This is a genomic window from Kribbella caucasensis (assembly GCF_004361855.1).
Taxonomy (GTDB): domain Bacteria; phylum Actinomycetota; class Actinomycetes; order Propionibacteriales; family Kribbellaceae; genus Kribbella; species Kribbella caucasensis.
On the sequence record NZ_SNWQ01000003.1, the window covers coordinates 170,490 to 401,175 of the forward strand.

A 230,686-nucleotide genomic window follows, 5' to 3' on the forward strand; every position below is an offset into this window, starting at 1 on the left:
ACTTGAGGCAACACCTCGAGACCGGCGGCTGCGGCCGCGTAGTACGAGGGGTCCTTCCGGTACCAGGAGGTTCGTGGTGAACAAGGTGGAGATCGACTGGACCCGGTGCGACGGGCACGGGTTGTGCGGGACGTTGCTGCCCGACGACATCACCCTGGACGAGTGGGGGTTCCCGGTCCTGAGGGGGCGCGAAATCACGGCCGGTGAGGTGACGAACGCGCGCCGCGCAGTACTGGCTTGCCCGGCGTTGGCGCTCCGGTTGAGCAAGCTCCACAGGAGCGTCCCAGCATCACACCAGTGACAGAAGTGGACTAGTCTCTGAGTGACCGCACAAGGGCGTGCGGCCCGGCGCAGAGTGGCGCCGACGTCACGCGTGGAGACGGTGGGGAATGCAGAGCAAGCTGGACGTCCAGAAGGCGGATGTGCTCGCCAAGGCGGTGGCCGCGGGAACCCAGGGACACGACCGATCGGTCGACCCGCAGAAGCTGAAGAGCTTCCTGGAGCGGTACTACCGGTATGTGGCGCCGGAAGATCTCGCCGAACGGCAGCCGACGGACTGTCTGGGCGCCGCGAAGCACCACTACAAGTCCGCGACGAACCGGCCGCAGGGCACGGCCAAGGTGCACGTGTTCACGCCGACGCTGGAGGAGCACGGCTGGTCCGCGGAGGGCCGGACGGCGGTCGAGGTCGTGGTCGACGACATGCCGTTCCTGGTCGACAGCGCGACGATGGTGATCAACGAGCAGGGGCTGGAGCTGCAGTTGGTGATCCACCCGCAGTTCGTGGTCCGCCGGGACGTGACCGGCACCCTGCAGGAGGTGCTCGAAGACGGTTCGACCGCGGACGAGCACGACCTGGTCCGGGAGAGCTGGATGCACCTCGAGATCGAGCGGATCCCCGATCCGGCGGAGCACCGCCGCCTCGAGCAGGCGTTGCAGCGCGTGCTGAGCGACGTCCGCGAGGCGGTCGAGGACTGGCCGAAGATGCACGAGAAGGCGATCACGATCGCGGCCGAGCTGGACGCCTCGCAACTCCCGATCAGTGAGACCGAGGTGGAGGAGGCCCGCGAGCTGCTCGAGTGGCTGGCCGACGAGCACTTCACCTTCCTGGGCTACCGCGAGTACGCATTCACCATGGATGGCGACCAGGGCATCCTCCGCGGCGTCCCCGGCACCGGTCTCGGCATCCTCCGCCCGGACCCGAAGCTCGACGAGAACGCCGGGAAGCTGCCGCCCGAGGTGAGCGCGAAGGCCCGGGAGAAGAAGCTGCTGATCCTGACCAAGGCGAACTCGCGGTCCACGGTCCACCGGTCGGCGTACCTGGACTATGTCGGCATCAAGGAGTTCGACGAGAACGGCGAGCCGGTGGCGGAGCGCCGGTTCATCGGCCTGCTCTCCTCGACCGCGTACACCGAGAGCGTCATGCACGTGCCGGTACTGCGGCGCAAGGCGCTCGAGCTCTTCCGGCTGACCGGCTTCGAGGCGAACAGCCACAGCGGCAAGGGCCTGCTGGACGTGCTCGAGACCTACCCGCGCGACGAGTTGCTGCAGGCGCCGGTGGAGGACCTGCTGCCGATCGTGCAGACCGTATTGCGCCTGCAGGAGCGGCGCGCGGTCAAACTGTTCATCCGCCGCGATGTGTACAACCGGTACCTGTCCTGCCTGGTGTACCTTCCACGCGACCGCTACACCACGGCCGTCCGGCTCAAGATGCAGCAGATCCTCAAGGACGCGATCGGCGCCGACTCGGTCGAGTACACCGCGGCCGTGTCCGAGTCCGTGCTGGCCAGGGTCCACTTCGTCGTCCGGATGAAGCACGGCGAGACCGTCGGCAGCTACGACTCGGAACTGCTCGAGCAGCGGATCGTCGAGGCCACCCGGGCCTGGGAGGACGACTTCACCGCGGCCCTTCACAATCTCGGTGGCGACATCGCGGTGACCCGGCTGAGCAGCCAGTACGCACGATCCTTCCCGGAGGCCTACAAGGAGGACTTCGACGCCCGCGTCGCCGTCACGGACGCGATGATCATCGACGCTCTCCCGGCCGAGGACGGCATGGCCATGTCGCTCTACACCCCGATCGACGAGGAGTGGGAGGGCGAGCGCCGCTTCAAGGTCTACCGGACCGGTACGGCGCTCTCGCTGTCGCAGGTCCTGCCGCATCTGACCCACATGGGCGTCGAGGTGATCGACGAGCGGCCGTACGAGATCCGCCGGCCAGACGACACGGCGTACATCTATGACTTCGGGCTCCGCGCCCCGACCGAGTACGAGGAGCGCGAGGAGCTCCGCACGCTCTTCTCCGACACGTTCCAGGCCGTCTGGGACGGGCGGGCCGAGTCGGACAAGCTGAACGCGCTGGTGCTGCGAGGCAGCCTCAGCTGGCGGCAGGTGTCGATCCTGCGCGCGTACCAGAAGTACATCCGGCAAGGCGGTACGCCGTTCAGCCAGGACTACATCGAGAACACCTTCCTCAATCACGTGGACGTGGCGAGCCTGCTGGTCCGGCTGTTCGAGACCAGCTTCGACCCGACTCTGGGAGCAACGGACGACCCCGGCCGGGTGAACGCGGCCGGCCAGCTGGAGAAGGAGATCCTGGCCGCGCTGGACACGGTGCAGAGCCTGGACGAGGACCGGATCCTGCGGTCCTACCTGACCGTGATCAAGGCGACCCTGCGGACGAACTACTTCCAGCCGGGGCCCGACGGACGGCCGCGCGACTACATCTCGCTGAAGCTCGAGCCGAAGGCGATTCCGGACCTGCCGCAGCCGCGCCCGGCGTACGAGATCTTCGTCTACTCGCCGCAGGTCGAGGGTGTGCACCTGCGGTTCGGCGCCGTCGCCCGTGGCGGGTTGCGCTGGTCGGACCGGCGGGAGGACTTCCGGACCGAGGTGCTTGGCCTGGTCAAGGCGCAGATGGTGAAGAACTCGGTGATCGTGCCGGTCGGTGCGAAGGGCGGGTTCTACGCCAAGCAGTTGCCGGATCCGTCGGCCGACCGGGATGCGTGGCTGGCCGAGGGAGTCGCGTCGTACAAGACGTTCATCTCCGGGCTGCTGGACATCACCGACAACATCGTCGGCGGCGAGATCGTGCCGCCGACGGACGTGGTCCGGTACGACGGTGACGACGCGTACCTGGTCGTTGCCGCCGACAAGGGAACCGCGACGTTCTCCGACATCGCGAACGGGGTCGCCAAGGAGTACGGGTTCTGGCTGGGTGACGCGTTCGCCTCGGGTGGTTCGGTCGGGTACGACCACAAGGCGATGGGGATCACCGCGCGCGGCGCCTGGGAGTCGGTCAAGCGGCACTTCCGCGAGATGGGCCACGACTGCCAGAACAGCGACTTCACCGTCGTCGGCGTCGGTGACATGTCGGGTGATGTGTTCGGCAACGGGATGTTGTTGTCGGAGCACATCCGGCTGGTCGCGGCGTTCGACCATCGGCACATCTTCCTCGACCCGGCGCCGGACGCGGCGGTGTCGTTCGCGGAGCGCCGGCGGCTGTTCGACCTGCCGCGGTCGTCGTGGGCGGATTACGACGCCTCGCTGATCTCGACCGGTGGTGGGGTGTACCCGCGGACGGACAAGGCGATCCCGATCTCGGCCGAGATCCGGGACGCCCTCGGGATCGAGGGCACCCTAGCGACGATGACGCCGGCCGAGCTGATGAACGCGATCCTCAAGGCGCCGGTCGACCTGTTCTGGAACGGCGGGATCGGCACCTACGTGAAGTCCGAGGGCGAGTCGAACTCCGACGTCGGCGACAAGGCCAACGACGCGATCCGGATCAACGGCTCCGAGTTGCGCGCCAAGGCGGTCGGCGAGGGCGGCAACCTCGGCTTCACCCAGCTCGGCCGGATCGAGTACGCCGGTCACGGCGGCCGGATCAACACCGACTTCATCGACAACGTGGCCGGCGTGGACACCTCCGACCACGAGGTGAACATCAAGATCCTGCTGGACAAGGTGGTCGCCGACGGGGACCTGACCGAGAAGCAGCGCAACGACATCATCGCCTCGATGACCGACGAGGTCACCGCGCTGGTGCTGAAGAGCAACTACCGGCAGAACATCGGCCTGGCGAACGCCACCGCCCAGGCCGCGGCGCTGCTGCACGTCCACGCCGACTGGATTCGCCGGCTGGAGAAGCAGGGCCTGCTCGACCGGGAGCTGGAGTTCCTGCCGAGTGTGGCCGAGATCCGGCGGCGCAAGGCCGACGGGCGTGGGCTGACCTCGCCCGAACTGTCGGTGCTGATCGCGTACACCAAGATCGTGCTCGAGGCCGATCTGCTGGAGACCTCGCTACCGGACGACGAGTACCTCGCCTCGAAGCTGGCCAGCTACTTCCCCCAGGTGATCCAGGAGCGTTTCCCCGAGCAGATGGCGGCCCACCAGCTGCGCCGGGAGATCATCACCACCCAGGTGGTGAACGAGTTCGTCAACTCGTCCGGGATCACCGCGTACCACCGGCTCTCGCTGGAGACCGGCGGCACCGTCGAGGACGTGGTCCGCGCCAACCTGGCCGCGTCGCGGATCTTCGGGCAGCCGGATCTGCTCGCCCGCAACGCCGACCTGGACAACATCGTCGACGCCGACACCCAGACCAAGATGCGGCTGGAGACCCGCACCCTGGTCGAACGCGCGACCCGCTGGCTGGTCAGCAACCACCGGCCGCCGCTGGACATCGCCGAGCTGGTCGAGTTCTTCTCGCCCGGGATCTCCAAGCTCACCACGGCGTTGCCGGACGTACTGCGGGGCCGTGAGCTCGCGTTGTTCGAGCAGCGCCGGGAGGGCCTGGTGGCGAAGGGGGTTCCGGCCGAGTTCGCCAACCGGATCGCGATCCTGCCGCCGGCGTACGCGGGCCTCGGCATCGTCGAGACCGCCGACCGCGACGACCTCGACGTGCTGGAGGTCGCCAAGGTCCACTTCGCGCTCGGCGAGCGGCTGCAGCTGGGCCGGTTCCTCGAACGCATCATCGGCCTGCCGCGGACCGACCGCTGGCAGACGATGGCGCGAGCCGCACTCCGTGATGATCTGCACGCCGTCCACGCCCGGCTGACCGCGCAGGTGCTGGCGACCACCGACGCGTCCGCCGAACCGGAAGACCGGGTGATCGCCTGGCAGGACGCCAACGCGGCGGCCCTGTCCCGCGCGGCCACCATGATGGAGGAGATCGTCGACACCGAGGGCCCCGAGCTGGCCCACCTGTCCGTCGGCCTCCGCCTGGTCCGCACGTTGCTGGGCAACCAGGCCTGAGATTGGGGCTTACCGCTCGGAGACGATGACGTCGACGGAGTAGTGGTCGGCTCGGTAGCAGTGGTCGCCGAACTCGACCGCTGAGCCGTCGGCGTCATAGGCGGATCGGGTCATGGTGACCAGGGGCTCCGCCTTGGACATGTGCAGGGTCCGGCGTTCGTCGGCGGTGGCGTTGCGGGCGCCGATCCGTTGCCGCGCGACCATCGGACGGATCCCGCGCGCCCGGAGTACGGCGTACAGGCCGTCTTTGGTCAGCTGCTCGACGGTCAGGTCGTTCGTTGTCGGCGGCAACCAGTTGCGCATGATCGCGAGCGGCACATCGTCGGCGTACCGGAGCCGGACGATCGCGACCAGTGGGGTGCCGGCCGGGAGTCCGAGCACCTCGGCGGCGCGGTCGTCCTGGGCCTCGCAGTTCAGCGACAGCACTTCGGTGCGTGGTGCGCGGCCCTCGCGTTCAAGGTCTTCGTACAGGCTGGTCAGCTCGGCCTTGCGGTGCACCATCTGGTTCGCGACCGTGGTGCCGATACCGCGGCGGCGGACCAGCAGGCCCTTGTTGACCAGCTCGGAGATCGCCCTGCGCACGGTCGGCCGGGACAGGCTGAGCCGGTCCGACATGGCGATCTCGTTCTCGAACGGGTCGCCGGGCCGCAGCGTGCCGTCGGCGATAGCGGCGGTCAGCTGTTCGGCGAGCTGGTGGTAGAGCGGCACCGGGCTCGTCCGATCGATCTGGATCGGCAAGGCGGCCATGACGGGGATGTTACATGAACGAGGTATGTATGTCTCGACGTCAAAATGTGTTAACAAACTATTGACACTCCTGCCACGGGCGGGAAGGCTGGTCGGGCGTAACCAGGCGGACTTGAGAGGGCAGCGGATGCGGATCGGGTTGGTTGGGGTCGGGCGGATCGGAGCGTTCCACGCCGCGACGTTGAAGGGCTTGCCGTCGGTTGATCAGGTGGTCGTCACGGACGCGGACGTGAGCAGGGCCGAGTTGGTCGCGAAGGATCTCGGGGTCGAGTTCGCCCCTTCTGTTGCGGCGTTGCTGGCGAGTGGGATCGACGGGTTCGTCATCGCGGCCGCGACCTCGGCCCATGCGGAGCTGATCGCCGCCGGGGTGGCCGCCGGGATTCCGACCTTCTGCGAGAAGCCGCTCGCCACCGATCTGGCCGACAGTCAGCGCGTGGTCGAGTTGGTGGAGGCCTCGGACGTGCCCGTGCACATCGGTTTCCAGCGCCGCTTCGACGCCGGCTACCAGGCCGCCGCCGCGCAGGTGCGATCGGGTGAGCTCGGGTTCATCCATCACATCCGGGCGAACACGAACGACGCGTTCCCGCCGCCCGCGGAGTACATCCCGACCAGCGGCGGCTTCTTCCGCGACTGCACGGTGCACGACTTCGACATCATCCGGTACGTCACCGGCCGCGAGGTGGTCAGCGTGTTCGCCACCGGCGCGAACCGGGGTGAGTCCTTCTTCGGCCAGTACGGCGATGTCGACGCGGCCGCTGGTCTGCTTACGCTCGACGACAACACGTTCGTCTCGGTCAGCGGCACCCGGTACAACGCGGCCGGCCATGACGTGCGGATGGAGATCCTCGGCAGCCTTGGTTCGATCGCGATCGGCCTGGACGAGCACACTGCGCTGCGGTCGGTGGAGTCCGGTGTCGCCTTCCCTGGTGGCCAAGCTCACGCGACCTTCATGGATCGCTTCCGCCCTTCCTACGTCGCCGAACTGACCGCCTTCACCGAGGTCGTGTCCGGTCAGCGCGAGGTCCCCTGCACGGTCCGCGATGCGTTGCAAGCCTTCCGGATCGCGGATGCCTGTGAACTGTCCCGTCGAGAGAACCGCGTTGTCGCCTTGGAGGAGATCGGCCGATGAGTGAGCTTGCTACCCGGATCGCGGGGGCCCCGATCTCTTGGGGTGTCTCCGAGGTCCCAGGTTGGGGCTGGCAGTACGACCCGGAGACGGTGCTGGCCGAGATGCGTGATGCCGGGATCGCCGCCACCGAGTTCGGACCGGACGGGTTCCTGCCGGATGACCCGGCGGACAAGGCGAAGACGCTGGCCGATCTCGGACTGCGTGCGGTCGGCGGCTTCGTTCCCGTCGTACTGCATGACCCGTCGTACGATCCGGCGCCTGAGGTCTCTCGGGCTCTGCAGGGATTCGCCGCGGCCGGCGCTTCGACCCTGGTGCTCGCGGCCGCGACCGGCCAGGACGGGTACGACGACCGCCCGGTGCTGGACGCATCCGGCTGGCAGACGCTCCTCGCCAACCTCGACCGCCTGGCTGAACTCGCCGCTGCTCAAGGCATCCTCGCCACCATCCACCCGCACGTCGGCACGATGGTGGAGAACGCGGACGACGTACGCCAAGTCCTCGACGGCTCCACGATCGGCCTGACCCTCGACACCGGGCACCTGCTGATCGGCGGCGTCGACCCGGTCGCGCTGACTCTCGAGTACACCGCGCGGATCAAGCACACGCACCTCAAGGATGTCGACGCGTCCTGGGCCGCTCGAGTGCAATCGGGTGAGCTCTCCTACACCGATGCGGTCCGGCAGGGCATGTACCGCCCACTCGGCGCCGGTGACATCGACCTCGCCGCGATCGTCGGCGCGCTCGAGGCATCCGGGTACGACGGCTGGTACGTCCTCGAGCAGGACACGATCCTTCTCGACCGACCGACCGACGAGGGGCCGGTGGTCGATGTCCGGGCGAGCATCGATCACCTGCGCCGGATCGCCGAGGCGGTCTGATGGCAGACGACGTACTGACGATCGGGCGGATCGGCGTCGACCTCTATCCGCTCCAGACCGGCACGCATCTGGAGGATGTCGAGACCTTCGGCAAGTTCCTCGGCGGCAGCGCGACCAACGTCGCCGTCGCGGCCGCCAGGCACGGGCGCAAGTCCGCCGTGATCAGCCGGACCGGCAACGACCCGTTCGGCACCTTCATCCACCGGACGCTGCGCGAACTCGGTGTCGACGACCGCTACGTCACGCCGGTCGAGGGCCTGCCGACGCCGATCACCTTCTGCGAGATCTTCCCGCCGGACAGCTTCCCGCTGTACTTCTACCGGTTCCCGAAGGCGCCGGATCTTGTCATCAACCCGTCCGAACTGGACCTGGACGCGATCCGCGACGCCTCGATCTACTGGTCGACGGTGACCGGTCTGTCGGCGGAGCCGAGCCGGTCCGCGCATTTTGTCGCCTGGGAGGCCCGGGAGCGTCGTCCGCTGACTGTGCTGGATCTCGACTACCGGCCGATGTTCTGGGCCGATCCGAGTGAGGCCCACGAGCAGGTCAGCCGCGCCCTCGGCCACTGCACCGTTGCCGTTGGCAACAGAGAGGAGTGCGAGGTGGCAGTAGGCGAGACCGATCCCGACAAGGCGGCCCAGGCGCTGCTGGATCGCGGCCTGGACCTGGCCGTCGTCAAGCAGGGCCCGAAGGGGACGCTGGCCCGCACCCGGGACGAACGAGTCGAAGTCCCACCCTTCCCGGTCGAGGTCGTCAACGGCCTCGGCGCCGGCGACGGCTTCGGCGGCGCTCTCTGCCACGGACTGCTGTCCGGCTGGCCGCTGGAGAAGACCATCCGCTTCGCCAACACCGCCGGCGCCATCGTCGCCTCCCGCCTGGAGTGCTCCACCGCCATGCCCACCGAGGCCGAAGTCCTCACCCTGCTGGGTGAAACCGCATGACCACCAACCACCCCACCCCCGCCAACCAGTTGCCAACCGGTCAGGCGGGTGGCTCTTGGGGATCGGCGCAGGCCCTGGGTGACCTGACGGAGCTACGGGTGCGGCATCCGGAGCGGATCACCGAGGCCTGGCAGCAGCGGCGGCGGCGGGAACTGGTCGGCGATGACGGCCGGCTGCTGATCGTGGCGGCTGACCATCCGGCTCGCGGTGCCCTCGGTGTGCGCGACGACCGGATGGCGATGGCGAGCCGGCCCGCGTTGATCGACCGTTTGCTGGCCGCCCTCGAACGCCCGGGCGTCGACGGCGTACTGGCCACCCCCGACGTGCTCGAGGACCTGCTGCTCCTGGGCGCCCTCGAAGGCAAGATCGTCATCGGCTCGATGAACCGCGGCGGCCTGCAGGGCGCATCATTCGAGCTCGACGACCGCTTCACCGCCTACCGTACGGCGGATGAGATCGCCGCGCGCAGACTCGACGGCGGCAAGATGCTGACCAGGATCGACCTCGGCGATCCCGGCACCGTGGCGACGCTGGAAAGCAGCGCCGCGGCCGTCACCGGACTCGCCGAACACAAACTGATGGCCATGGTCGAACCGTTCTGGTCCACCCGCAAGGACGGCCGCGTCACGAACCTGCTCGACCCCGACTCCGTCATCAAGTCGATCCACATCGCCGCCGGACTAGGCGCCACCAGTGCCTACACCTGGCTCAAGCTGCCGGTCGTCGACGATCTCCCTCGGGTGATGGAGGCAACGACTCTCCCCACCCTTCTCCTCGGTGGCGATCCCACGGGCGCCCCCGAAGAGACGTACGCCTCTTGGGGCAAGGCCCTCAGCCTCCCCTCGGTCCGCGGCCTCGTCGTCGGTCGAGCCCTCCTCTTCCCACCCGACGGCAACGTCCGCGCCGCCGTAGACCAAGCCGCCACCCTCGTCCACGGAGGCGCGGCATGACAACTTGGTTCCGGCCGGCCGGATCCACCGCGCGGGACGGCTTCGAGCTTGCTGTCAGCCCTGGCGAGGAGGGCTGGGAGCACACCGGTCTGTACGTCGCGACGTTGCAGCCTGGTCAGTCCGTCGAGTTCGACACCGGTGATTGCGAATACCTGGTGCTTCCGCTCAGCGGATCCGCCGAGGTGATCGTCGAGGGCGAGACCGTGCCGCTCGGAGGCCGCGCGGACGTCTTCGCAGCAGCGACCGACTTCGCCTACGTCCCACGTGGAACCACGGTTGCCGTCGTCAGCGCAGGCGGTGCCCGCATCGCCTTCCCGCACGCGAAGGCCGCGAGCGACTACCCGTTCCGGCGGGTCGGCGTGGAGCAGGTGGAGACCGAACTCCGCGGCGCCGGTGTCGCCTCCCGGCAGGTGCGGAACTTCGGCACGCCGGCGGTGCTCGAGGCGGACTCGATCATCGCGTGCGAGGTTCTCACCCCGGCCGGGAACTGGTCGTCGTACCCGCCGCACAAGCACGACGAGCACAAGCCTGGTAAGGAAAGCGAGCTCGAGGAGATCTACTACTTCGAGCTGCAGCTGTCCGACGATGCCCCCGAAGGTGTCAAGGGCAACGATCCGATCGGCTACCAGCGGGTCTACGGCACCGAGGACCGCCCGATCGACGTGCTCGCGGAAGTCCGCAGCGGCGACCTGGTCCTGGTACCTCATGGTTGGCACGGTCCGGCGATGGCACCTCCTGGCTATGACATGTACTACCTGAACGTGATGGCCGGCCCCGGCACCGAACGCGAGTGGCTGATCAGCGACGACCCCGAGCACGCGTGGGTCCGTAGTACCTGGGCCGCCCAGAAGGTTGACCCCAGACTCCCCTTTGGAGACCAGCGATGACGACAGGGTTGTCACGGACGGTGCGGCTCACCGTCGCCCAGGCATTGGTGCGCTTCCTGAGCGTGCAGTACTCCGAGCGCGACGGTCAGCGGCAGAAGCTGTTCGCCGGCTGCTTCGGCATCTTCGGGCATGGCAACGTGGCCGGCGTCGGCCAGGCTCTGCTCCAGGCCGAGCTGGCCGACCCCGGCGCGCTGCCGTACATCCTCGCCCGCAACGAGCAGGCCATGGTGCACACGTCGGTGGCCTATTCGCGGACGAAGAACCGGCTGCAGACCTACGCCTGTACGGCGAGCATCGGCCCCGGCTCGACGAACATGCTGACCGGTGCCGCGCTGGCGACGATCAACCGGCTCCCGGTTCTGCTGCTGCCGTCGGACACCTTCACCACCCGGGTCTCGGCGCCAGTGCTGCAGGAGTTGGAGAACGTCGGCGCCGGCGACATCAGCGTGAACGACGCGTTCCGTCCGGTGTCGCGGTACTTCGACCGGGTCAGCCGGCCCGAGCAGCTGCCGTCCGCGCTGCTGAACGCGATGCGCGTGCTCACCGACCCGGTGGAGACCGGCGCGGTGACGCTGGCCCTGCCGCAGGACGTGCAGGCCGAGGCGTACGACTGGCCGGAGGAGCTGTTCGCCGAGCGCGAGTGGCACGTGGCCCGGCCCTTGCCAGAGGCAAGCATTCTGGCTCAGGCCGTCGAGCTGGTCCGCAACGCCCGGCGTCCGCTGGTCGTAGCCGGCGGCGGCGTGGCGTACGCCGAGGCCAACGACGCACTGCGGGCATTCGCGGAGGCGACCGGCATCCCGGTCGCGGAGTCGCAGGCCGGTAAGGGCTCCCTGCGATACGACCATCCTCAGTCGGTCGGAGCGATCGGCTCGACCGGGACCACGGCGGCGAATACGCTGGCCGAGGCAGCCGACGTGGTGATCGGCGTCGGTACCCGCTACAGCGACTTCACGACCGCGTCACGCACCGTGTTTCAGAACCCTGACGTGCGGTTCGTGAACATCAACGTGGCTCGGTTCGACGGCGGCAAGCATGCCGGGCTGCCGGTGGTCGCCGACGCCCGCGAGGCGCTGGTCGCGCTCACCGCCGCGCTCGACGGCTGGTCGGTCGACGAGGACTACCGAACCGAGACCGCGCAGCTGGCCCAGGAGTGGGACGCGATCGTGGAGCGGGCGTACAACCCGCCGGCGGAGGTGACCGGCGCGTTGGCTGAGGGCCTGCTCACCCAGGGAGAGGTACTGGGCTGCGTGAACGAGCTGTCCGACCCCCGCGACGTCGTGGTGTGCGCGGCCGGCTCGATGCCGGGTGACCTGCACAAGCTGTGGCGGACCCGCGACGGCAAGGGCTACCACGTCGAGTACGGCTACTCCTGCATGGGATACGAGATCGCCGGCGGGATCGGCGTACGGCTGGCCGCCCCGGACCGGGACGTGTTCGTGATGGTCGGCGATGGCTCCTACCTGATGATGTCGACCGAGCTGGTCACCGCGGTGCAGGAGAACGTCAAGGTGATCGTCGTCCTGGTCCAGAACCACGGGTTCGCCTCGATCGGTGCGTTGTCGGAATCGCTCGGCTCGCAGCGGTTCGGTACGTCGTACCGCTACCGCGGCGAGGACGGCCGGCTGGACGGTGGTGTCCTGCCTGTGGACCTCGCGGCGAATGCCCGCAGCCTCGGCGTCGAGGTGATCGAGATCGACAGCCGGGCCGAGCTGGAGAAGGCGATCGGGATCGCGAAGGCTGCCGCCGGGCCGGTGCTGATCCACGTCCGGACCGATCCGCTGATCGGTGCGCCGGACAGCGAGTCGTGGTGGGACGTCCCCGTCAGCGAGGTGTCGACGCTCGAGTCGACCACGGCCGCGCGGACGGCGTACGACGAGTTCAAGGCAGGTCAGCGCCCGTACGTGGCTCCGGTGACGTACACCAGGGAGGTGGAGGACTGATGGCGACGCGGACCATCGAGCACTGGATCGGAGGGACCGAGACCTCCGGCGCCTCGACCCGCCGGGCGCAGGTCTGGGATCCCGCCGAGGGCCGGGCCCAGGCGGAGGTCGTGCTCGCCGAGCGCGCGGACGTCGACGCGGCCGTCGCCGCGGCGAAGAAGGCCTTCGAGAGCTGGCGCGGCGTGTCGCTGACGCGGCGGGCGCGGATCATGTTCGCCTTCCGCGACCTGGTCGAGCGCAACCTCGACACACTGGCCGGGATCGTCTCCGACGAGCACGGCAAGGTGTTTTCCGACGCCAAGGGCGAGGTTATCCGCGGCATGGAGGTCGTGGAGTTCGCCTGCGGCATCCCGCAGTTGCTCAAGGGTGAGTACTCCGAGCAGGTCTCGACCGATGTCGACGCGTACTCGTTCCGGCAACCGCTCGGCGTGTGCGCCGGCATCACCCCGTTCAACTTCCCGGTGATGGTGCCGATGTGGATGCATCCGATGGCGATCGCCACCGGCAACACCTTCGTGCTCAAGCCGAGCGAGCGCGACCCGTCGGCGTCCAACCTCATCGCGCAGCTGTACGCCGAAGCCGGTCTGCCGGAGGGCGTCTTCAACGTCGTCCACGGCGACAAGCTCGCGGTCGACGCGCTGCTGGACCACGTGGACGTCGCTGCAGTGTCGTTCGTGGGGTCCACGCCGATCGCGAAGTACGTGCACAACCGGGCTTCGGAGAACGGCAAGCGGGTGCAGGCACTCGGTGGAGCCAAGAACCACGCCGTCGTCCTTCCGGACGCGGACCTGGAGTTCGCCGCGAACCACATCACCGCCGCCGGCTATGGCTCGGCCGGGCAGCGCTGCATGGCGATCTCGGTGGTCGTCGCCGTGGGCGATGCGGGCGACGCACTCGTGGCGAAGCTGAGGGACAAGGCCGAGGCGGTGCACGTTGGTCCCGGACGCGACGAGGCCAGCGACATGGGCCCGGTCGTCACACCGGAGGCAAGACACCGCATCGTCGGGTACGTCGACCGCGGCGTCGAGGCCGGCGCGACACTGGTCGTGGACGGCCGCGGCCTCGTCGTCGACGGACGGGAGAACGGCTTCTTCGTCGGGCCGTGCCTGTTCGACCGGGTCACCACCGACATGGACGTCTACACCGACGAGATCTTCGGTCCCGTCCTGGTCGTGCTGCGAGCCGATACCTTCGACGAGGCGATCGACATCGTCAACGCCAACCCTTACGGCAACGGCACGGCGATCTTCACTTCGAGCGGCCAGGCCGCGCAGAAGTTCCAGCGACACGTCAACGTCGGAATGATCGGCATCAACGTGCCGATCCCGGTCCCGATGGCCTTCTACTCCTTCGGCGGGTGGAAGGACTCTCTGTTCGGGGACACCCACATCCACGGGCCGGAAGGTGTCCGGTTCTACACCCAGGCCAAAGCGATCACCAGCCGCTGGCCAGACGTCGAGTACGGCGCCCACCACCGCGCTCACCTGCATTTCCCGACCGCCGTGTAGCCGCGGTCGAAGTACTCCTTGAAGAAAGGAAGAAGAAGATGTTCAGATCACGTAAACGGCTGCTCGCGGCCGTGCTCGCACTGGGCCTGGTGGTCACTGCGGGCGGGTGCAGCGAGAGCGGCGGAAAGCAGGCCGAGGAAGGCGCTGCGGGCGTCGGGGCCGGAAAAGCCAGCACGGCCCGCATCACGATCGCGATGGTCACGCACGGCGCACCCGGTGACACCTTCTGGGACATCATCCAGAAGGGCGCCAAGGCGGCCGCGGAGAAGGACAACGTCGACCTGAAGTACTCGTCGGACCCGTCCTCGGGCAACCAGGCGAACCTGATTCAGAGCGCGATCGACAGCAAGGTCGACGGTATCGCGGTCACCATGCCGGATCCACCGGCGCTGATCCCGGTGATCAAGAAGGCCATTGCCGCCGGCATCCCCGTCGTCGCGATCAACGCCGGCATCACGTCGTTCGCGGAGTCGGGTGTGCTGTCGTATTTCGGCTCCGACGAGAGCCTGGCCGGGGAAGCCGGCGGCACGCGGGCCTCCGAGGGCGGCTACAAGCATGTGCTGTGCGTGATCCAGTTCCAGGGCCAGGTGCAGCTGGAGGACCGGTGCAACGGGGTGAAGAAGACCTTCACCGGGAAGTGGACCAAGATCTACGTCAACGGCGCGGACCGGCCGTCGGAGCAGTCCACGATCGCGGCGAAGCTGAAGCAGGACCCGAGCATCGACTTCATCATCACCCTGGGTGCGCCGGACGCGCTGGCCGCGATCAACGCGATCAAGGACTCCGGCAGCAAGGCCAAGCTCGGGACGTTCGACTTCAACCCGCAGATCCCGCCGAAGATCCAGTCCGGTGAGCTGCAGTTCGCGATCGACCAGCAGCCGTACCTGCAGGGCTACGAGGCGGTCGACTCGCTGTGGCTGTACAAGGCGAACGGCAACATTCTCGGCGGCGGGAAGCCGACGCTGACCGGGCCGTTCCTGGTCGACAAGCAGAACGTCGACTTCGTCGGCAAGTTCGCGGCCGCCGGCACCCGGTAGCCACCTGTCCGGGGGCACCCGAGCGCGGTGCCCCCCGGCGGAAACAGAGACTAGGAGGTCTCCATGAGTCAGACAGTGGCTACCCCTGCCCCACCGGCCAGAGACGAGCGGCTCGGGCGAAGGTCGGCGCTGGCCAGGTTGCTGGCGCGTCCGGAGATGGGTGCGTTGGTCGGCGCGATCGTGATCTACATCGTGTTCTTCATCGTGGCGGCGCCGTTCCGGGAGGCGACCTCGCTGTCGACGGTGCTGTATCAAAGCTCGACGTACGGGATCGTCGCGGTGGCGGTGGCGCTGCTGATGATCGGCGGCGAGTTCGACCTGTCGGCGGGTGTGGCGGTGACGAGTTCGGCGCTGGTGGCGTCGATGTTCAGTTACCAGTTCACCGCGAACATGTGGGTCGGGGTGGTGGTGTCGCTGGTGGTGGCGCTCGCGATCGGTTTCGTGAACGGGTATCTGGTGGTGAAGACGGCGATCCCGAGCTTCCTGGTGACACTCGGCACGTTCTTCATGCTGCGGGGGCTGAACCTGGCGATGACCAAGCAGGTCACCGGCAACGTCGCCACGAACGACGTGTCGAACATCGACGGGTTCGGCTCGGCCCAGAACGTGTTCGCCTCCCAGTTCACCGTCGGCGGCGTGTCGATCCGGATCACGCTGCTGTGGTGGATCCTGTTCGTCGCGGTGGCCACCTGGGTGCTGCTCCGCACACGCGTCGGGAACTGGATCTACGCCGTCGGCGGGTCCGCGCCCAGCTCCCGGGCGGTCGGGGTGCCGGTGAACCGGGTGAAGATCGGCCTGTTCATGGCGGTCAGCTTCCTGTGCTGGTTCACCGGCATGCACACGCTGTTCGCGTTCAACACGGTGCAGTCCGGTCTGGGCGTGGGCAACGAGTTCATCTACATCGTCGCCGCGGTGGTCGGCGGCTGCCTGCTCACCGGCGGGTACGGCTCCGCGATCGGCGCCGCGATCGGGGCGTTCATCTTCGGGATGGCCCAGCTCGGCATCGTCTACGCCGGCTGGAACCCCGACTGGTTCTACTTCTTCCTCGGCGCGCTGCTGCTCGGCGCGATCCTGTTGAACACCTATATCCGTCGACGTGCGGAGGCATCGAGATGACCACGACCACGGAAGCTCCGGCCAAGACGCCGCTGGTCCGGCTCACCGCCTGCGACAAGAGCTACGGGAACATCATCGCGCTCGGTGGGATCTCGCTGGAGGTGGACGCCGGTGAGGTGACCTGTGTACTCGGCGACAACGGCGCCGGGAAGTCGACGCTGATCAAGATCATCGCCGGGCTGCACAAACCCAGCCACGGCAGCTACGAGGTCGACGGCGTGCCGGTCACCTTCGACTCGCCGCGCGAGGCGCTGGAGCGTGGCATCGCCACCGTGTACCAGGACCTCGCGGTGGTGCCGTTGATGCCGGTCTGGCGCAACTTCTTCCTCGGCAACGAAGTACGCAAGAGGCTCGGCCCGGTCCGCCGCTTGGACATCGACTTCATGCGCAAGACCACGAAGAAGGAGCTGCTCGACATGGGCATCGACCTGCGCGACGTCGACCAGCCCATCGGCACCCTGTCCGGTGGCGAGCGCCAGTGCGTCGCGATCTCCCGCGCGGTGTACTTCGGCGCCAAGGTCCTGATCCTGGACGAGCCCACCGCCGCCCTCGGCGTCAAACAATCCGGCGTGGTGCTGAAGTACATCGTCCAAGCCCGCGAACGCGGCCTCGGCGTCATCTTCATCACCCACAACCCCCACCACGCCTACCCCGTCGGCGACCGCTTCCTGCTGCTCAAACGCGGCAAAGCGATCGGCTACTACTCGAAGGACGAGATCACCCGGGACGAGCTCACCGCCCAGATGGCCGGCGGTGCCGAGCTCGACGAGCTCCACCACGAGCTCCAGCGCGGCGGCAAAGCGGCCGCCGAGGCGGCGCACGTGCTGGAGGAGGAGGTGCAGGAGCTCGGCATCACCCATGAGCCGACTGCCGGTTCCTGAGACGCGCTCACCGCGTTGCCCGGGCCGCATGGGCCCGGGCAACCCACCCGTCCGGGATCCTCATGCCCCAGAGACTTCGGAAGGACCCTTTCTGTATGAGCACGACCGATTTCGAGAGCGTTCCGAACACGCGGAGCGTTCCTCGCCTCCGACTGGGCAGCTGCCCTGACTCCTGGGGCGTCTGGTTCGCTGACGACCCCCTCCAGACACCCTGGCACCGCTTCCTCGACGAGCTCACCGAGGTCGGCTACCGCTGGCTCGAGCTAGGCCCGTACGGCTACCTCCCTACCGACCCGGGACAGCTGACCGAAGAGCTCGAGAAGCGCGGGCTCAAGGTGTCGGGGCAGGCCGTCGGCGCACCCCTGCAGCATGCCGGCCAGTGGACGTCCATCCTGGAGGAGGCCCGCAGGGTCGCCGAGCTCGTCACGGCGGTCGGTGGGCGGTTCATGGTGGTCCTTCCCGGTGCCTATCGGGACGAGAAGACGGCCGAGTTCGGGGAGCCGCGCGAGCTCGACGCCGACGCCTGGAAGACGCTCGTCCGGCAGAACGACGAGCTGGGCCGGATCATCGGCGAGGAGTACGGCCTGACCGTCGCCTTCCATCCCCACGCAGACACGCACGTGGAGACCCAGGAGCAGGTCGAGCGCTTCCTCCACGACACCGACTCGCGCTACGTGTCGCTGTGCCTCGACACAGGGCACTTCGCGTACCGCCACGGCGACAACGTCGGGCTCATCGGCAAGTACGCCGAGCGCCTCGGGTTCGTGCACATCAAAGGAGTCGACCCCGAGGTCCTCGAGGTGGTCGACGCCGAGGATCTTTCCTTCGGCGAGGCCGTCAAGCGCGGCGTGATGGCTGAGCCGCCGAACGCCGAGCCGAAGATCGAGCCGATCGCAGCGGCGCTGCGGGGGCTCGACACCGACGAGGTGTTCGTCATCGTCGAGCAGGATCTCTACCCGTGTGACTTCGACGTACCGAAACCCATCGCGCAGCGGACCTACGACTACCTGCGTAGCGTAGGCATCGGAGGTGACGAGTGATGACGGTCCGGGTCGGAGTCATCGGTGTCGGCATGATCGGGCAGGACCACATCCGCAGGCTCACCCACGTGCTCTCAGGTTCGCAGGTGGTCGCGGTCACCGACGTGGACCCGACGCGCGCGCAGGAGGTGGCCGATGGCCTGCAGGGTGCGCGGGTGCACGCGACCGGGCAGGAGCTGATCCGCGACGACGACGTCGACGCGGTCCTGGTCGCATCCTGGGGCGCCACCCACGAGGAGTACGTGCTGGCAGCCATCGAGGCGGGCAAGCCGGTCTTCTGCGAGAAACCCCTCGCCACGACGGAGGAGGCCTGCCAGCGGATCCTCGACGCCGAGGTGGCGAGCGGCCGGCGCCTCGTGATGGTCGGGTTCATGCGCCGGTACGACGCGTCGTACCAGGGCGTCAAGTCCGCCGTGGACGACGGCGCGATCGGAACGCCGCTGCTGATGCACTGCGCGCACCGTAACCCGTCGGTGCCCCCGTACGGCTTCACCACCGAGATGATGATCACCGACTCCGCCATCCACGAGATCGACCTGGTGCGGTGGATGTTCGGCGAGGAGGTCGTCGCCGCCACTGTGCTGAAGCCGCGGCGCAGCAGCAAGGGCAGCGACGACCTGCACGACCCGCTGATCGTGCTGCTGGAGATGGGGAGCGGCGTACTGGTCGATGTCGAGCTGTCGCTGAACATCGGCTACGGCTACGACATCCGCGGCGAGGTCGTCGGCGAGAGCGGCACCGCCTCGCTGGCCGAGACCGCCGCTGCAATGGTCAAGAGCGACGGTCGGTTCTCCGGCGGCGTGCCGGCCGACTGGCGGGAACGGTTCATCAGGGCGTACGACGTCGAGCTGCAGGACTGGATCGACGCTGTGGCGACCGGCGGGTTCACCGGGCCGAGCGCGTGGGACGGCTACGCAGCGGCGGTTGTGTCCGACGCCTGCCTGGAGGCGCTGCGGACCGGCACCCGGACCGTCGTCTCGCAGCGCGAGCGTCCGGACTTCTACACCAAGAGCTAGCGAGGCAGGGACCGATGAAGCTTGCACTCGACCCGTACATGTTCCGTCGTACGCCGCTGCCGGAGCTGCCCCGGCTGGTCGCCGAGCTCGGCTACCAGTGGATCGAGTTGTCGCCACGCGACGACTTCATCCCGTTCTTCAACCATCCACGGGTGGACGACTCGACGGTGGCGGCCTTCAAGAAGGAGCTGGGCGCGGCCGGAGTCGGCATCTCGTCCGTGCTGCCGCTGTTCAGGTGGTCGGGCCCCGACGAGGACGACCGGCAGGCCGCGGTCCGGTATTGGAAGCGTGCCATCCAGATCACCGCCGCGCTCGGCGCCGACACGATGAACTCCGAGTTCAACGGCCGTCCCGAGCAGGCCGGGCGGAGTGAGGCGCAGTTCTGGCGCTCGATGGAGGAACTCCTGCCGGTCTTCGAGCGGGAGGGGATCAAACTTGCGCTCGAGCCGCACCCGGACGACTTCGAAGAGGACGGGAAGGCGGCGGTGGACTTGATCCGGGGCATCAACAGTCCGCTGGTGAGCTTCCTGTACTGCGCGCCGCACACGTTCCACATGGGCAACGACGCCAAGGGGATCATCGACTACGCCGGTGACCTGCTGACCAACATCCACGTAGCGGACTCGTTCGACCACACCGGTTCGTCCGGGCTGCGCTACATCGTCAACCCGCCGGGATCCACCGTCCGGGTGCATCAGCATCTGGACATCGGCCAGGGTGAGGTCGACTTCGGCGAACTGTTCTCCTGCCTGGAATCGGCGGGCTTCGACGGCACGGTCACGACCTGCGTGTTCGCCTGGGAGGAACGCGCCAGGGAGTCGAGCACCTTCATGCTGCAGAAGATCACCGACTACCTCGCGGACTGGACCAAGCCGCCGACCTTCGTCTCCCCGTCAACCCCGTCGCAGTAAGGAATCATCGTGAGTACTGACGTCAAACGCATCACCCACCTGGTCGGTGGCGCGCCCTGGACCGGGGTCGCCGAGCGCACCAGCAAGGTCTACAACCCCGCGACCGGCGCGGTCACCGGCGAGCTCGACCTGGCTTCGTCGGCGACCGTCGACGAGGTCGTGAAGGTCGCCCACGAGGCCTCCCGTGGCTGGGCCCAGACCTCGGTCAGCAAGCGGACTCAGGTGCTGTTCGCCTACCGCGAGCTGGTCAACCAGCGCAAGGAGCAAATCGCCGCGCTGATCACCGCCGAACACGGCAAGGTGCTCTCGGACGCGCTCGGCGAGGTGACCCGCGGCCTGGAGGTGATCGAGTTCGCTTGCGGTATCCCGCACCTGCTCAAGGGTGGTTTCAGCGAGGGCGTCTCGACCAAGGTCGACGTGTACTCGATCCGCCAGCCGCTCGGCGTGTGCGCGGTGATCTCGCCGTTCAACTTCCCGGCGATGGTGCCGATGTGGTTCGTGCCGATCGCCGTCGCATGTGGCAACAGCGTGGTGATCAAGCCGTCCGAGAAGGACCCGTCGGCGGCGAACGCGATGGCCGAGCTCTGGAAGGAGGCCGGTCTGCCCGACGGCGTGGTGAACGTCCTGCACGGCGACAAGGAGGCCGTCGACCGGCTGCTCGAACACCCGGACATCAAGTCGGTCTCGTTCGTCGGGTCGACGCCGATCGCGAAGTACGTATACGAGACCGGGACGAAGCACGGCAAGCGGGTGCAGGCGCTCGGTGGCGCGAAGAACCACATGGTGGTGCTGCCCGACGCGGATCTCGACCTGGCCGCCGACGCCGCGGTCAACGCCGGATTCGGCTCGGCGGGCGAGCGGTGTATGGCGATCTCGGCGCTGGTGGCCGTGGAGCCGATCGCCGACGATCTGGTGGACCGGATCAAGCAGCGGATGGGGACGCTGAAGACCGGTGACGGGACGCGCGGCTGCGACATGGGTCCGCTCGTCACGGGTCCGCACCGCGACAAGGTCGTCGGGTATGTCGAGGCAGGAGTCACCGAAGGCGCCGAGCTGACGGTCGACGGGCGGGAGACCGAGATCGAAGGCGGCGCGGACGGGTTCTGGCTCGGCCCGACCCTGTTCGACAAGGTCACACCGGAGATGTCGATCTACACCGACGAGATCTTCGGGCCGGTGCTGTCCGTCGTCCGGGTCGCCTCGTACGACGCCGCGCTGGACCTGATCAACTCCAACCAGTACGGCAACGGCACGGCGATCTTCACCAACGACGGGGGCGCGGCCCGCCGGTTCCAGAACGAGGTCGAGGTCGGCATGGTCGGGATCAACGTCCCGATCCCGGTGCCGATGGCGTACTACTCGTTCGGCGGCTGGAAGAACTCCCTGTTCGGTGACACCCACGCCCACGGCACCGAAGGCGTCCACTTCTTCACCCGCGGCAAGGTCGTCACCTCACGTTGGCTCGACCCCAGCCACGGCGGCCTCAACCTGGGCTTCCCGACCCACGACTAGGCGAATCCGGGGTTGTGGAGGTGTAGCGTCGAGGGTGACACCCGGGGCACGAGGAGATACCGCGGCGAACAAGGCTCGTCAGAGCCGTCGGTAGTCATCGAGCCCAGGAGTGCGTCATGGCCAAGAACAAAGGCGGACGCGAAGTCCGCAAGCCCAAGCAACCCAAACAGCCGAAAGCGAACCCGAGCGACAGCGCGATCATTCCGCCGACCAAGCAGGGTCGCAAGTAGCGGTCTGCAGGATCTCGCGCCTGCATCGTCAGCCCGTACTACGCTCGCCGGCGTCCGCCAGTACGGCGGCCAGCGTGGTGGCGGCTGGCTCGTCGACGTGGCCGTGCAGGAGTTCGGTGCGATGAACCAGCCGAGGTGATTCGACGGGTACGGCCGCCACGCCGCCGGGCAGGGTGAGCGAAGCCGGCAGTACTGCGAGTCCGTGGCCAGCGGCAACGAGTGCGAGCAGGCTCAGCACATCGGTGCCGGTGTAGGTGAGGGTGGATCGGATGGCGTCCGTCTCGGTCGCCGCACGAAGGTCGGGCAGTGGTGCGGCGACCTCGGGGGCGTCGATCCAACGTGCGTCGAGGAGGTCGTGCAGGTTGATTCGCCGGCGCCGCGCGAGTGGGTGGTCGGTCGGCAGGGCGACGACCAAGGGCTCGTTCTGGACGGCGGTCGTGGTGCCGTGGGCGGTCAGCTTGAGTGGGTCGCTCGGTGCGGCGATGCCGTCGACCAGGCCGAGGTGGTACTCGCCTGCGGCAACGCCTCGGGCGACCTCCTCCCGACCCGCCACCGCGAAGGTGACCTCGATGCCGGGTCTGGACCGCCGGAGTTCGGTGAGCGCACGGGCGACGTGGGGTGACGCGGCCAGCGGTGTCGCGCCGAAGACGATCGACCCGGGCGGTTCCCCGACGACGCGGAGGACGTCTGCGCGGGCGGCATCCAGTCGAAGGAGGATCGGGCCGGCGTGTTCGAGCAACCGTTCACCGGCGGGTGTCGGGACCACAGGGCGGCGGTGGAGCAGCGCAGTACCGAGATTGCTTTCCAGGGCGGCGATCTGCTGGGAAACCGCCGATTGGGTGTAGCCGAGTTCGGCCGCGGCGGCTGAGAACGAACCGCACTCGGCGACCGCCACGAAGGTGCGGAGGAGGTGTGCGTCCACGCCGATCAGTATTGCTTATCGGCTCTGCAGAAATCATCGTTGGCGCTGATCCGGGCAACGGTCGCAGGATGGGTGCATGACTTCAGCTCATGCTTACAGTGCGCGGATCGCGTTGGTCGGGGATCGCTCGCCGCATGTTCGGTCGCATGCTCGGGCGCCCCTGCTGCTGGACGGACTACGCGAGCGGGAGCAGCTCGATCTCGATGTCTACTGGGTGCAGACCGACGAGGTCGACTCGCTCGAGGGGTTCGACGGGATCTGGTTGCTGCCGGGGAGCCCGTACAAGAGCGAGGCCGGTGCTCTTGAAGCAGTCCGCACCGCGCGCGAACGAGGTCTGCCGTTCCTTGGGACGTGCGCCGGCTTCCAGCACGCGATGCTCGAGTTCGCCCGCAACGTCTGTGGCGCCGGCAGCGTTGCGCATGCCGAGAGCAATCCGGAGGCCGACGACCTGCTGATCGTCCCGCTCGCCTGCGCCCTCGACGGCCACGAGGCCGCCGTCCGGCTCCAGCCCGGATCCCTGGCCGCCCGCCTCCTGGGCGCCGAACGTTCGATGGAGCGCTACCACTGCTCCTACGGTCTCGACTCCACTCGCCTAGGCATGCTGGAAGACAAAGGCATGGTCTTCAGCGCCCACGACGACGAGGGCGCGCCACGGGTCGCCGAGCTGCCCGGCCACCCGTTCTTCCTGGCGACCCTCTTCCAGCCGGAGCTGGCGGGCGACGGGACCCGCCCCCACCCCTTCGTCCAGGCCTTCGCCCACGCCGCCGCTAAATGACCGAGACGGGACGCGGTTGCATGCCGGCACCTTGGTAGCAGGCGTCGATGAGCTCCATCGTGGCGACCGCGTCGTCCGCATCCGTCAGCAGCGGCGCACCCGTGCGCAGGTGTGCGGCGAACGCCTCGAGCTGGTAGGCGTAGGACGACTTGGTGCCGAGGTGCTCGACCCAGGTGTCCTCCTTGGTCGTCACGATGACCCGGTCGTCCTTGTGCGGCAGGACGAAGCTCGGTGCGAACGCCTCGCCGCGAGTGCCGACGATCTTGCAGCTGAAGTCGACCTGTTCCGCCGCCATGCTCGTCCGGACCGCACCCGTCGCGCCGCCGGGGAACGCGAGGTCGGCGTTCAGCCACTCGTCGACGCCGGGCAGCCGCTTCCGCTCACCGGCCCGCGAGTTGATCAGCATCGGCGCCCCACCGGCGACGGCGCGAACATCCGCTGCGCGTGCAGGGCATAACAGCCGACGTCCATCACGGCGCCACCGGCCAGCGCGAGCGACCAGCGCGGGTCCTCGTCGGCCGGCGGCGGCATCACCATCGTGGTCTCGACGTGCTGGAGCGCGCCCAGCTCGCCCTTGGCCAGCAATTGGTGCAGCCGCTGTGTCACCGGGTGGTAGACGTAGTGGAACGCCTCCATCACCGTCACCCCACGCTCGCGCGCCGCGTCCCGGACCGCGGTGGCCTCGGCGGCGTTGCTGGCCGACGGCTTCTCCGTGATCACATGTTTGCCCGCGGCAATCGCCTTGAGGTTCCACGGTCCGTGCAGACCATTGGCGAGCGGGTTGTAGACCACCTCGACCTCGGGATCGTCGAGCACGTCGGCATAGCTCGGGTGGACCCGCTCGACCCCGTGCTCCGCGGCGAACGCCTCGGCCCGGCCGGTGTCCCGGGCCGCGACCGCGACCAGCCGGGCGCCGGTCAGGTGGGCCGGATCGACGATCGCCCGGTCCGCGATCCGGGCGGCGCCGAGGATGCCGATGCGAAGCGGTTCCATGCCTTCTCCTTCAGATGTCGGCCGTACGGCGGCGTACGGCGTGCTGGTCGAGGGCGTGTTCCAGACGGTCGGCCGGCCAGTCCTCGTCGAGGGCCTGACGGAGCAGATCCGCTTGGGTCTGGGGTGCGAGTCCGCCGATCGGCTGATCGCGGTCCAGGTTGGTCGGAAAAGCGTATCCCTCGGCGGTCGCGGCGATGACGTTGTCCAGATCGAAGGCGTCATCCTGCCCGAACGCGCGCAGTACGGGGTAGAGCCTGACCGCCATCCGGACCCGGTCGACGCTCTCCATCGCCCGGCCGAAGGCGGACGAGATCTGCAGCAGGTTCGCCATCCGCTTGATGGCATGCGAATGGTTGCTGCCGGCCGCGTGGAAGAGCGCGGGGTTGAAGAAGACCGCGTCGCCCTGCTCCAGCGGCAGCTGCACGTGGTTGGCGACGAAGTGCTCGCCGAACTCGGGCTGCCGCCAGGCGAGGTACCCCAGTTCGTACTTGTGCGAGTGCGGTAGATACAGGGTCGGCCCGGACTCCACCGGCATGTCGCAGTGCGCGACGGCTCCCTGCAGCGTCAGCACGCTGGACAACCTGTGCACGTGGGCAGGGTAGAGCGCGGCGACCTCGTTCGACTGGAATCCCAGGTGGTAGTCCCGATGGACGGTCTGACCTTCACCTCCCGGATTCACAACGTTCACCTGCGAGGTCACCTGGTACGCCGGTCCGAGCCAGGCCTTCGCCACCAGCGCGAGCAGATCGTTGGAGTAGTAGGCCGCGAACACCTCGGGCGCACGGATCGCGAGCTTCTCCAGCGCGTTCCAAACCCGGTCGTTTGCCCCGGGCTTGGCGAAGTGATCGCCGGCCGCGGTCCCGGCCTTGTGCTGGTCCGCGATCATCCCGGCGAACTCGTCGGTCGCGGCGTCGACCACCTCGTTGCCGAACGCCCCTTTCAGGACGATGATCCCGGGTCCCTCGCCCAATGCCGTGGCGAACTCGGCTTGCACTGCGCGCGGGTCCTCGGTGCGGATCCGCGCGGCGTCGTACTGCGGCACCTGCTGCTCGATCCGCTCGGCGTACGGGTAGTCGGCGGGATCGGCCTCCTCCTTGAGGACGGTCAGCAGATCCGCCAGGCGGGCGTCTTCGGGGTGCAGCCAGACCTTGCTCATCGGGTGGCTCCTTTCGTCGAGCATCCGGTCGCCCCTACCTCCGCATCGTTGATCCCCGGGTGATGAGTACTGGGGAGACGGTCTGTTCGGTGGTTGGGACATCTTGAGTCAGTGCGATGATCGCGAGTTTCGTCAGTTGGTGGGCGTCCTGGGCCACGGTGGTGAGGTTGGCGTGGGGGAGGGCTGCGGCTGGGGTGTTGTCGTAGCCGGTCAGGGAGAGGTTTTCGGGGACCTGGCGGCCGGATTGGTGGAGGGCATGGAGGAGGCCGATCGCGCAGCCGTCGTTGAAGGCCGTGACTGCGGTGGTGTCGGCTGGGATGTGGTGGGCGGCAGCGGTGCCGGTTGATTCAGTGGGGCCGCCGGGGATGATCAGCGGGGTCAGGCCGGCGCGGCGCATCGTGTTGCGGTAGGCGGTACGGCGTTCGGCGGCGCCTGGGGCTCGCCCACCATCTATGTGGGCGATGTGGGTGTGGCCGAGGGACAGCAGGTGTTCGACGGCGAGCCGTGCGCCCGCGTCGTCGTCTGTGCGTACTACGTGCACCCCTGGCGCGCGGACCTTGCGGGCGACGACCACCGTTGGCTGGGATTCGGCGAGAGCGGCAAGGGATGAAGGTGTTGAGGTTGGGCCGAGCAGGATCAGGGCCTCGCAGCGGTAGTCGAGCAACGATTGGATCGCTTGTGACTCCGGGCGGGCGGCCGTCACGGCGCTGAGGGTGAGGTCGTAGCCGAGGGATTCGGCTTCGGGGTACAGGGATTCGATCAGGTCGCCGTGGAACGCCCCCCGGACGTCGAAGGTGACACCGATGAGGCGGGTGCGTTGGCGGCCGAGTAGGCGGGCCCGGTGATCGGGGCGGTAGCCGAGTTCGGCACCGGCGGCCAGAACGCGGGCGCGGGTGGCGTCGCTGGCGCCGGGGACATCGCGGTAGACGATGGAGACGAGGGCGCGGGAGACGCCCGCGTGGGCGGCGACGTCTTCCATCGTCGGTCGGGTCATCTCGGTAGTTCTCCACCATGCTCGGGCTCGGGTCTTGACGACGACCATCAAAGCAGTGTTCGCTAGCGATGACTAGAGCGCTCTAGTAGGGACGGTGGATATGCGCAAGGACCATGGCCTCGAGGTGGTCAGAATCGGGCTCGTCGGAGCAGGCCGGATCGGCACCATGCATGCCGGCAACATCGCGCGGCACGTGCCCGGCGCGGAGCTGGCCGCAGTCGCCGACGCACGGCCGGAGGCAGCCCAGCGGTTGGCGGCGAAGTACGGCGCGACGGTGCTCGACGTGGACGAGTTGTTCAAGAGCGAGGACCTCGACGCGGTGGTGATCACCTCCATCGCTGCGGCCCAGGTGGACTTGATCGTTGCTGCCGCCGAAGCGGGTAAGCCGGTCTGGTGCGAGAAGCCGGCCGCGTTGACGCTGGCGGAGATCGACCGGGCGATCGCGGCGACGGTTAAGGCGGCGGTGCCCTTCCAGGTCGGGTTCAACCGGCGCTTCGCCAAGGACTTCGCGGCGGCTCGTCGCGTTGTGGAGGAAGGTGGGATCGGGACGCCGCAGCTGATGCGGTCGGTCACCAGGGATCCCGGCTGGCCGGCGGGGCTCAGCAACGCGGCCGGTGTGCGACCGTGGACGATCTTCCGGGAGACCTTGATCCACGACTTCGACACGCTGCTCTGGCTGAATCCCGGGGCGCGGCCGATCGAGGTCTACACCCGTGCAGATGCTCTGGTGGCGCCCGAACACAGGGCTGGCGGGCTGCTCGACACCGCCGTTGTGATGATCACTTTCGACAACGGTGCGATCGCGACGGCCGAGGCGAATTTCTCAGCGCTGTACGGGTACGACGTTCGCGGCGAGGTGTTCGGCAGCAAGGGGATGGTCGTCGTCGGCACGCTTCCGAGCAGCTCGATGGTGCAGTACGGCGAAAGTGGCCTGCAGCAACAAACGATGCGGAGCGACGAGGAGATGTTCCGCGACGCCTACATCCAGGAGCTCCTCGATTTCACTGAAGCTGTGCGCGGTAACGCAGCTCCGCCGGTTACCGGTGAAGATGCCCGCAACGCCCTGCGGGTCGCGTTGGCCGCGATGAAGTCGCACGAGGAAAGCCGTCCGGTGCGGATCGAGGAAATCGGATGAGGCTCGCGGTCTGTGCGGAGATGGTGTTCACCGATCTCCCATTCCTGGAACGCGTCGAGCGAGTCCACGCCGCCGGCTTCCAGGTGGAGATCTGGAACTGGACGACCAAGGACATCCCCGCGCTCCGCCAGACCGGTGCGGAGTTCTCGTCGATGACCGGGTACGTCAGTGGTTCCCTCACGCACGACCAGGACGAGTTGCTGAAGACCGCGGCCCAGTCGATCGAGGTCGCGCTGGAACTCGGCTGCCCACGGCTCAACCTGCACGGCACCGAGCTCGGCGAAGGCGGCCTGCCCGTCGTCCCGCAGTACGAGGTGACCGGCGAGATGTGGCTCACCGCGGCGCGGACTCTGGAGAAGCTCGCGGTGATGGCGGAGCGCGCCGGCGTGATGTTCGTACTGGAGAATCTCAACACGGAGGTCGACCATCCCGGCGTGCCATTCGCGAAAGCCCGCGACACGCTCGCGCTCGTCCAGGCCGTCGACCATCCACACCTCAGGCTCAATCTCGACCTGTACCACGCCCAGATCGGCGAGGGAAACCTGATCGCACTACTCGAAAAGGCCCTCCCGTACATCGGCGAGATCCAGATCGCCGACGTCCCCGGCCGCCGCGAACCCGGCACCGGCGAGATCAACTACCCCGCGATCGCTGCCGCCCTCCGAAACCTCAACTACACCGGAACCATCGCCCTGGAAGCCTTCGCCGAAAGCAACAGCGACCTCGCCCTCCGTCGATTCCAAACCGCTTTCGCGAACGTAGAAACGTGACCCGCACCACATTCGGGCGTTACAGGGGTTGAGAAATTTGCAGGTTCCTGCAGGTCACTGTGGGTTGTCGCCTGTAACTGATATGGTCCGGACGCCGCTGGAGGGGTCGGGGGACCCCAGGGCCTGTCATAGGTCATCCACGCACCTGGGGGAATCACCATGGGCCTGTCCCGGCCGTCTGCCCGGAATCGCCGTACTCGCGCTCGCATCGTCAAGACGGTGGCCATAGGCCTCGCGCTCGCGCTGCCGCTGGGAGGCTTCAGCTCGACTCAGGTCGCCACGCCTGCTGCAGCCGCCATGCCTCAGGCGGCCATGTCAGGTCGGGGTGAACCGACACCGCCGACGCAGCGATTGGGGTCACCTGATCTCAGCAAGGCCGAGCCGCCGGTGGGTAAGAACACAGTCCGGCCGCCGTCTTTGCGGTCGATGTTCCCGACTGACCAGAGTATTCCTGCCGAGCAGCCTGCGCAGACTCTGCTGAAGGAGCTCCCTGCGCCGACGCCCAAGGATCCCCAGAACAGCTTCAACGAGAAGACCAGTCGTGAGTTGCCGGAGAAGCGCGACCGGTACTCACAGACGTTCGTGAACGCCGACAAGACCGAGACCACGGTCTTCTCGCAAGGTCCGCTGAACTTCAAGAAGGCCGACGGCACTTGGGCGAAGATCAACTCGAACCTCGCGCCCGTCGAGGACAAGGGTGGCTGGGAGGTCATCTCGAACGAGGTGTACTCCTGGATCGCACCGAAGGCCGACAATGTGCCGCTGGTTCAGATGGAGCTGGGCAACGGACACAACGTGGGCTGGAGTCTCAGCGGTGCGGCCGGCGTCGATGGTCAGATGTCGGGCGGCAAGGTGCTCTTTCCCGGCGTCGCCCCGTACGCCGATCTCGAACTCGTCTCACAGCCGACTGGGATCAAGGAAACCATCATCCTCGGCTCGAAGGCCGCAGCCCGGTCGTACACCTTTCCGCTGCAGCTGACCGACAACCTCACGCCGTCGATCGTCGGGAACGAGATCGTCCTCACCGATGAGAACGGCGTCCAGCGGGCGAAGATCCCGGCCGGCTCCATGGAGGATTCCAGTACTGCGCAAGGCGGCCCCGCGACCTCGAAAGCGGTCGGGTACGAGCTCGTCACCATGGACGGCAAGCCCGCGCTCAAGGTGAACATCGATGACGCGTGGCTCGACGATCCTGCTCGCGTCTATCCGGTCCGGGTCGACCCCACGTTCTACTGGACCGAGTCGCAGAAGCCGACCTATGCCGTCAGCACTGGCCTGAACAGTGGGATCGACGGCGGTCAGGAATTGCAGATCGGGTGCCGTCCTGGGGCAGGGCAAACGGTCTGCCCGAGCACCGGCTGGAACGTGTTTGCGACATACCTGTCGTTCCCCGGACTGGTTCCGGCCCTCCGCTATCACAAGGTCTTCACCGCTCGTCTTGACCTGTTGAATTACCAGTCGGGCTCATGTGCCGCGCGTTGGGTCGACGTTCACGGTGTCACGGAGGTATGGCAGAACATCCCGCAGGCGCAATTGAAGTTCCCTGGCCCAGCGGTGACACCCAAGGCCTTCGGTGGTGCTGGCTTCTCCAAGGGCTACATCGCCACCGGGCAGACGACCTCTGCCTGCAAGGCCGGGTATCAGCCGATCGAACTGCAGACCGCCGGCCGTGACTGGGTCCAGAGCTTGGCCGATGGCACACGCGACAACTGGGGCTTCGCTGTCCGGGCGCGGAACCAAACGGATCCGGCTTCCTGGAAGAAGTTCGCCGGCGTGGACACCGCCAACCCGCCGCGGTTGGTGGTCACGCATTCGCCATACCGCGCGAGCTATGTCTTCAAGCCTCAATCGCCTGCGGACTACGTCACGCAGGACAAGCCGGGCAAGTTCCCGATCGAGGTCACCAACCTCGGCGCTTACACGTGGCAGCCGGGCGTGGACTTCATGACGTACCGCGTGTTCGACACGCAAGGAAATCAGGTCCACACCGGCGAGAACGCGCTGAAGACTCAGTTCCCGACGATCGTGTCGCACCTGGGCAGGATGACGTTGCCTGTCGACGTTCAGAAGCTGCCCGGAAGTGATGCTGGAATCAAGTACCGCATCGAGTTCACCATGGTCCACCAGGACGGCAGCATCCCGCGAACCTTCACCGACTGGGGCATCGATCCCGCCGTTGCCGAGATTGTGGTCAAGAACGTCGCTCCGGTGGTCGATCCCGACGGCATCTGGCCACTCAATGGCGCACAAGCAGGCACCTTGACGCCACAGGTATGGGCCGAGGCGGTTGATCCTGACGCGCCTGAGAGCACAGTGCAATTCCGCTTCGAGGTCTGCGAAGTCGTCGGCTCCGATCACCGGGTCGACTGCTTCACCAGTGGCGATTACAGCAGCGCTAAGACGTGGACCGTACCGCGCCTAAAACTGGCCTGGAACAAGGAGTACGAGTGGCGACCGTGGATCCGCGACAACGATGGCACCGTACGTACGATCCAGCCGATCACCTTGTTCACCGACTTGCCGCAACCCGTCATTACCTCACGAATTGCGAACAGCGAAGCTCAGAGCCAGGACAAGCCGTACGATCCGCAAGTCGGGAACTACACAACGGCCGCACTCGATCTGGTGGTCCCGGTTGCTGGTCCCGAGCTCAATGTGGCGCGCACGTACAACAGCCTGGACCCGCGGCGCGACGGTGCCTTCGGCGCCGGTTGGTCCAGTCGCTACGACATGCGAGTTCAGCGCGAGGGCCTATTCAACGCTCTGGTGACGTATCCGGACGGCCGGCAAGTCCGTTTTGCTTACAACCTTGACGGTACGTACTCGGGGCCCAGAGGTTCCAAGGCGATTCTGACGGGCGAGCCGGTCGGACCCTGGACTCTGCAGATCGCACCGGGGACGAAGTACGAATTTGCGAGCAGTAACGGCAAGCTTTCGAAGATCTTCGGAGCACAGGGCAAGCCGCTGGCACTCACCTACCGATCTGACGGCACCCTTGAGTCTGCGGCCAGCCAGGACGGCGCCGGTCGAAAGCTCAGCTTTGCTTGGACGCCAGACAAGAAGCACGTCGCCTCGGTCACCACTGAGCCGGTCGGTGGTGCCCCGCTCACTTGGACGTATGAGTACTCCGGTGATGTGCTGACCAAGTCCTGCAATGCAGAGCAGGAGTGCACGACGTACGGCTCCGAGCAGGGGTCTCACTACCGAAGCGCTGTTCTCGACAGCAAGCCGGACGCCTACTATCGACTCTCGGATGGCGTGACCCAGGTCTTCGCGTTCAACGAGATCGACATCACCATGCGCCGGGAACTCGGGCTGATGGCCGGGGTCCAAACCGACCAGGAGTCCGCGCTGGCCGGCGTCGGAGAGTCCGACAAGTCGGTCCGGTTCGCCGGTTCGGCGGCCAAGTCCTCGGTCGGGTTGAAGAACGGTCTCGTCAACCGCAGCCGCGATGCCGCGGTGGAGATGTGGTTCAAGACTGGCGCCGCTGGCTCGCAGCCGTTGATCGGCTATCAGAACAAGGCGCTCGGCACGACTCCGACTGCGGGCATGCCGCTGGTCTATGTCGGCAGCGACGGCAAGCTTCGAGGTCAGTACTGGCAAGGCGCTGCCTCGCCCATCACTTCAGCAACTGCGGTCAACGACAATCAGTGGCACCACGTCGCGCTCTCTGCGTCGAACGGCGTGCAGACGCTCTACCTTGACGGCGTGTCGGTGGGCACACTGGACACCGGCACGATCAACAACGACTACTTCCCAATCGGTCAGATCGGTGCGGCATCGACCGCCAGGGCATCCGACTGGGCCGGTTGGGGCACCGAGACCACGCGCTACTTCGATGGTCTGATCGATGAGGTTGCCCTCTACTCCCATCCGATCGACGCACGAGACGTGCAAGCGCACAACCAATTGGGCCGGAACCCCGCGGATCAGTTGACGTCCATCACATCGCCGGCCGGTCGTACGCTCGCCCAGCTCAGCTACGTTCAAGCCGATGACCGCGTCGCGGAGTACGTCGACGCGAACGGTGGCTCCTGGGTCATCGGCAGACCACAGATCACCGGCGACAGCACCGATCTACGGCGTACGGTTCGAGTCACGGACCCGGCCAACCGTTCCTACGTTTACGAGTACGACGCACTTGCGGGGTGGCTGCTCCGGACCGGCCGGCCGCTGGGATCGCGGACCCGACCCGAGGACCACTCCTCGTCGCCGGCCCTCGACGTCGCGATCGATTGGCCGCGCTCCGGCTACGGCATCCGCAGTTTCACGCACGACAAAACCGGCAAGCTGACGAAGGTCACGAACGAGGTTGGCGCCGAAGCCAGCATGACGTACGACTCGCGTGGCAACGTGGCTTCGACCAAGACGTGCCGGACGGGAGCCACCGACTGCCGGACGGAGTACAGCGTCTACCACGCCAACACCGCGTGGAGTCCGCTCGACCCGCGCTGGGACAGGTTGGCCATCTTCCGGGACGGGCGGTCCAGTGGTTCGACGGACGACACCTACCGCCGCAGTACATCTCTCAATGCCGCCGGTGACTTCATCACCGAGCGCAGCCCGGACGGGGGCGAAGTCAACTACACCTTCACAGACGGCGTAGCCGCTGGTCCGGACGGCAAGCCAATGCCACCCGGTCTGCTCCGGACGTCAACGAGCAAGGTCACGGCCACCACGACGGCGCAAACGCAGTACCTCTACAACCAGCACGGGCAACTGGTTCAGCTGACCGCGCCATCAGGGCTGGTCACCAGGTACACCTATGACGAAATCGGCCGCAAGCTGACCGAGACCCAGGTGTCGGACACCTACCCGGATGGCGTCACCACCACGTACGCGTACGACAAGATGTCGCGGATCGTCCGCATCACCGGCCCGCTCACCACGGATGCTGTCACCGGCGAGAAGCACCAACAACAAGCAGAGCTCGAGTATGACGACGACGGCAACGTGTCGAAGTCGACTGCCAAGGACCTGCAAACCCAGGACGAACCTCGCACGACCACGTTCGAGTACGACGACCGAGGACGCCTGACTCGCAGCGTCGACCCCGACGGCAAGGAGAGTCAGCAGGGCTACGACCAGTTCGGCAACAAGACCTGGTCGGAGGACGCAAAGGGCACGCGCTGGGAGTATGCCTACAACGACCTTAACCTGCTGACCGAGGTTCGGGACGCCAATCTGCGAGGCGACCCGAACGCGGACCCCGAGACCACTCCTGAGGACGGCCCGACGGAGGGCGTCGACTACACGGTCCGTAAGACGACCTGGTACGACCCGGCCGGGCGGAAGTCCACCGAGATCGACGCGATGAAGCGCGTCACCAACTTCACCTACAACGGTGACGACTCGTTGAAGACGGTGACGCGGACCGGCTTCCACAACCCAGACGGCACCACGCGTGACTTCGTCCTCGAGACCAACACCTACGACGGAGCCGGCAACCGGACTCGTTCGGTGAGCGACAACGGCAAGACCATCACGGACTACACCTTCGACGCTGCCGGTCGTGTGGTGACGACAACGGTCGATCCACTGGGTCTTAAGCGCAAGGCGACGGACACCTACGATCCCGCCGGCAACGTCACCAAGCGCGAGACCACCGGTGGATGGTCCAACGCCGACATCGCCGGACCGACCGCGATCACGGACCTCACCAACTATGTCTTCGACAGTGCGGGCCGGATGCTCGAGCAGAAGGTCCAGAACACAGACGGCTCGTTCCTGACCACCTCCTGGACCTACGACCAGCGTGGTCTGAAGACGTCTGAGACCCGGCCGCGCGGGAATGCGGCTGGTGCCGTCAAAGCCGACTTCACCACCGCGTACGGCTATGACGAGCTCGGTCGGCAGATCCGAACCGTGTCGCCGAAGGTCCAGTCGGAACACGAAGGAGGACAGCCGACCGACGTCCAGCCGACCGCTCTTGTCGGGTACGGCGCGTTCGGCCAGGCAACCTCCAACAAGGATGCACTCGGCAACATTACGAAGTCCGTCTTCGACAAGCTCGGTCGTCCGATCGAGGTTGCCGGCGCCGCCTACACGCCGCCGGGCGGCGGTCAACCGCTCACGCCGAAGGCGCGCTTCCAGTACGACGCGGTCGGCAACGTCCTCGCACAGATCGACGAGCGAGGCAGTGCCACCCGGTTCACTTACGATCACCTCAACCAGCAGATTCAGGTCGACGCTCCCGATAAGACCAACGACGAGCGCGCCCTGACGAAACTGACCTACACACCCAACGGGGATCTCGAGTCCTCGACGGATCCACTCGGAGCCGTCCAGAAGTTCACGTACGACGACCTCGACCGGCTGATCACGTCGACCGATGTCGAACGGAAGCCTGTCGCGGGCAACTTCGTCACCAGACTGACCTACGACGACATGAGTAATGTCGTCAAGGCGGAGACGCCGTCCGGTGCGACAGCTACGAATACCTACGACTCGCTCGGCCAGTTGACGCAGTCGACCGATCCGAACGGGGTCTTGACCAAGGTCGGGTACGACTATGTCGGCCGACAGGTTCGGAACAGCGACGGCCTCGGCCGCAGCAGCGTTGCCACCTACAACAAGGCAGGGTTGCTCGTAGCGGCGAAGACACTCGATGCCGCGAACAACTCCCTCGGCACGAGGCAGCTCACCTACGACGCGGACGGCAACGTACTGACGTCGACGCCTGCGAGCGGCAAGCGACCGACGACCTACACCTATGACGCTCTAGGACGTTTGACGAGGCAAGTCGATCCCGTCACAGCAGCAGATTCGATCACCATCGGCTACGGCTACGACGCCGAGGGGAACCGCACTCGCTACACAGACGGTCGCGGGAACTCAACGATCTACACGGTCAACTCGCTCGGTCTACCCGAGAAGGTGATCGAGCCGTCGACGACCGCACATCCGGCTGTCGCCGACCGGACCTGGACCGCCAGCTATGATGCCGCCGGAAACCCGCTTTCGCTCCTGTCGCCGGGCGGCGTGCAACGGACTCGCTCCTTCGACGCAGCCGGACGCCTGGCCAAGGAGGAAGGCGCCGGAGCTGAGGCCTCGACGGCCACGCGTGACCTCACTTACGACCTCGCCGGTCGACTGAACACCTCGAGCTCGCTGGATGGTGTCAACACCTACACCTACAACGACCGCGGACTGCTACTCCGCGCCGACGGACCCTCGGGCACGTCGACGCACGGCTACGATGCGGACGGGTTGCTCACCCAGCGGATCGACGCTGCTGGCACGGCGGACTTCACTTACACCGACGGTCGGCCGACCACAGTCACCGATCCGGTGACCCGGACGATCCAGACGTTGGGCTACAACACCGCAGGTCAGCTGAACTCGATCGACTACGGCCTCGGTCGTATCCGAACGGTCGGCTACGACGCCTTCGGCCGGTTGAATTCAGAAACGCTGAAGACCGGGGCGACCCAGACTCTGGTGTCATCGATGACCTACGGCTATGACGCCGACAACAATGTCACCAGCAAGAAGACGACCGGCGTCGCGGGAGCCGGCGACAACACCTACGTCTACGACCAATTGGGCCGACTTACGTCCTGGACTGTCGGCTCCAAGACCACCGAGTACGGCTGGGACGAGGCCAGTAACCGTACGAAGGCGGGCACCAAGCTCGCGCAGTACGACGAGCGCAACCGCCTGATCAACGACGGAACCTCGGACTACACCTACTCGCCGCGCGGCGCTCTCCTCTCGAAGACAACCGCGGGCACGACCGAGTCGTTCACTTTCGACGCCTTCGATCGCATGATCCGCAACTCGGACCGCGACTTCACTTACGACGCGCTCGACCGTCCGGTGATGGCCGGCACCGCTCGGATGCGATACGCAGGCTTCAGCGACGAAGTTGTTACTGATGGAACCCAGAGCTTCGGCCGGAGCGCAGGCGATGGCCTGCTCTCGGTCGGCTACGAAACCACGAAGCGCTTGGTCCTGGCAGACCGCCACGGCGACATCATCGGCGGCTTCGACCCAACCGACGGCTCATTGGCGACAGGTCTGCCGGATTCACGCACCTACGACCCGTTCGGCAACTCGACCTCAGCCAACGGCCTGAAGTACCGAGTCGGCTACCAGGGCGACTGGACCGACCCCCGCAGCGGCGACGTCAACCAAGGCGCCCGCTGGTACAACCCCGAATCCGGCACCTTCAACTCCCGCGACACCATGACTTACGCGGCGGGCGAATCTTCGGCGCTTCCGAACCTCTATGCGTACGGCGCCGGTAATCCAGTCACCATGATCGACCCGACAGGCAACAAGGCGATCGATCCAGAAGCTGGTGAGCTCAAGCACATCTGTGAATGGAAAATGCTCGACGGGCCTGTGCTTGTGTGCAAATGGGTCGGTGGAGGGAACGATGGCGGCGGCGGCGGCGGTGGCGGTGGCGGTGGCGGTGGCGGAGACGACGGTGGTGGTGACGACAGCGAGCATGAGGGCGGCTGCGTCCAGAACTGTGATGAAGAAGGGCCTGTGCCCGGTTGCAAGAAGAATTGCGATCCGCCCAGGCCAGGCGATGGCTGCAAGAAGAAGTGCAACTCAGAACCCCCGCCCAAGAAGTGCGACGCCGAGTGCAAGCGCCGCAAGAAGGAAGCCGAAGACCGCAGGAAGACCGAGGAAGCACTCGAACGCCAGGAAGACCGCGCCCAGACCATCCCGGTATCGCCTCCAGGAAAGCCCACCTGCGCCAATGGCAACCCTGTCCTCTGTCCGAGCAGGCCTGATCGTCCGGCCAAGTCTGTCGGTGGGTTCGTCGATCGGACCGGTTCGACCAGCGATAGTTTCGATAAATTGTATGAGGACGCGGTCAAATCGTTGGGCGACACCGTCGAAGACGTCACTGATGCAGGAAAGAAGAACTGGCTGGATGGTCTGCCCGGAGCGCGCATAAATCAATACGATTTAGCGGCGCTGGAGTGGTACACCGCACACCCCGAATTGGTCCATCTTGGCCTTGATATTTTGGGGTTCGTGCCGATCGTCGGCGAATATTACGATGTCCTGAATGCCGGACTTCATGCGTCTGAAGGGAAGTATCTCGATGCCATCCTCAGTGGCGCCTCTGCGATACCGGTATGGGGCTGGATACCTGCAGGCGTGAAACTTGGCCGAAAGGTCCCGAAGTTAGTTGAAAAGGGAGCAGCCAAATGTGCCAACTCCTTTGTGCCTGAAACTCGGGTCCTGATGGCAGATGGATCCTACACGCGCATCGATCGTGTGCGGGTCGGCGATATGGTCATAGCAACCGACCCGGCCACCGGCAAGACATCTCCACAACGCGTGACTCACGTGATTGTCGGCAACGGCTACAAACACCTTGTCGAAATCCACACCAACGAGAGGCGTGTCCTGGGACTGGCCTCCACTGCCACGGTGACGGCTACCGATGAGCACCCCTTCTACGTGTCGGATCGGCATCGCTGGGTGAATGCTGAGGACCTCCAGGTCGGCCACCAGTTCGCCGCCCATGGCCGGAGCGGAGCCGTCGTCACTGTCACAGGTATCCAAAAGTTCCAGCAGGACGCGCTGGTCTACAACCTCACGGTCGCCAACACGCACACGTACTATGTACTCGCAGGTGGCACGCCGGTGCTGGTACACAATTCCGATCCCTGTGGCCCGGACTTGGGCGAGTCCTGGAAGCCGATGCCCGCATCGCAGGTTTGCGGAACTGGTGGATGTGAAAAGGTTGCTGACCATATTCAGTCGGTCATTGGTGGCGACATCATGCGAATCACCGATAGGCATGGCGCACCGCAGCTTGGTAAATATCGCGGCATCGACAGTGGGTGGAATTACCACGATGTTGTCGTCAAGGATGGTCGGGTGTTTGATGCAACAACTGGAAGACGGGGCGAACCGATTGACCAATATCGAGCGAATTTCGAGTATGGTGACGACCTCGTCTTCAGTCCAGCTCCCAGGTAGCAGGTGACGACATGGATCTCCGTGACAGGCTTGCAGACGTGCGTAGACGTCCTAACCTGTATGGCTTGACCACATTCGGCGAGGCGGCGGCATTTGTGACGGGCATGGATGCCGCGACCGAATGGAGGTTCCTCGAAGGATTTCGTGAGTGGCTAGCTGCCAAGTCGGAACTTGGCGCCAATCTCGTGTGGCAGGTTCTGGTAGTCAGAATCGCTTATCCGGATGAAGCCAACGATTACTGGGTTGCGGCCTCGCACGGTGAGAGCAGCGAAGCGGTCGCCGTTCTCTTCGACGAACTTCATTCGTTCTTGACGGATCGGGAAACGCGTAACACGGAATAGCCTCAGCGGCAATGAAGCTGAAGAAGTCCCACCCGTGAAGAAATGCCGGGTGGAGCTTCTGGGGTGCTTGACGGGGCGGTGACGGCAAAGTCAGCGGACTATCCAACGGCCGCCACGAAGGCCTCAACAACAAGGTCCGCCTCATCATCAACCGCGCCTACGGATTCCACACCGCCGAAGCAGCTCTCGCACTCATCATGCTCACCTGCGGACCAGTCGCACTAAACCTGGCATACCACACCGGCCGCCATTCACACTCACGTGAATAGAGCCCATAGAATGCATCGGAGTTTCCGGGCATGTCTGCCAGCGATCAAGGGGCGCATGTCAAGGACGTCATGAGCAATCCCTTCGCGCAAAGGATCTAAGCAATAGTCGGAAGGCATATCTGGGTCAGGATGGCGAGACGATCGTAGTCCATGACCGTCTGCAGGACGACGGTGGAGCCGTCTTTTACCGCGGGGCGGATAGGGTGGATGAGTATTGGAACAACGATCTGGATTGAGAGGCCCAGGCAATGACTAAGAAGTCAGCAGAGGAATTGCTGCTAACAGATGACGAGGTTCAGCTGCTTCGGAGGGGCCTGATGGAATGGAGTGGCCCAGCTCGCTGTACTGAGGAGTTTGCCGTGGCAATGGGTTTCATCAGCGCGACGGACTTGCCCGCCCAGTGCAGTAGGATCCGATCTGCCCTCGTGGCATGGGAATCCCTTGAACCGATGGACTGGGCGCGGGCGCTCCTTGCTACGGAGATTGCATTTTCCAGTGACGTGGTCGGTTCGGGATATGAGTGGCCGACCACGACTGGCTGGTCTGACGAAGTGACAGTCAAGACACTGCGAGCCATTCAGCGGAAGTTGGTGCGTCTGGTAGCCCCGCTCGTCGGAAACAGTCTAGGAACGCGACCGTCGAACGTCTGAGAAGAGTCCGGAGTTAGGTAGCTGATGCGACAGAATTTGTCGATGCGTTCCTTGATGTCGCTGGCGGAGGCGGATGAGGCATCGGAGCCGGCCGGAGAACTCGCGGAGATCCTCGATGCTGGCTGGTACACGGCTGACTGTGGCGCCTTGCTGCTGGTTGGCGTGGGTGGCCATGCGGCAACCTGGCCTTGCGACCCGGCGTCCGTTGGTGAGCGGGAGTATGAGATCAACGATGTCCGCGTACCGGACGGCGACCTCGACGAAGATCGTGATCATTTCCTTCCTGCTGTTGCCGCTCGCGCCGATGGGTTCGCTAGGGCGGCTCTCAGGCGGGCGACCGGAATGCCGGGATCGGACCGAGTTGCGGCCGTGATTAGTGTCGGTGTTGACGACGACTATTTGTCGCACGGGACGACGGTTAAGTTCTTCACATCACGAGGTAGCTATCCGGATTGGTTCGGCGATCTGGAGAGATTCAGGAGTGAGGCGATGAGGGTTTTGGAGATCGCCGATGTCAATCCGGCGGAACCATTGACATAGTCGTGCTCCGGGCCAACCTGCGGAGGTTGGCCGAGGGGGAGCCGTTGCGGTCGGCGGTCAGGTTGTCAGTCGAGTGTGGTGGCGAGGGCGTTTGCTGAGGAGTGCGATGGTGCACCTCGCCGGGGCGGTCACGGGCCAGGGCGCTCGCAACGCGTTGCGGGTCCCGCTGGCCCTGACGAAGTCGCAGCAGGAAAGCAGTCCGGAGCGGATCGGCGAGAGCATCCTGGAGTCAACGGGACGGTGTGTTCCGGAGTGTTCGCCGAAAGCGACAGTGAGCTTGCGCTCCGTCGATTCCGGGCCGCATTCACAAAGGAAGAGATCTGATCAAATGTGGGCTGTGACTCGACGGGTGGGCCTGGACAGCCCAAGATGTGCGCATGAGCACCATCCAGGTCAGTGTCGATCGCAACAGTCGCATACCTCTGCATGTTCAGTTGGCGCAGCAGCTCGAGGCGGCGATCCACGACGGTGACCTTCCGGTCGGTTCCCGGCTGAGTAATGAGGTGGACCTCGCCGAGGCGTACGGGCTGAGCCGGCCGACTGTTCGGCAGGCCATCGCGCGGTTGGTCGACCAGGGGCTGCTGGTGCGCAAGCGTGGGGTCGGGACGCAGGTGGTTGGCAGCTCCGGGCAGGTGCGGCGCTCGCTGGAGCTCACCAGTCTGTACGACGACCTCGCGGCGGCGCACCGCAAGCCGGAGACCGAAGTACTGCGGTTCGGTATCGCCCCTGCGAGTAGTGAGGTCGCGACAGCGCTGCAGTGTGAGGCAGGGGATCGCGTACTGCGCATGGAACGTCTCCGCAGGGCTGACGGCGAACCACTGGCGCTGATGCGCAACTGGTTGCCTGCGGAGCTGCTGGACACGGATCCGAGCACACTGGCCGAGCGGGGGCTGTACGAGCTGCTCCGGGCGGAAGGGGTGCGCCTGAAGGTTGCGCACCAGACCATCTCCGCAGTGCCGGCCACGGCAGAGCAAGCCCGGCTCCTGTCCGAGGAGCCGGGCTACCCCCTCTTGGCGACCACTCGGATCACCTACGACGACCACGGCCGGGCCGTCGAGTACGGGTCACACCTGTTCCGTGCATCGCGCTACGCCTTCGAGCACACCCTGGTGCATCGCTGACTACTTGGTCGGCTTGACCTTGCCGGTGTCTGTCGGCTGCGGCTTGCCGGCAACGGCGGGCGGGGCCTCCCAGAGCTTGCTGACGGCCAGCTGTACCAGAGCGGCTGCGGAGTACACCGGCTTGGGGCGAGTCTGCCCGGCGTTCTTCTCCAGCGGCGCGTTGTAGTTGGTCATGTGCACGGCCGTGCCGTCGGCCCGGTAGACGGTCACGTAGTTGGAGATCACGCCGCCGGGGTTGCCGTCCCGGGGGTACTCCGGGGATTCGCTCAAGCTCACAACGACCGAACCGTCTGCCCGGACCGTGCAACTCCCGGTCGGCGTGTCCGTGCAGTTCGTCTTCGGCTTCTGCTCGACCAGTACGTCGATCAGGGACAGGCCCTTTCCGTCGTCCAGGACCACGCTCGCGGCGACGAAACCGTCCTTGACGCCCCCGCCGCGTGCCTCCGGGCGGGTGATCTTCGCTCCACTCGGAGCAACGAGTTTCTTCAGCGTTGCCAGTGTCTCTTGCGGAGTCACAGCCGGGATCGGCGTGGGCTTGACGGAGGTCATCGGCGTCGGCGGATTCGTCGTACCGGCGACAGACGTGTCACCACCTGCACCGGCGAACAGGGTTGAGCCGCCGACGATGATGCCGGCTGTGGCCAGTACGGCAGCCGCGCCGCTGACGCTGAGCAGGGCGGTACGGCGACGGCGTAGTACTGCGCCACGGCGCATGCCGCGTTCGACCAGGTCGGTGGATTCCGGTTCGAGGTCCTCGGTGGCCCGGCGCATCAGGTCGGGCAGCGTGTCGTTCAGATTGTTCATCGGGTTCTCCTGCTGGTCAGAGAGCGATCAGGTTGACGTCGTCGCCGAGGACCGTGCGCAACCGGTCGAGGGCGCGTGAGGTCCGGGTCCTGATCGCGCCGGCGTTCTTGCCGAGATCGAGCGCGACCTGTTCGACGCTGCGATCTTCGAAGAACCGCAGCACCAGTACCGCCCGATCGAGTGGCGCGAGTTCGGCCAGCGCCTGTTGCAGTGACAACCGCAGTTCATGGTCGCCGGGGCGTTCCACCCGGTCCGGCAGCACCTCGGTCGGCTGCTCGGACCAGCTACGCCGGCGCCGTTGCGACACGAACGTCCGGGCCAGCACCGTCTGCGCGTAGGCCGCCGGGTTGTCGATCCGCTGGATCCCGCGCCAGGCCCGGAACATCTTCGCCAGCGTCTCCTGGACCAGATCCTCGGCGTGGTACCGATCGCCCGCCAGCAACCAGGCCGTCCGGTAGAGGTGAGGAGTCCGCGCTCTGGCGAACTCCTCGAAGTCGTTCGTTGGTCTCATCGCTGCCTCTCGGTCTTGGTCTCACCCTGTACGACGCGGTGGGCGGGCGGACGTGTTACACGGGTTGAGTTGTCCACAGGTTGGGTGGAGTGGGATGGCGCGGTGGACCCCTGGCTTGCGAGGATGGTCGCGCACGGTGACGAACTGGTCGCCGCCGGACAACCACGGGGAGACGGGATGACCGCCGACAGACTCGTCACGCCCCGGCCCGACTGGTCGCCACGAGGTGACGGGGCGGCGCCACCCGACCGGTTTGCCAGGGGCAACGGGGCCGGCCGGGCGGAGCTGGGGGCGGCGGTCGAGCTGATCGACGCGCAGGTGCGGGATGTGGTTCGGCGCGAAGGGATCGATCCGCTGCGGAATCCGGCCTCGGTGCAGAGAATCGTGGCGAAGGTCGTGCGCGAGTACGACGAACGCAGCCTGACCGGGATCGTGCCGCCGATCGGCGATCTCGAGGCGGTCAGCCGCGAGGTGCACGACCGGGTGGCCGGGTTCGGGCCGCTGCAGCGGTATCTCGACGATCCGGCGGTCGAGGAGATCTGGATCAACGAGCCCTCCCGCGTGTTCATCGCCCGCGAGGGTCGGCACGAGCTGACCACGACCGTGTTGACCGAGGAGGAGGTCGGTGACCTGGTCGAGCGGATGCTGAAGACCACCGGGCGGCGGATCGACGTGTCCCAGCCGTTCACCGACGCGCGACTGCCGGACGGGAGCCGCGTGCACATCGTGCTCGGCGGGATCACCCAAAGGTATGCGGCGATTAACATCCGCAAGTTCACCGTGCGGGCGACCAGGTTGGCGGATCTGGTCGCGCTCGGCTCGCTGACGCCGCACGCGGCCGCGGTGCTGGACGCGGCCGTTGCCGTCGGCCTCAACATCCTGGTGTCGGGTGGCACGCAGGCGGGCAAGACCACGATGCTGAACGCGCTGGCCGGCTCGATTCCGGGCAGCGAACGGGTGATCAGCTGCGAAGAGGTCTTCGAGATCAAGCTGCCGATTCCCGACTGGGTGTCGATGCAGACGCGGCAAGCTGGCCTGGAGGGGACCGGTGAGGTCCGGCTGCGCGACCTGGTCAAGGAGTCGCTGCGAATGCGGCCGTCCCGGGTGATCGTCGGCGAGGTCCGGGGTGAGGAGTGCCTGGATCTCCTGCTGGCGTTGAACTCTGGACTCCCGGGCATGTGCACGATCCACGCGAACTCGGCACGCGAGGCGCTGACCAAGATGTGCACGCTGCCATTGCTCGCCGGCGAGAACATCGGATCCCGGTTCGTGCTGCCGACCGTTGCCGGGTGTGTCGATCTGGTCCTGCACCTCGGGATCGGTGCGGACGGGCAGCGAAGGGTGCGGGAGATCGTCGCGGTGAGCGGGCGGATCGAGGACCAGGCGATCGAGACCGAGACGGTGTTCGGCACCTTCGAGGGTGTTCTGCGTCGGGCCGAGGGGCAGTTGCCGCATCCCGAGAGGTTCCAGCAGGCGGGGTATTCGCCGTCCGGGTTGCTCACCGAGTTGCCGCCGGGGGTGAGTTGATGGGACTTCTGCTCGGGCTCTTCTTCGGGATCGGACTGCTGTTGATCATCTGGTCTTTCGTCGCTCCGGCTGAGGACAGGGTGCGGTCCGACGGGCGGCTGGTCTCGAAGGCGCGAGACCTGCTGGCCAGCGCCGGCGTGGAGGGCGTGACACCGGGAGCGTTCATCGGGGCCTGCGTCATCACGGGGTTCGTCGCGTTCGTGCTGATGTTTCTGGTGACGGCCGCGTTGCCGGTGGGTGCGGTGTTCGGGGTGATGGCCGGCGGCGTACCGGTGGCTCTGCTGAAAGCTCGCGCGCGGAAGCGGCTGGCGGAGTTCCGGGAGTTGTGGCCGGATGTGGTGGACAACGTCGCCTCCGCGGTCAGGGCCGGGTTGTCGCTGTCCGAGGCGTTGGCTCAGGTCGGGGAGCGAGGGCCGCTGCCGTTGCGGGAGCCGTTCAAGCGGTTCGGGTCGGATTATGCGTCGACTGGGCGGTTCGCGGATTCGCTTGACCGGTTGAAGGAGCGGCTCGCGGATCCGGTCGGGGATCGCGTGGTGGAGGCGTTGCGGATCGCGCGCGAGGTGGGTGGTGGGGATCTCGGCCGGCTGCTGCGGTCGTTGTCGAGCTTCCTCCGCGACGACGCCCGGACGAGATCAGAGCTGGAATCACGCCAGGCATGGTCGGTCAACGGTGCCCGGGTCGCAGTTGCCGCGCCGTGGTTGGTGCTGGGACTCCTTTCCTTTCAAGGCGATGTGATCCAGCGGTACAACTCACCGATGGGCGCGCTGATCATCGGTGTCGGTGCGGCGGTCTGTGTGATCGCGTATCGGTTGATGCTGCGCATCGGCCGACTGCCCGAGCCGGAACGAGTACTGCGATGAGCCCGGCCGTGCTCGGAGGTCTTCTCGGTGGACTGTTCGGGGTCAGCCTGCTGCTGGTGATCCGGCGATTGCCGTTCCTGCGCAAGCCGTCGATCGATGATCGGATCGGGCCGTATCTCCGTGATCTCGGTGGCGGCGACGTGTTTGTCGGGGTGACCGATTCGGGTTCGCCGTTCGCGGCGATTCTGCGGTTGTTCGGTCCCTCGTTGCGGGCGGGTGCGGTTCGGCTCGAGCGGATTCTTGGCGCGGCCGCGTCGATCCGGCGGCGATTGGCGCGAGCGGGGATCGATCGGAGTGTGGAGGAGTTCCGGATCGAGCAGGTGCTCTGGGGGACCGCTGGGTTCGGGGCTGGGTTGCTGGTTGCCCTGGTGGCGTTGTCGTTCGGCGTCGGCAATCCGGTCGGACTACTAGTGCTTTGCGGATTCCTCGGAGTGATAGGGGTGCTGTCGCGGGACACGTATCTGACCTCCCAGGTGCGGCGTCGGGAGCGGCGGTTGCTGGCCGAACTTCCTACCGTGGCTGAGCTTCTGGCGTTGTCGGTCGCGGCTGGTGAGGGTCCGGCGGCCGCGCTGGATCGGGTTGCGCGGTCGTGCCGGGGTGAGCTGGCCGTGGAGTTGCAGCGGGTGCTGGCCGAGACCCGCGCGGGGGAGCCGTTGGTGCGTGCGCTCGACGGTCTGGCGGATCGGACCGGGCTGGTCGCGTTGTCCCGGTTCGCCGACGGGCTCGCGGTCGCACTCGAACGCGGCACCCCGCTGGCCGACGTACTGCGGGCGCAGGCGGGCGACATCCGGGAGGCGAACCGGCGCGAGCTGATCGAGTCCGGTGCGCGGCGTGAGGTGTCGATGATGGTGCCCGTTGTGTTCCTGGTTCTACCCGTGACCATCGCTTTCGCCTTCTATCCAGGCGCTGTCGGCATCCGGCTGATCGCCGGGTGAATTGAGGAGATGCCATGTCCCTGTTGCTGACCAGAATGCTTCTGGCCTTCGTGCTGAAGCCCAGACCGGCTGCCAGAGAGCGCGGTGACGTGCCCGGCTGGGTGCTGATCACGGTGATGACCGCCGGCCTCGTCGTCGCGATCTGGGCGGTCGCCGCGGATCAGTTGAAGGCCATGCTCGAACGCGCCCTGGACTCCGTCACGAACAAATGAGCAACCGGCGGGATGAGCGTGGCGCGGCGGTGGTCGACTTCGTGCTGGTCTCGATGCTGGTGGTGCCGTTGTTCCTTGGGGTGTTGCAGGTCGGGCTGTTCCTGTACGTGCGGAACACGATGACCGCGGCAGCCTCCGAGGGCGCGCACTACGCCGCCGTGCTCAACCGCGAACCGGCCGACGGCGAGGAGCGCACCCGCGAACTGGTCGCCGGCGTGATCAGCGACGACCTGGTCGAGTCGGTCACCGGCGAGGAGATCGACCTCGACGGCCAGCCTGTCGTACGCGTCGTGATCAAAGCCCACATGCCCGCCCTCGGCCTGTGGGGCCCAGGCTTCGCCTTCGATGTCGAAGGCCACGCGATCAAGGAGACTGGCGAGTGAGCGCGTCGCGAGCGATCCGGCGGTCGGCGCTCCGGGCGGGGCCTCACCCACACCTCCCCCGCGAGCGAAGCGAGCGGGGTAGCGCGGTGGTTGAGTTTTCTTGGCTGGCGTTGCTGCTGTTGGTGCCGTTGATTTATGTGATGTTGGGGGTGTTCGACGTGCAGCGGGCCTCGTATGGGGCGACCGCGGCGACTCGGGCGGCGGGGCGGGCGTTCATCATCGTGCCGGACGGGGTGTCCGAGGAGGATGCGCGGTCGCGGGCGTTCGAGGCGGCGCGGCTGGCGATGAAGGATCAGGGACTCGAGCTCGAACCAGGCCAGCTGAAGATCACCTGTAGCCCGGCCTGCCTCGAGCCCGGTTCGATCGTGACCGTCGAGCTGGACACCGAGGTGCCGTTGCCGTTGATCCCGGACGCACTCGGTGGCGAGCGTCCCGCAGTACAGGTCAGCGCGTCGCATACCGAGCCGTTCGGCGACTATCGCGAAGCCAAGGGTGACGGATGACGGCTCGCAAGCGGGGTGAGGAAGGGCAGATGACGGTGCTGATCATCGGCTTCACGGCGATCGTGTTGCTGATGATCGTGGTGGTGACCGACATCTCCAAGGTCTTCCTGGTCCGGCGGGACCTGGATGCGACCGCCGACGGCGCCGTACTGGCCGCGGCCAACGGGCTGGCGGCCGTCTACAGCCAGCCCGGGGCCGGGTCGAATGCCGAGATCGATCAGGCGGAGGCTCAACGGCTGACCGCCGAGTACCTCGATTCCGTTGCCGCGGGCACCCGGTTCGACGGGCTCGACTGGTCCGCCGACGTCACCGGTACGACGGTGACCGTGCAGCTCACCTCAACCGTCGACCTCCCCTTCGAACCACCCGGTTGGCAAGGCGCCGCCGACATCGCATCCACCGCCTCTGCCCAAGTCCCCATCCGCTGACGACTCGTCAGGTGGCGAAGATGTCGGGGTGGTCCTCGAGCCAGATGGTAAAGGGGCGGGCGGGGTGGTCGGTGAGTTGCTCGACCGTGGGCTCGATCGGGTGTGGGGTGCCGACGCGGGAAGCCCAGTAGAACATGAGGTGTTCGAGTTGCGCCGGGTTGCGCATCGTCTGGCCTAGTTCTTCGCGGGCTTGGTCGGGGGTGAGGTCGACTGGGTCGATTGGGATGCCGGTGGTTTCGCCGATCAGGGCTATCTGGTGCCGGCGCGTCATGGACTCCGGTCCGGTCAGTGCGTAGGCGCGGCTGTCGTGTTCGCTGCCTGGGCCGTCAGATAGGACGCGGATCGCGACGTCGGCGATGTCCTGCTCGTGAATGGGTGCCTCCTCGGCGTCGAGGTACGGCAACCGGACCTGGCCCAGGGCGCGGATCTGGTGTGACCAGAACATCGCGTTGCTCATGAACGTGCCCGGCTGCAGGAACGTCGTCGCGAACGAGCCGGACGCGATGATCCGCTCGGCCAAGGCATGCGGATCTCCCGCGGTCTCCGCATGGATGGCGTGGGTGGACATCGAGGACAGCAGCACGACCTGCTTGACGCCTGCGGCCTCGGCGGCGGCGACGAACAACTGCGCGCTGCCGGGGTCGGCGTAGAGGAAGACCTGGGTGACGTCCTTCAATGCGGTCGCCAGCGAGGTGGGGTCGGCGAAATCGAGGGTGATGGACGACTCCGAGGGTTCGCGGCTGGCGAGGCGGACATCGAGGCCCCTGGGCGGTCAGGCCGGCGTGGACGGCACGGGCGATCTTGCCGCGGCCGCCGGTGATGAGGACGGACATTGACTAACTCCAAAAATGTAGTGACCACAATAATGGTGGGAGTAAAGCATGGCGCACTATGCTCTGTCCATGACGACCGGTGACAGCGCAAGCCCGACGGCCACGGAGGGGCGGCGGCGCGAGCGGAAGAAGTTGCGGACTCGGCAGGCGATCTCGGAGGTGGCGACCGGGTTGTTCTTCGAGCGGGGGTTCGATGCTGTGACGGTGGCGGAGATCGCTGCCGCGGCCGACGTCGCAGTACAGACGGTGTTCAATCACTTCGCTACGAAGGAAGATCTGTTTTTCGATCAGACCGGGTGGTGGACGGGGCCTGCGCAGGCGATTCGGGAGGCGGCGCCGGGGGTCGAGCTGATCGAGGCGCTTGAGGAGCACTACCGGGCAGAGGTTCGGGATCGTGCGGCGGCCGGGTATCTGGTGACCTGGGCAAAGTTCCGGCAGACCATCGAGCAGAGCCCGGCCCTGCTTGATCGGCAGCGCCGTGATGCCGAGCAGATGGAGGAGTTGATCGTCGCCGCTGTCCTGGAACGCGATCCGCGACTGCCTCACCTGAAGGCGCATCTGATCGCCACGCTTTACGCGGCCGCCCAGAAGGTGCTGGAGGCCGAGCTCGCCCGGCTGCTCCCCGTGGACGGCATCCAGACCGATCGCGTCGTCGCCACCTTCGAGAAAGCGATCGGCGACGTCTTCGCAGTACTGCGTCGCGCTGTCGGCTGAAGAGTTCGTTTCGCCCTGCGGCCGGCGGAGCGGGTACGCTGCTTGGTTGTGGCTGGATTGGATTTTGACGCGGAGCTCAAGCAGCTCGACGCGACGCTGACCTCGATCGAGAAGGTTCTCGATCTGGACAGCCTGCGCCGGGAGATCGCCGACCTGGGTGAGCAGGTGGCGGCGCCCGACCTGTGGGACGACCAGGCGAACGCGCAGAAGGTGACGTCTCGGCTGTCCAGCCTGCAGTCCGACGTGGAGCGGGTGACCAAGCTCCGTGGCCGGCTCGACGACCTGTCCGTGCTGATCGAGCTGGGCCGGGAAGAGAACGACTCGGACAGCATGGCCGAGGCGGAGAAGGAGATCGGCTCGCTCGCCAAGGCGATCCAGTCGCTCGAGGTCCGGACGCTGCTCTCCGGCGAGTACGACGAACGCGAGGCGCTGGTCACGATCCGGTCCGGCGCGGGTGGTGTCGATGCCGCCGACTTCGCCGAGATGCTGCAGCGGATGTACTTGCGCTGGGCCGAGCGGCACGGCTACGGCACCGAGGTCTACGACACGTCGTACGCCGAAGAGGCCGGGCTCAAGTCGACCACCTTCGGCATCAAGGCGCCGTACGCGTACGGGACGCTGAGCGTCGAGACGGGGACGCACCGGCTGGTCCGGATCTCGCCGTTCGACAACCAGGGCCGCCGGCAGACCTCGTTCGCCGCGGTCGAGGTCGTCCCGGTGCTCGAGCAGACCGACGAGATCGACGTACCCGACGAAGAACTGCGGATCGACGTGTACCGGTCATCCGGTCCCGGTGGTCAGAGCGTCAACACCACCGACTCGGCGGTGCGGATCACCCACATCCCGACCGGCACGGTGGTCTCCTGCCAGAACGAGAAGTCGCAGCTGCAGAACAAGGCCAGCGCGATGGTGATCCTGAAGGCGAAGCTGCTCGCGCTGAAGAAGGCCGAGGAGCGGGCCGAGATCGACTCGCTACGCGGTGATGTGCAGGGCTCGTGGGGCGACCAGATGCGCTCCTACGTGCTGCACCCGTACCAGATGGTCAAGGACCTGCGGACGCTGTACGAGTCGGGCAACACCAGCGGCGTCTTCGACGGCGAGATCGACGAGTTCATCGAGGCCGGCATCCGCTGGCGCCGCACCGGCCAGACCGTTGCCGAGCACAACTAGCGATAGCCTTCGCGCGGACTGCGGCAACTGCTTCGGCCTCTGCTGCGTCGCGCTGACGTTCGCCAAGTCGGCCGACTTCGCGATCGACAAGCCGGCCGGGGAGCCCTGCCCAAACCTTCAACAGGACTTCCGTTGCGGGGTCCACAGCAAGTTGCGCACTGAAGGTTTCCAGGGCTGCACGGTCTACGACTGCTTCGGCGCCGGCCAGAAGATCTCCCAGCAGGCCGGTACGAGCTGGCGCGACCAGTCCGGCCAGGAAATGTTCGCCGCCCTCCCGATCATGCGGCAACTGCACGAGTTGCTCTGGTACCTGGCCGACGCTCTCGACCGCACCGAGACCAAGTCGATCCGGCCCGAGCTGACCAAAGCCCAGCAACGGATCGAGGCTCTCACTCAGTGGCCAGTCCTAGATGTTGACCTGGGCAACGAACGGCAGTCGGTCAACCAACTCCTGCTCAGGACCAGCGAACTCGTCCGCGGCAACCCCGGCAAGAAGAAGCAGCGCCGCGGAGCCGACCTGATGGGGGCCGTACTCCGCGGCGCCGATCTCAGCCGCGCGGATCTCCGTGGGTGCTACCTGATCGGTGCCGACCTCACCGGCGCCGACCTACGCAAGGCCGACTGCATCGGCGCCGACTTCCGCGACACCGACCTCGGCGATGCCGACCTGACCGGTGCACTGTTCCTCACCCAATCGCAAGCGAATGCGGCGCGAGGAAACGACGGCACCAAGCTCCCGGGGACCCTCATCAGGCCGCCGCACTGGGGTTAGTGCGCAGCTGCCGAGTGACCGGCACCATCAGCAGCGAGATCGCAGTGATCGCCAACGCTACCGCGGTGAGCGCCCCGCCCTGACCCCACGACGTACCGGCCAGCGACAGGTACGCCGTACCGACTGTCGCCGCGCCAAGGGCCAAACACGTCTGCTGGCTCGTCAGCAGGATGCCGCTGCCGAGTCCGGCCTGCGCGGGCGGGACCCGACCGACGACCACTCCCATCAACGGGACCATCACTAGACCGCTGCCGAACCCGGCGACCAGCATCGGCAGGGCCAGCGTCAACGGCGTCACGTCCGGCCAGAACATCGCGGCCGCACCGCCGAGCAGACCGTAACCAACGGCCTGGATCAGCCAACCGCGGACGATCAGCCCGGCGCCGTACCGGATCTGCAGCCGCGGTCCGTAGATCGACGTGACGAAGAATCCGATGGCCATCGGCAACAAACTCAGTCCGCCCTCCAGCGGCGACATCCGCGCCTCGCCCTGGGTGGCCAGCGCGAACACGAACATGAACCCGCCGAAGGTGGTGAAGAACCCGACCGCGAGCAGCAACCCGATCCGCATCGCCCGCAACCGCAGTACGGTCGGCGGGATCAACGGCGCATTCCCGGCCTTCTCCGACCGATGCTGGTGCAGACCGAGTACCACGACCGCCGGGACCACCGCGGCCAGCGATACCCAAGTCCACAACGGCCAGCCGAGCGGCCGTCCTTCGGTCAATGGCAGAAGCAGCAGCACCAGCGTGACCGCCAGCAGACCCGCACCGACGAGGTCGACTCGCTGAGCCCGATCGGCCCGGGTTTCCGGCAACAACTTCACGCCGGCGACCAGCGCGACCAGTCCGACCGGAACGTTGACCAGGAACACGGCCCGCCAGCCGAGTCCGAAGACGTCGGCGTCGACCAGCACACCGCCGAGGATCTGTCCGAGCGCCGCCGCGGCACCACCGGCGACCCCGAACATCGACATCGCCCGGGCCCGGTGTTCGCCGGTGAGCAGGCTGCTGATCGAGGCCAGCACCTGCGGGGTCATCGCTGCGGCCGCCGCGCCTTGGACGACCCGCGCGGCGAGCAGTACGCCGATCGTCGGTGCGATCGCGCAGAGCAGCGACATCACCGTGAAGCCGGTCAGTCCGATCAGGAACAGCCGTTTCCGGCCGAATCCGTCGCCGAGCCGGCCGCCGACCACGAGCAAGGTCGCGTTGGCGATGCCGTAGCTGCCGACGACGAGCTGGAGTTCGCCGGACGACGCCTGCAGATCGGTGCCGATCGCGGGCAGCGCGACGTTGATGATGAAGAAGGAGAGCATCGGCAGGAATGCGCCGAAGAGCAAAGTGGTCAGTGCCACCGGCCCGAGCGGCGACTTGGTGGCGTCGCGCGTGCGGGCAGGGGCGGTCTGGAGCCGGTCAGTCATGGATACCAGCATGCGCGCGGCCGGATCCGGGTAGTGAGAGCCTGCTTATCCTGGTATTCCCACCACCCGGCACCAGCCTTTCGTCCACCCGCCCCGCGGCACCACGATGGAGAGGTGAGCACAGTGACTGCCGAGCCCCAGACCCACCTGGCGCGGGCTGAGCATGGTGAGCGGCGGCGCGAGCTGGCCGCCTTCCTGCGGAGCCGCCGCGAACGGATCCAGCCCGACGAGGTCGGATTCGCCCCAGGCGGCCGGCGCCGTACGCCGGGACTCCGGCGCGAGGAGGTCGCCCAGCTCGCCGGTGTCGGCGTCACCTGGTACACCTGGCTCGAACAGGGTCGCGACATCAACGTCTCCGCCCAGGTGATCGAGGCGATCTCCCGGACGCTCCGCCTCGACCGGCTCGAACGCAACCACCTCTACACCCTCGCCGGCATCCGCCTCGGCCCGACCGAAGGCGAGTGCACCGGCCTCCCCGATTCGGTGCAGAAGCTGCTCGACCAGGTCTCTCCGTACCCGGCCGTGGTGCTCAATTCCCGGTACGACGTGCTCGCGTTCAACGATGCCTGCTGCAAGGTGCTGATCGACCTGGAGAACGTTCCGGTCGAGGAGCGGAACCTGCTCTGGCTCACCTTCGTGGCGCGGGAGTGGCGGTGCACGTTCACCGATGCCGAGTCGATGCGGATGCACATGGTCGCCGGGTTCCGGGCCGCTCTGGCCGATCATCTGACCGACCCGAACTGGCAGGACCTGACTCAGCGGCTGCTGGCCGGTTCTCGGGTGTTCGCCGATCTGTGGGAGCGCTACGAGGTCGCTGCCCCCAGCAACAAGATCAAGCTGCTGGAGTCGCCGACCGTGGGCATTCTCCGGCTCGAGCCGATCAACATGTGGCTCACCCAGCTCGGCCAGATCCGCGCGACCGTCTACACCGCCGTCGACTCCGAGTCCGAAGCCAAACTCCACACCTTGGTCAACGTCTGATCCTCATCGGATCTCCGAGCGCAGTAGCTTGTCGTCGGTGGTGTTGGACGTGCTGATCCAGAGGTCGTCGGCGCCCGGGACCTTCACGACCGAGCGGAGCCGGCCGAAGGTGTTGGTGAAGTAGGCCTGGGTCGCGCCGGCTTCGGTGCCTTCCAGTTCGACCCGCCAGAGGCGTTGACCCCGCAGCGCCGCGACGTACGCGGTGTCGTTGACGATCGCCAGACTGCTCGGCGACGCCTCGGCCGTCGTCCAGGTGCGCTTCGGGTTGTCCATGCCGGGGGTGTCGCACGGTCCTTCGCAGATCGGCCAGCCGTAGTTGTGGCCGCTGACAATCAGGTTCAGCTCGTCCAGCTGGTTGTTGCCGAGTTCGGCCGACCAGAGCCGCCTTTCGGAGTCCCAGGCGAGACCCTGTGGGTTGCGGTGTCCCTTGCTGAAGACGAGGTTGCCGAACGGGTTCCCGGGCGCCGCTTCGCCGGTGGTGGTGAAGCGGAGGATCTTGCCGTTGGGGGAGTCGTTGTTCTGCGGGGTGGACGTGTCCTGGGCGTCCCCGGTCCCGGCGTACAGGTAGCCGTCCGGGCCGAACTTCAGCTGGCCGCCGTTGTGGTACGTGTTGCTGCGGATGCCGTCGACGATCACGGTTCGGTCGGCCAGCGTGGTGCCGTTGAAGGACATTCGGACGATCCGGTTCTCGGTCTGGCCGTTGTCGTTCGAGGTGTGGAAGAAGTAGACCGCCTGGTCGGTGCTGCCGTTCCAGGTCGGCGACACGGCGACGCCCATCAGGCCGCCTTCACCGCCGGTGGTGACGGAGTTGGGCACTGTGCCGACCGTGGTGCGGGTGCCGTCGAGGGTGATTCGGGAGACGCGGAAGCTGTTCCGCTCGGTCACCAACGCCGACTGGCCGTCCGGGAGGAACGAAGTTGCCCACGGCAAAGACAGCCCGGTGACCAACGTTGTGGGTGTCTGAGGTGTGCCACGAGCAGCCCGTACGTCGGCTGGGGCGGACGCGGCGGGGATCGCGAGGGCGAGTACAACGATGGGTACTGCGGTACGGATTCGCATGATTTCAAGGCCTTTCGGGGTGGACGACGGAAGAGGGCGTTACGTCGTACACAGGAGAACCGGGCCGGCGCAGGGCGGAGCGCCGGCCCGTCCTCGCTTAGCCGGTGGGACAGAGTTAGTTGGTGGGGAAGGCGTCAGCGGTCCGGATCCGGTCGCGGACCCAGACACCGGCCGGCTTCAGTACCGAGGTGCCGGTGAAAGAGTTGCCCGCACAGGTGCCTTCCTTGAAGACAGCACCCGAGCGGAAGTCGTCGGAGAAGTTCCAGTTGGTCCAGCCGATCTTCTTCGCGGCCAGCAGATCGAGGTATTTCTGCGAGTAGGTGAAATCGTTGCCGCCGTCACCGGTGTACGTCTGGGTGCCGAACTCGGTGACGAAGATCGGGATCCGGTCCGCCGCCCGGGACAAGGCGTTGAAGTACTCGTCCTGGTGCGACGCGGCGTAGAAGTGGAACGTGTACATGAAGTTCGACGCGTTGATCGGGTTGTTGATGATGTCGGCCTCGGAGCCACCGTCGGAGATCCCGAGCGAGGCCCAGCCGTGGGTCCCGACGAAGACGACGCCGTCGGAGTCCTTCGCCCGGATCACCGGGATCATCTGCTCGGCGTACGACTTGATCCCGGCCCAGCTGACGTTGTTCGGCTCGTTGGCGATGTCGTAGATGATGTTGACCTTGTCCTTGTGCCGATCGGCGATCTCGGTGAAGAACGTCTTCGCCCGGGCCAGGTTGTAGTTCGGGTCGCCGGGGTCGAGCTGGTGCCAGTCGACCAGTGCGTACATCCCGCGCCGGGTGGCCTCCTCGATGTAGTTGTGCACTATGTCGGTGAACTTGCGCGGGTCGGTTTCGTAACCGCCCTCCTGCACATACAGGGAAATACGCAGGATGTCCGAGTTCCAGTCGGTCGCGAGCGCGTCGAGTGAAGCCGTCTTGATGCACTGGCTGTACCACTGGATGCCATGCGTACTCATCCCACGCAGCTGGATCGGTTTGCCGTACTGGTTACAGAGCTTGGTCCCACAGACCCGGAGCTGCCCGTTGATCGCGACCGGTGTGGCGGCTGCGCCGACCGCGTCGATCGTCAACGAATCGGCGTTCGGGCCACCGGCGGCCACGACTGCCGTGGTCTTGATCCGATTGGTGCCGGCGGCAAGCGTCGCGGTGGTGGTGACGGTCTGGTACGACGTCCAGGCGCCGGTGCCGGGGAAACCGAGGTCGTTGACGACCAGGGATCCGTTCACGGCGACGTCGAGGGGCCGGCTGGTGGTGGTGCCGTTGGCGTACCGGAGCGCCAGCGAGTACTGGCCGGCGGACGGGACGTTGACGGTGTACTCCACCGAACTGGTGGCGACGTTGTCGTAGTTGACGAATCCGGTGCCGGTGAAGCCGGCGTGATTCGACTCGACGGCGCCTTGGGAGATCGCGGCGTTCTCGGATTCGTAGCGGACGGGGGCGGCGGTACTGCTGGTCGCCGAGGTGGTGACCAGCGCCGTGGCGGCCAGTACTGCACTGGCGGCCAGCGCGGACCAGCGGGCAGGTCTCATCGCGGTTTGCCTCCTACTTCGCCTGGGGCGGTGGACGGAGCGGGACTGCTACTTAATAGGAAGGTTTCCTAATAGTTTCGCGAAACCTAGCGCTGGAGCTGACGGTTGTCAATCGGTCGCCAAGAGTGATCAAATCCTACCGCTCGGCGTGTCGCGCACGGATATCGCGCAGCAGGAGGTTCTTCAGGCCGTGTCCCGGTCACGCCAGGCGGCCTTGAGTGCGGCGACTGTTGCCGCAACCGCGGGTCGCCGCGCAGTCGCCGTTCGCCACACCGCGTACAGGCGTCGACTAGGAGCCGGCAGCAGCGGTACTGCGACCACCCCGTCCGGCAGCGGACCACGACCGAGCCGCGGCAGCAACCCGATACCGATGCCTCGGGCAAGCATCGCCAACTGCGTCTGGTACTCCGCGACCGAGTACGCCACCTCCGGCTCCACCCCGGTCTGGCGCATCGTCCGGATCAGCCAGTCGTGACAGATCGAACCCACGGGCTGGCAGATCCAGCGTTCGCCGATCAGGTCGGTCGCGCGAACGGACTCCTTGCCGGCCAGCCGATGCGTGGCCGGCAGCAGGATGTCGGCCGGATCCGTACCGAGCTTCACCCGCGACACCTCATCCGGCAGCGCCAGCGGAGTGTTGTGCCAGTCGTGCACCACGGCGACATGAACCTCGCCCCGTTGCACCGCCGCCACCGCATCCGGCGGATCACTCTCCACCACCCGCACGTCGAGCGCCGGATTCTCCTCCATCAACCGTGGCAAGGCGACCGGCAACAACCCCCGAGCAGCAGTCGGGAACGCCGCGAGCATCAGCTCCCCGATCGCCTGCCCCCGCTGCTCCTCCAGCTTCAGCTCCGCCTCTTCGACCAACTCGAGCACCTGAGCCGCCGTGGTCGCGAGCTGCTGCGCGGCATCGGTCAGCACGATGCCCCGACCCCGCTTTTCCAGCAAGGTCGTCCGCGTCTCCCGCTCCAGTTTCGCCAGCTGCTGGGAGATCGCGGACGGTGTGTACCCGAGTGCGTCGGCCGCGCTGCCGACCGAACCGTAGAGCGCCACCGCATGCAGCGCCCGCAGCCGACCCAGATCGATCATGTAGCACTCCTACATCGATACCCATAGCAATCTTCGCTGGTCCTTAACTGTAATCCCGCCCAGACTGGATCACCATGAACCCTCGTCACGTCCTCCTCGCGGTCTCGGTCGCGGTGGTCTGGGGCGTCAACTTCGTCGTCATCGAGGTCGGCCTGGAGAACTTCCCGCCGCTGCTGTTCTCGGCGCTGCGGTTCCTGTTCGCCGCGGTGCCCGCGATCTTCTTCCTCGGCCGGCCGCGGGTCGCGTGGCGGTATGTGATCGCGGTCGGTCTCGCGCTCGGTGTCGCGAAGTTCGGCCTGCTGTTCGTCGGGATGGACCACGGTGTGCCCGCGGGGTTGTCGTCGCTGGTGCTGCAGAGCCAGGTGATCTTCACGTTGCTGTTCGCAGTACTGGTACTCCGGGAGCGGCCGCGACGCGCACAGTTGGCGGGGATCGCGATCGCCTGCGTCGGGATGGTGCTGATCATGCTCGACCGAGGACTGGCTGCTCCGCTGGGCGCACTGACCCTGGTGATCGCCGCCGCCGCGTGCTGGGGTGTGTCGAACACCGTCACCCGGCACGCCAAACCCCAGGACACACTGCGCTTCATGGTCTGGGTCAGCGCGGTCGCAGTACTCCCACTGCTCGCCCTGTCACTGCTGACCGAGGGCGTGCAGGCGGATGCTGCCGCGCTCCGCAGTATCGACCTGACGGGGATCGGCGCGTTGGCGTACCTGGCCTTCGCCGCGACGTTGTTCGGCTTCGGCGCCTGGGGATTCCTGCTCAGGCAGTACGACGCCAGCACGGTGGCGCCGTTCTCGCTCCTGGTTCCTGTGGTGGGGATGGCGGCAGCCTGGTTGCTCCGCGGCGAAGCGGTCGGGTTGCAGCAGGCGATCGCGGCCGCACTGATCATCGGCGGCATGGCCTGTACGGTGATCCGTCGCCGACCCCGGCAGCAGGCAGACTCGTCCGAGTGGATGCTCACCAAGTCGGCGGCCTGACTGGCACGCCCGTCTACTCGTACTGGTTGGTCGGCGGCGTGACTTGGCGGACCTCGGTGATGGTGATGGCGGCGACATCGCCGTCCTGGCGCTTGGTCGGCTCGGCCCACTCGCCGGTCACGGTGACCCACTGGTTCTTCGCCGGGGCCGGCTGGTCGCCGCGGGCCTCGACCATGAACGCCGTACCGTCGGCGACACAGCAGGTCAGGCCGATCCGGGAGACGTACCAGGAGCCGTTCTTGCCGGGCGTGACGAAGCCGGTGAGCTGGAAGTTCCGGCCCTTCATACTGTCCTTCTCCCACACGGCCCAGATCGCGTAGTCGCGGACCGCCAGCGGTACCGGCTTGTCGCTCTGCGCGCTGTCCGCGAGCCAGGACTGATTCTTCGGCGCGACCGGTTTGGCCGCGACCGGTGACTGCCGCTGAGCCGCATCGGCACCGAGAGCGGGTGGGTCGACGACCAGCAGCGCGAAGACCGGGATCAGCAGCAGCCAGGCGGCTCTGGGCAGGCCGTGATGGCCGTGACCGTCGTCGTCGCCGGTGTGCGGCTCGTGATCGTGCTGCCCGTCATCGTGCTGCCCGTCATCGTGCTGCTGGGCGGGCTTGCGGCGGGTGTCGGCCAGGACGTCGGCCACGGCGAGCAGGATCAGGATGACGCCGGCCGCGAGCAGCATCCACCGCATACCGGGCTTCACGTACCGCAGATAGGTGTTCGAGATCGCCAGCTGAACGATCGCCGCGCCGACGAAGACGACGACGAGACCCGCGACGTTGCGCCTCACAGCAACCACCATCCGACGACGAGACTGGACAACAGAGCGATGACGAACGTGGCCGGCGCGAACCGGACGGCGAACTTAGGCCCGAACGTGCCTGCCTGCAACGCGATCAGCTTCACGTCCACGACCGGCCCGACCACCATGAACGCGAGTCGCGCGGTCAACGAGAACTGGGTCAGGCTGGCCGCCACGAACGCGTCCGCCTCCGAGCAGATCGCCAGCAGGACGGCCAGCAGACCGAGTACGACGACCGACAGCAGCAGGTTGCTCGCCACGTGGTCGAGCCATTCGCGCGGCACCACGACATTGAGCGTGGCCGCGGCGGCCGCGCCGATCACCAGGAACCCGCCGGCGTGCAGGAAATCGTGCAACATCGACTCGCGGAAGACGTCGGCCTTGCGGGTCCCCTCGGCGTGCCGGTTCTTCGGCAGCTTGAACCAGGAACCGCCCTTGCCGGTCAGCAGCCACAACCAGCCGAGGATCATCGACACGGCGAGCGAGGTGACCGCCCGGGCGACGACGACCTTCGGCTGCCCGGGGAACGCGACCGCGGTGGAAGCCAGTACGACCGGGTTGATCGCCGGCGCCGCGAGCAGGAACGCGATCGCCGCGGCCGGGGTGACCCCACGGCTCATCAGGGCGGCGGACACCGGCACGGAGGCGCACTCGCAGCCCGGCAGGATCACGCCGGACGCGCTGGCCACCGGTACGGCGAGGGCCGGGTGCTTGGGGAGCGCCTTGGCGAAGAAGCTCGCCGGAACGAACGCGGTGAGGGCGGCGGAGAGCAGTACCCCGAGGACCAGGAACGGCAGCGCCTGGACCGTCACGCCGACGAACATCGTCGCCCAGGTCCGGATCCCGTCGCCGGTGAAGAGACTGGTGAAGATCCGCCGCCCGAACAGCGCGAGCACCACCAGCACGATCAGCGTCACGGTGAACGCGATCGACGAGCCCGCAGGTTCCTTCTCCTCCTTCTCCGGGAGGTCCGCGGGCGGCGGCTGAGGCGGGTCGGATTCGGCCGTCTTGGCGGCGGATTCCGTCGCCTCGGCGGAGTCGGCAGGCGTGCTCATGGGCGGCATCCTGACACAGCAGGGTGCACCTGATCGACTACCAGGGGTGGAACAAAATGAAAATGAGCGTCATTCCGGGAAATAGTCGTGCTGGTGCCTGAGGTCTGGGGTGGGTGCTGGGTGGCAGCTGGGGTGCATGGAAAGTGCACTTTGAGTTCCTGGTGACGGGTTGGGGCCCGTGACAGGGTGAGCACATGGACACCGACGTCGTGAAAGCTGTCACCTCGCTCACCTCCCGCTGGGCGCGTACGCTCTCGCCCGGCAACACGGTCGTCTCCGGTCTTGGGCTCTGGCCATTGCTCGCGTTGCTGGCGACCGCGGCCGACGAGCCAGGCCGTTCCGAGTTGGCCGCGGCGACCGGCGTCCAGGCTGACGGTGCCGCGGCGAAGGCTGTCGAGCTCATCCAAACGGTGGACGACGTCGCCGACCTCCATGCCGCCCTGGGCGTTTGGCTGCATCAGCAATTGAAGCTCAGCGAATCGTTCGACAGCGTGATCCCGACCGACGTGACCGGCACGTTGACCGGCGACCTCGCCGCGGACAAGGCCAAACTCGACGCCTGGGCCGCGGAGCACACCGACAACCTGATCCGCGAGATGCCGATCGAGGTCACCCCCGACCTCGCCGTCGTCCTCGCCTCGGCGCTGTCGCTCAAGACCACCTGGGTCCTGCCCTTCAAAGAACAGCTCAGGCGCCTGTACGACGGCCCGTGGTCCGGCACATCGTCGGGCACGTCATGGCACTGGCTCGAGCGGACCGACCGCGACCTCGACACAGTCCGCCTCTACGACGCGCCCGGGGCCGGCCGGCTCACGGTGATCACCGTGGCGGGCGACGCTGATGTAGACGTCCTGCTGGGATTCGGATCACCTGAGGCGGCGCAGTCCGACGTACTGGGTGCGCTCGTCGAGTCGTCGTACGAGCCGACGGGTGGTCAATCAGGCAGCGTGTTGGTGGAGAAGGGGGAGCGCGGGGATGAGGTGGCGCCCGGGATCAGGATCGGGGCGACGACCGACCCGACGCCGGATGTGAAGTTGTCGCTGCCTTCGTTCAGCGTGAAGGTGGAGCACGACCTGCTCGCCCAGCGGGAACTCTTCGGGCTCACGGCCGTCACCAGCGATCCCGGACCGAGCGGTCACTTCAGTGCGATCAGCCCCGAGCCGCTCGTTGTCGGTCAGGCCAAACAGACTGTCCTCGCCCGCTTCTTCGCCACCGGATTCGAGGCCGCCGCGGTGACCGCCGTCGGGTTGAGGCGAGCCTCGATGCCCACCCACCAGGCCCGGCGCCTGGACGTGACCTTGGATCGCCCGTTCGGCTTCGTCGCCGTCCACCGCGAGTCCCGCCTTCCGGTGGTCGCCGGTTGGCTCGCCGAACCCACCGAACCGGAGTGATGCCCTGTCGAGGGATGTCTGGTCAGGGGAGTGCGAAGAGCTTGTTGAGAAGGGCTGAGGCCTCGTCGACTGCTTTGCGGTCGCCGGTCAGCAGCAGGTCGAAGAGCAGGCCGCGCGACGCGGCCAGCCCGAGACGTGCGTAGGCGGGGGCTTCGTCGGCTGGGATCCCGGCCCGAATGCAGAGGTCGACCAGCGGCGGCAGCCAGACAGCGATGAGGTCGGCCTTGAGCGCTTCGGTGTGGGGGCGGTTCTGCATCGCGTGCGCGGACAACTCGAAGAAGAGCGGTCCGTAGATCAGCGCGGCCTCGGTCACCCGGCGCCAGAACTGCTCGGCTTGCTGCTCGATCGACAGATCCTCGGCGGTCAGTTCGGCGAGCAGGTCACGCTGTTGCTGCTCGACCGTCCGCACCACCTCGGACAGCAGACCCTCGCGCGAACCGAAGTGGTAGATCAGCATCCGATGACTTGTGCCCAGCGCAGTCGCGATACTCCGCAGACTCGCGTCCCCGATCCCGTTCTTCGCAAAGTGCGCGACCGCGTCGCCGAGCAGCGATTCCCGGCTCACCGTGCCGACCCGGTTCCACCGGCGCGCGTGGTACGGCTCACCCGGTCCGGGACGGTTCCGCTGGGGTGCGTCGTACGGGTCACTGGTTTTCGGTGGCCTGTTTCAGGCTTTCGCCTTCTTGTTTGATGTAGCGGCGGGTGAGGTTGGCGTAGAGCTTGCCGAACAGCCAGCCGAGCGGGCCTTCCTGGATGATGATCGACGTCGCCACCGTGCCGTCCGGAGTCGCCTCGACCCGGTGGCCGCCGGTGGTCTTGATGCCCGGCGCGCGCGACACCCATTCGAAGTACTCGCCGTCCTTCAGCTCTGTCACCTCCCAGATCGCCACCGGGAGTTTCGGCTGACGGATCCGGGTCCGCGCGCCGAGGTGGATCGGCCCCTCGTCGAGCCGCTCGACGGACTCGATCGTCGGGGTCCACTCGGGCCACTTGGCGACGTCGCTGAACACCTCCCAGACACGTTCGGGGGAGGCCTGCACGGTGACGGACGACTCGAAGCGCATGTACCAAATGGTACATGCGCACACCGTGGCGGGGAATCACCTGAGCGTGCAAAGTCGGGGTACGGACGGTAAGAGTCGGGTCAGATCGGCGATGGCTTTGCGTCCGCGAACGGTCCCGCCGGTAGGGTCTTCGCCATGGCTGACCAGAACGTCACGAACAACATCGAGAACGACCAGGACCCGGGCGCGAGTACCCAGATGTTCCGTGCCTTCGTCAACGAGGGCGAGGTCCACGCTGCCGAAGAGCCGAAACTCAACGGCCGCACGCTCGCCATCATCGGCGCCGGCATCGTCCTGATCGCCGTCATCGCCGCCGTCCTCGTCTTCTGATCTATCGCCCACACGGCGCCTTCTGACCGACCGCTCCTACGGCGTCGTCTCACCTACCGCTCCCCCGCGACCCAGCCCCACCGGATGCGCACCACCGTGGATCGGGAAGGTCGAGACCTCGGCGGCGAGGTCGTCGTACTGGTCGGGGGTGAGTTGCTCGGTGAGTTTGAGGGCGACCCGGCCGGCCTTTCTGCCCCAGGCGCCGACGATGCGGCCGTCGGCCAGCACCCCGTTGGGGTGAAACGAGTCCGAGGCCGGAGTCAGGATTCGCCTTCCGGGGGCGATGAAGAGGCCATCGCGGTCTCGCCCGAGCAGCCGGAGGTCGGGCTCGACGAGCAAGCGGATTCCGCGGGGCGGGGTCGCCTGGTGGAAGCGACTCTCGTCGGCCTGCAGTATCCAAGCCGGCGTACCCTCGAAGTCCACCTCGAGCAGTTCCCCGGACAGCGAAGCCCAGATCTGCCGGGCGTCGGCAGGAGCTAGCCCGGCCCACCAGGCGAACGTCTTCGGGGTGGTCGGAGCGAAGCGGTGAACGTGACGACGGCAAAGCTCCGTGCGTGCTTCGTCGAGGTCGATGTCCGGCCTCGGCACTTCGCGGACCCGCAGGGAACTGGTGGTCCAGCGCAGGGCGATCCTGCCGCTCAAGCAGGCAGCGCGCAGACCAGGGCGACCGCCGCGGAGCTCGCGCCCGCCCAGTGTTCGGCACACGCTGTCGGCAAGTTCGTCGATCTTTCGAATGGCGTCGACGGCGAGCGGGAGTCGGCCGAGGGTGAAGACGCCGAAGTCCTTCCGGGGTAGGACGTACACCGCATCGCGTGGACTGTAGGTCTGGATCAGCGACGGATGCTCCCAATCGGATGGCTCGCAGCCCTCGATTCGGGCGTGCAGACCCAGGAGAGCGTCCCGAGGTGCGGTGTCCTGGAGGCCGACGTACGCCGCTTCCTCGAACGAGCCCGCCGGGAGTCGATCGACCAGGTGATTCACGTGCAGCCGGTAGGCCACGGCCTGGTCGCGGCCGATCCGGGGGCGGGTCAACGGGTTCTGGCTGAGCGTCATGCGGCCACGCTAGGTCCTTCTGCGGACAGGATCGGTCCGCGAAAGGGCGATAATCGACCTGTGGATACCGCTGCCCGGCTGCTTCGACTGCTGTCGCTGTTGCAGAGTCGCCCGCATTGGGACGGCGCCGAGCTCGCGAGCCGCCTGGAGGTCACTCCCAGAACGGTGCGCCGGGATGTGACGAGGCTGCGATCCCTCGGCTACCCGGTCGACGCCGACGCGGGTCACGGCGGCGGCTACCACCTCGGCCATGGTGGTCGGCTGCCGCCGCTCCTGCTGGACGACGAGGAGGCGGTCGCGATCGCCGTCGGGCTGCGGGTCGCCACCGCCACGACGGTCTCCGGAGTGGAGGAAGCAGCCGTCGCCGCGCTCGGCAAGTTGCACCAGGTGCTGCCGGTCAGGCTCCGCGAGCAGGTTACGGCGATTGCCGGCAGCACGATCCACTTGCCGCGGGGGGATCTGCCTTCGATCGACTCCGAAGTGCTCGTCGCCCTTGCGGCCGGCTGTCGGCGGACCGAGGGCATCCGGTTCGGCTATCGCGATCACGCCGGCCGGGAGAGCGAGCGGTCGGTCGAGCCGTTCCACATCGTCCACACCGGGCGACGGTGGTATCTCGTCGCCAGGGATCGCGATCGGGACGCATGGCGGACGTTCCGCGTCGACCGCATCGTCGAACCCAGGCTGACCGGGCACCGGTACCGCTTCGACGATCCGCCGGATCCGGTCGCACTCGTCGCGGAGGGAACGGGGATCGCGCCATACGAGATCGAGGCACGCGTGCTGGTCCATGCCAACGCCGAAGTCGTCGCCAAGGTGTTTCCGCCCGGTGACGGCGTCTTGGAGCCTGTCGACGCGGCCTCGTGCCTGCTGCGATTCGGGGCGGGCGAGTTGGCCCCGCTGGTGGAGCACGTCGCACGGATTCCCTGGGAGTTCGAGGTGCTCGCCCCGGATGAGCTCCGCGAAGCGCTCCGCGAGCTCGGCGAGCGACTTACCCGAGCCACCGCCCGTACTGAAACCTAGGCCCGGGGGTGGTGATAGGGAGTGGGGCCATGGAGTTCTTCGTCTACCACCGCGATCGGCCCGGGTCCGCGGCACTGCGCAACGAAATGCTGGAAGAGCACTGGTCCTACATGGACCGCTACGTGAAAGAGCTGATCGCCCGCGGCCCGACCCTTGCCGACGACGGCGACACACCCACCGGGAGCGTCCACATCGTCGACCTGCCGGATCCCGCCGCCGCCCGCGCGTTCGCCTTCGACGAGCCCACCTACCAGGCAGGCGTGTACCGGGACGTGCTGATCCGCCGGTGGCGCAACCTGCTGGGCCGCACGATGTGGGACTTCCCCGGCGGCCCGACCGATGGCAACCGGTACCTGGTGCTCGGCCTCGGTTCCGGGGAGACCGCCGAAGCTGTGCCGTCCGACCGGGACGAACTGATCGCGTACGGGCCGCTCCTGTCCGACAACGGCAACACCTGGCTGGGTACAGCGGCACTGGTGCGGGCACCGGACCCGGACACGGCCCGCGCCGTACTGACCCCGGACCGGTACGCCGCCATCGAGGTCCACAACTGGCAGTTCGGCGGGCGACGGTAGCGGCCCGGTCGCCCCGGAACATTACGGTTCAAGCCCGAACGGGCCGTCTTTCCGGTAGTCGTTGACTGGGTCGGGGTGGCGGATGGAGCATGAGGGCTCGGCTAGTCGGGAGGTTGGCATGGCTGGGGTTGTGCGGGCGGCGTTGGTGCAGACGAACTGGACCGGGGACCAGGAGTCGATGCTGAAGGCGCATGAGGAGTATGCGCGGCAGGCGGCGGCCCAGGGGGCGAAGGTGATCTGCTTCCAGGAGCTGTTCTACGGGCCGTATTTCTGTCAGTTGCAGGATCCCAAGTTCTACGAGTACGCCGAGTCGGTGCCGGGTCCGGCGGTCGAGCGGTTCAGCGCGCTCGCCAAGGAACTCGGGATGGTGATCGTGCTGCCGGTGTACGAGCAGGAGCAGCCGGGCGTGCTGTACAACACGGCTGCGGTCATCGATGCCGATGGCAAGTACCTCGGGAAGTACCGGAAGAACCACATTCCGCAGGTGAAGGGGTTCTGGGAGAAGTTCTACTTCCGGCCGGGCAACCTCGGCTACCCGGTGTTCGACACGGCGGTCGGGCGGGTCGGGGTGTACATCTGCTACGACCGGCACTTCCCGGAGGGCTGGCGGGCGCTCGGGCTCGCGGGTGCGCAGATCGTGTTCAACCCGTCGGCGACCAGTCGCGGGCTGTCGTCGTACCTGTGGAAGCTGGAGCAGCCGGCCTCCGCCGTCGCGAACGAGTACTTCATCGGCGCGATCAACCGGGTCGGGGTGGAGTCGGAGTTCGGTGACAACGACTTCTACGGTTCGTCGTACTTCGTTGACCCGGAAGGCAAGTTCGTCGGCGACGTCGGCCACGATCACGACGCCGAGCTGATCGTCCGGGATCTCGACCTCGGTCTGCTGGACACGGTCCGGGACCGCTGGCAGTTCTACCGCGACCGCCGCCCCGACGCGTACGGCGACCTCACCAAGCCGTAAGCCGAGCCGGTACGCCGGGTTCGCCGTACCGCCCGAGCTGAGCCGTACCGCCTGAGCTGAACAGAGACCGAAGGAGCGCCAAGGATGTCGTTGCTGGTCAAGGGTGGGACCGTCGTCGGGCCGACCGGGACCCAGGTCGCCGATGTGCTCGTCGACGGGGAGAAGATCGTCGCGCTGTTCGACCCGGAGTACCGCCAGGTGGTCCAGGCCGACGAGGTGATCGATGCCACCGGCAAGTACGTGATCCCGGGTGGGATCGACGCGCACACGCATATGGAGCTGCCGTTCGGCGGGACCGCGGCGAGCGACACGTTCGAGACCGGGACCCGGGCCGCGGCCTGGGGTGGGACCACCACGATCATCGACTTCGCGGTGCAGCGGACCGGTGAGGTGGTGCAGGACGGACTGGCCGCCTGGCACGCGAAGGCCGACGGCAACTGTCACATCGACTACGCGTTCCACATGATCCTCGGCGGCGTCGACGCGGATGCGCTGAAGGCGATGGACCAGCTGGTCGTGGACGAGGGGATCACCAGCTTCAAGCTGTTCATGGCGTACCCCGGCGTCTTCTACTCCGACGACGGCCAGATCCTGCGGGCGATGCAGACCGCGCGGGAGAACGGCGCGATGATCATGATGCACGCGGAGAACGGCATCGCGATCGACGTCCTGGTGCAGCAGGCGCTCGCGCGGGGCGAGATGGACCCGATCTACCACGGGATCACCCGGCCGGCCGCGCTCGAGACGGAGGCGACGAGCAGGGCGATCGCGCTGGCCGAGGTGGCGAAGGACTGCCCGCTCTACATCGTGCACCTGTCCGCGAGCGGGGCGCTCGAGGCCGTCGCCGCTGCCCGTGACGAGGGCCGGAACGTGTTCGCCGAGACCTGTCCGCAGTACCTCTATCTGACCCTGGAGGACCAGCTCGGCGCGCCCGGGTTCGAAGGCGCGAAGTGGGTCTGCTCGACCCCGCTGCGGACCAAACACGAACCGCATCAGCGCGACCTGTGGAAGGGGCTCCGGAGCAACGATCTCGCGATCGTCTCGACCGACCACTGCCCGTTCTGCTTCAAGGATCAGAAGGACCTCGGCGTCGGCGACTTCTCCAAGATCCCGAACGGGATCGGCGGGGTCGAACACCGGGTGGACCTGGTCTACCAAGGCGTCGTCGACGGGAAGATCTCGCTGGAGCGCTGGGTGGAGACGATCTCGACCACACCGGCCCGGATGTTCGGGCTGTACCCGCGCAAGGGCGTGATCCAGCCGGGTGCGGACGGCGACCTGGTCGTCTACGACCCGAACGGGACCACCCGGATCTCGGCCGAGACGCATCACATGAACATGGACTACTCGGCGTACGAGGGGTTCGAGATCGCCGGACACGTGGACACGGTGATCTCCCGCGGCGCCGTGATCGTGGCCGATGGCAACTACCATGGCCAGAAGGGGCATGGGAAGTACCTGCCCCGCGGCCTGTCGTCATACCTGGTCTGAAGGGGGAAGCCGGTGGATTTCGGAGTGGTGTTCCAGTGTGATCCGCCCGCCCGGGCGGTGGTGGAGCTCGCGCGCAAGGCCGAGGAGGCCGGCTTCTCCTACGTGTGGACGTTCGACTCGCACCTGCTCTGGCAGGAGCCGTTCGTGATCTACCCGCAGATCCTGGCGGCGACCGAACGGGTGATCGTCGGGCCGATGGTGACGAATCCCGGCACCCGCGACTGGACCGTGATCGCGTCCCAGTTCGCCACCCTGAACGAGATGTTCGGGAACCGGACGATCTGCGGTATCGGCCGCGGCGACTCGGCGCTGCGCACGCTCGGCGCGAAGCCGGGGACGATCGACGAGCTGAAGCAGTGCGTCGACGTGGTCCGCGGCCTGGCGCGTGGCGAGACCGTTTCGTACCGCGGCCGGGAGCTGAAGTTCGCCTGGGTGGACGATGGCGCGCTCGACGTCTGGGTCGCGGCGTACGGCCCGAAGGCGCTGGCCGCGACCGGCGAGGTGGGCGACGGGTACATCCTCCAGCTCGCCGACCCCGACATCGCCGCCTGGATGATCGCCGCGGTACGCCGCTCCGCCGAGCAGGCGGGTCGTGATCCGGAGGCGATCAAGTTCTGCGTCGCGGCCCCGGCGTACGTCGGAGACGACCTCGCCCACCAACGGGATCAGACCCGGTGGTTCGGCGGGATGGTGGGCAACCACGTCGCCGACATCGTCGCGCGGTACGGCGAATCGGGCACCGTCCCGGCGGCGCTGACCGACTACATCAAGGGCCGCGAAGGCTACGACTACGCCGAACACGGCCGCGCCGGCAACGTCCACACCACCTTCGTCCCCGACGAGGTGGTCGACCGCTTCTGCATCCTCGGCCCGGTCGAAAACCACCTCACCCGCCTGAAAGAACTCCAGGAACTAGGCGTGGACCAGTTCGCCCTCTACCTCCAACACGACGCCAAAGAAGAGACCCTAGCGGCGTACGGCAGCGACATCATCCCGGTCTTCTGACGAGACCAAGCGGTTTGCAGGGCAGCCGTCGCCGCTCCGCGGACATGACAAATAGGTTATACTCCGAGAGGTGACCTGGGAGATCAGACTTCATCCGGAGGTCGAAGCGTGGTACCTGGCTATTTTCGAGACCGAGCCTGAGACAGGCGACCTCATCGAGGATGCGATCGATCAACTGGTTCACGAAGGCCCGACGGCTGGGCGGCCGCTGGTCGACCGGGTCAAGGGAAGCCGATTCCAGAACATGAAGGAGCTCCGGCCGCCGTCTTCGGGGAAGAGCGAAATTCGGATGCTGTTCGCTTTCGACCCGGCTCGGGAAGCCATCATGTTGGTGGCCGGCGACAAGTCGGGCCGTTGGGAGAGCTGGTACCGGACGGCTATACCGTTGGCGGACGAGCGATTCACCGAACACCTGATCGCGCTGAAGGAGGAGGGGTGACGATGAGCGACTACGCGAACTGGAATGACGTCAAGGCGCGGGCGCGGGCGGTCGACTCCCGGACTGATGCTGAGCGGGCGGCGGGGCAGCAGGCGGCGCGCGAGCGACGCGAGGCCTATGTTCGTGGACATCAGCTCGCGGAGATGCGCAAGGCCGCTGGAGTCACTCAGGCCGGACTCGCGGAACTGCTGGGCGTATCCCAGTCGCGGATCTCGAAGATCGAGAGCGGCGAGATCTCTGGCATCGAGGTCATCCGTGCGTATGTCACGGCGCTCGGCGGCACGGTCGACCTGGTGGCGACTTTGGGCGACCGAACCTGGAAGGTCGCCTAGCAGGAGCTGAGACCGCCATCGGCCCTCGGCTCGCTGGAGTGACTCCTAGGCGTCGGAGAGGCGGGCGATGGTGGCGCTGGCTCGGCGGACTATGGGGACGGGGCCTTCGGGGAGGACGTCGCCGATGAAGGTGTAGTGCTTGAGGATGTCGGGGTCTACGCCGCCGGGGCGGTGTGGGCTGTGGTCGCGGACCCAGTCGATGATGTCGCCCCATCCGGGGGCCGCCAGGGACCCACCGAAGTGCTGGACCGACAGGCCGGCGCACAGGTTCCCGAAGGCGAGGCGGTGGGCGAGCGGCCAGCCGCGCAGTGTGCCGAGGACGAGGGACGCCAGGAAGACGTCGCCCGCGCCAGTCGGGTCGTAGGACCGGACCGGGAGGGCGGGGACCTCTTCCTCCTCGCCGGTGGTGGAGTCGATCGCCAGTACACCGTCCGAGCCGTTCGTCACCACCGCGAGCGGGACGTGTTCGGCGAGTTTGTGCAGGGCGGCCTTGGGGGTGTCGGTCCGGGTGTACGCCATCGCCTCGGTCGCGTTCGGGGTGAACGCGTGGAAGCCGTCCAGTACGTCGAGCACGGTGGGCGACCAGTGCTCGGTGGGATCCCAGCCGACGTCGCCGAACAGCAAGGCGCCGGAGTCCCGTACTTCGGTCGTCCAGTGCGGGAGTTCATCGGCGACCGGGACGATCGCGGACCGGGTCCGCAGGCCCGGGCCGACCAGTTTGCTCGGGTCCCCCGGGGCCTCGTGCGCGTGGGTGACCATCGCGCGGTCGCGGTCGATCGTCATCGACACGGTGACGGGGGAGTGCCAGTGGCCGATCCGGCGGGAGTGGGACAGGTCGACCTTCTCCTGGTCTGCGAGCGTGCGCCAGCAGAAGTCGGCGTACACGTCGTCGCCGAAGACGGCCGCGAGCCCGCTGCGCAGGCCGAGCCGGCTGGCCGCGATCGCGAAGTTGGCGACCCCGCCCGGGCAGGACCCCATGCCCTCGGCAAAGATCTCGGTCCCGGTGGCCGGGGCGGACTCCAGACCGGTGAGCACGATGTCAAGGAACACAGTGCCCTGGACGAACACGTCGTAGGGTTCGGCCTCGTCCGTCATCGGTACTGCCCCCCATGTCGCTGGTACGTGGTCTGCTGTCCTTCGTAACATCATCGTCCGGTCATCACCAGGGATTTGGGAGGAAGCGAATGTCCGCTGGGGTGTGTTCGTGATTCCGACCTGGATCTCGGTGGTCGGTGTGGTCGTCACCGTACTGAGCCCGTTCCTCGCCCTCGGCGGAGTCGCCCTGGGGGCGTACCTGACCCGGAAATCCGACCGTGAGCTGGACGTTTGGCGGCATCGGGAGGAGACGATGCGGATGGTCCGCTGGGCGGTGGAGCAGATTCTGGAGGGCACCGACGCGGGCACGGACGCCGGTGTCGTCACGCTCCGCTCATTGATGCGGTCGGAGCTGTTACAGCCGGAGGACTACGACTTGGTCGCCGCGCTGACGGCCGCTGTTGCGATCGACCGGGTGGGGCAGGCCGCGTACGCTGAACTTGCGGACGAAGACATCGAGGTTGTCGAGGGAGAGGGCACCGATGGCTGAGAAGAAGACCGTGAAGGTCTCCCGGCAGGCGGTCGAGCTGGCCCGGCTGCACGTCGAAGCAGCCCGCCGCGCAGGCCGCAAGCCCGAACCAGGTGTCGCCCGGATCGCCGACGCCCGCCCCGACAACGGCAACGGCCCGGCTCCAGCCCCCGCCTGACCAGTACGCCGCGGCGCCGGGTTCCCGCAGTACGGCGTACGGTGGGTTCACCGGGTATCGGACGGGCGGCGGGCCTGTCTGGAGGACGGGCCATGAACGCCTAGACTGATCGGCGGCCGCTTCGGTGGCGTACGGTGCCCTGGTGGTTACCGCTGCGTCGCCCCCTGTTCCCGACCACGGCCGGAATGTCCCGTGATCCGCTTCGAGAATGTATCCAAGACGTTCGAGGGTCAGTCCAAGGCTGCCCTGCTGAACGTGAACGTCGAGATCGAGAAGGGCGAGTTCGTCTTCCTGGTCGGTACCTCCGGGTCCGGCAAGTCGACGTTCCTTCGTCTGGTCCTGCGCGAGCACCGGACCTCCAAGGGCCACATCATGGTCGCCGGCAAGGACCTGAACCGGCTGGCCAGCTGGCGGATCCCGCAGATGCGCCGGCAGATCGGCACCGTGTTCCAGGACTTCCGGCTGCTGCCGAACAAGACCGTCGCGGAGAACGTGGCGTTCGCGCTGCAGGTGATCGGCAAGCCGCGCGCGCACATCCGCAAGACGGTCCCCGAGGTGCTCGAGCTGGTCGGTCTGGACGGCAAGGAGGACCGGCTTCCGGACGAGCTGTCCGGCGGTGAGCAGCAGCGGGTCGCGATCGCACGCGCGTTCGTGAACCGGCCGATGATCCTGATCGCCGACGAGCCGACCGGAAACCTGGACCCGGGTACGTCGGTCGGCATCATGAAGCTGCTGGACCGGATCAACCGCACCGGCACCACCGTGGTGATGGCGACCCACGACGTGTCCATCGTCGACCAGATGCGCAAGCGCGTGATCGAGCTGGAGAACGGTCATGTCGTCCGCGACGAGTCGCGCGGCGTCTACGGCTACCAGCACTGAGACAGGGATTACTGACTGATGCGCTTGAACTACATCCTCTCCGACCTCGGGATCGGCCTGAAGCGGAACCTGTCGATGACGATCGCGGTCGTCGTCACCATCTGGGTTTCGTTGTCGCTGTTCGGCAGCGCGCTGCTCGCCCGCGAGCAGGTCGAGCTGATGAAGGGCAACTGGTACGACAAGATCCAGATCTCGATCTTCCTCTGCACCAAGGACTCCGGCGGCCGCGGCTGCTCCGGCGCCGAGGTGAGCCAGGAGCAGAAGAACCGGATCCGGCAGGTGATCGAGTCGAGCCCGGACACGGCGCCGGACGGCGTCTTCGGGGAGTCGAAGAAGGAAGCGTTCGACCAGTTCAAGAAGCTGTACAAGGACTCGCCGATCGTCAGCACGGTCACCGAGGACCAGATGCAGGAGTCGTTCCGGGTCAAGCTGAAGGATCCACAGCGCTACCAGAATCTGGTCAGCGCGGTGGCCGGACTTCCCGGCGTCGATACCGTGCAGGACCTCCGGCAGTACCTGGATCCGCTCTTCAAGGCGCTGAACGGTTTGCAAGTCGGTGCGCTGGTGGCCGCCGGGTTGCTGCTGGTCGCCGCGCTGATGCAGATCTCGAACACGATCCGCTTGGCGGCGTACGCCCGAAGACGCGAGATAGGCATCATGCGGCTGGTCGGCGCGTCGAACTTCTACATCCAGCTGCCATTCCTGCTGGAAGCGGTGCTGGCCGCGCTGATCGGCGCGCTGCTGGCCTGCGGCACCCTCTGGGTCGGCGTGTACTTCGTCGTCATGCAGCGCGCGCAGGAGACGTTCCGGGTCTGGCAGTGGGTCGGCGCGACCGAAACCTTCCGGGCGACGGTCATCATGGTGGTCGTCGGACTGATCCTCGCGGTGGTCCCGACATTCCTGACGACGCGGAAATACCTCAAAGTCTGACCTGGGTGACCTATCGTGCAGTAGCACGACAACTAAACCCAGAGCAAGGGGTCGACTGTGGTTTCGCCCTTCCCCGGTGCGGACCCGCGTGAGCGGGCGAGCATCAAGCGAGACGACAGCATCGGCGCCACCGCCACATCGAGCGGACGGTCACGCACGAGACCGCCCGCTCGGCAGACGATTGTCGCCGCTTGCTGCGTTGTCCTGTCCCTGACCGCCGGAGCCCTGGCGGTGGTGCCGTCTGCCCAGGCGGACCCACCGGATCCCCAGGTGCAGAAAAAGCAGCTCGATTCGCAGATCAAGCAGTCCAAGGCCGATCTGCACGAGTCCTACGACCAGCTGGCCAAATCCGTGGCCGCCTACGCCACCGCGGAGACGCAGTACAAGGCTGTCCAGGCCAAGTACGCCGCCGCGCAGGGCAGGCTGGCCGCCGCGAAGGCCGCCGATGTGGTTGCCGCGAGCAAGTTGAAGGCGGCCGAGCAGGCTCTGTCGACGGCCCAGGCCGACGTGGCCGAAGGCGAGCAGCAGATCGCCGAGAAGCAGGCGCTCGCGGGCCGCGCGGTCCGGTCGGCGTACCAGCAGCAGAACAGCCTGGTCGGGCTGACGATCGTACTGCGCGGCGCCTCGCCGGCCGACGTGGCGACCGGGATGCAGGTGCAGCGCAACGTCTTCGGCATCCAGGGCAACGCGATCACCAACCTGAACAACGCGCAGGCGCAGCTCGCGAACCGGCGGGCCAAACTGGCCGCGGCGGAGCGGATCGTCGCCGAGCAACGGGCCGAGGCGGCCCGAACGGTCCAGGAGGTCACCAAGCTGACCCAGCAAGTGGCCGCGGACAAGGCCGAGGCGGCGAAGGTGGCCGCCGCGCGGATGGTCGCATATAAGGCGGCCGAGAAGGAGAAGAACTCCGAGCTGGCGCACTATCAGTCCCTGGTCGCCGAGCGGAACCGGGTGCAGCAGATCCTGGTCGCCCGGGCCCTGGCCGAGAAGGCCGCCGCCGCCCGGCGCAAGGCCGCCGCGGAAGCCGCCGAGCGGGCGAAGGCGAAGAGGGAGAAGCGGCCGCCGCGGAAGATCCCGGACCCGCCGGGCAACGACGGTGGCCTGATCTGGCCGATCAGGACCTACATCACGTCGCCGTACGGGATGCGGTTCCACCCGATCCTGCACTACTGGAAGCTGCACGACGGCACGGACTTCGGCGGCGGCTGCGGTACGCCGATCCGCGCGGCCGCGAGCGGTGTCGTCACGGACCGCTACTACAACGGCGGTTACGGCAACCGGGTTTTCATCTCACACGGGGTGATCGACGGGTCGTCCCTCACGACGGTCTACAACCACCTGTCCCGGTACAAGGCCCGGGTCGGCCAGCGCGTCTCGAAGGGCCAGATCATCGGGTACGTCGGCACCACCGGCTACTCGACCGGCTGCCACCTGCACTTCATGGTCTACCAGGACGGCCGCGTGGTTAACCCAATGAAGTGGTTGTAGCTGATCTGGGATACTGGTCGGATGGTGAAACAGACCGGCCACAAGCCGATCGCGCAGAACCGGAAGGCGCGACACGACTACCACATCGACGACGTGGTGGAGGCCGGACTCGTGCTGACCGGGACCGAGGTGAAGTCCCTGCGGCTGGGCCGGGCCTCCCTCGTCGACGCGTTCGCGTCGGTGCGGGGCAACGAGCTCTGGCTGCAGAACATGCACATCCCGGAGTACACCCACGGCACCTGGACCAACCACGAGCCGCGACGTACCCGCAAGCTGCTGCTGCACCGCGACGAGATGCAGAAGCTGATCAAGGCGATCGAGCAGCAGGGCGTCACGCTGGTGCCGCTGTCGCTGTACTTCAAGGACGGCTACGTGAAGGTCGAGCTGGCCACCGCGCGCGGTAAGAAGGACTACGACAAGCGGCACGCCCTGGCCGAACGGCAGGCCAGCCGCGAGGCACAGCGCGCCCTCTCCGACCGCGGCCGCCCCCGCCGCTGACGGTTTTCACTGGGGTCGGCTCAGGGGTGGCTCCGGGCGGCTCCCGATGGGTTGGGCGGCGAGTGCGGCGCACAGTGGATGTATGTCCACTTCAGACCTGCTGGTGACGCCGGCCCAACGGGACCGCGCAGTCGAGATCCTGCAAGAGATGTATGCCGACGGCCGGCTGACCCACCTCGAGTTCGACACCCGGATCGAGTTGGCGCTGAAGGCCCGGACCCGGTCCGAGCTGAACGGCTGCTTCGACGGGCTGCTGGCCCGCCCCGTCCCGACGTACGCGCCGGTCGCCTTCACCCGGCCCGCCCCGGTCCAGAAGTACGACGGGCAGGCGCGCGGCCTGGGAATGGTGTCCCACTGGCTCGGCTATCCCACCTTCTTCGTCGGCCCGGCCGTGGTCATGGCGACGGCCGGCAAGAAGAACCCGGCGGTCCGCAAGCACGCGGTCGAGGCGGTGAACTTCCAGCTCAGCACACTCGGCGTGTTCGCCCTGATCGGCGTCGTGACCGGCATCACCGAAGGCTTCACCGGCTTCCTGTTCCCGCTGGTCGGCATGGTCTGGTTCGTCCTCACCGGTATCGGCGGCCTGGCCGCCCTGCTCGGCTCCGACTTCCGTTATCCGTTCAGCTTCCGCCTGATCAAGTGACGCTCCCCGCCCGAGGGCGGTCTGGGGAATCTCGTGTGCGGCTGAGCTGTTGGACTTGATAGTGTGGTTCTTCTGCGGACCTTCGGGGACGTAGGAGTTTGACAACTCAACAGGGGGTGAACGGTTTCGACTTTGGACGTACGTTCCAAGGGAAGCGGGCCGAGGATCCAGGGTTATCTCGTAAACGATCTCTGGAAACCAATAACTGCCAACTCTAACGTTCGCAGCAGCTTCGCTCTCGCCGCCTGACGGCCTGAGCACTTAACGAAGCGGTCAGCCCGGGGATGCTTCCGACCCGGTTCCTGGCCTCAGCTAGGGAGCTTGCTTTGCTAGCCCGGTCACGGGGCTAGTACGGGACATTTACAGTGACTGAGCCTGTCAGCAACCTTGTCTGTGGGAGTGCTGAGGCTGAGAAAAGCGACTAACAGACTGCGCCCGGAGAAGTCTTGGAGCGACGCTGAAGGACGCGGGTTCGATTCCCGCCACCTCCACCCCTTTGCGAAGTGCCTGGTCAGAGCGATATCGGCCAGGCACTTCGTCGTTCCGCGACCAATTAACGACCAACTTATGCGGCGCCGGACCTCGGCCGGGATCGTCACCCGCCTCCCTGAGCAGCACCTGCGCTGCCGCGGCGCTGGCGACGCCGCGTCCCATGTACACGTCCTGGGTCATCGACGGCTTCGCGTGTCCGAGGTGGTCGGCGATCTCGCGGGCCGACAGACCCGCCTCGTCCAGTCGGGTCGCGACGGTCTTCCGGCAGGTGTGCGACGTGACCCAGTTGAGGTCCGGGTCGGCGCGTACCATCGCAGCCTTCATGTCGCGGTTCGCGTTGGACGGGTTCCGCACGCTGCCCTTCAGACCGGCGAACAGCAAGCGGTCCGGGTTGTCGATGGCTGCGATCCGGCGCCGGCACAGCTCCACGATGTTCGGCGGCAGGGCGATGATCCGCCAGCCGGCGTCCGTCTTCGGCCGCGGCTGCAGGACCGTTCCCTTGCCGCTGAGCCGAACGGCGATCTGGCACACCTCGAGCGTCCCGGACTCGAGGTCGACCGCGTCCTCAGCCAGGCCAAGCGCCTCGCCGATCCGCAACCCCGTACCGAGCATGAATTCGATGAGGTCGACGACGTCCTGCAGGATCGCCCGAGGATCTGTGCCGGCCTTGGTGATCACTCCATCGGTTTCGACCACTGAGAGGGCCCGCGGGCGCTCCTTGCGGTGCCCACGCTTGATCTTTGCGACATCCCGCACCGGGTTCGTCTTGATCGCGCCGTGTCGCACCGCGAGCCCGAGCAGAAGGCTGAGGACCGTCTTGCATGATTTCGCCTTGCCTGGTCCGCTGTTCTCCCGAACCGCCTTCAGGAAGCGGTCGCAGGCGGGTACATCGGCTTCGCGGCAGGCGAGTGCCCCCATGGCTGGCAGTACCTTCTGGTTCAGGTCGCGCTCGTACAGCTCCTTGCTGCCGTCGCTCAGGTCGGATGCGCTCATCTCCTCGACCCATACGGCGGCCAGTTCACGGATCCGTGTCTCCGCGGTGATCGGTCCCTCGGTCGGGCCGAGCCGATCGCGCAGCGCCTCCTTGAGACGCCGCTCAGCGGCTGCTTGAGTGGGGCCGTAGCGCGTGACCGGGCGGGTGACGCCATCAAAGTCACGCATGTGTGCCCGAGCTCGGACCTTCTTCGGCCCCATGGTCGTGAAGTCGATCCTGCCGTAGGTCCCAACTGGTGTCAGAGGCCTAGCCACGGTCCAGCTTCCGCATGGCGTCGAAGTCTTCCCGCGTCCGGGGTCGATCCTGATTGCCCAGGTCCTTCAAGTCCTCCGCTTCCTCAAGCGCCTGCCTGGAGGTCATCTTCTTGACGTTGTGGATCGTCGCCTCGGTGACGAGCGTCAACCGGATTCCCTTGCGCTCCGCGTCGTCGAGGTAGCGCTGCAGCACATCTTGGGCTGCCGACAGCTCGTGCATCGTCCAGATCGCCTCGTTGTAGAGCAGTCCGATTGATCGGCATTCGCTGGCGATCTCGCTTTGGAGTCCGATCTCGTCGGGCCGCTTCAGCAGGGCCTCGACTGATACGTCGAGGATCTCTGCCAGATCTGCGGCCTCGCTCAACAGAAGCCGACGCTCGCCTTTCTCGATCGCCCAAACCGTCGACTGACTCCACCGATGGCCCCTCTCGCGCATCGCGTTGGCGACTGCCTGCTGGGGAATCGCGTCCCGCAGAAAGGACACCGTCGCCCCGATCAACCGCTCCCTGTCAGCCACGGCCACTCCGTACTATCAATTCTAGTTGGGAACCACTAGGGAACACCATATACTCAATTTGGGAGTCGCTGCCAACTGGGAAATGGGGTAGAGATGGCACGCAAGTTGCTTCACCTCAAGGAGGCCGCCGACCGGCTTCGCCGCAGCGAGTCTCAGCTACGCTGGATGGTCCACAACGGCACAGCACCGCCGTCCGCTGTCATCGCCGGCCGCCGCATGTTCGACGAGGACCTCCTCGACCGCTGGATCGAGGAGCAGTTCGACGCCGAGACCGGCGGGTGACGCGCGAGCCGAGCTTGGCGCCGTCGTGCAGATCGCGTCCAGTCCGCCGGCGTTCGGGGTCCTCGGCCCGCACCAACGGCGCCCATGGTGCGGCGACTCGGCGGCGTGTCGATGGCCCCGATAATCTCATCACCCTGGCTGAGTGGTGCGGCGAGAGTGCCGGGACCTCGAGCGGGTGGGCTGCGGGCCGCCTACAGCAGAAGCTCGGACGGACAGCAGGACTGACCGTGCGAAACCTGCACCAAGTGGTCTTGTTCAAACCCACCGACTCACGTCACAGGCCGGGCCCGCCATTCGACGCCTCTGGGGCGGTCGCCGCCGCTCTCCAGGAACTCCTTGACCGCTGATCGGACCACATCGAGCGACACTCGGAGTCCGATGGGAAGTCCTCCGGATGACCGGCGTACTCGTAGAAGACATCCGCTGCCTGCGGCCGGTCGGTCATGGCATACCAGACGCCAGTCGTACCGTCGCTGGTACCGGCAAACTTCAGCCCGCCAACCTTGCGTTTGGCATTAATGCCGACGCGGAAGTCGTGATCCGGGTAGCCCTGGTCGGTCGTGGGCCGCTCGGCTAGGTATAGCGCTGCCATGGTGTGGTCGCACGACTCAGTCAGCAGGGCGTCGACCAACTGGTCGACATCGGCCTCAGTCCTGAGGATCACCGGCTGATCGTCGTTTCGTGTCGGTAGTACGCCTCGATGCTGTAGGTCATCTCTGTCTGCGTCCTCCTGACTCGGGATACGTCCGCTTGAAGCTGTCGGGGCCGTACACCGTCAGCCGTGCGCCGTCAGGCAGGAACCTCCACAGGTTCCGGTGACAACCGTACGGGCCGGGGCAAGGTCTGTTGTTGATCGTGATCGTCTCATCGGTCAATGCGCGCTTACGCATCAGCATCGCGAACTTGATCTCGACGTGGGAGCCGAGCGTATCGGCGCCCCGGCGCGATCCGGATCTGATGGTCCTCCATGAACCGATCGACGTCCGCGGTGTACTCATCAACCCCGCTGAGGAGGTCGTGTTCCGCTCCAGAAGCATCAATCCAGATACCACGCGTCTTGTCCCTTGGTTGTCGTACCGGCAGTCGTTCGAGGATCTCGCGGGCAACAGGCCCAAAGGGCTCGGGTTCGTCCGGGGCACCTGGTTGGACAGGCTGTGTTCCGGGTGCTGCTCCATCCTTGTTGGTTTGGTCATCGCCGGCTCCAGCGGTGCCGCCCGACTTCCTGCTCGTCGGCTTTGATGAGTCATCATCCCGCCGGCCTTCCGCAGGCGGTGTCCTCCCGGCTGTGCCATCTGGCCTGTTCGCGATCCACCCGCCAGCCGGTTCAGCAGTGCGAATCCCGCTGACCATCTGTTCGACCCAGCCGCGTACCTTCGGCGGCGCCAGGCTGAGGTAGTCCGCGGCTTCCTCGCAGCGCCGGGCGGCTTCGGCCAGCTGCATGGCGGCCATCCGGGCCTGTGCGTTGCTGCCAAGGCTGCCGACCCAGCCAGCGGCCTCGCGGTACTTGCTGGCGCCGTCATGCAAGTACGCCACGACACGTGGGATTTCGTCGAGCGCCGCCAGCACGCCTGGGCGACGCGCTGCAGCTCGGAGGGCATCGGCGGTCGGAGCGGCGGCTAGATTCTGGTTGGCATAGCTGCGGCAGCCCGCCTCGGCTGTCTGCAGCGCCTGGACCGGCTGCTCCACTGACTTTCCGGCTGCCTCGAGCACTGTCGAGATGTCGCGGTCCGCACCGGTGGCCGAACCGGAAATCAGAGCATGGACGTGCCGGCTGGCCTGCTCGAATCGCTGCTTGAATCCCGCCAGACTGCCAGCGCCCGATGGGGTGCGTCAGCGTTCACCCGGAACAGTCGGGACACGGTTGGACCGGGACGGCGGGCTTAGGCCCTGGAGGCGCCGGAGGGCCATATGACGGTCACTGGAAGGTTCTTGTCGTGGGCCGCCTGCACGACGTCGGCAGTGCCGCCGAAACCGCGGGCCGGCTGTCCATCCCATACCGCGAGCAGTTCGTCGGCGATCGCGAGCATTCGGAGGCTGGCGTCCATGTGAGCGTCTGAGTCGGAGTTTGTTCTGTCGAGTGCGACCGTTTCCGATGCCTTGGCCAGCAAGGAGTCGTAGGTCGAGTGGTGGGAAGTTGGCAGTCCGTCGCGGTAGCTGGAGGCTGGGATGACTGCGATGAGTCGGCCTCCGAGGTCGAGCACTGTTTGTGCAAACAGCGCGTCTGCGCCATCAGCCAGGCAGGAGATGCCGGTGACTTCACCTTTGGTCTCAATGATGCGGTGGAGCTCTTCTGTGACGAGAGCTTCCGTGTCTTTGGACAACCCGCGATGTCCAGAGACCGCCAGACGTACCATTAGGCCCTCGCTTCTTGGAGTGCTTGGGACAGCTCCATTGCGCCCCGACTGGATGGCAGGCTACTGGTGAAGTCCGTGACGCGGTTCACGACCCTACGGCTTCGGAGGTCTCGCCCGGTTTGCAGCGCAGCCAGCGCTGCGCTGCAACCCTCCTCTACGTGTCCAGCGACGACCAGAACGGCCGCATGGTCGACGAGAGCCAACGCTCTCGGCTTGGGACCGGTCAGGTGTGGATTGGCTACATCGAACGCCGCGATCGCGCCCTGAGTGTCTCCTAGGCGACCTAGGGCCACCGCCCGGGTCGATGCCAGCTTTGCGCTGTCGAATTGGAAGACCCACGGCCACACCGGTTCGCCCTTGGGATGGTCGGTCAGAGTGTCGGCGAGCTTCAAAGCTGCCACGGTCGACTTTCGATCCCTGAGCTGGCCGGCTGTGACAGCACGCAGGCCGGATAGCCATGCGCGAGCGGAGTCGGGAGCCGACCTGTCAAGAAGAGATTCAGCTTTGGCGATGAACGTGAGGCCAATTCGAGCGTTCCCCGCCTCAGTCTCGAACTGGCCGAGGCTGGCAACCATGTAGGCGGTCAGCAGCGGGTTGCGGGCCTGCTCAGCCCTACGCACAGCCTCTGCGTACCGGTTGCGAGCGGTAGCAAGATCACCTCGGTCGGCCGCGAGCCAACCCGTCATTCCGGCGATCTCCGCAAGCACACTGAACCCGCCTGTCGTCGGTAGGCTCTGCTCGACCGTCACCCGAGTGAGGGCGAGATGCGCCTCGACCGCAGGGGCGAGATGCTCGGACGAAACCGCATGCTCCATGCGCCGGTAGTGGGCAATAGGACCGGCTAATGCTGAGCGAAGGTCGTTGGCGCCTTCATCTGGCAGCGAGATGTAGCGGGTTGCGACGAGACCGGCTCCTGTGCCGAGAGCCAACCGCAGAAACTCTTTGCGCTGCACGTCATCACCTGCCTCATCACCCCCGTGCGTTGCTGGCGGCGACCAGGATGCCCGGTCGCCCAAATCGCCCGGTGCAAGACCCAGTATCTGGCGTTCGCGGACTGGCATCGACAGTCCAGTGGCGACTCGCTCGAGGACGTGTAACCGCGCCACCCGTCTGGTACCCCGAACTATGTCGCTCACGCGTCCCTGGCTGAGGCCTACCGCCAATCCGATCCTGGTCTGGCTGATCCCGCGTGCGCCAACATCGCGAAGAAGGCGGCCAATGTCTCGTGATGTCAGGGCATCCTGGACAGCTTCGCTGCGCCAGAACGACAAGGGCAGGCGCAGCGAGTCGGCGGATTCCTCGCGCATCAGACCCTCCGCTTGCCGCTGGGACTCAGATGGATCGTACCGAACGGTGCGCAGGACCTAACTCTCTGTGCGAGTCGCGGCGGATATCCGGTATCCCCAAAGGGGATGGATCCGACGGCGGGATCTCAGTCATTGTCGTTACGCCACCAATGCGCTTCGGAATGTCGCAGAGCCAGCGAGGAAGTGACTGAGAGTGATTGTGCAGATGTGGGTCTTGATCATAGGGACCGCTGTCGTGACCGGTGCCATGGCGGTCGACGTATTTAGGGGCCTGAGTGACAAGTGATCGGCCGTCTGATGTCCGTCTCGCGACCTTGCCGGATCGTCGGTATTACACCATCCAGCTGTGGCTAGGCGACCACCTGATCGAGGAGCACATCGCACCAACCGAGCTGGCCCAGGAGTACGCCAACGTCATCCAGCTGCGCATCGCCGGGCTTCCCGGTCACCGGCTCCGCTGCATCCCGGCCGGAGACCATGCGCGTCCGGCGTCCCCACCACCCCCATACCGGCGGGACTGGCATCCAACCTCTGGCGCGGAGTGATCGCCGCGCGGTGCCGGTCTCGCCTCACCAAAGCTGGAGCCTTCGGTTTCCCGAGTCCGAAGGCTCCGTACATAGACCAGCGGGCGGGCGCACAGCCTGCAGAGCGGACGCCCGCCCGCTGTTCCAACTCGATCATAAGGAGTGCAGTGGATACCCCCGTTATCCCGGTGGACCGCCCAATCGTCGATCCGGCAATCGAGACCCACTACTCGAGCCGCTGGGACGAGGCCACCCGCCTGAGTTCCACCGTCAAGGGCCGCCTGGAGCGAGCCCGGCTCTATGACTTCCTCGGCCAGTGGTTCCCGCAGGCTCCCGCCCGAGTCGCTGACATCGGCGGCGGGCCGGGCGTGCACGCCGGTTGGCTGCGTGATCAGGGCTACGACGTCGTGCTGCTCGACCCGGTACAGCATCACGTCGACCAAGCGGAGGCAGCGGGGATCTCTGCTCAGCATGGTGACGCACGCGGGCTGCCGTGGCCGAATGAGTCCTTCGATGCCGTCCTGATGGCTGGACCGCTCTACCACCTACCTGAGGCGAGCGACCGCCGCCTGGCGCTCCGCGAGGCACTGCGGGTGCTGCGTCCCGGTGGTGTCCTGGCCGTGGTGGCGATCAACCGAGCAGCCAACCTGATCGGCTCGACGCTGGCGAACACGTTGCTGGCCCGGCAGGGCATCGTGCAGGCGATCCTCGACACTGGCCACAGCGCCGACAACGAGCGGATGGCGCACTGCTACTACCACCACGAGAGCGAGCTACGCAGCGAGCTGGTGAGTGCCGGTCTGCGACCTGTAAACATCTTCGGCCTCACTGGTCCCGGTGGCTGGCTGACGGTCGTGATCGACGCCCACTTCAAGTCGCAGCCGTACACAGACAAGCTCGCCGATCACGATCCGCTGGACACCGCTCTGGAGTGCTCACGCCTGGCTGACCGGATGCCGGAGCTGGTGGCGGCGAGCTCGTTGTTCCTGGCCGTTGGCCGAAAGGGCTAAGCCATGCTGTCCTGCGGCACGGCCGGTGAGGCGTTAGCCAAGCTGGCCGTGCAGTTCGACGTACTCCTGTTCGGCGACCAGCACCTCCGACAGAACGGCATCGGCGCTTGGCAGCGGGTGGAGTGGGAACTTCGATCCGTCCCAAAGCAGCCGACCGTCCGCAGTCGTCGACGGCGGGATGACGACTGGCGTGCCCGATGCGATGTACTCGACGCCAGTGGCGAGCGGACCCAGGTCGCCGTCGGGCTGAAGGGTGCAGGTGATCCAGTCGCCGTCTGGCAGCTTCATCGTCGGTGGCCACACCCCAGGACGTTGCTGTTCGTAGCGACGCTTGCCATACGCGCCGACAATCCGCGGCAGTCTCCAGACGGCAACGGCGGGACACGAGGTGATCGCCAAGTTCGGCGGTTCGTCGACGTCCCAGACTGCATGGACTGCTTCGACATCGCTGATCCAGTCGCCTGCGGGATCACAGCTGATGGTTGCCGCCTGCACCGGAATGCCGCGCTCCACACAAGCGAGTGCCGTCTCCAGCAGGGCGTTCTTGCGTCGAATCATCTGACCGGCGTCCTCCCGTCTCGGGGACATCATTGCCGCGCTACCGCACGGCTTGTCAATCCGGACTTGAGCAGAACGCTGACAGTCCAACCATGTGAGGAGCAACCATGTCCCAGATTGAGCAACTCAAGATGCAGCTGCACGGCCTGGCCGACCAGTCGCGTTCGGGCGCGGGCAGTCTGGCCAGCTTCAAGCAACGCTTCGAACAGGCCAGCCAACACGTCCAAGCGCTCATCTCCGGCTCGGCCACCGGCGCCGACCGCGACATCACCACGGTGCTCGAGGCGGCTGGGAAGTCGGTCGAGCAGGCGGTGCAGGCGCTGCAGATTGCTGAGGCGGGCTGTCGCAGCTATGCCAACCAGATCTAGCCCGCGTTTCCCACACGGATGCCCTCCGAACTGCAACGCGTCGCCCAGGCGTTGCTGGACGCGCTCGACGAAATCCCCCGCATCGTGCCCTACCTGCATGACCAGGCCGGCAGGTACCGCGAGGCCGCCGGTTGGGTTGGCAGCCTCAGTCGCAACCCACCTGCCCAACAGGCCGCGATGCAGTTGGGCGCGCGCCTCGGCTTCGCGGGCCTTCGCCATGCACCGATGGCGGCTACCGGTCCGGCCGCCACCGGTGGTGATGTCGCTGTCCGGGTCCGCGCGTTGCTCGGGCCGCCGCTGCGGCGTCGACCGCTGGCTGCTGCTGTCTGCGGGAGTGGACGCGGGGTTGTGTCCGTCCCATGGGAAACCGTCGCGTCAGACGGATGTCCAAACTCTCGGTTAGCGTGGTGGGTATGGCACGAGGGCTGGCCGACTGGTCACGACTGAGCGCGTGGCTGACCGATCGGGGTGAGGCGGTCATCAGCGTCTCGTGGGCGGAGTTGGGCAATATCGTCGGTGGCCTCCCTGAATCTGCCGTAAATCACTATCCCCAGTGGTGGCACGGCGATCGGCAAAACACTCGCGCCTGGAGGCGGGCCGGGTACGACTTGGAGCGCGTTGATGTCGGCCGATCCGTCACGTTCCGCCGTACTGGCCCGGCGACCATGCCACCTGAGAACCGTCGGTTGTCATCGACCTGGCGCAACAACGTCCGGACGGCACAGACCACCCCGGACATGTCAATGCTCACGCAAATCGACATCAGTCGGACTTAATCGTTCTCCCGTGTTCCAAGGCCAAGGCCCGCGGCGGTGAATCCCGGCTCGAGGAACCTGTCGATTCGTGGCCGCAGCCGCTGCGGCAAGCTCGCCAAGACCTCCAGCGGGAAGCGGCCGTTGATGAGCGACTGCTCCTGCCGGCCTGGCGCCGGTACACCGGCCACTTCTATGCGGCGGCCGGTGACGCCCTGTCCGACGCAGTGGCAAACGGCGCGCACGTCGTGATCTTGAGCGGCGGGTACGGCTTGCTTCGGGCCGAGGAGCTGATCGGCTGGTACGAGAAGAAGCTCCGGCTCGCCGATTGGCCGGCAGGTCTGCTTGAGAACGCGCTGACTGACGAAGCTGTCCGCGTGCGGGCACAATGGGTGGTTGCCTTGGCAAGCACCACGACCGATTACGCGCGACTCATCCGCCGCGTGCCATGGAGCCGTACCGACGCTGCCGAAGCACTGCTTGTGACCCTGGCCGACGCTGGCGCTGGCGCGATGGTGAACGTGCCGCGCGCGCTGGGACAAGCGTTCCGCGCCTTCTGGGAACACCGTCCCGATGGCTATCCACCCGGCCTCGTTGTCGAGCGAATCTCATGACTACGGGAAGGCAAGCCGACCTCGATCGGTTCTATCGCTTGCTGGCGCAGCTCGTCGAGGCATCGCGCGGCCTCCGCCGCCTGCGCGAATGCACCGTCACAAGCTGCCCCTCCCACGGTGTCTATTTCTTCTTCGAGCCAGGTGAGAACAGGATCAACGGATCGTCGCGAGTTGTCCGCGTTGGCACGCACGCATTGACCGCCACAAGCCAAACCACCTTATGGACACGGCTGAAGCAACATCGAGGACACGTTGGTGGCGTCCGCCCCGGCGGCGGCAACCATCGGGGCAGCATCTTCCGACACCATGTCGGTACCGCGCTCCTGGCAACCGAAGACTGGCCCAGCAGCCTGCACATCAGCTGGCGAAGCCGACATGTCGACCACTCAGCCCGAACCGCCGAGTACCCCTTGGAGAAAGCAGTCAGCGACTACATCGCCGCCATGCCAATGCTGTGGTGCGCGGTCACCGACCGCGGCGTACGCAGCGCGGTCGAGCGCAACAGCATCGCCCTTCTGTCCTGCCGAACCGGCGGCCACGACCTGCCGTCTGCCGCATGGCTCGGCCGCCATGCCGACAGCCAAAAGCTCCGCACATCCGGCCTGTGGAACGTCAATCATGTCGACGAACCGTACGACCGTTCGTACCTGGACGTCCTGGAAGGCCTGGTGGAGTCCACGGGCTGAAGGCGACCACTAGTCTTGTCGGCCAGGCGAATCGTCGCCCATGCTCGCAGGGCAACCATCAGAACGTCGCTTGGTCGCTTCGTCGAGTGGTCGACAGTTCTCCCGTGTGTGTCTGGCGGCGAAACCGAGCGCGCTCGGGGCGACAATAGGCATCGTGAAGGTCTTCATCAGTTCGTTGATCAGCGGGTACGAGGCGTATCGCCAGGCCGTTGTCGAAGCGGTTGAGGCACTCGGTCATCAGGTCATCCGCGCCGAGGAATTCCCGGCTTCAGCAGGCACGCCGCAGCAGGCATGCCTAGCTGCCGTCCGCGAGTCGGATCTCGTCGTGCTGCTGATTGGCGAGCGCTATGGCTATCCGCAACCCTCTGGACTCTCGGCGACGCACGAGGAGTACCGGGAGGCCAAAGAGTCCAAGCCTGTCTTTGTCTTCGTCGAGTCAGGCGTCACGCGGGAGCCGCAGCAGGAGACATTCCTTCAGGAGGTGGAGGCCTGGGCTACCGGGCACTTCCGGGCATCGTTCTCCTCTGCCGACGAGCTAAAGACTGTTGTAGTGCGAGCCCTCCATGATCACGAACTCGCGACTGCGGCGGGACCGGTCGACGAGGCCGAAATGCTGGCCAGGGCCAGAGCTCTGCTGCCCAATGGTAGGCATGGCGGCGCTCCGCGGCTGGTTTTCGCCGTGGCTGGCGGCCCACATCAGCAGGTGCTCCGGCCCGTCGAGCTTGAGCAAGATGACCTGGCTCGCGATATCCAACGAGAGGCGCTGTTCGGCGAGTACCCGGTGTTCGATGCCACGGAGGGAACCACGACCTCAATCCGTGGCGGCGCTTTGATCTTGGAGCAGCCGAGTGCATCGGTGGTGATCGATCAGGCCGGATCGATCTGCGTCGTTCAGCCGGCCCGCCGGAACAGGGATGACTACCGTACTGGCATGCCTGCTCTGATCGAGGAAGACCTCGCTGCCGCCCTGGCGCGAGCTGTCCGCTTCTCCGGTTCTCTGTTGGATCGGCTTGACCCGGTCCACCGCCTGACGGACGTTGTTCCTCTCGCGCACCTCAGCGGAACCGGCTACCTGCCCTGGCGCTCGAGGGCCGAGCAGGCCGCCAATCCAAACTCCGCATCGATCCATGCCAACGCGGGTGCTGTAACCGCGACCTTGACGCCGACTCGGAGGCATCGGCAGGCGCTCACGCATGATGCCAACCGCATGGTGGAGGACTTGATGGTTTTGCTGCGTCGGGAGATCCGCGGGTGAACGACACGGTGCGGGAAATGGACTCTCGGCGCGCTCGTTGGCTGCAGTACCGCTCAGGTCAGGGGTTGATGCCAGGCACTGGGGATGAGTTTGCCCGTTGTGGACTGGGCCGCCTCACCGACGGACCTGATCTGAGGCTCTTGTTCCTGCCTGCCGACCCAGAGGGTGATGTCGTTCCGCTCAACCGGGAAGTGCTGGACTGGCTCAAGCAGCCACGCGAGTCGCCATTCGGCGGTCGGTACCCGTCATGGGGCAGCAGCGACCGAGCGACGAACGGCGCCATCGTTTTGTACGACCAATTCCGAGAGGACGCTGGTTGGACGCGGTACCTCGCACTTCACCGCCATGGCGGCCTCGAGGTCGGCATTGGGCGCGCAGCCTACGAGCAGAGAGAAATCCGCATATTTGCGCTGCGGCCGATCGTCGGGTTGGCGTGGTGTGCAGCCGCACTTCAGGCCGAAGTCGCAGACCGGTGGGGACTTGAGGGCATGTTCGAGATCACCGTCGCACTCCGTAACACCAGTGCGGCCACACTCGGGGACTTCGCCGAGGGTTGGAAGCAGCCGGGATTCGGCTTAGACATCGTCAGATGCCTTGACGAGCATGTGCTGATCCGGCGGGAACTGGATGGAATGGCCGACCCTGAGAGTTTCGCGCTCGATCTCGGTGATCGTATCGAACAAGCGTTCGGAACGCTCAATCGTCGCCATGTTGCCCGTCAGGGCGAGCACGAGGGCAGCTTCGATCCGCGCTTTGAGTGGTTCTAGGTCGCCTCCGGCCTTCGAGCTACTAGTGACCTCAGCACCCTGGCTCTACGAACTCCGAATCGCGTCGCGCCGCGCTTTGATCCGTTTCACGATCTCCGCGCGTGACGTGTCCACTCCCCCTGAGTTCGGCCATTCGGCTTAGTGCCTGAGGCGCGACGACTTCAGAGCGTCGAGGATCGCCTGCTGTCGGTGGGGATGGCGGTGGGAATGTCTGCTCGGTGCCGTTGATCGCGATGGTCGCGGACCGTAGTGGCCGCAACTGGCGGACGAGTTTCGGATCGCGAGCCCGGTGCGGTTCTGGACCTCGCGACTGACCGCGAGTGCGGTGAACACGATGGTCAGGTGGGCCTCGATTGCGTCGCGGGTGTGGTGGAACATCGGCCGCGCACGCAGGTCGGTCTTGCTCATCCGGAAGGACTGCTCGACGTGCCACAGGTCGTGATAGGTGCCGATCACTTCGCCGGCGTCCATGACGTCGGCGGGGATGTTGGTGACGTAGCCCTTCAGCCCGGCCAGCCGGCGTGCCCGCGCCAGCGAGGCCTCGTCCAGGGTGCGTGAGCCGTTGGTGGTCTTCACGAACCGCGGGGCACGGGCCGTCTTCTCCCCAGCGACGACCTATCAGCCGGTCCGGCCTGTGGATCAGCCCGGTCAGGAGGTAGGGGGCGAGGATGTTGACCGCCAGTGTCCGCGGGTGTCCGTCTGGGCTGGGGTGGCGATCGCGGTCGCCGTAGACGCCGGCGTTGTGGATGACGGCGTCCATGCGGCCGAGTTGGTTGACCTGCTCGGCGAGGTGGCGGGTCTGCTGAGCGCTGGCGAGATCGCCGACGACCAGGGCCGCACCGCGATCGGCCAGGTCAGTCCAACGCAGCCGCGCGGTTGGTGTCGCGGGCGTGGACGACCACCTGGTGACCTTCGTCGAGCAGGCTGGTGGCGGCGGCTCGGCCGAGGCCTTGGGCAGAACCGGTGATCAGGATGCGAGCCACGAAGGCTCCTTCCGGAGCGCTGGCTAACTCGAAAATGGTGCTCAGCCAGGGCGCGACAGCATGGCCCCGGCGGTGGTCGGGGTTCGGGTGATGGATGGCGCGGTGGGTCAGGCGGCGGCTGGGGTGAGGGTGACCTTGCGTCCGGTGATGTGTTCGAGCTGGCGGATGAGGTCGCGTTCGGGGGGAACAGAGGCGAACTCTCGAGCTCAAGGCATCAATGCCGGGCCCCTAGATCACGCTCCCAGCGATCAGACTAGTTGACGGCCTCCCGGCACCAAGCGAGCACGACGTCGGCGGGCAACCACCCCCATTTTCACGCCAGACGGGCGTCCCGCAAGGACACGAAGACTAGTTGAGGAAGGGATCGACGGGGGCGTTGTCGACGTAGATGCGTTGGTCGGTGAACTTGCCGTCGACGAGGGTGAAGATCGAGCAGGCGTTGATCTTGATGACGGTGTCGTCGTGGAAGCGCCAGATGCTGGTGACCTCGAAGATGACCACCCCATCGTCTTCCTGCCAGACGTTGATCAGCGGGTGGGCCAGCGACGTGACTTTGCCGAGCAGGGTCGTCATTCGGTCCAGCATGGCGTCCCGCCCGTTGATGGTCGGGGCGTTGGCGAAGGTCAACGAGACGTCATCGGCATAGAAGGAGCCGAGCCGGTCGAAGTCCTTGGCCTCCATGGCGTCGAAGTAGTCGGTCAGGAGGTCGATGGTGGCCTGGTCGGCTCGAGGCATCGCAGGTTCCTTTGCTGGTGTTGAAGGGCTGGGCTACTCGTCGAGCAGGGCTCAGGAGGCCGAGCCGGTCGTGGTGGATGGCCGTGCCGGGCCGTCGCCGGCGCGGTGCTCAAAGGCCGCGGGTTCGGCGGCCAACGCGGTCAGGGCGTCCAGCTGGGCCGGTTCGAGCTCGACGTCGGCCGCGGTGGCGTTGACGCGGAGTTCGTCGGCAGTCTCGGCGCCGACGATCGCGGAGGCCACCGCCGGGCGGGACAGCAGCCAGGCCAGCGACACCTGGTACGGCTTCAGGCCCCACTCGCGGCTCAATCGCTCGGCCTCCCGGGCCAGGGCGATCTCGGCCTCACTGAACCCCGCCGCCCCAAAGCGCTGGTCGCCGGAGACCTCCCGGTCGAGAACGGCCAGGTCCGCGAGCAGACCGCCGTGCAGCGGCGCGTACGGCACGATCGACAGCCCGAAGTGATCACAGGCGGGTCCGAGCTCTCGTTCGGCGGTCCGGTCGATGAGGTTGTACTTCACCTGGGCCGCGACGGGTGCGTTCAGCCGGCGATCGTCGGCGATCCAGAGGGCCTGGGTGACCTGCCAGGCGGGATGGTTGGACAGGCCGACGTAGCGGATCTTGCCCTGCCGAATGAGGTCGTCATAGACGGCGAGGGTCTGCTCCAACGGCGTGTCCGGGTCGGGATCGTGGGCGTAGTAGAGGTCGATGTAGTCGGTCTGCAGACGCCGGAGGCTGGTCTCGACCTGGCGGATGATGTGGCGGCGTGACAGCCCCCGGTCGTTGATGTCGTGTCCGACGATTCCGTTGGATTTGGAGGCGATCACCATCTGGTCGCGGCGGTTGCGGAGGGCGTGGCCGAGGATCTGCTCGGCGGGTTCACGGTCGGCGGCGGCGGGGGCGCCGGGCCGGTCGAAGACCGGCATGTTGCCGTATACGTCAGCGGTGTCGACGAAGTTGACGCCCAAGTCGATGGCAGCGCCGACGACCCGGTCGGCGTCCTGCGCAGTGGGGGCGACCCCGAACGTGGCGGTGCCCAGACAGATCCGGGACACCTTCACACCGGTCGTGCCGAGGACGGAGTACTTCATCAGCGGTTTCCTTGTCTCTGGTGGTGGGTGGCGCGGCTAGCGGGCGGCGTAGCCGCCGTCGACGGGGAGGGCGGACCGATGATGAAACTGGCGTCCGGGCTGCACAGCCACAGCACAGCGGCGGCGATTTCCCTCGGGTTCGCCGAGCCGGTTGATGGGCTGGTCGCCAGCGCCTGATCGAGGTCGAGCTCGCCGGTGGCGAGCATGTCAGTGACCATCGGGGTGGCGATGGTGCCGGGGCAGACGGCCGGCGACAGGGCCGCGGAAGGCCGTAGGCCACGCTACGCGGCGAAGGTCCTGCCGGCGGCAAGTGTCAGCGGGGAGATCGCCATGACCGTTCTCACCGCAGGGTCTTGCGGTCCTGCAGGTCCTGAGGCTCGGCAGCCACGTACGACGGTTCCGGGCGCGGTGAGCAGCTGGTCCCATTGCGGAGGAGGTATCCATCGTCGCGGTGACGCTCTGGGGATCAACGCTTCTGCCAGCGGGCGATTGCTTGCTCCACGTGGGTTTCGACCAAGCCGCGGAGGTCAATTTCAGCGCCGAGTAACCACTGCAACTCGAGGCCGTCGAGGACGGCGGTCAGGATTCGGATCTCGGCTTCGATCTGATCGTCGGTGAGAGCGGCGATCTCGCCGTCCTCGACGGCTTCGCGCAGCTTGCCGGTCCAGACCCGGAAGCCGTTGGTGTAGCGCCGGCGGATGAAATCGCGGGCCGGATGGCTGGGGTTCGTCGCCTCCGCGGCGATCGTGATGAACAGTTCGAGCAGGCCGCGGTGGTGGACGTGGAAGTCCATCAGGTCAGGCATTTGCCGGAAGAACGCGAGACCACGCGGGCTCTCCAGCATCGGCGACCGCTTGGTCTGCTCCGTCCAGTCGTCGAGGACCGCGGCGAGCAGGCCTTCCTTGCTGCCGAAGTACTGGATCAGGGTCGCGTGCGAGGCGCCGACCCGTTGGGCGATGCTCCGCAGCGAGCCGCCGACGAACCCGAGCTCACCGAAGACCTCGGAAGCGGCCTTCACGATGTGCTCGCGCCGCTTGATGCCCCTGCGGTACGGCCCACGGATCACCGGCGTCGTCTCTGCTTCCACGAATCCTCCCAGGCTCTTGCTGTCGAACCATTGACGAAACCGTACCACGCGGTTACGTTTGCCGTAATCTGACCGAGTGGTCGGGTTTCGCTCTGGTGAGGAGCCGTGTATGCAGTCCACTCTCGGAGTCGGTTTCGTGGGTTCGGGCCCGGTGACGCAGGCGATTCACCTGCCGACCTTGGCGCGGCTGACCGATGACTTCACCGTCCGCCATGTCAATGACATCGACGCGACACTGGCCGGGACCGTCGCGGCACGCGTCGGTGCGGCGCATTCGACGTCGCTCGCCGCGCTGCTCGACGATCCGCTGGTCGACGTCGTTGCGGTCTGTAGTCCGCACGCTTTTCATGCGGAGCACGTGATCGCAGCGTGCCGGGCCGGCAAGAAGGCAGTGCTGTGCGAGAAGCCGCTGGCGATGTCGGCCGACGAGGGCGCCGCCATCGCAGCAGTCTCTGTGGATACCGGCGTGCCCGTTCTGGTGGGCGCGATGCACACCTTCGATCTGGGGTGGCGGGCCGCAACCGCGAACTGGGGTGACCTGCCGGCTGCCAGCCACACGATTCGGTCGTCGATCGTCTTGCCACCGAACGCGCGCTTCGAGGACCTGGCGACGGAGGTACTCGCCCGCCCCGCCTTCCCCACAGTGGATGTCTCCGACGTGCAGGTACGCGCCAACATGGTCCACGCAGGTGTGATGGGCCTGGCGATTCACGACCTCCCATTGATCCGGAGTTTGCTCCCTCGTCACGATGATCTGCGGGTCATCAGCGCGTCGTTCGTGACGCCCTTCGGGTACCGGATCCTGATGGTTGTCGGCGGCAAGGTTGTGGAACTGCATGCGGCGATGTCGCAGACCTGGCAGCCGAGCTGGGTACTCGATGCCTATGCCGATGACCTAGTGCTGCACACCGAGTTCACCCCGTCGTACGTGCACGCGGGCTCTGCGGTCAGCACCTTGACCACCGCCGAGTCGGCGCGGGTGTTCGGCCCGAGTGCCTCCAACGGCTACGAAGCCGAGTGGCTGGAGCTTGCGGCCATCGTGCGTGGCGAGGACGCGCCGCCTGACTTGGATGGAGTGGTCGACGACCTGCGCTTTGCCGTCGCGGTGGCCGATGCCGCTGCCGACGCCGTCCGCGCGGCCGTCAAGGCGGAGGCGGCCGCATGAGCGCTGTGCAATCCGCACTGGCGACGCTGCCGATTTCGTTTCCGGATCCGGCAAACGTCAAGATCGTCGACGGGTCGAGCGGCTGGCCCGCTGACGTTCGGCGAGCGTTGGATTCGGGTGCTACCGCGGTTGTCGTCCTGCACCCGCGGCCCACCGAGTTCGCCGACCTCCTGGCCGCGGCTGCGCCGGTGATCGTCGATTCACGTTGGGCCTCCAATCCGGTGATCGACAGTGCCGCGCCGGCGTTCCGCGCGGCCGAAAGCAGCCGGGTCGAGTGCCGAGTGATTGTGGAACCCGGGAGCGACTTCGCGAGCGCGCTGCTAGACGAGCTGATGCTGATCCGGGCGCTCCTCGGCCCGGTGCACCAAGCAACGGTCCGGTACCTGTCCGATCATGCGCTGTATGCCGAGGGCTCTACGGACGATGGTCTCGCAGTGGACTTCAGCGTCGTGTGCACCTCCGCCGTACCCGCCTCGGCAACCGTCCGCCTGCTGACCTCCGACGGGAGCGTCGAGCTCACGATTCCCTCCGGCGACACGGCACAGCCCGCCCGGCTCATCACCGTCGGGCCCGATGGCGCAGTACTGGCGCCCACCCTGTACGAGACCGGCCATCGTGCGGCGCTGCGGCGACTGCACGGCACCGCCCCGGCCGATCGACTCACCGATCTGCGGGACCTGTACGACGACGTGCAGGTCGTACTGGCCGCTTTTCGGAACAATCCGCGGCGCAGGCACGAGCCTGACCGCGTCTCCACCGATTCGATCGACCTCACGGAAGGAACGCAGCCATGAATCGAGGAAAAGTCACTCGCCGAGGGTTCCTGGGGCTGGCCGGGGCGGCGATCGCGGCACCGGCGCTGGCGGCGTGCAACGTCTCCGGCAACAGTGGCGGGAGCAAGGCCGGCGATGCGTCCGGCGAGCTCAAGTTCTGGGACATGCCGTGGGGCGCCCCCCAGTACAACGTGCTGGGCAAGAAGATCGTCGACGGCTACACCCCGGCACAGGGCTTCGGCAAGGCCAGTTACCAGATCATCCAGTGGAACGGCTTCTACCAGACGTTCTCGTCGGCGATCGCCTCCAAGACCGGGCCCGCGGTCAGCTCCGGCGCCGGGTTCCAGGCGTTCCAGTTCGCCGAGCAGGGCCAGATCGCGTACGCCGACAACTTCATCGAGGCGCTGAAGAAGGACGGCACGTACGACGACTTCCTGCCTGGCGTCATCGACACGATGAAGACCGACAAGGGGTACGTCGCCGTACCGTGGCAGACCGATGTCCGCCCCTTCTGGTACAACAAGGCGCTGCTCGACCAGGCCGGCGCCAAGGTGCCGACCACCTGGGACGAGCTGCTCACGGCCGGCCAGGCGTTGAAGAAGATCGGCGTCTCCGGCTTTGCCACCGGCTCCGGCACCGGCAACAGCTTCGGCGTCCAGGCCATGGTGGCCATGATGATCAACAATGGCGGCGGCCTGTTCGATGCCGACGGCAAGCCGGACTGCGTGACCGACGCCAACATCCAGGCAATGGAGTTCGTCAAGCAGCTCGCGAACGAGGGCATCATCGACAAGGGTGCGGTGTCGTACACCGTCGAGAACCTCGACGGCCAGTGGAACACCAAGAAGGCCGCCATCGGCATCCACACGCCAGGCCTGGCTGATCGGGCCGCGAAGGTAGCCGACGACCTGCTGGTCGCGGCCCCGCTGAAGAGCCCGAGCGGGACCGCGGCCGGGCTGTTCTACGTGAACAACCTGATGATGTACACCAACACCCCGTCGCAGGAGGCCTCGGAGGCGTTCCTGAAGTACTACCTGGGCCAGCTCCACACCTATTGGGAGAACCCGGTGGGCATGGCGGTGCCGGTGCTGAAGTCGATCACCACCGCCGACTACTACACCAAGGACCCGAACCAGGTGGCGATCGTGGAGAAGTGGATACCGGTGTGCAAGACCTTCGCGGCCACCGGAACGCAGTCCTTTGCCGCCCTGGCCGCAGTGGACGGCGGCCAGGCACTGGTCCAATTCACGCAGACCATGCTGCAGGGCAAGACCGATCCCAAGGCCGCTCTCACCACCCTGCAGCGCGGTCTGGAAGGTGTCGTCAGGCGATGACGCGGCCAACCAGCTTGGAGCAGACTTCCCCACCGGGGACCGTGCCGGCCGGCCGGGCAGCCACAACCGCGGAATCGCTGCATCGTCCGCGGATCAGCCGCACGGCGGTCACGATGATCCTGCTGGCCGCCCCCTGTGTCGTGCTCTTGCTGCTGATCAACGCGTACCCGCTTGTCGTCGCGGCGTCCCAGTCGGTCCGCGACGGTACACTGATCGTGACCGGCGATTTCGTTGGACTCGGCAACTATGCGGACGTACTGACCAGCCCGCGATTCTGGAGCGCCGCCCGGTTCACGCTGATCTTCACGATTGGCGGTGTCTTCGGCAGCTGGCTCGTCGGCCTGGGCCTCGCACTGTTGCTGCGGACCAAGATCCCCGGCAGGACCGCTTTCAAGGTACTTCTGATGCTGCCTTGGGTCGTGCCGATCGTCGTGTCCTCAACAGCCTGGAACTGGCTTGTCGGTACGCCGACCAGCCCGATCCCGACCCTGGTCGCGCAGCTCGGCTTGGGCGAGGTGCACTTTCTCGCCGACCCCACACTGGCGGCTGTCACGGTGTGCGTGTTCAAGGTGTGGGTCAGCTTCCCCTTCATGATGCTGATGACGTCGGCGGCCCTCGCCGCGGTCGACACCACGGTCTACGAAGCCGCAGGGATCGACGGCGCCTCGAGGAGGCAGCAATTCGTCCACATCACGCTGCCGCTGATCTCCAGGACGACGTACATCTCCTGGATCCTGATGACGATCTTCTGTGTCAACGACTTCCCGACCATCTACCTCCTTACCGGCGGCGGACCTGTCGACGCCACCTCCTCGCTGGTCGTGCTGGCGTACCGCACCGTCTTCCAAGACCTGCAGACCGGTCCCGGCGTCGCGATCGCGTTCCTGATGACGCTCGTCCTGGTCATCGTCTCCACTGCGCTCTACCGCCAGATCCGAAAGGTGGACATCGCATGAGCTTGATCGCCTCCCGTGAGATCACCTCACGCGAGCCCGGCACCCGCGGCCAGTGGTGGCGCTTCGCCGTCCTGGTCATCGTCACGCTCGTCGTCCTGGTCCCGGTGTTCGCCACGCTCCTGCTGTCGCTCCGCCCGTCCGGGGCGAGCGGATTATTGACATTCGACAATTTCCGCAACGTCTTCGCGAACACCGACGTGCGGATCTGGCTCGCCAACAGCCTGGGCGTCACGCTAGCCACGGTCCTGGTGTCCGTGATTGTCGCCGCGCCGGCCGGCTACGTCCTGTCCCGCGGACGCAGCAAAGCGGTCTCGGGCCTGTCTCTGCTGCTGTTCGTGATCCAGTCACTGCCGGTCATCACCGCGATCATCCCGCTCTTCGTGCTGTTCGCCCGCCTCGGACTCACCGACAACCTCATCGGCCTGGTCATCGTGTACGTCGCCAGCACAATGTCGGTGGCGACCTGGATGATGGCGGCATACTTCGACTCGATCCCGCACGCCCTCGAGGAAGCCGCCTGGGTCGACGGCTGCTCGGTGTTCGGCTCGTTCGCCAAGATCGTGCTGCGCAACTCGCTGCCAGGCATCCTGTCCACCGCGATCTTCGCGTTCTTGCTCGCCTGGAACGACTACCTGGTCGCACTCGTCTTCCTGCGGTCCAGCTCGATCTTCACGCTCCCGATCGGAATGCAGACCTTCTTCCAGCAGAACGCCGTCGACTGGGGTTCGGTGATGGCGGTCTCGGTCGTGATGCTGCTGCCCCCGGCCGTCGTCTTCGCGGTCCTGAACAAGTACTTCAGCGTCGGCGGCATCGGCGGATCCCTCGCCGGCCGCTGACCACAACCTCCCAAGGAGTCACCTGATGCCGAAGCTCCACGTCGGCCTGAACCCCTGCCCTGGGTCCTGACACCCAACGGCTTCGACCTCACTGAGCCGATCTTCCGCGCCGCCTTCACAGAGATCGCAACCACTCCGTTTGGCGTCGACCAGCAGTCGCTACGCGAGCTAGCCGAGTCCACCGCCTTCGGTGCCGCGGCGCCGGCACCGCACGTCTAGCGGTGAGTCGCGAGGACCCTCCGCACAGGGCGGAGCAGGCCGCTCGCGGATCCGCCGCGAACGCGCTGGCTGTTGATCTCCAGTGCCCATCAACCCCAAAGGCCGTCCTCGGACGCCTTCGGAATGTCCCATCGACAGTGCCGACCGGAAGAGAGCCACATCCCGATGAAAGAGCCGATCTTCTTCAGTAGCCGCAGCGGACGCAAGCGCCTGGCAGCCGTTGCTGTCGCAGCCACCATAGCCGCCGCCGGCACCGCACCAGCCCTAGCGTCGCAGGCGCTCCCGCCCGCCACGCAACCGGCGGGGCACACGGCCCTGGGTGACGCCGCATACCAGCGACCCCTCGGAGTCATTGGAAGCACCCCATGTAGCCCTCACAACTGGCAACGGTGCGCAGGCGACGCCTCCGCACCCGACACCGCGCCGTTCGCGCTCGGCAACCCCATGGCCCAGCCCGGCCTCGGGATTCCGCTCGGTGGACTCGGAGCAGGCTCGTTCATGATCAACCAGGCCGGGACCTTCGGTCCGTGGAACATGGGCGGATCCACAAACTCGAACTACGAGAAGCGCATCCTGCCCCAGGCTGCCATCCACATCCGCGAACAGCAGCAAGGCCGAACCGCCTCGACCAAGACGCTCGCCGTCAACAGCTCCGAGTTCGGGTCCGTCCTCCCTGCCTGGTCGACACTGGACGCTGGGAGCGGGACATACAGCGCGCTCTACCCCTTCGGCCGCATCGACTACGCCGACCCCGTGCCCTCCACATCCGTGTCAACAACGTTCTGGACACCCATCGTGGCCGGCAACGACGAATTCTCCTCGCAACCCGTGGCCTACTTCGAGGTGGAACTCACGAACGAAACGAGCAAGACGACGAAGGTGTCGACCATGTTCACCTTCCCCAACGCTCCAGCTCACGTGGGCAGCACAGTGCAGAACACCCCCAGCTCCGTGCCCAGCGTCCGCACGGGCTACACCAGCCACGAGACCGTGGATCACCGTAACAAGATCACCGGTATCACGCTCGGGGCCTCCAGCCCCACCAACACCGCAGACTCGCAGAACAGCGAGTGGACCACTGCTGTGCGAAGTGAACCCGGACAGCGAGTCACGTACGTAACTTCCTGGAACGCCGACGGCGACGGCTCTGACATCTACACCCCCTTCACTGCAACCGGTCGCCTCCCCAACGCTGCCCTCGACGGCAGCAACTCCGCCAGTGCCCTCGCAGTTGAGATGAACCTGCCAGCTCATCAAACGCAAACCGTTCGCTTCGTCCTGGCCTGGGACTTCCCACAGATCACTTTCGGTACTGCGGGCGACACATCCTGGATGCGGCGCTACACCTCCTTCTACGGAGCCCGTGAAGACGCACAAAACAACTACATCGCGGGCAGCTATCCCGGCAACCAGGGCTTCGCCATCGCTGCGCGGAACCTCGCACGCGTGGACGAGGCAGCGGAAGCGGTGGCACGCTGGTGGAAGCCGGTGGCATTCGATGACACGGTGTCGCCCGCGATCCGCATGGCCGCGCTGAACGAACTCAGTCAGCTCACGTTCAACGGCTCCTTCTGGGAAGCGGGCCTCGTCTCCACTCCACACCAGACCGGAGTACCCCGACCAGGCTCGGCGGTCCCTGGCACCCACCTGTTCCACACGCTCACGGGTGGTGGCTGGGCCGACGCCGGTGAGACCGACGTCCAGGGGCAGATGGCGATCGCCCTGCGCGAGCTGTTTCCTTCCATCGAAGCCGACTGGGTCCGCGCGACCTCCGAGATGATTGCCCAAGACCCAAACGGCCGAGTGCCCGGCAGCCCGGGCTTCAACCCTCCGGTCGAGGGCTATCTCTGGTGGCACTTGAGCGCGCCGTGGCTGCTTTGGGAGACCTCCACCAGCCCAGCCGTACCCGAAACCACCTTCTTCGACCGTCCGGTCAAGTACCTGATCCGTGCCTACGGCGCGTATCGCAGCTCGGGCGACGATTCGCTGTTGCGCGACGCCTACCCGGCGATGCTCCGCCTCTGGACGCACGACGTCCTGCCTCGGATACCGCAGGGAGACACGCTGCCCACGGAGCCGGCCACCTTCGCCAGCACCTACGACGTGATGGGGCAGTCCGGTGGAGTGCACGGCGTCTACAACTCCGGCCTGTACATCCTGGCCGCAGAGATCATGGCAGCCGCTACTGAGGACGCCAGACGGCTCGGGATCCCCGCAGCCTCGGCGGTAGATGTCGACGCCCTCAACCACACGCGGGCCAGTTCCCAGGCCGCGTACGAGGCCGCCTTCTGGACCGGGAGCTACTACAAGTTCACCGACGCAGGCGAGAGGTCCACCGACGTCTTCGTCGACGTGCTGTGGCCTCAGCACGTGGCCGAGCAGCTCGGGCTGGCCGACATCAATCCGCCCGAACGCGTGGCCGCTCACCTGACCAACACCTTCGACCATCTCACGCAGGTGAAGGACTCCACAGGACACATGCTCGGAGCGCCAAACCTCGTCCCGAACGGGGGCAAGCCCTACCCGGTGCTGCCTAACCGGCCCAGGGAACTCGGTTTCCAGGCCGCGGAGGTGTGGACCGGGACGAACTTCGAGTTCGCCGGAACGCTCATCCGGGAAGGCCGACGGCTCGGACGGCCCGACCTGATCGCCGATGGCAACGAGCTCGCGGAGGGTCTGGTGCACCAGATCTACAGCCCGACCGCGGCCGCAGGTGGCGCCTACGCCTTCAACACTCCCGAAGCGTGGAACGGCTACGACACCACGACCTACCGGGCGGCCTACTACGTAAGAGCCCTAGCCGCCTGGGACACGTACGCATCGGCCCGCCGCCAGTGACAGCGCACGCATAAGGAGCATGCACCACCTGAGGACGCAGGGTCAGGCCGTGACCCTGCGCCCTCATCCCGCCATGGGCCGAGGTTCCGCCCACCGCCTGCCGCTGCGTGCGCGGTCTCACCCCAGCGTCGTCAGCACTCGTGAGCGGCCGCCCTTGCGGAAGAGACCGGCCCAACTCCCTCAGGTTCCAGCGAGCGCACGAACACCTCAGGCTGTCGAGCCGTCACCACCTCCGCCAGCAAGCCTTCAGACTCACCACCGGACCGGTCAACCCGACACGATTGCAACCCCGACCTTTCTTGGAAAGGCACTAGTAGCGTGTCGCTGCTTAGGTCTGGGGTGTCTGGTTGGGAGGTTAGAGGTCGGCAGATCTTCCTTCCCCTCTGCCAGACAGGACTGTTGTCGTGGGCTCGCAGGTGAAGCGTCCGGTCAGGTTGGCTGACACGGATCGTGAATGGCTGGTTCGGGTGACCACGACGGGGGTGCATCCGGCCGCGGTGATCAGGCGGGCGCGGGTGCTGCTCGCGCTGGATACCTCGGTGGGTGAGGTCGATTCGCAGGAGGTGATCGCGGCCCGGGTTGGTGTCTCGACCGAGATGCTGCGGCTGGTCGCTCAGCGGTTCGCTGAGACCGGCGGCGATGTGGACGCCACGATCTCGCGCAAGCAGCGGGAGCATCCGCCGGTGCCCTCTCCGGTGACCGGCGAGGTCGAGGCCCGGCTGATCGCGCTGGCGTGCTCGCAGCCACCCAAGGGCTATACACGGTGGTCGCTGCGGTTGCTGGAAAAGCATGTCGCGCTGGTCGAGGACATTCCGGACCTGGATCACTCCACCATCGGGCGGGTGTTAAAAAAACGAGGCTGCGTCCTCATCTGAAGAAGTGCTGGACCATCCCGCCCACGGCGAACGCGCAGTTCGCCGCCGCGATGGAAGACGTTCTCGCGGTCTATGCCCGCCCCCACGACGCTGCCAGGCCGGTGGTGTGCATGGACGAGAAGCCCTACCAGCTCCTCGGCCACGCCCGCGACCCGATCCCCGCCACACCGGGACAGGACCTGAAGGAAGACAGCGAGTACGTCCGCCGCGGCACCTGCTCGATCTTCTGCTGGGTCGAGCCGCTGGCCGGATGGCGGCGCGTCGACGCCCAACCACAGCGAACCAGGACCGACTGGGCCCACCAGGTCGAACGGCTCCTGACCCTCGACTACCCCGACGCCGAGAAGGTGGTGCTGGTGATGGACAACCTCAACACCCACACCATCGGATCGCTCTATGAGGCGTTCGATCCGGCCAAGGCGTTCGCGTTGGCGCAGCGACTCGAGATCCACCACACCCCGAAACACGGCTCCTGGCTCAACATCGCCGAGATCGAACTCTCCGCACTCACCCGCCAATGCCTGGACCGCCGGCTCGACGACCTCGCAGTACTGAACACCGAACTCGCCGCCTGGCAGCAAGCCACCAACACCGCCCAACGTCAGGTCGACTGGCAGTTCACCACCCAAGACGCACGCATCAAACTCCGCCACCTATACCCCAACAATTAGACGCGACGGTCTACTAGATCGCAAACTTGCGCTCTGGCGCCCGGACCAATGTCGGCAGGTCGGCCGCCTCCGCCGTCCTGGTCGCGTTCGTGGTGCGGGTCGTGGTGCGAGATCTGCACAGTCGTCGCACCCGAGGCCGTTCGCACCCGCCGCACCACGCCACAACCCGGAGCCTAGGGCACCAATTAGTGCCTGAAACTGGCTACCCTGCGACCATCACCGCAGGTCAGCGCCGTGTGCCAAGCCGAACCGAGCAGACCTGACCGAAGTCAGGTTTCACGATCTCCGCGCGTGACGTGTCCACTCCCCTAGATCGCAGTCGCCCCGTCGCCCAGCTCCACTACCGCGATGGCTAAAGCCTCTACTGAGCGGACCGCAACCACCGCTGGCATCTCTACGAAGGCACCGAGTCGGCCGCGCGGAGCCGACGGCTCTGCTCGATGAGATTGACCGCGACCCAAGCGGCGTGTTTGGGGCTAAGCATTCGACCGTGCCGCACGTCTGACTCTATTGATGAATCACTATTATGCCTCTTGCGTCGCTGCTCAGTGTCTGGTTCGCAGAAGCCCGTTTACTCGGAGAGCTGGTAATATTGCAGACTCATTCACGATGTGGTTAAATATTGTTATCTATGCCCGCCGAGCATTCGCCAACACCGGATTCCAGAAATTGGAGGTCGCCCGATATGTCGGTCGATATTGGTTTCTCGAGCCTGCGGCGACCCAATCCGGCTCTTCGCAGTTGAGGGTGTAGCGGTGGGCGGGGCGGTGGCCGGGTAGGGGTCGAGGTCTCCCGATGATGGAGGTTCCTACGCCGCCCATCTGGAAGACCTCGACGTGCTTCACGCTACCTTCACCAGCCCTGACCTGACCACGTTCTGCCGCCTTGACGAGCTCGGCCTCGAAGTCGTCGGTCAGCGGCTCGAGCCGGACCGTGCGGTGCTGGCCTGCCGGGTGGTCGAGCCCGACGGGTCAGATGAGCGGTGGTGTCGCCGCTGCGGATGCGAGGGCGTACCCCGCGACACCGTGGTCCGGCGGCTGGCGCACGAGCCGCTCGGCTGGCGTCCCACCACGCTGCTGGTGACGATCCGTCGCTACCGGTGCACCGGGTGCGGGCATGTGTGGCGCCAAGACACCAGCAAGGCCGCCGAACCACGGGCGAAGCTCTCGCGCCGTGGGCTGCGGTGGGCGCTGGAAGGCATCGTGTGTCAGCACTTGACCGTGGCTCGTGTCGCCGAAGGCCTCGCGGTGTCGTGGAACACTGCCAACGACGCGGTCCTTGCCGAAGGCAAGCGCGTCCTCATTGACGATCCCGGCCGGTTCGACGGCGTGAACGTCATCGGCGTGGACGAGCACGTGTGGCGACACACCCGTCGTGGCGACAAGTACGTCACCGTCATCATCGACCTGACCGGGATTCGCGACGGCACCGGACCCGCCCGGCTGCTCGACATGGTCGAGGGCCGCTCCAAGCAGGTCTTCAAGACCTGGCTCGCTGAACGAGCCGAGTCCTGGCGCGACGCCGTGGAGGTCGTGGCGATGGACGGGTTCACCGGCTTCAAGACAGCCACCAGCGAGGAACTGCCCGACGCGATCGCGGTGATGGATCCCTTCCACGTCGTCCGGCTGGCCGGCAACGCCCTGGACCTGTGCGCCGCCGCGTCCAGCAAGCCATCCACGGCCACCGCGGCCGCAAGGACGACCCGCTCTACTCGGCGCGCCGGACGCTGCACACCGGCGCCGATCTCCTCACCGACAAGCAGACGCGACGACTCACCGACCTGTTCGCGACCGACGAGCACGTCGAGATCGAAGCGACCTGGGGGATCTACCAGCGGATGATCGCCGCATACCGCGAACCCGACCGCAGCCACGGCCGGAAGCTGATGCAGCAGCTCATCAACTCGGTCAACCACGGCGTGCCCGCTGCGCTCGTCGAGGTTGTCACGCTGGGCCGGACCCTGAAGAAGCGCGCCGCTGACGTGCTGGCCTACTTCGACCGGCCCGGCACATCCAACGGACCGACCGAGGCCATCAACGGCCGCCTCGAACACCTCCGCGGCTCCGCACTCGGGTTCCGCAACCTGACCAACTACATCGCCAGATCCCTGCTCGAGACCGGCGGCTTCAGGCCGCAACTACACCCTCGATCGTGAAGAGCCTGTATGCCTCGACCAGCGCATCCAGCTCACCCTCCGACAATTGCTTGGCGGTCCGAGGGCGTGCACTCCGCGTCACATTAGGCAACGCAGCGCCCAGCTTCCGGCTCTCCGCGAGCTCGAGCAGCCGCTGGGCCCCGAACGGCGCGTTCAAAAGCGATCCGCTTAGGGGCACCGAATGTTCGTATTTGGAACCTGCGCTGAACCAGAGAGCCCGAGGGAGGCTGCTGCGTCCTTGGTCGTTCCAGCGGCTGCCCTCCATTCCATGACGGCCCATCCGGAGAGGTGACCGCTGGGTCTCGGATGCCGCCCGACGGCTCTGAGCGGTCTCGGCCCGGACTGTTGGTGATGTCTACACCGCAGGTCAAGAAGCCCAGGTGTTGACCGAGCCAAGGATGTTGGCACGATTGAATACATGGGCGGCAGCGCGGACTCCAATGGCGGCAAGGTTCCCGCCGAGCAATACGTCTGGGGTATGTACGCAGAGCACACGACGCAGGGTCGTCACCACGAGGCCCAACGCACAGGCGTAGCCACAATTTCGCTGGCGTTGGGCGCCGCGGTCGCCGGCCTCATCGCAAGCAGTGACTCCAAGTCTCTCAACACTATTCTATCGGCGTTCCTCGTCGTCTTCGGCATATTCGCGGCAGTCTTTGCGGCCAAGCAGGGCGAGCGGGCTCGCATGCACATTCGCATCGCGACCGAGTTCCGAACGGAACTTGAGAACACGAGCCGAACGAAGACTCTCAGCGAGATCCGGAACTTGGGCCGGGATGCCCACACAGAGAATTGGAGCTACAGGACAGGCGACAACCGCCCGAAGTCCGCGCGAGAGGGAGAGGACAAGATTCGACTCTACTGGCTCTTCATTGGACTAAATCTCCTCGTTGCCGCGCTCGGCCTGATCTTGCTCGTTTGGTCCATTTTCATGTAGTTGAGGCGGGTACAAGCTCGATCGGATCTGACGCGCGTTGAGCTTCTCGTCCACCCAACTGCGCACCGACGAGTGGGGCTCCGTCACCATCCGAGACTGGCGACCCGTACGAGGCGCGCCGTACGGGGTGTCCACGCTCCGACCCACGTGCACGAGCGATCCGCTGAGAGCCCTCGCCGGATCGCCTGGAACCCGGATTCACTCTTAGGCCGTAGGACCGGCGCCCGATGGCCGGCCGCGGGGTCGGATGTGGCAGCCTGACTCGCGGAGCACGCGTGCGACCGTCCGATCTCCGACGCCGAAGTGTTTACGGAGCGTGTTCATCGACGACCCTTGCTCGTACAGCTGGGTGATCTCGATGATCTGGTCATCAGTGAGCTTGTGCGGTCGCCGCAGTTGGATGCCTGCCTGGCGTAGTGCGAGCCGGACAGTCTCTCCATCGACGTATAGCTTTGCACCGACCTGCTTGAGCGTCAGACCGCCTTCGTAGAGCCGGATTGCCTCATCAACGTCATCACCATGTAGCCCTCGTCGCCGCAGCTTGGCGCCGGCTTCCCGCAGTAGCTTCATGACACTGGCGTTACTCAGGTTGAAGTCCTTCTCCAGCTGAGTGCTCGGTGTCCCGGCTTCGTACTCCGCTACCAGTCGAGCTATCTGCTCACTATCCAGTCGCATGTCCAGCTTGTGGATGCGTCGCACTGGTCGCGTCGATGGTGGCGGAGACACCGGCTGCTCGGTTAGCTCAGGGACAAGATCAAGCAACCGTTTCACCTCCCACCGGAGGTGTGAATAGGCCTCCGTTAGGTCCACCAGAAGTTCCCAATACACACCGTGGTGCGTCTAGCCGTCATCCGGGCTGTTACGTCGCCAGCTCGACCGGACGAGCATGGGAGCCAACAGTGAGTTCAGGATGGCAGTGTCCGGTGGCGATGTAGCAGGGATAGTCCGTTGTCCTGGATCTGGTGATCCCGGTTCTGTGGAGTGCCACTCGAGGTGATCTTCGGTGGCATGGACACAGAGCGAGCGGTTGGCGGCAACGATACGGCGCATGATCCGGTGGCTGCTGTCGTGGATGGTCAGCAAGTGCCTGCGTGGTCAATCCGCAGGTTGATCGAGTTGGTCGACGAGGCGATTGATGCGGCAGGTGCGCAACTGGCACGTTCGGCTGGGCTGTGGGCCGATCCGTCGAGTGGGACGCCGGTGGTCGAGCAACCGCCTCTGAGCATTCCTCGCCGTCGTCCGGTTCGGCGTAGCGCGGCAGGTTCATCGCCGCCGACCGCCGGCTCGCTGACCGAGGACTTCACGGCCGAGTGTGGGCCTCAGTTGCCGTGATCGGCGTGCAAGCGATGGCTAGGACTCGGAGTCCTTGAAGCTGTGATCCGGGTTCTGGTGTGGTCGTTCTGAGGCGATCTTCGAGGCTGTGAGTTTGTCCACGGCCGTATCGGAGAGTCTCGATGAGTGATCAGGGTTTCATGATGTCCGCCGAGGAGCGGAGGCGGTTGCTGGACGCAAATGCCGCAGCCGCTCGGTATTTCCGGCGAGAGTTGCTTCGGGCAACGAATGGCTGGCCTGTGAAGTATCTGCAGTCGTGGGGTGTTGAGGAAGTCCTGTCGACCGACTCGGCCTGGAAGGTCGGGTACGCGCCGGGCACCTGGACGAATCTGGTGGATCACCTGCGAGCACAGGGGTTCGGGTTCGGAACGCTTGTTCGGGCAGGTTTGGTGACCTGGACGGAGGGTGGCGACGCGGTTGATCGGCACCGTGATCAGTTGATGTTCGTGGCCCGTGATCAGCGGTTGTCTCCGGTGGGGTTCGTTGGCATCAGCCAGGGTGGCCACGCACGGACAGTGAGTCCTGTGACCGCGGCTCATCGGCCGTCGAACGTTCTTGTCGGCGTCGAGGAGCAACTGAAGCTTCTCGAGAATGGTGCGATACCGGTGGTCGTCGACAGACCCGTGGACGCGATCGCGATCTCGGCGGTGAGCCGGTTGTCGTCCGGCCGGTGGGTAGGGATCCCGGTGTGTGGAGCTGGATTGTCGACGGCGCAGGCGAGGATGCTGCGTCGGTACAGTACGACCGACCAGGTCATCGTTGCGCTGTCGGGTGACGAGCCGCAGCGTAACCAGGCCGCCGGCTACCTGCTGGATCTCGCGTTCTTCTTCGATCGAGTGCGAGCCGTTGGAATCCCAGCCGGGTACACGCCCGCCTCGCTCGTGCTGACCGACGGTGGGCCGGGCCACCTGCGGGATGTGCTGTCGGCAGCCCGTCCGCTGATGACCTATCGCAACACCGTGAGTCGCCGCATCGCGTCCCCGGCCCTCGATTCGGATCCGCCAGACCGCGGCCCCGGCCTGTGAGGTGGCGTGGAGCTTGATGGCAATGACCGGTCACCAGCATCTCGTCGAGGCGAATTCGGTTGCGGCTCAGTTCTTCCGGCAGGAGTTGCTGAAGCGACCGGATGGTTGGGCTGCCGAGCACCTGAGGGAGCGACGCCTGGAAGCGGCAGTGGCCCCTGATTCGGGTTGGTGTGTCGGGTACGCGCCGGACGGGTGGTCGCGCCTTGTCGGGCATCTTCGACGCGCCGGCTTCGACGACCGAACGATCGTAGCGGCCGGTCTGGCATCACCGACGTCGAACGGCTACCTGATCGACCGCTTCCGCGACCGCGTCACCTTCGTTGCCCACGACATCGACCTGAAGCCGGTCGGGTTCATCGGCCGCGGTCGCGCCGGCCGGGTGAGGTACCTGAATACGCCGAACACGGACATCTATGCCAAGGGCAAGTCGCTGGTGGGGCTCGATGCTCAGTTGGTGCGGCTCGAGGCCGGTGCGGTTCCGGTTGTCGTTGAGGGGACGATGGATGCGCTGGCTGTCAGCCTTGCGGGTGGCGAGTGGGCCGGTGTGGCTTGTTGCGGTACGGCGATCACGCGCGAGCAGGTCCTGATCCTCAAACGCCATGCGCGAGTGGATGTGGCGATCGTCGCGCTGGATGGCAACCTGGCCGGCCGCACCGGCGCGGTACGGAGCCTTGATGTTTTGTCGTCGGCGTTCGGGCAGGTCCTGGTCGCAGAGTTTCCTGATGAGCACGATCCAGCGTCATTGTTCGCGGCCGAACCGGGCCGCCTGCGGTCCGCGCTGAGTTCGCCGCGGTCGCTGATCGATTTCGCGATCGACGTGGAGCTCTCTCGGTGGAGCAGGGTCCTTGACCACATAAGTGGGCAGGTCAACGCCGTACGGGCCGTGGCTCCGCTGGTCGCTCGGCTGCCTGCCGGCCGGGTGGCTGGGGAGATCGCCAGGCTGTCGCGGAAGTTGGGACTGGAGGAGCAGGTCGTGTCGCGCGAGGTGCTCGCGGTGGTCGGTCTGCGGGATGAGCAGCGGGCGACGCGGCGGCGGATGAGTTATCGATCGGCCGACGCGGAGGCAGGTGCCGATCCGCCGGATCTTCCCAGGACTCCTTGATTCCGGAATCCAGGTTCTGGTTCGAGGCAACGGCCAGCAGATTGATGCCATGGATGTTGATCTGGAGGTTCTCATCGCTGAGGCGGCTTCTTCGGGGTGGGCGCCGGGGCCGTCGCGGAGGTTGGCCGACGGGATCGAGTCCCGGATCGTCGTGCCGTTGTCGAGTCGGCTGCGGGCCGCCCTCGGGCATGATGAGGCCGCACAGTTAGCCAGAGTGATCGCGTGGGAAAGGTGCCTCGAGCTCGCGGTCAACCCGCCCGAGGCCGGTGTGTCGTGGGGCTATCTCGCCAACTTGGTTAGGTGGCGGTTGAAGGACGCGGTGCGATCCGAGCTGCTCCGTCGCCAGCGGCATCCGCTGTGTCGGCAGCCTCCGGATCGCGCGATCGTGCAGCAGTTGTCACTGGGATCTCACCTCGAACGGATCATCTCGGAGCTGGAGCTGGAAGGCCTGCCGGCTACCACCGGTCGACGGCTGACTGGAGTTGCCGCGGATGGACCGCCGTACTACCGCGCGGCCATCATCGCCAGGCTCCGTCACGCAGGAGCGTCGGGTGAGCAGGCCGAAGGCCTGGCCTGGTTGCTGCGAGGCGGCGCGGGCGGAGCGTCGGCGCTGGCGAGGCTCGCGCAAGGGCAGAAACCCGAGGAGGTCTTCACGGACCCCGTCGTACGGCGCTGGGTCTGGGCCGCTGCCGGCCGTGACCTGCGGTTTTTCGGCCGGCCAAGCCGCCTCGGCCACCGCCGAGCGGCTGGGCTGGCTCGCCTCAGAGCTGCCTGACGAAAAGTCTCCGGACCTCAACCGTTGAGGCCCGGTATGACGCACAACCACGAGGAAGTACGCCGCCACCACTGGCTCATCCGGTACTACCGCGCGCAGCTCAGGTTCGAACTGCGTGTCCTCACCGCGTTGCGGATCATCCCGGCGCCGATCGCTGCTGCCGTGTTCGCGTGGCTGCGCCGTACTGAAATCCCGAAGAGAGGAACTGACGTGAACCAGTCGATCCGATCGAAGATCGTGATCCCCATCGTGATCCTGCTGGCGGTCACTGCGCTGGCCTTGGCGCTGGTCGCTCGCTGGCAGGTCTCCCCGGAACAGCCCTCCGGTATGCCGGGCTCCGCCGGCACTCCGGTCCCCGGAGAGGTCGAGGACACCGCGGCGCGGTTGGAGGCGTGGAAACGACCGACGACGACCGATGCGAAGGAGTTCGCCATCGCGTATGCCCGGGCGATCTGGACCTACGACACCACCCGGCACAGCTTCTACGACTGGGAGGACGCGGTCAGCGTGTACGCCGACCCGACCGGCGCGGCGCCGCGGGTCGCCAAGAGTCTTCTGCCGCGGTGGTCGGAGTGGAAGCAGCTCGAGCTCCACAAGGCGCATGCCAGCGTCGACGGCATTACGGCTGAGACCACACCGGAGCTGGAGGCGATGGCGCGAGAGCCGGGCGCCCGGAAGGGATGGCGAGGCTTCGTGATCCGTGGGAAGCAGACCACCGTCCTGGACAACGAGACCACGGTCACTGAGCGGCAGGCCGCGGTCGGGATCGTGTGTGCGTCGATCTGCAAGTTCTGGTCCGCGACCGCGCAAGTTTCGCCGTGATCGGCAAGATGGCGCTGGCCGGCTGCCTGCTGGCGACTGGTCTGGGTCTGGTCGCTCCGCTCGCCATCGCGGCAGGCGGATCCGACACCTGCGTGGCAACGCCTACCGAAGCGCCGCCGACGGACTGCCGGAAGCCGATCGATACCGATACGCGCGACATTCCTGGTGCGGACGAGGCTGTCGCGCGGGCATTGCGACTGGTCGGTGGCCACGGCTACTACCAGCTGTGCGCCCGACTGGCGGCGAACATCTGGGGCCGGCCGCGAGCCGGGTACTTCTCGGCCGCCGAGCAGTGGCGCCAGATGGTTGCCGCCGGCAACGCTCGTGCCGGCGACCGGAAGCCGCCGGTCGGCGCGCTCGTGTTCTGGGAGACCGGAGGACCGTACGGGCACGTGGCGGTGTACGTCGGCGACGGTCGAGTCGTCTCCAACGACATCGGCGACCGGGTCCCCGGCGAAGGCGGCGTGTACCTCGTCGCGTTCGGGCTCATCGAGTCCCAATGGAGCGCGACCTACCTCGGCTGGGCGCCGCCGATCTACTCGACTACCTGACCACGAAGGACTTCCACGTGCGTACAGATTCCATTCGACGGCTGGTCATCCTTCAGGATCCAGGGATCAGCCCGAACAGCGATGGGCTTCCGGGGCTGGGCGCTCTTCGGCAGCTGGTTGGGGCGCTCCTGACGTTCAGCCTCGTGATCTGCGTAGCGGCGTTCGTCATCTCCGCAGCCGCCTGGGCGATGGGCAGCTTCAACAACAACGCTCACTACGCCGGCAAGGGCAAGACCGGCTGCCTAGTGGCGGCGGGAGCCGCGATTCTCATCGGCTCGGCCAACGGGCTCATCCGCTTCTTCAGCAGCATCAACATCGGTTGATCGAGGAGGATGATCGTGGCCTGGTCCGAATGTCTTCTCGACCCTGCAAGCTGCCTCGTATCGGCGGGCACGGACGCCGTCACAGACTCGTGGTGGAACTCGTTCCTGAGCTGGATGGCGCGCGGCTTGACCGACCTGACGTCGTACGTGTTCCAGGCCTTCAGTCTGAGTACGGCGCCTCGTTTCGATCAGCAGTGGTGGCGAGACAACCTCGAGTTGATGGTCGCCATCTCACTGCCACTGCTGGTCGGGGTGTTCGTGCTGCAATGTGTGTCGGCCGCGGTACGGCGCGAGCCCAGTCGTCTGGGCCATGCGGTCATGGGTGCGCTGCTGGGCACCGCCGGCGTACCGCTTGCTGTTGCGGCCGTGGCCTCATGCGGCCGGGCCGTCGACGAGATCTCCACCGCGATCCTCGGCAACCAGGCAACCGCGGACGGCCTGAAGCGCATGGTCGACATCAGCGCACTGCTCACCGCGGACACGCTCGGCGGGTTCGCCCTGACGGCCGTCCTGCTCGCGCTCCTGGCGTCCATCTCGCTGTACTTCGTGATGCTGATCCGCGAGGTCGCGATCGTCGCCTTCGTCGTATTCGCGCCCATCGCGATGGCGAGCTGGACGTGGTCGGCGACCAGGCACTGGCTGCGTCGCTGGATCGAGGTCGTGGGTGCGTTGCTGTTCTCCAAGGTTGCGATGGCGGTCATCTTCACGCTCGGGCTCTCGGCGACCGGCAACACCGACGCGAACGGCGAAGCCAGCATCGGGACGTTCCTGACCGGGATCCTGCTGGTCGCGATGGCGGCCTTCGCGCCGTTGGCGACGTTCTCGTTCATTCACTGGGCAGGCGATCAAGGCAGTGCGGCGGCCTATTCGTTGAAGCAGGGCACCGCGGGTCCGTCGGCGTTGCGGGAACGCGTCGAGCAGGCACAGCAGTGGGGTGCGCACCACTTCGGCGGATCCGGCGGCAACGACTCGGGACCGGTCGTCGGTAGCGACAACGATCCAGAAGACGACAAGGCCACCGACGATTCGTCGGCCGGCACAGGTTGGACACCGGATCAAGGTCAGTCAAGCGGCGGCCCGGACGCAGACGCTGCCACCTCGCCGTCCCCTGAGCCGGCAGCGGGCGGCCAAGCCTCGACGGCGATCGCCGTGGCCACCAGTCAGATCTCGGTCGATGGATCCGGCCAGCCCGGCCAGCAGGCAGACGACACAGGCGACCGGGACAACCAGGGCGGTGGAAGCTGATGGCGACTCCCAGCACGCTGTCGACACGATTCCCGCGGCCAGAGCGGAACGCCGTACTCCTCGGTCTTCGACCCCTCCAGGTTGTGCTGCTGCTCATCGCCGTGATCGCCACGACGATCTCGATCGCCGGCCAACTGCCGTCCGTGGCGAAGCTCGGCGGTCTCACGGTGGCGGCGATCTGCGGTGCCGTCGGGTTCGCCCGAGCCGAGGAGATTCCGATGTACCGCTGGCTCGTCCTTCGAGGTGCTCATGTTCTGCGGTCGCTGCGCAAGCAGCGATCGTTCCGGGCCCGAGTGACGGACCCGGTGAGCCACGGAACCCTGCAACTGCCCGGCGAGGGCAGCGCACTGCGAATCTTGACGGCGAGCTCGTCGATTGGTGTTGTCCACGACCCGCGGCGCCGCCGGCTGATTGCAGTCGCCAAGATCGAAGGTCCCGCCCATCTGCTGCAGAACTCCGATGAGCAGGACCGGCGCGTCACGGAGTACGGACGCTTGATAGCGGGCCTGTGCCAGGGCAACAGGATCGCCCGCGCGCAGATCCTCGAACGCACGCTGCCCGATCCCGGCGACGAACTGGGGGAGTGGGCGAGGAAACGCAAGGTCGATCCGCGTACGCCGGCCGGCGCGATCTACACCGATCTCTTGGAGCAGGCCGCGCCGGCTCCGGCGAAGCACGAGACCTTGTTCAGCTTCGCGGTGAACCTCGACGCCGTCTCGCGCGAGATCCGCAAATATGGCGGCGGCATCGCCGGCGCAACCGCGGTGCTCGAGTCCGAGGCACGGGCCTTCCAGACCTCACTGGCTGCGGCTGGGGTGGCTGGCTGCTGGCTCAGCGCGGCCGAGCTCGCCATGAGCCTTCGGGTGGCCTTCGACCCGGGCGCGACCCGCACTGTTCCGAGCCCTGACGGTCTCGATGCGGCAGATGCGGGTCCGTTGGCAGTCGACATCGCGTGGGATCACCTGCGGACGGACTCCTCGTTCCACCGCGTGTACGTTGTCACGGAGTGGCCGCGGATCAGGACCACGCCGTCGTTTCTCAGTCCGTTGTTGCTGAAGCCCGGGATCCGGCGGACGTTCTCGCTGGTCCTGCAGCCGATCCCGATCGCCAAGGCGTTGCGCGATGCCCGGCGGCACCGGGTCGAACGCGTCACGGACCGAGCCACTCGCGCCAAGATCGGTCAGCTGGAGACCGAGGAGGATCGCCAGCACGACGCCGACGTCGCCCAGCGCGAACGGGATCTGGCAGCCGGCCACGGCGACGTACGGTGGCTCGGCCTCGTCGCGGTCTCCGCCGACACCGAGGAATCCCTCGACGAGGCGTGCATGGAGATCGAGATCGCGGCCACCCAGGCGCTGCTCGACCTGCGACGCCTGGTCGGCCAACAGCTTGAAGGGTTCATGGCAGCCGCGCTTCCGTTCGGGATCGGACTCTGATGGCGAGACGACAGTCCGGGTACTACGAGCCGGTCGGCGCCGATCGCGAGACCCGGCGCGCCAACCGCAAGGCGTCGTGCGGTGGTCAACCTGCGCCCAAGGAACAAGCTAACGATCTCGAGGCGAAGGTACCGTACGACGGACGCCGCTTGCGGCTGCTGGTCGACGCTCATCGTGCCACGACCAGGATCCTGCGGGTTGCCTATCCGTTCCTCGCCGAGGGAGGGCTCGGTGCCAACGGCACCTACATCGGCGCCGACGTGTTCAGCGGTGGGTCGTTCGTCTACGACCCGTGGGTGCTGTACCAATCACGCGTCATCACCAACCCGAACGTGCTGCTCGCCGGGGTGATCGGCAGCGGCAAGTCGACAACAGCAAAGGCACTCATCACCCGTTCCATTGCCCTCGGCCACAAGGCCTACATTCCCTGCGATCCCAAGGGTGAATGGACACCGGTCGCCAACGCGATGGGTGGGGCTGCGATCAAGCTCGGTCCCGGACTGCCGACCCGGCTCAACCCGCTCGACGCCGGCCAACGCCCGGCCCTGGTCGACAGCGACGAGTGGGAGCGGATTGTCTGGTCGCGCCGCCGTGCTCTGCTGGGCACCCTGGCCGAGTCCACACTGGGACGCCCACTCGCCGCGGTAGAGCACACCGCCCTCGACCTCGCGCTGGAGACCGTCTCGAGCCAGGTCGAGTCGCCGACCATCCCCGATGTCGTCGTTGCCCTGTTCACCCCCGACCCTGCCTGGGCAGACCGGGCAGGCCTGAAGACCATAAGCCTCAGCACCGACGGACGCGAGGTCGCCCACGCGATCCGACGCCTGGTGCACGGCGACCTGTCCGGGATGTTCGACGGGCCGTCGACGACCGAGTTCGACCCGATGCTGCCGATTGTCACGCTCGACTCGTCGTGGCTGGGAACCGGCGCAAACGACCAGGCGCTGCGCCTCACACTGGCCTGTGCGTCGTCCTGGCTGGAGGCCGCAGTCGCGGATCCCGCGGGCGGCAACCGGTACATCGTGTACGACGAGGGCTGGCGTGTCATGCGAGACCCGGCGCTGCTCCGCCGGATGCAGGAGCAGTGGAAGCTGTCCCGCGCTTGGGGAGTCTCCAACATCCTCATCGTCCACCGGCTGTCCGACCTGGCCGCCGTCGGCGACCTCGGATCCGAAGCACGCGGCCTGGCCGAAGGGCTCCTCGCCGACTGCTCCACCAGAATCATGCTCCGCCAGGAACCCGATCAACTCGCCCAGACCGCCAGCCTGCTCGGCCTCACCGACGTAGAGATCGCGACCATCGCGAAGCTCCCGAAAGGCCGAGCACTGTGGCGGCTGCCGAATCGGTCGTTCGTCGTACAGCTGGTCCGCCACGCCCGCGAGGTCGAACTCTTCGATACCGACGCCCGGATGTGACACGCCATGAATCAGCGACCGCCACGAGACCTGACCGACATGATCTTCATCGCCGGGGGAGTGCTCTTCGCCTGTGCCGGTGTGCTGTACCTGGCCGGCGGCCTCGCCAGTCAGCTGACCAGGGGGCAATGGGTCGCGTCGCCGTGGATCGATGCGCTGCGGGTTCCGTTGCACCCGGGCGACCCGGCGGTGGCCTTTGGGCTCAACGCCGCCCAGCTGAGCCCGGCGGCGTACTGGATCGTGCTCGTGCTGCTGATTGCCGCACCGGCTGCAGTTGCCTACCTGGCCCTCAGGCTGTGGCATGCCAAGCGGGCGACAGCGGCGAATCGCGCCCGCGCGCTTGCGGGCCGTCCGGGATTGGCCACGAAGGCCGATGTCGAGGCCGCGGTCGGACGCCGACACGTCGTACGAAGAGGACGCTCGGCCCGACCACAGGCGCCGACCAGGTCCCCGGCCGACGTCGGAACCCTCCTCGGCCACTCCCGTGGCCGGGAATGCTGGGCCTCCGTCGAGGACTCGATCATCGACGTCGGCCCACCACGATCCGGGAAAGGCCTCCACCAGATCATCGGCGCCATCATCGACGCACCCGGAGCCGTCGTCACCACCTCCACTCGGCCCGACAACCTCACAGCGACCCTCGAACTGCGCCGGGCAATCGGGCCCGTCGCGGTCTTCGATCCACAAGGACTCGCCAAAGGAGAAGGGATCCGGTGGTCACCCGTCCGCGGGTGCGAGAACCCCACCACCGCGATGGTGCGTGCCAGCGGACTCGCCGCCGGCGCAGGTTTCACCAAAGGCGGCGTCACCGATGGGGCCTTCTGGCACGGCCAAACCGAGATGGCGCTCCGCGGTCTCCTGCACGCCGCCGCCATTGACGACGCCGGAATCGCCCAGCTTTACCGGTGGGGTCTCGAACCAGCCTCCGCCATCGAAGCGGTCACCATTCTCAACCGCTCCACGATCGCCGCCGAAGGCTGGGGCGACACGCTCGACGGCATCGTACGCATGGACGGCCGAACCCGCGACGCCATCTGGGCCGGCGTCCGCTCAGCCCTGTCCGCGCTCGCCGACCCCGCCGTACGCAAGGCCTTCGACCCGCCACCCGGCGAAGAACTTGACCCGGCCACCTTCATCCGAGACCGCGGCACCATCTACCTCCTTGGCACCGGTGCCGGTGCCGGCGCCACATCCTCCTTCATAGCCGCACTCCTGGAAGACATCACCGAATCAGCCCGCCAAATCGCCGCCCGGAACCCCGGCGGCCGCCTCGAACCTCCACTGGCATTGGTGCTGGACGAGATCGCCAACCTCTGCGCCGTACCATCCCTGCCATCCCTCATGGCCGACGGCGGTGGAACCGGAATCACCACCCGAGTCGTCATCCAGTCCCTGGCTCAGGCGAGAGACAAATGGGGCGAACAAGCCGCAGCCGCCATGTGGGACGCCGCCACCCTCCGCCTCATCCTCGGCGGCTCCGCCCAACCCCGCGACCTCCAAGACCTCGCCGCCGTCTGCGGCGAACGCGACGAAGAAATCCGCAACTGGACTCGCGGCGCAGACGGCGGCCGCACCATCTCCACCAGCACCCGCCGAATCCCCATCCTCCCACCCGACGTCATCCGCACCCTCCCCTTCGGCACCGGCATCCTGCTCGCCCGCACCGCCCCACCCATCCTCCTCAAGATGACCGCCTGGACCGACAGGCCGGACGCCGACGAGATCCGTCGCAGCATCGACCGCGTGGGTAGCCGCTGATGGACCCGAACGACGAACTGGTCAGAGCACTCGCCCTTGCCGTCGGCACCGATCCGTACGTCGTCTCCTGGCGCGACCTCGACACGACCCGCACCCGCGAAGAACTAGAACGCCTCAGCGAATGGGTCAACTGGGCCATCCACCGCTACCGCCTCGACCACAAAGTCATCCCTCCCTGCTGGCCCGAACACGGCGCCCTCACCGAAGAACTCTCCGCCCTCCGCACCTTCTGGGAAGCCTGCTACCAAGAAGACGCCGCCCCCTCCGACCCCCTCGCCTTCCACCGCGACCTAACCCTCGCCCTCCGCCGCCTCCGGGACTGGAGCTCCCTCCTAGGCTGCACCCGAACTAACCACCGCCCCGAACGAGTCGACTAAGTAGCAGTTGCCGGTCACGGCACATGGCTAGTGCCTCGTCAAGCAACGTTGGGTAGGTAATCGGGTCGGCAGATCTTGGAGTCGATGGCGAAGTGGCGTTTGGGTTGGGCGCGTTTGTTGCGCCAGCGGACGTAGCTGGCGATCGCGTTCTCCTGGGCGGTGTGGCTGGGGTAGTCGCTGCCGTCGAGGGTGAAGTACCGCAGCGCGGTGAACTCGACCTCGATCCAGTTCAACCAGGATGCGTTGCTCGGGGTGAACACCAGCTCGATGCCGTTGGCCTGGCACCAGGTGGCGACCTCGGTCTTCTTGTGGGGCGAGAAGTTGTCGCACACGATGTACAGCTTGCCGGCCGGGAACCGGTCCCGGAGCTGCTTGAGGAAGCCGAGGAACTCCTGCCAGCGCTTGCGATCCCGGAACCGGTAGAACATCTGCCCGGTGGCCAGATCCAAGGCGGCGAACATGTGCCGGACGCCGCCGGTGCGGTTGAACGTAGCCCGCAGCCGCGCCGGGCGTCCGGTGGGAAACCAGCCTCTGCCGGGGCGGGGCTGGAGGTTCAGCGGGCCGAACTCGTCGACGCAGATCACCCGCCCATCGCCCGGCGGGTGATCGTACAGATCCAGAACGCGGGCCATCTTCTGGGCGAAGTCCGGATCCTTGCTGGCCTTCCAGGTCTTGGTCGCCTGCCACCTGATGCCCGCGTCCCGCAGGATCTTGCGGACCGACTCGGCGCTGATGTTGATCTTCTTGCGCTCGGCCAGGTACTCGACCAGCTTCGACAGGCTCCAGGTCGTGAACGGGCGACCGAGCTCTTGCGGCGGGGTTTTGGCGATCCGGCAGACGGTCTCACGAACCGGGGGGCCGAACCTCGCCGGACGGCCCCCGCTCCATTTTGGGTCCAGCGCCGCGAACCCCTGCTCGTTGAACGCGTGGATCACCTCCCGCGCGTATTGAGCCGACGCCGCGAACATCTCCGCAGCCTCCGACGCGCTGCGACCCTGAAACGACGCCAACACGATCCCGGCACGACGAAGCCGCACCCGATCCCGTGCCGTCCGCGTGATCTTCACCAACCGCTGCGCTTCCGCCGGTTCCAACGAACGCACGAACACCTCAGGCTGTCGAGCCATCACCACCTCCGACAGCAAGCCTTCAGACCTGCCACCGGACCAGTCAACCCGACACGATTACAACGCCAACGTTTCTTGGAGAGGCACTAGTAGCGTGTCGCTGCTTAGGTCTGGGGTGTCTGGTTGGGAGGTTAGAGGTCGGCAGATCTTCCTTCCCCTCTGCCAGACAGGACTGTTGTCGTGGGCTCGCAGGTGAAGCGTCCGGTCAGGTTGGCTGACACGGATCGTGAATGGCTGGTTCGGGTGACCACGACGGGGGTGCATCCGGCCGCGGTGATCAGGCGGGCGCGGGTGCTGCTCGCGCTGGATACCTCGGTGGGTGAGGTCGATTCGCAGGAGGTGATCGCGGCCCGGGTTGGTGTCTCGACCGAGATGCTGCGGCTGGTCGCTCAGCGGTTCGCTGAGACCGGCGGCGATGTGGACGCCACGATCTCGCGCAAGCAGCGGGAGCATCCGCCGGTGCCCTCTCCGGTGACCGGCGAGGTCGAGGCCCGGCTGATCGCGCTGGCGTGCTCGCAGCCACCCAAGGGCTATACACGGTGGTCGCTGCGGTTGCTGGAAAAGCATGTCGCGCTGGTCGAGGACATTCCGGACCTGGATCACTCCACCATCGGGCGGGTGTTAAAAAAACGAGGCTGCGTCCTCATCTGAAGAAGTGCTGGACCATCCCGCCCACGGCGAACGCGCAGTTCGCCGCCGCGATGGAAGACGTTCTCGCGGTCTATGCCCGCCCCCACGACGCTGCCAGGCCGGTGGTGTGCATGGACGAGAAGCCCTACCAGCTCCTCGGCCACGCCCGCGACCCGATCCCCGCCACACCGGGACAGGACCTGAAGGAAGACAGCGAGTACGTCCGCCGCGGCACCTGCTCGATCTTCTGCTGGGTCGAGCCGCTGGCCGGATGGCGGCGCGTCGACGCCCAACCACAGCGAACCAGGACCGACTGGGCCCACCAGGTCGAACGGCTCCTGACCCTCGACTACCCCGACGCCGAGAAGGTGGTGCTGGTGATGGACAACCTCAACACCCACACCATCGGATCGCTCTATGAGGCGTTCGATCCGGCCAAGGCGTTCGCGTTGGCGCAGCGACTCGAGATCCACCACACCCCGAAACACGGCTCCTGGCTCAACATCGCCGAGATCGAACTCTCCGCACTCACCCGCCAATGCCTGGACCGCCGGCTCGACGACCTCGCAGTACTGAACACCGAACTCGCCGCCTGGCAGCAAGCCACCAACACCGCCCAACGTCAGGTCGACTGGCAGTTCACCACCCAAGACGCACGCATCAAACTCCGCCACCTATACCCCAACAATTAGACGCGACGGTCTACTAGCTACGAACTAGCCACCATAACGACGAGTCATCGACTCGGGCCTCCTCGGCTCCCAACACTCCTCCACCTTGGCATCTGCGGGTGATCGCGGCATAGTGTCGCGTGGGGGAGCGAACGGCCGCGCTGACGAGCGTGGGTTGGTCGGCGCTCGCAGTATTCGATTGTGGGGGGCCACATGACGGCTGGGCGGGTTGTGTTGGATGCGCAGGCGCTCTGGCAACGACTGGTCGAGGGGGAATATCTCCGTCCGAAGACGTACGACGCTGATCTGCTCGATCAGTTGCCGCTGGCAATGGGGCTGCCGTCCGGCCAAGCGATCGAGGTCGCGCTTGCCGGTGTCCCGGCGCAAGATCTCGTCCGGTGCTTGCTTGAAATCGCCGAGCCCTTCGCGGAGATGTTGGCTGATCTCCTGCGACTGTATGCGGAAGTAGGTGCACGTACCGCGGACCGGGAGAATCTACGGCTGAAGTTCGACTTCGGCAACGGCCATCCGCTCGACCTTCTCTTGAGCGCGTTCCGGGAGCAGGTGGAGCACATCCAGCGAGTCGTGGTCGCGCGACAGGCACGCATTTGGACAGCCGAGACCCTGTGGGACCTACGCGCGATGGTTGATCGCCAACCGGGCTCGCCTCCAGTCGACCACGAGCAGTTTCGCGTGTGGAAGACGGAATACGACGACAGACGGTGGCCAACTAGTGTCCCGCGACCGGATGACACGGGCATCGCAGCGGCCGACGAGGTCGTCAGGCGTTGCGTCGGAGTGGTCGAGTTGTTCCTGCATGATGCGAGGCGCTTGGCGGACGATCGCAACATCCCAGCCGCGAGGTGGGTCGCTGCTTCGGAGGATGCTCTGCCGCCGGCGCCGGGGGTCGTCCTTTCGCTCCGCGATGTGGCCTGGGCCGACAGCGACCACTGGCCAGCGGCGATGCTCGAGGGCCTGTTCCGGTTTGCCGATGTGGTGCGCGAGCATGCGGCTACCGATCGAGATGCCGCCGAGCGCTTCGCCGCTGAGGTGGCTGGAGTTGTCGGTGATCACATCAGCGCCCAGCCGCAGACGAGTCTGAACGTCGAGGAAGACGTCAACCGGTTAGTCGATCTGTTGAGCCTTCCGGTCTGGGGAAAACGGCACGAGATGTACTCGGCATGGGTGCTCACGGAGATCGTGGCCGCCATCGGCGTCAACCGAATCACGGTTCACGTCGTGGGCGGTGTCTTGGAGTTCAACTTTGCAGGCAGTCACCTCGCAACCATTTCCACTGCGGAAGGCCCGGTGGAGTTGTGGGCCGAACTGCGGTCGGCGTATGCGAAACCTGTCGGCCACGGACGTTCCAACGCCATCCAGCCTGACTATAGGATCAGCAGGCCACCAGTTACTGCGCCGGCGAGCGCATTGCTTGCCGTTGAATGCAAACAGTACTGGCAGAGTGTGCGTAAGAACGTCGCGGACGCGCTGGCCGACTACGCCGGCGGCCTCCCTAAGGCCCACGTTGTGGTCGCCTCGCACGGCAAGGTCAGCGATGCAGTCATGGACAAGCTCACGCCCGACCAACGTGACCGATCGATCGCTGTCTCCGGACTCCGACCGAATGCAGGGGCACCGAACACCATCTTTCGACGCACTATTGCCGCCAAACTGCCGGCGAGACCACCCGAACCCGCCGAAGGCGGCGGGATAGCGCCGTCAACCCCACTCACCATCACCTTGACCTGGCCGAAGGTGGGTGTCGACCTCGACCTGCACGCGTGGATGCATTGGCCGGATGGTTCGAGCCAAGAGGTCAACTACAACACTCGCGGAGAGCCGTCGGCATCTCCAGCCTGGCTGGACCGCGACGACCGCGACGGCAGAGCGCCAGAGTGCATCACCGTCAGCAGTCCCGTGACCGCGGCCGACGTCTGGGTACATGCATTCGGTGGGGTAGAGGGCGTCGCACTATCGGGAGCGACAGTCTCCCTGCGTGGGCCGCGGATCGACGTCACCGTTCCTTGCCCGTCTGCCGGTCCAGGCGAAGCGACCCATGAATGGTGGCATGTGGCAACAGTTCGTGGCGGGGCAGCGGTCGAGATCGTCGGGCAGTTGGATGGCGCCGGGCCGAGCTAGATCATTAGGCCGTCCCGACGGCTGTCAGGACGACAGGTACGGCGACGATGATCAGCCAGGTGATGGCGAAGGCGATCAGGGTGAACTTGGTGAGGGCACAGATCTGTCCTGCGCGTGTTTGGGGCTGGAGGTCGTTCGTGGCGTCGTCGGCTGCGGAGAGGGCGGAGAGCAAGAGCAGGTCCTCCGCGATATCGAGCACGCCCGCCAGTACGGCGGCGATGGCAACAGCCAGCCCGATCCCCTCCGCCCAGTGCCACGTCTGGTTTCCGATAGTGTCTGCCGAGACCCAGGCGGGAATCGCGAGCAGTCCTACGTAGCCGATGATGAACGGGAAGTCGGCATAGAGGTTCCGCTTGGCTGCGTGACGACCGGCGAGGCCCCACATGGTGAGGATCTCGCGTGACTTCGCAGTGGTTCCGGCCAGTTCGAAGGCGACGATGCCGGGTCCGCCGGTTTGGCGGAGTGTGGCTGCTTGTTGGGCCATTGACCGGCTTGCCAGCAGCAGGACGAGTCCGCTGGCGACGAGGCCAGCGACCCAGGATGCGGTGAACATCATTGCCTGGGCAGGAGCCGCAGGAGCGGTTTCGGTCGTGGGACGCTGCCTGCGCTCGGTGGGTGCTTCTGTTGAGCTGAGTTGCGTGCATGCTGCATGAGCTTGTCGGTCAGGTCCCTTTCGCGCGTCGTCATCATTGGTCCACTGATGGGGTATCTCTTTGTTCTTGGGCCGTGCTGCGCAACGAAGTCGTGGTAGCCATCGGGTGGGCAGTAGTCGCTGTACATTCTGGTCAGCGCGTCGTCGATCTCCGACATCGCCACCCGGTACCTGATCCAGCGGTGCTGGTCGAAGTCGAAGTCGTCGAATAGTTTGGCCGCCTCGGCGCCGCGGTTTGCCAGGTCCTCGATCACCGTCGACGGCATCTTGAGGTTGATCCCACCCTCGCCGTGTCGTTGCCGGACGACGGCGATGCGGTCACGGAAGCCAGGCATGGTGATCTGGGTGTTGTCGACCCAGTTCTGCATGGTGCGCACCACAGCGGCCAGGAAGCTCGGTACCGAGGTGATCGGATAGCTCGGCGGCAGCATGCCACTGGCGCCGGCGGACGGTCGCCAGACGGGTGCGTCGAAGTCGGGATGAGCTTGGCTGAGGTTGATCCCGAACGTTGGACGGGTTGGCCAGTGCGTATCGAAGAAGTGCATGGGGAAGTTGCTGGAGATGCCGCCGTCGGAGAACCAGACCTCGATCAGCTTCCGCTTGCCGGATTGCCGAGTCCAGTCGACACAGTACAGCGGGACCGCGCTGATCAGGCCGGGGAAGCTCAGGCTGATTCGGGCTGCCACGACGACAGGCAGGTCCCAGGCGTTCGGTACGGCGTACACCGCGCTGCCGCCGTGGTGGGGGCACTTCATTGAGATGTTCACTTTGACCTGCCCGGTGCTGTCGATCTTGTCGGCCGCTGCTGCAGAGCACTGGACCATGTGGTTGACGATGCTGTCCGGGAAGTACGTGCGCAAACATTCGCAGCAGAAAAAGAAGGTTCGGTCGCTGAACGGGAACTTGTACGGTCGGCGATGGGTCAGGTTGGTCGTCATCACCTCGAGGTCGATGGCACGCTCCTTCGCGGCCAGGATCCTCTCCTCCGGCAGTACGCGCCGCTTGGTTTTGTCCTTAGCCGCGATCACCTGCTGCATTGCGACCGCCTGCGGACCCCACAGATGTCCGATGGTCAGCGGGCCGGTGCCTGGTGCCAGGCCGGCGAGGGAGTCGATCTGGGCGCTGAGCCAATCGGTCAGCGGAGCCTGGCCGACGCTCGGGTCGGTGCTGTGGCCGTCGCAGAGTCCGTAGCCATTGGCAACAATTTTCCTGAGGGTTCTTCTGCAGAAGACGACAGCCGCGACCACGAACCCAACCGCAAGCGCTCCCGGGAGCCAGACCACGGTGCCCGCAGCGACGCCGAGCCAGTCGCGCAGGCCGTGCGGTGCGCCTCGGCTCGTGACCGTGACGGCGAACCCCGGAACCAATAGAAGCAGCGTCACGGATGCGAGAACTATGCTCGTGCGCCTGACGACCTGCAGCAGCGACGCCCACACCTTCCGGCTGGTGGACCACGCCGGTTCGAGCCAGGCCGACAGGATCGAGAACGCCGGCTTCGTACCGGGCGACGGCTGGAAGAGCCCTGAGAGGTTGGCCCCCAGTTCCGTCGGAATGTCCTGCAATGCGGCAAAGCCACCTTGGCCCCGGCCATACTCGGCGGCGGCCGTCAACGCGGCGGCGATCGCGCCGGCTGAAGCACCACCGACCCGACGGAGCCGATAGGTCTCCGAGAGTTTCGTAGCGGCGCGCGGATAGATGACTCCGCTGCTGATGCCGCCCTTCATGATCAAGTCGCAGTCGCGAAGTGGCAGTCCACCGACTGCGGCCGTGGCATGCGTGTCGCCTTGTTCAGCCATTTGAATTCCCCCTTGAGCAGAAGTTGGGCCGCGGCTGGATCGCGATTGGCCCGCTGTTCCTCCCCAGCCCCAGACTGCGCTCTGCTCGCAATCCGGTCAACGTCCCGCGTTGGTTCTCGGAGTCCGCTCGGGCCGGCCCGGTCTCCATCGGTTCCGCTTTCATGTGCTTCAGGCCTTGAGATAGTTGATCTGGTGCAGAAAGCATTGCCTCGGGATCTGCCGACGCCCGCCCGAGCTGACATCGCAATAGATGACACATTGTTACCTGGTGCGGTCCAACCATGGCGTTTTGGCGATTTGCTGGGCACCATGCTCAGCATGGCGGACCACTATTCGGCCGAGGCGGCCAGCTTTCGTCTGTTCTCTCGACCCGGCGTGCCTTCGTGGCGTGAGGCGCAGCTAGGTGCGCTCGGTGCTTTGCTGGCGCACTGGTCGATTCATGACAGTCAAGCGGCCCTTGTTGCAATTCCTACGGGAAGCGGTAAGAGCGCGATTGCGACTGCCGTGCCGTACTTGTTGCGTGCCCGTCGCGTGTTGGTCGTCGTGCCGAGCAAGCAGCTGCGCGAACAGTTGGCAGCATCTTTCGAAGGTGAAGACGTCCTTCGAAGGATCGATGCACTCGACGGCGAATGTCGCGCGCGGCCGAAGGTCGTCGAGGTGAGAGGAAGGAAACTGCATTGGGAGGACCTGGCTGAGGCCGATGTAGTCGTTGCACTGCCGGATTCGATCAGCCCCGTGCACCACGAGGGACACCTTCCACCGCGCGATCTGTTCGACGTCATTGTGGTGGACGAAGCACATCACGCTCCCGCGCCCACCTGGCGGGCGATCCTGGATTACTGGACGGACGCGCGAGGAGTGCTCCTGAGTGCCACACCTCGGCGCAGGGATGGCCAGCGCCTGCCTGGCGACGTTGTTTTTCACTACCCGCTGAGGCGAGCGATTGAAGACGGTGCCTACAAGCCGGTTGTGTCGGACGTGTTACCAATGCCCGTTCCCGGGACGAAGTCCGCTTGTGATGACGCCATCGTCGCCCGGATCCTGCAACTACTCGCGCAGCCCGAGCACGGGAGCAGCGCGCTCCTCGTACGAGCAGAGTCGGAGCGGCGCGCTCGCGAACTTGCAGAGATTTACAGTGCGGCGGGACAACCGGTTGAGGTACTTGTCTCTCGACTGCCCGAACGTGAGAAGTCCCGGATCGTGGAGGGCTTGCAAACGGGCTCGATCCGCGCGGTAGCGGTGGTCGGCATGCTCGGTGAAGGCTTTGACCTGGCGCGGCTACGGCTGGCCGCCTATCACGACAAGCACAAGTCCTTGAGCTCCACTGTTCAGTTGATAGGACGGCTGGTGCGTCCCAGCCCGCGGTTCCCCCAGCCTTCCGTGTTGGTGACCGTCCAGGACACCGACGTGTACCCGGCACTGAGGGGTGCGGTGAAGTCGCTGTGGGAGGAAGACAGTGACTGGTCCGTCCTGCTTCCGAGGATTGCAGACGACCAGATTGAACGCACGGTTGCTGACCGTCGGTTCGCCGAGCGGCTCGAAGCTGCGCCGGCAGAGTTGGCTGTCGACGCGATCCATCCGATGGTCGCAGCCAGGGTTTACGAAGCGCGCCAGAACGATTGGAAACCATGCTTCGTGAACGGCGATCTCCCGGATGCCATCGCCGTCGGCCGGATGCTGCGAGGCAAGCAGATCTACTACGCATCCGTTACACCGGACCAGCAGACGCTCATGGTAATCACTCAAGCCGCGACAGGCCCGAGATGGCACATGGATCCCGGACTTGACAGCCACGAATACGAACTTCACCTGATTACCTGGGTTCCGGCAAAGAAGAGCCATGAGCAGGGACTCCTGCTGGTCAACGGCGAGAACGGCCAGGTCACCAACGAACTGTTGAAGGCACTCGGCGTTGAGCGTGAACACTTGCGGATCGCCGATCCCGCGCTTCTGCAAGGCGCCTTCGACACACTTCCCCGACTCTCGGTGTCCAACGTCGGCGTGCGAAACACCTATGCCGGAGGCCGAGGTGCGCCCACATACAAAACCTTCGCGGGCAGTGGAGTCGACCGCGGACTCAGAGAAGCAGACACAGCTCAAGCCGCGATCGGTCACGCGATGGCCCAGGTAGAAGAGGAAAATTCAACCTACACCACAGGTATTGCGACCGCGAAGGCCAAGTTCTGGGAAGCGCGCAACGTCCCACTCCGCCTGTATCAGGACCTCCTGAACGACTTCGCGGAGCGCTACTGGTCGACCGAGCTCGCGGCGAACCCGCTTCTACCCGATGTTGCGCGCGGGCTGCGCCTGGCCAAGTTTCCGTCCGGCGACGTGGTCCTGGTTGAGCTCAACCCCGATCTGATCGGTCGCGGCTGGACTGTGGCGAACGGGACACCGCTGGAAACTGTTGACATCGAGCTGGACACCAGCGCCGCCAGGACCGCCGACGTCTTTCCGCTCAAGGCGACAGATCAACTTCGAAATGAAGTGATCTGGCGTGGTCACCAGGATGTTCTCGGAGACTTCCATGACGCCCAAGACACGCCTCCGTGCATAGCGCAGCGCGGCTGGGCAACGAGGAGATCCTTCTCGGAACTCCTGGATCTGCAGCCACCGAACATCTATTTCTATGATGGCACGACTGTCCACGGCGGGTTGAAGTACGAGCCAGTCTCGCCCATGAGGACGTTGCCTTCGGTGAAGACTCTCAAGCCGAGTTGGGCAGGCGTCGACATCACCGCCGAGACCGACGCCACTGCTGCGGAGCACGGCAATGGAATCTCGGTCCAAAGTGCGGTCGCTGACCAGATCGCGGCAACGCCGACGTCGTACGCGCGGCGCTGGATACTGGGCAACGATGGTGGTGGCGAGCTGGCAGACGTCATCGTCCTGGAGGTAGATCACGGCAGACGGGCAAGGATCGCTCTATGGCACGTCAAGCCGGCAGGCACAGCAACTCCAGCGGTTCGAGTGAGCGAGATGCAGGTGGTTGTGGCACAGGCCATCAAGAGTCGCCGCTGGCTCACCGACCTCTCTCTATGGGAGGAGATGGGCAAGAGGCTGACTGGCGAGGCAAGCCCACGACTTACGATCATCGAAGGCAGTGAACGGCTTCTCCGCGTGCTTCTCGGCATAAACCCGGCGCATCGGTCATGGGCGCTGAACCAGAACACTCGGCTCGTGCGCGGCGAGGTGGTGATCGTGCAGCCTGGACTCTCCTGGGCCGCGCTGCAGAACCGCTTGGGCCATGCTGATCTCAGTGCGCAGCAGGTGCGCGACCTGCTAGCTGTGTTCGATGACGCGGTCGGGCAGAGAGGGGGAACGACCGTTGTTTGTTCGGACTAGCGTTAGTCGATGAATAGACGCAGAGTCAGCCGGCATGCCGGAGCGCGACCGAGTCGGTGTCGGCGTAGTCCGCGAGAGTCGATACGCCAGCGCGGCTGGCGAACGCCGTATCTGCACTCGCATGTACGGCGTGCTACCTGAGCCATCTGTTATCCGGTTGGCATGGCTCCTCCGTTACTCTGGGGGACGTAGGCGTGGACGGGTGCAGGTCGAACGTCACCCGTGCCGGAGCCGCCGGGTCGTACCTGATCGGGATTCGCCGCCCCGCGTGCGGAACCGCTCCGGTGAGCGGAAACTGCACGTCGGTTTGAATGAGTGACGTGCCGACCGAGAAGCGGACCCGCAGGAACGTGCGATTACCGGCACGCAGCGTCGAGCTCACCTCAGCGTTCAACCGGCGCCAGTGTGCGAGCTCGATGTCTGAGTTCGAACTGTCACCACGTCCGGCAGTCCGGCTGAAGATGACCGGCACGCCGACTGCCACACCTAACCCGGCGAAAACTATGAGCTCGCCAGCCGCCAGCCGTCTGCACCTCCTCTGGCGGACAGTGTCACGGCTCCGAGCCGGGTGCGAACTTCCAGGTGAGCGTCGAGACCAGCCACCGTCCTTCTGCGTCCGGATCCAGTCCTAGGGTCACAGCACGAGCATTGGAACGCCGATGTAACGTCGCGCTCCACTTCGGCAATGTTTGCACCGGGGCTTATGGGCCGTCTTCAAGAGGTTGCCGGTGACGGCTGGCCTCGGGCGGTCCGCGGCTGACTGACGTCGAGCGTCAAGGAATGGATCACTGACGATGGCCTTCCAAGGAAAGTCCAAGCGCGTACCGCAGCAGTTTCCTTCACCCGAGGAGCTGTATCTCAGCGGCACCTTGCCCCGTACGACCGAAGCCGTCGATGGCCTCTGGCTGCACCAGGGGGATGTCATCCGGGCCTACGCCGAGCACCCACCTCAGCACCCCTGACCTCGCTCTTGAGCTGCCGACCGGGTCGGGCAAGACGCTGCCGGGCCTTCTCATTGGCGAGTGGGTGCGTCGCATGGGCGAAGGTCCTGTCATCTGCGCGACCCCGACCAAGCAACTGGCGCGCCAGGTTCTCGCGACGGCGCAGCGCGAAGGTGTGCCCGGGGTCCTGCTGATCGGAAGTCACAAGACCTGGGAAACGGCAGACGAAATTGCGGTCGAAGGCGGCGAGGCGATCGGTATCGCAACGTACAGCGCCATCTTCAACAGCAGCCCCAAGCTCCCTGAACCGCGCCTCGTGATCTTCGACGACGCGCACGCCGGAGAGCAGTTCGTTGATGAGGAGTACGGCATAACCATCCGGCGCCACGAGAACGTCGGCGCGTACCTTCTCGTTCTTGAAGCGCTGTCGCCGTTCCTGTCCGGCTTGTTGCTTCAACGGCTCCGAGGCGAGCCTGACCCCGGTGCTCACCACCAGGTTCGCCTGATGTTGCCCGCGGTCGATCCCGGTGCCCTGGCGAAGCTCGATGCCGCTTTGGCTCAACTTCCCGAGCCCTACAAGTTCGAGTTCGCCATGATTCGCTCCGGACTGGCGTCGTGCTGTACGTATCTCTCGTACGGCGGCATCCAGATCCGCCCGATGATCCCGCCGACGTTCGAGAATTGCGAAGAGGCATGCGGTGATTCGCGGCCTGGCAGTTGCGGGCTGCGATCCAAGTCAGCTACTTGGCGAGTCGCCCAGGTCAGCGGGGGGAAGGTTGAGCGCATCTGTGTCCGCGCCGTGATTCGACAACTGGGCTGCTGGGGTGGCGGGTGATGGCGAACTGAGTTGGCTCACGAGTCGAGAATAGTGGGCGAACTGTGCGAGGGCAGTCTGCGGTGGCACGCTGCCCACCGCGCTGAGTCCTTGGACGTTGAATCGCTCTCGATAGGCGGCGACCTGCCGTAGACAGGTTGCCATGTCAGCCTCAGGTCGGGCGGCGACAAGTCGGACGAGTTCCTGGAACCAAGCAGGCTGTTCGCGTGCTGCCTTGTCGGCGAGCCAGTGGGCGCGGTGGGCGATCTGGGTTTCGATTTCGCGGAGTGGGGCGATCAAGGTGGGATCGGTGACGTGGGTGGCGGTGGTGATGAGGCCGGCGATCATCGGCGGGCGCTGGCCGGTGCTGCGGAGGGCTCTGGAGACTATGCGTTCGACTCTGGTGTGGAGGACTGCGGCGAGGTCGTTGGCGTTGGTTAGGGGTGATTGGTTGACGGCTTGGTGGAGGAGTTGGGGGATGCTGAGGTTTGCGTTCTCGGCGCGGCGGAGTTCGGCGATGAGGGCGCCGTAGGCGGGGGAGGCTTGGAGTGCGGCTTGGTCGGTGGGGTCTAGGCCGCTGGTGGTGATGGCTTGGTGGTACCGGGTGCGGGCGTCGAGTTGGCAGAGGTGTTCGTGGATGGGGACCAGGCGGTCGAGGCGGGTGGCGTTGTCTAGCTCTTGGCGCATGACTTCGTGGGCGGATTGTTCGACGCCGGGGTTCTCGAGGACGGCTTCGAGGACGTCTTGCATGGTTTGTTCGGGGTGGGGTTCGTGCATGTCGGTGGTGGATTGGTGGGTGGCGACGTAGGCGCGGTTGTTGTGGCGGCCGCGGGTCATGCCGACGTACAAGAGGGCTCGGGTGAGTTGGTCGGTGACGAGTAGGTGGGCGGTGTCGACGGTGGCGCCTTGTGCTCGGTGTGCGGTGGTGGCGTAGGCGAGTTCGACGGATTCCTGGACGTAGGTGCTGGGGAGGGTGACGGTTTCGTCGTTGTGGCTTTGGACGGTGATGGAGCCGTCGGGCCAGCGGTGGATGACTGTCCAGTGGTCGCCGTTCTGGACGAAGTTGTTGTGGCCGTAGCGGAGGCGGCGGTTGTTGAGGCGGGTGACGATGTGGTCGCCGAGGCCGACGTGGTTGCCGTTGTGGAGTTCGATGCCGTCGGGTTCGACCTCGCCGGTGGTGATTCGGTCGAGGCGGGCGCGGGCGTTGAGGCGGGCGACGGTGGTGTTGTCGGCGGCGATGAGGAGGCTGGTCTTTCCGCCGCGTGTGTCGGCGAGCCAGGCCTTGTAGGCGGCGTCTTCCATGTCGTCGGTTGACCCGGCGGCGAGTCGGCGTTGGTCGTCGTATGCGTCGATTGCGGCAAGGTCGCCGCCGCGGAGGGTGAGGCTTGCTTCGCGTTCCCAGGGGTGGGTGAAGCGCCAGACGTCTGTGAGTTCGGCGGCTTCAGTGTCGCGGGCGATGAGGCGGAACGCTCCGCCGGTGTCGGCGGCTCCGAGTTGGGCGTCGTCGCCGACGAGCAGCAGTTTGGCGCCTGCTGCGTTGGTTGCGCGGGCGAGGGTGGCGAGTTCCATAGTGCCAGCCATAGATGCCTCGTCGATGATGACGAGCTGGTTCGCGCGGAAGCTCCACCGGTCCTGCTCTGCGCGCAGAGCGGCTAGGACGATGGACAGGCGCTGATGGCGGCGCCGGCGACCGGCCCGGTGGGCGAGGTGGGCGGCGTACTCAGCCTGCTGGATCCGTTCTCGGCGTTCTTCGGCTCCCAGTCCGACCGATTCGTAGATCCATTTGGCGATGTTTTCTGTTGGTGTGCCGATGGCGTCGGCGAGGATGGTCGAGGCGGCTGAGGACGGTGCGAGGGCGATTATCGATCCTTCGCTGTGGGCGGCTTGCCAGCTGGTTGTCAGAGCGGACAGGAGGCTGGTCTTGCCGGTGCCGGCGGGGCCGATCAGTGCTTCGACTTTCTGTCCGCTGGTCGCGATTCGGTGGAGCGCCCGGACCTTGTCCTCGCTCAGATCCTTCGCCGGCAGAGCCGTCTCCTGGATGGTTGGCCCGCTGGAATCGCGGGCCAGATCCAGCAACAGCGACTCCGCGCCGAGGATCACCGGTGAGGTGAAGATCTCGCCGTTGTGGATCGTGAAGACGCTTTCGCCGCTCGCTCTCGTGGTCGGAACCGTCACCAGGTCGGGAGCGGTGAGGCTGATCGACTGCTGCTCGGCGCTGTTGACGATGAACTGCAGTACGGCGAATCGGTGGCTTGAGGAGACGAGACGGATCAGACGAGTTTGGCGGGCGGCTTCGGCGAGGAGGTTCCAGCGTGTCCACGTCGCGCGCTTGTTCTGAAGGGTCAGTACGGTGGCGGCGCCGTACGCTTCGATGGTCTCCGGGCTGAGATCTGCGGCCGCGAGTGGGCGGTCGCCGGCCTGATCGAGGGATCGTCGGATGGTGTCGACGGCGTCGCGGCCGATCGCCTGATCGGCGCGGTTTCGCCACTCGCTCATCATGGCTGCGAGCGGTCGGGCGAGGTGCTTTGGTGGGCGATTCAGCAGGGTCGCTCGTTGGCGGAGGACGTACATTTCGCGTCGGTCCGGTGGATGGATCTCGTCTCCACGTTCCTCGAGAAGTGTCGCGAGGTTGGCTTCGATCTGTTCGGTTCTGGCGGAGAACTCGCGGATGAGTTCGTCGGGTACGGCGTCGATCTCGAAGGCCGGGTTTCGCTGGGAGCCGCGCTCTCGGAGTTCCCAGTTGACGCCGAGGCGCCGGGCCAGATTGTCGGCGAGGAAGACGTTGTGGATCTCCGACATCGCGACGACGGAGCGGAAGAGGACGCGGCCGTCGAGGGTTCGCCACTGTCCGTCCGGGCCTTGGACGCGGTTGGCGACGACGACGTGGGTGTGGAGTTGCGGATCGCCGCTGCGGGTGTCCCAGTGGTCGAACGCTGCGGCTATCAGGCCGCGGGTGTCGAGTTGGGCGATGCCTCCGTGGCCCGTTCGGGTGAACGCTGCGTGCCGCTCGATCAGATCGAGCACGTCGTTGACGGCCTCGTGGTGCGCGGCGACGATCTGCTCCTGCATGCCGACGTCGGTCGTTGCCCAGAGCGCTGAAACGGACTTGGCGGGAGAGAAGGTGAGGTCGAAACCAGCGATGGCCTGCTTCGACTTCCGGCGCATCTCGGTCCTGCGGACCTGTTCGATCGCGTCCTGTCGCGCGGACGGGCTGAGCGCAGGATCGAGGGCTCGGATCTGGTCCTGAATCCGCTCGGACGGAGGCCTGCACACCGGGTGCGGACGGCCCAGTGCACGGCCGGTGACCGGGTCCTCGGCACGACCGAAGAGGGCGGCCATCTGCGCTTCGGTCACCTCGCTTCCAGACAGGAGTTGGCCGTCGCCGAGGCCGTTGAGACCGCGGCCGGTCCATCGCCCAGGTGGGTATCCGGAGGCCGTGTAGTACGACGTCAGCGGGGTCGCCATGCGGCGGTCGACATCGCCAGAAGCGATGTGCCGCAGTAGGTACTTGTAGCCATCTCCGGCCGTCAGCCGATGGATGCTCAGCATGACCGCACGCATCCAAATGCGTGAAGTGATCGATGCGCCAGATGCTCCATGACAGGTCAACGGCGGACCTGTGCAGGCCTGAATCCTGCCGTGTCGGCAGCGCGAGCTCCTCTGGTGCAAGAAGTGTGACAGCGGTCTCCCTGGTCTGAGGGCCGAAAAGCTGTCAGCGGCATCCGTTGAGTGGCTGTGGTTCAGACGAACTCAGGTGCCTGCGGCAAGTACGACGTACGCGGTGTGAGCCTGCCGGGCGACGACGGACGTCCTGGATCACGCGATCAAGGACTGCAACGGAAGGAGTCAGCGTGAACAACAACGTGTCCCACGGCGATGAGGTGCGCCGTCGGGTCTTTGACCTGGTCACTCGGGCCGAGGCGATTGTTGAGGCGATGGAGGTGACTGCCGTCGATGGGCGGTGGGCGATGACGGCATTCAGCAGGTACAGGCTGTGCGAGTTGCTCGACATCACGCCGTACGGGCCGTACGACGGGGATCTCGACGGTGACCCGGCGGCTCTGCTCGAGGAGGCGGTGCTTGCGGTCGACGGGCTCGACGTTCCGATCGAGGAGCTCAGCTGGCGGCTCGCGCTCGGAGACGCGTTGCGGTCGGCCGCGGCGGACATCCGGATGGTCCAGGATGCGCGCGACGTATGATGACCTGCTCCGGACCGCCCGGCGCATCGCGGTTAATGCACACCGCGGGACATACGCAAACCGAGCCGAGTTAATGACCGACTGGCGGGCAGTGCTCGCCGCGACGGTGAGCCACCTGCGCTGGCTGCGCGTCCGCCTCGGTGATATCGGGCGGACGAGGTGGCCAGCAAAGGTGTCCGACAACTCACTGGGCCGTCTGGCGCAGGCCATCGGTGCAGGGGCTGACTTGCTCGCCATGCAGGCTCCGAGTACGGCGAGCGTCCTGGACGATCGCGATGATCTGGTGGCGGCCAGGGCGGAGGTCGCGGCGATCGCGCTGATAGCTGCGAGAGGTGTGAAGCGCCAGATTCCTCGCGCGACACCGGAGTATCGGCGTCTCCTCGCGTTGATGGTGGAGTTCGAGATGCTCGCCCGGTCCGATGTACGGCGCGCTGGGCTCGGAGCGCTCGGCTGCCTCACGGCGGGGGCGCCTTCTGCCCCAGCTGATGCCCTGTCGAGTCTCGCTCGGAGCGCGGCGAGGTGGGAACGCGCGCACGCTTCCGCGGCGCCTCTTACCTTGCTGACTCGAGACCTTCGTTCTGCGACGGCGCAACTGCGCACCGTCTGTTGTTACACGTCGCACCTTGCTGCACATCTCCTGGCCGCGCCGACGGCCGATCTGGACGCCGGCCAGCAGCTCGATCTGAAGACTCTGGAGGCCGGCTTGAGGGCCTTCGAGGACGGGGCCATCCGGGTTGCCATGTCTTGGCACCGTCGGCTGTCCGACCTGAGTGGGCAGAGCAACACGCCTGGTGAGATCGCGTCCCTCGACCTTCAAGCCGCACTTGATCGTGCCGTTCGACCCGAAGGACGGCTGCTGCGGCCGGAAGAGCTGGTGCCGAATAGACGCATAGCCATGGGCCTTCTTGATGCGATGGATGAGCTGGTCTGGTCAGCGGATCAGGTCGCCAGGAAACAGCAGTACGCAGTCGCCGGGCTGATCCTGGAGGGACGCCTGTTCGTGCCACGACATGAGGTCGCGAAACTCGATCTGCAGTATCTGCGCCGGCCAGGTGGTGGATCGAGACCCCTCCAGCCTCGTTGGGTGTCAAGCAATCTCCCGATCTACTTCGAGGATCTGACTGATGCTCTAGCGTGGAGCGCTGGTCATCTGACCGCGTCGGCCGGCGTTGCCCGTCGGCTCGCCGGCACGTCGCACCAGGCCCGCCCGGCAGGCGACGAGCCCATGAGGGTGCCGGCGCCGTACCTCGACGTACCGAACAGAACGCGGCGCACCACCCCGATGAGCACCCGGATTGCCGATCCAGGACAAGACCCCCTGAGCTCAACCGTTGAGCCTCCGTCGACCAGATCTTAGGGAGGTTGCTGTGGGCAATGAACAAGTGAGTGCGGAGGACTTGCATCAAGTACTCCAGACAGAGGTGCGCAAGCTGAGAACCGGAGCTGACTGGGCCAAATGGTTGGACGCGGCGGCGCTGTTCCCGAGCTTCGGTTTCGGAAATGTAGTGCTCATCAATCTGCAGATGCCCCACGCCAACTGGGTCGCACGTGCCCAGGCGTGGGAGAAACTGGGGCGGCGGGTGATCAAGGGGCGCGCGATCAGGATCCTTGAGCCGATCCGTTCGCAGACCGCAATGGGTGCTGCGTTCGAAGCGGCCGCGGCGGACGGTCGGGTCCACCACCAGGTGATCGGGTTCCGGGTGGGGTCCGTCTATGACGTCACGGACACTGTCGGCCCGCCGATCCATCTTCCTCCAGTACCGGCTCGCGGTGGCCACACGCCTCCGAACGGTCTGTGGGACGCTCTCGCGCAAGAGGCATCCAAGGATGGCTTCACGGTCGACGTCCGGCCGACAGGAGACGCATCCGCGGGCTTCACCGACTTCCACGCCAAGCAGATCGTGGTCGCCGACCATCTCGACGACTTGACCGCAGCCACGCGGCTGGCGCACGAGGTCGGCCATATGCGCCTGCACGCGCTGCCGGAAGTGACCGGAGCGGGGAGCGTGATGTGCCAAGGAGTGCGCGAAATCGAGGCCGAATCGGTCGCGTACATCGTGCTCGCACATCATGGTCTCAGCCTCGAAGCCTCATCCTTCGACTACGTCGCCGGTTGGGCCGCGTCGGTCGACCCGCAGCAACCGGAGGACGTGGTCAAGGCGACCGGAGCGCGAGTCGTCAATGCAGCCAGGCAGCTCCTCAACTCCACAAGCCAGTACCTGAAGGCCAATCGGCCATCCCTTCCCCCAGTGCCGGCGCGGGCGCCCGACTCGCTGTTCCTTCCGCCCGACATCGACGGCCCCACGTTGTGAATCCGTTGGAGATGACTGAGCCATGGCAGCCAGCGAGAGGGTCGCCGCGTTGCGGCGAGCACGTGAACGACAGGCGAGAATCGAGGTCGCGACGGCGCGCGCCATCAAGGCACAAGCATCACTGGCCCGCGCCATCGAGACCAAGGCACTCGCGATCCAGCGGTACGACGAACGCGTCGCCAACGCGGAAGCAGCGTCGGCCACAGAGACCGCCGAACTCGCCAGAGTATGCGGATCCGCCGAGGCCGCGGCTGAGATCCTCGGCTGGTCGGTCCGCGACCTTCGACGAGTGGTCAAAGAGGAGCGGGGGCGACGAGCCGCATCCTAGGCCCGCTTTTGCGGGATGGCGCGCAAGCGGCGAGCTCGGCGAGCGCGGTGGATCATGTCGATGTGAGCTGAGTCGAACCACCATTGACCGTCTTGGAACCCTCCCAGAATCTTCTCTGCCGCGGCCATCTGGCGTACGTACGACTCGCTCAACCCGAGTCGCTTGGCGGCCGCGGCAGTGTCGACATGGCCGGATGGTCCCCCTGGCCGGCGGATGGGCAGACCGGCAACGTCGGCTGCGATCGCTTGCACGTCAGCCGGGTACACCAGGCTCTTCGTGCCAGGCACCAGCGGCAGTTTGCCGTCGGCAACCAGTTCGAGGATGGCGCTGACTGAGCGCGCGAGCGACTGAGCGGCCCGCCTTATCGGGATGGGCTCGCCTTTGTCGCGAAGCTCGTGCACGTCGGACAGTGCGATGCCGTAGCGGGTGTTCGGGTCGCCTCGGCGCTGGAGCTGGCCAAGCTGGATCGTCCGATACACCTGTGCCGGAGTCTTGTCTAGTACGACGGCGGCTTGAGTGACCGAGATCCTCGGATCCGCCACCATCCGCGGCTGGCCGAGGAGTGGGTCGATCGCGTCGGCGTCAACTTCGTCAGGCTCGGGTGCCATTCGCATAGCCTCGCATCCGTGGAGGCTCGACGGCGGCAAGTGGTGTGTCAGGCTCCGGGGCGGTAGTGGAGTTGAGTGTCTTCGGCGCTGCGGCGGGTCTCCTGCATGACGAGTGGCCGTTCGTTGTAGGCCGCGATCCGGCGGGTGACGAGCATCGGGGTCCCGTCGGATATGCGGAGCTTGCGGGCATCGTCCGGGGAAGGGCTGCGGGCGGTGATGTAGTCGTTGAATTCGGGCTCCATCCCGGCCTCACGAGCAGCCCTGTAGACCTGGCGGGCGGAGATGTAGGGATGCCGTGCGAGCTTGCGGATCTCGCGGGTCACGAAGGCCGGGAGGTAGGTGCGGACGAAGATGCGCGTTCCGATGTTGTTTTCGAGCAGTCGATCGGACGCGTAGAACGAGGTGCCTTGTGCGACACCCAGTGCGAGGGCCAGCGGTGCGTCGGCGTCCGTTCGGTACTTGTGCAGTGGCTCGATCTCGTGCCATTCGCCGGCGCTGCTCTCGTTGTCGACGTAGTTGCCGTCTCCGTCCACGGTGATGGTGCGAGCGTGAATGTGAACAGGCCAGTCACCCGCGCGCCGGACAAACGCTCCCTTGCCGGGAATGACCTGCACGAGTCCTTCTGAGCGCAACGCGGCGATCGCCGCCCTGACTGTGATCCGTGAAACGCCGTAGACGCTGATCAGCTGCCGCTCGGACGGCAGGACAGCTGCCGGAGCGAGCTGACCGGAGCTGATTTGGTCGCGCAGAATGGCGGAGAGTCGCTCGGTCTTATTGGCAGTGGAGCCGTCGGGGATCTCAGAGTCGCCGGCGGCGTCAGGCGTGTCCCCGGTCCTACTGGCTGCAGCTTTGGCTTCCACTGTTTCTCCCCTTGACGTCAGCGAGTCCTGGATGCTGAAACCACCGGACTCCTGGAACTTTCGATCCAGTACGGCTCGACTATGCCTTCGAACGTTGACCTTGGCAGTCCGGCACTTGCGCCGCAGCCACCATCCCACTGGTCATAATAGGTGGTTGCTCCGCGAAGGTCGAGTGGGCTAATCTCACCGCCACTGGATATGACCAGTGGTCAGAGCGGAGGAGGGTGAGGCGATGAGGGGTCGACGGCATGACGCGTTCGAGATAGCGATGCGGAGAGGGAGCCAGTGGTCGGTCGCCACTGTCGGCTCAGGCACTTTCAGTAGGGTGCCCAAGGCAACGTTCGATGCGTCCGTGTCGGGGCGAGGCCGTGGCTGAACGGGAGCGTCAACCCAACCGGCTGCTCCGCGCCGCGCGAGCCGGTTTGTCGCAGTCCGCGCTGGCTGAGCAGATCAATGCCGAGATCTATCGTTCAACCGGCCGGGTGGCAGCGGTCACTTCGAAGTCTGTCTCCGACTGGGAGCGTGGGTGGTACTCGTGGCCGTCGGCAGACGTGCGCTCGGCCCTGCGTCGCATCCTGGGTGCTGCGACTGATGCCGAACTTGGCTTCTTCAGGCAGCGGGTCCGCCGTACCGAGAGCCGACCACGGGACGTTATCTCGCTTCGCGACTCGACCGCGGGTCGCGAGTCTGTGCAAGTTGGCGCAATCGAGGCTCTGCAGGTGCCAGCTGGGCGGTCGTTCGCCGGTGTCGAGGTCGTCGCGCATCACTGCACTGCTGAGAATGCGGGCACGGAGTGGCTGGTGGTTGAGCCAGGCGGTGACCTGGTCGAGTCGCTACGTCGTCTCGACCGGCGGTCGATCGTGGTGGCCGTTGACCGCGAACGCAACTACTACATTTCCGACGGTCGACGCTTCGCCGGACGTGTTGATCGTCGTACTGGCCCACAGCCGCTGCCATCAGCGAATCTGATCGACGATCTGACAGTCGGCATCATCTGGGCGGTCACGAACACTGACACGGCGCTCCTGGCCGACGACGCCCAACTCGAGGCCAGCCAAGCGCGACTGGCGCATTACGAGGAGCGACATACATCGGAGGCGACGCTCAGCGAAGTACCAAATCTCAACACGGTCTCCGGTCGCTGGCTGGGCTCTCGGTTCTGCGCGCGGCACGTGACGCGACATCTGGATCGACTGACGGGCACTCCGCTGTTCTGGTCCCGGGAACAGCGTGGCGAAGACGCCGCGTCATGGCTGATCTGGACGCACAAGTTCGAGTACCTTCGCAGTACATCGCGGTGGTTTGTGGGGATGCGTCGCGGTTTCTGTGTGCCGGAGAGCGAGATCGCGGCGTCACCAAGATACGAGCGTGTGATCCTGCTGCTCGCGATGGCATTGATAGAGGCGTTCGGCATCAGGGTGGAGGTCAGCGCCCAGCCTGACCTGAGCGACATTGAAGGCTTCGTGCTTGGCGACGACGTGATCGTCGCCGACTGGTTGCGCGCTTCGGGACTCTGGTACGTGGGCGTGGGGGCGCCGCCCTCTCGCAAAGCGATGTACCGGGAGATCGCCGCTCATCTCGCCGCGGAGGCCGTGAGTACCCAGTCGACGCCAGCAGCACGGCTTGAGGCTATCGCCGACTACCTGAATGTGCCCTGGCAGTGGTTTCGTCGACGCTGTGAGGAGCTCGCGTTGGCCGGCGTCGACGACATCGCTCATCCGCGCAGTCGTCTGCTGTCCACTCGCGGCCTGAACACCGCGGTTCGCTACGTCGCCTACATCGACAGCCTCGAAGGAGATGATCTTGCGCGCCGCTGAACTGACCATGGGTCGAACCTTTACCGTCCACTCGGTGAGCGTTGTCCGCCGGCGACGAGTTCGGTGAACTTCGGCTGGGGAGATGACGAAGCCCAGGCCACCGCTGTGACCTGGGCTGATGTGCGCCGCCAGGGACTCGAACCCCGAACCCGCTGAATTCCATCCGAAGCTGATCAGCGTTGCTCAATGATGCTCGGAATCCCTTACAGGTAACGGATTCCGCGGCTGCTTGTCGCGCGTAGGTTCTCATCGGCAACCATGCTCTCGCGCTGATTGAAGTGTGTAAAGAGGTGCGCTGAGAACTCACGCTGGCTGAGATCAGGCCAGGCTGACACCCGTCGCCGTCGCTACTGGTGGTGGTATCTGGTTGCTGTAGTGGGCGACGAGCGAGTGGCGTTAGATCTTGACGGGACCCTTTCGAGTGGTTGCTGGCCGGATCAAGGCGGCCGATTCAAAGGGCTTGGGAAGGGGCGTGCTGCCTAGCCTTGGGCAGCCCCGTAAGCGCGGATGATCGCGTGGGAGCAGCGTCCCGAGGCTTTCACCCATGCTGGGCGGACGACCGCCGGACCGCTGCCTGGTGCGGAGCGTGTTCGGGCGCCAGGTTGGCGAGTTGGTCTGGAGCGCGGCGGATTAGGTCTTCGACGTACGTGAGTAGGTCCAGTTCGCTGATGTCGGTGGTGCGTGCAGTCTCGGTGTGGCCGCCGTACTTCATGTCGGCTGCATCGAGGGCTCTGGGGATGCCTCGCCGGCGCACCCAAGACTTGATCTGCCGCTCGACTTCCCAGGCGTCACCGGCGAGGTCAAAGTTCCAGCGTGCGAGCAGGAGCCAGCCCTGAGAGCGGTGCTGTGCGACTCGATTCTCGAGGTTCGCGATGCCCCACTTGAGTGCTTGGTGCTGCTCGTGGATGACGAGGTACAGATATCCCGGCAAGGTCGGATTGATGCCGCGCTCCGCGCATACGGCGCATCCGCCCTGTCCGCCGCTGAGGTTGTGCAGTCTGGGTCCCGGATCCAGGACGGTTTCGCAGACCGTGCAGCGGGACTTCCAGGGGAGTTCAATGCTGCCCGGGTACGGAACCAGCGGGACGAGACCGCACTCCCGCATGCGGGCCACGGCCTCGATCGGATCGAGTTGCAGAGCCCGCGAGATCTTGTCGGCGCGGCACAGCCAGCACTGGTGGCCCCGGCGGCGGACCTTGGCGTACGTCGGGCTTCCAAGGTGGTCGCATCGTTTGCAGCGGCTGAGCCACGGCTGCAGGGAGCCTGGGTAGGCAACCTGCGGGACGAGGTCCGAGGCGACCATCAGGTTCCGCGCAGCGTCCGCAGTAATTTCGCGCCCACTGCAGCTGGTGCAGCCGCCGGTACCCCTCTTGACATGTGAGAGCCTCTTCTTCTTGATCGTGCCGCACTCGCCACACATGCAGGTCCAAGGCTTCCCTGCTCCGGGGTAGTCCTCGAGTGGCTCCCAGCCCCACTGCACCATTGTGGCGACCGCCTCAGCGGCGTCGAGGTGGCGCGCCTCGGCGATCTTTCGTGATCGACAGCGCCTGTTGCAGGCACCGGTGCCCTTGTTGACCACGTCGTTGTAGCGCGGGCGACTCACGAGCCGACACGTCAGACACCGGCAGCGCCACGGCTTCCCTACCCCGGGGAACGGCTCGATTGGCCGCGTCCCTCGCGCCACCATCGCCTCGACGGCATCAGCCTCGGCAATCCTCCTGGGCACCGTCGCTCAGCTGCCCACGTGGCTTCGGCGATGTAGCATGTCGTACCCCCGCGGCCCGAAGGCGCCACCGATGGCGCCGCGCACAGAATAGAGCAAAGTACCGGCCCCAATGATTCATCCGCGGTCAGAGATCAGCGATCGGGCGTTCCGTCTGCTCCGGTGGGTAAGGGGCGCTCCAGACCCGGGCGGCCCAGACGGTACGTGCCTCGTTGAGGATGGTGCCCATCCGGCCAGCTGAGGCGCGCAGAGAGCGCGCCTAGGACCAGGTGATTCTGATCCACTGAGGCTTGTCTGCTGGGCGCAGCCGGACGTCGCCGTACCCGGCGTCATCGGCTTCGCCGGCCTCGACGAGGTGCTCGAGGAATGCGGTGAAGTCGTCGTAGTTGAGGCGGCTGCGGGTGGTTGCGTCCAGCCGGTTGTAGAGGACCTGCGGGTTGAGCGCGAGGCCTTGGAGGCCGACGGTCGATGTACGGAGCCTGACCAGGAGCTCCTTGTCGCGGTTGCTGAGGCGGACTTTCTCGATGTCGATGATCAGAGGTACGACAGCAACCACAATCTCTTTGGGGATTTCGTCCATTCCCGCGGCGAACATGGCCCCGCCGATGAGCACTGTGGTGAGCACGGTCTTGATCGCTTGGCCCGACCACTTCACCCGCCAGCCTCCGGGGCGCATCTCGAGCTCGCCGCTGAACTGGCCGGACGCGTGCAGGAACAGATCCTCATCGACCTCGGCAAGGTAGGTGCCGGGAGAGACTCCAACGCTGTCGAAGAAGGCCATCAGCCAGTCGCGGTCGACCTCGTCGGGTACCTCGATGGCGTCGACCAGGTCTTGCAGCGAAGCCGTCGGCTCAGCCATTGGCATCTCCCGTGGTGAAGGTGAAGACTCGTTCCTCGAGCAGGATGTGAGCCACCGAGAATCTGACAAGTGGTTCGTCGGCAATAGTTTGGTCCAGGACAGCCCGCTCGGCGAGGTCTGGTGTCTCCGCGAGCCAGAGTTGGAGACCGGACGAGTACAGGCGGCTGATTGGCGCGAGATAGGTCCGGGAGCTGGTCCCGCCTTGCTCTACGCGGAACGCCAGAAACCGAACCCAGCCGGCGTTGCCCTCGACCCCGAACACCGCGTACCGGACTTGTCTCCGGGGATCGGAGAGCCAGGCGCGGAGATTGGTGGACGGACGGAGATCGCAGAGCACGCCGGCCTGAGTGCGGCCTAGGAGCGGCCGCCAGCGATCTACGACTTGGCTAACGGCTAGTGATGACATGGCGATGCTGGTGATGACTGCGCCGACCGCCTGTAGCTCGCTCGGATCGCGGCTGGAGACATCGAGGATCTCGACACCGTCGTCTGTCTGCGCACGCAGTAACGCCAGGTGTTCGCTCGGCGGAAGGTCGTGACCGCTGAGTTGGTACTGCTGCAGGATGCTCGTTCTGGGGCGAATCGCGAGGAACAGGTGAACGCGATCGGTACCACCGCAGAGCAGGTTGCTCAAGGGAGTCGTGGGATCGAGCACGGTTGCAGGTATCGGTGCCGATAGCACCATGGTCTCCGACTCGACCGATAGGAGTGCGGCAGCGGAGGACGAGGTCTGCCGATGCTCGACGGCGGCCGATCTCCCAAGGGATCGATGAAGGGCGTGGACGGTCGGCAGATGGCCGTCGTAGGGCAGCGTGGAGCAGCCGGCCTCGTTCAGCAGCTTTCGGCAGTACTCGTAGGCCTCTTGATTGAGCGCTGCCCATTCCGGATCGTTGTCGTCGGCGAATCGGTCGACGTCCATGGAGTCGGCGTCCCGGGACCAGTCGTGGAGTGGACCCCAGCCGTAGCGCTTGAGGGCAGTGTCGAGCCTGGCCAGGCGGAAGTCTGGTCGCATCGTGCGGTTGATCATGGCCGGTGTGAGGTCACGAAGTTCGGTATCGCGGAGCAGCTCCGCCAAACTGGCGGACTGCATGCAGCTGCGGCTCGCTCCTTGGATCGCGTGCATGGAGTGATACCTCCCGCGGAGAGAGCGAACTCGGTCTGCTGCACCGCTCAGATGCCGCAAGTAGAGCGGAAAGCTGCGGCAGAGGTCTGTCGCGGACCATCCGGTCGGCACCGTCGACATCCATGTCGCGAACTGTTCGTGGACCCCGGTCGCCGGCGTCTGGAAGGCCCGGATCAGACTGAACTGATCTGGCTCCAACGTGTCGTGTAGAGCGTCGACGAGGCAACCATAGACGGTTGTCATCTGCAGCCGGTCGTGCATGGCCTCGTGAATGGACGCCACAAGTACCTCGTCGGCCTCGGCGTCTTGGCCTACCTCGACCATCCAGCCCCTGCGGTGGTAGAGCCCGGACGGCAACCTCTCATCCTGGTCACCGTTCATCTGGTCGAGTAGCGGAGCGCGGACTCGGTGCCCAGCACCGTCGCTGTGACTGCCGACAGCGCCGCATACCAGGCTGTCCAGTCCGCTTTGTCGGCGGCGAGACGTTCGCCGAGGAGATCCACCAGTTGGCCATTGAGAAGTTGGATAGTCAGATCGTCTGCGATTGACATTAGTACGTGCGGGTGTCCATCGACATGCATGACGAGCGCCTTCAGGGACGGGTGGCCGATACCGATCGAGGCCGCGTCAACGCGCTGTTCGTCACCGAGCAGATGCGTCGGTCCGATCATGGCCGCGAAGCCGACATCGGCGAGCACCAACGTAGGCCATGCTCGAAGTGAGCGAGACCATGCATCCTGCCAATCCGGTTCCAGGAAACAGCTCGCGGTCACACAGTTGACGCCTAGCCCGCGGTCGCCCCACGCGGCGACGAGCTCGTCGTACTCGCGGGCGCTGCCGATCTCGGTGTGCAGGACGAAGTCATCCTCGCCGTACTCGGTCAGCGTCCGCACTGCGAAGACAGGTCCCGGCGGACGGGCTTCAAGGTACGCGCGGTCGGCCGACCTGAGCTCGAAGTTGGCCAGCAGGCTCTTGGTGGTTCGTCCGTGAACGACGACGTACGGCGGCTTGTGAGCCGCACAGTGGTCCAGAATCTCTGCGAGGTCAACCCCTTCGCCCGGAGTGACCATCCCGGATTTGTACGGTTCGCGGAGCGGGATCCTGGTCGCGGTGAGGATCCGCTGAACCGATTCGAGATCCGACAACGGGTGCTCACCGGGCTCGTGGGGAGGCTCGATGGTGAGCCCGTCCACGGAGGCTGCCGCGACCAACGCCGCAGCAGCCTCCAGATGCGAGTTCGCGGTAATGGCGGGCAGTCGACTGAGGCGCGCCTGGTTCTCGGCGAGTGCGGAAACGAAGCGCTCTTCCCAGCTCTGCCATGCGCTGTCGAGGGCTTCGTCAGTGAGATAAAGGGTAAGGGCATCGATCGGGTGACCGTGGTGCTCCTGGAAGGCTCGGTCTGCTTCCAATCCAGCGGCAGCGACAACGCGTGCCGATGCACTCGCGATCAACGTGAATCGATGGTCGGGAAGCCAGGCTGTAGGGATGTCCGACAAGCTGATTTCTCTGGGATAGGAGTCGACGAGAAGGTCGAGGATCGGTGAGCTCATGCAGAAGCGCGCGATACCGGTCGCGGCCAGGTCGCGACGATGGGAGTCGGCCAGCGGCGTGAGTAGCCGCGTGAGCCGCCGTGCCAGCGGGCGATAGATGGGGTACTGGTCAAGCACGGAGTCGGCTTGCTCATGTCGAGCTCCGGCGAGCGAGATTGACATGAAGCTGGCGAAGGACTCGTGGACGATGCGGCAGCTGTCGACGAGCAGTGGAGCAAGCCGGACATTCCACTCCGGATGGCTGTCGGCGATGTGAATCGCTGCACCCCAGCTGGTGTCGTCGTTGAGCGCCTTGTGGTGTATTTCGTGCAGGTGCATGACGTGATGCTGAGCAAGGTCATCACCACGGAAGTGCAGGTCGTACGAGGCTGGTCGATACAGCCCAAACGACGCATCGCCGTCGCCATGGAAGAGGAGGCAGCAGGAGACGTGCCGGTGATTAGCAACTGGATCTCTCCGTATGTCCGAGGATCCGCTGTCGCTCACGATGGCATCATGCCCTGGATCGGCGGCACGGCACAGAGCAGGCAGAGTTGCGCATGATCCTGTGAGCCGGTCGGCGCCGACTCCGCCCTCACCGGTCGGTCTCCGCCGCAGACCACGCATCGACCACCTCGGCGGTGACGATCGCGGCGGGCCGGGTCGCTGTGAAGTCGTTCAACGCGGTGATCGCCGCGTCGACGTCGTCGGCGATCAGGACGATCGCCAGTGCTTCGGTCGCGCGCGACGCGCAGACGTAGAGCAGCCGCCGCGTGCGATCGATGGTTGTGTCTTCGCCGGCCGACTGCCGGGCCCGCTCGGCCGGCGAGAGTGGTCTCAGGCCGAAGAGCTTGTCGTACGAGAACTGGAAGTGCCGGCCCTCCTCATCGTCGAGTACGACGAGGACGTCCTTGTACTCCGCGCCCTTGACGCCCTGGTGCGTCGAGTACGGCGACTGCTGGCCGATGTAGCTCCAGTAGCCGTTGAGCTCGGTGACGTCGCATTTCATCATGGCGTTGATGGCGCGATCGAGGCTGTCGGACTCCTCGGACGATCCGGGCGCCTCATCTGCAATCAGGAAGGGGGCCAATCGGTCGTCGAGTTCGATTAGTCCGTACTCGCGACTGACGTTCAGCGCTCGCCTGATGCTGTCCGGCCCGCCCGTGTTCAGCACGCCCAGGACTTCGTCTAGTCCCTTCGAGATCGTCTTGAGCGTCTCGTGGGTCGACGTTCCGACGAGGGCTTCCGGCTGGAGGATCGGGCAGGTGCGCCGGAGCATCGGCAGCAGCGCGGCGCGGTTGCTGCGAGCGGCTTCGGCAAGAGGGAGGATGGTCCCGACGAACGGTCTTAACGGCCACGCGCGACCTTCGTCGAAGTCGTCGCTCAACCGGGAGCCGTGGAAGGCGTCGTACAGGTTCTCGAATCCGAGGCGCCGCGCGGCCATGCGGTGCGTAATGACGAGGATCTTGGTCGAGTCGGCACCGTCCAGCGGTTGCCAGGCCCCGATCCCCGAGTTTGCCGCAAGCCAAACGCGGGCCCGCTCCAGCCGCTCCATGCGCCGATCGTCGGCTGGGAAGACGAAGTAGGTCACCTCGCCTTCGCGTTGCTTTTCGCGCGGTAGGCCGGACACCTGTACCAGGTTGTCGCCGTCGACCCGGATGCCGTTGATGACATCGAGGATCCGCAGTGGCGATCTGAAGTTCTCCGGCTTCTGAACGTCCTCCCAGTCGTCCTCGCGTGCGATGTCTCCAACACCCTGCATGTAGATCTTCTGCATGGGATCGCCGAAGAAGCCGAGACAGAAGTGATCCCGTTCTTCGATAGCGACGTGGCGCAGACACCTGACGAACCGTTCGAACGTGTCCTGGCTCTCGTCGACGAACACCAGGGGAAACCGGCGGGACACCACACGGGTGAAGAGCGGCTTGCGCACAATGAGCTCCGGGACCATCCGCAGGATGTCGTCATGGCCGACGATGCCCTCGCCGTAGCTCCGGGCTACGCCGTATCGGAACCGCGTCACTGTGTCGACTCTGGCCAGACCGTTACGAAGTCGGGCGATACTTCGGCTCAGTTCGGCTCGCCGTTTCGGGCCGACCCGTGAGCTCAGACCAGCGAGCTCGCTCTCTAACTGCGCGAGCCGCTCGGCGCCGTACTCCTGCACCCACAGCCGGATGTCGAGCTGGAAGGGCTCGATCAGGGTCCACAGGAAGCTGTGGATGGTCGCGACGTGGGCGATGGGGTTGTGGGCAAGGTCGCCTTCGATCTCCTGCTTTGCGATCTCCGTGTACGTCACGCAGGCAACTTGCTGCCGGTTCGCCAGGAACTTCTTGCCTCGGGTCGCGATCACGTGGTCGAGGGCCTTCACCAGCGAGGTGGTCTTGCCCGACCCGGCGCCGGCGATCATGGTGAACCCCGAGATCTTCGGGTCGTCGAGGATCCGGCGGACCTCGAGGTCGGATGCGGTGTCAGGATTGAGGAGTCGGCGGTTCATCCGCTGCCTCCAATTCCGCTGGAACAGCGGTGTCCAGGTGTGAGATCTCGTCGGCGAGCCACTCGAGTCCTTCTGTGATGTACGCCGGACAGGTCCAGTTACCGTCGAGTTCGATGACGGTCAGCGCGAAGTCGGTCTTGTCGATGTGGCGGATCCTGTCGAAGATCGCCTGGATCAGGCTGTCGAGATCGCCGCTGCGGGCGTCGTCGTCGACACGCAGCTTGTAGTTGGCGTTGGCAGCGTCTTGGCTCCAGTCGAGATTCTCGAAGGCGAACGCTTCCTCGAACGTGCGGCCGGCGATGGTTTTGGTTGTGCTGTTCCAGGTGATGGAGACCGGCGTCTGGTAGGCCACGCGGGTGGTTGACAGGGGGCCAGCGGCAGCCTTGTCCTCGTACTTGACCGCGAGGAGTTCGTCGATGGCGGCTTTGCCGGGAATCCATTGGCGCAACGTCTGGTTGGCTGTCACCGCGCCGCGCTTGTCCGTCGTGCAGGCCTTGGTGTTGCTCGACGGTCCTACGACGCTGTCGAGATCCGTGATGACCAGACAGTTCATTCCGAGAAAGTCGATGAGTTTCTTGAACTTGTGCGCGAAGGCGCCGCCGAGTTCGAGGATTGTCAGGTGTGAGTTCTCCAGAGGCGGACTGACCTTCGAGATCAGCAACGGCAGCAGAAGGCGCTCGACATTGCCCTCGACCAGCATCGCTGCGTCGGCGAAGAAGAGATCGCAATGGGTGAGCTTGAGGTACTGCAGCAGGAATTTCCGGCTCTGTTCCGCGATGTCGTCGTAGAAGACCGAGAGGTCACGCACTTCGCTGTGGTGAAAGGTGCCTTCAGCACCGATTCGTGCGAAGTACCGGATCGACGTGAAGTCCGCGTGGACGATGTGCGGCGAGTGGGTCGTCAGGATGAACTGGGTGGTGCCGGGATCGCTCTCCGTGCCGGCGAGGATCGAACTCAACTGACCGATGAAGACCTGCTGCAGCTGCACATGGAGATGCGCCTCGGGTTCCTCGATCATGATCAGGTGCACCGGCGGCGTGGCAACCTCTGTCTCGATCCTGGCGCGATGGGCGGCGATGATCTCCACGACCATGTAGATGAGGTTCTTGAATCCCAGGCCGTTGTACCGGTCGGGAAGTGTGATCGGCGAGCCGTCGATCTGGTCCACCGGCTCGCCGGGTACGACGTAGTGCACCTGGGCGCCTGATCTGAGGATGCTGTCGCCGTCCAACTCGGACCGGATCGTCAGTTCGGGATCGGTGAAGCCGGGATAGCCCAGTTTCTGCAACTGCTCGAGTATCGGTTGGAAGACCTTTGTGTAGTGGACGTTCAACTGCTGCTCGGATTGAGCGAGGGCTTGGAGAGCGGTCGCGTCCGGGCTGGGCTTGTCCAGGTAGCGGTCGTAGTACCTGGCGAGCGTCGTCGACAGGTCTTCGTCGCGGCCCCGGCGGTCCATGTCGGACAGGTGTCGTTGGGCCTGCACCGTATCGACGCGGACGATCGAGCGCAGGATGGCTCTGCCGTTGTCCAGACGATGCGGGCCTTCGGCGGCCGGCGTCTCGTCGGGGGAGTCTGCCGCTCGATGATCGAGCTTGTAGTACGTGAGGTGGTACTCGCTGTCGAGACGGCGACGCAGGTAGTCGTACACGCTCTTCGGCCAATGGCTGGTCGCCGAGTCCGCAGCCGACTTCACCGCCAGGTAGTTGCTGTGCAAGGCGACCGGATCCCTGGGCTCGAAGGCGATCCGGATCCCGACCGGGTCGGTCTGCTCCCACTCGAGGTCCGGAAGCAGTTCGATCACCCTATGCAGGTTCGCCTCGTCGACGTCGAACCAGAGATCGAGCGTGATGACGGGGAGCCGGGTCTCCTCGACGGCCGGGTCGAACCGGTCGAACTCACTCCAGCATTCGGCACTGAAGTCGTGAATCGTGAATCGGCCGCTCGTTCCCATGCACAACTGGAGTATGTGCATGGCCGACGTCTTGCCGCTGTTGTTCGCGCCGACGAAGACCGTCGTTTTGTTGGCCAGGTCGATGTGGACATGCCGAAGCCGCCGAAAATTCCTGACGGCAAAAGACCGCAGGTGCATAAGGCATTTCCCCCCTCGTTGCCGATGCCCGCGATTTCGCACACCAGCCGAGGACCAGAATTATGCACCGATCACCCACTGTTGCCAACTGCCTCCGACGAACTGCGCGAAGATCCAGTGTTTGGTTCAGGCCTGATCGTCCAGCAAAATGCACACTGAGCCCGGACCTGCAACCACTGGTCGACGTCATCACGGACAGCATGGCCTGCCGGGACGACCGCTGCACGTTCCGCCTCTAGTGGAACAGCGCGGCGATCCGCCGGCCGACGGGGACTGCGCAGGACGCAATCGATCAGGCCGGTGTCGCGCCGCCGACCCGCTGGCCTGTACTGCAGCGGGGTGGAGTGGGCCACCGGTCGCGATTGGCGATGAGATCGCCATGACTGCACCAAGAACTGCGGCCATCATGAAGATCGCAGCGCGGCGTAGTGCCCAGTTGGTCTCGCCGGTCGGCAGACTTGGGTTGGGACCACCAGCCAGCGATCAGGACGATGCGACGTAACACTCTTGTCGGAATATGCGACATGGCCAGCGGGGGCTGGCGGGTTGGTCAGGTCCACCGAGCGTTGGCTGGATCCCAGGCCTTGTCTCGGGCCTGGCCGCTGATGAGTGGGTCCGCGAAGGCTGTGACCACCGCGACCGTGTCCGCGAAGCTGGTTGGGTACCCGATAGCGGCTGGGCCTTGACGTTGTAGCCATGCGGTGTAGGAGGGCTGTCGCTGCTGGGGGAGGTCGGAGATGCTCGAGCTGAGTGGTCGCAAGGTGATCCGTCGGTGCGCTGCTGTGGCTTCGAGGGCTGTAGATAATTCGTCGCCGCGGAGGACGTTGACGCGTAGCAGGCGGTAGAGGTCGCCGTAGTCACGATCGCGGGTGTTGAGGTCGCCGAGTTCGATGGCGGTGGACAGTTTCTCGGCGATGACGGTGGCGAGTGGATAGCCGAGGATGCTGAAGGTCCCGGCCTCCAGGAGTTGTTGGTACTGGATGAATTGAGGCCCAGGGGTGATGGGATCACCGACACTGACATCGAGTTGGAGCTTCAGTTGCGCACGGGCAATCGAGGCGGGCATCACGAACCGGAGCCCGTGGTAGCGGCCGTCGTCTCGAATCGGCGCGGTTCTCAGGCTTGCGCCGTCGAACGCGACGCCGTCGTCGACCTCGGTATCCGCGATCGTCGTTACCCGTCGGATGATCTCGGTGTCCTCGCCGGCGAAGGCTTGCCCAAGGATGTCGATGTCCCGCGTCGTACGGCGGGCGCCGAACTGGGCCAGGAGCAGACCGCCCTTGAGGACGAAGTGTTCGCGCCCGGCTGGAGATGTGGCCAGCCGGTAGAGAAATCGTTCGAGGACATACTCGACCATGACTTCGTCGGTGGCGCGCCTTTGCCGGCGTGCTGAGTTCCGCAAGTCGTTGTAGACGCGACCGGCAACGGTGTCGCGGGCAGGGTTGACCATCAGGCGAGCACCGCTTCGACGGCCGGCCGGATGACGGACAGGGCGTGCAGTTCGCGCGCGATGTGTTGGAGATTCCCGACCCCGTCGGGCCCACTGGTTCGCAGGTAGCGGCCGAGTGCCGCGAGGGCCAGCGTGTGGCCGATGCGGTTGCGGTGGCGCATGGCATCGACCACGCTCCGGGCTGCGTCGTAGACCGGCACGAACTCCCCTGGCGCCGCCTCGAACTGCTCGATGTTGAGGTCAAAGGTTCTGGCCGCGTACTGCGCGACGACGATGGGCGGGTAGGAGATCGCCGGACGGCGGGTGCCACGCGGTACGGCGATGTGTACGGCAGTTGGTATGTCGTCGATCAGATCGTGCAGCGCGAGTGCGGACTCGCCGCACACGACTGCGTGGGAAGCTCGTGCGTGTACAGCCAGCAGATCGAGGTGTGCAGTCTCGGAGGCGTCGGACCGCCGGTAGACACCGCGCGAGAGCTCCATCGCGGCCCCTTCGCTGACCAGCGTTGTCAGATCCCGTGACGGCACGCCGGCCCGGCGCGCCTGCGCCGTGGTGAAAGTGGGCGGCAGTATCGCCAGCCGTTGGCGTGCGCGAGGCGGCTCCAAGGGCGTCATGCATCAAATCATACCCCGCGATGGTGTTAGAGGGTGCGATTTGATACACGCTGCCTCGAGTCACCGCTTCAAAGATCGGCCGAGGTCCGCGTGGTCAACCACATCTCCGGGTCGGTCAGTGGCAAGGCGCTGCAGGTCGGCGAGATCACGTCAACGTCTCCTCCTCAGACCTGCCGCAAATTTCTCTCCTGACGCCTGCATCTTTCGTCAACGGGGTGACGGGCATTTCGTCACCCAAGATCACGGACAGTTGCACGGATGACTCTGAGTGGCACGTCAGCGGCTGCGCCGTCGAGGATGGTCTCGGCTAGATCGATCACCCAAGGTTCGAGAGATGGTCGAGGACTGCTCGAAGGCGGGCGCGAGGCGTTCGTACACCCGGCGCCACCTGTACGGCTTCTAGGCACGCCGTAGGCCGTCGAAAATGTCGGAGACGACGGTTACGTTGAGCAACATGTCCGATTCAGAGGCCGCCGGGCGGTCGTTCGCGCGTCGGCTGAGGGTGCTCGCGCACCTCCAGCCGTTGCTGGACATCGAGCATGACAAGAACCGGGCGGCCCGTGCGGGTGGAGCGAATCGCTCCTGGGACGCCTACGACATGCGGCTGCTCCAGGTCTCCGCCTTCGACGCCATCGCGGCGGAGTACGGTCTGCATCCCGAAGGCGGTGTTCCACGGACGTCCGTGGAGGCCGCGATCGGTGCGCAGGCGGCGCGATCCGCGCCCGGGCGGACGTCGGCGGAGCATGCCGAGGTCGCGACCTGGCTCATCGATCGCCTGCTGAACGTGGGGTATGCCGCTCGCGGGTTCGACGTTCCCTGGATCAATCCGGCCGACTACACCCGAGCGGACTTGCGCGTCGTGGCCCTCTACGAGACATTGACATCCGACGGCGAGGTCCGGCTGCATGCGGACGAAGCCGCTCTCAATCTGACCCTGGCCGGTCTCGACCTGGATCTCGAGGACCGGCAGATCGCCGCGGAGGCGGTGCTGCGTGCGCAGATCGAGTCCGGCCGGTGGTCACAGGCGGAACAGTCTGCTGCGATGGCTCAGCGGATGGCCGTGGAGTACCGCAATCGCCTCGACCGATACCTCCGATCGGTTGAGCGCGATCTGCGTGACATCGACTGGGAGGCCGATGTCGAGGCCGTGATCGAGGACGCACTGGCCCACATCGAGGGGCGGGTCCGGGCACTCCATCAATTGTCGGATCATGCGACCCAGTTGGCCGAGGACGTCGATCCGGCGTCCCGGACCCAGGCGGCCTCGGTCGTCCGGCTCGTCGGCGACACGCTGCAACATCTGCTCGCTCTGCAACGGCACATCCTGGCAGCGCGGTCGCGCTTCCGGGCCGCTCAGGTCGCCCAGGGATTCGCGATCTCGCTTGCCGTCGGCAAGGTTCACTTGCACGACGATGTGTTCAAGCCGCTGCTCTCGATGCCACCCGTTCAAGTCGCGGAGCTGGCACCGGCACTGGTCACACGGTCCGTCGGCGTGACCGCACCCATTGTGCTGTCACTGGCGGTGCTGGCCGACGTCCTGCTCGCCCGGCCCCGCGAGCGGGAGGAGGCCTTCGTTGACGTGGATCTCGGCGATCTTGAGGAGATCGGGAATCCGTTCGAGAGGTTCGACGACGACACCTGGGCCAAGGCCCGATCGTTGATGGCCCAGCTCGGGCCGGAGCCGCTTGCGCTGTCGGTCCTGGTGTCCGGTGCGGACGACGACGTGGCGCTGCTCGTGGCGCTGTGTTCGATGCGGTGCTGGGGCGAGCGGGGCTCGTCGGAGACCCGCGATCCCATGCTGGTCGGCATCGCCGCGATCGAGAGTGGCATGGACCTGAGCCTCGACCGGTTCACGGTTCCGGATCTGCTGCTGTCCCGTTCGCCAGGAGGTGCTGATGCGGCCAGATGATTTTGCGGACGCGAACCGGCTTCTCAGGTTCTCCGTCGACCGTTCCAGCCGCCCCGGTTCGGATCTCGCGCATCGGGCGTTGCTGGAGCGCTTCCGGACCGACCCCGGCTACGCGAGTGCGGTGCGGTTCGCCGCCGAGCCGCTCGGTCTGCGTGTGCTCGGCGCCGATCCGCAGGTCGGCCTGATCCTTGACGCCGCGGCCGACTCGCCGTTCTCTCTCCGGTCGGACGACCTTGCCCGGGAGTTCAAGTGGACGTCGGCAGCGGAGCGGATCACGTACGGCGTCGCGTTCGTCGGCATCGCGACGTACTGCTATCCCACAGCGAGCTCGTTCGGTGAGTCGGGAACCCGTCAGGTGACGGCCGTCGAGGTCGACGAATGGATCCGGAAGGCCGCGACAGCGGCGCAGTCAGACTCGACGGCGGCCGGGGACGAGATCGCCACTGCCGACGCGCTTGCCGTCTACGTGGCGGAGAAGTCGATCTCCCGGAATAAGGGATCGTCGGCCTTGCGTCAGGACTGCACCGTGTATCGGATCGGCCGGGTGTTGCGCTGGCTGGCCGAGCAGCAATTCATGGTGCGTGATGCCACCAAGCCGGACGTGTTCCGCAGTACCGAACGATTCCGTCTGCACGTCCGCGAGGTGGCCGCGAAGGCGGTCTTCGACGCCGTGCGATCGGCCGCTACGGAGGAGGACGACTGATGTGGCATCTTCGGCGCGTTCACCTGGAATCGGTCGGGCATCCGGATGCCCGCTTCGATCCACTCACCGTGAATCTCACCGACGTCGAGGGGGAGCCGACCTCGTCGGTGCTGTGGCTGGAGAACATGGGCGGCAAGACGTCCTGGCTGTCGCTCGTGTTCTGCACACTGCGACCGGCACTCGACGACTTCCTCGGAAGGCCCGACAAGTATCTGGGCGACTATGTGCTGGCGACAGACACGTCGCAGGTCGTACTCGAGTTCGCTCAGATCGCCGGTGTCCGGACGCTATCGGGCTCGGGCACGCGGCTTTTGCTGGGTCAGGTACTGCAGTGGAAACAGCGCCGCCAGGAGCGGTCTCGCGAGTCCACCCAGTTGCTGAGGCAGCTCTGGGCAGCCGTCGTACCTCCGAGCGGTGGTCGGCTGACGTTCGAGAGCGTCGTACGGCTGATGCACACCGATGACAATCAGCGCCGCCCGCTGTCCGACTTCTCGGCCGGGATCTCGTCGATGATCGAAGGAGATGCGTTCCGGCCGGACAACCACCAGGGGCGCTGGGCGGACTGGCTTCGTCAACATGGGCTCGACCCAGAGGTGTTCGCGGACGAACTGAAGATGTCGGCGGATGAAGGCTCCATCTCGGAGCGGTTCCACTTCCAGAACGGCGACCAGCTTGTGCAGTGGGCGATGCCGTACATCATTCCACCGGAGGTCCCCGACGGTGTCTCGGCTGTGGTCGAGGGCGTGCGGGACACGTTGACACAGCGCCCGAGCCTTCTCGCCCAGCAGCAGTTCTGCCGAACGGTCGAGGGCAAGCTCGAGCACGCCGCTTCGCAGCAGACCCAGCTCGAGGAGGAGCGGTCCGAGGCGACCGGGAACTGGGATGCGGGTCTGCGTCTAGTCGATCAGTTCCGGGCCGCGGTGGTGCTTGCGGAGGAGTCCGTTCGGCTCCACCAGGGACGGGCAGGCCACTTCGAGGAGAAGGCGAAGAAGGCGCAGTCCATCCGTAATCAACGCCAGCAGCAGGGGCGGCAGGCCCAGCTTGTCGCGGCACGACTGCAACACCAGGAGGCTGCCGGGATCCACGAAGAGCTCACTGAGCAGCTGGAGGAGGCACAGGCGCGGGTTGACGCCTGGGAGGTCACCGACCGCTTGCGGTCCCAGGGTGAAGCCAAGTCCCGGCTGTCGCAGATCGATGCGCTGCTCGAGAAATTGGACGACCGGGCTGCGCCTTTACGCATGGCAGTCGCGCAGGCCGAGTCGCGACTTGCCAGCAAGCTCACGAGGTTGCGCGCCGTCGAGCAGGAGACGCTTGACGGCGCGGAGGAGGAACTCGCGGATGCCCGCCAGGCCGGTGCGGTCGCCGAGGACGAGGAGGAGAAGGCCCGGAGCCAGCACCTCCAGGCGACCGGCGCATTGGTGTCCGCTGAGGAACGGTTGCGCGGACTCGACGAGGAGCTGACCCGGGCGATCGAAGACGGCTTGATCAGGTCTGGGCAGCCGCTCGATGACGCTCTGGCGTCGGCTGCGGCCGAGTGCTCCCGCTGGGGCGACGAGGTCGAGCGCCTCGCGTCGGCGGCGGACGGTGCTCTCCTGGCGGTCGGCAAGGCTGAGGACGAGCGTGAATCTGCGCGAGGGGCGTTGAGTGCGGCTCAGGCAGAGTACGAGAAGGCCGCCGCGCGGTCGGAGGCGGTGGACGTCGCACTGAATCAACTGCTGGAGACGCCGGGCCTGGCCGCGGTGTTCGAGGCCGCACACCCCGATGTCTGGCAAGACGGTGAAGCGGCGGCCGATCGGCTCAGACGTGACGCGGACCGGGCGGCGGCCGATCGAGTCGCGGTCGAGCTCGCGGCCGCGACGGATACCCGGGCCGTGGATTGGTTGCACCGCACGGGGTTGCTGCCACCCAGCCCGGATGTTGAGGCAGTCCTGGAAGTCCTCGCCGCGGCGGAGGACGTCGGCCCGGTCTTCTCTGGTTGGGACGTCCTCCGCAGGCGGGTGCCGGTCGATCAGCAGGCGGCGTTCATCTCGCGCTGTCCCGAGGTTGTCAGCGGAGTGGTTCTGGACAATCCAGCTGACCTGGAAGCCGCGGCCGAGATCGCCGGCAGCGTGGTGCTGACCGGCCCGGTCGTTCTGACGACCGCGGCTGCCCTTGGCGGGGACCGGACGGAGCCGTTCACGGTTCTCCAGGGTCCGGCTGCGTTGTACGACGACAACGCGGCTGCGGCCGAAGCGACGCTTCGCGAGACCAGGCTGGACGCCTTCGACGAGGACAAGCAAGCCACGAGGGCCCGAGAGGACGAGGCCAGGTCGGCGCGGGCAGCATTGACCGGTCTTCTTGAACGGCATCCGGCCGACGCTGTCGCTCGCTGGCGCACAGCGGTGGCTGACAGCCAAGTGATTGTGGAGGAGGTTCGCGAGCGCCTCAGGACGGCAGCGGAGGACTACTGGCAAGCCCGGTCAACGGCGCAGGCCGCGACGGAGGCGGTGCAGCCGGCTCGTGATCGACTGGGTGAGGTCGAGCGAGCGCAAGGTGCCCTTCGTCGGCTGAGCGCTAGTCAGGCAGCTAGGCCAGGGGTGTTGGACGAGCTGCGGGAGGCGAGGGATCAGCTCGCGACGGCAAAGCGTCGTTCTCAGCAGGCTGATGCGGACCGCCGATCGGCTCGCGCCCGGGAGATAGCGGCGAACGGGATGATCACGGACGTGCGGGTTCGCATCCGTGGAGTCGACAGCACGTTCACCCACTGGCGGCTGGAGTCCGTGGAGGCTGTACCGCCCGACGACCCCGTCGATAGCTTGGAGCATGCGCTCGAGGCTGCGCGAGCCGAGCTGCAGTTGGCCAGTCCGCCCAGCGAACTGCTGCGCGAGCGCAAGGACCTGCAGACGCAACTCGCGGAGCTGGGGGCGCTGATCCGGCAGGCGAACGGCGAGGTCGTCACCCTCGCTCAGGCCCTGCTATCGGGTCCGGAGGGTGCCACGTTGGAGTCACGCGAGACGGCGCTCAGAGTTGCCAAGGAGCGCCTGATGGAGCTCGGAAAACAGGAGGCACTCGCCGAGCGGGCGTTGTCCCTTGCCCGAGACGACCTGCGGGAGAAGGAGGCGATCCCACCGAGTCGACGGGCGCCGCTCGACGAGGAACCGGCTACCGCCGACCGAGCGCGAGAGCTGCTCGAACAGCTGACGGCGCAGGCCGCTGCCGCGTTCGAGGAACACTCGGAAGCGACAGAATCCCAGGCGCATCACGCCCGAGTGGCAGCGGAGGCCGAAGTCGATCGGAAGGCCTTCGAGCGGGAGGCGGCCGACCTCGCGGTGGTGCTGCGCCGCTGTGCGGTGGTGATGGATCGCCCCGCCGACATCATCGACCTGCCGCGGGAGGTGCCGGCGTGGTCGGGTGGCCCGGAGCTTGCCGAGAAGGCCCGGCGCGGCCGTCAGACCAAGCTCGACGATGCCGCCGAATACATCAGGCTCGCGATCCAGGAACGTGACGGCGCGCTGGACGACGTACGCCATCTCGCCAATCAGTTCAGAAAGCTGCTCACGGACGAGCTGCCGACGCTGCTGCCACGCTTGACGGAGGGCACGGCGGATCAACGCGGCTCCTATGCACGTCAGTTGACTGCTCAGCTGCACACGTTCGCGTTGACCATCGAGAACCAGCTCGCCGATGTCGAGCGGCACCGGAGGATCGTGATCGAGCATTTGGTTGGCAAGGTGAAGGAGACCGTGAAGCTGCTCGAGCGGATGCAGCGACGGACCCGGATGCCGGCCGGGCTCGAGGAGTGGTCAGATCGTTCGTTCCTGCATCTCACCCATCCCAAGCTGCCGGAGACGACGGACGAACTGTCGGGCAAGGTGGCGACGGTTGTGGACCGGGTGTGCGCCGATCCGGACAAGACGGTGCCCTCGGGCATGGACCTGTTGTACGCCGCGGTGTCGGCCTCGATCGGCGGTCCGTTCCACGCGACGATCCTGAAACCTCACAAACGGCTGACGAACGAACGGGTGGACATCGGTGAGATGGCGGTGTTCTCCGGCGGCCAGAAGGTGACCGTCGCGTTGGTCATGTTCGCCGCGCTGACCAGGATGCGTACCGAGGCCCGTTCCTCCGGCCTGCAGACGAACGCCGCGCTGCCGCTGCTGCTGGACAACCCGATCGGCAAGGCCAATCAAGCCACGTTGATGGAGGTGCAACAGCGGGTGGCGGATGCGTTCGGACTGCAGCTGATCTACACAACCGGGCTGCACGACGTCGGTGCGCTCGCCTCCTTCAAGAACATCGTGCGACTGGACGGCCGCGAGAACCCACGCTCAGGTCACGTTCATCTCGTCGTCGACGAGAAAGCTGCCGATCTCATGTACCTGGATTCCATCCGGCTGGTTCAGCACGAGGAACCGGCGCATGACTGACGTGGAGCGCTTCGTGGCCGAGCTCCGCGAAGGCGCGGGGCGGCGTACCCGGGTCGACAACGAAGAGATCTGGCGCATTTTCACCCGACTGTTCGTCGACGCATCCCGGGCCGTCGATGCCAGGAAACAGCTCGCCGACCTCATCGGGGCCGCCGACGGGGCAGGCTTGATCCAGCCGTCAGTTTCGACGGACAACCTCGCTCCGGTTCCGTTGCCCCGCTTCGTGACCCTGATCGACGGCCGGCCGGCGCGGGTCGGCCGCCGCCTGGTTCCTTGGGTGGATGCGCTTGCTTGGGCGTCGGGCGTGGACCTCAACGACGTGCGGTACGACGTACTCGACCGGGTGAACCGCTGGCTGCGAGATGGTGGCGCGGAGCGTCCGATCATTCCGGCCGAAGAGCGATCTGCCGAGCTGTTCGACGATGAGAAGGCAATCGGCCGCCGGATCGGAGGACCTGCGACGCTCTGGCGCCCGGGTCGCTTGTCGCCGACGCTGCTGCGGTTCGAGAACGTGCCGATCCCGTTCGCTTATCGGGTGGTTGGCGACGGCACCAGCCTGCTGATGGTCGAGAACACTGCCGCGTTCCGGACCTGCGCGCGCCTCCTCGCCGCCGAGTCCGGCCACTCGTACTGCGCTGTTGCGTTCGGGCAGGGCTCCTGGGCTCCGCAGACTGTCCCGGCGGCTCTCGACCATCCGACTCCGATTACCGAAGTCCATTACTGGGGCGACCTCGATGTCCGGGGACTCGAGATCACCCGCGACGTCCTCGCCGCGGCGAGGGCGGTCGACCTCGCCGCCCATGTGCACACCTCGCTGTGGAGCCTCATGCTCACGAAACGTCCGATCCCGACAACCAAAGGACCGACGACATTCCATCCAACGCTGGTCGACGTACTGCCCGCGCACCTCCGCCAACGCGCAACAACAGTCCTGTCGGAACGCCACAGAATCCCGCAGGAACGCGTCGGCTACGAAGTTCTGCTCCGCACCCCACGCTGGTGGGACTGCCCAAGTCCTTGACCGCAGAGTCGACCAGTGATGCGCCTTCCGGTATGCAGGCGTCAGGTCTTTGCCAGGTGGATGGAGCGAACCTCTACCTCGATGCGCGCCGACTGCAGGAGTCGAGCGGCCTGGATCAGCGCAACCTGCGAGAACGGAAACAGAGTGCGCGGGGTGATTTCCTCACCGGCCTTGAGCAGGATCCCGAAGACGATCTTGGCCGGCTTGAAATCGGGCGGGAGCTCATGGCCGCGTCCGTGCTGCCGGACGAGTTCCCGGAAGCGGGTGCGTGCTTGCGCGGAACCTTCGAGGCCCTGGATCGCCACGCAGGCCTGCATGAAGAGGTGACTCAACGGCGAGGACCCCGAGGCCTTCTTGACATGGATCAACTCGTTGTCCGGGCCGAGCAGGTCGCACGCCTCGAAGCCCCACTTGGTGTGGAACTCGTCCTGGACTCCCTTGCGGTCCAGACAGACCAGGCGAAGGTCGGGATCAAGTGCAGCGTCTTCGTTGTAGGTGCGTTCGGACTGGCCTGCCCGCCAGTCGGGCAGAACCAGGTCGGACCGGACCTCGAGCAGTTCACTCACCGTTCGACGCAGCCGCTCCTGGTAGTCGGTGTCGATCTCGTACCAGTGGCCGTCCACCAGCGCGAAGTGCCGGTCGTCGATGGTTGTGACCGCCTCGAGCCACTCAATGGCCTTGGTGCCGCCAAGCAGGTGGCTGCCGCCGTCATCGGCGTACGCCGAGATCCGCCCTTCCCGGAAGGCTTGCAGTCTGGTTCCGGCCCGGAGAATGTGCGCCCGGTTGAGGAGGTTGTCCGCGGTGACCTCGGTTTCCCTACCGCTCACACCGTTCAGTCTGACCTTGAAGGCTCGGACGTCGTCGATCGCGTCGGCAAGTTCAATGGGTACGACGCTGCTCAGCCGGTGCCCGACCTCGTTGGCGTTACTGCTCAGCATCACCTCGAGGTCATCGTCCAGGCGGGCGACAGTGTCGGTGTCTTGCAGCGGGCGCATGCGGTCGGCGAACTCCAGGTCTGCGATGCGTTCCCGGTCGAGGACCTGGGCGATGGTGCGGATGTCGGCTACCAATTCGGCTGGGTCGGTGGGCAGCCGTATCCGCAGGCCTACGCCGCCGTCCACTGGCACGGGACGGTCTGGGCGTGTGTGGGTCAGTTGAAGGTTCTCCGATTTTCCGCCGGCGCCGCCCACGATGTCGGCGTATGCGTCGGACACGTCGAATGCGGCCGTGTGCAGACCGAGCCAGTGCTCCAAGGCGTCTCCCCGCCACGGATCTGGCGTGTCGCCCGCGACGTGGTCAACGCGCCGACGACTGGACTCGGGCTGCTCGCGTCCAGAGCCGCAGGCATGAGTGAATGCGCCGGTCCGCCGCTGACGGCGACCTTCTGGGATCCGACGCGCCCGAGCAGCGGCGGCAGCACCATCGGGTCTACATTCGTCGCATGGATGCCAGCAGGCTACGACAGTTCGGCCATTCTCCCGGGAGCAAGCGGCTTCGGATCCGCGGATGACCGACGCAGGCCGGCCGCGCCGTACGTCCGCTACGGTCCCAACATCCCCGGGCCCCGGGCCGAGGAGCTGCGTCTGGCCCGGCACGAGTCCCGGCACACCGACCAATGGGCGGTCCTGACGCTTGTCGGCGGCCCGCTGGCGTTCCCCCTCGCGTACTACACGGACAGCGCGTTCTTCCCAGGATCCCGCAACCACTTCGAACGCGCCGCTGGTCTTGCTGATGGCAACTACCTTCCGCCTCCGGATGACAATCCCGCTCCATTCCCCGGCGCGGTCGCTGCGACCTGCACCGCCCTTGGGCTAGTCCTGCTCTGGGGCATTCGACGGCTCTGCCGGACGCGTCGGCCCGTACCGGCCTTAGAGACAACGAGAGGCACCGACGGAACTGGGACTCCACATCGCGGACTTCACCTGGACCGTCGGTACGCCGCCCGCGACCACGTGATCGAGAACTTGGTCGAGACCGACATCGCCAAGGAACAGGCGGCCATCTTCCCCGACCGCGCTGTCTAGTCGCACCGTGGACGATGGGCTCGTGCCGGCTCAGGATCAGGTCGAGGGCATTGTCCAGAGCTTGCCGTCCAGGTAGATCAACGCGTCCCTCACCTCGACTGACAGCTCGACTCGCTCACCAGGTTGGAAACTGACTGGCCCTTCCCGGAAGGCGAACCACGTGGCTCCGTCGACGTCGAGGACGTATTTGCGACGTCCCCCTTCACTCAACGTCGTCTGTACCAGAGTGCCCGCTACCGAGATGTGGGATCCGCTGGGATCTTGGAGCGTCCCCACGCGGACGCTGTTGCTGCGCACGAACAGACGCAAGGTGGTGCCTTCCGGATGGTGGGACGCGATCTGTTGTCCCCCCATCCTCAGCCCAAGGGCGCTCACGAACTCTCCTCCGCGAACAGTCACGTCGAGCCGGTTTCGGACCCCGAGGAAGTCGGCCGCGTACGGCGAGACCGGACGGGAGTACACCTCTTCGGGAGTGCCGACCTGCTCGATGCGTCCTTCCCGCATCAGCACGACGCGATCGCCCATCTCGAGCGCCTCTTCCTGGTCGTGCGTGATGTGGACCGCGGTGAACCCGAGTTCGCGGTGCAGCCGCAGGAGCTCCGAGCGCAGCGAGATCCGGAGCAGCGCGTCCAGGTTGCTGAGGGGCTCGTCCAAGAGCAGCAGGCTGGGCTCGTAGACGAGTGCGCGTGCCAACGCGACGCGTTGCTGCTGACCGCCGCTGAGCTCAGCGGGAAGGCGCTTCGCCAGGTGGAGGCACTCCACCGCTTCGAGAACCGCCGTCACCTTGGTCCGCCTGTCCTCCTTCGCGACCTTGCGCATCCTGAGCGGGTACGCGACGTTCCGTTCCACATTCAGGTGCGGCCAGAGGGCATAGTTCTGGAAGACCATCCCAACCTTCCGGTCGTTCGGCCTGATGTCGATCTGCGGTTGAACGGAGAAGACGGTCTTCCCTGCCAGTTGGATCCGCCCGGTCGTCGGAGCCTCGAGCCCTGCAACGCACCGGAGCAGGGTGGATTTGCCGCAGCCGCTGGGGCCGAGCACCACTACGTACTCGCCCTGCTCGATCTCGAGGTCGACATCACTCAGCGCGTCGACGCTGCGCCCTTTGGACACAAAGGTCTTGCCCAGGCCGGTCATCGACGCACTGATCGTGCGGTCGCCGTCGACCTCGCGCTCACCAGGCAGTCCCAAGGTCATGGTCTCAGTCATCGCTGTCTCCAACTCAGATCTTTGCCAGGGCCGATCGGCCGCCGGCCCAGATGGTCAATGCGAGCAGAATCCCTGTCACCGCGGACATCACGAGTGACATCACAGCCACCTCCGGGTAGCCGCCGTTCTCCCAGAACTCGTAGATGACCGTCCCCATCACGTGATTCCCCGGTGATCGAACCATCACCGATACCGCGAAGTCGTGGGACAACAGGATGAGCATGATGGCCATCGCCGCTGTCATGCCGCGTCGCGCCAGCGGCAGTGCGACACGCAACACGGTCGTCAACGGTCCCGCACCGCAGATCCGTGACGCCTCGAACAACGACGAGTGCACCCCGATCAGGCTCGAGTACTGCGATCGCAGTGCGAACGGCAGCACGATGAACGCGTAGCCGATGACGAAGAGAGCCGTCGTTCCGTACAGCGAGAAGGGCGGTCGCAGGAAGACGTAGAGGACGGCCATGCCGAGCAGTGCGCGCGGGACGGCCAGCGGTGCGAGGAAGACCGCGTCCAGTACGGCACGCACTCCGCGCGGCACGCGGATGGCGCCGCTCATCGGCACCGCGCCGAAGAACCCCAGCGGCAACACGACGACGGCCGCCAGAAGCGACGTCACCATGCTGTTGACAACCGACTCCGTCACCTGCGGATTGTTGAGGGTGGAGCCAAAGTGCTGGCCGGTGAACGCGATCGAACTCAGGTCCCCGCTCCAGTACGGGGAAACGGCGACGAGCATGATGGCCAGGAGCGGCACCACGGTGGTCACGCACGAGTACGTCACCACAGCGAGGAAGGCCCATCGCGACGTCCGCTCGCCCGCGGTGCGGTCGCTCGACTGCGTGGCGTACTTGCGTTGGTCACCGATCACCCGTCGCTGCAGGACGATCGACAGCACTCCGACCAGGAGCAGCGGTAGTCCCAGCGCCGCGGTCGACCCGTAGTTGATGGGGTACTCCTCGCGCATCCGGAAGATCTCGGTAGTCAACACGTCCACACCGGCCGTCGTACCCAGCAGGAGCGGAGCGGTGAACTGACCCAGCCCGAGCAGAAAAGCGACGACGACTCCGGCCACGAGCGCCGGCCGCAGAAGTGGCAGAGTCACGGTCAGGACGCTGCGCACCATGGAGGCACCCGACAGGCGAGCGGCCGCCGTCAGGCTTCCGCCGATCTCGTTCAACCGGGCGTAAACGAGCGCGAAGACGATGCCGGCCAGTTCGAGGCCGGTGATCACCGTGATCGCCGGCACGGAGTAGACGTTGATCGGACCGTTGGACAGGTGATCGAAGAACGGCAGTTGCCGCAGCGCCACGTTTCCGTATCCGACGCGGGGTGCGAAGATGAACGTCCACCCTACGATCATCGCGACGGGTGGCACCACGAGCGGCAACTGCGGAAGGAACGCTGCGATCCCGCGGACGCGCATCGGAGTTCGCATGACCAGCATTCCGAGCAGGACCGCGAGGGCGGTGGCGACGGCAGTCGATCCCAGGGCGAGCAGCAGCGTCGTGATGAAGATGGACCCCAGGCCGGGAACCTCGGGCAAACCGAGGAGTGGAGCGGCCCCATTCTCAAGGGCACGGGCGTAGTAGATGATCAGCGGCGCGAGCACGAGGACCGCGAGGGTCGCCACGAGAGCGTAGGTCACCCCGGGGCCTGCTTGCCGCTTCAAGAAGGCCAGCGCTGCTGCGCTGGCACCAGGCTCCTCGGGCCTCGTGTTATGTGTGGTGTCGAGCGTGGTGGTTGTCATGATCAACCTCCCCGCGGCGCTGACCGAAGCGGGCCGGCGCCGCATTCACGAAGGAATATCGTCCTGATCGATGGCGCTGTACCTAGCCGAAGTTGCCGGTCCACTCGTCGGCCAGCCACTTGTCCCATCGGGACTTCGGCCAGTCCTCCTCCTTGTAGGTGGCAACGTCACCCCATGGAATGGAGCCCTTGACCTGGACTGGCACCGATCCGGGGGAGTGCTTCTTGATCATCAGTTCCTGCGCCTGCCGGTTGCCCAGCCAGTCGACGAACAGTTGGGCCGCGTTCGGGTGCCGGGCGCTGCTCAGCGCGGCAACGTTGTAGTGCGGACCGGAGAGGTTCTCCGACGGAACGACCCAGTCGACCGATGCGCCGTCGGCCTTCAGCGGCTCCAGCAGCCCAGGGACCATGTTGGCGACGTAGTCCAGTTCACCGGCGGCGAGACTCTGGGCGAGCGTGGTCGCCGACGAGTCCATCTTCACGTCGAGCTTCGAGAGGCGCTCCATGAAGTCAGCGCCGTACGCCTTCAGCCACAGGTCGTACTGGAACGAGACCGCCGTGGCCGCCGCTGCGTCGAGGATCCCGACCTTGGCGGCACCCGCTTGGTCAACCAGCTCCTTGACCGACGACACCTTCTTCGCTGTCGAGCTGTTGTAACCGATGAAGTACGGGAAGGCGTAGACCGTCTTGTACTCGCGATCTCCGAGTCGCTCCGTCCAGCCGGCCTGTACGGCTTCGGCGCTGAGCTTGACGGCCGCCAGGCTTCCGTTCTCCGCGCGATCCCGGTACCACGACGTTTGCGCGTGGAAGGCGACGTCGGCGCCGGGCGCGTTGACCTCGATCTCCTGATCGAGCCGGGAGATCAGATCGGCGGTGGGGGTCTGCTCCACCGTGACGTTGATCTGCGGGTAGGCCTTCTCGAACTGCTCGAACGTTGGTTCCGTTCCACCGAGCGACGTGTAGACGACCAGCTCGCCTTCCTTGGCGGCAGCCTCGACCAGCTTGCCCCACTCGGTTTGCGACACCTGGGTCGGCGGTCCCGATTCCGCGGCCGGCGCTGCATCCGGGCCACCACATGCGCCGAGGGCTGCAAGTCCGACGAGAGCAACAACTGCTACGGCGAATCGGTAGCGTAACGACTGCCGACGAAGGGATTTGCGGGACGTGCTCACGAGGCCTCCCAAGCATGCATAATATATGACTTCCGATGAGCCTAGGGAGATGTGGCAGTCGGGTCAACACCCAAGCCCGTCAGGATTTTGTCGGATTGGACTCGCGGTGGAGGCGCTGCACACACAGAGCCACTGGCCCGGTTGCCGGACCGGCGATCTCCATCGAGAGATAGTTGCCTAGGGCAGCTTTCAGTCCCGTAGATGAGGTGTGCCGCAGCTACTGTGCGGTGAATCCGCCGTCGACAGGGAGGGCGGCCCCGGTGATGAAGCTGGCGCCGGCGCTGCAGAGCCAGAGCACCACGGAGGCGATCTCGTCCACTGTGCCGATCCTGCGCATGGGCAGCGTTTCGAGGATCTCGTCGATGCTGATGTCTCCGGCGTCGACCTGCGTCCTCACCATGGGAGTGTCGAAGGTGCCGGGGCAGATCACGTTCACGCGAACACCGCGATCGGCGTAGTGCAGGGCCACGCTCTTCGTCAGCCCGATGATGCCGAACTTGGTCGCGTCGTACGCCGCCAATTGAGGGTTGCCGATCAGGCCGCTGATGGAGGAACAGTTGACGACAGCACCGCCGGAGTCCTGGCGGCGCATGATCGAGAGTTCGTGTTTCATGGACGCCCAGACGCCGCGCAGGTTGACGGCGTTGATGTGGTCGAAATACTTGGCATCTTCGTCCGCGATGTCGGTGGCAGGCACATGGATGCCTGCAGCATTGAACGCGTAATCAAGTCGACCGAACTCGCTCGCGGCAATCTGAACGGCGTGCGCGACCTGGTCCTCGTCTGCGACGTCACAATGTACTGCCGTCGCGGCGAGTCCTGCGTCCGCCAGCTCCTTGGCGACCGACTGCGCTAGGGCCTCGTGGATGTCGGCCAGGACGACACCGGCGCCTGCGCGCGCGAACCACCGTGCGGTCTCCGCACCCATGCCCGAGCCCGCGCCGGTGACGAATGCGACCCTGCCGCTGAAGTCGTAGGTTGGTTGTGTCATCGTCTTCTCCTGATTGGTTCGCACGTTCAGTGGCTCTGGTCATCGGATGTATGCCGCTTCGCCCCGACCATGACCGAGGAGACCGTGCAGGGCTGAGTGCCCTCGTTCCGCCACTTGTGCCAGGTGCCTCGCATGATGACCACGTCACCCGGTCTCAGCAGGACCTCGCGACGCTCCAGTTCGAGCACCACCTCGCCGGACAAGACGTGCACGAAGTCGACGCTGTCTGAGATGTGCTTCCCAGGCCGTGCCGAGTCGTAGGCGTCGAGGAAGTTCGAGGGTTCGGCTGACTCGTCACCGGAGCTGACATGGGTCGCGGCCGACTCCTCACCGTTGGACATGGGTTGGAAGGTGAAGAATCGGAACCGGACACCGCCGGGCTCGGGAAACCAAGGAAGCGTCACCTCCTCCGGATCCACACCGGAACCGACGACGGGTAGACCTTCGGGCGTTCCCCACAACTGGCTGTTGAGGTAGGCAGGCCGGCCGCTCTCGTCCAGGACGACGTCGCGGTGGACCAAGCGCTCGCGATAGTCCGCGCGGCCGTCGACGTCGACAGTCACAATCACGCGTGTTTGCTCGGGATGGTTCAAAGGAATCGTCCAATGTGGTTGTCGGGGCGGCCCCTTGCCATCGGGCGGTCTGAGGCCCGGCGGTCTCAGAGCGAACGTACTGCGCGGGTCCGGTTCTCGATCGCCTGCTTGGAGATCGCCGCGTCGGGCACGAACGCCTCGAAGGCATGGGCCACCTTCGGATAGATGTGCAACTCGGTGCTTACACCGGCGCTGAAAAGCTTTCGTGCGTAGTCGATGCTCTCGTCCCTGAAGATGTCGAGCTCGCCGACCTCGATGTACGCAGGCGGCAGGCCGCTGAAGTCCCGGAGGCGCGCGGCGGCACCGTAGGGCGACACGTCCGGGCGACCCACGGCAGAACCGAGAAGTGCCGTCCAGCCGGTGATGTTGTCGTCGTACGTCCACGGAGCGAAGGGGGTGAGCAGGGGATCCGGGGTTGTGTTGCGATCGTCGAGCATGGGGTAGACCAGGATCTGCTTGGCGATCGCGGGACCGCCCTGATCTCGCGCGTATATCGCAAGGCTGGCCGCAACGCCGCCTCCGCTGCTGTCCCCCATGATGGCGACGCGCTGGGGATCGATTCCCAGCGTGGCCGCGTGCTCCACGAGCCACTGTAGACCGCGGTAGCAGTCGATGACTGGAGTCGGTGCCGGGAACTCGGGAGCGTAGCGGTATTCAACCGAGAGGAAGGGTACGCCGGTGGCGGAGACGTACCGCATGACGGGAGCGTCGTAGATCTCCACGCTGCTCAAGCACATGCCCCCGCCGTGAAGGTAGAGGACGGCGGATCCAGGGGTGGCGTTGTCCTTGGCATACCACCGCAGCAGCAGCTGCGCACCCTCCTCGGTGCTCGTCTTGTAGTCCGTGATCGTGACGTCGTCGGGAACCGGGGGCATCCCATGGATGACCCTTTGTAGCTCGTCGTACACCGCACGCCGAGCCATGACGTCACCGACGGGCATCGGTTCCACTTCGCCAATGCGTTCGCTCAGAGTTTCAAGGCCCGCAGCGACCTCGGGGTCGAGAGAAAAGGGCATTGCCGGCTCCCTTCACGAGGGTCTGGCGAGCGCTTCATGAGCCGAGTGCTCCCAGTTGAGGGTGCTTTGGGAGTAGAATATATTTCATATGATCGGCGTCAAGACCCCAGCTGCTTCTGGACAAGTCGACCGTCGCCCACGGTCGTGCGTCTCCCTCGAGCATGCTGAGCTCCAGCAGTTGGTCGTGATCATATATTCTGTATTATCTTCTTGTTGACCGCCGACCAGCGAGGAGTTCGTCGAAGAGCCGGCGACCTGCGGCGCTCCTGCGCCGACACCAGACGACCACCCCTGAGAGGTCCAGCATGTCGGTTTCCAAGAGCCACGAGCTCGCGCAGTTCGTCTCGCAGACATCGTTCGATGCGCTGCCGAGTGATGTGGTCCACGAGACCAAGAGGATCCTGCTCGATTCCATCGGCTGCGCGCTGGCTGCCGGTGGTCAGTTGAAGGGACGCGCCGGCATCGAGTATGCACAGCTCCTCGGGGGCATGGACTCGACCGCGACCATCTTCGGTTCTTCGCAGCGGTCGTCGATCCTCGGGGCAGCGTTCGCCAATGGGGAACTCATCAACGCGCTCGACTTCGATGCGGTTCTTCCTCCGGGGCATGTGTCGCCGTACGTGCTGCCCGGCGCTCTCGCTGTCGCCGAGGCCGAGGGCTCGTCAGGTAAGCAGCTCATTACGGCGATCGCCATCGCCCATGAACTCGCGAACAGGTTCGGCAAGGCGATGGACTACATCCGCGACGTTCGCAGGGGGGAGGTCACCATGCCGCCCGTCCTTGGCTACACGAGCACGGTCTTTGGCGCCGCTGCTGCTATCGCCTCTCTCTGGGGTGCCAGCGAGGAGACGACTCGGCACGCCCTCAACATCGCGGGGGCGATCTCGCCGGTGAACTCTCACCGGTCCTGGCTGGAGCACACCCCCGTCGCGACGATCAAGTACACGATGGCGGGTCCTCTCGTTCACAGTGCGCTCACTGCGGCGTACATGGCCTCCTTGGGGCACCGAGGTGACCCGAACCTGCTCGACGACTCCGAGTTCGGATACCCTCGGTTCATCGGGACCAGTCGCTGGCAGCCGGAGGCACTCACAGCTGAGCTCGGTCAGACGTGGTCCTTCCAGCGCGAGAACTCCTTCAAGCACTACCCCCATTGCCGGGCGCTCCACGGCCTCCTCGACCTCTTGGGGGAGACCGTCGAGTCCCACAGCATCGATCCATCGGAGATCGATGAGATCCGCGCCTGGGGTGAAGGCCACGTCGAGCGCGCGTCCTGGCTCACGAACGAGATCAGCGACCCCGTCGACGCCCAGTTCAGCATCGCCCATGGGCTCTCGGTCGGAGCGCACCGGATCCCGCCGAGCAAGGCTTGGCAGGACGAGGACGTGGTGTTCGACGCCAAGGTCGCCCAACTGATGGGTAAAGTCGTCTACGCTCGCCACCCCGACTGGGTGGAAGCCATGGTGACTGATCCCGCCGCTCGGCCGTCGCGAATCGAAATTGATGCGCGGGGAGAGACCTTCGTTGCGGAGCTCCGATACCCGAAGGGCACCAATACTGATGACTCCCTCGGAACCGCCGATGACGACCTCTTTGAGAAGTTCCGGGTCAACGCCATGGGCGTGCTCGACAGCGAGCAGATCGAGCACTGCATCGCTACGGCAATGTCCCTGGAGACGGTTGAAGATGTCTCGACGGTGCTAAAGGAATTCGGGCGCAAGCGCGGCTGATCCACCGCAACGTGCTGGTGAACGACGTCACTATGAAGCAGTCGACCTCTTCGGCAGGGGCCAGGCCAATGGGTTTGCGGGTCTCTCAAAGGATCTCCTGCGAGTCCTATTGCCTCTCGTGATCCCAGAGGCCCCTCTCGCTCAGGACTTCGATCAGACGTTTGCCCTGACTCGTCATGTGTTTGACCATGAGCTCGCGCGCCCGTTCCGCATCGCGGCGTTTGAGAGCCCTGAGGAGCGCGGGGTGCTCCTTGCTCGTGTAGCGCGGATGCCCCGCGGCATAGGTGCGGTTGGGGAGGTTCGCCATGACGGCTTCAACCAGCAGCACCAAGCGATTCGCCTGCGCCGCGCGGTGGATCTCGCGATGGAACTCCATACCGAGTTCCGGCACCAGATCCCACCGCTCCGCTGCGACTGCCTCGTTGTAGGACTTGACGTTGTGGTCGAGCGCCTCGATTTGACTGTCCGACATCTTCGCGGCTGCGCGTGCGGCCAGTTCCCCGGAGAGCACGGCTTGTGCCCAGTACAGGTCAGATATGTCCTGCTTCGAAATCGGTGCGACGATGAAGCCCCGCCGAGGAAGCAGATTCACAATCCCTTCGCTTTTGAGGGCCAACAGCCCTTCGCGCACGGGCGTTGGACTGACTCCGATGGCTTCGGCGAGTCGCTCGATCCGGAGGAAGTCGCCGGGCTTGACCTCGCCGGAGAGGATCATTTCGCGCACGTATTCCGCGACCCGTTCGGGAAGCTGCGCAGGCCCAGGCATTGTGCGGAGCGTGGCGGGGGCGTCGAACCGCCTGCTGGTGTTCAATCGAGCCTCCGAGTCTCAAACCATATGAAATGTATGGTACATGGCGATCCCCTCCGCGCTTGGCGGAACCGGCGTCGCGGGTCGAAGTCAGTATGGCGACGCGATGGAGCGCCCTCGCAGGGTTCTGGGCCGCCTCAGCGCGACTGCACCATAGACGCAGATTACATATTATGTATAAACTATTCACGTCAACGACGTCCGCCGTGACGTGGAGTCACCCCTTACGCTTGGCGGTTGCACAGGCTGTTTGCCGCCTGTGACTGAGAGGCAGCGCGGTGGCGCGGGCGTAGCTGTCGGTGGGCTAGCTGACGCAGCAAACGAATAGGAAGACCATGAATCCCACGTACGACTTTTCGGGGCAGGTCGCTCTCGTCACGGGCGGGGCCTCCGGCCTTGGGCTGGCGACGGCGCAGCAGTTCGCGCTCTCCGGTGCAGCGGTTGTGATCGCAGATGTGAACGCGGCCGCGGTCGCCGAAAGGGAGCAGGCCTTCAAGCACGCTGGCCACCAGGTGCTGGGCGTTGCGTGTGACGTATCGGACGAGGCGCAGGTGGAGAGCATGGTCCACGAGACCGTGCAGATGTTCGGGCGGCTGGACATGGCCTTCAACAATGCGGGAGTCATCAGGCCGGCGATCGACACCGCAGACGAGCGGGCAGAAGACTTCGATCTGGTCAACCGGGTCAACGCTCGCGGCGTCTGGGCATGCATGAAGCACGAGCTGCGTCAGATGCGCGAGCAGGGGAGCGGGGCAATCGTCAACTGCTCGTCGCTGAGCGGGCTTGTCGGTGGTGCCCGGCGTACGACGTACCACGCCGCGAAACATGCGGTGATCGGCCTCAGCACGAGCGCGGCCGTCGAGTACGCGTCTCAGGGCGTTCGGATCAACGCCGTTTGCCCCGGCACGGTCGATACACCGATGGTCGACGGCATGGTCACAAAGGGCGATCTGGTCGTGGCCGACGCGGTGGCCAAAGCTCCGATCGGCCGTATCGGCCGGCCGGAGGAGATCGCCGCGGCCGTTCTGTGGCTCTGCAGCCCAGGTGCCAGTTTTGTGATCGGTGTCGCCCTTCCAGTGGACGGCGGATACGTGGCCCAGTAGGGGTCGTCGCGCAAGCTCAGAGGAGGGAGGCGGCGTGAGGTTAGTCGCCCTGACGCCAGATCAGCTCGTTGGGTCCCAGCATGATCTCTACGAGCAGATCATCTCGGGTCCGCGGTCAGCAGGCCATCAGCTTTTCCCGTTGACTGACGGCACCGGCGCTCTGACGGGCCCATTCGGCATCATGCTGCATGTCCCGGACATCGGACGACCTCTCCAAGAGGTTGGTGCTGCGATTCGGTACCGAACGTCCCTGAGCGCACGCGTGCGTGAGATCGCGATCCTGAGCGTCGCAGCAACGACCTCGTGCGCATTCGAGTCTTACGCTCACGAGCGCGTCGGCCGTGCAGTGGGACTGACGCAGTTCGAGCTCGAGAGCCTTGCCGGTGGCCGGTTCGAAGCGGCGGATCCGGTCGAGGCCGCCGCGTACCGGCTCTGCGAGCTGCTGAATCAAGATCGGTTCCCGGTGGAGGACGCCGAGTTCCAGAGTCTGCGATCCCGCCTCGGCGAGACAGCGCTCATCGAACTGGTCGTTCTTGTCGGGTACTACCGGACCCTGGCGCAACTGCTCAACCTTTTCGAGGTCGGAGTGCCCGCTGAAGAGTGAGCCGCGAGTGTCGTGGCCAACAGCTGCGGAGTGATTCTGCGAGTGACCGCGGGCGACGCGCCTCGCGGCTGAGATCGCCTTCGGCGTCAATGCGCCGTCGACTGAGCAGCTGGACGGGCTGAAGTCGGGGTCACGCTGGTCAGCTTGCTATTACTGGGAATGACCCCAGAGCTGGTGGAGGACCTTGTGAGATGGCGTGTCACGGCGCTGGCAAAAGACGCGGTCCCGTGGATCAGCCGGGCGCAGTCGCCGGCCTCGCGGCGATCGGGGCGGCCGGCTCGTTGGCTGACATCGCCTTGAGGCCCCGACGATCTCGGTCGGATACTCGTCGCGATCCTCCAGCTCCGTGGCGACCGGGAGAATCACCGACTCGACGAACGCGCGGACCGTCTTCAGGATCTCCTCCTGGATGTCGGTCAGCCCCTCGGTCTGCTGCAACCTGCTCATGCGGACCGGGTGTTGTCGATGATGGTCGGCTCGGTCTTCTCGCGGACCTCGTCGACCGTCACGCCGGGGGCGAGCTCGGCGAGATGCAGCCCGTCGGGGCGCACGTCGAGGACGCCGAGATCAGTGATGATGCGTTGCACCACGCGAAGACCGGTGTACGGCAGCGAGCATTCCTCGACGATCTTGTAGCTGCCATCTTTCGCGACATGCTCCATGAGGACGATCACCTTCTTGGCGCCGTGCACCAAGTCCATGGCGCCGCCCATGCCCTTGACCATCTTTCCGGGAATCATCCAGTTGGCGAGGTCACCGCGCTTCGAGACCTGCATCGCGCCGAGGATCGCGGCGTCGACCTTGCCGCCGCGGATCATCCCGAAACTGGTGGCGGAGTCGAAGAAGCTTGCCCCTCGGCGAACCGAGACCGTCTCCTTGCCGGCGTTGATCAAGTCGGCATCTTCTTCGCCCGCGAGCGGGTAGGGACCGACGCCGAGGATTCCGTTCTCGGACTGCAGCACGAGTTCGACGTCGTCGTCGACATAGTTGGGGACGAGCGTGGGCAGTCCGATACCGAGATTGACGTAGGCGCCGTCTGAGAGCTCACGTGCGGCCCTCGCCGCCATTTCCTCACGACTCCAGCTCATGCCGTGCGCACCGTCCTCTTCTCGATCCGCTTGTCTGACGCCTGCTCGGGTGTGAGCACCACGACGCGTTGCACGAACACTCCCGGTGTGTGCACGTGGTTCGGGTCGAGCTCGCCCGGTTCGACGAGTTCCTCGACCTCGGCAATGGTGACCCGTCCGCACACCGCTGCCAGCGGATTGAAGTTCTGAGCTGCGTCGCGGTAGACGAGGTTGCCGTGCCGGTCGCCCTTCCACGCCCGTACGAGGCCGAAGTCCGCGACGATTGCTTCCTCGAGAACAAACTCGCGATCGCCGTCGCGGGTCGCGAAGATCTTGGTCGGCTTGGCCGGTGAGGCGTTGACTACGCTGCCGTCCGGTCCGTATCGCCAGGGAAGCCCTCCGCCAGCGACCTGGGTGCCGACGCCGGTCGCGGTGTAGAACGCCGGGATCCCCACTCCACCGGCGCGCATGCGCTCGGCGAGGGTTCCTTGAGGTGTCAGCTCGACTTCCAACTCGCCGGCCAGGTACTGACGGGCGAACTCCTTGTTCTCGCCGACGTACGACGAGACCATCCGGCGGATGCGCCGAGCCGCCAGGAGACGGCCCAGCCCCCAGTCGTCGATACCGCAATTGTTGGAGACGACCTCCAGATAGGTCGTGCCGGCCGCCAACAGTGCCTCGATGAGAACCGACGGGATTCCGCACAACCCGAAACCCCCCACCGCGAGCGTCGCGCCGTCGGGAATGTCCGCGACCGCATCGGCAGCACCCGCACTTACCTTGTCCATCACAGCTCCCTTCGTCCGAGACGGGACGGATCAACTCACGTCCAACGCCGACTGCTCAAGAGGTGGACGGCCGATGGCCAGAAACTGCTCGTGTCTTGATACAGCTGGTCTTGAACCCGTTCACTGAGTGAACGACCATGCTGGTATGCAAGAGTCGGCGTCGATGGTGGGACGGTTGAGCGTTCTATTTCGCGTGGTGTCCCAGGCCGAACCGGCCGGAGCCAGTACGTCCGCATTGGCGCGGGACAGCGAACTGAGCCGGCCAACGGTTCACCGCCTGTTGACTGCACTGCGGGCGCAAGGACTGGTCGAACGCGACGCAGACACCGGCAACTGGCTCCTTGGGCCGGAGTTCTTCCTGTTGAGCATCACCGCCGCTCCGAGGTACGACGTTCGGTCCGTTGCGCAGCCGTGGGTGCGGCGTCTGGCCGAAGCCACCGGCGAGAGCGCCTTCTTCTCGGTACGCCGTGGCGACGAGACCGTCTGCCTGATTCGAGAGGACGGGGCCTTCCCGATCCGATCGCATGTGCTCTACGAGGGGGCGCGATTCCCGCTGGGTGTCGTGTCGGCAGGTTTGGCTGTGCTTGCCTTCATGCATCCGCGAGAGGTGGACAACTACCTCGCGGGCGCCGATCTGACGGAGCGCTACGGTCCGCGGCATTCGGCCGCGGAAGTCCACCGGCGGCTCGACGAGGTCAGGAGCAAAGGGTGGGCCCTGAATCCCGGGCTCGTCGTCGAGGGGAGCTGGGGCATGGCGGCCGCCGTCTTCGATGCCAATGAGGAGCCGATTGGTGCTCTCACGCTCACCGGCATCGAAGCTCGGTTCGGACCGAAGCGCCAGCGGGAACTCGGCCCACTGCTGCTCAGAGAAGCGCACTCACTCGGCCGGGTGTTGCGGCAACGGGCAGAGCGCCGACCTTCCTGACAGCCCAGGTCGGGCTGCGGCATTCTCCGCAAGCCTATATCGTATATAACTCAGTGCCCAACAGTCGCCACGCTGTGCCACCGCTGTCCACGGTGAACACCAACAGCATCAGGATGCGTCAATGCCGTTGCCCGTGGCCCGCACCCGAACTCTTGACATGGGTGCGTAACACGATGACACTTCCTCGAAAGATATATTATGTACGGCACTCGCCTCAGGAGGCTCGAGTCCAATGGCCAGATCTCGCAAACCAAGTGCACGCCGACCCACCGTGCTTGTGGCGGTCATCTTTGCTGCCTTGTCGTTGGTACTCACCGCCTGTGCCGCCCAGGGTGATGCCGGCCAAGGGGCGAGTGCCGGGAACAAGGGCAACCTGATCGGCGTTTCGCTGTATACGAACCAGGTGGCGCGCTTCAACTTCGAGGAGAAGAAGATGAAGGAGGTCGCCGCGCAGAACGGCGACAGCGTCATCTCCAACTTCGCGAACAACAACCTGGAGACCCAGCTCAGCCAGATCCAGAGTATGTTCCAGCGAGGTATCAAGGTCCTGGTGCTGAACCAGATCAACTCGAAGGCGTTCGCGCCGATCGTGAGCCAGGCGCAGCAGCGGGGCATCAAGGTGATCGCGTACGACGAGGACGTGGCCGGAGCGAATGTCGACTACGTCGTCCAGCGCGACAATGTCGAGATGGGCGCGGTGCAGGCCCAGTCCGTGATCGACCATCTTCCGGCCGGACGCGTCGCGAAGGTTGCCATCATCCGCGGCGACCCGTCGACTCCGGCCATGGTCCAGATGAGCGAGTCCTACGACAAGCTGATCGGGAACAACCCGAAGATCGAGGTCGTGTACGACAACACGACGCCCGGCTGGGATCAGGCCGCGGCGCAGCGGAACGCCGAGGCGGCCCTTCAGAAGGAGCCGAACATCGACGCCTTTCTGGTGATGTGGGACAACGGCGCACAGGCGGTCGCCCAGGCGCTGAAGGCAACCGGCAAGCAGGCGGGCACCGTGTGGTCCACCGGGAGTGATGGCTCTCCGGCGAGCCTGGCCTACATCGCCCAGGGCTGGCAGGGCCAGACGACCTGGACCGCGGTCGACAAGCAGGCGACCAATGCGATGACCATCGCGCACGCGTTCGCGTCGGGAAGCGAGCCGCCCACGCCGGACTCGAAAACGCAGGCCGGGGTCCCGGTCCTTCACACACCGTTGTCCTCGGTGACCAAGGACAACCTGTGTGAGTTCCTCACCAAGAGTGCCCCTACCGGGTGGGTGAAGCAGGAGCAGGTCTTCGGATCCGAAGGGGCGAGCACCTGTGGACAATGACCAACCGGTTGCGGGCGCGGTACCGTCGGTCGATGGCCGGGCGACAGCACTGCTCGTCGCTCGGTCCCTGACCAAGGTTTACGGCAGCACCACGGTCCTGAACGACGTGGACTTGACCCTTCACGAGGGGCAGGTTCTGGCGGTGGTCGGCGAGAACGGTGCCGGCAAGTCGACGCTGGTCAAGATTCTCAGTGGGGTGGTTCCCTACGGGGAATACGCCGGCACGGTCGAAGTCGACGGCAATCCGGCGCAGTTCTCATCGCCGTATGCCAGCGACACCGCAGGGGTGGTGATGGTTCCCCAGGAGCTTCACGTCGTTCCGCATCTGACGATTGCCGAGAACATGTTCGCGGCGCACCTTCCCGGCCGGCACGGTCTCTACGACGAACGCGCGGCCGTCCGGGAGGCTCGCAAGGCGCTCGAGACTTTCGGGTTGGAGGTCGACCCACGAGCGCCGGCGGCCGTTCTCACTCCTTCGGAGCGACGCCTGATCGTCCTGGCCGCGGCGCTGCACCGTTCGGCACGGGTGCTCATCCTGGATGAGCCAACTGCTGCACTGACCGAGGCGGAGGCTGGGGTGCTTCTGGATCGGCTGCGTAGTTTCCGGAAGGCCGGCGTCGGAATCATCTACATCACCCATCGGCTGGATGAGTTGAAGCGGGTGGCCGACGATGTGATGGTGTTGCGGAACGGCCGCCTGGTCGCCGGCTACGACTCCGTGCCACGCCAGGCCGAGTTGGTGAGCGCCATGTTGGGCGAGACCCTTCGGTCGATCGAGGCGATTGCCCATGTCGCGCCGACGAAACCAGCGAGCGGTGATCCCGCACTTCGGGTGCGAAACCTCTCCGTCTTCGTGAATGACAAGCAGCAGCGGCCGCGGGTGCTTGATGTGAGCCTCGATGTCTACCCGGGGGAGATTGTCGGTCTCTACGGATTGGTGGGCGCCGGGCGCACCGAGCTGGGGCGAGCGCTCTTCGGCGCCTGGCCTGGCCCTGTCACCGGAGAGTGCCACATCGGTGGGACGCAGGGCCTGCCCAAGAACACCAACCGTGCCCTGAAGAGAGGGCTGTCGCTTCTTGTCGAGGACCGGAAGTCTCAGGGGGTCTTCCACGGTCAGTCCGTGTCTTCCAACATGACGGTCTCGATGCTCGATGATCTCAGCCGGATGCGATTGCTGGTCGACAAACCCAGGGAACGGCATCGAGTCGACGAGTTCGTCCAGAAGCTTGGGGTCAGGCCGCCACGGACGCGAATCGCCATCGATGCGTTGAGTGGTGGTAACCAGCAGAAGGTCTTGTTGGGGCGGTGCCTGATCGATGACCTGAAGGTACTCATCCTCGACGAGCCGACCCTGGGTGTGGATGTCGGAGCGCGCCGCGACATCTACCAGCTGGTCCGAAAGATCGCCCGTGAACTCGAAGTCGGCGTTCTGCTCATCTCGAGCGATGTAGACGAAGTCCTGACAGAAGCTGACCGCATCCTCGTTATGTACAAGTGCCGGATCCGAGGTGAGTTCTCGCGTGGTGCGAGCGCTCACGATCTCATGTCGGCCGCGACCGGAGCCTCGATGCCATGACCCTTCAAGAAAGTTCCCGCAAAGTGCCGCAGACCGCAGATGACCACGATGCTCCGCGTGCAGCCGGTCGTGCGTACAGCCGTGTCGTCGCCGCGCTTCTTTCCCGATCCACGGTACTGACCGCCGCGGCGCTCGTGCTCATCCTGTACTTCCAGCAGGTGTCCGGCGGCTTGTTCCTCACCTCCACGAACGCTTCCTTGCTGCTGCGGCAGACGGCGGTGGTCGCCGTCGTGGCGGCCGGCATGGCGATGCTGATCATCATGGGGGAGATCGACCTGTCGGTCGGCAGCGCCGCGTTCTTCACCGGCCTGGTGGTAGCCCACTTTCAGGTTCAGGGCTGGGGCGTGGTGCCGAGCATTGGTGCCGGCGTAGTCGCCGGAATCGTCCTGGGACTGGTCAATGGTCTCGTGATCACGCGGTTCGCTGTCCCAGCCTTCATCGTCACCCTGGCAGGGTTCCTCCTCTGGCGCGGTCTCGGTCTGCTGTTGGCGAAAGCCACGCCTATCGGGCCGGTCAGCAACGACCTCATCTTCGTCACTGAGGGGCGCATGCCCATTCCACTGGTCTACGGCCTGGGGCTGGCGGTTCTCGCTGTCGGAGCCCGTTGGGCGATCGCGGGACGACGCGGGGCCGAGCGTGCCGGGAGTCTGGTCGCGCTGATCGTGCGGCTTACGGTATCCGTGGCGATCGCGGTCCTGGTGATCGTGATCGGGCAGACACCGACCGGCTTGCCGAACGCGTTGCTCTGGATTCTCGGCGTCGCGATGGTACTGGGTGGAGTGCTGGGCCGGGCGAAACTGGGTCGCCGGATCTTCCTGCTGGGATCGAACGCAGAGGCTGCGGTCTACGCGGGTATCAACGCGAAGCGAACGGTGCTCATCGGCTTCCTGGTGATGGGCGCGATCTACGGCATTGCAGGCACCATGCTCACCGCCCGGGCCGGTGTTGCGAGCCCGGATGCGGGCAATACGTTGGAACTCGTTGCGATCGCCGCTGCCGTGATCGGCGGCACGTCCTTGCGGGGCGGCGTCGGCTCGATCCGCGGAGCCATTCTCGGTGCGTTCCTGTTGGCTACGATGGACAACGGCATGTCACTGCTCGGAGTCCCGACGTACTCGCAGAACGTCGTCAAGGCGATCATCCTGGTTCTCGCGGTCGCGCTGGACGGATACTTCCGGCGCCGGCAGTTGGCGAAGTAGCTGCGGTCTGAGGCCACCGACAGTCCTGGAACCATTGGACTACCTGGTGAGTCGTTCATGGTGGATGCGGGCTCCGGCGACGCCGATGCGACCCGGTCGCCGACGCTGTGCTTGGTCACGGCCGAGCCGACCTCGCGAACGACCCCGACGATCTCGTGTCCGACGACCTGCGGGTAGTTGATCGGACCCCAGTCGCCGCGGACGGTGTGGATGTCGGAGTGACAGATGCCGGCATAGGCGATGTCGATCAGCACGTCATGCGGCCGTACATCACGACGCTGGATCTTCGCCGGGATCAGCGGTTCGGTCGCCGAAGGAGCCGTGTACGCGTTGACGGTGAGCAAGGTTGTTCTCCTCCTGGTACTTGTGGCAGCTGTTGATTGTGTGGCGCCGGCAGCTGGTGCCATCTCTAGCGTGCCCTGCGGTGTGGCGGAGGTGGAAGGCTCTGCCAGCCCTCCCCAGATGTGGTCTGGTTCACCGTAAGCGGCTGAGGCCGACTAGCCTGGGGCTGTGGCGGCTCAGCAGTTGGCGTTCCTGACTGGGGCGACGACTGGACAGCGTTGTGCCGATGAGCGTTGACCCGACGCAGAACTTCGAATGGCTCGTCGAACTGGGGGCTCGAGTCGTGGTGATCGATCGTCCGAAGGCAGCTGTCGACGGCCGGGGCCACCGCCGTGATAACTCCTTGTCACGGGCGAATGTACTTGTACACCACCGTGCTCATGGCCTGGTCGATCTCGGCGACCACGAACTCGTGGTGGGGTGGTCGACTGGTGGCAGCCCGACGTAGGCGCGGTAGGCGCTGATCGTGCGGTACAAGCCCTCCTCCATTGTGTAGGAAGGCGCGATGCCGAGCACCTTCTTCGCCTGGGAGGCGTCGTAGCGGAGTGCCCAGTTGGTTTCGGCGCCCGGCTTGAGGCCGGCGGCTTCGCCTCCGTCGACCAGTTCCATCTCCGCAGCTGGAAGGACCTTGCGAACAAACTCGAACGCTTCTCGGATTGGCCGATAGTCGCCACTGGTTACGAAGCTTTCTCCGCTTCCGTTGCGGGACTCGAGCGCGGTGAGAAAGGAGCGCGCGACGTCCTCGATGTAGTGGAACCCGAGGTGGTGGTCGCCGAAGGGGACGATCGATGGCCCGATGCCGCGGGCGGGATTCTCCACGAGGTTGGCGAACCAGGTGTTTCCTCCGCCACGCCCCGCCTTCACGTGTTCCCCGAAGCCGTAGACCTTGCCGAGCCGCAACCCGACGACACTGAGGCCGGAGTTGTCGTGGTACCGGCGGGCGATCTGCTCCAGGAACGCCTTTGTGCTGCCGTACGTGGACTGGGGATCGAGCACGCTGGTGTCATCGATCACGCCCGCGGGGGAGATCGAGCGAGGTCCGAAGACGTTGATCGAGCTCGCCCACACGACACGTTCCACGCTGTGCTCGACAGCTGTCTCGAAGACGTTGACGCTGCCGCCGATATTCACTTCGATCGCTCGAGGGATGTTGGCCTCGGAGGCGGCCGCTACAAGTGATGCCAGGTGAACGATCCGGGTCACGTCGTGGATCTCGATCGTCCGGCTGAGAAGGTCGCGGTCGCGGATGTCGCCGACAACCACCGTGACCTGTTCCCATCCTGCAGCGCCGACGATGTAGCGCGCATTGTCGATGTCGGGGTACTTGCCGGCGCCGTCCGGGCTGCCGCCGAACAGCCCGAACAGGACGACCCGCTCGCCGGACTGGACCAGGTCGCGCACGATGTAGGCGCCGACGAAGCCGATGCCGGTCACGAGTACTGTCATCGAGACCCTCCTTTGCGGTGGCGTTGGTTACGCCGAGGTCGAGCCCGGCTGGAAGTGGAACGGCCCTGTCGCCACTTGGTCGTAAGCGAAGTCGTCCGGTACGTCGGGATGCGACGAGTCGACGATGTCGAGCTGGGGCACGGTCGCGAAGTCGGCCAAAGCTGCTTCCCGCGTCAAGTGCCAGTAGTCGAGGAGCCGCCATGGGCTGTTCGTCACGACCCGGCCGCGGGAGTTGCGGAAGTAGGTCGACATGCCCGGGTGGCTCCAGATCATCTTCTGGTGCATCGCCTGGATCTTCTCGTTGTACGCGTCGTACACCTCGGGCCGGCACTCGATTTCGCGCAGCTTGTGCTGGGCGATCTGGCGGAGCGCCGAGAGGACGAAGTCGATCTGGCACTCGACGGTGAAGATGAAGCTGCCGCCGTGCCCAAGGGCGGTGTTCGGGCCGTAGAGCATGAAGAGGTTGGGGAACTGCGGAACGACGGTGCCCAGGTACGCGCGCGAGTCGTCGCCGTCCCACGCCTCGCGGATCGTGGTTCCGCCGCGGCCGATCACCTCGACGGGGGAGAGGAATCGCGTCACGTCGTACCCGGTGGCGACGATGAGGACGTCGACCTCGTGTGCCTCGCCACCCGTGCTCGAGACCTTGTTGCCTGCGACGCTTGCGACCCCGTTGTCGACCAGCGTCACGTGCGGCTTCTTGAGGGCCTTGTACCAGCCGTTGTCCAGCAGCATCCGCTTGCCGAACGGTGGAAACGTCGGAGTGACCTTCTCGATCAGGTCCGGACGATCGGCCAGCTGGTCGTGGATGTAGCGGGTGAAGACTTCCCGATGACCCTCGTTCGTGGCGTTGATCGACCGCTCAGGATGCTTCCACTCCGGGTCCTTCAGGAGCGCTTCGTGCACTTGGCTGTCGAAGATCCAGCTCAGGCGCAGGCGATAAAGCCACTGGTAGTGCGGCACCTCACGCAGGAGGAAGCGAACGGCGTCGGGCACCGGCTTCCTGAACTTCGGGAACGGTGCCGCCCACTGGCGCGAGCGCTGGAAGACGGTCAGCGACCTGACTGTGTCGGCGACAGCAGGTACGAGTTGCATAGCGCTCGCGCCGTTGCCGATGACAGCGACCCGTTTGCCCTCGAGCTCGATGCCTGGATCCCATTTCGACGTGTGAACGACCGGCCCGTCGAAGTCGCGGAGGCCAGGGATGTCGGGCCACTTGGGCGTGGTGAATCCACCCACCGCCGAGATCACCGCATTGGTGACCAGAGTCTCCTCGCTCCCGTCGGAGCGCCTGAGCAGCGAATGCCACGTGTAGGTCTCTTCGTCGTAGCGAGTGGTGAGGCACTCGGTGCCGAACTCGACGCGGTCCTCGATGCCGGCCTCTTTCGCAACGCGCTGGAAGTAGCTCTCGACCTCGGTCTGAAGTGGAAAGAACATGGTCCAGTCGCCGTTGGCGAAACTGTACGAGTACAGGTGTCCTGGGGTGTCGACACCGCAGCCGGGGTAGTGGTGTGAGTGCCACACTCCGCCGGCCTGGTCCTGCTTCTCGATGATGGTGTAGTCGACGCCCGCCTGTTGCAAGCGGACCGCCGCGGCGACGCCCGACATGCCCGCGCCGATGATCAGCACCCTGAAACCCTCGGGCAGGTCGATCGGCTCCGGAGTTTCGCCGGCGTACCTCGCAAGCTTGTGGAGCATGAGCTGGGCATAGTCGGCCGGGATGGGTTGCGCTTCCGATACCGTCATCATCTGGATGAGCTCGGCGGCTGTGGGGAGCGGCTTGGCGATCCGTCCTCCGCGCTTCCAGGCGACAATCGCCTCGAACGCAGCCGTCCGGACCTCGTCCTGCATGGCGGACAGCAGGCCCCCTGAGTCGTTGTCGTCCCAGCGGCTCGCCTCGGGCGTGAATGGCGGCAGGAGCCATCGCTCCTCCCCGGTGAACTGGTAGAGCAGGAGCAGCAGAGTAGGAATATTGGCAGCAGGAAGGGCCTTTGCGAGCTCGTGCTCGAAGAGCTCGATGTCGTCGTTGTCGAGAGGCATCGCTTCACTCATTCCTCTTGCCGTACATTAAACATAAAATATGATCAGTGCTTATGTGTCTGGGCAGCACCTGCAGTCTGGACGCCTAGGCCAGCGCGTCGGCGATGGCAGGCGGGATTCCGATGGACTTCAGCTCGACGAAGGGATCGAGGCCTTCCGGCCCGAACTCGCGTCCCAAGCCGCTGTACTTGACGCCGCCCATCGGAGCCTGGAATCCCGCGGAGTTCCCATTCAGCTCGACCGTCCCGGTCTCCAGCCGGCGCGCCACCTCGACGCCTCGTTCGACATCGGTCGTGAAGACCGCGCCGTTCAGTCCGTACGTCGAGTTGTTCGCGATCGTGATCGCCTCGTCCTCGTTCGCGTACGGAATGACGGCGACGACCGGACCGAAGATCTCCTGCTGGGCGATGGTCGCGTTCGGGTCCACGTCCGCGAACACCGTCGGCTCGACGAACCAGCCTCGATCGATGTCGGGCCGGCCGCCACCGTGAGCCAGACGGCCGCCTTCGGCCAGACCGGTCGCGATGTAGCCCTCGACCCGGGTGCGCTGCCGTTCGCTCACCAGGGGTCCGATGTGCGTTGCCGCGTCGCGGGGATCGCCGACCACCATCGAGTCGAGCAGGTCGCCGAGCCGATCGACGAACTCGTCCTGCAGTTCGGCGGGTACGACAAGGCGGGTCTTCAGGGTGCAGATCTGGCCGTTGTTCCGGAAGCTGCCGAGTCGCAGCGCTTCTACGGTGAGATCCAGGTCGGCATCGGGTAGCACGACTGCTGCCGACTTGCCGCCGAGTTCAAGAGTCACTCGCCGAAGGTCCTTTCCGCAGACTTCCGCGATGCGCCGGCCCGCGGCGCTGGAACCGGTGAAGGTCACCTTGGCGACTCCCGGATGGCCGATCAGGTACTCGCTGACGTCACGGTCCGCGGGAACAATGTTGACCACTCCAGGCGGGCAGCCGGCCTCGTCGAGCAGGCGCGCCACGACGTACGCGTCGAGAGGGGTTTCGGGCGACGGCTTGAGCACGATGGTGCATCCCGTGAGGAGAGCCGGGACGAGCTTCTGAATGGTGAGCGACAGCGGGACGTTCCAGGGGACCACTGCGGCAACCACGCCAACAGGTTCGCGAAGGACAAGGGCTTGGCCATGCTCAGAACGCCGTACGGAGCGGAACGGGTAGCGCGTGGCGGCTTCGACATACCCCTCCAAGATCCGCACCGGGTTGACGACCTGAATCGCGCGGGACTGGGAGATCGGACAGCCCATCTCCTCGGTGATGACCTGGGCCAGTTCCTCCGAGTGCTTCACGAGAAGGTCTCGGAGCCGTTCCACGAGGGCGATCCGGTCTTCCAGCGTCGTGGACGCCCACGGGTTCGCGACAAGCGCCTCATGGGCAGCCGTGACAGCGCGGTCGATGTCTGCGCGCGTGCCCGCGGGAACGCTTGCGATGACCTCCTCGCTGACCGGTGAGATGACCGGGATGCGATCGTCGCCGGCGGGCACCACCCACTCGCCTCCGATGTAGAGCCGATCGTGGCTGCTCAGTGCGCCGTCGGTCATCGTGAACCCTCTCAACGTGTGTGCTGGTCCCACGGGTCGAAACATGCCGACTGCAACGCGAAACGGCCAGGCTGTGATTCCTGAAGCCGGCCTATGGGGTGAGCTGACGTACGCATGGCTAGGCGTTGACCTCGGCATCCGTGTTGCATAATATATTTTATGTGCCGTGCCCGCAAGGCCCCGCGGGGCGATGCCAGGAGGAGCGGTCCCTATGCAGGCAATTGTGTTCTACGGCGAGCGCGAGTTGAACGTCGAGACGCTGGACGACCCGGTGCCCGGTCAGGACCAGGTCGTCATCGAAATCAAGGCGTCGGGGATGTGTGGATCAGACCTGCACACCTTCCGTGGCCCGAGACTGCAGGTGCCCACTATCGCGGGACATGAGCCGGCCGGCGTGGTGGTAGCAAGCGGCTCGCAGGTGTCGGGCGAGTGGGTCGGCCGTCCGGTCATGGTGCATCACTACTTCGGCTGCGGCCGATGCGACCAGTGCCGGACGGGCTGGACTCAGATGTGTCGCAACGGTGCAACTGCAATGGGCGCTACCGCACCGGGTTCCCACGCTCAGTACGTCAGTGTTCCCATCAGCGCCGTACTGCCCATGCCCGAGGGATTGACCTACCTCGCTGCAGCGGCGATCAGTTGCGGGACGGGAACAGCATGGGGAGCGCTGAAGCGTCTGCAACTCCGCGGCGATGACACCATCGCAGTGTTCGGTCAGGGCCCGGTCGGGCTCGCCGCGACGCAGCTCGCGTCCGCCCTCGGCGCCCGGGTCATCGCGCTGGACATTTCGCCGGCGCGGCTCGAGCGCGCTCGCGCCTTTGGCGCCTGGGAGACGCTGAATCCCGCCGAGATCGACTCGGTTCCGGAGGGTGTACGAGATCTGACCGGAGGGCGTGGCGTCTCCAAGAGTCTCGAGACTTCGGGGGCATCGTCGGCGGCACAGGCGGCGCTCCAGGTGCTTGACCTGTGGGGCGTGGCGTGCTGGGTCGGAGTCGGATCGACAATTCACTTCGACCTGACCGAGCACCTCTACAAGCAGGTGACCGGTGTTCCGTCGTGGACGCTGTCCGTTCAGGCGATGGACGAGTGCGCGAACTACGTCGTCCAGAGAGGCATCGACGTCGACGCCTTGTTCACCGATCGGTGGCGTCTCGAGGAAGCAGTCCCGGCCTATGAGCTGTCGGAGAAACAGACCTCAGGCAAGGGTGCCTTTACTCCCTGACAGACGGTCCAGCTTGAACTCGGCCCTTGACTGGATCACTCCTCGACGTCGCCCCAGAGCCCGCGTTCGGCGAGGATGTCGATCAGGCGCGAACCTTGGGCCGAGATGTGATCTGTCATGAGGCGGCGGGCTCGCTCCGGGTCATGCTCCTTCAGAGCCCTCAGCAGCTCGGGATGCTCCGCGCCGGTCTGCTTGGGGTTTCCGGCTGCGTAGTAGCGGTTCGGCAGATTCGCCATGACCGCGTCCAGAACCAGCATCAGCCGACTCGACTGAGCTGCTCGGTTGACGTCGCGATGAAACTCCAGCCCTAGCTCGGGGATGATCTCCCAGTCGCCGGACTTGACCGCGGTCGCGTACTGTTTGACGTTCGTCGTCAGCTGCGCGATCTGCTCGTCCGTGATCTTCTCGGCGGCCCTCGCTGCGAGCTCGCCTGCGAGTTGTGCTTGGGCCCAGAAGAGGTCGGAGATGTCCTGCGGGGTGATCGGCGCGACCACGAAACCGCGCCGGGGCAGCAGATTGACCAGACCCTCGCTCTTCAACGCCAGCAGCGCTTCGCGGACCGGCGTCTGACTGACGCCCATGGCCTCGGCGATGGGCTCGAGCCGCAGGAACTCACCCGGCCGTGTCGTGCCGGAGACAATCAGGTCCCGAACGTAAGCTGCGACTTCCTCGGGTAGCTGCGTTCGGGTGGGCGACCTCCGGCGAGGTGGCGGCATGCTGCTCGGCGCGACGTCCACATGATCGTCCTCGGCGCTCTTCATGTGATGTATCATATATTTAGTTGCACTGTATGGCACGTCGGGCGTCCTGTCTGCGTCCGCGCAGTACCGCTTTCACTGTGTGCGTTGTCCGACGCAACAAAGCTCGCGGATCGCGTGAGGCAGTGCCAGCCTCTCGCGGGCTTGGGCCCAGGCAACTGGAAAGGTCATTCCAGTTCGGTGTACACCTACCGCGGGGTGACTAGCGACCGCTCCTGATCCTGCTCGGCCGTCAGGCGATGGGGTAGGCGATGAAAGCGAAGCGGGTGCTGTCCGGCGACCAACTGTTGACGTTGATGGTTCCCTGACCTCCGAACAGCGGGTACCGCTGAAGGATGCTGGGCCAGTTGTCGACGCTCACGACGCGCACCTCTACGTCAAGATCGGCCGGGTGCCCGACTGTGCCCGGCGGAAAGGCGAGATACGTGGCCCACCTCGAGTCGGGCGAGAGGTGCGGGAACCAGTCGACCGTGTTGCCGGCAACGAGGCGCTGCACCGGTCCGCCCGGGTCGGGCATCCGCGCGAGCTGGGCGTGGCCTGGATCATCAGTAAAGGCCTCGGTGTTGAAGTAGATCCAGTTTCCGTCTGGAGACCACTCGGGGCCGTCGACGTGGCCGGGTCCGGTATCGAGGACGGTCGGCGATCCGTAGGGCTCGATGACGGCGAGCCTTCCAGGGACGGCGAAGTCGTCGATCTCGACGTAGGCCAGGCGTTCGCCGTCCGGGGAGACGCCGTGCAGGAAGTGCCACTTGCCGTCGGTCGGTGAGACTCGTTCCACCGTACCGCCGTCCAGACGTCCACGGTAGATGTGACCATCCATCGCCGATAGGTAGATGTGCTGCCCGTCCGGATCGAGCACGTGGTCGTTGTTGAGGTCGGGAAGGCCGTCGAAGTGGATGCGAGTCAGACCGCGTCGCGGCGAGTCGATGTCGAGGCGCCAGAGAGCGCCGTTGCCGTTGACAAACAGGCTGGATCCGTCGAGCGACCAGTTCGGAGCCTCGATCAGTACGTCGGTGGTCTCGAACAGCAACTCTGGCTCCGCCATAGCCGGTCCGCCCAACCAGAACTGTGATCGTTGTCCTGGCGCGAGCACACGGTAGTCCGCCATGATGCATACGCCTTCAGAGGCGTTTGATCGTGAGGTTGCGCCAGCGGCAGGCGGCGTCGGGTGCCCACCGGCGGGTGCCGAGCACCGGGTCGTTGTCGTGAACCTCGAGGGCGATATGGCCGGAAGGACCGAGAAAGTCGGCGACGGCGTCGGCGTCGTAGTTGGGTGCTTCGAGGGTGGCGAGGTCGATCTCCGCGATCTTGACGTCGTTGATCCAGGTGGTGACGTGGGGGCGTTCGCCGATGCAGCGGATGCGGAGGGAGTTCCAGCCGAGCCAGTTCCAGGTGGCGAGAAAGTCCTCCACCGGCGCCGCGTAGTCCAGCATCGCCGCCTTCTCCGGGGTGAAGGGTTCGGCGGAGGTCGCCGGGTCGTCCTCGCGCAGGCCGATCGCGTTGCCGGCGGAGTCGAAGCGAGCGGTCAGGGCGAACGGTACGGCGTGGAAGCTGCCGAGGCCGTTGCCGAAGAAGCCGCCGATGGAGCCGGAGTGGCGGTGGTCGACCAACACTTGGAGCCCATGCCAGGAGTCGCGGCGGCGGTGGAGCATGACGCCGGTGTCGGCGGGCCAGTCGGGGTTCAGCTCGAGGCTGAGCTCGAAGTCGCCAAACGTCTCGTCACTGATGAGGTAGCCGCCGTACCCGCTGCCGAGAGGTTGTTGCCGGCCGACGATGGCTCCGTTCTCGACCGACCAGGCGGCAGGATGCAGTGCGGCCTGTTCGGCGTAGTCCTGCGGGAAGTCCGTCACAACGTCGTGGACGTCCGGGCCGCCGGGCCAGAGCGTTCCGTAGCTGCGTGGAATGACCGACCATCCGGTGAGGTCTTTGCCGTTGAACAGTGGCTCGAAGCCCATGTAACTCGTCTCCTCTAGAAAGTGTGTGCGCGGAGGTGGTCGGTGATCCATTGGGCGGAAAGTTCGGTCGAGGCGAGATTGGTGTCGGCTTCTGGTACGTCGACCTCGACGACGACCCAGCCGTGGAAGGTGTCCGGGAGGCTGTCGATCGCGGCGAGCAGGTCGACGTCGCCGCGGCCGGGTTCGGTCCAGACGGTGAATTGGGTGACGGTGGCCTCGAAGTAGTTCGCGTCGGCATCCCTGGCCGCCTGGGCCTGGTCGAGGTGGACGTCTTTCAGGTGTACGGCGGCGATGCGGTCCGCGTACTGGGTCATGAGTGTCGCCGGCGTGATGCCGGCCCAGGCGAGATGCCCGGTGTCCGGTCCGAAGGACAGCACTGAGTCGGGTACGGCGTCGAACACGGCGCGGATCTCGGACTCGGTCTCGATGGCGCTGCCAACATGCGGATGTAAGGCGGGGGTGACTCCTTCGGCGGTGATGGCCTCGGCTGCCGCGCCGATCCCGTCGATGACGCGCTGGAGTTTCGTGTCGGCGCCGTACCCGATGGATGGATGGGCGATTCGGTCGGCGGTGAGTCCGGTGGCGAGGAAGACTTCGGTGTTGCCGAGTTCGGCCTGGGTCGCGGCGTGCTTCTTGGCGGATTCGACCAGGTCACGTGTGTCGATTCCAGCGGAGAAGTAGCCGGGAGCTGGTTCGAGGCCGTACTCGGCGAGCAGCGCCCGGTAGCCGGCGGCGTCGAGGCCGGCCGGTGGATCGGCGTGGATTCCCTTGAATGGGGTGGTCGCGATCTCTGCGAACGCGGTCCGGAGAATGGGCTCGGTCAGGATGAAACCGTCGGGGGTCAGGACCCACGGCAACGGGTTCATACCGACGCGGATGTTCGGCATCAGCGGGACTCCTCAGATGGTGGGCGGTCAGCGGCCGGCGAGGGAGCCGCCGATGCCGCCGATGCTAAAGTACTTGTTCAGTACGGCGAAGACGATCGCCGGCGGCAGTAGCATGACGACCGAGACCGCCATCACCGCTCCCCAGTCGGTCGCGTTCTGCTGGAAGAATGTCTGCAGTCCGATCGGGAGTGTGAAGATGACGCTGGAGCGCAGGAAGACCAGTGCCACCAGGTAGTCGTTCCAGGCCAGCAGGAACGCGAAGATCGAGGTCGACAAGATGCCGGGCAGCGAGTTTCGCAGCACGATCTTGGTGAAGGAGCCGAAGACGGAGCAGCCGTCCACCCAGGCGGCTTCTTCGAGTGCGTGCGGGATGGTGTCGAAGTAGGCGGCCATCATCCAGGTCGCGACCGACATCGTGCTGCCGACGTACACGATCACCAGGCCGATCAGGTTGTCGGCGAGCCCGATGCGGGCGAACAGCACGAAGAGCGGGATGATCGCGGTGATCACCGGCAGCGACTGGATGACGAACAGCAGCAGTGAGAGGCCGGACACGGCTTTGCTGCGGCCGCGGGACAGCACGTAGCCGGCCGGCGCGGCGACGATGACGGAGACGAACACGGTGGCGAGGGTTACGCCGAGGCTGTTGCCGAGCCAGAGCAGGACCTCGGTGTTGGCGAAGATGTAGCGGAAGTTCTCCAGCGTGAGCACGCCGGTCGAACTGCTCGCGGTGTCGGGACGGATCGCGAGCAGCAACGTGGCGAACACCGGCACCAGCACGATCAGGGTGATGATCAGGAGCGCGGCGAAGCGCCACCACTGACCGCGCGTTCTGGGATCGCTTGCCTGAACGGCCCGCGGGTTGGTCGACGGTACGGCTGTCGGCGTAGCGACTTGATTGGCGGTCACGCGATGTCCACCTTTCGGATCTGGCGGTACAGCGTGGTCGAGATGATCACCAGGACGAGTGTCATCAGGAAGGCGATCGCGACGCCGGGACCGGTCTGCAGATCCTGGAAGACGCTGCGGTACGCGAGCACCACCAAGGAGGAGGTGGCGTCGACCGGTCCGCCGCCGGTCAGCAGGTAGATGGTCGGGAAGTCGTTGACGCAGAAGATCGTCATCAGAATCCAGCTGATGTACGTCGAACGGGAGATCAGCGGCAACGTGATGTGAACGAACTGCTGCCGGCGGCTCGCGCCGTCGATCCCGGCGGCTTCGTACACGGTGGCGTCGACGGCGGCGAGCGCAGCAGATGTCATCAGCATCATGAACGGAAAGCTGACCCACACCTTGAAGACGCAGACCGTGATCGCCGCGAGTGTGGGGTCCGCAAGGAAGGTCAGCTCGCCGAACCCAAGTTTCGCCGCGGCGGTGGGGACAGGGCTGGTCGCCGTACCGACCAGCCAGTTCCATGCGGTCGCGGACACCACGATCGGTACCACCCACGGAAGCATCAGCAGGACCTTGAACAGACCCCGGCCAGGGATCCTGGTTCGCAGCAGCAGGGCCAGGCCCATGCCGACCAGCCAGCTTCCGAACACACCCACGACGGTGAAGATCAGCGTGAATCGGGCGGCCGACCAGAATCGCGGGCTGGTCAGAACGTCGGCGTAGTTGGTGAGGGCGACGAACTCGCCCGTCACGATCAGCGTGCCGTTGTGGACCGACTGAGACGCCGCGACCACCAGCGGATAGGCGTTGATCAGCAGCAGCAGGATGAGCGCGGGCGCGACCAGCAAGATCATCGTGATCGCGCGTCGGCTGAGTCCTCTGCCACCCGCGGACGTAGCCGACCGTGGCGTGGCAGGCGGCCGCCCCGTCCTCGCGGACGGTGCGCCGCCACTGTCGGTCAGCGTCCGCATCAGCGCTTGACAATCGATTCGAGGCCCTGCTGCAAGGTGGTGAGCGCGGCCTTCGGGTCGGTCTTTCCCTGCAGCATGGTCTGCGCGAACTTGGCGAGAGGCTGGCCGCCGTCAACGGCTGCAAGCGCGGCGAACGACTGGGTCTTCTGCGCCGCGTACGTCTTGCAGACCGGGATCCACTTCTCCACGATCGCGACCTGGTTGGGGTCCTTGGCGAAGTAGTCCGCGGAAGCGATCGACTTCAGCACCGGTACGGCCATCCCGACCGGGTTCTCCCAATAGGTGTGGATCTGGCTCAGGTAGTACTTCAGGAAGGCTTCGGACGCCTCTTGTGAGGGGGTGTTGGTGTACATCATCAGGTTGTTCACGAAGTACAACCCGGCGACGGTGCCACTGGGACTCTTCAACGGGCTCATGACGTGCAGGTCCTTGCCGACCTTGCTTGCCCGCGCCGCGAGACCTGGAGAGTGGATCCCGATACCGGCCTTCTTGTTGTTCCACTGGGTGTCGAGGTTGTCGATCGTGTAGGACACAGCGCCTTTGTCGATGATTCCCTCGTTCGTGAGCTCGCGGACGAACGACATGGCCTGGATGTTGGCCTCGGTGACACAGTCCGGCTTGCCGTCGGCATCGAACAGGCCGCCGCCGTTGTTGATCATCATCGCGACCATGTGGTGCGAGCCGCCGGGGTTGTCGGCGCCAGACCCGGTCGCGAAGCCGGACACGCCGATCTTCTTCAGTGCCAGCCCGGCGGCCAGCAGTTCGTCCCAAGTGGTCGGCACCTTGGCGCCGGCCTGGTCGAGCAGCGCCTTGTTGTACCAGAAGGGGCGGACGTCGGTCTGCCACGGTACGGCGACGTAGCCCTTGTCGGTCTTCATCGTGTCGATGACGCCGGGCAGGAAGTCGTCGTACGTGCCGTCCTTCTTCAGCGTCTCGATGAAGTCGTCGGCGTACGCGATCTGGCCCTGGTCGGCGAACTGGAACGCCTGGAAGCCCGCGCCGGAGCTCACCGCCGGACCGGTCTTGGACGCGATCGCCGACGAGAAGGTCTGGTAGAAGCCGTTCCACTGGATGACCTGGTACGTCGCCTTGCCGGAGCCTTCCGGCGGGGTGTAGCCGGTGACGAGCTTCTTGCCCAGCTCGTTGTAGGCGGGCGTTCCCCACGGCATGTCCCAGAACTTGAGGGAACCGCCGCCGCCACCGGAATTGTTCGCTCCGCTGTTGCCGGAGACGTTGCACGCGGCCAACGCTGGTGCGGCGATCGCCGCACCAGCCAATCCTAGGAAACCCCGACGGGTCACGCCACCAGGCGTTGCTTTGTTCATGCTGTGCTCCTCTCGCGATCGCCAGGTCGATCGCGTGGTCGATCGGTCAGGCGGGCGCCTGGACCGCAAGGTGGTCCCCAATGGCAGCGGTCGTCGTCACAACGTCCGCGTGGAGGCGGCGCAGATCGGCCATTCCGTCGGCCGATCGGGTCGCTTGTAGTTCGCACACGCGCCGAAGGCTGGCGCGATGGCCGGTCTCGTACTGCGTGGGCGCCAGTACGGCGCCATCCGGTCCGACTGTGATCAGTCGAGCGGGCTGAGCAGTGTCACCGGACGGAATCGTCAACTCGACTTTCCCGTCAGAGGTCAGCAGCCGGAGGGAGGCCGACGCCGGTAGGGCCGCCGTGCTAACGATGCTGAAGTCGACCGCAAGCGGCAAGTCCGTCAGACCTTCGGCGTGCAAAGCGCGATCGGAAAGGTGCTGTACCTGTACCTTCGTCACCGGCGCGAGCAGCGCGCGGATCAGGACGAGCTGGTCCAGCAAGGCGGTCGCGAAGTCGCATCCGGGGTCCATGACCACCCGGCATTCGAGTCTGCTTCCCTTGACCGCTGCAGCGCGGAAAGCCGGCTCCGCGAGATCCGTCACCGGATTCGAAGCCCACCGCGAGTCGACGACGACGATGGTGGCCGATTTCTCGTCGAGCAGGTCGGCGAAGTCGACAGGCGCCGGATGCACCAGGGCTATTCCGGCTGCGCCTGCCCGCAGCGCGCGCGCCAGCTCGGCGGGCCAGCCGGGATCACCGTCGACGAACACGACTCCGGTGGGATCGGGGAGTGACAGCGGCAAGGTGGCGAGCGTCGTGCGTGCGTGCGTCGTCGGGGCGTTCATGCTGCGGCGTCCGCGTTGTGAGTCGACCGGACGGCCTCGGCGGAGGCATCGGCCACGGCGAGGGCGAAGCGCACATCGTCGACGAGATCGTGTGTACTGGGCGGCGCGACTTCGCCGCGGACGATGGCGGCGAGTTCGCGCCACTCTGCCTCGTAGCCGTTGACGGCGGTCGGACCGAACACCCGTGCCGACTCGGCCGTCGTGAGCGTGCTGACCGCGGATCCGGCATGCACGTACGAGGGCGTGAACTGAACCTGCAGAGCTTGGTCGTCGCTGAACGCCTCGAGTGTCCAGTCAGGCTGCCAGGTCTCTGACATGACCGCGTGCAGTTCAACACTCTTGCCACCAGCAACAAAAAGGATCCGGTAGCCGAAGGGTGCGAGGAACCTCGCGTCGATCATGCGGAGATCGTCGTACCGGGGGAGCAGGCTCCGGACCAGCGGGAGGTCGTGGATCGCCAGACCCATCACGCCGGCGTGGATCATGCCGGCCAGCACCTGTACGTCCGACCAGTCCGGCGCCGGAAACGCGGGCCGCGAGAGGACCTCGGTGGCGACGTCCTCGAATCGAGAGTTCGGCGGGAGCACGATCGAGGACCGGATGGTGTGGCTGCTCGCCGGGAGCTCGCCCCAGTGGGCGGTGGCGGCTCGCCATCCCGGATCGAAGGTGTGCATCGCACCGACGACGATCGGTACGCCGGTCTCCGCCGAAACCGTCGCGATCGCATCGGCTTCGGCGTACGACATCGCGAGCGGCTTCTCGCACAGGACGGCCTTCTTGCCGGCGTGGCAGGCAGCGATCAGCTGCTCGGCGTGGAAGCTGTTCGGACTGCAGATCACGACGACCTCGACCGCCGGATCGCCGAGCAGTGCGTCGATCGACGTCGAGTGAACCGCACCGACGCGGGCCGCGATCGCCTTGGCGACCGCGGGATCGGTGTCAGTGACGTGGCGGATGGCGAACTCGTCGCTCAGCCGGGCCAGCGTTGGCAGGTGAATGGCTTGGGTTACCGGTCCTGCACCCAGGAGTCCGATTCCGAGAGTGGACTGCATCCGTGGCTCCTCACCAGAATGAAAGCCGGTCAGTCGTATAGTTTTGGAACCGTAGGCGTCTGGGGAGGCTACGTCAATAGTACAGAATATATAATCTTCGGGAGGGTGTGTGGCTGGCGACCGGACGACACCAGGGATGCGAGGCCCCTACCGCAAGGGCGTCGAGCGACGGGAGCAGATCATCCGCAGCGCCTCGGAGGTATTCGGGGAACTCGGGTACTTCGGTGGGTCGCTGCGGACAATCGGTGACCGGGTCGGCGCTTCACCCGCCACGTTGACCCAGTACTTCGGGAGCAAGGAGGGCCTCCTGGCGGCCGTCCTGGAGGATTGGCAAAGGCAGGCGGGTCGTGGGTTGCTGCAGGATGATCCGCTGGGACTGGAGTATTTCCGCGCTCTGATCAGGGTGACTGAGTTCCATGTCGAACATCGCGGGCTGCTCGAACTGTTCATCACGATGGCCGCCGATTCGACCAATCCCGGCCATCCGGCTCGCGAGTTCATCCAGCGCCGGTACGCGGACGTCCTGGGTAACTGCACGGCGAAACTGCGGGAGGCTGTCGATCGCGGCGAGGTCGCTCCGATGTCCGATGAGCAGATCGAAGCCGAGGTTCGCATCCTGATCGCGGTACTCGACGGCCTCGAACTGCAATGGCTACTCGGAGCGGACATCGACCTCCCCGCACTCGCCACCAGATACCTCGAGCACGCGATCACCTGCTGGCAGTCCGGTCGTTCCATTTCCTGAGAACCGACCGCTCTATCGCGTGGTGGAGCGTGTGTTTCCGAGATTGAACATGGCGCGGTACAGGGCTGCATCTGTGGGGCTGTCGGGCAGCGCGTCGCGCGCCGGCGCTCGGAACGACTTGATCATGTAGGCGAGGAAGCGGCGCCAGGTGTCCGGGGCGTCGTCGCCGGTGGCGGTGATCACGCCGGCGTTGGCCATCAGCAGCAGGATGCGATCTCGTGCCTCGAAGTCCGCGCGCAAGTGCCCTGAGGCTTTGGCGCGGTCGATGAGCTGCAGCGCGCCCTCATAGGCCTGCTTGCGGCGGTTCTCCAGGGACTTCGCGGTGGGGAAGGTCATCGTCAGTACGTCGGCGAAGCCGCGGTCGGCTGCCTGCATCGCGCACACCGTTTCGAGGTAGCTCGTGAAGCCACGCCAGGGATCGGCGTCGGCCAGCGCGGTCTCGGTGGCCTCGGCGTACGCGTCCATGCGGTCGGCGAAGACGGCCGAGACCAGGTCTTCCTTGGTCGGGAAGCGGCGGAACAGCGTGGCAATGCCGACCTCGGCTTCGCGAGCGACCGATGCCATCGAGGCCCCCAGGCCGTCCCGGGCGAACACGGCGCGGGCAGCGGCCACGACGCGTTCGCGGTTGCGTTCGGCGTCGCTGCGCACGTTGGCGAGGTCCCCGGGAACCCGGTGGTAACGGAGGTGGAGACGCCGAGTCCGGAGGCAGGTGAGGTACTGGTGCGGGTGGAGGCATCGTCGGTGAACGGGTTCGATCTGGCCACGGCGGCCGGGCTGCTCCTGGGCATGATGGAGCACCGCTCGCCGTTGATCCCCGGCAAGGCCTTCGCCGGCACCGTGGTCGCCGTCGGCGCCGGGGGTGGAGGATTTCGCTGTTGGTGATCCGGTCTTCGGTGTGGTGTCCAAGCCGTTCCTAGGCACCGGTTCGCTGGCGCAGTACGTCACCGTTCCGGCCGGCCGTGGCGTCACTGTTGCTCCGGACGGACTCTCGGCTAGGGACGCGGGTGCGCTCGGTGTTTCCGGTGCGGCGGCCTGGGACACGCTGGCCGCACTCGGCCCGGTCGAGGGCAAGACGGTGCTGATCTCGGGGGCGACCTGTGGTGCGGGCGCGTTCGCCATCTCGCCGCGGCGTGGGGTGCTTCCGTGATCGCGACCGCCCGTCCAGGCGCCGCAGCCGACTTCGTCGCGGGCCTGACTACCGAGCACGTGCAGGTGGTCGACTACACCGCCGATCTGGAGGCGCAGGTACGGTGGATCGCGCCCGACGGCGTGGATGCTGTGGTCCACCTGGCCGGTGATGCCGGCCAGCTTGTCGGGTTGGTGCGGGCCGGCGGTGCGTTCGCGACCACACTCGGGGTTGTCCCTGACGTGCCGGCAGGTCGCGACGTCAAGGGCGTCTCGGTGATGACGGATCCTGCCCCGGCGAGGCTTGCACACCTGGCGGACCTGGTGTCCAGCGGTGCGCTGAAGGTGCCGGTGACAACTGTCTGCGACCTCGAGCAGGTCGACGTGGCGTTCTCCGCCTTCGGCGCGGGCACCCTCGGCAAGATCGCCATCTCCTGCGCCTGACCCCTCCCAGCACGAAAGGAAACCTGACCAATGTCCACTCTCGCCATCATCGGCGCCGGTCCTGGCCTGGGACTGGCCATTGCTCGCACCTTCGGCACTCAGGGCTTCGACGTCGCCCTGATCGCCCGCAACCACGGCAAGCTCGATGAACTCGTCGACGTGCTTGCCAAGGACAACATCACGGCCGCGGCGTTCACTGCCGACGTTCGCGACGGCGACTTGCTCACCCAAGCCCTCAAGGACGCTGCGGCCCGCTTCGGTGGGATCGACGTACTGGAGTTTTCCCCGGCCCGCACACCCCGGACGCGAGTTCAACCATGACGAGCCCGTCGGAGTCGACCCCGGCCGACCTTCAGCGGGAAGTCGAGTTCTCCCTGTACGGCGCTGTGACCGCCACGCGGGCGGTGCTTCCGCGATGCGAAGCGGGCGCCGGCACCCTGCTGTTCACTACCGGCGCCGGTTCGATCAATCCGGTACCGATGCTCGGCAACGTCAACGCGGCCGCCGCCGGGGGGAACCCACAACAACCAGGGGTACCCCGCCCCGGAGCGGGCGGAGCGGCCGGGGTGGGCCGGGTGGCCCGACTGGTTGCTGGCGATGGGGGTGGTGATTCTGGGGGGTGGGTCGAAGCCGACGGTGTTGCCGATTCTGATTGGGGCGGTGGGGTTGGCGGCTGTGGCCGCTGCTCGAGCGGATGGGATGACGCGCTCACGCAGTCCCAGAAGGACTTCGAGAAAGATGAGCGATGGCGCGCATGGTGGAACAGCCTTCAGGATGCCGATGAGGTATTCGCGGCGATCTACGTAGAGGATCGACAGCGGGTGTCACATCGTGTGACCCGATCGAAGGACGCATCGACATCAGTCTTGGCGTACCGGAACAGGAAGCCAGGGATGCCGAGGATCTAACGGTCTATCTGCGCCGGCAGCTCATCTTCCTGTGGAGTCGTGCAGCGGAGAAGCTCGGTTGGCCGGAGCCGCCCGACAGCGCACCTGCACGATCCGCATAGTCGAGGGCTGCGTGCGCTTGCAACTTGGGATCAGCGACTGTGGCCCACGGTGTGCGTAAGATAGTGCCCGGCGCGCGAGTACCTACTCGCAAGGTCCTCATCGGGTGGTATTCCCATCCGATGCCCGGCCTTCGTCACCACTTACCCCCTTGGCCGCAGGCCCCTATCCTCCTCAGCTCATGGCTCATCGCGAGGTGCAGGTTCGGATCCCACTCGATGACTCTTATCCGTCGTACGTCGACTCTGTGCTGGATGAGTTCGCAGATCGATTGGACGCGGAGTCGGAGTTCTGTGACGACCAAGAGGAGGAGGGGGATGAAGTCTGCTTCTACCTCTACGGGCCTGATCAGGACCGGCTCATCGAGGTAGCACGGGCCGCCCTCGCTCAACATTCGTTGCTGCGCGACGGTGTCTACGCGGTGAAGACCGCCACTGGACGCGACGACGCCGGCGAAGGCGAGCGCATTTCACTTTGATCTGTCGCTGTGCGCGGGCGGCTGTCGGGGCGCACTCAGAGCTGAAGGCGATCGACTGAGTGCCGGTTGACCGCACTTGCCACGGCGGTCATTCCTGCGGGCCTCTATTTTTGCCGTTGCTCTAGCTAGGCACTCTTCAGCTTTCAGAGCCAGAGATCTGTGTGCAACGGACGGGGCCCCAGTCTGCTGCGGTGGGCCTAGGCGAAGGTCTTCGCGTCGATCACGAACCGGTAGCGCACGTCGGAGGACAGCACTCGCTCGTAGGCCTCGTTGATCTGCGACGACTCGATCAGCTCGGTCTCGGGCAGGATGTTGTGGTCCGCGCAGAAGTCGAGCATCTCCTGCGTGATGGGGATGCCGCCGTTCGCCGACCCGGCGATGCTGCGCCGGTGGGTGATGAGCGACATGGCGTCGATCTTCACGGGTTCGGTCGGTGCGCCGAGGATCACGAGGGTGCCGTCGACCGCGAGCAGGTTGACGTACTGGCTGTAGTCGAGCCCTGCCGAGACGGTGTTGAGGATCAGGTCGAACTTGCCTGTGAGCTTCTCAAAGGTCGCAGCGTCGCTGGTGGCGTAGTAGTGGTCGGCGCCGAGCTCGAGGCCGTCCTTCTGCTTGGCCAGGGTGCGGGACAGCACGGTGACGTCGGCGCCGAGCGCGTGGGCGAGCTTGACGCCGACGTGTCCGAGGCCGCCCATACCGACGATGGCGACATTGGTGCCGGCGCCGACGTTCCAGTGCTTGAGCGGGGAGAACAGGGTGACGCCCGCGCACAGCAGCGGTGCGACCTTGTGCAGCGGCAGCGACTCAGGGACCTTGAGGACGAAGCCTTCATCGACGACGATGGCCTGCGAGTAGCCGCCCTGGGTGATGGTGCCGTCGACGTCGAGGCCGGCGTAGGTCTGCAGGTTGCCCTTGAGGCAGTACACCTCCTCGCCCTTGAGACACTGGGTGCATTCACCGCACGAGCCGGACTCGCAGCCGACGCCGACACGGTCGCCGACCTGGTGCTTGGTCACCGCCGAACCGACCTCGGCGACATGGCCGACGATCTCGTGCCCAACGACCTGCGGATAGGTGATCGGACCCCACTCGCCCCGGAGGGTATGAATGTCGGAGTGACAGATCCCGGCATAGTCGATCTCGATCAGCACATCGTGCGGGCCGACATCGCGGCGTTCGATCGTCATCGGCTCCAGGGGCTCGGTCGCGGACACCGCACCGTAGGCGTTCACCGTACGCATTGACTCTCCTTCGTATTGCAGCGTTCAGGGCACGCATGACGCGTGCCGCGGCTCCAGTCTCCGCCGCTGGGCCGAGGTTTCGGGAGGGCCTGATAGGCCCCGTCAGGCCGGCAGAGTCGAAGCGGACTCGGATCTATCCTGGAAGCCTCATGAGCACCAAAGACGACATCCGCGAGTTCCTCATCGCCCGGCGTGCGAACATCACCCCCGAACAGGCGGGGCTGCCGGCCGGAGTGACCGAGCGGCGGGTGCCGGGATTGCGCCGCGAGGAAGTCGCGAGGCTCGCCGGCGTCAGTCTCGACTACTACACCAAGCTCGAGCGCGGCAGTTCGAAACTGCGCACCGCCTCCGACAGCGTCCTGGACGCGATCGCCCGCGCCCTGCACCTCGATGACGTCGAACGCGACCACCTCTACGTCCTCGCCCGCGGCACTTCCGCGCCCCGGCCACCGCAGCCCGCACAGGACGGCCTGCGCGCGTCGATGCAGCGCGTCCTGGACAGCATGACCGTGCCTGCCCTCGCCTACAACACCTGCCAGGACGTGATCGCCACGAACCTGGTCGGCCGGGCCATGTTCACCCAGTTGTTCGACTCCGATCGGCCCAACCTCGCCCGCTTCATCTTTCTCGACTCCCGCGCTCGTGAATTCTTTGCCGACTGGCCGCTCGCGTGCAGTCTCACCGCCGCGATGCTGCGTTTCCAGGCCGGACGGGACCCGCTCAACAGTGACCTGACCGCGCTCATCGGGGAGCTCTCGACGCGCAGTCCGCAGTTCCGCCTCGACTGGGCAGCGCAAGACGTCCACGAGCACCGCACCGGCAGCAAGACCTACCGGCACCCCGAGGTCGGAGACCTGCACGTCACCTATGACGTACTGGAGATGCCCGGCGAGCACGGACTCTCCATCACCACCTACAGCGCCGAAGAGGGTAGCCCCACCGAGGGGAAGTTCAAGCTCCTCGCGAGCTGGGCGGCCACCCATCCCGCGCCAGACGCAATGTCAGAACCGGCCGACAGTACATCTCGCTGACCTAACACGGTCCCCTCGCTGGTGGAGGGCACCGGCGGCTCCTGGATGGCAACACAACGGGTGCCGCACGTGGCAGCCCGGACGCGGCTGACCTGGTCTACCATCCTCAAGCGCTTAGCGCCGGCGGCTCTGCACCGATGGTCCCCACATGGCTCCGCTGCGGGCAGGGTGGGGCTGGGCTGTGACCGGATCGTGGCGGCTGGATCTCGTGCACCGGATGATCCGGCGCAGCCCGCTTGATGTCGTGGGCCAGCGCGAGTGCCCAGTCCAACTCGGGCCGGATCTTGATCCTGGTACTGATCTCCTCGGAGACATCTGGCTGCATTGAGCGCGGTCGAGTGCGGCGAGCTGGGTCTGCGGTCCCGGCGGACCCGATGGCCCGCATCCGACCACGGATGAGCTCCATCCCGGAGGGGCGTTCGGCCGAGCTGAGCGTCCACGCCTGGCGCTCTCGGGCGCGCCTCGTTTCGGGTACCGGCAGACATGCCGCATCAAGCCCTCTGGCAATCCCGGTGAGCAGCCATTTCGCGTAGCAATGATGGACGGCACCGCGAAGCGGAGCGCGGGCGTCCAGGCGTTGTCTTGACGCAAATCTGTAAGGCAATTAGGCTCACTGCCAGTCTGTTTACTGTCAGATCTATCGATCCGGGATCGCCAGCGGCATCTCCGTTAAAGCCCACGTCCACCATCCGCTCGCCATCGCCGGCTGAAGTCTTGGTCGGCTTCCCCTCCTGATCTCCCGCGAGGATTCATGACCGGCACACTTCCTGTGCCCCGCCTGATCGACCCGTCCGACGTCCCCCCTTTGCGCTGGGGCATCATCGGGACCGGCTGGATCGCCACCAGGTTCACCCGGGCGCTCCACACCCACACAACTCAACGGATCGTGGCCGTCGCCGCCCGCAGCACCGAGCGGAGCTTGGGGTTCGCCGCCGAGCACGACATCGAGAAGGTGTCGCCGACAGCCGAGGCGCTCGTGTCCGACCCGTCCGTCGACGTCGTCTACATCGCCACCCCACACAGCTCGCACCGTGAGTTCGCTTTGCTCGCGATCGCGGCGGGAAAGCATGTATTGGTCGAGAAGCCGTTTGCGATGTCGGCTGTGGAGGCTGGGGAGATCGTGGCCGCCGCGCGCGCCGCGAGCGTCTTCGCGATGGAGGCGATGTGGACCCGCTATCTCCCGCAGACGGACATCGTTCGGCAACTCCTCGCTGACGGTGCGCTCGGCGACGTCCATCTCGTCACCGCGGACTTCGGCTTCAGCGCGCCCTTTGACCCCAGCAGCCGGATGTGGGATCCCGCTCTTGGCGGCGGAGCTCTGCTCGATGCGGGCGTCTACCCGATCTCATTCGCGTCGTTCGCGATCGGCGAACCCAGAGGGGTGCGAGCATCGGGGGCGATGACCTCGACCGGTGTCGACGCGCGAGCGGCAGTCCTGTTGGAGACGGCAAGTGGGGCGCAGGCGCTCCTGGCGACTTCGATGGTGTCGAAGTTGCCCACAAGGGCGATGGTGATCGGTTCCGAGGGGCGAGTCGAGGTCATGAGTTCGTTCTTTGCACCGAGTGGCGTCACGCTAACGGAACACTCGAACGCTACGGAAGAGGCTCTGACCTGGGTCGACGACACCTTCGAAGAGAGCTACGACGCGCTGAGCTACCAGGCGAATGCCCTCGCCTCGTACGTTGCGGCGGGCCTGACCGAGTCCCCATTGCACTCCCTCGATGAGACGGTCTCGGTCCTCGCCACGATCGATGAGGCACGCGCACAGGTGCTGGCGTCCGCCAGGCCACCGGTCGCGGCGTAGGGCAGGGTCGACGCTGATCCCGAGCGCCGGTCCGGCCGTACCGTGGAGCGTCACGTACGCGGGCTCGTAGATGCTGGGGAAACTGTCCATGGACGATCATCCTGCCCTTGCTGGTCAGCTCCGCCGGCCTATACCTGGTGCGGATCCACGCGCAGGACGCGATCCCGGATGGTCACCCTGGAGGGATCCCGGAACAACTACCTCCTGTGGAATGGGGAGTCCGGGCGCGTTCACCGGCGGCGTGAAGGGCTGATTCCCCTTCTATTATTGGAGAAAACACAGTGCGTGGATACTTGAAACCTAGTGCATCAATGAGTGCCCTTCGAACCTGGGTCGGTGTGCCCTCGCTGCCGTTCTTCAGAGAGGGCCCCAGTTGCTAAACAAAGCAGGGAGACAGCAATGACTACTGAGTCGTTCAACGGGGGTTGGGCGGTTCGGCCGAAGGCCAGTATCTTCGCCCAGATTGCCGGGCCACCGGAGGAGGCTGTACCTGTCACGCTTCCGCACGATGCGATGATCTCGATGGAGCGGGCTGCGGAACATGGCGCCGCACGCGCGTACTTCCCCGGGGGATGCTTTGAGTACTCCAAGAGCTTCGACGTTCCCGAAGAGTGGCGGGCACAGCGGGTTCAGCTCGAGTTCGACGGGGTGTATCGGGATGCGGTGGTGTTCGTGAACGACGTTGCCGCGGGTCAGCGTCCGTACGGCTACTCGTCGTTCGTGGTGGACCTCAGCCCGTACCTGCGGTACGGCGAGCCGAACGTCGTCCGGGTGGAGGCCCGATCGCACGATGACTCGCGGTGGTACACCGGTGCCGGCATCTTCCGGGATACGAGGTTGATCGTCACCGAGCTGGTGCATATCGGGTGGCGTGGTGTGCGAGTCACCACGCCGGACGTCGACGCGGAACGCGCAGTTGTCGAGGTCGCGGTTGACGTACGCAACGATGGGCTCAGCACCGAGACGGTCACCGTGGAAGTCGATATCGTCGACGATGTGGGTCTGGTGGTCGCGAGTGGCTCGGCGCCCGTCACGACGCGAGCAGGGGGCGCCGCGTGGTCGCGGATCCGCGCGTATGTGGGGGAGCCTCGGCTGTGGAACGTGGACGATCCTCAGTTGTATGGGGCAACGGTCAGGGTGCGCGCGGCTGACGTTGTCGTCGACGAGCAGCACACGAAGTTCGGCGTACGGACGTTGCGGCTGGATCCGGAGTACGGGCTGCGGATCAACGGCGAGACGGTGAAGCTGCGTGGTGCGTGTGTGCACCACGACAACGGGATCCTGGGAGCGGCGGCGATCGGCCGGGCGGAGGAGCGGAAGGTCGAGCTGCTCAAGGCTGCCGGTTTCAATGCGATCCGGTCGTCGCACAATCCGCTCAGTACGGCGATGCTGGATGCCTGTGACCGGGTGGGGATGCTGGTGATCGACGAGGCCTTTGACGTCTGGACGGAGTCGAAGTCCTCGTTCGACTATTCGCTGTCGTTCCCGGAATGGTGGGAGCGCGATGTCGAGGCGATGGTGCTGAAGGACATCAATCATCCCAGTGTCATCTTGTACTCGATCGGCAACGAGATTCCCGAGACGGGCAATGCGTTGGGTTCGGAGTTGGGTCGACTGCTGGCGGAGAAAGTTCGCTCACTGGATCCGACACGATTCGTGACGAACGGCATCAACCCTTTCGTGTCGACCATCGGCGACTTCGCGGAGCAGCTCCGCGCAGCGGCCGGGGCCGCCGGGGACGACGGCGGAGTCAACGACCTGCTGGGGAGGTTTCACGACGAGATCGCCGGGTCGTCGCTGGTGACGGAGCGGACAGCCGAGTCGTTCGGTGTCCTCGATGTCGCGGGCATGAACTACGCCGATGCGCGCTACGCGCTCGACCGAGAGTTGTTCCCGAATCGGATCATCCTGGGTACGGAAACCTTCCCGGCACGGATCGCGAAGAACTGGGCCCTGATCCTTGGCAACCCTCACGTGATCGGAGATTTCACCTGGACCGGATTCGATTACCTCGGCGAGGCCGGCATCGGCCGAGTGCAGTACACGGACACTTCGCGGAGTTTCGCAGCTCCGTTTCCGTGGATCGCTGCGTGGTGTGGTGACCTGGACATCACCGGTTGCCGGCGGCCGGCGTCGTACTGTCGCGAGATCGTCTTCGGGTTGCGTTCGGAGCCGTACATCGCGGTTCAGCGTCCCGAGCACTACCGCCGAATCCCGACGGACGGCGCCTGGTCCTGGAGCGACTCGATCGGAAGCTGGACCTGGCCTGTCGAGCCGGGTACGCCGATTCGGGTGGAGGTGTACACCGACGGGGACGAGGTCGACTTGGTCCTGGACGGCAAGACCCTTGCACGTCAGACCGTGGGAGGATCGATGCCGCTCACCGCGATCTTCGAGACCGAGTACCAACCCGGTGAGCTCAGCGCGATCGCCTACCGGAACGGATCTGAGACCGGCCGGACGACACTGCGGTCCGCGGTCGGTGCGACGTCTTTGACCGTTTCGGCTGACAGGAACGTGCTCCGAGCGGACGACGCGGATCTCGCGTTCATCTCCATTGAGTTGCGCGACGCCACGGGCACCCTCGTGACGTCGGAGGACCGTCAGGTCGCGGTCTCCGTGGAAGGTGCCGGCGTACTGCAGGCCCTTGGGAGCGCCCGGCCCGACAACGTCGAACGCTACGACACCGGCGAACACGCTACCTTCGACGGTCGAGCTCTCGCGGTTGTACGACCGACAGCGGCGGGCGCGATCACGGTAACCGTCACAGCCGAGGCACTTGAGGCTGTCGTTCTGACACTGACCGCAGAGACGCCACCTCGGCGGCGGGCATCATGACGGAAGCCGAACCGCGCCGACCAGTAGAGCAGCAGCCGGACTTGCTTCCAGTGGGCGGCATGTTGACTCGTATATGTCAGCGTGGCTAATGTCAGGCAGCCAGGCTCCCTGACTCCAGAGCGCCAAGTACGACCGACGATCGGGCAGGCCGCAGCCATCCGATCGCGCCATTCAAAGGAAGCCGACATTGCCTGACGAACCCGACTTCGCCTCCTTCTGTCACGACGATGCCTGGCAGCTCGGCGCCGCGCTGGTCGCCCGATGCCGTGCGGAGAAGCTTGCCGTCACCATCAGCATCCACCTCGGTGCGCAGCGCGTCTTCCACGCGGCCCTCCCCGGCACCGCCGCGGACAACGACGAGTGGGTGATGCGTAAGACCCGCATCGTCCAACGCTTCGACCGGTCCTCCCAAGAGGTCGGGACCCTCGCAGCCGATGACCTGATGAGCTTTCACACTGCCTTCGGGCTGTCCGCCGCCGACTACGCACCCACCGGCGGCGGCGTTCCGATCCGCATCCACGGCACCATGGTCGGCGTACTCGCCATCTCTGGCCTCACCTCAGCCGACGACCACGATTTGGCCGTGACTGCACTTCACCTTGCCGCCGGAACCGACGCAGTCAGCTGATTGTGTTGACCTCTACACGCTGACCGAGTTCACCTGTCCGCGAAGTTACTGGCAGAAAGCGCATCGTCATGTGTGCGGATGTCACGTTTCCCAGCGTGTGCGGCCTGCGGCCGATCGTTCATGGCGCGGTTTCCCGTCTCGGCATCCCTGGTTTGCGATTCAGTGATGGCTCACGTGCTGTGGTGATGGGCAATTCGACAGCGTTCCTGCCTCCCCCACGCGATCGCGTACTGCCAGGCCGGCCGTTCCATGTCCTAGAGGCCAGTTGAAACCGCAGAGCTACGAGCAGACTGGGACAGGGTGCGTGTGCGCGCCGCGGCTCGGAGGCGAATGCTGGGCCGGTAGCGGGGGTCGCGGTACTCCGTCGCCAGCTCGTCCAGCACCTGGAGTACGACGGCTGGCGTCCATTCCTCTGACCAGCGGAACGGGCCCATCGGGTAGTTGGTGCCGAGGATCATCGCTGAGTCGATGTCCTCGGTTGTCGCGATGCCCTGGTGGGCGGCCTCCCAGGCCTCATTGGCGATCATTGACATCACCCTGGCCACGATCAGACCAGGCGCGTCGGCGATCGGGAACGCTGCGACTCCTGCGCGTGACAGCAGAGCGACGAGGCTCGCGAGTAGGTCCGGGTCGGTCGACGCCAGAGCAAGGCGGTCCACCGTGCTGGGATCCAGGCATAGATCGAGTACGGCGACCGGTGCGCCGAGTGAGCTCGACTCGAGCTGAGCCGTACAACCGCGTGTCACGACGACCATGCCCTGCCCGGGGAACTCTACGGATGGCGTCTGCCCCGTCTCGCCGGCCTGCGGCGTGATCCCTGCGCGCTCGAGAAGCGCCGCTAACTGTGGACTGTCGCCGTGCATGACCACTCGCTCGGGGCAGTCCGCTCTCGACGTGGCGGGCGGTGGCTGGGGGCGGTCGGCGTCCAGATCGTAGCGGTAGAACCCTCGACCGGACTTGCGCCCCAGGCGTCCAGCCGCGACGAGTTCGGCCTGCAGTTGCGAGGGTGCGTACCGGGCATCGAAGTTAAAGGCACGCCACACGGTGCTCGTCACAGTGAAGTTGACATCGTTGCCGATGAGATCCATGAGCTCGAAAGGACCCATCCGGAATTGGCCGGCGCCGCGAAGAACCTCGTCGATAATCTCCGCGCTCGCCGTCTGCTCCTCCAGGAGTCGCAGCGACTCGCCGTAGAAGGGGCGCGCGACGCGATTCACGATGAACCCCGGAGCGGACCTCACGTGCGCCACCTCCTTGCCCCATGATCGGGCCAGGGCGGCAACCCGAGCGACCACTTCCTGGTCGGTGTCCAGGCCGCGGATCACCTCGACGAGCCGCATGACAGGGACCGGGTTGAAGAAGTGCAACCCGACGACGCGAGTGGGATCCGCGGTCGCGGCCGCGATCTCCGTGATCGACAGCGACGACGTGTTGGTCGCGAGCAGGCAACCCGGACCGAAGTGGTCCCATGCCTGCGCGAAAACCGTCGCCTTGACGGCGAGGTCCTCCACCACGGCCTCGACCACGAGGGTGTCGGCGGCCGCCGGTACGGCGTCAATGGACTTGGCGCAAAGCAGTCGTGTCTCGAGGTCTGTGGCAAGCTCCGGGTGTTTGCGATTCAGCCGGGACCGAATGTCGGCGACGGCTGCCTGCAGTTGTCCGGCGTCGGGGTCGACCAGACTGACCGCGTGCCCCGCCGCGACGGCGATCTGGGCAATTCCGCGGCCCATTGTGCCGGCGCCGATCACGCACACGTGCGGGTCGAGGAGTGACGCCTTCAGGGCGGTCGGTCCGCTCATCTGTTTCTCCTGTCCGGGAGCCCTTGGCCGGTCGGTCATGTGCCTTGAGATCTAAGTGTAAGACAATGTACCTTCTGTGAAGTGACTGACGATCGGGTAGTGGCATGACAGAGCGAGAACAGGCAGCGATGCACAGCGGTCCCGCGCCGCTCAGCGGGTTACGCGTCGTCGAGGTTTCGTCTTTCGTGGCCGCTCCCTCTGCCGGGCTCGCGCTGGCTCAACTGGGAGCCGATGTGATCCGGGTGGATCCGCCGGGTGGGGGCAGTGATGCCAATCGATGGCCCCTGGCGAGGTCTGGGGCAAGCCTGTTCTGGGCGAATCTCAACAAGGGCAAGCGTTCGGTGGCGATCGACCATCGTTCGCCGGAGGGTCGAGAGCTCCTGTTGGCCTTGGCCTGTGCGCCGGGTCCCGACGCGGGCGTGCTCCTCGACAATCTGGTCGGCCGTCACCGACTGCGGTACGAGGACCTGTGTGAGCGTCGACCAGATGTGATCCATGCCCACATCGAAGGGCACAACGACGGCTCGCCGGCCGTGGACTACACGATCAACGCCGAGGTTGGCGTCCCGACCATGACCGGCCCGGCGGAGACACAGACGCCGGTCAACCACGTGCTTCCGGCGTGGGACTTGCTCTCGGGGATGACCGTGGCGATGGCGATCGTCACCGCGGTCCTTCACCGCTGCCGCACCGGCGAGGGAGCGCGACTCGAGCTGTCGCTCGCCGACCTTGCACTGACCGGGGTGGGAAACATGGGTTGGCTCGCCGAGGCAGACAGCTCTGGCCGCGCGCGGCCCCGACAGGGGAACCACATGTTCGGAGCATTCGGGGTCGACTTCGAGACTGCGGACCGCCGGCGGGTCATGGTGGTCGCGTTGACCGGCGCTCAGTGGCGCGCGCTCCGCGAGGTCACGGAAACCTCTGCGGTCTTCGCCGCGCTCCAAGATGTCCTCGGCGCGGATCTCGACGACGAGGGAGACCGGTACCGGCACCGGGAGACCATCGCCGCTGTGCTCAGACCATGGTTCGCGCAGCGGGACTTCGGCACCGTCGAACAGCTGCTGCGAGCCGCGAAAGTGCTGTGGAGTCCGTATCTCGACATGGCGGAAGTGGCGCACCGGGCAGCCGGTGACGCCAGTTCAGGTGCGTCCCGAATCGACCAACCGGGTATCGGCCCGATGTTGTCCACCGGAAGGCCGCTCCGGTGGAACAGCGTCACGACCGGCCCAGTGCCGGCGCCGGTGATGGGCGAGCACGGCGCCGAGGTGTTGGCAGAGGTTCTCGGTCTGTCGACACGTGAAATCGGGCGCCTGCGTGATCGTGGAATCGTCGGCGGTGCGGACTGCTGCGGCAGCCCGATAGGTGACCTGCCGTGCACGATCTGATCGGGCGCGCCGGGGCGGCGCGCACACTGCTCTTCGTCCCCGGCGACAGACCGGAACTCTTCGCCAAGGCCGAGAGGTCCGGTGCAGACCTCGTTGTGCTGGATCTCGAGGACGCGGTTCACGAAAAGCACAAGCGCGAGGCTCGGGACGCGGTTGCCGAGTACCTAGGGACGGGCACAGTGTCCGCTGTTCGGATGAACGCGTCCGGTACTGCGTGGCACGACGAGGACATCCGGATGGTGGCGTCGCACGACTGCATCGCCATGGTTCCCAAGGCTGCTGCCGACAACCTGATGGCAGTGGCGCAACGGCTGGGCGCGGGGCGCGCGATGATCGCGCTCGTCGAGACGTCGGCGGGTGTCCTTGACGCCCGTCGGATTGCCGAGGTGGCGGGCGTCGAGCGGCTCGCTTTGGGAACGTTTGATCTCGCAGCCGAGCTGGGAGTGACACCCGAGGATCGCGAGGCCATGGCGGTCAGCCGGAACATGATGGTGCTCGCGTCATCGGCAGCCGGGATCGCGCCGCCGATCGACGGGATCACCGCCGCGCTCGGCGAGGAGAATGTGCTCCGCTCGGACCTGGCCTACGCCAGGAGGCTGGGCTTCGGCGGCAAGCTCTGTATTCACCCGGCGCAGGTATCTGTCGCCGCAGAGATGATGATGCCGGATGCGCAGCAGCTCGCCTGGGCAGGTCGCGTGCTGGCTGCCGCCGAGCATGAGTCGGTCGCCGTGGTCGACGGTCAGATGGTCGACCGTCCGGTCATCCTCCGTGCGCGTCGTCTTCTGGCGGCAGCAGAGCAATCGATGGCGGGGCCCACCAATGAGTGATTCCAACCTCCGTACTGAGCTGGGAGAAGTCGGCCCCCGAACCAGTGAGCACGTTCTCGACGCCGCACCGATCCGAGCGCTGGCTGCCCTCTTCGACGACGAACTTCCTTGTCCGGGCTTGGGCGACGCATTGCCCCCACTGTGGCATTGGGTCGCGCTCGCTGAATGGCTCCCGACGTCCACGACCGGTCCGGACGGCCACCCCCGGCCAGGCGACCTGCCTCCGGCGCTGCGAGGGAAGCGACGCATGTTCGCCGGCGGCCGCGTCGACTTCCATGCCCAACTCCATGTCGGTGACCGGGTACGGCGGGAAGACGAACTTGTCCGAATCGAGAGCAAGTCCGGCCGTCACGGTGAATTCCTGTTGGTCGAGTCGCGGACCCGGCTATACGGCGAGCGAGGCGATCTGGCTGTCGACGAGCGTCGCGACTTGGTTTACCGCGACGCTACGGACTCGAATGCGTCGCCCGCCGCCGCAGTTCTACCCGCATCCTCCTCGTCGGCCCCGCGCCTGTTGGCGAAGGTGGACGGCCAATGGCTGTTCAGGACCGATTCAGTGATGCTGATGCGCTTCAGCAGTGCGACCAGCAACGGCCATCGAATTCATTTCGACTGGCCGTATGCCACACAGGTCGAGGGTTATCCGGGTCTTGTCGTGCACGGCCCGTTGATGACTCTCGCGCTGGTGGAAGTGCTCCGGCTCGAGGGAAGCACCTCCGGAGTCCGGTCCGTCATCCACCGGAACACGCGTCCGCTTTTCTGCGGCGAGGCTGCCGAGGTTCGGCACGAGGACCCATCCCGCGCCGCCGCGGGCGATGTCACCCTGCGGCGAGGCGGCGAAGTGCATTCCTCACTGTCCATGCGTTTCTGAGGGCGCTGAGCAGGCATGACTGGTCGCGATAAGGGTAAGACAATGTACACTCCGGCGAAGTGATAGACGCGAGAACCGGTTGGTCTGCGACCGACGGTGAGAGGGAGTCCGAGAGATGAGCGGTGACGTGGCGCGACCTAAGTTCCAGGTGCGGCAGGTTACTCGCCCGCGGGCCCAGGTCGAGGAGCAGATCAGGGAGGCCATCCTTCGGGGGCAGTTCGCCCAGGGGGAGAAGTTGCCGCCCGAGACCGCGCTTGCGGAGTTGTTCGGGGTCAGCCGGCCGACTGTCCGGGAAGCCCTCGGGGCGCTGGTGAGCGCCGGCCTGATCCGGAAGATTCCGGGCGTCGCGGGCGGCAGCTTTGTCAACAGCGTCACGCCGGACTCGCTCGGAAAGATGATCGGCGAGTCGATGGACGTCATCATGCGGCTGGGAGCGCTGCATGTGGGGGAGCTGACCCAGGTCAGGCGCGTGCTGGAGGTTCCCGCCGCGCAATGGGCGGCTGAGAACAGAACAGATGAGCATCTCCAGCAGCTCCGGTCGATCGTGGATCGTCAGCGGACAACGACGATCGACGACCCGGAGATTCCGTCCTACGACCTCGCCTTCCACACCACGATCGGGCACGCCTCAGGCAACCGCCTGTTGGCGGCATTCATCGGTGCGCTTCACGACGCCACCCACCCGGCGCAATACCTCAAGGTCACCAAGACTGTGGCCACGAAGACGGTGAAGCAGCATATCGCCATCGTCAAGGCCATCGAGGCGGGCAAGCCTGACAGCGCTGCCGAGGCCATGGATGAGCACCTTGAGTACGTTCTCCGCTACTCCGCTGAGCGCTCCGAGAACTCTGCCTGACGGGCGCTGTCCCAGCAGCCCGCCGTACTGCGTCACGAATCACGCTCATCCTTCGCTCTGCTGCGGACCCCCTCAGCCGAACGTTAAGCGCAGTATGCTATTGTAAGACAATAGACCTCCACGGGTGAGTCTTCGTGTCGGCGGGCTCGCCTCGACCCCGAGTTGCAGGAGGAGTGCAGATGGTGCCAGAGACCTGGCTGGTGACTGGCAGGCCACGTCTGCCCTGGGAGCCGCTGGCGGAGCGCCACGCGCGCCGCGCGGGGGACTACTTCACCCTGTGCGGCCTGGCAGCCCCTGACTGGCCCCTTTTCAGTGACCTTGACTTCGAACCGGATGATCATCGCTCCTGCAAGGGTTGCGCCCGTGGTGCGTTGGAACGTCGTTACGCAAGGAGCCGACGATGAGCAGGTTGCAGCAGACCGAGGGGCTGACCGACATCCAGGAGGAGATCCTGAAGACGGTCCGCGCGTTCGTCGAGTCGGAGATCCTTCCGGTCGCCACCGAACTCGAGCACCGCGACGAGTACCCGACCGAGATCGTCGAGGGCCTGAAGGAGCTCGGCCTGTTCGGTCTGATGATCCCGGAGGAGTACGGCGGTCTGGGCGAGTCGCTGCTCACCTACGCGCTGTGTGTAGAGGAGATCGCCCGCGGCTGGATGAGCGTGTCCGGCATCATCAACACGCACTTCATCGTCGCGTACATGCTGTTGCAGCACGGCACCGACGAGCAGAAGCAGAAGTACCTGCCGCGGATGGCGACCGGCGACGTCCGCGGCGCGTTCTCGATGTCGGAGCCCGGCTGTGGCTCGGACGTGGCCGCGATCAAGACCAAGGCGGTCAAGGACGGTGACGCGTACGTCGTCAACGGTCAGAAGATGTGGTTGACCAACGGTGGCTCCAGCAACCTGGTCGCCGTACTCGTGAAGACCGACGAGGGCGTTGAAGACACAGCCTCGGTCTACCGCCGCATGTCCACGTTCCTGGTGGAGAAGGAGCCCGGGTTCGGCGAGGTGGACAAGGGTCTGACCGTGCCGGGCAAGATCGAGAAGATGGGTTACAAGGGTGTCGACACCACCGAGCTGATCTTCGACGGCTACCGGATCGACGCCGGCCAGATCCTCGGCGGCGTCCCGGGCAGGGGTTTCTACCAGATGATGGACGGGGTCGAGGTCGGCCGGGTGAACGTGGCTGCCCGTGGTTGCGGGGTGGCGCGGCGGGCGTTCGAGCTGGGGATCTCGTATGCGCAGCAGCGGGAGACGTTCGGTAAGAAGATCGCCGAGCATCAGGCGGTGCTGTTCCGGCTGGCCGACATGGCGGTGAAGGTGGAGGCCGCGCACGAGCTGATGGTGAAGGCGGCCCGGAAGAAGGACTCCGGTTCCCGCAACGACTTCGAGGCCGGTGTGGCGAAGTATCTGGCCAGTGAGTACTGCTCTCAGGTGGTGGAGGACTCGTTCCGGATCCACGGTGGCTACGGGTTCTCCAAGGAGTACGAAATCGAGCGGCTCTACCGGGAGGCGCCGATGCTGCTGATCGGCGAGGGCACCGCGGACATCCAGCGCATGATCATCGGCCGCCGCCTCCTCGAGGACTACAAGCTCTAGCAGCCGGACGGCATCGGGCCAGCGTCAGGACGCGGTGTCGATGGTGAGTCGCGTTGCGTTGGCGAGGACGTCGGAGTCGGCGTTGATGTGGCCCAGGATGATCACGTCGGAGCTGCTGGAGTCGCCGTCGCGGTAGTAGATAGCGATGTTGCCCCAAGGTACGTAGTAGGCCAGGTCGCCGGCCCTGGGTCTGGTCGTCGGGGCGGAGGTTGTCGACAGCCGTCGTGGCGGGTAGGCGATTCGCTCTGTTTGGTGGAAGTCTTCCAGGTTCAGGGTCAGCGGGAACTGGGCGGCGAGGTCGCGGGCGGCGGCACTGTCGTTGAGGGTGGCGTCGACGGCGCGGCCGTCGATGGTGAGCCGGATGTTCATGGCGTTGCTGCTCCTGGAAGGCGTGTTCGGTGTCGGGGCTGTCGCTGTACGCTGTCGGTGCTGCGCGGCGCGTTCGAGCTGGACGACCCGCAGCTGTCGGCGTTGCAGGCCGCGGCCGAGTCCGCCGCCGAAGCCGACCGGCTGCGCACCCCTGCCGAACTATTGGCCGACGGGATCGCGCTCGCCACCGCCGGGCGGACCGCTACCTGGCTGGACGAACTCACCCACGCCGGCGTGCTCAGGGCGGAGCAGCGCAGCACCCTCGCCATCGAGGACGGCGCCGGAACGCTCGACAACCTGCTGCGCCGGACCGAGCTGGCCGGACACGACCCACGCCAGGTGCTGACCGAGGCGATCCAGCGCCGGTCGCTGCACGACGCCCGCCAGGTCAGCAACGTCATCCAAGACCGCATCACGCAAACCGCGAAGTTCGACCCGAGCGGCGACACCTACACCGACCGGCTCCCGCAGATCGATGACCCCAAGTGGTCGGCGTACCTGGCCAACCTCGCCGCCGCCGCAGACGCCCGCACCGACGAACTCGGCGAGCAGGTCGCCGCAGAGCCGCCGCAGTGGGCGATCGAGGCGTTCGGCCGGCCGCCTACCGACCCCGGCCGCGAGCGCGACGAATGGATTCGGCAGGCCGGCACGGTGGCCGCGCACCGCGAGGTCATGGGCCACGACGCCAGCGACGACGCGCTCGGCAACGCACCGAAACCCGGCCAGGTCGAGCAGTATGCCGCCTGGCGCGCCCTGGGACGGCCCGAGGCCGACCGTGCCGAGGCCGAGGCCGAGATGTCGAACGGTCAGCTGCGCGTCCGGGTCCGCGCCTACGAGCGTGAGAAGGCGTGGGCACCTCCCTACGTCGGCGAGGAACTCGCCGGCACCCGCCAGGCCGCCGAACGCGAACGCCGTACCGCCGCGCTGCGCATCGCGGAAGCCGACGCCAGCGACGACGCGGCAACAAGCGAGCGGCTGCGCACGGAAGCCGAGCAGGCCAAGGCCCTGGCCGCGGCGCTGGACGCGCGTGCTGCCGAGTTGCAGGTCGCCGACGACGCCCGCGCCGTCTGGCTGGCCCACACCGCCGAAACCTGCGCCGCCGCCGAGCGTGCCGAGGCGGAGCCAGAGGTCCGCGGCATCGACAACAGCGACGACGGACCAACCCCTGAGGAATTGCTCGACAGCATCGACGCCGCCGACAACGAGGATGAACACCGTGAAGTCACCGATGAGCACGAACTGGCCGACGTCGCCGCACAGCGCGAGACCGACACCGCACAGGCTCAGTCAGCCGAGTTCGTTGAGGCCGCACTGGTCAACGACCAGCTAGCCACCAAGGACGCCGAACCTGACGGTTCGAGCAACGAAATCCCGGTCGAGGGGATCGTTGCCGACGACAACACGCGCACCGCGCAGGCGTCGGCAGAAGTGGCCGAGGCTGTCAAGGATGAGGCGGCCGAGGACCGGGCCGTGCTGGAGAGCCAGGCGCCGGCCGACATCCGTCAGGTTGCCGCGAACGAGGCGGCGGTCGGGGAGTCCGATGTCCCGCGGGTGCCGTCGGCGGACGAGACCGCCGAAGCGGTACGGCGTGCGCAGCGGGCGCTGATCGAGATTCAGCATCGCCGCCAGGCCGGAGACCGCTTCGCCGTCGCGAAGCCGAGGCTCGGGCCGAGGAAATCGCCCGGTGGCAACGCTCACCGCCTTCGGGGTCCGGGGTCGGGCGCGCCCTCGAAGGGGGCTCGCGGTCGAGGACGCCGCCTCGGCCCACCTGACCCACCCCCTCAACGACTCGGGATGGATGTCGAGCTGACCGGCGATCCGAACGATCGCTCCCCGCCGCGTCGACGCATCACGACGGGCTCCACCGCCAGCCGCGTCGCGCGCTCCTTCAGCTCCTCGGGATACTTACGTGCTGCAGGCATGATGCCGAGCCTTGCGGGTCATCAGCCTCCACGAAACCCGGGGTGAATCACCTTCCCGAAGAGCCGTCAAGATGTGGCGGCCAGCGCCATTGCCTGATCCGAGCCGCGTCAGTCGACCGCAGTCACGAGGTAGAGCACCGCGTGATCTGGATCGACATTCGCAGGCATCAGACCGGCGTGCGCCAGGGCGGCTCCGGTCAGCTCGACGCCCTGTTCGCCGTCGGGCACCAGCCGCGGCCGCTCACCGGGGTTCGGCGCCTGGTACTCATCGACGGTCGGCGGCCTGAGTCCCCACCACAGCGGCGGCCGCATGCGTCGCGACAGAAGCTCCTTGACCGGCTTTACCCGATAGCGCCGCTCCGGGTCCAGACCGCGCAGTGGGACCCGTCCCACCGAGACGACCTCGGAGCGGTCGACCGCGACGACCGAGTAGATCGCGGTGCTGCGATCGGGGGCGACGACGCCGTGCACATTCATGCTGGCGTCGGGGAAGTCGACCCGCACCAGGTCACCGGCCAGCAGCAGGCCCCGATGCTGTTTGTAGAAGCCGATCCAGCTCGACAGCTCCTCCATCTCGGCTGGCGACGCCTTGGCCAGATCCCACTCGATGCCCAGATGGCCGAACACGGCCGTCGCCGCCCGGTAGTCCAGGTCGTGTACCCGGCCCGTGGTGTGGGACTCCCCGGAGGCGATGTGGGCGCCCATCAGCTCCGGTGGGATCAGTTGCGTGGTCCATCGGTGCATCTGCTGCCGCTCGTGCGGGTCGATGCAGTCCGACACCCACACCCGCTCGGTTCGCTCCAGCACCCCAAGATCGACCCGGGCGCCACCGGCGGAACACGACTCGATCTCCAGCATCGGGTGGGCAGCCTTGATCTCGTCGACCAGCCGGTAGAACGCCAGTGTCTGCTCCCGCACGCCGGGCCGGCCAGCGGGCTGCGTGCCGGCGTCGACGAGGTCGCGGTTGTGATCCCACTTGATGTAGTCGATGTCGTACTCGGCCAGAATGGCGAAGATGGCGTTCCGGACAAAGGCGTAGCACTCCGGGATGCCCAGGTTGATGACCTGCTGGAACCGTGACTCCACCGGCAAGCGGTCTCCGGTCGCCATCACCCAGTCCGGATGCGCGCGGGCAGCGTCGGAGTCTATGTTGATCATCTCGGGCTCGAACCACAGCCCGAACTCCATCCCGAGCTCCTTGACCTTGTCCACGATCGGGTGCAGCCCGTCAGGCCAGATGTCCGGCGACACCGTCCAGTCGCCCAAGCCGGAGTGATCATCGCGGCGGGAACCGAACCATCCGTCGTCGAGCACGTAGCGCTCAACCCCCAACGCTGCCGCCCGTTCGGCCAGGTCGACCAGCCGCTCCAGGTCGTGGTCGAAGTACACGGCCTCCCAGACGTTGATCGTCACCGGACGATCGGGCGACGGGTGCTGCGGGCGGGCCCGCAGGAACCGGTGGAACCGCCGCGCCACCTCGTCCAGGCCGACGCCGTAGGAGCCGTAGAGCCAGGGCGAGGTGTAGGACACACCCTCGCCGAGCTCGACCTCGCCCGGCAGCAGCAGTTCACCGCCACCGATCACCTGCTCGCCGGTCGACAACCGCTCCGCGTAATGGACGTGGTTGCCGCTCCACCCCGTGTGCACGGCCCAGATCTCGCCGTGCTGGAAGGAGAACCCGGGGGTGCCGGCGTGCAGGACGGTCGCCGCATCCGCTCCGGTGCGGCCCTTACGGTTCTCCCGGAGATGGATCCCCACCGGGAACGGACTGCGCTGGGCGATCCGCTCCTTGCCCCACCGCCCGCACATGTCGAGGATCTCTCGGGCCAGCGGTGGGATTGGGAGGGCCAGTGTCAGCGACGACAGCCCATACAGCTGGGACCCAGTGTTGGTCACCCGGGCGCGCACCCGGAGCACACCACCGGCGGTGAGGCCGATCGTGACGGTCAGAGCGAGCTCTGCGACCGCGTCGACCGCGTCGACCTCGATCTCGGTCGGGCCCTCCGTCGTCACCATGGAGCCATCAGCGGCCGTGGTCGGCTGCCCATCGATCCGCAGCGCGGTGGTGGCGAACTTCGGTGACCAGTCCCGCCCACCGCGTGATCCGCTCAATCCCGGACGGCCGACCCAGCCGGTCCAATGCTCGGGCAGCACCGCCAGTCGCACGGCGTCGTGAGGGAGACTCGGCTCGTGCGGGAACTCGCTCGCGCGGCTCAGCGCTGCGGCATCCGCAGCAGTCAGGTCGCCAAGATCGGGACCCCAGTGAGGGACGGACGGCAGACGCCCACTGGTGAGATCCACCAGGATGGAAACTCCCTCAGTACGCAGCAGGACAAACCCGTTAATGGACACAGTTGAACCTTTCGAAAGAAGTGACATCAAAGTCGAATCGGACCGGCGATCGGCGAGGCGCGAGGCCAAATGCGGGGCGAAATTCTGGGGCCATGCCGGGCGAAGCTCGAGCTCAGCAGCTCGACGCCCTGATCGCCGACCACATGTGTCACCGGAGTCACAGCGCCCGCGCGCCTGGGTTCGCCCATAGGGCTGGCCGCCGCATGAATCCACAAAACTTGACTCAACTGGAAACATCGTCCCCCGGGGCAAGCGGAACTAGCAGCCGGACGGCATCGGGCCAGCGTCAGGACGCGGTGTCGATGGTGAGTCGCGTTGCGTTGGCGAGGACGTCGGAGTCGGCGTTGATGTGGCCCAGGATGATCACGTCGGAGCTGCTGGAGTCGCCGTCGCGGTAGTAGATAGCGATGTTGCCCCAAGGTACGTAGTAGGCCAGGTCGCCGGCCCTGGGTCTGGTCGTCGGGGCGGAGGTTGTCGACAGCCGTCGTGGCGGGTAGGCGATTCGCTCTGTTTGGTGGAAGTCTTCCAGGTTCAGGGTCAGCGGGAACTGGGCGGCGAGGTCGCGGGCGGCGGCACTGTCGTTGAGGGTGGCGTCGACGGCGCGGCCGTCGATGGTGAGCCTGATGTTCATGGGATTGCTGCTCCTGGAAGGCGTAGTCGGTGTCGAGGCTGTCGCCGTTGGTGCCGGGGTTGTTGCGCTCGATGGCGGGCCGCCAGGCGAGGTCGACGCGGAACTCGAAGGCGAGTCCTCGGTGCAGCCGGCCGCGGAGAGCAGGAGCGCGGTGGCTATGACCGAGCGAGCGAGCATTGCTGGGGCAGGTGATTTCACGGAGCTTCCAATGCGATCAGTCGAGGCTGGAGGGGTTCGTGCTGGCGGCAGTCCAGGAGGCGAGTAGGTCGAGGGCTTGTGCCGTAGGTGAGTCGGGTTCGGCCGTGTAGAGGGTGAGGGTGAGACCGGGGTCGGAGATGAGGTCGAGGCTTTCGTAGGCGAGTTCCAGGTCGCCGACCTCGTGGTGGTGGAAGTGTTTGGTGCCGCTTCCGTGGGTTCGGACGTTGTGGCTGCCCCAGCGGTGGCGGAAGTCGGGGCTGCGGGTGGACAGTTCGCCGACGAGGTCGTGGAGGTCCTTGTCGTGCGGGTCGCGGCCGGCTTCGGTGCGCAGGATGGCGACGCAGATGTCGGCGGCGCCTTCCCAGTCGGAGTAGAAGTCTCGAGCGGCGTCGAGTTCGAGGAAGGTGAACCGGGCGAAGTTCGGTGGTTCCCCCGTTGTGGTCGTTGTGGCGGTGTAGAGGGACGAGTGCATCGCGCGGCCGAGATGGTTGCAGGCGAGCAGGTCCATTCGGCCGTTGCCGATGATTGCGGGGGCGGTGAACTGGTCGAGGGCCCCTTGCAGGCTGGGACGTGGAGTCCAACGTTTGCCGGCGCGGCGGCGTGGGCGCATCCGGCTGCTGGTCCCGTTGGCGGCCTGTGCCAGGTGGAAGAGGTGGGCCCGTTCGGCGTCATCGAGATGCAGGGTGCGGGCGATGGCGTCGAGCACGGAGGCGGATACGCCGCCGACGGCGCCGCGTTCGAGCTTGGCGTAGTACTCGGTGCTGACTCCGGCGAGTGTGGCGACCTCGCTGCGGCGCAGGCCGGGCACTCGACGGTTGCCGCCGTCCGGCAACCCTGCTTGTTGCGGGGTGACCTTGGCTCGTCGCGAGATCAGGAACTCGCGGACCTCGGCACGGTTGTCCATAGCAACGACGGTACGACGTCGTTCCGCCGGTTGGGATCCTCTGTCAATACACGTCACGACAGAGACTCCCTCAGCTCGCCCACGTCGGATTGACTCAAGCTGGCCGGGCCTGTGCTCGGTCTGCTCCAACTCTCAGCTCGATGCGAGGAGATTCCACCATGCGTGGTGTTGTGATGTACGCCCCCGGCGACGTCCGGGTCGAGGACCGGCCGGAGCCGGCCATCCTGAAGCCGACGGACGCGATCATCCGGCTGTCCGCCACCTGCATTTGTGGCTCCGATCTGTGGCCTTACCGCGGAGCGGACAAGGTCGAGGAACCGATGCCGATGGGGCACGAGTACGCCGGCATCGTCGAAGAGGTCGGCTCGGGGGTGACGTCGGTCAAGCCAGGGCAGTTCGTGGTCGGGTCCTTCTTCGCCTCGGACAACACCTGCGAGATCTGCCGGACCGGCTACCAGACGTCCTGCGTCAACCGGGAGATGCTGGGGACGTCGGGTGCGGCGCAGTCGCAGCGGATGCGGGTGCCGCTGGCCGACGGGACGCTGGTCGCGACCCCGGAGGTCCCCGACGCCGACCTGGTGCCAGATTTCCTGGCGGCTTCCGACGTACTCGGAACCGGCTGGTTCGCGGCCGTCGCCGCCCAAGTCGGCCCGGGGAAGACCGTGGCCGTGGTCGGTGACGGCGCGGTCGGTCTGCTCGGGGTTATGGCCGCGCAGCAGCTCGGCGCGGAACGGATCATTGCGATGTCCCGGCACGAGCCGCGCCAGAAGCTGGCGCTGGAGTTTGGAGCCACCGACATCGTGACCGAACGCGGTGACGCCGGCGTCGAGCAGATCAAAGCCCTCACCAACGGGCTGGGCGCGCACTCGGTGATCGAGGCGGTCGGCACCCAGGAGTCAATGCACCAGGCGATCGGCTCGACCAAGCCGGGCGGTCACGTCGGGTACGTCGGGGTCACCCACGACGTCACCCTGAACGGCGACGAACTGTTCTTCTCCCACGTCCACCTGCACGGCGGCCCCGCACCCGTACGCCAGTACCTGCCCGACCTGATCGACCGGATCTGGAACCGCAAGATCCGCCCGGGCCGCGTGTTCGACCTCGAGCTTCCGCTCGACGACGCGGCGGCCGGCTACCAGGCCATGGACACCCGGCAGGCGATCAAGGTCCTGCTCCGTCCCTGAACGAGAGGCCCGGCCCGCCGCGCGGCGCCTCTCCACTTGCGAATCGGTGCTGCTCCGGGTGGTGGAACCAGCCGGTGGTGTGCAGGGGACAGCGGCCCGGCTGATGGGCGATGGCGCCGGTTCGGCCGGCCGCGAGGATCCGCGAGAACCAGCGGATCCGTCGGCGCAGCACCAGGAGAAGTACGACGCCGACCGCAGCAGCTGCACCCGGTAGCGGCGCCGGCAGATTGTCGGGCGGCGCGGTGTAGCCACCGTCAGAGAGACTTGCGGCGCGCTCGAAGTGGTTGCGGGAGAAAGGGAAGAAGGCGCCGTCGGCGTAGTACGCCGCCGGGAACGCCAACGGGCCGCCGATCAGTGTCATGATGGCCCACTGGTCGGTGTGCCGAGACTCGTGCCGAGCGAGCTCCATCTCGTTGCCCCGGGTGGAGGAGATGTTGGGACCGTATCGGACGTACTGCTGTCCTTCCGTCGCCAGCAGCCCGCGCCCTTCGGCCGCCAGGCCGAAGCCCTGGGCGCCACGAAGAAAGCTTGAACCCTCTTCGCCGGCAGGCATCCACGCCACGAAAATGTCTCCAACGGTACTGCCGCCGCCGCTGACGCGGGGCGGCTGCCAGAAGGTCACCGTCAGCGGCGGGCCGTCGCATTCGCGCATGCCGGCGGTCTTGGACGCGAGGAGCGCGAGTCCGGTAGTCGAAGCGTTGGCGATGTCCCGGGCGATGCCCCACGTTCGTGGCGGGGAAACGTCTTGGAGCCTGGGCTCGCTCTCCACCCGACCGTCGGGATACACGTGGGCGTGGCAGAGCAAGGGTGGAGCGGCCGCGGTGTATGCCGCGGTCGCAGCGCCGAGGGCTTGGAGTATGACGAATCCTCCGATGAAGAGCCTCGCCCGGCCGCGGTGACGGCGGCAGATCGTGCACCTGGCCGCCTTGCGTTCTGAGCGTCGACGCATCCCCGGCAGTGCCCAGATCAGGCCCAGCGCCCCGAAACACACGACGAGCGAGACTGGCCACGCCGCCGTTCGAACCCGGTGCAGCAGGCGCCGCCTGCTCGTCCAGGCGATCGGTTCACGTGCCATCTGAACCACCCAACAGACTCGCAGGTCAGATCGACCGGCCCGCCAGACGCGATGTGCCGCGGCCCGATGGGCGCCGGCACCCGCGCGTTGGCCTGCGCGGCACCGGTTGTGCTGAGGATCTCACGGTGTAGGCAGGGCCGGTAGATCTCGCCGGTACTGCCGGAACTGGAATAACGACGCGACGACGACCTGGCCTCTTCTGCTCGGGGATCGTTTGGTTCGGCCGTGCGTCAGGTGGGGAAGGCGATGCCGGTGTGTTGTTCGAGTTTGCGCATGAGGTCGCGCTGGAACCCCGGGGCGTGAGCGGCGGGATGCGGTCGACGTGGCGTGTGGTGGTACCAGTAGGCGCCCGAGCGTGGACTGATCTCGGACTCGTCGGCGGTTGCGAGCCACGCCTGGGTTCGGTGGCCTTCTTCGAGACTGTCGGTCGCGGCCGGCCCGCCCATCCGTGTCGGGACCCACCCGGGGTCGACGGCATGCGCCATAGAGTCCGGCCACCGTCCGGCACACGTCATTGCCAGCGCTGTGACGTAGAGCTTGCTGTCGGCGTACGCCCGACGGTTCCCTGCACGGGAGAACTCGACAGCGCCGAGGTCGGTTGATCCACTCGAGTGCATCGAGCTGCTGAGGAAGATCGAACGGTTTGGCGGCATCATCATGGCGGTGAGCACGAAGGCGGCGACGATGTTGACCGCGAACACGTCAGGACCGTCGAGGACTCCGGCGTTGTGGATGACGGCATCGAATCGGCCGATGGCGTTCGCCTGCTGGGCGAGTCGAACGACCTCGTCCAGGTGGGCGAGATCGCCGTACAGGACCTCGTGCATGCGGTCGCGAATGCCTTGATCCGCGACGCGATCGGCGTTGCGTGCATGAAGGACGACGTCGTGTTCAGCCTCCGCGAGGGCGGCCGCGGTCGCGAGGCCGAGTCCGGCGGATGCCCCGGTGACGAGGATGAGTGCCATGGGCAAGGTCCAGTCGCTGTATTCGTTGGCGGGAGCTGGCTGATGGGGATGCGAATGATGTGGTCGTCGTAGGGTGACGGGTCGCCGCGTCCGTAGGTGTTGTTGGTCAGGACCCAAAGTGACCCGTCTGGCGCGACGGTCACATCACGAAGGCGGCCATGAGTTCCGGTGAACTGTTCGGCCGATTCGGTGGGGCGTGCGACCGGAACTTCGCGGAGCCGTTCGCGGCGCAGGTTCGCGATAAGATCCTGCCGTCGTGGACCGCGATACCGCTTGGGCTCGCGTCGGCGGTGACCGCTCAGGGCCGCGACGTTCTCGTGTTCTCGTTGCGTTTGCTTGCGCTCATGCAGTCGCTGGGCCGACGGTCACGCGGTAAGCGCCCTTGTCAAGGTGCATTCGCCACAGACGGTCAGCAAGGACTTCTGGCGCGAAGACCGGATCGGCTGCTCGGATCGCGCCGGGAACGATGAGCTGGCCGACGTGGATGTTGCGCTCGGTGAGCGTGTCGTGGAGCATCTGCCCGTAGGCGGACTCGCCGGCGAATGCCACCGATGTTCCGGCCACCTTCGGGTTGGGCGTGACGGCGCTGGAGCCATTGACGAACAGGATCGTGCCGCGGCCGAGTTCACTCATGCCGGGAAGGACCTGCTGGACCGCGGTGACCGGTCCGTAGATGGAGAACTCGACAGCGGTGCTGAGCTCGTCGACGGTCGTTTCCAGCAGAGGAAGCAGGAACTCACGGCGCGGCACAGGACTGTACTGCAGTACCTCAACAGGCCCGAGCTCATCGGCCGCCGCGGCGAGCGCTCGGGTCAACGCGTCCCGGTCGTGCACATCGGACAGGTACGCCGTCGCGGTAATGCCACGTGTGGAGAGACTGTCGACAAGCTCGCCGAGCTTGGCCTGGTTCCGGGCGATCAGCGCCACCGAGAAACCTTCGCGTCCGAACCTCTCGGCCACCGCCGCTCCAAGTCCTGGGCCGGCGCCGATGATCGCAAGCGTGGTCATTGTCTTCCTTTCTCCGAGCGCGAACTCGCATCTGGTCGCTTGTCAGCCACGGTAGGCAGCCCCGTCCGGGTTGTGGGAGACCCTAGGAGTACACCTCTCCGCAGGCAGCCCTTGGCGCCGCCGCCGTTCCTGCCGGAAACGACCGAGTTGTTGTCGTCGGCATCCTTCCGGGAGATGGAAGGCAGGCGGCACTTTCCGCTGGTTTTCGCCGCCTCTGTGTTGGCTGTCCGCATGCCAGACCCACAAAGGAAGGCGGTACTCGTCTGTCCGGTCTCGTCGACAGCCGGAAGGACATGCACCGTGGCGGCCCGGAGCGGGCTCATCGCTCGCGCTGGGTTGCTTGCACTCCTGGGTTGATGCTCCGAGCGGTCGACACGCCTGTCGCGATCATCCTCGTCTACTACGCGCTGCTGTTCGTCTGCACCTTGCCCCTCCTGTCGCTTCGGGCGCGCGCTCTGGTGCCGCTGGCCTTGGCATGCGTGCTGTTCGCGCCGGTCCCCAGCCACCTCGAGCGCTCGTCGATGTACGAATCCGGTGGCGGCAACCCGTCCTTCGGATCGCTTGACGAACCTGGCGCGCTGATCACAGAACTTGTACTGACCGGGTACTACCCGGTGTTCCCGTGGTTGGCTTACGTGCTGGCCGGTTTGGCCGTCGGGAGGCTTGCTCTGAACTCGCCGCGCTTGGCAGCGGGCCTGCTTGTCGGCTGCGCGGGGTTGTCCCTGCTTGCCAAGGCCTTGTCATGGACCCTGCTGTACCCGCTCGGCGGCCTCGACCAGATCGTCAGTAGTCCCGCCGTAGAGCGTCGGTTGTCGACCTCGCTCGGCGGTACCACCCCAACGACTTCCTGGTGGTGGCTCGCCGTGTCTGGGCCGCATTCGGGAACGCCACTCGACCTGCTGCACACGATCGGCACGGCGCCCGGTGTTCTCGGCGCCTGCCTTCTGGTTGCCCGGGTCGCTACGCCTCTACTGGCTCCACTGGTCGCCGCCGGAGGCATGACACTCACGCTTGCACGTCGCCGCACTCGGGGCGGCGGGAAGTGGCGCCGACCGTGCCGTGCTCCTCGCGGTCCACGTCATCGTCGCAGTGGCATTCGCGCTGATCTGGCGGATCTACCACCGACGTGACCCACTTGAAGCCGTGGTCTCGGCGTCCGAGCGAGCCGTCAGAACCTTCATGTACGACGCCGTCCGTCGGGCGGTTTGACGCGTCGACCTGGGCTGAGGTTCGCCCGGCGAAGCCGCGACTGGAGGATGCGCGTCCGCCAATCTGCGGGCTTCGCCGGCTTGCTTAGCCTCAATCCGTGGATCGGCCTGGCCCTTGAGGTGAAATGAGCCGGCGGGCCGGTGGCGGGCTCTGGTGGCTGCGGCTGGGCGTGGTGGGGCTGCTGGTCTGTCCAGCCTTTCCACGTTGGGTTCTGCGGGTTGTGCCTGGGGTTGGCGGGTGGATGGGTCAGACGGTGGCGGGTGGTGCCGGGGTGGTTCCGAAGACGTGGTGCCAGATCGTCAACCATTGCTTGGCCCAGGGCCAGTGCGCGGGTAGGTGCAGGACCGGGCGGCGTTGCGGGCGGGCCAGGCGTGCGGGGATGTTGACGATGCGCCGACGCAGGGTGGCCCCGCGAGCCACCGCGAGCTTGCCGCTGTGTGGGGTGTTGTCGAGCGTGGCGATGGCGCGGAGCAGGTTGTGGGTGATCATCGCGCAGATCGCCCACGCGCTGTTGGCCGCGAACCGGCCGGACGGCAGGTGGGCCAGGGGCCCGTCGATGAGGTCGGCGAACACGGTCTCGACGATCGCGTGGCCGCGGTGGGTGAGATCGGCATCGACGGTCGACTCGGTGCTGTTGGTGAAGAACGGGTGGTGCCGCCAGACAGCGAACAGCTCGTCGAGCTTGGTCTGGTCACGGACCCGGCGCACGATCAGCCGGGCGGTGACCGGATGCTTGGTGGAGGCGAACGCGGTGAACTCGACCTCGGCGACCTCGGCATCACTGATCAGCTCACCGGTGTCGGGATCGAGCACCGCGCCGGGGTAGCGCACCGGCGTCCAGGCGTCGTCGGCGATGGTGTCGATGGCCCGCTGCACGGCCGGGTTCTTGGTCAGCACCACCGAGAACCACACCCCGGCCTTCACACACGCGGCGACGACCGCGCTGTTGCCGTACGCCGAATCGCCGCGCACCAGGATCTCACCGGTCGCGCCGGCCGCGCGGGCGACCTTGATCGCCTCGCGGACCATCGACGCCGCGCCCTTACCTGAGCCGGTCTTGCCGCCGCGCAGCCGGATCCCCGCCACCACCGGGGCGCCCTGCTCGGTGGAGATCGTGGTGGCCAGCGGGGACAGGCCCTTGCGGAGGACCTGTTTGCCGGAGATCTTGGTGTGCCCGAACCCAGCGCCCTGCTTGGCGTGCCCGTACACCGGGCGCAGCAACGAGTCGATGTCCACATACGCCCGGGACTCGATCCCCGGCAACAGGCCGGTCCGCTCGACCAGCCTCAGCAGGTGCGTCCGCGCCACCGACGCCAACTGCAAACAATGCCCATGAGTGAACTCGCGCAGAAACTGCCCCAGCGTGGCCGGCGCATACACCTGTGAACCGCCCCGGGTCAGATGGAGGCTCCGTCCTTGAGTAGAAGAGGATGGATGTATGGCCCGCGTGAAGTACAGCGCCGAGACACGGCGGCGTGCAGTGGAGTTGGTGTTCGAGACCGAGAAGGATCATGAGTCGCAGTGGGCGGCGATCTGTTCGGTCGCGGCGAAGGTGAACGTGACGAGCGAGACGCTGCGGAAGTGGGTGCGTCAGGCTGAGGTCGACGCGGGCCGGCGGGCTGGTCCTTCGAGTGAGGAGTCGGAGGAGTTGAAGCGGCTGCGCCGGGAGAATGCGGAATTGCGGCGGGCGAATGAGATTTTGAAGGCGGCGTCGGCTTTCTTCGCGAGGGAGCTCGACCCTCGACTGCCACGCTCGTAGCGTTTATCACAGATTATCAGAACCGGTTCGGGGTCGAGCCGATCTGTGCCGTGCTGACCGAGTTCGGCCTGAAGATCGCCCCGTCCACCTATTACGCCGCCCTGACGCGCCCGAAATCGAAACGTCAGAAACGCGACGAAGAACTCATGGAAGAAATCAAGCGTGTGCACAAGGAGAACTACTCCGTGTACGGTGCCGACAAGATCTGGCACGAGTTGAACCGCCAAGGCATCAAGGTCGGGCGCGGCCGCGTCGAGCGGCTGATGCGCACGCTGGGCATCACCGGCGCCCTGCGCGGGAAGACGGTGCGCACCACCGTGTCCGACAAGGACGGCATACGAGCAGGCGACCTGGTCAAACGCCACTTCGTCGCCGGCGCACCGAACAGACTGTGGGTGGCGGACTTCACCTACGTCGCCTCCGGTGCCGGCACCTGCTACACCGCGTTCTGCATCGATGTGTTCTCCCGCAGGATCGTCGGATGGAAGGTTAGCATGTCCAAGGAGACCGACCTCGTGCTCGACACCATCGAAATGGGCCTGAAAGTCCGTGACTATCGAGTCATCGACGGCGAGGATAAACTTGTCCACCACTCCGATGCCGGTAGTCAATATACCTCATTTCGGTTCACGACACATCTTGTCGAGGCCGGTATTGACGCGTCAATCGGGACCGTTGGTGACGCGCTGGACAATGCGCTCGCGGAATCGACCATCGGTCTTTACAAGACCGAGTTGATAAAGCCGAATGGGCCGTGGCACAATAGGCGCGAAGTCGAGATTGCGACCGCCGCATGGGTGGATTGGTATAACAATCGACGACTTCACGGGGCCTGTGGATATAGGCCACCGGCAGAGTTCGAAGCACTGTACGAACTGGGCGACCTGATCCCTCTGGCCGCCTGAGAAGACCCCAGTGACGAGTCTCTACCGAACCCGGGGCGGTTCACCTGCTCGAAGAGGCGGTTCATGCCACCGGAACGGATCACCTGCAAGTCATCGATACTGTCCGCCTCCGCGGCCATCCCAGCCACGACCGAGGTGACCTTCCCGGCCGGATTCACCCCCGCCGACTTCACTCCTGTCGCGCCGAGCCCGACCCGCTCGGCGACCAGCTCCGACAGCCCGGCCTGCTCGGCCAGCGTCATCACCGGCACCAAACCCGCACACGACACGAGGTGCTCATCATCGAACAACGGCATGGCCTTGGACCACGTATCAGGTAGTTTCACTTCCAGTGCCTTCTGGGTGCGAAGCGATCAGGACGTCGACACTCCCGATTCTTGTGCCCCAGAAGGCACTTCTACGTCCGCCCCGCCGAAAGAACACCCCTCAGCCGCGGACCCTCCACGGATCGAGGCTTAGCTGCTCACTGTCGTGTCAACGGCCGGAGGTCACCTTGACCGGCTCGGTGTCCGCGGTGGTGTGCCGTGCGGCCCAGTTCTCCAGGGACGTCTTGCAAGCGTGGTCGAGGTGGTGCAGGCCTGCCGTGTGCAACTCGATGGGCCGATCCTTCGGGAGAGCCTCGAGGGCGTCGAGGATCTTCGGGAGGCGCAGGAAGGTGGCGTTGCCGGTCAGTCGCGCCGTGATCGGCCCGGTTCCTTCGTCGGTCACCTCCAGGCGGACGTGTGAGGTGTCCCAGGCCGTCTTGGCGACGGCAAGAGCCAGTCCGATGAGGACGCCCTCGAACATGCTGACCGCCACGATGGCGACTGCTGTGACCACGAGGATCAGCGCTTCGCCACGGTGTGCGCGCCACAGGGGGAGAAGACCATTGGCTGGGATGAGCTTGTAACCAGCGTGGACGAGGACACCTGCGAGTGCTGCGACCGGGATAATGCCGAGCGCTGCCGGTAGGAGCGCAGCGAAAAGCAACAACCAGACGCCGTGCAGCACGCGGGATGCTTTCGTTCTCGCGCCGGCGTGGACGTTGGCAGAGCTGCGGACGATGACTGCGGTCATCGGAAGGGCGCCGAGCAGGCCGCAGACGGCGTTGCCTGCCCCCTGAGCCATCAGCTCCTTGTCGTACTGAGTGCGGGGCCCGTCGTGCAGTCGATCGACGGCGGCCGCGCTGAACAGGCTCTCCGCTGAGGCGATGAGGGTGAAGGCCAGGACGGTGCCGATCACACCGGCCTCGGCCAACTGCCCGAAATCCCCCAAGCCTGGCGGCTGGATCGATTCCAGGAGCCCACGTACCTCGACCTTGGCCACGGGCAGCGCGAAGGCAACCGAGGCGGCCGTCGCCAGACCAACCGCGGCCAACGGTGCGGGAATCACCTGCGCCGCAGCTGGCAGCCTTCTCCACAGTACGAGCACCACGATGGTGCCCGTACCGAGCGCGAGGGCGGTGAGCGACGTGCTGGAGCCGATAGCGCTGACCAACAGGCCGGGCAGTCCGGCGAGCTTGTCGAGGCCACTGGCCGGTGCCTCCATGTCGGCCAGCGCATACAGTTGACCGGCGATCAACACGAGCCCGATCCCGGCGAGCATTCCCTCGACAACCGCAACAGAGATGGCCCGGAACCACCGACCGAGCCGCAACGCACCCATCGCGAGTTGCAACACACCCGCGGCGAGCACTAACACGCCCAGCATCGGTAGGCCGTACGCCTGCACGGCCTCGAAGACCAGAACCGTCAGCCCGGCCGCCGGACCGCTGACCTGAAGGCTGCTACCCGGCAGCAAGCCGGTCACCAAACCCCCGACGATGCCCGTGACCAGACCGAGCTCGGCCGGTACTCCGGAGGCGACGGCAACGCCGACGCACAGGGGCAGGGCGACGAGGAAGACGACGAGGGACGCGGTGAAGTCAGCCCGGAGGTCGGAGAGTCCGCGGTCTTTGCGGCGGCGACCAATGGCCTGCTCGCGGCCCAGCATGAGTCGCGCCCTCACAGCGGAAGGAATTCGTCGGCGTGCGGACGATGTGCCAGCACGGAGCCGGTGTGAACCTCGTAGAACCAGCCGTGGAGACCGAGCCTGCCATCGGCCAGCCGCCGTGCGATGCCTGGATAAGCGCGCAGTCGCTCGAGCTGGTCGAGGACATGGACCTGAACCGCATTGGCAACGTCGGCGTCAGTAGATCCGAGGTCATCCGGCAGGGGCGTCGCTTGCTCGAGCCAGTCGCGGACCTTGGGTGCCGCGGTCAAGTCCTCCCGCCGCGCCATCGCGCCGACGGCGCCGCAGTGCGAGTGGCCGCAGACGACGATGTCGGCGACGCCGAGTACCTCGACCGCGTATTCGATGGTGGCCGCCTCACCGGCGGCGTGCGGCCGGTCATGGCGCGGAACGATGTTGCCTGCTGTCCGCAGTTCGAAGAGCTCGCCCGGGCCGGCTCCGGTGATCAGCGATGGGACGACTCGGGAGTCGGAACAGGTGATGAACAAGGCGAGCGGTTCCTGCCCGCCGGCGAATCGGCTGAGCCCGCTTGCCGCACGGGCGCTGCGAAGTGAGAACGAACGGGCGTTGTCTATCAGGTGCTGCATGTCTTGGTGCCTCCCCATGGGCTGTTGGACATGTCGGCTGTGGTGAAAGTCGTAAGTTGAGACTGCTTGGTCCGATCTGGACTC

General features: G+C 66.0%; 206 protein-coding genes, 1 other RNA gene, 9 pseudogenes and 1 other annotated feature (1 of these 217 running past the window's edge). Of the genes and pseudogenes, 128 read left to right on the top strand and 88 right to left on the bottom strand.

The window, feature by feature from the left end; all coding sequences use genetic code 11:
• From EV643_RS08130 to EV643_RS08140, 3 genes are all read left to right on the top strand, one after another.
• Positions 1–80, top strand: partial view of an NADH-ubiquinone oxidoreductase-F iron-sulfur binding region domain-containing protein gene (locus EV643_RS08130; RefSeq protein ID WP_133799370.1) — the 3' portion only. Its footprint begins 1,141 nt before the window's first position; the window shows 80 of its 1,221 coding nt (coding positions 1,142–1,221); its start codon lies off the left edge, out of view; the stop codon is at positions 78–80.
• Entirely contained in the window at positions 77–301 is a 225-nt protein-coding gene (locus EV643_RS44715; RefSeq protein WP_133799371.1) for a ferredoxin, read from the top strand. The genes EV643_RS08130 and EV643_RS44715 overlap by 4 nt, the downstream gene beginning before the upstream one ends.
• 88 nt (positions 302–389) lie before the next feature.
• Positions 390–5,255: an NAD-glutamate dehydrogenase gene (locus tag EV643_RS08140; RefSeq protein ID WP_133799372.1), complete on the top strand. Its 4,866-nt coding sequence runs from the start codon at positions 390–392 to the stop codon at positions 5,253–5,255.
• Positions 5,256–5,264: 9 nt separating this feature from the next.
• Here the strand turns inward: EV643_RS08140 and EV643_RS08145 are convergent, their stop codons facing one another.
• Positions 5,265–6,002, bottom strand: a complete 738-nt coding sequence (locus EV643_RS08145; protein WP_133799373.1) for a GntR family transcriptional regulator — start codon at positions 6,000–6,002, stop codon at positions 5,265–5,267.
• Positions 6,003–6,129: 127 nt separating this feature from the next.
• On the opposite strand from EV643_RS08145, the gene EV643_RS08150 reads away from it, so the two are divergent.
• The 14 genes from EV643_RS08150 (at position 6,130) to EV643_RS08215 (ending at position 21,748) form a co-directional block, all read left to right on the top strand.
• A complete protein-coding gene (locus tag EV643_RS08150) occupies positions 6,130–7,131 on the top strand; it encodes a Gfo/Idh/MocA family protein (protein WP_133799374.1) in 1,002 nt (333 codons plus the stop codon).
• Entirely contained in the window at positions 7,128–8,009 is an 882-nt protein-coding gene (locus EV643_RS08155; protein ID WP_133799375.1) for a sugar phosphate isomerase/epimerase family protein, read from the top strand. Before EV643_RS08150 ends, EV643_RS08155 begins: the two co-directional genes overlap by 4 nt.
• Positions 8,009–8,950, top strand: coding sequence for a 5-dehydro-2-deoxygluconokinase (iolC, locus tag EV643_RS08160; RefSeq protein ID WP_133799376.1), 942 nt, complete (start codon positions 8,009–8,011; stop codon positions 8,948–8,950). Before EV643_RS08155 ends, iolC begins: the two co-directional genes overlap by 1 nt.
• Positions 8,947–9,900, top strand: a complete 954-nt coding sequence (locus tag EV643_RS08165) for a Cgl0159 family (beta/alpha)8-fold protein (protein WP_238165440.1) — start codon at positions 8,947–8,949, stop codon at positions 9,898–9,900. Before iolC ends, EV643_RS08165 begins: the two co-directional genes overlap by 4 nt.
• The gene (iolB, locus tag EV643_RS08170; RefSeq protein WP_133799377.1) at positions 9,897–10,787 is read left to right on the top strand and encodes a 5-deoxy-glucuronate isomerase; all 891 of its coding nucleotides are present in this window, start codon (positions 9,897–9,899) and stop codon (positions 10,785–10,787) included. The genes EV643_RS08165 and iolB overlap by 4 nt, the downstream gene beginning before the upstream one ends.
• The gene (gene iolD / locus EV643_RS08175) at positions 10,784–12,727 is read left to right on the top strand and encodes a 3D-(3,5/4)-trihydroxycyclohexane-1,2-dione acylhydrolase (decyclizing) (protein ID WP_133799378.1); all 1,944 of its coding nucleotides are present in this window, start codon (positions 10,784–10,786) and stop codon (positions 12,725–12,727) included. The genes iolB and iolD overlap by 4 nt, the downstream gene beginning before the upstream one ends.
• Complete coding sequence (locus tag EV643_RS08180) at positions 12,727–14,235, top strand: CoA-acylating methylmalonate-semialdehyde dehydrogenase (protein ID WP_133799379.1); 1,509 nt, start codon at positions 12,727–12,729, stop codon at positions 14,233–14,235. Before iolD ends, EV643_RS08180 begins: the two co-directional genes overlap by 1 nt.
• Positions 14,236–14,273: 38 nt before the next feature.
• On the top strand, positions 14,274–15,272 hold the full coding sequence (locus EV643_RS08185) for a sugar ABC transporter substrate-binding protein (protein ID WP_133799380.1): 999 nt from the start codon (positions 14,274–14,276) through the stop codon (positions 15,270–15,272).
• 63 nt (positions 15,273–15,335) lie between these two features.
• Positions 15,336–16,388, top strand: coding sequence for an ABC transporter permease (locus EV643_RS08190; RefSeq protein WP_133799381.1), 1,053 nt, complete (start codon positions 15,336–15,338; stop codon positions 16,386–16,388).
• Positions 16,385–17,269 (top strand): ATP-binding cassette domain-containing protein, encoded by an 885-nt coding sequence (locus tag EV643_RS08195; protein WP_133799382.1) that lies wholly within the window; start codon positions 16,385–16,387, stop codon positions 17,267–17,269. Before EV643_RS08190 ends, EV643_RS08195 begins: the two co-directional genes overlap by 4 nt.
• Before the next feature lie 95 nt (positions 17,270–17,364).
• Positions 17,365–18,309 carry a sugar phosphate isomerase/epimerase family protein gene (locus EV643_RS08200; RefSeq protein ID WP_133799383.1) on the top strand — a complete coding sequence of 315 codons (945 nt, stop codon included), beginning with the start codon at positions 17,365–17,367 and terminating at the stop codon, positions 18,307–18,309.
• Complete coding sequence (locus EV643_RS08205; RefSeq protein ID WP_133799384.1) at positions 18,309–19,325, top strand: Gfo/Idh/MocA family oxidoreductase; 1,017 nt, start codon at positions 18,309–18,311, stop codon at positions 19,323–19,325. The genes EV643_RS08200 and EV643_RS08205 overlap by 1 nt, the downstream gene beginning before the upstream one ends.
• A gap of 14 nt (positions 19,326–19,339) precedes the next feature.
• Positions 19,340–20,236, top strand: coding sequence for a sugar phosphate isomerase/epimerase family protein (locus EV643_RS08210; protein ID WP_133799385.1), 897 nt, complete (start codon positions 19,340–19,342; stop codon positions 20,234–20,236).
• A gap of 9 nt (positions 20,237–20,245) precedes the next feature.
• Positions 20,246–21,748: a CoA-acylating methylmalonate-semialdehyde dehydrogenase gene (locus EV643_RS08215; protein WP_133799386.1), complete on the top strand. Its 1,503-nt coding sequence runs from the start codon at positions 20,246–20,248 to the stop codon at positions 21,746–21,748.
• Positions 21,749–22,006: 258 nt separating this feature from the next.
• Here the strand turns inward: EV643_RS08215 and EV643_RS08220 are convergent, their stop codons facing one another.
• Positions 22,007–22,900: a LysR family transcriptional regulator gene (locus EV643_RS08220; RefSeq protein WP_133799387.1), complete on the bottom strand. Its 894-nt coding sequence runs from the start codon at positions 22,898–22,900 to the stop codon at positions 22,007–22,009.
• 76 nt (positions 22,901–22,976) lie between these two features.
• Between EV643_RS08220 and EV643_RS08225 the strand changes: the two genes are divergently transcribed.
• Positions 22,977–23,675, top strand: coding sequence for a CTP synthase C-terminal region-related (seleno)protein (locus EV643_RS08225; RefSeq protein WP_133799388.1), 699 nt, complete (start codon positions 22,977–22,979; stop codon positions 23,673–23,675).
• Here EV643_RS08225 and EV643_RS45435 read toward each other — a convergent pair.
• From EV643_RS45435 to EV643_RS08240, 4 genes are read right to left on the bottom strand one after another with little or no spacing between them, the layout of a single operon-like run.
• The gene (locus EV643_RS45435; RefSeq protein WP_238165441.1) at positions 23,668–24,081 is read right to left on the bottom strand and encodes a Gfo/Idh/MocA family oxidoreductase; all 414 of its coding nucleotides are present in this window, start codon (positions 24,079–24,081) and stop codon (positions 23,668–23,670) included. The two genes, EV643_RS08225 and EV643_RS45435, sit on opposite strands and share 8 nt — an antisense overlap.
• Complete coding sequence (locus EV643_RS45440) at positions 24,075–24,668, bottom strand: Gfo/Idh/MocA family protein (protein WP_238165442.1); 594 nt, start codon at positions 24,666–24,668, stop codon at positions 24,075–24,077. The genes EV643_RS45435 and EV643_RS45440 overlap by 7 nt, the downstream gene beginning before the upstream one ends.
• A 10-nt stretch (positions 24,669–24,678) precedes the next feature.
• The gene (locus EV643_RS08235; protein WP_133799389.1) at positions 24,679–25,824 is read right to left on the bottom strand and encodes a phytanoyl-CoA dioxygenase family protein; all 1,146 of its coding nucleotides are present in this window, start codon (positions 25,822–25,824) and stop codon (positions 24,679–24,681) included.
• A gap of 34 nt (positions 25,825–25,858) precedes the next feature.
• A complete protein-coding gene (locus EV643_RS08240; RefSeq protein ID WP_133799390.1) occupies positions 25,859–26,818 on the bottom strand; it encodes a LacI family DNA-binding transcriptional regulator in 960 nt (319 codons plus the stop codon).
• Between the two features lie 100 nt (positions 26,819–26,918).
• Here EV643_RS08240 and EV643_RS08245 point away from each other — a divergent pair, with 100 nt between their 5' ends.
• Together EV643_RS08245 and EV643_RS08250 are read left to right on the top strand one after the other, a co-directional pair.
• Complete coding sequence (locus EV643_RS08245) at positions 26,919–27,953, top strand: Gfo/Idh/MocA family oxidoreductase (RefSeq protein ID WP_133799391.1); 1,035 nt, start codon at positions 26,919–26,921, stop codon at positions 27,951–27,953.
• Positions 27,950–28,723, top strand: coding sequence for a TIM barrel protein (locus tag EV643_RS08250; RefSeq protein WP_133799392.1), 774 nt, complete (start codon positions 27,950–27,952; stop codon positions 28,721–28,723). Before EV643_RS08245 ends, EV643_RS08250 begins: the two co-directional genes overlap by 4 nt.
• 833 nt (positions 28,724–29,556) lie before the next feature.
• On the opposite strand, the gene EV643_RS44055 is transcribed toward EV643_RS08250, so the two are convergent.
• Positions 29,557–29,862, bottom strand: coding sequence for a hypothetical protein (locus EV643_RS44055; RefSeq protein ID WP_166665351.1), 306 nt, complete (start codon positions 29,860–29,862; stop codon positions 29,557–29,559).
• On the opposite strand from EV643_RS44055, the gene EV643_RS08255 reads away from it, so the two are divergent.
• From EV643_RS08255 to EV643_RS08280, 5 genes and pseudogenes are all read left to right on the top strand, one after another.
• On the top strand, positions 29,861–38,671 hold the full coding sequence (locus EV643_RS08255) for a polymorphic toxin-type HINT domain-containing protein (protein ID WP_166665352.1): 8,811 nt from the start codon (positions 29,861–29,863) through the stop codon (positions 38,669–38,671). The two genes, EV643_RS44055 and EV643_RS08255, sit on opposite strands and share 2 nt — an antisense overlap.
• Positions 38,672–38,736: 65 nt before the next feature.
• Positions 38,737–39,012, top strand: a complete 276-nt coding sequence (locus EV643_RS08260) for a hypothetical protein (RefSeq protein ID WP_133799394.1) — start codon at positions 38,737–38,739, stop codon at positions 39,010–39,012.
• Between the two features lie 107 nt (positions 39,013–39,119).
• Positions 39,120–39,281 (top strand): annotated as a pseudogene (locus EV643_RS46845) (hypothetical protein); the annotation flags it as partial.
• A gap of 692 nt (positions 39,282–39,973) precedes the next feature.
• Positions 39,974–40,471, top strand: coding sequence for a hypothetical protein (locus EV643_RS08275; RefSeq protein WP_133799396.1), 498 nt, complete (start codon positions 39,974–39,976; stop codon positions 40,469–40,471).
• Between the two features lie 377 nt (positions 40,472–40,848).
• On the top strand, positions 40,849–41,592 hold the full coding sequence (locus EV643_RS08280; RefSeq protein ID WP_133799397.1) for a GntR family transcriptional regulator: 744 nt from the start codon (positions 40,849–40,851) through the stop codon (positions 41,590–41,592).
• Here the strand turns inward: EV643_RS08280 and EV643_RS08285 are convergent, their stop codons facing one another.
• Complete coding sequence (locus EV643_RS08285; RefSeq protein ID WP_133799398.1) at positions 41,593–42,396, bottom strand: hypothetical protein; 804 nt, start codon at positions 42,394–42,396, stop codon at positions 41,593–41,595.
• Positions 42,397–42,412: 16 nt separating this feature from the next.
• Positions 42,413–42,907, bottom strand: coding sequence for a SigE family RNA polymerase sigma factor (locus EV643_RS08290; protein WP_133799399.1), 495 nt, complete (start codon positions 42,905–42,907; stop codon positions 42,413–42,415).
• Positions 42,908–43,084: 177 nt separating this feature from the next.
• On the opposite strand from EV643_RS08290, the gene EV643_RS08295 reads away from it, so the two are divergent.
• The 7 genes from EV643_RS08295 (at position 43,085) to EV643_RS08325 (ending at position 47,755) form a co-directional block, all read left to right on the top strand.
• Positions 43,085–44,434 (top strand): TadA family conjugal transfer-associated ATPase, encoded by a 1,350-nt coding sequence (locus EV643_RS08295; RefSeq protein ID WP_238165443.1) that lies wholly within the window; start codon positions 43,085–43,087, stop codon positions 44,432–44,434.
• The gene (locus EV643_RS08300) at positions 44,434–45,294 is read left to right on the top strand and encodes a type II secretion system F family protein (protein ID WP_133799400.1); all 861 of its coding nucleotides are present in this window, start codon (positions 44,434–44,436) and stop codon (positions 45,292–45,294) included. The genes EV643_RS08295 and EV643_RS08300 overlap by 1 nt, the downstream gene beginning before the upstream one ends.
• A complete protein-coding gene (locus EV643_RS08305) occupies positions 45,291–46,229 on the top strand; it encodes a type II secretion system F family protein (protein ID WP_133799401.1) in 939 nt (312 codons plus the stop codon). Before EV643_RS08300 ends, EV643_RS08305 begins: the two co-directional genes overlap by 4 nt.
• 14 nt (positions 46,230–46,243) lie before the next feature.
• Positions 46,244–46,441 carry a hypothetical protein gene (locus EV643_RS08310; RefSeq protein WP_133799402.1) on the top strand — a complete coding sequence of 66 codons (198 nt, stop codon included), beginning with the start codon at positions 46,244–46,246 and terminating at the stop codon, positions 46,439–46,441.
• Positions 46,438–46,824: a TadE/TadG family type IV pilus assembly protein gene (locus EV643_RS08315; protein WP_133799403.1), complete on the top strand. Its 387-nt coding sequence runs from the start codon at positions 46,438–46,440 to the stop codon at positions 46,822–46,824. Before EV643_RS08310 ends, EV643_RS08315 begins: the two co-directional genes overlap by 4 nt.
• An 86-nt stretch (positions 46,825–46,910) precedes the next feature.
• Positions 46,911–47,327 (top strand): hypothetical protein, encoded by a 417-nt coding sequence (locus tag EV643_RS08320; RefSeq protein ID WP_133799404.1) that lies wholly within the window; start codon positions 46,911–46,913, stop codon positions 47,325–47,327.
• On the top strand, positions 47,324–47,755 hold the full coding sequence (locus EV643_RS08325; protein WP_133799405.1) for a Tad domain-containing protein: 432 nt from the start codon (positions 47,324–47,326) through the stop codon (positions 47,753–47,755). The genes EV643_RS08320 and EV643_RS08325 overlap by 4 nt, the downstream gene beginning before the upstream one ends.
• A 7-nt stretch (positions 47,756–47,762) precedes the next feature.
• Here the strand turns inward: EV643_RS08325 and EV643_RS08330 are convergent, their stop codons facing one another.
• Positions 47,763–48,431: a Rossmann-fold NAD(P)-binding domain-containing protein gene (locus tag EV643_RS08330; RefSeq protein WP_133799406.1), complete on the bottom strand. Its 669-nt coding sequence runs from the start codon at positions 48,429–48,431 to the stop codon at positions 47,763–47,765.
• Between EV643_RS08330 and EV643_RS44060 the strand changes: the two genes are divergently transcribed.
• From EV643_RS44060 to EV643_RS08345, 4 genes are all read left to right on the top strand, one after another.
• A complete protein-coding gene (locus tag EV643_RS44060; protein WP_166665353.1) occupies positions 48,418–48,591 on the top strand; it encodes a hypothetical protein in 174 nt (57 codons plus the stop codon). The genes EV643_RS08330 and EV643_RS44060 overlap by 14 nt on opposite strands.
• Positions 48,592–48,636: 45 nt before the next feature.
• Entirely contained in the window at positions 48,637–49,302 is a 666-nt protein-coding gene (locus tag EV643_RS08335) for a TetR/AcrR family transcriptional regulator (protein ID WP_133799407.1), read from the top strand.
• Positions 49,303–49,350: 48 nt separating this feature from the next.
• Positions 49,351–50,472, top strand: coding sequence for a peptide chain release factor 2 (prfB, locus tag EV643_RS08340; RefSeq protein ID WP_133799408.1), 1,122 nt, complete (start codon positions 49,351–49,353; stop codon positions 50,470–50,472).
• Positions 50,473–50,623: 151 nt separating this feature from the next.
• Positions 50,624–51,244: a pentapeptide repeat-containing protein gene (locus EV643_RS08345; protein WP_238165444.1), complete on the top strand. Its 621-nt coding sequence runs from the start codon at positions 50,624–50,626 to the stop codon at positions 51,242–51,244.
• Here EV643_RS08345 and EV643_RS08350 read toward each other — a convergent pair.
• Positions 51,222–52,664 (bottom strand): MFS transporter, encoded by a 1,443-nt coding sequence (locus tag EV643_RS08350; RefSeq protein WP_166665354.1) that lies wholly within the window; start codon positions 52,662–52,664, stop codon positions 51,222–51,224. The two genes, EV643_RS08345 and EV643_RS08350, sit on opposite strands and share 23 nt — an antisense overlap.
• Positions 52,665–52,778: 114 nt before the next feature.
• On the opposite strand from EV643_RS08350, the gene EV643_RS08355 reads away from it, so the two are divergent.
• On the top strand, positions 52,779–53,645 hold the full coding sequence (locus EV643_RS08355) for a helix-turn-helix transcriptional regulator (protein ID WP_238165445.1): 867 nt from the start codon (positions 52,779–52,781) through the stop codon (positions 53,643–53,645).
• Positions 53,646–53,648: 3 nt separating this feature from the next.
• Here the strand turns inward: EV643_RS08355 and EV643_RS08360 are convergent, their stop codons facing one another.
• The 3 genes from EV643_RS08360 to EV643_RS08370 form a co-directional block, all read right to left on the bottom strand.
• Positions 53,649–54,704 (bottom strand): PQQ-dependent sugar dehydrogenase, encoded by a 1,056-nt coding sequence (locus tag EV643_RS08360; protein WP_133799411.1) that lies wholly within the window; start codon positions 54,702–54,704, stop codon positions 53,649–53,651.
• 115 nt (positions 54,705–54,819) lie between these two features.
• Positions 54,820–56,244, bottom strand: coding sequence for a cellulase family glycosylhydrolase (locus EV643_RS08365; RefSeq protein WP_133799412.1), 1,425 nt, complete (start codon positions 56,242–56,244; stop codon positions 54,820–54,822).
• A gap of 183 nt (positions 56,245–56,427) precedes the next feature.
• Positions 56,428–57,336 carry a LysR family transcriptional regulator gene (locus EV643_RS08370; protein WP_133799413.1) on the bottom strand — a complete coding sequence of 303 codons (909 nt, stop codon included), beginning with the start codon at positions 57,334–57,336 and terminating at the stop codon, positions 56,428–56,430.
• Positions 57,337–57,410: 74 nt separating this feature from the next.
• Here EV643_RS08370 and EV643_RS08375 point away from each other — a divergent pair, with 74 nt between their 5' ends.
• Positions 57,411–58,316: an EamA family transporter gene (locus EV643_RS08375; protein WP_133799414.1), complete on the top strand. Its 906-nt coding sequence runs from the start codon at positions 57,411–57,413 to the stop codon at positions 58,314–58,316.
• 13 nt (positions 58,317–58,329) lie between these two features.
• Here the strand turns inward: EV643_RS08375 and EV643_RS08380 are convergent, their stop codons facing one another.
• Together EV643_RS08380 and EV643_RS08385 are read right to left on the bottom strand one after the other, a co-directional pair.
• The gene (locus EV643_RS08380) at positions 58,330–59,097 is read right to left on the bottom strand and encodes a TIGR03943 family putative permease subunit (protein WP_238165446.1); all 768 of its coding nucleotides are present in this window, start codon (positions 59,095–59,097) and stop codon (positions 58,330–58,332) included.
• Positions 59,094–60,164, bottom strand: coding sequence for a permease (locus EV643_RS08385; RefSeq protein ID WP_133799416.1), 1,071 nt, complete (start codon positions 60,162–60,164; stop codon positions 59,094–59,096). The genes EV643_RS08380 and EV643_RS08385 overlap by 4 nt, the downstream gene beginning before the upstream one ends.
• A 194-nt stretch (positions 60,165–60,358) precedes the next feature.
• Here EV643_RS08385 and EV643_RS08390 point away from each other — a divergent pair, with 194 nt between their 5' ends.
• Complete coding sequence (locus tag EV643_RS08390) at positions 60,359–61,555, top strand: serpin family protein (protein ID WP_133799417.1); 1,197 nt, start codon at positions 60,359–60,361, stop codon at positions 61,553–61,555.
• A 22-nt stretch (positions 61,556–61,577) separates the two neighbouring features.
• Here the strand turns inward: EV643_RS08390 and EV643_RS08395 are convergent, their stop codons facing one another.
• Positions 61,578–62,120: a TetR/AcrR family transcriptional regulator gene (locus EV643_RS08395; protein WP_133799418.1), complete on the bottom strand. Its 543-nt coding sequence runs from the start codon at positions 62,118–62,120 to the stop codon at positions 61,578–61,580.
• 79 nt (positions 62,121–62,199) lie between these two features.
• Positions 62,200–62,619, bottom strand: coding sequence for an SRPBCC family protein (locus EV643_RS08400; protein WP_133799419.1), 420 nt, complete (start codon positions 62,617–62,619; stop codon positions 62,200–62,202).
• Between the two features lie 135 nt (positions 62,620–62,754).
• Between EV643_RS08400 and EV643_RS08405 the strand changes: the two genes are divergently transcribed.
• The gene (locus EV643_RS08405; RefSeq protein WP_133799420.1) at positions 62,755–62,949 is read left to right on the top strand and encodes a hypothetical protein; all 195 of its coding nucleotides are present in this window, start codon (positions 62,755–62,757) and stop codon (positions 62,947–62,949) included.
• Positions 62,950–62,985: 36 nt separating this feature from the next.
• Here EV643_RS08405 and EV643_RS08410 read toward each other — a convergent pair whose 3' ends face one another.
• Positions 62,986–64,002: a DNA glycosylase AlkZ-like family protein gene (locus tag EV643_RS08410; RefSeq protein ID WP_133799421.1), complete on the bottom strand. Its 1,017-nt coding sequence runs from the start codon at positions 64,000–64,002 to the stop codon at positions 62,986–62,988.
• Positions 64,003–64,062: 60 nt separating this feature from the next.
• On the opposite strand from EV643_RS08410, the gene EV643_RS08415 reads away from it, so the two are divergent.
• The 7 genes from EV643_RS08415 (at position 64,063) to EV643_RS08445 (ending at position 69,825) form a co-directional block, all read left to right on the top strand.
• A complete protein-coding gene (locus EV643_RS08415) occupies positions 64,063–65,022 on the top strand; it encodes a helix-turn-helix transcriptional regulator (RefSeq protein WP_238165447.1) in 960 nt (319 codons plus the stop codon).
• A 29-nt stretch (positions 65,023–65,051) separates the two neighbouring features.
• Positions 65,052–65,597, top strand: coding sequence for a YciI family protein (locus EV643_RS08420; protein ID WP_133799423.1), 546 nt, complete (start codon positions 65,052–65,054; stop codon positions 65,595–65,597).
• A 118-nt stretch (positions 65,598–65,715) separates the two neighbouring features.
• The gene (locus EV643_RS08425; RefSeq protein ID WP_133799424.1) at positions 65,716–66,558 is read left to right on the top strand and encodes a nitrilase-related carbon-nitrogen hydrolase; all 843 of its coding nucleotides are present in this window, start codon (positions 65,716–65,718) and stop codon (positions 66,556–66,558) included.
• A gap of 84 nt (positions 66,559–66,642) precedes the next feature.
• On the top strand, positions 66,643–68,049 hold the full coding sequence (gene hydA / locus EV643_RS08430) for a dihydropyrimidinase (RefSeq protein ID WP_133799425.1): 1,407 nt from the start codon (positions 66,643–66,645) through the stop codon (positions 68,047–68,049).
• Positions 68,050–68,061: 12 nt separating this feature from the next.
• The gene (locus tag EV643_RS08435; RefSeq protein ID WP_133799426.1) at positions 68,062–69,054 is read left to right on the top strand and encodes a TIGR03842 family LLM class F420-dependent oxidoreductase; all 993 of its coding nucleotides are present in this window, start codon (positions 68,062–68,064) and stop codon (positions 69,052–69,054) included.
• A 70-nt stretch (positions 69,055–69,124) separates the two neighbouring features.
• Positions 69,125–69,493, top strand: a complete 369-nt coding sequence (locus EV643_RS08440; protein WP_133799427.1) for a type II toxin-antitoxin system RelE/ParE family toxin — start codon at positions 69,125–69,127, stop codon at positions 69,491–69,493.
• Positions 69,494–69,495: 2 nt separating this feature from the next.
• A complete protein-coding gene (locus EV643_RS08445) occupies positions 69,496–69,825 on the top strand; it encodes a helix-turn-helix domain-containing protein (RefSeq protein WP_133799428.1) in 330 nt (109 codons plus the stop codon).
• 45 nt (positions 69,826–69,870) lie between these two features.
• Here EV643_RS08445 and EV643_RS08450 read toward each other — a convergent pair whose 3' ends face one another.
• On the bottom strand, positions 69,871–70,920 hold the full coding sequence (locus EV643_RS08450) for a PfkB family carbohydrate kinase (protein ID WP_133799429.1): 1,050 nt from the start codon (positions 70,918–70,920) through the stop codon (positions 69,871–69,873).
• Between the two features lie 109 nt (positions 70,921–71,029).
• Here EV643_RS08450 and EV643_RS08455 point away from each other — a divergent pair, with 109 nt between their 5' ends.
• The 8 genes from EV643_RS08455 to ssrA all read left to right on the top strand — a co-directional run bounded on the left by EV643_RS08455 (position 71,030) and on the right by ssrA (position 76,502).
• A complete protein-coding gene (locus tag EV643_RS08455; protein WP_238165448.1) occupies positions 71,030–71,410 on the top strand; it encodes a hypothetical protein in 381 nt (126 codons plus the stop codon).
• Positions 71,403–71,567 (top strand): hypothetical protein, encoded by a 165-nt coding sequence (locus tag EV643_RS44065; protein WP_166665356.1) that lies wholly within the window; start codon positions 71,403–71,405, stop codon positions 71,565–71,567. Before EV643_RS08455 ends, EV643_RS44065 begins: the two co-directional genes overlap by 8 nt.
• A gap of 192 nt (positions 71,568–71,759) precedes the next feature.
• On the top strand, positions 71,760–72,449 hold the full coding sequence (ftsE, locus tag EV643_RS08460; RefSeq protein ID WP_133799431.1) for a cell division ATP-binding protein FtsE: 690 nt from the start codon (positions 71,760–71,762) through the stop codon (positions 72,447–72,449).
• A gap of 18 nt (positions 72,450–72,467) precedes the next feature.
• Positions 72,468–73,379: a permease-like cell division protein FtsX gene (gene ftsX / locus EV643_RS08465; RefSeq protein ID WP_133799432.1), complete on the top strand. Its 912-nt coding sequence runs from the start codon at positions 72,468–72,470 to the stop codon at positions 73,377–73,379.
• Positions 73,380–73,649: 270 nt separating this feature from the next.
• The gene (locus EV643_RS08470) at positions 73,650–74,867 is read left to right on the top strand and encodes a M23 family metallopeptidase (RefSeq protein WP_238165449.1); all 1,218 of its coding nucleotides are present in this window, start codon (positions 73,650–73,652) and stop codon (positions 74,865–74,867) included.
• A 21-nt stretch (positions 74,868–74,888) separates the two neighbouring features.
• Positions 74,889–75,365, top strand: a complete 477-nt coding sequence (smpB, locus tag EV643_RS08475; protein WP_133799434.1) for an SsrA-binding protein SmpB — start codon at positions 74,889–74,891, stop codon at positions 75,363–75,365.
• Between the two features lie 82 nt (positions 75,366–75,447).
• Positions 75,448–76,008, top strand: coding sequence for a DUF1707 and DUF4870 domain-containing protein (locus tag EV643_RS08480; protein WP_238165450.1), 561 nt, complete (start codon positions 75,448–75,450; stop codon positions 76,006–76,008).
• A gap of 112 nt (positions 76,009–76,120) precedes the next feature.
• Positions 76,121–76,502, top strand: a transfer-messenger RNA (tmRNA) gene (ssrA, locus tag EV643_RS08485).
• A 220-nt stretch (positions 76,503–76,722) separates the two neighbouring features.
• Here ssrA and EV643_RS46850 read toward each other — a convergent pair.
• Both EV643_RS46850 and EV643_RS08495 read right to left on the bottom strand, forming a co-directional pair.
• A pseudogene (locus EV643_RS46850) lies at positions 76,723–77,694 on the bottom strand (site-specific integrase); the annotation flags it as partial.
• Positions 77,695–77,740: 46 nt separating this feature from the next.
• Positions 77,741–78,247 (bottom strand): helix-turn-helix domain-containing protein, encoded by a 507-nt coding sequence (locus tag EV643_RS08495; protein WP_133799436.1) that lies wholly within the window; start codon positions 78,245–78,247, stop codon positions 77,741–77,743.
• 111 nt (positions 78,248–78,358) lie between these two features.
• On the opposite strand from EV643_RS08495, the gene EV643_RS08500 reads away from it, so the two are divergent.
• Positions 78,359–78,547 carry a helix-turn-helix domain-containing protein gene (locus EV643_RS08500; RefSeq protein ID WP_133799437.1) on the top strand — a complete coding sequence of 63 codons (189 nt, stop codon included), beginning with the start codon at positions 78,359–78,361 and terminating at the stop codon, positions 78,545–78,547.
• Positions 78,548–78,816: 269 nt separating this feature from the next.
• Here EV643_RS08500 and EV643_RS08505 read toward each other — a convergent pair.
• The 5 genes and pseudogenes from EV643_RS08505 to EV643_RS08520 form a co-directional block, all read right to left on the bottom strand.
• A pseudogene (locus tag EV643_RS08505) lies at positions 78,817–79,211 on the bottom strand (Imm1 family immunity protein).
• A 46-nt stretch (positions 79,212–79,257) separates the two neighbouring features.
• Positions 79,258–79,545 carry a DddA-like double-stranded DNA deaminase toxin gene (locus EV643_RS46855; RefSeq protein ID WP_370452250.1) on the bottom strand — a complete coding sequence of 96 codons (288 nt, stop codon included), beginning with the start codon at positions 79,543–79,545 and terminating at the stop codon, positions 79,258–79,260.
• On the bottom strand, positions 79,430–80,233 hold the full coding sequence (locus EV643_RS45455; RefSeq protein WP_238165452.1) for a hypothetical protein: 804 nt from the start codon (positions 80,231–80,233) through the stop codon (positions 79,430–79,432). Before EV643_RS45455 ends, EV643_RS46855 begins: the two co-directional genes overlap by 116 nt.
• Positions 80,234–80,427: 194 nt before the next feature.
• Entirely contained in the window at positions 80,428–80,901 is a 474-nt protein-coding gene (locus EV643_RS08515; RefSeq protein WP_133799439.1) for a hypothetical protein, read from the bottom strand.
• On the bottom strand, positions 80,901–82,208 hold the full coding sequence (locus EV643_RS08520; protein ID WP_133799440.1) for a helix-turn-helix domain-containing protein: 1,308 nt from the start codon (positions 82,206–82,208) through the stop codon (positions 80,901–80,903). The genes EV643_RS08515 and EV643_RS08520 overlap by 1 nt, the downstream gene beginning before the upstream one ends.
• Positions 82,209–82,483: 275 nt before the next feature.
• Here EV643_RS08520 and EV643_RS08525 point away from each other — a divergent pair, with 275 nt between their 5' ends.
• Both EV643_RS08525 and EV643_RS08530 read left to right on the top strand, forming a co-directional pair.
• Positions 82,484–82,753, top strand: coding sequence for a hypothetical protein (locus EV643_RS08525; RefSeq protein WP_133799441.1), 270 nt, complete (start codon positions 82,484–82,486; stop codon positions 82,751–82,753).
• 146 nt (positions 82,754–82,899) lie between these two features.
• Positions 82,900–83,742: a class I SAM-dependent methyltransferase gene (locus EV643_RS08530; protein ID WP_238165453.1), complete on the top strand. Its 843-nt coding sequence runs from the start codon at positions 82,900–82,902 to the stop codon at positions 83,740–83,742.
• Positions 83,743–83,775: 33 nt separating this feature from the next.
• Here the strand turns inward: EV643_RS08530 and EV643_RS08535 are convergent, their stop codons facing one another.
• Positions 83,776–84,300, bottom strand: coding sequence for a hypothetical protein (locus tag EV643_RS08535; RefSeq protein ID WP_133799442.1), 525 nt, complete (start codon positions 84,298–84,300; stop codon positions 83,776–83,778).
• Positions 84,301–84,407: 107 nt separating this feature from the next.
• On the opposite strand from EV643_RS08535, the gene EV643_RS08540 reads away from it, so the two are divergent.
• From EV643_RS08540 to EV643_RS08560, 6 genes are all read left to right on the top strand, one after another.
• Positions 84,408–84,668: a hypothetical protein gene (locus EV643_RS08540; protein ID WP_133799443.1), complete on the top strand. Its 261-nt coding sequence runs from the start codon at positions 84,408–84,410 to the stop codon at positions 84,666–84,668.
• Positions 84,669–85,081: 413 nt separating this feature from the next.
• On the top strand, positions 85,082–85,444 hold the full coding sequence (locus EV643_RS47170; protein ID WP_440589964.1) for a DUF7662 domain-containing protein: 363 nt from the start codon (positions 85,082–85,084) through the stop codon (positions 85,442–85,444).
• Between the two features lie 203 nt (positions 85,445–85,647).
• On the top strand, positions 85,648–86,034 hold the full coding sequence (locus EV643_RS08545; protein WP_202869447.1) for a YaaA family protein: 387 nt from the start codon (positions 85,648–85,650) through the stop codon (positions 86,032–86,034).
• Complete coding sequence (locus EV643_RS08550; RefSeq protein ID WP_133799445.1) at positions 86,031–86,720, top strand: GIY-YIG domain-containing protein; 690 nt, start codon at positions 86,031–86,033, stop codon at positions 86,718–86,720. The genes EV643_RS08545 and EV643_RS08550 overlap by 4 nt, the downstream gene beginning before the upstream one ends.
• Positions 86,721–86,874: 154 nt before the next feature.
• Entirely contained in the window at positions 86,875–87,975 is a 1,101-nt protein-coding gene (locus EV643_RS08555; RefSeq protein WP_166665357.1) for a DUF4062 domain-containing protein, read from the top strand.
• Positions 87,972–88,742: a hypothetical protein gene (locus tag EV643_RS08560; protein ID WP_133799447.1), complete on the top strand. Its 771-nt coding sequence runs from the start codon at positions 87,972–87,974 to the stop codon at positions 88,740–88,742. Before EV643_RS08555 ends, EV643_RS08560 begins: the two co-directional genes overlap by 4 nt.
• Positions 88,743–88,880: 138 nt before the next feature.
• Here EV643_RS08560 and EV643_RS08565 read toward each other — a convergent pair.
• From EV643_RS08565 to EV643_RS08590, 6 genes and pseudogenes are all read right to left on the bottom strand, one after another.
• Positions 88,881–89,357 (bottom strand): annotated as a pseudogene (locus tag EV643_RS08565) (IS1634 family transposase); the annotation flags it as partial.
• A gap of 239 nt (positions 89,358–89,596) precedes the next feature.
• Positions 89,597–89,725 (bottom strand): SDR family NAD(P)-dependent oxidoreductase, encoded by a 129-nt coding sequence (locus tag EV643_RS44720; protein ID WP_202869448.1) that lies wholly within the window; start codon positions 89,723–89,725, stop codon positions 89,597–89,599.
• Between the two features lie 348 nt (positions 89,726–90,073).
• Positions 90,074–90,460 carry a nuclear transport factor 2 family protein gene (locus EV643_RS08575; protein WP_133799448.1) on the bottom strand — a complete coding sequence of 129 codons (387 nt, stop codon included), beginning with the start codon at positions 90,458–90,460 and terminating at the stop codon, positions 90,074–90,076.
• Positions 90,461–90,511: 51 nt separating this feature from the next.
• Positions 90,512–91,546, bottom strand: coding sequence for an aldo/keto reductase (locus EV643_RS08580; protein WP_133799449.1), 1,035 nt, complete (start codon positions 91,544–91,546; stop codon positions 90,512–90,514).
• On the bottom strand, positions 91,546–91,764 hold the full coding sequence (locus EV643_RS46860; protein WP_202869449.1) for a hypothetical protein: 219 nt from the start codon (positions 91,762–91,764) through the stop codon (positions 91,546–91,548). Before EV643_RS46860 ends, EV643_RS08580 begins: the two co-directional genes overlap by 1 nt.
• A 248-nt stretch (positions 91,765–92,012) precedes the next feature.
• Positions 92,013–92,633: a TetR/AcrR family transcriptional regulator gene (locus EV643_RS08590; protein ID WP_133799450.1), complete on the bottom strand. Its 621-nt coding sequence runs from the start codon at positions 92,631–92,633 to the stop codon at positions 92,013–92,015.
• A gap of 136 nt (positions 92,634–92,769) precedes the next feature.
• On the opposite strand from EV643_RS08590, the gene EV643_RS08595 reads away from it, so the two are divergent.
• From EV643_RS08595 to EV643_RS08635, 10 genes and pseudogenes are all read left to right on the top strand, one after another.
• On the top strand, positions 92,770–93,798 hold the full coding sequence (locus EV643_RS08595) for a Gfo/Idh/MocA family protein (protein ID WP_238165454.1): 1,029 nt from the start codon (positions 92,770–92,772) through the stop codon (positions 93,796–93,798).
• Positions 93,795–94,592 (top strand): hypothetical protein, encoded by a 798-nt coding sequence (locus tag EV643_RS08600; RefSeq protein WP_133799452.1) that lies wholly within the window; start codon positions 93,795–93,797, stop codon positions 94,590–94,592. The genes EV643_RS08595 and EV643_RS08600 overlap by 4 nt, the downstream gene beginning before the upstream one ends.
• A complete protein-coding gene (locus EV643_RS08605) occupies positions 94,589–95,905 on the top strand; it encodes an ABC transporter substrate-binding protein (protein ID WP_133799453.1) in 1,317 nt (438 codons plus the stop codon). Before EV643_RS08600 ends, EV643_RS08605 begins: the two co-directional genes overlap by 4 nt.
• The gene (locus EV643_RS08610; protein ID WP_133799454.1) at positions 95,902–96,861 is read left to right on the top strand and encodes a carbohydrate ABC transporter permease; all 960 of its coding nucleotides are present in this window, start codon (positions 95,902–95,904) and stop codon (positions 96,859–96,861) included. The genes EV643_RS08605 and EV643_RS08610 overlap by 4 nt, the downstream gene beginning before the upstream one ends.
• Complete coding sequence (locus EV643_RS08615; protein WP_133799455.1) at positions 96,858–97,697, top strand: carbohydrate ABC transporter permease; 840 nt, start codon at positions 96,858–96,860, stop codon at positions 97,695–97,697. The genes EV643_RS08610 and EV643_RS08615 overlap by 4 nt, the downstream gene beginning before the upstream one ends.
• Before the next feature lie 663 nt (positions 97,698–98,360).
• The gene (locus tag EV643_RS08620; protein ID WP_255512948.1) at positions 98,361–100,754 is read left to right on the top strand and encodes a GH116 family glycosyl-hydrolase; all 2,394 of its coding nucleotides are present in this window, start codon (positions 98,361–98,363) and stop codon (positions 100,752–100,754) included.
• Positions 100,755–101,269: 515 nt separating this feature from the next.
• Entirely contained in the window at positions 101,270–101,629 is a 360-nt protein-coding gene (locus tag EV643_RS44725; protein WP_202869450.1) for a helix-turn-helix domain-containing protein, read from the top strand.
• A complete protein-coding gene (locus tag EV643_RS08625) occupies positions 101,518–102,300 on the top strand; it encodes an IS630 family transposase (RefSeq protein WP_202869451.1) in 783 nt (260 codons plus the stop codon). The genes EV643_RS44725 and EV643_RS08625 overlap by 112 nt, the downstream gene beginning before the upstream one ends.
• Before the next feature lie 836 nt (positions 102,301–103,136).
• Positions 103,137–104,455 (top strand): annotated as a pseudogene (locus tag EV643_RS08630) (ISL3 family transposase).
• Between the two features lie 418 nt (positions 104,456–104,873).
• Positions 104,874–105,392 (top strand): hypothetical protein, encoded by a 519-nt coding sequence (locus tag EV643_RS08635; protein WP_133799457.1) that lies wholly within the window; start codon positions 104,874–104,876, stop codon positions 105,390–105,392.
• A 204-nt stretch (positions 105,393–105,596) separates the two neighbouring features.
• Here the strand turns inward: EV643_RS08635 and EV643_RS08640 are convergent, their stop codons facing one another.
• On the bottom strand, positions 105,597–106,067 hold the full coding sequence (locus tag EV643_RS08640; protein WP_133799458.1) for a helix-turn-helix domain-containing protein: 471 nt from the start codon (positions 106,065–106,067) through the stop codon (positions 105,597–105,599).
• Between the two features lie 779 nt (positions 106,068–106,846).
• Between EV643_RS08640 and EV643_RS08645 the strand changes: the two genes are divergently transcribed.
• From EV643_RS08645 to EV643_RS08695, 11 genes are read left to right on the top strand one after another with little or no spacing between them, the layout of a single operon-like run.
• On the top strand, positions 106,847–107,749 hold the full coding sequence (locus tag EV643_RS08645) for a hypothetical protein (protein ID WP_133799459.1): 903 nt from the start codon (positions 106,847–106,849) through the stop codon (positions 107,747–107,749).
• Between the two features lie 22 nt (positions 107,750–107,771).
• Complete coding sequence (locus EV643_RS08650; RefSeq protein ID WP_133799460.1) at positions 107,772–108,851, top strand: toprim domain-containing protein; 1,080 nt, start codon at positions 107,772–107,774, stop codon at positions 108,849–108,851.
• A gap of 49 nt (positions 108,852–108,900) precedes the next feature.
• The gene (locus EV643_RS08655; RefSeq protein ID WP_133799461.1) at positions 108,901–109,626 is read left to right on the top strand and encodes a hypothetical protein; all 726 of its coding nucleotides are present in this window, start codon (positions 108,901–108,903) and stop codon (positions 109,624–109,626) included.
• Between the two features lie 36 nt (positions 109,627–109,662).
• Positions 109,663–110,448 carry a hypothetical protein gene (locus EV643_RS08660; protein WP_133799462.1) on the top strand — a complete coding sequence of 262 codons (786 nt, stop codon included), beginning with the start codon at positions 109,663–109,665 and terminating at the stop codon, positions 110,446–110,448.
• Positions 110,445–110,999 carry a CHAP domain-containing protein gene (locus EV643_RS08665; RefSeq protein ID WP_133799463.1) on the top strand — a complete coding sequence of 185 codons (555 nt, stop codon included), beginning with the start codon at positions 110,445–110,447 and terminating at the stop codon, positions 110,997–110,999. The genes EV643_RS08660 and EV643_RS08665 overlap by 4 nt, the downstream gene beginning before the upstream one ends.
• A gap of 17 nt (positions 111,000–111,016) precedes the next feature.
• Positions 111,017–111,322, top strand: coding sequence for a DUF6112 family protein (locus tag EV643_RS08670; protein ID WP_133799464.1), 306 nt, complete (start codon positions 111,017–111,019; stop codon positions 111,320–111,322).
• Positions 111,323–111,337: 15 nt separating this feature from the next.
• Positions 111,338–112,567: a TrbL/VirB6 family protein gene (locus tag EV643_RS08675; RefSeq protein WP_133799465.1), complete on the top strand. Its 1,230-nt coding sequence runs from the start codon at positions 111,338–111,340 to the stop codon at positions 112,565–112,567.
• Positions 112,567–114,003 carry an SCO6880 family protein gene (locus EV643_RS08680; RefSeq protein ID WP_133799466.1) on the top strand — a complete coding sequence of 479 codons (1,437 nt, stop codon included), beginning with the start codon at positions 112,567–112,569 and terminating at the stop codon, positions 114,001–114,003. Before EV643_RS08675 ends, EV643_RS08680 begins: the two co-directional genes overlap by 1 nt.
• A complete protein-coding gene (locus EV643_RS08685; protein WP_238165455.1) occupies positions 114,003–115,418 on the top strand; it encodes a putative type IV secretion/conjugal transfer ATPase in 1,416 nt (471 codons plus the stop codon). Before EV643_RS08680 ends, EV643_RS08685 begins: the two co-directional genes overlap by 1 nt.
• A gap of 6 nt (positions 115,419–115,424) precedes the next feature.
• Entirely contained in the window at positions 115,425–117,176 is a 1,752-nt protein-coding gene (locus EV643_RS08690) for a type IV secretory system conjugative DNA transfer family protein (RefSeq protein WP_133799467.1), read from the top strand.
• The gene (locus EV643_RS08695) at positions 117,176–117,553 is read left to right on the top strand and encodes a hypothetical protein (RefSeq protein ID WP_133799468.1); all 378 of its coding nucleotides are present in this window, start codon (positions 117,176–117,178) and stop codon (positions 117,551–117,553) included. Before EV643_RS08690 ends, EV643_RS08695 begins: the two co-directional genes overlap by 1 nt.
• A gap of 38 nt (positions 117,554–117,591) precedes the next feature.
• Here the strand turns inward: EV643_RS08695 and EV643_RS08700 are convergent, their stop codons facing one another.
• Positions 117,592–118,680 carry an IS630 family transposase gene (locus EV643_RS08700; protein WP_133799469.1) on the bottom strand — a complete coding sequence of 363 codons (1,089 nt, stop codon included), beginning with the start codon at positions 118,678–118,680 and terminating at the stop codon, positions 117,592–117,594.
• 291 nt (positions 118,681–118,971) lie between these two features.
• On the opposite strand from EV643_RS08700, the gene EV643_RS44730 reads away from it, so the two are divergent.
• The 3 genes from EV643_RS44730 to EV643_RS08710 all read left to right on the top strand — a co-directional run bounded on the left by EV643_RS44730 (position 118,972) and on the right by EV643_RS08710 (position 122,120).
• Positions 118,972–119,331 carry a helix-turn-helix domain-containing protein gene (locus EV643_RS44730; RefSeq protein WP_202869450.1) on the top strand — a complete coding sequence of 120 codons (360 nt, stop codon included), beginning with the start codon at positions 118,972–118,974 and terminating at the stop codon, positions 119,329–119,331.
• A complete protein-coding gene (locus EV643_RS08705) occupies positions 119,220–120,002 on the top strand; it encodes an IS630 family transposase (protein ID WP_202869451.1) in 783 nt (260 codons plus the stop codon). The genes EV643_RS44730 and EV643_RS08705 overlap by 112 nt, the downstream gene beginning before the upstream one ends.
• A gap of 192 nt (positions 120,003–120,194) precedes the next feature.
• Entirely contained in the window at positions 120,195–122,120 is a 1,926-nt protein-coding gene (locus EV643_RS08710; RefSeq protein WP_133799470.1) for a DUF8600 domain-containing protein, read from the top strand.
• Positions 122,121–122,124: 4 nt separating this feature from the next.
• Here EV643_RS08710 and EV643_RS08715 read toward each other — a convergent pair whose 3' ends face one another.
• Together EV643_RS08715 and EV643_RS08720 are read right to left on the bottom strand one after the other, a co-directional pair.
• Complete coding sequence (locus EV643_RS08715) at positions 122,125–122,673, bottom strand: hypothetical protein (protein WP_133799471.1); 549 nt, start codon at positions 122,671–122,673, stop codon at positions 122,125–122,127.
• Complete coding sequence (locus EV643_RS08720; protein WP_133799472.1) at positions 122,673–124,568, bottom strand: patatin-like phospholipase family protein; 1,896 nt, start codon at positions 124,566–124,568, stop codon at positions 122,673–122,675. The genes EV643_RS08715 and EV643_RS08720 overlap by 1 nt, the downstream gene beginning before the upstream one ends.
• A 318-nt stretch (positions 124,569–124,886) precedes the next feature.
• On the opposite strand from EV643_RS08720, the gene EV643_RS08725 reads away from it, so the two are divergent.
• The 3 genes from EV643_RS08725 to EV643_RS08730 all read left to right on the top strand — a co-directional run bounded on the left by EV643_RS08725 (position 124,887) and on the right by EV643_RS08730 (position 129,689).
• Positions 124,887–127,913 (top strand): DEAD/DEAH box helicase, encoded by a 3,027-nt coding sequence (locus tag EV643_RS08725; protein ID WP_133799473.1) that lies wholly within the window; start codon positions 124,887–124,889, stop codon positions 127,911–127,913.
• A gap of 794 nt (positions 127,914–128,707) precedes the next feature.
• Positions 128,708–128,875, top strand: coding sequence for a hypothetical protein (locus EV643_RS44070; RefSeq protein ID WP_166665360.1), 168 nt, complete (start codon positions 128,708–128,710; stop codon positions 128,873–128,875).
• Positions 128,832–129,689: a DEAD/DEAH box helicase family protein gene (locus EV643_RS08730; RefSeq protein ID WP_166665361.1), complete on the top strand. Its 858-nt coding sequence runs from the start codon at positions 128,832–128,834 to the stop codon at positions 129,687–129,689. The genes EV643_RS44070 and EV643_RS08730 overlap by 44 nt, the downstream gene beginning before the upstream one ends.
• Here the strand turns inward: EV643_RS08730 and mobF are convergent.
• Positions 129,591–133,217 carry a MobF family relaxase gene (gene mobF / locus EV643_RS08735; protein WP_166665362.1) on the bottom strand — a complete coding sequence of 1,209 codons (3,627 nt, stop codon included), beginning with the start codon at positions 133,215–133,217 and terminating at the stop codon, positions 129,591–129,593. The two genes, EV643_RS08730 and mobF, sit on opposite strands and share 99 nt — an antisense overlap.
• 302 nt (positions 133,218–133,519) lie before the next feature.
• Between mobF and EV643_RS08740 the strand changes: the two genes are divergently transcribed.
• The 4 genes from EV643_RS08740 (at position 133,520) to EV643_RS08755 (ending at position 136,507) form a co-directional block, all read left to right on the top strand.
• On the top strand, positions 133,520–133,867 hold the full coding sequence (locus tag EV643_RS08740; RefSeq protein ID WP_133799476.1) for a hypothetical protein: 348 nt from the start codon (positions 133,520–133,522) through the stop codon (positions 133,865–133,867).
• A 73-nt stretch (positions 133,868–133,940) separates the two neighbouring features.
• On the top strand, positions 133,941–135,224 hold the full coding sequence (locus EV643_RS08745; RefSeq protein ID WP_133799477.1) for a hypothetical protein: 1,284 nt from the start codon (positions 133,941–133,943) through the stop codon (positions 135,222–135,224).
• The gene (locus EV643_RS08750) at positions 135,199–136,179 is read left to right on the top strand and encodes a M78 family metallopeptidase domain-containing protein (protein ID WP_133799478.1); all 981 of its coding nucleotides are present in this window, start codon (positions 135,199–135,201) and stop codon (positions 136,177–136,179) included. The genes EV643_RS08745 and EV643_RS08750 overlap by 26 nt, the downstream gene beginning before the upstream one ends.
• A 22-nt stretch (positions 136,180–136,201) precedes the next feature.
• Positions 136,202–136,507: a hypothetical protein gene (locus tag EV643_RS08755; RefSeq protein WP_133799479.1), complete on the top strand. Its 306-nt coding sequence runs from the start codon at positions 136,202–136,204 to the stop codon at positions 136,505–136,507.
• Here EV643_RS08755 and EV643_RS08760 read toward each other — a convergent pair.
• A complete protein-coding gene (locus EV643_RS08760) occupies positions 136,504–137,115 on the bottom strand; it encodes a hypothetical protein (protein ID WP_133799480.1) in 612 nt (203 codons plus the stop codon). The two genes, EV643_RS08755 and EV643_RS08760, sit on opposite strands and share 4 nt — an antisense overlap.
• A 47-nt stretch (positions 137,116–137,162) precedes the next feature.
• Positions 137,163–137,975, bottom strand: coding sequence for a GntR family transcriptional regulator (locus EV643_RS08765; RefSeq protein WP_166665363.1), 813 nt, complete (start codon positions 137,973–137,975; stop codon positions 137,163–137,165).
• Positions 137,976–138,343: 368 nt separating this feature from the next.
• Between EV643_RS08765 and EV643_RS08770 the strand changes: the two genes are divergently transcribed.
• A complete protein-coding gene (locus tag EV643_RS08770; protein ID WP_133799482.1) occupies positions 138,344–139,792 on the top strand; it encodes a helix-turn-helix domain-containing protein in 1,449 nt (482 codons plus the stop codon).
• A gap of 538 nt (positions 139,793–140,330) precedes the next feature.
• On the opposite strand, the gene EV643_RS08775 is transcribed toward EV643_RS08770, so the two are convergent.
• The 4 genes from EV643_RS08775 to EV643_RS08790 form a co-directional block, all read right to left on the bottom strand.
• Entirely contained in the window at positions 140,331–141,395 is a 1,065-nt protein-coding gene (locus EV643_RS08775) for a hypothetical protein (RefSeq protein ID WP_133799483.1), read from the bottom strand.
• Positions 141,396–141,774: 379 nt separating this feature from the next.
• A complete protein-coding gene (locus tag EV643_RS08780; protein WP_133799484.1) occupies positions 141,775–142,374 on the bottom strand; it encodes a hypothetical protein in 600 nt (199 codons plus the stop codon).
• The gene (locus tag EV643_RS08785) at positions 142,367–143,464 is read right to left on the bottom strand and encodes a hypothetical protein (protein ID WP_133799485.1); all 1,098 of its coding nucleotides are present in this window, start codon (positions 143,462–143,464) and stop codon (positions 142,367–142,369) included. Before EV643_RS08785 ends, EV643_RS08780 begins: the two co-directional genes overlap by 8 nt.
• Positions 143,465–143,874: 410 nt before the next feature.
• The gene (locus tag EV643_RS08790) at positions 143,875–145,365 is read right to left on the bottom strand and encodes a hypothetical protein (RefSeq protein ID WP_166665364.1); all 1,491 of its coding nucleotides are present in this window, start codon (positions 145,363–145,365) and stop codon (positions 143,875–143,877) included.
• Between the two features lie 3 nt (positions 145,366–145,368).
• Between EV643_RS08790 and EV643_RS44075 the strand changes: the two genes are divergently transcribed.
• Positions 145,369–145,590, top strand: coding sequence for a hypothetical protein (locus EV643_RS44075; RefSeq protein WP_166665365.1), 222 nt, complete (start codon positions 145,369–145,371; stop codon positions 145,588–145,590).
• A 31-nt stretch (positions 145,591–145,621) separates the two neighbouring features.
• Here the strand turns inward: EV643_RS44075 and EV643_RS08795 are convergent, their stop codons facing one another.
• The 4 genes from EV643_RS08795 to EV643_RS08810 form a co-directional block, all read right to left on the bottom strand.
• Positions 145,622–147,520: a UvrD-helicase domain-containing protein gene (locus tag EV643_RS08795; RefSeq protein WP_133799487.1), complete on the bottom strand. Its 1,899-nt coding sequence runs from the start codon at positions 147,518–147,520 to the stop codon at positions 145,622–145,624.
• Positions 147,495–149,609 (bottom strand): ATP-dependent nuclease, encoded by a 2,115-nt coding sequence (locus EV643_RS08800; RefSeq protein ID WP_133799488.1) that lies wholly within the window; start codon positions 149,607–149,609, stop codon positions 147,495–147,497. Before EV643_RS08800 ends, EV643_RS08795 begins: the two co-directional genes overlap by 26 nt.
• A gap of 550 nt (positions 149,610–150,159) precedes the next feature.
• Complete coding sequence (locus EV643_RS08805; protein ID WP_133799489.1) at positions 150,160–151,059, bottom strand: nucleotidyl transferase AbiEii/AbiGii toxin family protein; 900 nt, start codon at positions 151,057–151,059, stop codon at positions 150,160–150,162.
• A complete protein-coding gene (locus tag EV643_RS08810; protein ID WP_133799490.1) occupies positions 151,059–151,673 on the bottom strand; it encodes a type IV toxin-antitoxin system AbiEi family antitoxin domain-containing protein in 615 nt (204 codons plus the stop codon). Before EV643_RS08810 ends, EV643_RS08805 begins: the two co-directional genes overlap by 1 nt.
• A gap of 454 nt (positions 151,674–152,127) precedes the next feature.
• Here EV643_RS08810 and EV643_RS08815 point away from each other — a divergent pair, with 454 nt between their 5' ends.
• Genes EV643_RS08815 through EV643_RS08830 form a run of 4 tightly spaced genes read left to right on the top strand, consistent with a single transcriptional unit; the run spans position 152,128 to position 159,712 of the window.
• Positions 152,128–153,582, top strand: a complete 1,455-nt coding sequence (locus tag EV643_RS08815; RefSeq protein ID WP_133799491.1) for a hypothetical protein — start codon at positions 152,128–152,130, stop codon at positions 153,580–153,582.
• Positions 153,569–154,285, top strand: coding sequence for a Sec62 family protein translocation protein (locus EV643_RS08820; protein WP_133799492.1), 717 nt, complete (start codon positions 153,569–153,571; stop codon positions 154,283–154,285). The genes EV643_RS08815 and EV643_RS08820 overlap by 14 nt, the downstream gene beginning before the upstream one ends.
• Positions 154,285–158,691, top strand: coding sequence for a coiled-coil domain-containing protein (locus tag EV643_RS08825; protein WP_133799493.1), 4,407 nt, complete (start codon positions 154,285–154,287; stop codon positions 158,689–158,691). The genes EV643_RS08820 and EV643_RS08825 overlap by 1 nt, the downstream gene beginning before the upstream one ends.
• Positions 158,684–159,712 (top strand): Wadjet anti-phage system protein JetD domain-containing protein, encoded by a 1,029-nt coding sequence (locus tag EV643_RS08830; RefSeq protein ID WP_133799494.1) that lies wholly within the window; start codon positions 158,684–158,686, stop codon positions 159,710–159,712. Before EV643_RS08825 ends, EV643_RS08830 begins: the two co-directional genes overlap by 8 nt.
• A gap of 41 nt (positions 159,713–159,753) precedes the next feature.
• On the opposite strand, the gene EV643_RS08835 is transcribed toward EV643_RS08830, so the two are convergent.
• The 7 genes from EV643_RS08835 to EV643_RS08865 form a co-directional block, all read right to left on the bottom strand.
• Positions 159,754–161,418, bottom strand: a complete 1,665-nt coding sequence (locus tag EV643_RS08835; protein WP_370452239.1) for a TIGR04141 family sporadically distributed protein — start codon at positions 161,416–161,418, stop codon at positions 159,754–159,756.
• A gap of 354 nt (positions 161,419–161,772) precedes the next feature.
• Positions 161,773–162,945, bottom strand: a complete 1,173-nt coding sequence (locus EV643_RS08840; RefSeq protein WP_133799496.1) for an ABC transporter ATP-binding protein — start codon at positions 162,943–162,945, stop codon at positions 161,773–161,775.
• A gap of 13 nt (positions 162,946–162,958) precedes the next feature.
• Entirely contained in the window at positions 162,959–164,695 is a 1,737-nt protein-coding gene (locus EV643_RS08845) for an ABC transporter permease (RefSeq protein WP_166665368.1), read from the bottom strand.
• Between the two features lie 82 nt (positions 164,696–164,777).
• Positions 164,778–165,719, bottom strand: coding sequence for an ABC transporter substrate-binding protein (locus EV643_RS08850; protein WP_166665369.1), 942 nt, complete (start codon positions 165,717–165,719; stop codon positions 164,778–164,780).
• 364 nt (positions 165,720–166,083) lie between these two features.
• Positions 166,084–166,857, bottom strand: coding sequence for an SDR family NAD(P)-dependent oxidoreductase (locus EV643_RS08855; protein WP_133799499.1), 774 nt, complete (start codon positions 166,855–166,857; stop codon positions 166,084–166,086).
• Between the two features lie 26 nt (positions 166,858–166,883).
• On the bottom strand, positions 166,884–167,426 hold the full coding sequence (locus EV643_RS08860; RefSeq protein WP_133799500.1) for a cupin domain-containing protein: 543 nt from the start codon (positions 167,424–167,426) through the stop codon (positions 166,884–166,886).
• 89 nt (positions 167,427–167,515) lie between these two features.
• On the bottom strand, positions 167,516–168,466 hold the full coding sequence (locus EV643_RS08865) for an alpha/beta hydrolase (protein WP_133799501.1): 951 nt from the start codon (positions 168,464–168,466) through the stop codon (positions 167,516–167,518).
• Between the two features lie 305 nt (positions 168,467–168,771).
• Here EV643_RS08865 and EV643_RS08870 point away from each other — a divergent pair, with 305 nt between their 5' ends.
• On the top strand, positions 168,772–170,196 hold the full coding sequence (locus EV643_RS08870; protein WP_133799502.1) for an MmgE/PrpD family protein: 1,425 nt from the start codon (positions 168,772–168,774) through the stop codon (positions 170,194–170,196).
• Positions 170,197–170,302: 106 nt separating this feature from the next.
• Here EV643_RS08870 and EV643_RS08875 read toward each other — a convergent pair whose 3' ends face one another.
• A complete protein-coding gene (locus EV643_RS08875) occupies positions 170,303–170,962 on the bottom strand; it encodes a GntR family transcriptional regulator (protein ID WP_133799503.1) in 660 nt (219 codons plus the stop codon).
• Between the two features lie 377 nt (positions 170,963–171,339).
• Between EV643_RS08875 and EV643_RS08880 the strand changes: the two genes are divergently transcribed.
• Complete coding sequence (locus tag EV643_RS08880) at positions 171,340–172,107, top strand: glucose 1-dehydrogenase (RefSeq protein WP_133799504.1); 768 nt, start codon at positions 171,340–171,342, stop codon at positions 172,105–172,107.
• Positions 172,108–172,288: 181 nt separating this feature from the next.
• The gene (locus tag EV643_RS08885; RefSeq protein WP_238165479.1) at positions 172,289–172,711 is read left to right on the top strand and encodes a carboxymuconolactone decarboxylase family protein; all 423 of its coding nucleotides are present in this window, start codon (positions 172,289–172,291) and stop codon (positions 172,709–172,711) included.
• Positions 172,712–172,861: 150 nt separating this feature from the next.
• Here EV643_RS08885 and EV643_RS45460 read toward each other — a convergent pair whose 3' ends face one another.
• From EV643_RS45460 to EV643_RS08900, 3 genes are read right to left on the bottom strand one after another with little or no spacing between them, the layout of a single operon-like run.
• Positions 172,862–173,158: an acyl-CoA dehydrogenase family protein gene (locus EV643_RS45460; protein ID WP_238165457.1), complete on the bottom strand. Its 297-nt coding sequence runs from the start codon at positions 173,156–173,158 to the stop codon at positions 172,862–172,864.
• Positions 173,155–173,799, bottom strand: a complete 645-nt coding sequence (locus EV643_RS08895; protein WP_133799506.1) for a CoA transferase subunit B — start codon at positions 173,797–173,799, stop codon at positions 173,155–173,157. The genes EV643_RS45460 and EV643_RS08895 overlap by 4 nt, the downstream gene beginning before the upstream one ends.
• On the bottom strand, positions 173,796–174,566 hold the full coding sequence (locus EV643_RS08900) for a CoA transferase subunit A (RefSeq protein WP_133799507.1): 771 nt from the start codon (positions 174,564–174,566) through the stop codon (positions 173,796–173,798). The genes EV643_RS08895 and EV643_RS08900 overlap by 4 nt, the downstream gene beginning before the upstream one ends.
• Positions 174,567–174,732: 166 nt before the next feature.
• Between EV643_RS08900 and EV643_RS08905 the strand changes: the two genes are divergently transcribed.
• From EV643_RS08905 to EV643_RS08920, 4 genes are all read left to right on the top strand, one after another.
• Positions 174,733–175,491 (top strand): IclR family transcriptional regulator, encoded by a 759-nt coding sequence (locus EV643_RS08905; RefSeq protein WP_238165480.1) that lies wholly within the window; start codon positions 174,733–174,735, stop codon positions 175,489–175,491.
• Positions 175,492–175,789: 298 nt separating this feature from the next.
• Entirely contained in the window at positions 175,790–176,815 is a 1,026-nt protein-coding gene (locus EV643_RS08910) for a substrate-binding domain-containing protein (RefSeq protein ID WP_166665370.1), read from the top strand.
• Positions 176,805–178,391 (top strand): sugar ABC transporter ATP-binding protein, encoded by a 1,587-nt coding sequence (locus EV643_RS08915; RefSeq protein ID WP_133799509.1) that lies wholly within the window; start codon positions 176,805–176,807, stop codon positions 178,389–178,391. The genes EV643_RS08910 and EV643_RS08915 overlap by 11 nt, the downstream gene beginning before the upstream one ends.
• A complete protein-coding gene (locus EV643_RS08920) occupies positions 178,388–179,590 on the top strand; it encodes a sugar ABC transporter permease (protein ID WP_133799510.1) in 1,203 nt (400 codons plus the stop codon). The genes EV643_RS08915 and EV643_RS08920 overlap by 4 nt, the downstream gene beginning before the upstream one ends.
• 89 nt (positions 179,591–179,679) lie before the next feature.
• Here EV643_RS08920 and EV643_RS08925 read toward each other — a convergent pair.
• The 4 genes and pseudogenes from EV643_RS08925 to EV643_RS08940 all read right to left on the bottom strand — a co-directional run.
• Positions 179,680–179,934: pseudogene (locus EV643_RS08925) on the bottom strand (alcohol dehydrogenase catalytic domain-containing protein); the annotation flags it as partial.
• Positions 179,935–180,310: 376 nt separating this feature from the next.
• A complete protein-coding gene (locus EV643_RS08930; RefSeq protein ID WP_133799511.1) occupies positions 180,311–181,378 on the bottom strand; it encodes an NAD-dependent epimerase/dehydratase family protein in 1,068 nt (355 codons plus the stop codon).
• A gap of 27 nt (positions 181,379–181,405) precedes the next feature.
• Entirely contained in the window at positions 181,406–183,418 is a 2,013-nt protein-coding gene (locus EV643_RS08935; RefSeq protein WP_133799512.1) for a flavin-containing monooxygenase, read from the bottom strand.
• Positions 183,419–183,503: 85 nt separating this feature from the next.
• A complete protein-coding gene (locus EV643_RS08940; RefSeq protein ID WP_133799513.1) occupies positions 183,504–184,973 on the bottom strand; it encodes an aldehyde dehydrogenase in 1,470 nt (489 codons plus the stop codon).
• Positions 184,974–185,184: 211 nt separating this feature from the next.
• Here EV643_RS08940 and EV643_RS08945 point away from each other — a divergent pair, with 211 nt between their 5' ends.
• Positions 185,185–186,195 (top strand): alcohol dehydrogenase catalytic domain-containing protein, encoded by a 1,011-nt coding sequence (locus EV643_RS08945; RefSeq protein WP_133799514.1) that lies wholly within the window; start codon positions 185,185–185,187, stop codon positions 186,193–186,195.
• A gap of 35 nt (positions 186,196–186,230) precedes the next feature.
• Here EV643_RS08945 and EV643_RS08950 read toward each other — a convergent pair whose 3' ends face one another.
• From EV643_RS08950 to EV643_RS08990, 9 genes are all read right to left on the bottom strand, one after another.
• The gene (locus tag EV643_RS08950) at positions 186,231–186,956 is read right to left on the bottom strand and encodes a GntR family transcriptional regulator (RefSeq protein WP_202869454.1); all 726 of its coding nucleotides are present in this window, start codon (positions 186,954–186,956) and stop codon (positions 186,231–186,233) included.
• 229 nt (positions 186,957–187,185) lie between these two features.
• The gene (locus tag EV643_RS08955; protein WP_238165458.1) at positions 187,186–187,998 is read right to left on the bottom strand and encodes a TolB family protein; all 813 of its coding nucleotides are present in this window, start codon (positions 187,996–187,998) and stop codon (positions 187,186–187,188) included.
• A gap of 76 nt (positions 187,999–188,074) precedes the next feature.
• A complete protein-coding gene (locus EV643_RS08960) occupies positions 188,075–188,908 on the bottom strand; it encodes a 3-keto-disaccharide hydrolase (protein WP_133799516.1) in 834 nt (277 codons plus the stop codon).
• A gap of 14 nt (positions 188,909–188,922) precedes the next feature.
• The gene (locus EV643_RS08965; RefSeq protein ID WP_133799517.1) at positions 188,923–189,795 is read right to left on the bottom strand and encodes a sugar phosphate isomerase/epimerase family protein; all 873 of its coding nucleotides are present in this window, start codon (positions 189,793–189,795) and stop codon (positions 188,923–188,925) included.
• Between the two features lie 27 nt (positions 189,796–189,822).
• On the bottom strand, positions 189,823–190,704 hold the full coding sequence (locus EV643_RS08970; RefSeq protein ID WP_133799518.1) for a carbohydrate ABC transporter permease: 882 nt from the start codon (positions 190,702–190,704) through the stop codon (positions 189,823–189,825).
• Positions 190,701–191,543: a carbohydrate ABC transporter permease gene (locus tag EV643_RS08975; RefSeq protein WP_166665371.1), complete on the bottom strand. Its 843-nt coding sequence runs from the start codon at positions 191,541–191,543 to the stop codon at positions 190,701–190,703. The genes EV643_RS08970 and EV643_RS08975 overlap by 4 nt, the downstream gene beginning before the upstream one ends.
• Positions 191,544–191,659: 116 nt before the next feature.
• Positions 191,660–192,985 (bottom strand): ABC transporter substrate-binding protein, encoded by a 1,326-nt coding sequence (locus EV643_RS08980; RefSeq protein ID WP_133799520.1) that lies wholly within the window; start codon positions 192,983–192,985, stop codon positions 191,660–191,662.
• Between the two features lie 46 nt (positions 192,986–193,031).
• Entirely contained in the window at positions 193,032–193,814 is a 783-nt protein-coding gene (locus tag EV643_RS08985; RefSeq protein ID WP_133799521.1) for a hypothetical protein, read from the bottom strand.
• Positions 193,811–194,866 carry a Gfo/Idh/MocA family protein gene (locus EV643_RS08990; RefSeq protein WP_133799522.1) on the bottom strand — a complete coding sequence of 352 codons (1,056 nt, stop codon included), beginning with the start codon at positions 194,864–194,866 and terminating at the stop codon, positions 193,811–193,813. Before EV643_RS08990 ends, EV643_RS08985 begins: the two co-directional genes overlap by 4 nt.
• Positions 194,867–194,975: 109 nt before the next feature.
• On the opposite strand from EV643_RS08990, the gene EV643_RS08995 reads away from it, so the two are divergent.
• Positions 194,976–195,611, top strand: coding sequence for a TetR/AcrR family transcriptional regulator (locus tag EV643_RS08995; RefSeq protein WP_133799523.1), 636 nt, complete (start codon positions 194,976–194,978; stop codon positions 195,609–195,611).
• 12 nt (positions 195,612–195,623) lie between these two features.
• Here the strand turns inward: EV643_RS08995 and EV643_RS09000 are convergent, their stop codons facing one another.
• A complete protein-coding gene (locus tag EV643_RS09000; protein ID WP_133799524.1) occupies positions 195,624–196,259 on the bottom strand; it encodes a TetR/AcrR family transcriptional regulator in 636 nt (211 codons plus the stop codon).
• A 36-nt stretch (positions 196,260–196,295) separates the two neighbouring features.
• Between EV643_RS09000 and EV643_RS44735 the strand changes: the two genes are divergently transcribed.
• From EV643_RS44735 to EV643_RS09015, 5 genes are all read left to right on the top strand, one after another.
• On the top strand, positions 196,296–196,493 hold the full coding sequence (locus tag EV643_RS44735; RefSeq protein ID WP_202869455.1) for an alcohol dehydrogenase catalytic domain-containing protein: 198 nt from the start codon (positions 196,296–196,298) through the stop codon (positions 196,491–196,493).
• The gene (locus tag EV643_RS44740; protein WP_202869456.1) at positions 196,471–196,758 is read left to right on the top strand and encodes an MDR/zinc-dependent alcohol dehydrogenase-like family protein; all 288 of its coding nucleotides are present in this window, start codon (positions 196,471–196,473) and stop codon (positions 196,756–196,758) included. Before EV643_RS44735 ends, EV643_RS44740 begins: the two co-directional genes overlap by 23 nt.
• Positions 196,755–197,180, top strand: coding sequence for a zinc-binding dehydrogenase (locus tag EV643_RS44745; protein ID WP_202869457.1), 426 nt, complete (start codon positions 196,755–196,757; stop codon positions 197,178–197,180). Before EV643_RS44740 ends, EV643_RS44745 begins: the two co-directional genes overlap by 4 nt.
• Positions 197,181–197,210: 30 nt before the next feature.
• Positions 197,211–197,501, top strand: coding sequence for an SDR family NAD(P)-dependent oxidoreductase (locus tag EV643_RS44750; RefSeq protein WP_202869458.1), 291 nt, complete (start codon positions 197,211–197,213; stop codon positions 197,499–197,501).
• Positions 197,502–198,368: 867 nt separating this feature from the next.
• On the top strand, positions 198,369–198,665 hold the full coding sequence (locus tag EV643_RS09015) for a hypothetical protein (protein WP_133799525.1): 297 nt from the start codon (positions 198,369–198,371) through the stop codon (positions 198,663–198,665).
• 197 nt (positions 198,666–198,862) lie between these two features.
• On the opposite strand, the gene EV643_RS09020 is transcribed toward EV643_RS09015, so the two are convergent.
• On the bottom strand, positions 198,863–199,906 hold the full coding sequence (locus EV643_RS09020; protein ID WP_133799526.1) for an NAD(P)-dependent alcohol dehydrogenase: 1,044 nt from the start codon (positions 199,904–199,906) through the stop codon (positions 198,863–198,865).
• Positions 199,907–200,055: 149 nt separating this feature from the next.
• Here EV643_RS09020 and EV643_RS09025 point away from each other — a divergent pair, with 149 nt between their 5' ends.
• The 4 genes from EV643_RS09025 to EV643_RS09045 all read left to right on the top strand — a co-directional run bounded on the left by EV643_RS09025 (position 200,056) and on the right by EV643_RS09045 (position 206,207).
• Complete coding sequence (locus EV643_RS09025; protein ID WP_133799527.1) at positions 200,056–200,937, top strand: helix-turn-helix transcriptional regulator; 882 nt, start codon at positions 200,056–200,058, stop codon at positions 200,935–200,937.
• 751 nt (positions 200,938–201,688) lie between these two features.
• Entirely contained in the window at positions 201,689–202,741 is a 1,053-nt protein-coding gene (locus tag EV643_RS09035) for a Gfo/Idh/MocA family protein (RefSeq protein WP_133799528.1), read from the top strand.
• Between the two features lie 399 nt (positions 202,742–203,140).
• Positions 203,141–205,579, top strand: a complete 2,439-nt coding sequence (locus tag EV643_RS09040; protein WP_133799529.1) for a glycoside hydrolase family 2 TIM barrel-domain containing protein — start codon at positions 203,141–203,143, stop codon at positions 205,577–205,579.
• Positions 205,580–205,766: 187 nt separating this feature from the next.
• Complete coding sequence (locus tag EV643_RS09045; RefSeq protein ID WP_166665372.1) at positions 205,767–206,207, top strand: heme-degrading domain-containing protein; 441 nt, start codon at positions 205,767–205,769, stop codon at positions 206,205–206,207.
• A 254-nt stretch (positions 206,208–206,461) separates the two neighbouring features.
• Here EV643_RS09045 and EV643_RS09050 read toward each other — a convergent pair whose 3' ends face one another.
• Positions 206,462–208,006, bottom strand: a complete 1,545-nt coding sequence (locus EV643_RS09050; protein WP_133799531.1) for a 3-hydroxyacyl-CoA dehydrogenase — start codon at positions 208,004–208,006, stop codon at positions 206,462–206,464.
• Between the two features lie 104 nt (positions 208,007–208,110).
• On the opposite strand from EV643_RS09050, the gene EV643_RS09055 reads away from it, so the two are divergent.
• The 5 genes from EV643_RS09055 to EV643_RS09075 all read left to right on the top strand — a co-directional run bounded on the left by EV643_RS09055 (position 208,111) and on the right by EV643_RS09075 (position 213,545).
• Positions 208,111–209,391, top strand: a complete 1,281-nt coding sequence (locus tag EV643_RS09055) for a CoA transferase (protein ID WP_202869459.1) — start codon at positions 208,111–208,113, stop codon at positions 209,389–209,391.
• Complete coding sequence (locus EV643_RS09060) at positions 209,379–210,218, top strand: HpcH/HpaI aldolase/citrate lyase family protein (RefSeq protein ID WP_133799532.1); 840 nt, start codon at positions 209,379–209,381, stop codon at positions 210,216–210,218. Before EV643_RS09055 ends, EV643_RS09060 begins: the two co-directional genes overlap by 13 nt.
• Positions 210,211–211,089, top strand: coding sequence for an FAS1-like dehydratase domain-containing protein (locus EV643_RS09065; protein ID WP_133799533.1), 879 nt, complete (start codon positions 210,211–210,213; stop codon positions 211,087–211,089). Before EV643_RS09060 ends, EV643_RS09065 begins: the two co-directional genes overlap by 8 nt.
• A gap of 115 nt (positions 211,090–211,204) precedes the next feature.
• Positions 211,205–211,945, top strand: coding sequence for a FadR/GntR family transcriptional regulator (locus tag EV643_RS09070; RefSeq protein WP_133799534.1), 741 nt, complete (start codon positions 211,205–211,207; stop codon positions 211,943–211,945).
• A gap of 400 nt (positions 211,946–212,345) precedes the next feature.
• A complete protein-coding gene (locus EV643_RS09075; RefSeq protein WP_133799535.1) occupies positions 212,346–213,545 on the top strand; it encodes an acyl-CoA dehydrogenase family protein in 1,200 nt (399 codons plus the stop codon).
• A 24-nt stretch (positions 213,546–213,569) separates the two neighbouring features.
• Here the strand turns inward: EV643_RS09075 and EV643_RS09080 are convergent, their stop codons facing one another.
• The gene (locus EV643_RS09080) at positions 213,570–213,914 is read right to left on the bottom strand and encodes a cyclophilin-like fold protein (RefSeq protein ID WP_133799536.1); all 345 of its coding nucleotides are present in this window, start codon (positions 213,912–213,914) and stop codon (positions 213,570–213,572) included.
• A gap of 57 nt (positions 213,915–213,971) precedes the next feature.
• Here EV643_RS09080 and EV643_RS09085 point away from each other — a divergent pair, with 57 nt between their 5' ends.
• Positions 213,972–215,882 carry a hypothetical protein gene (locus tag EV643_RS09085; protein ID WP_133799537.1) on the top strand — a complete coding sequence of 637 codons (1,911 nt, stop codon included), beginning with the start codon at positions 213,972–213,974 and terminating at the stop codon, positions 215,880–215,882.
• 62 nt (positions 215,883–215,944) lie between these two features.
• Here EV643_RS09085 and EV643_RS09090 read toward each other — a convergent pair whose 3' ends face one another.
• The 3 genes from EV643_RS09090 to EV643_RS09100 all read right to left on the bottom strand — a co-directional run bounded on the left by EV643_RS09090 (position 215,945) and on the right by EV643_RS09100 (position 219,921).
• On the bottom strand, positions 215,945–218,137 hold the full coding sequence (locus EV643_RS09090; protein WP_238165460.1) for an alpha-galactosidase: 2,193 nt from the start codon (positions 218,135–218,137) through the stop codon (positions 215,945–215,947).
• A 337-nt stretch (positions 218,138–218,474) separates the two neighbouring features.
• Positions 218,475–218,819: a cyclophilin-like fold protein gene (locus tag EV643_RS09095; RefSeq protein WP_133799536.1), complete on the bottom strand. Its 345-nt coding sequence runs from the start codon at positions 218,817–218,819 to the stop codon at positions 218,475–218,477.
• A gap of 214 nt (positions 218,820–219,033) precedes the next feature.
• The gene (locus EV643_RS09100; protein WP_133799539.1) at positions 219,034–219,921 is read right to left on the bottom strand and encodes a helix-turn-helix transcriptional regulator; all 888 of its coding nucleotides are present in this window, start codon (positions 219,919–219,921) and stop codon (positions 219,034–219,036) included.
• 158 nt (positions 219,922–220,079) lie between these two features.
• On the opposite strand from EV643_RS09100, the gene EV643_RS09105 reads away from it, so the two are divergent.
• Positions 220,080–221,105 carry a zinc-dependent alcohol dehydrogenase family protein gene (locus EV643_RS09105; RefSeq protein ID WP_133799540.1) on the top strand — a complete coding sequence of 342 codons (1,026 nt, stop codon included), beginning with the start codon at positions 220,080–220,082 and terminating at the stop codon, positions 221,103–221,105.
• Here EV643_RS09105 and EV643_RS09110 read toward each other — a convergent pair.
• From EV643_RS09110 to EV643_RS09125, 4 genes and pseudogenes are all read right to left on the bottom strand, one after another.
• Complete coding sequence (locus EV643_RS09110) at positions 221,083–222,180, bottom strand: hypothetical protein (protein WP_133799541.1); 1,098 nt, start codon at positions 222,178–222,180, stop codon at positions 221,083–221,085. The two genes, EV643_RS09105 and EV643_RS09110, sit on opposite strands and share 23 nt — an antisense overlap.
• 230 nt (positions 222,181–222,410) lie before the next feature.
• Positions 222,411–223,145, bottom strand: coding sequence for an SDR family NAD(P)-dependent oxidoreductase (locus EV643_RS09115; protein WP_133799542.1), 735 nt, complete (start codon positions 223,143–223,145; stop codon positions 222,411–222,413).
• Between the two features lie 98 nt (positions 223,146–223,243).
• Positions 223,244–223,495 (bottom strand): annotated as a pseudogene (locus EV643_RS46870) (PQQ-dependent sugar dehydrogenase); the annotation flags it as partial.
• Positions 223,488–224,153 (bottom strand): SDR family NAD(P)-dependent oxidoreductase, encoded by a 666-nt coding sequence (locus EV643_RS09125; RefSeq protein ID WP_133799543.1) that lies wholly within the window; start codon positions 224,151–224,153, stop codon positions 223,488–223,490. The pseudogene EV643_RS46870 and the gene EV643_RS09125, both read right to left, overlap by 8 nt.
• A gap of 353 nt (positions 224,154–224,506) precedes the next feature.
• On the opposite strand from EV643_RS09125, the gene EV643_RS09130 reads away from it, so the two are divergent.
• Complete coding sequence (locus tag EV643_RS09130) at positions 224,507–225,283, top strand: heparan-alpha-glucosaminide N-acetyltransferase domain-containing protein (protein WP_370452241.1); 777 nt, start codon at positions 224,507–224,509, stop codon at positions 225,281–225,283.
• A gap of 325 nt (positions 225,284–225,608) precedes the next feature.
• Here the strand turns inward: EV643_RS09130 and EV643_RS09135 are convergent.
• Positions 225,609–226,769: pseudogene (locus EV643_RS09135) on the bottom strand (IS1380 family transposase); the annotation flags it as partial.
• Between the two features lie 31 nt (positions 226,770–226,800).
• On the opposite strand from EV643_RS09135, the gene EV643_RS09140 reads away from it, so the two are divergent.
• A protein-coding gene (locus tag EV643_RS09140) for an IS3 family transposase (protein WP_238165461.1) occupies positions 226,801–228,026 on the top strand; the annotation gives its coding sequence in 2 pieces (ribosomal slippage) (positions 226,801–227,077 and positions 227,077–228,026; 1,227 coding nt in all).
• Positions 227,076–227,204, top strand: a sequence feature (AL1L pseudoknot). It overlaps the preceding gene by 129 nt.
• Positions 228,027–228,058: 32 nt before the next feature.
• Here EV643_RS09140 and EV643_RS45465 read toward each other — a convergent pair.
• The 3 genes and pseudogenes from EV643_RS45465 to EV643_RS09150 all read right to left on the bottom strand — a co-directional run.
• Positions 228,059–228,322 (bottom strand): annotated as a pseudogene (locus EV643_RS45465) (IS1380 family transposase); the annotation flags it as partial.
• A 178-nt stretch (positions 228,323–228,500) separates the two neighbouring features.
• On the bottom strand, positions 228,501–230,012 hold the full coding sequence (locus EV643_RS09145) for a SulP family inorganic anion transporter (protein WP_202869461.1): 1,512 nt from the start codon (positions 230,010–230,012) through the stop codon (positions 228,501–228,503).
• A complete protein-coding gene (locus EV643_RS09150) occupies positions 230,009–230,602 on the bottom strand; it encodes a carbonic anhydrase (RefSeq protein WP_133799545.1) in 594 nt (197 codons plus the stop codon). The genes EV643_RS09145 and EV643_RS09150 overlap by 4 nt, the downstream gene beginning before the upstream one ends.
• Between the last annotated feature and the right edge of the window lie 84 nt (positions 230,603–230,686).

Bases quoted from the DNA above. Each gene is read 5' to 3' on its own strand.
- EV643_RS08140 (WP_133799372.1), top strand. From the start codon at position 390: ATGCAGAGCAAGCTGGACGTCCAGAAGGCGGATGTGCTCGCCAAGGCG.
- EV643_RS08145 (WP_133799373.1), bottom strand. From the start codon at position 6,002: ATGGCCGCCTTGCCGATCCAGATCGATCGGACGAGCCCGGTGCCGCTC.
- EV643_RS08150 (WP_133799374.1), top strand. From the start codon at position 6,130: ATGCGGATCGGGTTGGTTGGGGTCGGGCGGATCGGAGCGTTCCACGCC.
- EV643_RS08155 (WP_133799375.1), top strand. From the start codon at position 7,128: ATGAGTGAGCTTGCTACCCGGATCGCGGGGGCCCCGATCTCTTGGGGT.
- iolC (WP_133799376.1), top strand. From the start codon at position 8,009: ATGGCAGACGACGTACTGACGATCGGGCGGATCGGCGTCGACCTCTAT.
- EV643_RS08165 (WP_238165440.1), top strand. From the start codon at position 8,947: ATGACCACCAACCACCCCACCCCCGCCAACCAGTTGCCAACCGGTCAG.
- iolB (WP_133799377.1), top strand. From the start codon at position 9,897: ATGACAACTTGGTTCCGGCCGGCCGGATCCACCGCGCGGGACGGCTTC.
- iolD (WP_133799378.1), top strand. From the start codon at position 10,784: ATGACGACAGGGTTGTCACGGACGGTGCGGCTCACCGTCGCCCAGGCA.
- EV643_RS08180 (WP_133799379.1), top strand. From the start codon at position 12,727: ATGGCGACGCGGACCATCGAGCACTGGATCGGAGGGACCGAGACCTCC.
- EV643_RS08185 (WP_133799380.1), top strand. From the start codon at position 14,274: ATGTTCAGATCACGTAAACGGCTGCTCGCGGCCGTGCTCGCACTGGGC.
- EV643_RS08190 (WP_133799381.1), top strand. From the start codon at position 15,336: ATGAGTCAGACAGTGGCTACCCCTGCCCCACCGGCCAGAGACGAGCGG.
- EV643_RS08195 (WP_133799382.1), top strand. From the start codon at position 16,385: ATGACCACGACCACGGAAGCTCCGGCCAAGACGCCGCTGGTCCGGCTC.
- EV643_RS08200 (WP_133799383.1), top strand. From the start codon at position 17,365: ATGAGCACGACCGATTTCGAGAGCGTTCCGAACACGCGGAGCGTTCCT.
- EV643_RS08205 (WP_133799384.1), top strand. From the start codon at position 18,309: ATGACGGTCCGGGTCGGAGTCATCGGTGTCGGCATGATCGGGCAGGAC.
- EV643_RS08210 (WP_133799385.1), top strand. From the start codon at position 19,340: ATGAAGCTTGCACTCGACCCGTACATGTTCCGTCGTACGCCGCTGCCG.
- EV643_RS08225 (WP_133799388.1), top strand. From the start codon at position 22,977: ATGACTTCAGCTCATGCTTACAGTGCGCGGATCGCGTTGGTCGGGGAT.
- EV643_RS45435 (WP_238165441.1), bottom strand. From the start codon at position 24,081: ATGCTGATCAACTCGCGGGCCGGTGAGCGGAAGCGGCTGCCCGGCGTC.
- EV643_RS45440 (WP_238165442.1), bottom strand. From the start codon at position 24,668: ATGGAACCGCTTCGCATCGGCATCCTCGGCGCCGCCCGGATCGCGGAC.
- EV643_RS08235 (WP_133799389.1), bottom strand. From the start codon at position 25,824: ATGAGCAAGGTCTGGCTGCACCCCGAAGACGCCCGCCTGGCGGATCTG.
- EV643_RS08240 (WP_133799390.1), bottom strand. From the start codon at position 26,818: ATGACCCGACCGACGATGGAAGACGTCGCCGCCCACGCGGGCGTCTCC.
- EV643_RS08245 (WP_133799391.1), top strand. From the start codon at position 26,919: ATGCGCAAGGACCATGGCCTCGAGGTGGTCAGAATCGGGCTCGTCGGA.
- EV643_RS08250 (WP_133799392.1), top strand. From the start codon at position 27,950: ATGAGGCTCGCGGTCTGTGCGGAGATGGTGTTCACCGATCTCCCATTC.
- EV643_RS08255 (WP_166665352.1), top strand. From the start codon at position 29,861: ATGGACGGCAAGCCCGCGCTCAAGGTGAACATCGATGACGCGTGGCTC.
- EV643_RS44055 (WP_166665351.1), bottom strand. From the start codon at position 29,862: ATGGTGACGAGCTCGTACCCGACCGCTTTCGAGGTCGCGGGGCCGCCT.
- EV643_RS08275 (WP_133799396.1), top strand. From the start codon at position 39,974: ATGCGTTCCTTGATGTCGCTGGCGGAGGCGGATGAGGCATCGGAGCCG.
- EV643_RS08280 (WP_133799397.1), top strand. From the start codon at position 40,849: ATGAGCACCATCCAGGTCAGTGTCGATCGCAACAGTCGCATACCTCTG.
- EV643_RS08285 (WP_133799398.1), bottom strand. From the start codon at position 42,396: ATGAACAATCTGAACGACACGCTGCCCGACCTGATGCGCCGGGCCACC.
- EV643_RS08290 (WP_133799399.1), bottom strand. From the start codon at position 42,907: ATGAGACCAACGAACGACTTCGAGGAGTTCGCCAGAGCGCGGACTCCT.
- EV643_RS08295 (WP_238165443.1), top strand. From the start codon at position 43,085: ATGACCGCCGACAGACTCGTCACGCCCCGGCCCGACTGGTCGCCACGA.
- EV643_RS08300 (WP_133799400.1), top strand. From the start codon at position 44,434: ATGGGACTTCTGCTCGGGCTCTTCTTCGGGATCGGACTGCTGTTGATC.
- EV643_RS08305 (WP_133799401.1), top strand. From the start codon at position 45,291: ATGAGCCCGGCCGTGCTCGGAGGTCTTCTCGGTGGACTGTTCGGGGTC.
- EV643_RS08310 (WP_133799402.1), top strand. From the start codon at position 46,244: ATGTCCCTGTTGCTGACCAGAATGCTTCTGGCCTTCGTGCTGAAGCCC.
- EV643_RS08315 (WP_133799403.1), top strand. From the start codon at position 46,438: ATGAGCAACCGGCGGGATGAGCGTGGCGCGGCGGTGGTCGACTTCGTG.
- EV643_RS08325 (WP_133799405.1), top strand. From the start codon at position 47,324: ATGACGGCTCGCAAGCGGGGTGAGGAAGGGCAGATGACGGTGCTGATC.
- EV643_RS08335 (WP_133799407.1), top strand. From the start codon at position 48,637: ATGGCGCACTATGCTCTGTCCATGACGACCGGTGACAGCGCAAGCCCG.
- EV643_RS08350 (WP_166665354.1), bottom strand. From the start codon at position 52,664: ATGACTGACCGGCTCCAGACCGCCCCTGCCCGCACGCGCGACGCCACC.
- EV643_RS08360 (WP_133799411.1), bottom strand. From the start codon at position 54,704: ATGCGAATCCGTACCGCAGTACCCATCGTTGTACTCGCCCTCGCGATC.
- EV643_RS08365 (WP_133799412.1), bottom strand. From the start codon at position 56,244: ATGAGACCTGCCCGCTGGTCCGCGCTGGCCGCCAGTGCAGTACTGGCC.
- EV643_RS08370 (WP_133799413.1), bottom strand. From the start codon at position 57,336: ATGATCGATCTGGGTCGGCTGCGGGCGCTGCATGCGGTGGCGCTCTAC.
- EV643_RS08375 (WP_133799414.1), top strand. From the start codon at position 57,411: ATGAACCCTCGTCACGTCCTCCTCGCGGTCTCGGTCGCGGTGGTCTGG.
- EV643_RS08385 (WP_133799416.1), bottom strand. From the start codon at position 60,164: ATGAGCACGCCTGCCGACTCCGCCGAGGCGACGGAATCCGCCGCCAAG.
- EV643_RS08390 (WP_133799417.1), top strand. From the start codon at position 60,359: ATGGACACCGACGTCGTGAAAGCTGTCACCTCGCTCACCTCCCGCTGG.
- EV643_RS08400 (WP_133799419.1), bottom strand. From the start codon at position 62,619: ATGCGCTTCGAGTCGTCCGTCACCGTGCAGGCCTCCCCCGAACGTGTC.
- EV643_RS08405 (WP_133799420.1), top strand. From the start codon at position 62,755: ATGGCTGACCAGAACGTCACGAACAACATCGAGAACGACCAGGACCCG.
- EV643_RS08410 (WP_133799421.1), bottom strand. From the start codon at position 64,002: ATGACGCTCAGCCAGAACCCGTTGACCCGCCCCCGGATCGGCCGCGAC.
- EV643_RS08420 (WP_133799423.1), top strand. From the start codon at position 65,052: ATGGAGTTCTTCGTCTACCACCGCGATCGGCCCGGGTCCGCGGCACTG.
- EV643_RS08425 (WP_133799424.1), top strand. From the start codon at position 65,716: ATGGCTGGGGTTGTGCGGGCGGCGTTGGTGCAGACGAACTGGACCGGG.
- hydA (WP_133799425.1), top strand. From the start codon at position 66,643: ATGTCGTTGCTGGTCAAGGGTGGGACCGTCGTCGGGCCGACCGGGACC.
- EV643_RS08445 (WP_133799428.1), top strand. From the start codon at position 69,496: ATGAGCGACTACGCGAACTGGAATGACGTCAAGGCGCGGGCGCGGGCG.
- EV643_RS08450 (WP_133799429.1), bottom strand. From the start codon at position 70,920: ATGACGGACGAGGCCGAACCCTACGACGTGTTCGTCCAGGGCACTGTG.
- EV643_RS44065 (WP_166665356.1), top strand. From the start codon at position 71,403: ATGGCTGAGAAGAAGACCGTGAAGGTCTCCCGGCAGGCGGTCGAGCTG.
- ftsX (WP_133799432.1), top strand. From the start codon at position 72,468: ATGCGCTTGAACTACATCCTCTCCGACCTCGGGATCGGCCTGAAGCGG.
- smpB (WP_133799434.1), top strand. From the start codon at position 74,889: ATGGTGAAACAGACCGGCCACAAGCCGATCGCGCAGAACCGGAAGGCG.
- EV643_RS08480 (WP_238165450.1), top strand. From the start codon at position 75,448: ATGTCCACTTCAGACCTGCTGGTGACGCCGGCCCAACGGGACCGCGCA.
- EV643_RS08500 (WP_133799437.1), top strand. From the start codon at position 78,359: ATGGCACGCAAGTTGCTTCACCTCAAGGAGGCCGCCGACCGGCTTCGC.
- EV643_RS46855 (WP_370452250.1), bottom strand. From the start codon at position 79,545: ATGAGTACACCGCGGACGTCGATCGGTTCATGGAGGACCATCAGATCC.
- EV643_RS08515 (WP_133799439.1), bottom strand. From the start codon at position 80,901: ATGGTACGTCTGGCGGTCTCTGGACATCGCGGGTTGTCCAAAGACACG.
- EV643_RS08520 (WP_133799440.1), bottom strand. From the start codon at position 82,208: ATGCGCGAGGAATCCGCCGACTCGCTGCGCCTGCCCTTGTCGTTCTGG.
- EV643_RS08535 (WP_133799442.1), bottom strand. From the start codon at position 84,300: ATGATTCGACGCAAGAACGCCCTGCTGGAGACGGCACTCGCTTGTGTG.
- EV643_RS08540 (WP_133799443.1), top strand. From the start codon at position 84,408: ATGTCCCAGATTGAGCAACTCAAGATGCAGCTGCACGGCCTGGCCGAC.
- EV643_RS47170 (WP_440589964.1), top strand. From the start codon at position 85,082: ATGGCACGAGGGCTGGCCGACTGGTCACGACTGAGCGCGTGGCTGACC.
- EV643_RS08550 (WP_133799445.1), top strand. From the start codon at position 86,031: ATGACTACGGGAAGGCAAGCCGACCTCGATCGGTTCTATCGCTTGCTG.
- EV643_RS08575 (WP_133799448.1), bottom strand. From the start codon at position 90,460: ATGCCTCGAGCCGACCAGGCCACCATCGACCTCCTGACCGACTACTTC.
- EV643_RS08580 (WP_133799449.1), bottom strand. From the start codon at position 91,546: ATGAAGTACTCCGTCCTCGGCACGACCGGTGTGAAGGTGTCCCGGATC.
- EV643_RS46860 (WP_202869449.1), bottom strand. From the start codon at position 91,764: ATGGTCACTGACATGCTCGCCACCGGCGAGCTCGACCTCGATCAGGCG.
- EV643_RS08600 (WP_133799452.1), top strand. From the start codon at position 93,795: ATGAGCGCTGTGCAATCCGCACTGGCGACGCTGCCGATTTCGTTTCCG.
- EV643_RS08605 (WP_133799453.1), top strand. From the start codon at position 94,589: ATGAATCGAGGAAAAGTCACTCGCCGAGGGTTCCTGGGGCTGGCCGGG.
- EV643_RS08610 (WP_133799454.1), top strand. From the start codon at position 95,902: ATGACGCGGCCAACCAGCTTGGAGCAGACTTCCCCACCGGGGACCGTG.
- EV643_RS08615 (WP_133799455.1), top strand. From the start codon at position 96,858: ATGAGCTTGATCGCCTCCCGTGAGATCACCTCACGCGAGCCCGGCACC.
- EV643_RS08620 (WP_255512948.1), top strand. From the start codon at position 98,361: ATGGCCCAGCCCGGCCTCGGGATTCCGCTCGGTGGACTCGGAGCAGGC.
- EV643_RS08635 (WP_133799457.1), top strand. From the start codon at position 104,874: ATGGGCGGCAGCGCGGACTCCAATGGCGGCAAGGTTCCCGCCGAGCAA.
- EV643_RS08640 (WP_133799458.1), bottom strand. From the start codon at position 106,067: ATGCGACTGGATAGTGAGCAGATAGCTCGACTGGTAGCGGAGTACGAA.
- EV643_RS08645 (WP_133799459.1), top strand. From the start codon at position 106,847: ATGAGTGATCAGGGTTTCATGATGTCCGCCGAGGAGCGGAGGCGGTTG.
- EV643_RS08650 (WP_133799460.1), top strand. From the start codon at position 107,772: ATGACCGGTCACCAGCATCTCGTCGAGGCGAATTCGGTTGCGGCTCAG.
- EV643_RS08655 (WP_133799461.1), top strand. From the start codon at position 108,901: ATGGATGTTGATCTGGAGGTTCTCATCGCTGAGGCGGCTTCTTCGGGG.
- EV643_RS08660 (WP_133799462.1), top strand. From the start codon at position 109,663: ATGACGCACAACCACGAGGAAGTACGCCGCCACCACTGGCTCATCCGG.
- EV643_RS08680 (WP_133799466.1), top strand. From the start codon at position 112,567: ATGGCGACTCCCAGCACGCTGTCGACACGATTCCCGCGGCCAGAGCGG.
- EV643_RS08685 (WP_238165455.1), top strand. From the start codon at position 114,003: ATGGCGAGACGACAGTCCGGGTACTACGAGCCGGTCGGCGCCGATCGC.
- EV643_RS08690 (WP_133799467.1), top strand. From the start codon at position 115,425: ATGAATCAGCGACCGCCACGAGACCTGACCGACATGATCTTCATCGCC.
- EV643_RS08695 (WP_133799468.1), top strand. From the start codon at position 117,176: ATGGACCCGAACGACGAACTGGTCAGAGCACTCGCCCTTGCCGTCGGC.
- EV643_RS08700 (WP_133799469.1), bottom strand. From the start codon at position 118,680: ATGGCTCGACAGCCTGAGGTGTTCGTGCGTTCGTTGGAACCGGCGGAA.
- EV643_RS08710 (WP_133799470.1), top strand. From the start codon at position 120,195: ATGACGGCTGGGCGGGTTGTGTTGGATGCGCAGGCGCTCTGGCAACGA.
- EV643_RS08715 (WP_133799471.1), bottom strand. From the start codon at position 122,673: ATGTTCACCGCATCCTGGGTCGCTGGCCTCGTCGCCAGCGGACTCGTC.
- EV643_RS08720 (WP_133799472.1), bottom strand. From the start codon at position 124,568: ATGGCTGAACAAGGCGACACGCATGCCACGGCCGCAGTCGGTGGACTG.
- EV643_RS08725 (WP_133799473.1), top strand. From the start codon at position 124,887: ATGGCGGACCACTATTCGGCCGAGGCGGCCAGCTTTCGTCTGTTCTCT.
- EV643_RS44070 (WP_166665360.1), top strand. From the start codon at position 128,708: ATGGCCTTCCAAGGAAAGTCCAAGCGCGTACCGCAGCAGTTTCCTTCA.
- EV643_RS08730 (WP_166665361.1), top strand. From the start codon at position 128,832: ATGTCATCCGGGCCTACGCCGAGCACCCACCTCAGCACCCCTGACCTC.
- mobF (WP_166665362.1), bottom strand. From the start codon at position 133,217: ATGCTGAGCATCCATCGGCTGACGGCCGGAGATGGCTACAAGTACCTA.
- EV643_RS08745 (WP_133799477.1), top strand. From the start codon at position 133,941: ATGACCGACTGGCGGGCAGTGCTCGCCGCGACGGTGAGCCACCTGCGC.
- EV643_RS08755 (WP_133799479.1), top strand. From the start codon at position 136,202: ATGGCAGCCAGCGAGAGGGTCGCCGCGTTGCGGCGAGCACGTGAACGA.
- EV643_RS08760 (WP_133799480.1), bottom strand. From the start codon at position 137,115: ATGGCACCCGAGCCTGACGAAGTTGACGCCGACGCGATCGACCCACTC.
- EV643_RS08780 (WP_133799484.1), bottom strand. From the start codon at position 142,374: ATGGCTGAGCCGACGGCTTCGCTGCAAGACCTGGTCGACGCCATCGAG.
- EV643_RS08785 (WP_133799485.1), bottom strand. From the start codon at position 143,464: ATGCAGTCCGCCAGTTTGGCGGAGCTGCTCCGCGATACCGAACTTCGT.
- EV643_RS08790 (WP_166665364.1), bottom strand. From the start codon at position 145,365: ATGCACCTGCACGAAATACACCACAAGGCGCTCAACGACGACACCAGC.
- EV643_RS08795 (WP_133799487.1), bottom strand. From the start codon at position 147,520: ATGAACCGCCGACTCCTCAATCCTGACACCGCATCCGACCTCGAGGTC.
- EV643_RS08800 (WP_133799488.1), bottom strand. From the start codon at position 149,609: ATGCACCTGCGGTCTTTTGCCGTCAGGAATTTTCGGCGGCTTCGGCAT.
- EV643_RS08805 (WP_133799489.1), bottom strand. From the start codon at position 151,059: ATGGTCAACCCTGCCCGCGACACCGTTGCCGGTCGCGTCTACAACGAC.
- EV643_RS08810 (WP_133799490.1), bottom strand. From the start codon at position 151,673: ATGACGCCCTTGGAGCCGCCTCGCGCACGCCAACGGCTGGCGATACTG.
- EV643_RS08815 (WP_133799491.1), top strand. From the start codon at position 152,128: ATGTCCGATTCAGAGGCCGCCGGGCGGTCGTTCGCGCGTCGGCTGAGG.
- EV643_RS08820 (WP_133799492.1), top strand. From the start codon at position 153,569: ATGCGGCCAGATGATTTTGCGGACGCGAACCGGCTTCTCAGGTTCTCC.
- EV643_RS08825 (WP_133799493.1), top strand. From the start codon at position 154,285: ATGTGGCATCTTCGGCGCGTTCACCTGGAATCGGTCGGGCATCCGGAT.
- EV643_RS08830 (WP_133799494.1), top strand. From the start codon at position 158,684: ATGACTGACGTGGAGCGCTTCGTGGCCGAGCTCCGCGAAGGCGCGGGG.
- EV643_RS08840 (WP_133799496.1), bottom strand. From the start codon at position 162,945: ATGACTGAGACCATGACCTTGGGACTGCCTGGTGAGCGCGAGGTCGAC.
- EV643_RS08845 (WP_166665368.1), bottom strand. From the start codon at position 164,695: ATGACAACCACCACGCTCGACACCACACATAACACGAGGCCCGAGGAG.
- EV643_RS08855 (WP_133799499.1), bottom strand. From the start codon at position 166,857: ATGACACAACCAACCTACGACTTCAGCGGCAGGGTCGCATTCGTCACC.
- EV643_RS08865 (WP_133799501.1), bottom strand. From the start codon at position 168,466: ATGCCCTTTTCTCTCGACCCCGAGGTCGCTGCGGGCCTTGAAACTCTG.
- EV643_RS08870 (WP_133799502.1), top strand. From the start codon at position 168,772: ATGTCGGTTTCCAAGAGCCACGAGCTCGCGCAGTTCGTCTCGCAGACA.
- EV643_RS08875 (WP_133799503.1), bottom strand. From the start codon at position 170,962: ATGCCTGGGCCTGCGCAGCTTCCCGAACGGGTCGCGGAATACGTGCGC.
- EV643_RS08880 (WP_133799504.1), top strand. From the start codon at position 171,340: ATGAATCCCACGTACGACTTTTCGGGGCAGGTCGCTCTCGTCACGGGC.
- EV643_RS08885 (WP_238165479.1), top strand. From the start codon at position 172,289: ATGCTGCATGTCCCGGACATCGGACGACCTCTCCAAGAGGTTGGTGCT.
- EV643_RS45460 (WP_238165457.1), bottom strand. From the start codon at position 173,158: ATGAGCAGGTTGCAGCAGACCGAGGGGCTGACCGACATCCAGGAGGAG.
- EV643_RS08895 (WP_133799506.1), bottom strand. From the start codon at position 173,799: ATGAGCTGGAGTCGTGAGGAAATGGCGGCGAGGGCCGCACGTGAGCTC.
- EV643_RS08900 (WP_133799507.1), bottom strand. From the start codon at position 174,566: ATGGACAAGGTAAGTGCGGGTGCTGCCGATGCGGTCGCGGACATTCCC.
- EV643_RS08920 (WP_133799510.1), top strand. From the start codon at position 178,388: ATGACCCTTCAAGAAAGTTCCCGCAAAGTGCCGCAGACCGCAGATGAC.
- EV643_RS08930 (WP_133799511.1), bottom strand. From the start codon at position 181,378: ATGACAGTACTCGTGACCGGCATCGGCTTCGTCGGCGCCTACATCGTG.
- EV643_RS08935 (WP_133799512.1), bottom strand. From the start codon at position 183,418: ATGCCTCTCGACAACGACGACATCGAGCTCTTCGAGCACGAGCTCGCA.
- EV643_RS08940 (WP_133799513.1), bottom strand. From the start codon at position 184,973: ATGACCGACGGCGCACTGAGCAGCCACGATCGGCTCTACATCGGAGGC.
- EV643_RS08945 (WP_133799514.1), top strand. From the start codon at position 185,185: ATGCAGGCAATTGTGTTCTACGGCGAGCGCGAGTTGAACGTCGAGACG.
- EV643_RS08950 (WP_202869454.1), bottom strand. From the start codon at position 186,956: ATGAAGAGCGCCGAGGACGATCATGTGGACGTCGCGCCGAGCAGCATG.
- EV643_RS08955 (WP_238165458.1), bottom strand. From the start codon at position 187,998: ATGGCGGAGCCAGAGTTGCTGTTCGAGACCACCGACGTACTGATCGAG.
- EV643_RS08960 (WP_133799516.1), bottom strand. From the start codon at position 188,908: ATGGGCTTCGAGCCACTGTTCAACGGCAAAGACCTCACCGGATGGTCG.
- EV643_RS08965 (WP_133799517.1), bottom strand. From the start codon at position 189,795: ATGCCGAACATCCGCGTCGGTATGAACCCGTTGCCGTGGGTCCTGACC.
- EV643_RS08975 (WP_166665371.1), bottom strand. From the start codon at position 191,543: ATGATCTTGCTGGTCGCGCCCGCGCTCATCCTGCTGCTGCTGATCAAC.
- EV643_RS08980 (WP_133799520.1), bottom strand. From the start codon at position 192,985: ATGAACAAAGCAACGCCTGGTGGCGTGACCCGTCGGGGTTTCCTAGGA.
- EV643_RS08985 (WP_133799521.1), bottom strand. From the start codon at position 193,814: ATGAACGCCCCGACGACGCACGCACGCACGACGCTCGCCACCTTGCCG.
- EV643_RS08990 (WP_133799522.1), bottom strand. From the start codon at position 194,866: ATGCAGTCCACTCTCGGAATCGGACTCCTGGGTGCAGGACCGGTAACC.
- EV643_RS44750 (WP_202869458.1), top strand. From the start codon at position 197,211: ATGTCCACTCTCGCCATCATCGGCGCCGGTCCTGGCCTGGGACTGGCC.
- EV643_RS09015 (WP_133799525.1), top strand. From the start codon at position 198,369: ATGGCTCATCGCGAGGTGCAGGTTCGGATCCCACTCGATGACTCTTAT.
- EV643_RS09020 (WP_133799526.1), bottom strand. From the start codon at position 199,906: ATGCGTACGGTGAACGCCTACGGTGCGGTGTCCGCGACCGAGCCCCTG.
- EV643_RS09025 (WP_133799527.1), top strand. From the start codon at position 200,056: ATGAGCACCAAAGACGACATCCGCGAGTTCCTCATCGCCCGGCGTGCG.
- EV643_RS09035 (WP_133799528.1), top strand. From the start codon at position 201,689: ATGACCGGCACACTTCCTGTGCCCCGCCTGATCGACCCGTCCGACGTC.
- EV643_RS09040 (WP_133799529.1), top strand. From the start codon at position 203,141: ATGACTACTGAGTCGTTCAACGGGGGTTGGGCGGTTCGGCCGAAGGCC.
- EV643_RS09050 (WP_133799531.1), bottom strand. From the start codon at position 208,006: ATGAGCGGACCGACCGCCCTGAAGGCGTCACTCCTCGACCCGCACGTG.
- EV643_RS09055 (WP_202869459.1), top strand. From the start codon at position 208,111: ATGACAGAGCGAGAACAGGCAGCGATGCACAGCGGTCCCGCGCCGCTC.
- EV643_RS09065 (WP_133799533.1), top strand. From the start codon at position 210,211: ATGAGTGATTCCAACCTCCGTACTGAGCTGGGAGAAGTCGGCCCCCGA.
- EV643_RS09070 (WP_133799534.1), top strand. From the start codon at position 211,205: ATGAGCGGTGACGTGGCGCGACCTAAGTTCCAGGTGCGGCAGGTTACT.
- EV643_RS09075 (WP_133799535.1), top strand. From the start codon at position 212,346: ATGAGCAGGTTGCAGCAGACCGAGGGGCTGACCGACATCCAGGAGGAG.
- EV643_RS09080 (WP_133799536.1), bottom strand. From the start codon at position 213,914: ATGAACATCCGGCTCACCATCGACGGCCGCGCCGTCGACGCCACCCTC.
- EV643_RS09095 (WP_133799536.1), bottom strand. From the start codon at position 218,819: ATGAACATCAGGCTCACCATCGACGGCCGCGCCGTCGACGCCACCCTC.
- EV643_RS09100 (WP_133799539.1), bottom strand. From the start codon at position 219,921: ATGGACAACCGTGCCGAGGTCCGCGAGTTCCTGATCTCGCGACGAGCC.
- EV643_RS09105 (WP_133799540.1), top strand. From the start codon at position 220,080: ATGCGTGGTGTTGTGATGTACGCCCCCGGCGACGTCCGGGTCGAGGAC.
- EV643_RS09110 (WP_133799541.1), bottom strand. From the start codon at position 222,180: ATGGCACGTGAACCGATCGCCTGGACGAGCAGGCGGCGCCTGCTGCAC.
- EV643_RS09115 (WP_133799542.1), bottom strand. From the start codon at position 223,145: ATGGCACTCATCCTCGTCACCGGGGCATCCGCCGGACTCGGCCTCGCG.
- EV643_RS09125 (WP_133799543.1), bottom strand. From the start codon at position 224,153: ATGACCACGCTTGCGATCATCGGCGCCGGCCCAGGACTTGGAGCGGCG.
- EV643_RS09150 (WP_133799545.1), bottom strand. From the start codon at position 230,602: ATGCAGCACCTGATAGACAACGCCCGTTCGTTCTCACTTCGCAGCGCC.